The sequence below is a fragment of the Streptomyces sp. NPDC031670 genome (assembly GCF_055580545.1).
This window is the reverse complement of record NZ_JBVILC010000009.1, coordinates 1-227148: the sequence shown is the minus strand read 5'-3', so window position 1 is coordinate 227148 and position 227148 is coordinate 1. Positions and strand designations below refer to the sequence as shown.

Here is a 227148-nt window from a genome sequence, read left to right as displayed (position 1 = left end):
GTCGAGCCGCGCCACCACCCGCGCGCCGCCGACCGCGCCGTCCGACAGGAAGATCGTCAACGCCAAGGCGTTGCGTCCGGCCCTGAATTCGAGCGTCGTCGGCGGCATGAGATCGCCGGTGCGCAGTAATTCGTCGGCGATGTACTCCGCGTACATCCATGCCATCGGCACCAGCAGCTCTCCACCACTGGTCCCGTTCGTACCCTCCGGACGCATTCCGTCTCGCCTCTTTCATCGACTGTCCAGGCGCTCCAGGGAGCTCCAGGGAGCATTGAACCGGGGGCGCGCGCCCGCCGTGGCCAGAAGGGCAGGATCCGTCGTCCCCCACGAGGTGCCCATGCATGTGCGGCAGCTGCTCGGCGCGTACGTCCTCGGCGCCCTCGCGCGGGACGAGGACCGCCGGGTCGCCGGTCATCTGCGCATCTGCCCGGGCTGCCGCGCGGCCTACCTGGAGGTCGCGGAGACACCCTCGATGCTCGCCCTGCTCTCCGAGGAGGACCTGGCGGACGGGCCGCCGGACGAGTAGCCCGGCAGAACCCGTGCCAGGGCCCGCAGAGCATAGTACGAACGGGACTTGACGGTCCCGCACGGCACCCCCAGGACCTCGGCCGCCTCCGCCACGCTCAGCCCCCGGAAGTAGATCTGCGTCAGCACCGCGCGGTGCTCGGGGCTCAGCGTGCGCACCGCGTCCCGTACGTCCAGCGCGGCGGCCGAGCGCTCGGCGTGGTCGTCCTCCGCCTCCACGCGCGCGTCCAGTACGGCGTCGTGCACCTCGGCCGGCCGCGCCCGCCGGCTCCTGCGGGCGTCGATCGCCAGCCGCCGGCCGACGGTGAACAGCCAGGGCCGCATCGAGGCGTACGGGCCCTCCAGCGCCTCCGGGTGCTGCCAGGCGCGTACCAGCGTCTCCTGGAGCAGGTCCTCGGCGCGCTGGCGGTCGCCGTAGGTGAGGCCGAGCAGGAAGTGCATCAGGGCGGGGCCGTGCTCGCGCTGGAGCGCCGCGAGCTCAGGTTCGCGGGTGTAGCGCCGCGGCGGCGCCGCGCTCCGTGGGGCAGCGTCCGAGAATCCCGTGCTCACCGTGGTGCTCCCTTCCCGAGAAGTCCGCAGGCCGCAGCCCGTATCCGAGCGCAGTCGGGCGCGGAGGGACAGCCGCCGGAGCCCGGCGTGCGACGAACGGTCGAATGAAGCGGCGAGTGGTGCGGTGAACGGTTGGGGAAACGGGAGGGATGTGCATTATATGGATATCTGATAATCAATCAGGCAATTCCGACCCGACCTCTGGAGTCCGGTGCCATGACCAGCAGAACGAGCCGGCGGGTGGCGGCCCTCGCGGCCCTCGTCGCCGCCGCGACCGCCGGCTGTACGGCGGAGCACCCGGCCCCCGCGCGCCTGCCGCACCACCAGGACTCCGAACGCCCCGGCACGCCCTCGCCCGCGGGCGGCGCGGCGACCGCGGCGCCGCGCCCCTTCACGCTGGTCGCCACCGGGGACGTACTGCCGCACTCCTCGGTCATCGAGCGCGCCGCAGCCGACGCGGGCGGGGACGGCTACGACTTCCGGCCGATGCTCGCCGGCGTCAAGCCGGTGATCTCCCGCGCGGACCTGGCGATCTGTCATATGGAGACGGTGTACGGGCCGGACGGCGGCCCCTTCGCCGGCTATCCGGCGTTCACGTCGCCGCCCCAGGTGGCCGCCGCGCTCAAGGACACCGGGTACGACTCCTGCTCGACCGCGTCCAACCACAGCCTCGACGACGGGGCCGCCGGGATCGCCCGCACCCTGCGGGCCTTCGACAAGGCGGGACTTCAGCACACCGGTTCCGGCCGAACCGCCGCCGAGTCCGCGAGCCCCGCGCTCCTGGAGGCGGGCGGTGCCAAGGTCGCCCAGCTGGCGTACACCTACGACACCAACGGCTACCCCATGCCCGACGGGCAGCCCTGGGCGGTCCACCTCATCGACGAGCGCAGAATCGTCGCGGACGCCCGGGCGGCCCGCCGGGCCGGGGCCGACGTGGTCGTCGTCAGCCTCCACTGGGGCACCGAGTGGCAGACCGAGCCCGACGAGCAGCAACTGAGCCTGGGCAAGGCCCTCACCGCCTCGCGCACGGCCGGCCGCCCCGACATCGACCTGATCCTGGGCACGCACGCCCACATCCCCCAGGCGTACGAGAAGGTCAACGGCACCTGGATCGTCTACGGCGAGGGCGACCAGATCGCGGGAGAGATGTTCAACGACTCCGGCGCGCGCGATCCGCGCGGCAACATGAGCTCCATCGCCCGCTTCACGTTCGCGCCGCCCGCGCGGCCGGGGGCGCGCTGGGAGGTCACCAGGGCGGAGTTCATCCCGCAGTGGACCGACGTGGAGCGCGGCCGGGTCGTCGACCTCCCCCGGGCCCTGAGCGCCTCACCGGACCGGGAGGACTACCGCACGGCCCAGACGGAAATCCGTGAGGCGGTGCTGGGGCGCGGGGCGGCACGGGACGGCCTGAGGATGGCGGTCCGGTAGGGGCCGCGCCCTCGGACCCCGGCTCACCCGCTGCCCGGTGGGGGCTGGTCGTGCAGTTCCCCGCGCCTTCGCCCGCCAGAGCCCCGGACCACCCCAGGGGCCCGGGGAACTGCGCGAGCAACCCACCACCGGCCCGCGGACGAAAACGGGCCTCCCCCCCACTGACCCGCACCCGAAGGCCGGGCCCCACTGACCCGCACCCGAAGGCCGGGCCCCACTGACCCGCACCCGAAGGCCGGGCCCCACTGACCCGCACCCGAAGGCCGGGTTAGAACTACGGCACCACCGTCACCGGCCAGCGGCCCGCCTTCACCAGGCGGACCGCCACCGAACCGACGAACCGGTGGCCCGCCGACTCCGAGGCGCCGACCACCACCGCGTCCGCCTTCAGCTCGTCGGCGGCCGTCACCAGACCCCCGTAGGCGTCGCCGCGCAGGGTGTGGAACTCCCAGCGCACGGTCCACAGGTCCTTCACCCGTTCCGCCGCCGCGCGGATCTCCTGGGCGAGGCCCTCGGCGATCTCCCCGGTGGTGTCGGGAACCGGCGCCCCCATCGCGGCGCCCGCGGGCACCAGGGGCTGCACGTAGACCACCGCGAGCAGCGCGTTCTGCCGCCGCGCCAGACCGCTGGCGTACGCCGCCGCGCGCAGCGAGGAGTCGGAGCCGTCCACCCCGACGACGATGACCTTGGGGCCGTCCGTACCGCGTTCGAAGGGTGCTGTCACACCACCGAGGCTAGCCCCACGCCCGAACGCGCCCGACAGGCGGCCCGGCGTGCCGCTCCCTAGAGTGCAGGACATGAGTGTCAGCGAGGAGACGCCCATACCGGCACGGGCACGGCCGCCCGCGCGGTCCCGGTTCCTGAGCCGGGTGCCGGAGGCCTTCGCGATGTTCTTCGCCGGGCTCGGGCTGTTCTGCGGGGCGATCGCGCTGGTGCCCGCCCTGCGCCGGCTGCTGCGGCCCGTCGCCTGGTTCCTCGACCGGGTCACCGTCCCCGTCAGCGCCAACCTCGCCTACGCCGTTTTCCTGCTGCTGCTCGCCGCCGCCATCGGCGCCCGCAAGAAGGTCGCCTGGTGGCTGGTGGTCGGCTACCTCGGGCTGCTCTTCCTCACCGACGCGCTGCTGGTCGCCGTCACGGAGTGGATGTGGGCCGCCAACGGACTCGTCTGCGGGGCCGCGCTGGTCGTGCTGATCCTGGCGCGCGGCGAGTTCTACGCCGAGACCCGCCGCGGCGCCGTCCACCGGGCGCTGCTCGTGCTGCTCCTGGGGCTCGGCGCGGGCGTCCTGGCCGGCTGGGCGCTGGTGGAGATCTTCCCCGGTACCCTCCCGCGGGGCCAGCGGCTGCTGTGGGCGACCAACCGGGTGCTCGGCGGACTCGCCTCCGGCGGCCAGTTCGACGGCCGCCCGCCCCGCCTGCTCTTCTTCTTCCTCGGCCTGTTCGGCGCGATCGCCCTGCTCAGCGCCGCCACCACGCTCTTCCGCTCACAGCGCATGGAGGCCGCGCTCCACGGCGACGAGGAGCCGCGCATCCGCGCCCTGCTGCGCGCCTACGGCCGCGACGACTCGCTCGGCTACTTCGCCACCCGCCGGGACAAGGCCGTCGTGTTCTCGCCCAGCGGCAAGGCGGCCGTCACCTACCGGGTGGAGGCCGGGGTCGCGCTGGCCAGCGGCGACCCGGTGGGCGACCCCGAGGCATGGGGGCCCGCCATCGCCGCCTGGCTGGACGTGGCGAGGAAGTACGCCTGGGCGCCCGCCGTGATGGGCGCCTCCACGGAGGGCGCCACCGTCTACGCGCGGTACGGGCTGGGCGCCATGCAACTGGGTGACGAGGCGATCCTGCACGTGGCCCGGTTCGACCTGGACGGCCGCGAGATGCGGGTGACCCGCCAGGCGGTGCGCCGCGTCGCACGGACCGGGGCCACCACGCGCATCCGCCGCCACTCGGCGCTCACCGACGAGGAGATGGGCCAGATCGTCGACCGGGCCGACGCCTGGCGGGACACCGAGACCGAACGCGGCTTCTCCATGGCGCTGGACCGCCTGGGCGACCCGGCCGACGGGGACTGCCTCCTGGTGGAGGCCTTCGACGCCGAGGGCCGGCTCATCGCCCTGCTCTCCTTCGTGCCCTGGGGCCCCGACGGCATCTCCCTGGACCTGATGCGGCGTGACCGCAGCGCGCCCAACGGCGTCATGGAGTTCATGGTGGCCGAGCTCTGCGCGTACGCCCCGAAGCTGGGCGTACGGCGGATCTCGCTCAACTTCGCGGTGTTCCGCTCGGCCTTCGAGGAGGGCGCCCGGATCGGCGCCGGGCCGGTGCTGCGGCTGTGGCGCAGACTGCTGCTGTTCTTCTCCAAGTGGTGGCAGCTGGAGGCGCTGTACCGGTCGAACGTGAAGTACCAGCCGCAGTGGTTCCCGCGCTTCCTCTGCTACGGGGACGCCGGCTCGCTCGCCCGGGTGGGCCTGGCCTCCGGCATCGCCGAGGGCTTCGTCTCGGTGCCCAGTCTGCGCAAGCTCTGGGGCAAGGGGCACCCCAGCGGTGTCACCAGCCCCGGCAGCACCGCGGGCCTGCCCTCCATCGAGGCGCTCGGGCTGCCCGCGCCGGGCGCCGAGGGTGCGGGGGAGCAGCGGCTGCCCGAGCAGGTGCGGGTGCGCCACCGCAAGCTGGAGCGGCTGCGCGCCGAGGGCGCCGAGCCGTACCCCGTGGTCGTCCCGGCCCGTACGCACACCCTCGCCGGGCTGCGCGAGGCGGGGCCGGGCACGGCCGCCACGGTCGCCGGGCGCGTCATGGCCGTACGCGACTTCGGCGGGATCGTCTTCGCCGTGCTGCGCGACTGGTCCGGCGACCTCCAGCTCGTCCTCACCCGGGACAGCGCGGGGGCGGACGTCCTCGACCGCTTCACCCGCGACGTCGACCTCGGCGACCACGTCAGCGCCGCCGGCACCACCGGCACCACCGGCAAGGGCGAGTACTCGCTCTTCGTCACCGGCTGGCAGATGACGGGCAAGTGCCTGCGCCCGCTGCCCGACAAACGGCTCGGCCTGGCCGATCCCGAGGCCCGGGTGCGCCGCCGCTACCTCGACCTGGTGGCCCGCCCCGAGGCGCGCGACGTCGTACGGGCCCGCTCCACCGCCGTCCAGGCGCTGCGCCAGGGGCTGCTGGAGCGCGGCTATCTGGAGGTCGAGACCCCGATGCTCCAGCAGATCCACGGCGGCGCCAACGCGCGCCCGTTCACCACCCACATCAACGCCTACGACCTGGACCTGTATCTGCGGATCGCCCCCGAGCTGTATCTGAAGCGGCTGTGCGTCGGCGGGATCGAGAAGGTGTTCGAGATGGGCCGCACCTTCCGCAACGAGGGGGTCTCCTACAAGCACAACCCCGAGTTCACGATGCTGGAGGCCTACCAGGCCTACGCCGACTACGACGTGATGCTCGACCTGACCCGCGAGCTCATCCAGGGCGCGGCCATCGCCGCCTTCGGCCGGGCGGTCGCGCACCGGGCCGGCCCCGACGGACGGCTGGCCCGGCACGACATCTCCGGCCCCTGGCCGGTCAAGACGGTCTACGGGGCGCTCTCCGAGGCGCTGGGCGAGGAGATCGGAGCGGACACCGACGAGCCGCGCCTGCGCTCGCTGTGCGACCGGGCCGGGGTCCCGCACACCCCCGAGAACAGCCGCGGCGACGTGGTCCTGGAGATGTACGAACGGCTGGTCGAGGAGCGGACCCAGCTGCCCACCTTCTACAAGGACTTCCCCACCGACGTCTCGCCGCTCACCCGCCAGCACCGCCACGACCCCCGGCTGGCCGAGCGCTGGGACCTGGTGGCCTTCGGCACCGAACTGGGCACCGCCTACTCCGAGTTGACCGACCCGGTGGAACAGCGGCGCCGCCTCACCGCGCAGTCGCTGCTCGCGGCGGGCGGCGACCCGGAGGCGATGGAGCTCGACGAGGAGTTCCTGGACGCGCTCGAGTACGCCATGCCGCCCACCGGCGGGCTCGGCATCGGTGTGGACCGGCTCGTCATGTTCCTCACCGGTCTGACGATCCGGGAGACCCTGCCGTTCCCGCTGGTGCGCCGCTACTGACATCCGTCAGCCCGGACCGCGCCGGTACACCCCAACGGGTGTTTTCGGCCGCGCGGGCGGTGCGCTTCAGCCGCCGACGCCGTTCACCGTGCGAGCCATGGGTCATGAAAAAGGATGAGATCCTACCGGGACGGCGTACGCTTCTGCGCGTCGGCGCCTGTCTGGGAGCCGCCGCCGCCGTGCGGCTGCTGACCGCCGAGGACGCCGGCACGCCGCCGGGCGGGGCCGCCGGAGCGTCGGCCGGACCCGCCGCCGGGCCGCAGGCCGCCGCGCCCCGGCTGAAGTCCACCGCGTACCGTCTGGAGCCCATGACCGCCGAGGCACCGCCGCACTACCGCACGGCACTGCCGCCCGTGCGGCACCGGCCGTTCCTGAGCATGCCCGAGCTCGGTCCGCAGACCATGGTGCTGAGCTTCGACGACGGCCCCGACCCGCGCTACACCCCGCAGATCCTGCGGACCCTGCGCGAGCACGACGTACGCGCGATGTTCTTCGTCTGCGGTGAGATGGCCACCGACAACCGCGACCTGCTGCGCGAGATGCACGACGACGGGCATGTGATCGGCAACCACTCCTGGACCCATCCGCTGCTCATCAAGATGTCCCGGGAGGCGGTACGCGACGAGATGACCCGCACCAGCGACGTGATCGACGAGGTGGTGGGGACACGCCCGCAGTGGTTCCGCGCCCCCTACGGCGCCTGGAACCGCAACTCCTTCCAGATCGGCGCCGAGCTGGGCATGGAGCCGATGGCCTGGACGCTCGACACCCTCGACTGGACGACGCCCGGCACCGACACCATCGTGCGCCGGGTCCGGGAGGGGGCCGCCCCGGGGGTCGTGGTGCTCTCGCACGACGCCGGCGGCGACCGCTCGCAGAGCGTGGCGGCGCTGCGCACCTATCTGCCCTGGCTGCTCGGCGCGGGCTACCGTCTGCGCGTACCGCCCAAGCGGCGCTGACGGCGCCGGGGTTCAGCGGGTGGCCACCATACGGGCGTAGACGACCACATTGCCGTCGTAGCCCCTGGCCCGGGTGAAGCCCCCGCCGCAGGTGATCACCCGCAGCTCCGGGTGCCCGGTGTCGCCGTACACCCGGGCACCCGGGAAGTTGTTCTTGTCGTACACCTCGACGCCGTACACCTCGAAGACGGCCACGTGCCCGTCGTAGCGGGTCACCTCGATGTGGTTGCCCTTCCTGAGCGAGCCCAGGCCGTAGAAGACGGCGGGGCCGCGCCGGGTGTCGACATGGCCGACCATGACGGCGGTACCGCGCTGGCCGGGGGCGATCGCGTTCTGGTACCAGCCCGCCAGATTGGGGTCGTCCGGCGGCGGTGCCTGCACCCAGCCGTCCTGGTCGATGCCGACCTCGATGACCGGGGCGTCGACCTTCAGCGCGTCGATCCTCACCCGGGAGACCGGCGCGTACTCCAGCGGCTCGACCGGGGCGCCGGAGCTGGCGGGGACGAACACCTCCGGCCTGCCCGACAGCGCGGCTGCCGCCGCGGGCTGCGGGGGGCCCATCGTGACGTCCGCGCCGTTCCGCATCAGAGCCAGACCGGTGAGCATCACCAGGGCGAGCGCTCCCCACGGCGACCGCCTCCGGTGCTCCGAGCCGCCCTCTTCCTGCCCCATCGCGCTCCCTCCAATGCCCTGCGTGCCACCTGTAGGCACGGTAAGGGCGTGATCGCACTCCGGCGATCAGAGAGGTGCGAACGGGTGAGGGCCGTCAGCGGGGCCGGGAGGAAGGGGCGGCGGACGGTGCGACCGGGGCGGCGGCCGGGGTGACCCATCCGTGTCATGATCCGATAAAAGTTCTGACGGTCTGTGACCTGCGGGTCCGTCAGATCGGCGGTCCGTCCACCGGCGTGTCGGCTCACCAGGGTGGACCAGCGCCGACATGCGAGGTGGAGAACCCCCGGTGAGGGTTCGTCGTGGGAGGCGTACTCGTCGAATTTCCCGGAGCACGGCTTTGGGGCGCCCTCCCTCGGAGGTTCAACCATGCGTGCAACACGCGCTCTTCCGGTGGCCGTGGCCGCCTTCGCGGCGGTGGGGCTCTCGGCCCCGATCGCCGCCGCCAACTTCGGTCCCAGCAACGTCACCGTCAACCCGAGCGCGGTGCACCCGGGCGCCACGCTGACCATCACGGCCAACGGCTGTGGCCACGGGGGCATCGTGACTTCCACCGCCTTTTCGCCCACCTCCCTGTCGGGCGGGGACACCGGGTTCGCGACCGCCAGGATCCACGACCACATCAGCCCCGGTGCGTACAACCTGTCGGTCCGCTGCAACGACAACCCCAGAACGGAGACCCGCAGCTTCACCGTGCTCCCCGGCCGCGGCGCGCTGGGCGGGCTCGGCGGCTCCGCCGGTCCGACGCAGACCGAGATGGCCGTCGGCGGGTCCCTGGTGGGGCTCGCCGCGATCGGCGGTGTCGTGTACGTCGCACGCCGCCGCCGCGCGAACGGCGGGCGGATCTGACCGGCCGGACCTCCCGGACAGAGCCGAACCGCCGGTCGTCCCGAGTCCTGGCGAGGACTCGGGACGACCGGCGGTTCGCGGCCGTTTCACGGGGGCGGGCCGGGGCCGTTACTGGTCGCGGCGGCGCAGATAGAGCATCAGGCCGCCACCGGCCGCGGCGACGAGCGCGAGGCCGATCGCGATCTCGCCCATGTCGACGCCCTGCGAGGTGCCGCCGATGCCGCCCCGGACACCGCGCGAGGGGGCGCTGGTGGTGCTGATGGTGGGCCTGGTGGTGGGCCGCAGGGTCGGGAAGCCGCCGCCCGTGATGGTGAGATCGGTGGTCCCGCGCTCGCCGGCGCACATGAACGTCACGGTGTAGGTGGCACCGCGTCTGGCGTTGAAGTCGACCTGGGCGGTCGTGGAGCTGTTCGGCGAGATGGTCACCGTGTTGAAGACGCCGGAGGAGGCGGTGGCGGTGGAGGGGCACCCGGTGACGTTGAGCGTGACCGTACCGCCCGGGGCGATGGTGGACGGGGTCACGCTGAAACCGAACGACGTGACGGTGCTGCCGTGCGCGCCACCGCCGTCTGCGGCCAGAGCTGCCGCCGGCGCGGCGACGGAGACCGCCGCGGCGGCGAGCAGGGTGGCGGATGCGATGCGTATCGCGCCCATGGACATTCCTCCGGGTCCCCGAGGAGCATCGCGGAACTGGTTTCCACATAAAGCGAGAAATGCGCCTCGATGCCCGACACGCTAGGAGCGGGTGGTCCCGGTCGCGATCGGTGTCCGGCGAATGGGGCATTCGGTTCCCCCACCCGGCGGACCCGCCGGGGTGTCGCCGGGGTGTCGCCGGGCACCGGGCTCAGTCGAACAGCTCGGGGAAGAGGTCGCGGAAGGGGGCCGCGGTGGCCGAGAGGCCCCGGCCGAACGGGGCGTCGAAGTCCCAGATGAGGAAGAGCAGGAAGGCGATGAGCACGCTGAAGAGCCCGGCGAGCAGGAGTTCGCGCCCGGTACGGCGGATCTGGAGCGTGAAGATCAGGCCAACGGTCACCACGGCCCCGGTGATCAGCCCGAACCAGACGACCCCCGGCATCGTGGCCCCGGCGCCCTGGCCGCGGGTGGTGCGGGCCTCGTCGACGGCGGCCACCTGGTCCACCAGCGGCTGGTAGGCCTGCGCCTCGTGGTCGTCGGCGGGCCGGTAGTCCGTCACATCCCGGCGCAGCCGGTCGAGCAGGACCGTCCCCTTGTCGCCGAGCTCGCCCTTGACCTCCATGTGGTGCCACTCGGAGTGGACGACGTAGGTGACGTACGCGTCGACGTCGGCGCGGACGCGCGCGCGCACCGGGGCCGGGTAGACCTGGACGCGCTCGTTCACCTCGTGCAGCGCCTGGGCCTCCTGGCGGACGGTGTCCGAGGCCGCGCCCCGCGCCTCCCAGACGCCCGCGATGGCCAGGCCGAGGACGATCGCGTACACCACTCCCATCATCATCGTCATGTACTCCATGACGTCCGGGGTCTGGGAGGGGTCGTCGTCCTCGCGGATGCGGCGGTGGTTGACGACGACGATGGTCAGCACGACGGCGCACGCGGCGGCCATCGCGATGGCGAGGACGATCCAGTCCTTCAAGGGGTACCTCCGGCGAGGGGGCGGGGATCGGCGGCGCGGGCGCGCCGGGGGCCGACGGCTAGTGGGAGCGGGGGCGCAGGACCGCGACGGCGACCACCGCGGGCGCCGTGATCAGCAGGGTGAGCGTCACCGGGGAGAGCCCCGGCGAGGGCTTCTTCCGCGGCGGCCTGCGGTAGGCGGGCAGCGCGACGGGCCGCGGTCGCGGTGGCGTGGCCGACGGGTTCGGCGGTACGGGGGGCGGCGACAGCGGGGGAGCGGGCGCGGGCGGTACGGGGACGACGGGCCGCACCGGCGCCGGCTGCGGGGGCCGCGGCGCGGGTGGTGGCGGCGGGGGAGGCGCCGGCCGCGGCGGGGCCGGTGGCGGGGCGGGCGGGGGCTCGGGCGCCGGGGGTTTGGGCTCGGGCGGCTTCGGCGGCGCCGGTTTCGGCGGCGGCGGTTTCGGGGCGGGCGGCGGGGGCGTGCAGACGCCGCCCCCGGCGACCGCGACCGCCCAGTCGTCCCCGGCGCCGCCCGAGACCGAGGCGTACGCGCAGGCGTCCGCGCGCGCGGACGGCGCGGGGCCGGCCAGCAGCAGGGCGAGGGCGGCGGCCGAGAGCAGCCGCTGGGCCAGGTGGGGTACGTGCACGCCGAGGATCATCCGGCCCCGCGCGCGCATCGGCCATGAGACCGGCATGGATTCGCCTGATGGGGGGAGGTCGGTCGCATTTGCGTTTGGAACCGCCGGGGGCGATTCGGCGCCGGCGGGAAAATTCTTTCGCAGGCGTTGAACGCCCGGGGGCCCCTGACGCGTACCTAGAACCATGAAAGGCGCACCCCAGGCGCCACAACCAGCAGAGGATCAACGGGAGTTGACATGGCAACCTGGCGCAACGCCTCGCTCGCGGTGACGGCGGCGGCAGTACTGGCACTCACGGCGACGGCGTGCGGTCAGGACAAGGGAAGTGCCTCGCCCAAGGGCCAGCCGGTCGGCAACGCCGCACCGGCGGCCGGCAGCGGCACCGGCTACGGATACGGGGACGGCGGCTACGGCTCGGCGTCCGGCTCCACCTCCCAGACGGCCGCCAAGTCGGCCGGGCAGCTCGCGGTGTGGGACAGCAAGGAGCTGGGCAAGGTGGTCACCGACAGCGCCGGCTTCACGCTCTACCGCTTCGACAAGGACACCGCGAGTCCGCCCAAGTCGAATTGCGACGGCGACTGCGCGAAGCTGTGGCCGGCCGTGCCCGCGGGCAGTGCCGTCGCCGCGCCCGGCACCGACGCGAGCCTGATCGGCGAGGTCACCCGTACCGACGGCAGCAAGCAGCTGACGATCGCCGGGTGGCCGATGTACCGGTACACCAAGGACGCCAAGCCCGGCGACGCCACCGGCCAGGGTGTGGGCGGCACCTGGCACGCCTCGGCCCCCGACGGCAAGAAGGCGACGCCCTCGGCGGACAGCTCCGGGGCCGGGGAGCAGACCCCGAGCCTGCCGGGTCTGTCGGTCCGCGACGACGCCAAGCTCGGCAAGATCATCGTCGATGCCCGGGGGATGACCGTCTACCGGTTCAAGAAGGACTCCGCCTGGCCCATGAAGTCGGCCTGCACCGGTGACTGCCTCAAGAAGTGGCCGGTGGTGGCGCCCGTCGAGAAGAAGAACACCGAGGGGATCATCCAGAAGGGATTCGTCACCTTCAACCGGCCCGACGGCGTCAAGCAGCAGTCCATCAACTGCTGGCCCGTCTACACCTACTCCGGCGACAGCAAGCCCGGCGACACCAACGGCCAGGGCGTGGGCGGCACCTGGTGGGCCGTCTCGCCCGAGGGGAAGCTGATCGCCACCACCAAGTAACCGCCCTCCCCAGGCCGTCGGCCCGTCACCGTGTCCCCCGCGCGGTGGCGGGTTCGACGTGTGCTCCGGCCGAACCGGGGCGTGTTCCGCGAGATGTGACCGAACTTGTGTGTGACCAATAACGGATCGGCATTTTCCGTTTTCACTCGCCCTCCTGCCTGACGATCAGTAGCCTCAGCTCGAACACCGACCATGCACATGGCCATCACACCCCCGCGGCGAGTTGTTGGAGACATAGATGGAGCGTCCTGCCTGGGCCCCTACGGGCATCGACATCTCGGTGCCGAGTGTGTCCCGCATCTACGACTACTACCTGGGCGGATCGCACAACTTCGAGGTGGACCGGGAAGCCGCGCGCAAGGCCATGGAGTTCATTCCGGGACTGCCCAAGGTGATGCAGGCGAACCGGGCGTTCATGCGGCGAGCGGTCCGTTTCGCCCTGGACGAGGGCATCACGCAGTTCCTGGACATAGGCTCGGGCATCCCGACCTTCGGCAACGTCCACGAGGTCGCCCAGAGCGCCGTCCCCGAGGCGCGGGTCGTCTACGTCGACCACGACCCGGTGGCCGTCGCGCACAGCAGGGCCGTCCTGGAGGGCAACGAGCAGGCGGCCGTGGTCGCCGCCGACCTGCGCAAGCCCCAGGACATCCTCTCCAGCCCGGAGGTCGCCGACCTGCTCGACCTGGACCGGCCGGTCGCGCTGCTGCTGGTCGCCGTCCTGCACTTCGTGGAGGACGCCGACGACCCGCGCGCCGCGGTCGCCGAGCTGCGCGAGGCGCTCGCCCCCGGCAGCATGCTGATCCTCACCCACGCCGCGTACGAGGGCATCCCGCTCAGCGAGGACCGGGCCGGCGGCGCGGTGGGCGTCTACCGCAACATCCGCAATCCGCTGGTCATGCGGACCAGCGAGGAGATCGCCACCTTCTTCGACGGGTTCGAGATGGTCGCGCCCGGTCTGGTGCAGATGCCGATGTGGCGCCCGGAGAACTCGCCGGAGCAGGAAGACCCCTATGCCTTCGCGGGGTTCGCCGGCGTGGGACGCATAGCGTGAGCACTCCGGCCCCCGCGGACGGGCAGCCCGAGGATCCCGACGGTCCGGAGTCCCGGCTCAGACGGTTCGCCACCATCTGGAGCCGGGCCATCTTCCCGGTGACGGCCACCTCGCTGACCCGCCCCGAGTTCGAACGCCATCTGCTGCCGCTGGCCCGCCGGCTCATCGAGGCGCTGCACCGCCGCCACTTCGACCCCTCGCCCGCGCAGGAGATCGGCTCCGCCCTGGTCGGGGTCCACTGCACCGACCCGGACGCGCTCAGCCGCACCCTCGGCGTGGTCGACTCCTATCTCGTCCTGTACTGCGGTACGGGCGGGGAGCTGCGGGCCGAGGAGGCGCGGGCCCGGTGCGCCCGCCTCCAGCACGCGCTGGCCGCCGGGTTCGCCCAGGCGCTGCGCGAACGCACCCTGCGCGAGCAGGAGGCCATCGCCCGCTCGGCGCTCTCCGCGCGCAGCGCCGCGGAGGAGGCCCTGCACACCACCGAGGCCCGGTTCCGCGCGATCTTCGAGGGCGCCGCCGTCGGCATCGGCATCGCCGACCTCGAAGGGCGCGTCCTGGAGGTCAACGAGACCCTCACCCGGATGTTCGGCGGTGTCGAGGGGCAGATCCGCAGCCGCAACGTCAGCGAGTGGGTGCACCCCGAGGACGCGCCGCAGGTCTGGAAGCTCTACGAGGAGCTGGTCCGGGGCGAGCGCGACCACTACCGGGTGGAGAAGCCGTACTACCGGGGCGACGGCACCGTCCTGTGGACCAATCTCACGGTCTCCCTGCTGCGCGACGCCGAGGGCCGGCCGCAGTACCAGCTCGCCCTGCTGGAGGACACCACCGAGCGGCGGCTGCTGAACCTGCGGCTGCGCTACGAGGCCACCCATGACGCGCTGACCGGGCTGCCCAACCGCACCCTGTTCTTCGAGCGGCTCGACAAGGCGCTCTCGGCGGGCGAGGGCAAGCGCTTCGGGCTCTGCTACCTCGACCTCGACGGGTTCAAGGCGGTCAACGACAGCCTGGGCCACTCGGCGGGCGACCGGCTCCTGGTGGAGGTCGCCGACCGGTTGCAGAGCTGTGCGACCGGGCCCGGCGAGATGGTGGCGCGCCTGGGCGGCGACGAGTTCGTGGCCCTGACCACCGGCACCGACACCCTGCGCGAGGTCGACGAGCTGGCCTCGCGCATCCTCCACGTGCTCTCCGCCCCGATCCGCCTGGAGGGCCGTGAGCTCTCCGTGCGCGGCTCGATCGGCGTGGTGGAGGGCCCGGCGGGCGAGCGCGGCCCGGCGGAGGTGCTGCGCAGCGCGGACATCACGATGTACCGGGCCAAGGCCGCGGGCGGCAACCGCTTCGAGCGGGCCGATCCGGAGGCCGACGCCCGGGCGATCACCCGGCACGGGCTGACCAACGCGCTGCCGGCCGCGCTGGAGCGCGGGGAGTTCTTCATCGAGTACCAGCCGCTGGTGCACCTGGTCGACGGCAGTGTGCACGGGGCGGAGGCGCTGGTGCGCTGGTCGCATCCGCAGCACGGGGTGCTGGGCCCGGACCGGTTCATCCCGCTCGCCGAACACACCGGTCTGATCGTGCCGCTGGGGCGCTGGGTGATGGCGGAGTCCGTGCGCCAGGCCAGGTTCTGGCAGGAGCGCCACCCCGGCTCCCGGGCGGGCGGCCCGCTGCGGGTCAACGTGAACCTCTCGCCGACGCAGCTGCACCACCCGGGCCTGGTGGCCGACACGGTGGAGGTCCTGGAGCGCTCCGGCCTGGAGCCGGGCGCGCTGTGCCTGGAGGTCACCGAGTCCGCGCTGATCGGCGCCGACGACGACCTGCTCAAGCCGCTGCGCCAGCTCGCGGACATGGGCGTGGACATCGCGCTCGACGACTTCGGCACCGGCTACTCCAACCTGGCGAACCTGCGCCGGCTCCCGGTGAGCGTGCTGAAGCTGGACCGCTCGTTCACCCAGTCCATGCAGCAGCACCCGGCCGACCCGGTCGACATCAAGATCGTCGAGGGGATCGTGGCGCTCGCCCACAGCCTCCATCTGGCGGTCACCGTCGAGGGGGTGGAGACCGGGGCGCAGGCCGATCAGCTGCGCGAGCTGGGCTGCGACACCGCCCAGGGCTGGTACTACGCGCGTCCGGGCGCCCCGGACCGCATCCACTCGCTGGCCCTCACCGACGCCGTCTGACCCTTGTCGGCCGCGGTCAGGCCCCGACCCCGAGCAGGACCCGCCGCAGTTCGCGTGCCGCGCGCGGCGGGTCCACGTCGCTGCGGTGGGCGAGCGCGATCGTACGGCGCAGTCCCGGGCGGGCCAGCGGGGTGACCCGCAGGTCGCGGCCCGCCCGGGCGGCCACCATGCTCGGCACCACCGCGATGCCGAGCCCGGCCCGTACGAAGCCGAGCACCGCGTCCATCTCGCCGCCCTCGACCGTGAAGACCGGCTCGAAGCCCTCGGCGCGGCAGGCGGCGACGGTGAGCTCGCGCAGGTCGTAGCCGTGCCGGAACATGACCAGCGGGGCGTCGCGCAGATCGCGGACGTGGACGCGGCCGTCGGTGCCGGGGGCGGGTTCGGTGGCGGCCGAGACGACCACCAGGTCCTCGTGGATGAGCTCGACGGTCCGAAGCGCCGGGGAGCCGGGCGGCAGCGGCAGCACCACCAGGGCGAGGTCGAGGGCGCCGCGCGCCAGCTCCCGTACGAGGTCGTGGGAGCCGCCCTCCTCGATCAACAGCTGGATGCCGGGATGGCGGTCGTGGAAGTCCCGCAGCACGTCCGGCAGCAGACCGGTGCACAGGCTGGGGGTGGCGCCGAGCCGGACCCGGCCGCGCCGCAGCTGGGCCAGCTCCTGCACCTCGATCCGGGCGGTGTCGGCGTCGGCCAGGATGCGGCGGGCCAGCGGCAGCAGTGCCTCGCCCGCGTCGGTCAGCGCGATATTGCCCCGGGCGCGGCTGAACAGCTCGGCGCCCAGCTCCTTCTCCAGCGCCCTGATCTGCTGGGAGAGCGAGGGCTGCGAGACGTGGACCCGCTCGGCGGCACGGGTGAAGTGGCGGGTCTCGGCGACGGCCACAAAGTACAGGAGCTGCTGGAACTGCATGGAACCACGATAGGCCATGCCTATCGGAATGAGCGTATCCATGTCTTGGACCTCTTGCTGCCGGGCCCCTAGCGTCTATGCCATGGCTCTGGCAACGCGGACGGACCGAAAACCGTCCTTGACGCGCACCGTGTGGGACTCGACCGTCGGCAAGAAGGCGGTCATGGCCGTCAGCGGTCTGATCATGCTGACCTATCTCGCCGTCCACATGTTCGGCAACCTCAAGATCTTCTTCGGTGCGGGCGACTTCAACGGGTACGCGCACTGGCTGCGCACCGCCGGCGAGCCGTTCCTGCACTACGAGTGGGCGCTCTGGATCATCCGGGTGGTGCTGGTCGCCGCCGTCGTCGCGCACGCGGTCTGCGCGTACCAGCTGAGCCGGCGCGACATCGGGGCGCGCCCCGACAAGTACGAGCACAAGCGCCCCCGCGCGAGCTACGCCACCCGCACCATGCGCTGGGGCGGCGTCATCCTCGGGCTGTTCATCGTCTGGCACATCCTCGACCTGACGACCGGGACCGCGCACCCCGGCGGCTTCCAGCCCGGCCACCCGTACCAGAACGTGATCGACACCTTCTCCACCTGGTACGGCAACACCGTCTACATCGTGGCGATGCTCGCCCTGGGCCTGCACATCCGGCACGGCTTCTGGAGCGCGGCCCAGACCCTGGGCGCCGGCAGCGCGGCCCGCGACCGGTTCCTCAAAACCCTGGCCAACGCCCTAGCGCTGGTGCTGACCGCCGGCTTCGTCGCCGTCCCCGTCGCCGTCATGACCGGAGTGGTGAGCTGAATGACCTCGCACACCGACCACACCGACTACACGCGCTACACGCTCGGCGAGCCGGTCGCCGACACCAAGGCGCCCCCGGGTCCCGTCGCCGAGCGCTGGGACACCCGCCGCTTCGAGGCGAAACTCGTCAACCCGGCCAACCGCCGCAAGCACACCGTGATCGTCGTCGGCACCGGGCTCGCGGGCGGTTCGGCCGGCGCGACCCTGGCCGAACAGGGCTACCACGTCGTCCAGTTCTGCTTCCAGGACTCCCCGCGCCGCGCCCACTCCATCGCCGCGCAAGGAGGCATCAACGCCGCCAAGAACTACCGCAACGACGGCGACTCCATCCGGCGGCTGTTCTACGACACCGTCAAGGGCGGCGACTTCCGGGCGAGGGAGTCCAACGTCCACCGGCTCGCGGAGATCTCCGTGGAGATCATCGACCAGTGCGTGGCCCAGGGCGTGCCCTTCGCCCGCGAGTACGGCGGACTCCTCGACACCCGCTCCTTCGGCGGCGTCCAGGTCTCCCGCACCTTCTACGCGCGTGGCCAGACCGGTCAGCAGCTGCTGCTCGGCGCCTACCAGGCGCTCTCGCGGCAGATCGCGGCGGGCAACGTCGAACTGCACGCCCGCACCGAGATGCTGGACCTGATCGTGGTGGACGGCCGGGCGCGCGGCATCGTCGCCCGCGACCTGGTCACCGGCCGGATCGACACCTACTACGCGGACGCGGTGGTGCTCGCCACCGGCGGCTACGGCAACGTCTTCCACCTCTCCACCAACGCCATGAACTCCAACGCCACCGCGGTATGGCGGGCCCACCGGCGCGGCGCCTACTTCGCCAACCCCTGCTTCACCCAGATCCACCCCACCTGCATCCCGCGCACCGGCGAGCACCAGTCCAAGCTGACCCTGATGAGCGAGTCGCTGCGCAACGACGGCCGCATCTGGGTGCCGAGGGCCAAGGGCGACACCCGTCCGCCCGCAAAGATCCCCGAGGAGGAGCGCGACTACTACCTGGAGCGGATCTACCCCTCCTTCGGCAACCTCGTCCCGCGCGACATCGCCTCGCGCGCCGCCAAGAACGTCTGCGACGAGGGACGCGGCGTGGGCCCGGGCGGGCAGGGCGTCTACCTCGACTTCGCGGACGCCATCGCGCGGATGGGGCGCGACAAGGTCGAGGAGAGGTACGGCAACCTCTTCGAGATGTACGAGCGGATCACCGCCGAGAACCCCTACGAGGTGCCGATGCGGATCTACCCCGCCGTGCACTACACGATGGGCGGGCTGTGGGTGGACTACGACCTCCAGACCACCGTGCCCGGGCTCTTCGCGATCGGGGAGGCCAACTTCTCCGACCACGGCGCCAACCGGCTCGGCGCGTCGGCCCTGATGCAGGGCCTGGCCGACGGCTACTTCGTACTCCCCGCCACCGTCAACGACTACCTGGCGCGCCATCCGCACCTGGAGCCGGTCACCGACGAGCACCCGGCGGTCGCCGAGGCCGTCGCCGAGACCGAGGACCGGCTCCACCTGCTGCTCGCCGTCGACGGCGACCGCACCCCCGACTCCTTCCACCGCGAGCTCGGTGAACTCATGTGGGAGTACTGCGGAATGGCCCGCACCGAGGAGGGGCTGCGCAAGGCGCTGGAGCACATCCCGCAAATTCGGGAGGAGTTCTGGCGCCGCGTCAAGGTCCCGGGCACCGGTGAGGAGTTCAACCAGTCCCTGGAGAAGGCCAACCGCGTCGTCGACTACCTGGAGCTCGCCGAGCTGATGTGCCTCGACGCGCTGCACCGCGCCGAGTCCTGCGGCGGCCACTTCCGCGAGGAGTCCCAGACCCCCGAGGGCGAGGCGGCGCGGCGCGACGAGGAGTTCTCGTACGCCGCCGCCTGGGAGTTCACGGAGACCGGCGCCGCCCCCGTCCTGCACAAGGAAGACCTCGTCTTCGAGTACGTCCACCCCACCCAGCGGAGCTACGCATGAAGCTCACCCTGCGCGTCTGGCGGCAGAAGAACGCCGACGCCGACGGAGCGATGTCCACCTACGAAGTGGACGGCATCTCGGCCGACATGTCCTTCCTGGAGATGCTCGACACGCTCAACGAGGAGCTCATCCTCTCCGGAGAGGACCCGGTCGCCTTCGACCACGACTGCCGGGAGGGGATCTGCGGCGCGTGCAGCCTGGTCATCAACGGCGACGCGCACGGGCCCGAGCGCACCACCACCTGCCAGCTGCACATGCGGGCCTTCCGCGACGGCGACACCATCGACGTCGAACCGTGGCGGGCGGCTGCCTTCCCGGTAGTCAAGGACCTGGTGGTGGACCGTTCGGCCTTCGACCGGATCATCCAGGCGGGCGGCTACATCAGCGCCCCGACGGGGGCCGCGCCCGAGGCGCACGCGACGCCGGTGCCCAAGCCGGACGCCGACTTCGCCTTCGAGCACGCCGAGTGCATCGGCTGCGGCGCGTGTGTGGCGGCCTGCCCGAACGGCTCGGCGATGCTCTTCACCTCCGCCAAGGTCAACCACCTCAACGTCCTGCCGCAGGGGGCGCCCGAGCGGGAGACCCGGGTGCTGGACATGGTCGGCCGGATGGACGAGGAGGGCTTCGGCGGCTGCACCCTCACCGGCGAGTGCGCCACCGCCTGCCCCAAGGGCATCCCGCTGCCCTCCATCGCGGCGATGAACAAGGAGTGGCTGCGCGCGACCCGGAAGGCGCGCCGGGCCGGCCGCTGAGGCTCGACGCGGGCGTGCCCCGGACCGCGGGTCCGGGGCACACCGTTGCCGTACGGACCGTTCAGCCCGTCACGGTGATCTGCTGGGCCGGATCGGTGGTGTCGGTGACGTCGTAGGTGGCGGAGAAGGTGGCCGTCTGGTCGCCGGTCGGGCAGAGGAAGCCGCCCGTCCCGGTGGCGGCCACGGGTGCGTTGGCGATGGCGAGCCGGGACGGGGCGCCGTTGGTCCAGGTGCCGTTGACGGTACTGGGGCCGGCGGGCGAGGCGGTGAGCGTGCAGGCGGCGAGGCCGCTCGTCTTGATGACGACCCCGCCCTTGGGCATGGTGAGCCCGGCCGAGACGGGCGAGCCGTTCTGGGCCGTGATGCTCCAGGAGCCGTTGGCGGCGTTGCTGGTGACCGTCACCCCGACGCCGAAGATGCTGGTGGTGCAGCCGCTGAAGGTCGGCGGGTTGATGGCGGCGGAGACCGGTCCGGCCGCGTTGTGGTTGCCGGGGGCGGCGGGGACCCGGTTGGCGGCCGATCCGTTGGGGGCGGAGGCCGAGACCGTGCAGGTCATGGTGGTGGTGCCGGCGGTGAAGACGGCCTTGCCGCTGAGCTTGGCGGAGAAGGAGTGTCCGGCCGGGTTCACGGTGGTGGGGGCGGGGGCGGCGGCGCCCGCGGCGGTGGTGGCGCCGAGGGTGAGGGCCGCCGCCGCGGCCAGGAGGGCGGCGGGCGCGCGGAGTCTGCGGGTTGCCATGGGGGGCTCCTCGGTCGAGCGGCTTCGATGGTGGGGGGGTGCGAGGAGGAACGAGGGTGACGTCATACCCGGGTGAACTTGAGAGTAAGTCCGCTTTTCGGGGCCGAACAGCAGCTCCAGCGCCATGAATTGACGGACCGTCAGCTTGTCGTCCGGACCGGATCTGCTACTGATCGCCGCCCCGGGTCCGACAGCGGCCCGTCAGCCGCCGAACGCCCTCGCCAGATAGGAAGCCGTGCGCCCCGCCCCCGCCGAGGCGACCTCGCGCGGCGGGCCCGCCGCCACGATCCTGCCACCCGCGTCGCCCCCGCCGGGCCCGAGGTCGACCACCCAGTCCGCGCCCGCCACCACCGTCATGTCGTGCTCGACCACCACCACCGAGTGGCCCGCGTCGACCAGTCCGTGCAACTGGCGCAGCAGCACCTCGACATCGGCGGGATGCAGCCCGGTGGTGGGCTCGTCCAGCAGGTAGAGCGTGTGCTCCCGCCTTCCGCGCTGAAGCTCGGAGGCCAGCTTGATGCGCTGGGCCTCGCCGCCGGAGAGCTCGGTGGCGGGCTGTCCCAGGCGCAGATAGCCCAGGCCCACGTCGAGCAGCGCGCGCAGACTCCGGGCGGCGGGCGGGGTCTCCGCGAAGAACTCCGCCGCCGCCTCCACCGTCAGATCCAGCACCTGCGCGATGGTGAGCCCCCGGTGGGTGACCTCCAGGGTCTCCGGGTTGTACCGGGCGCCGTGGCAGTCCGGGCAGGGGGCGTACGTACTCGGCAGGAACAGGAGCTCCACCGAGACGGACCCCTCGCCCTGGCAGGTCTCGCAGCGCCCGCCGGGCACGTTGAAGGAGAACCGGCCCGCCCGGTAGCCGCGTTCCCGTGCCTGCCCGGTGGCCGTGAAGAGCCTGCGGACGACGTCGAAGAGGCCGGTGTACGTGGCGAGGTTGGACCGGGGGGTGCGGCCGATCGGCTGCTGATCGACCGTCACCAGCCGTCCCACGCCCGGCATTTCCTCGGTCACCGCGCCCATCAGTGTGGACTTGCCCGATCCCGATACGCCCGTGACCGCCGTGAACACACCGAGCGGCAGCTCCGCCGTCAGGCCCCGCAGATTGTGCCGGGTCACCGGCCCGACCTTGAGCCACCCGGACGGCTCGCGCACCACGCGGACCGGCGCGGGCGCGGTGTCGAAGAGGAAGCGCCGGGTCTGCGACTCGGCGACCTCCGCCAGCGCCCGCGGCGGCCCGCTGTGCAGCACCCGCCCGCCGTGCTCACCGGCGTACGGGCCCACGTCCACCAGCCAGTCGGCGTGCCGCATCACATCGAGGTGGTGCTCGACGACGAAGACCGAGTTCCCGGCCGCCTTCAGCCGGTCCAGGACCGTGAGCAGCGCCTCGGTGTCGGCCGGGTGCAGCCCCGCCGACGGCTCGTCCAGCACGTACACCACCCCGAAGAGCCCCGACCGCAGCTGGGTGGCGAGCCGCAGCCGCTGCAGCTCACCGGCGGAGAGCGTGGGAGCGGTCCGGTCCAGGCTGAGGTAGCCGAGGCCGAGCTCGACGACGGGGTCGATCCGGCCGAGCAGGTCGGTGGTCAGCACCTCGGCCGTGGGGCCGGCGTCGGCCGAGCGCAGCAGCTCGGCGAGCGAGTCGAGGGGGAGGGCGGCGAGCTCCGCGGCGGTGCGTCCGGCGAAGGTGACCGCGAGGGACTCCGGCCGCAGCCGGCTGCCGCCGCAGACCGGGCAGTCGGCGGCGGTCAGGAAGCGCTCGGCCTTGGCGCGCAGGGCCGTGCTCCTGCTCTCCGCGAACGTCTTCATCACATAGCGGTGGGCGCTCATGTACGTGCCCTGGTACGGGCGCTGGATGCGGTTCGCCTCGCGCACCGGGTGGACGGTGACCACCGGCTGCTCGTCCGTGAACAGGATCCAGTGGCGGTCCGCGGCCTTCAGCTCGCGCCAGGGCCGGTCGACGTCGTATCCCAGGGCGTCCAGGATGTCGCGCAGGTTCTTGCCCTGCCAGGCACCCGGCCAGGCTGCGATGGCGCCCTCGCGGATGGACAGGGAGGCGTCGGGGACGAGCAGCTCCTCGCTGGTGCGGTGGACCCGGCCCAGGCCCTGGCACTCGGGGCAGGCGCCGGCCGCCGTGTTGGGGGAGAAGGCGTCCGAGTCCAGGCGCTCGGCGCCCGCCGGGTAGGTGCCCGCGCGGGAGAACAGCATCCGCAGCGAGTTGGAGAGCGTGGTGACCGTGCCCACCGAGGAGCGCGAGGTCGGTGACGAGCGCCGCTGCTCCAGCGAGACGGCGGGCGGCAGCCCCGAGATCTCGGCGACCTTCGGCGCGCCCACCTGGTGGATCAGGCGTCGCGCGTAGGGCGCCACCGACTCGAAGTAGCGCCGCTGGGCCTCCGCGTAGATCGTCCCGAAGGCGAGCGAGGACTTCCCCGACCCGGAGACACCGGTGAACACCGCCAGCGCGTCCCGGGGAACGGCCACGTCGACCCCGCGCAGATTGTGCTCGCGGGCGCCGGTGACCCGGACGAACGGGTCGTGGCTTCGTCCGGTCGGATCCGTGGCGGGTGGCGCGGGGCTCGGCATACCGGAAATTCTAGGCGGACGTGCTGGTCAGGCCGGTGAGCCGGGCCAGTCGGCGGTAGGAGTCCAGCAGGGCCGCGCGGTCGTACGTGCTCGTGGTGACCAGGTACTCGTCGGCCGCGCTGCGCGTCAGGAGCTTCTCCAGGGCGCTCTCGACCTCGTCCTCGGTGCCGTGGATCTGGTCGCTCAGGGCCTCCTCGAAGTAGGTGCGCTCGCGCGCGGTCATCGCCAGCGCATCGATCTCCTCGGCGGGGGAGAGCGGCGGGAACGCGCCCCGGGTGCGTGAGTACGCCGTGGACCACGCCTCGGGGAGCAGGACGCGGCGGGCCTCCTCGGTGGTGCCCGCCACCGCGACCGTCCCGGAGAGCACCACATATGGGCGCTCGCTCCAGGCGGAGGGCCGGAAGGCCTCGCGGTAGTCGTCGATCACCCGCAGCATCGCGTCCTCGCCGCGCACGGCGGCGATGACCAGCGGCAGCCCCGCCTCCGCGGCGAGCCGGGCGCCCTGCCCGGTGGCGAGCACGAACGCGGGGACGCGCAGGCCCTCGGCCGGGCGCGCGTGGACCTGCGGGTGGGCCCGCTGCGTACCGTCGAAGTAACCGAGCAGTTCGGCCAGGAGCGCGGGGAACGCGTCGGCGTCCTCCTTGTCCCGGCCCAGGGCCCTGCGGATGCCGTCGGTGAACCCGACCGAGCGGCCCAGACCCATGTCGATCCGGCCCGGGAAGAGCGACTCCAGTACGCCGAACTGCTCGGCCACCACCAGCGGTTGGTGATTGGGGAGCATCACCCCGCCCGTACCGACCCGGATCGTGGAGGTCGCGGCGGCCACGGCTGCGGCGAGCACGGTCGGCGCGGAGCCCGCGACCCCCGGCACGCTGTGGTGCTCGGAGACCCAGAAGCGGTGGTAGCCGAGCCGCTCGGCCTCCTGGGCGAGGGCCACGGTGTCCCGCAGGGCCCCCGGGCCGTCGTGCCCCGCGCGGATACGGGAGCGGTCCAGGACGGAGAAGCGCGTCGACGCGATCACTGAGCTCACACAGGCTTCAACGTCTGTGCGGCGCCAGGATTCCCTAGGGTGGGCGCATGACGGAGCAGAGCAGGCCCCTGGCCGTATTCGACCTCGACGGCACGCTCGCGGACAGCGGCCACCGCCAGCACTTCCTGGAGGGCGCCCGGCGCGACTGGAACGCCTTCTTCGCCGCGGCCCCGGCCGATCCGCCGCTGGCCGAGGGCATCGCGCTGTGCCTGGCGGCGGCCGAGGAGTGCGAGGTCGTCTACCTCACCGGCCGGCCCGAGCGCTGCCGCCGGGACACCCGGGCGTGGCTGGCCGCCCAGGGCCTGCCGGACGGGACGCTCCACATGCGGCCCAACGCCGACCGCAGGCCCGCCCGGACCACCAAGCTGGAGCTGCTGCGCCGACTGGGGGCGGGACGCGAGGTGCGGATGCTGGTGGACGACGACGAGCTGGTCTGCGACGCAGCCGAACGGGCGGGCTTCCCCGTCGTACGGGCGCGCTGGGCGGCGCCCACCGAGACGCTGAAGGACGCGCAGGAGCGGGAGGGGCGGACCTGAGCGGTGGGGGGACCGTGAGGCCCGCCCCGCGCCGGGTCAGACCTCCTGGTCGTCGTCCAGCCGGAAGCCGACCTTCAGACCCACCTGGTAGTGCTCGATCCGCCCGTCGGCGATCTGGCCGCGCACCTGGGTGACCTCGAACCAGTCCAGGTTGCGCAAGGTCTGCGCGGCGCGGGCGACGCCGTTGCGGATGGCCTGGTCGACGCCCTCGGGGGAGGTGCCGACGATCTCGGTGACGCGGTACGTGTGGTTGGACATGGAGGTGCACTCCTCTTCGTCGCGTCCCTCCACCGTGCCCCACCTCGCGCCGGTTCGCGAGACGTCCGCCCCGGAGACGGTTTCGTCACGGGGCTTGACCGGTCCATTGGTACAGACCAAAATCGGCCGCACCCGAACTGGCCAACCGCCCCCTCCCCGGAGGAGTCGTCTGCGCTTTCCCCACGTCGGGTCATGACTGCCCGTGCCATGACGCAGAAGGTGACCTCCGTGAAGAACCGCTTCCTCCATGCCCCCGTCGTGCTCCTCACGGCCCTCGCGCTCGGCGGCTGCGGCGCGCTGCCGGGCGTCGGCGGGGACTCGACCACCACCGTCACCGTGTGGCTGATGAAGGACAGCGCCTCCGACGACTTCATCAAACGGTTCACCGACGCGTACCAGAAGGAGCACCGCTCGGTCCGGCTCGACGTACGGATCCAGGAGTGGACGGGCGTCGGGCGGAAGGTGGGCGCCGCCCTCAAGACCGGTCCGGCGCCCGACGTCATCGAGGTCGGCAACACCCAGGTCTCCCAGTACGCGGCCAGCGGCGGACTGCTCGACCTCACCCTGGCGTCGCTGCGCGACTGGGGCAGCGCCGACTGGCTCCCGGGCCTGGCGGAACCGGGCCGGGTGGACGGGGTGCAGTACGGCATCCCCTGGTACGCGGCGAACCGCGTCGTGATCTACAACAAGGACCTGTTCCGGGCGGCGGGCATCACCAGGGCCCCCAGGACCCGCGCCGAGTGGCTGAGCGACACCGAGAAGCTGAACACCGGCGCCACCCAGGGCATCTACCTCGCCGGACAGGACTGGTACACCCTGGCCGGGTTCGTCTGGGACGAGGGCGGGGAGCTCGCCCAGGAGAGCGCGGGGGAGTGGACCGGCACGCTCGCCACGCCCGCCGCCCTGCGCGGCATGGACTTCTACCGCCGCCTCCAGGCCCTGGGCGACGGCCCCAAGAACGCCGACGAGGCCACGCCCCCGCAGGCCGAGGTCTTCGCCGGGGGCGCCGTCGCCCAGATCATCGCCGTCCCGGGCACCGCCAAGGCCATCCAGAAGGCCAACCCCGCCCTCGCCGGCAAGCTCGGCTACTTCCCCGTCCCCGGCAAGACGGCCGCCGCGCCCGGCGCGGTCTTCACCGGCGGCTCGGACCTGATCGTGCCCAAGCGGTCCGCGCACCGCACCGAGGCCGTGGAGGTGGTCAAGGCGCTCACCGGGGAGAAGTGGCAGCGGGACCTCGCCGCCACCATGAGCTACGTGCCGAACAAGCCCGCGCTCGCGGCGGCCGTGGAGAACCAGGCGGGCACGGCCGCGATGGCGCGGGGCGCGGCCCGGGGCAGGGCCACGCCCAACTCGCCCCAGTGGGCCGCCGTCGAGGCCGACAACCCGATCAAGCCGTACATGACCGCCGTGCTCACGGGAGCCGACCCGGGGACAGCGGCCAGGACGGCCTCGGCGCGGATCAGCTCGCTGCTGTTCCCGTGACGGCGCCGCCGAGGACGGCGAGCGACAGCGCGAAGCGGCCCTCGGCGTCGGTCCACCAGTGGGTGGCCGTCAGACCGGCGGCGGCGAGCTCCGCCCGTACGCCCTCGGGACGGAACTTCGCCGAGATCTCGGTGCGCAGCTCCTCGCCCTCCTCGAAGCGGACCACGAGGTCCAGTTCGGGGATCTTCACGGTGAGGTCGGCGCGGGCCCGCAGCCGCATCTCGATCCACTCCCGGTCGGCGTCCCAGCGGGCCACGTGCGTGAAGTCGTCGAGGTCGAAGTCGGCGCCGAGCTCGCGGTCGATGACGGCGAGGACGTTCTTGTTGAACTCGGCCGTCACCCCGTCCCGGTCGTCGTAGGCCCGCACCAGGACCGACTCCTCCTTCACCAGGTCGGTGCCGAGCAGGAAGCTGTCGCCGGGCTCCATCACCGCGGCGACCGAGGCCAGGAAACGCGCGCGCTCGGCCGGCAGCAGATTGCCGATCGTGCCACCGAGGAAGACCACCAGGCGCGGTCCCGGTGTCGCGGGCAGGTCGAGCGGCCGGGTGAAGTCGGCGATCAGCGCGTGCACGCCGAGCGCCGGGCGCTCCTCGATCAGCGCCGCGGCGGCTCCGGTCAGGGCGCTCTCGCTGACGTCCACCGGGATGTACGTGAGCGGGTCCGGCAGCGCGTCGAGCAGCAGCCGGGTCTTCTCCGAGGAGCCCGAGCCCAGCTCGACCAGGGTGCGGGCCCCGGAGGCCGCCGCGATCTCGGCGGCCCGCGCGGTCAGTATCTCCCGCTCGGCGCGGGTGGGGTAGTAGTCGTCGAGCCGGGTGATCTCCTCGAACAGCTCGCTGCCCCGGGCGTCGTAGAACCACTTGGGCGGCAGGGTCTTGGGGCTGCCCGTCAGCCCGTGCAGCACATCGGCGCGCAGCGCGGCCCCGGTGGCGTCCTCGGGCAGGGTGCGGGTCAGCTGGAACGGGTGGGACTGGTGCACGAGGATGGCTCCTTGAGGGGGGTCAGTACAACGTCGGTACGGGTCGCGGCCAGCAGGGTGCGGTCGGGGACCTCGTGCCAGTGCGGATCGTCGTCGTAGGGCTCCGAGGCGACGACCGTGTGCCCGCCCCGGGTGAGGTACCACAGGGTGTCGCCCCAGGCCGTGGCGGCGATGCTCTCGCCGTCCGTGAGCAGCAGGTTCAGCCGGGAGTCCGGGGCCGCCGCGGCGACCTCGGCCACCGTCTCGGCGAGCGCGCGGCCCATCTCGTCGCCCGCCCGCAGCCGGTGCAGCAGCAGGGCCCACACCAGCGCGGAGTCGCAGCGGGCCTCCAGCCGCAGCAGCTCCTCGGCGGGCAGCGCGGCGGCCAGGGCCGCGAGCGAGCCGGGCCAGCCGCGCACCGCCCCGTTGTGGCTGAACAGCCAGGGCCCGGCGGCGTAGGGTGCGGCGGCGGCCTCGTTGTCCGGGCCCGGCTCGGTGGCGTCCCGGACCGCCGCGAGCAGCGCGCCGGTGCGCACCACACGGGCCAGGTCCGCGAACGAGGGGTCGGCCCAGATCGGCCCCGGCCGGCGGTAGCGGCCCGGCACCGGGTCGCCCTCGGCGTACCAGCCGACCCCGAAACCATCGGCGTTGACCGTGCCGTACCGCTGCCGGCGCGGCGCCCAGGACTGCCGGTACAGCGCGTGCGGCGGGCTCACCAGCAGCTCACCCAGCGGCGTGGGCGTTCCCAGGAACGCGATATGACGGCACATCAGGCATCCCTCGCGGTCCGGAACCCGGCGAAGATCTGGCGCCGCACCGGAAGGTCCCAGTTGCGGAAGGTGCCCCGGCAGGCCACCTGGTCCACCGCGAACGAGCCACCGCGCAGCACCTTGTGGTCGGGCCCGAAGAACACCTCCGAGTACTCGCGGTAGGGGAAGGCGACGAAGCCCGGGTACGGCATGAAGTCGCTGGACGTCCACTCCCACACGTCCCCGATCAGCTGCCGCACTCCCAGCGGGGACGCGCCCGCCGGATAGGCGCCCGCGGGGGCCGGGCGCAGATGGCGCTGGCCCAGGTTGGCGCGGTCGGACGTGGGGTCGGCGTCGCCCCACGGGTAGCGGCGGGAGCGGCCGGAGGCGGGGTCGTACCGGGCCGCCTTCTCCCACTCCTCCTCGGTGGGCAGCCGCCGCCCGGCCCAGCGGGCGTACGCGTCCGCCTCGTACCAGCTGACGTGGAGCACCGGTTCGTCCAGCGGTACGGGCTCGGTCACCCCGAACCGGCGGCGCAGCCACTGGCCGCCCTCCCGCCGCCAGAAGAGCGGGGCGGTGAGCCCGTTCCGGCGCACCATCGCCCAGCCCTTGGGGTTCCACCAGCGCTCGTCGGTGTAGCCGCCGTCCTCGATGAACCGCAGATACGCGCCACAGGTGACCGGGGCGGTGTCGAGGTGGAAGGCGGGGACGATGCGGCGGTGGGCGGGGCGCTCGTTGTCCAGTGCCCAGGGCTCGGCGGAGGTGCCCATGGTGAACGGGCCGCCGGGGACGAGGACTTCCCTGGGCAGGTCCGCGGTGGAGCCGTCCGGCGGCTCGGGAGCGGAGAGCGCGGCCGGACCCTCCCGTAGCTGATGGGTGATCAGCATCGTCTCGTCGTGCTGCTGTTCGTGCTGGGCGACCATCCCGAACGCGAAGCCCGCGTCGACGAGCCGGGGCCCGCCCTCCAGCGGGGTGGATTCCAGGACGTCCAGCGCACGGCCGCGCACCTCTGCGGCGTACCGGCGGGCCTCGGCCGGGGAGAGCAGCGGCAGCGAGGGCCGGGCGGCGCGCGGGTGCTCGAAGGCGTCGTACAGCGAGTCGATCTCCGGGCGCATCGCGTCCCGCCCGGCGACGGCCCGCAGCAGCCACTGCTCCTCCTGGTTGCCGATGTGCGCCAGGTCCCAGACCAGCGGCGACATCAGGGGGGAGTGCTGGGCGGTGAGGTCGTGGTCGTCGACGCAGGAGGTGAGGGTGGCGGTGCGCGCCCGGGCGGCGGTGAGGGCCGTCAGGGCGCGGACGCGCAGCGCCTCCGGGTCGGTGGCGTCCGCTCCGGTCGGTTCGGGGCCGGTCATGAGGAGGTTTCCTTCCCGGGGGCGGGCGCGGACGGGAGATCCGCGGGGGAGAGGCCCCGTGCGACATGGCGGTCCGTGAAGGCGGCGACCGCCTCGCGGACCTCGGCGGTGGCGCCGAGCCGGGGCAGTGCCTCCAGCGCGGCGGCGAAGCAGATCCCGGCGGCCTCCCGCAGCTCGGGGTCGGCGAGCCCCGAGCGGGCCGCGTCGGCCCAGAGCGGGTTGCGCGGAGCGGGCGACGAACCCGCCCGCTCGGCCAGGGACTTGACGGCCCGGTAGGCGGTCTCGGCCGCCTCCTGGTCGTCGAAGAGCGCGGTGGTCACGGCGAGCGGGACGATCCAGCCGTCCTCGCCGGGCTGCGCGTCGATCATGCGCAGCTCCAGGTGTCCGCGTGGCCGCACCGGCGGAAAGAGCGTGGTCAGGTGGTAGTCGAGGTCCTCGCGGGTGGCCGGGCGCGGTTTTCCGGTGCGCAGCCACTGGCGGAAGGTGAGCCCCTCGGGCGCGTCCCAGGCGGGGCCGTCGGAGCGGACGCACATCACCGGCGCGTCCAGGACGTGCGCGGCCCAGGCCGCCCGGGGCTCGGCGTCGAGCGGCGGCGCGAGCGCCCGTACCGGGTCGAGGCCGGTCCACACCGCCTGCCGGGAGGAGCGCCAGCCGGTGGTCCTGCCCTCCTGGCGGGGCGAGTTGGCGAAGGCGGCCACCAGGACCGCGCCGAGGAGGTGGGCCAGGCGCCAGCGGCGTCCGAAGCCGAGCGGGCCCGGCTCCTCGTACCCGGCGTCGAGGCAGACCTGGACGGAGGCGGAGGCGCACATCATGGCCCGTCCGGCCGGTCCGGTCCGGTCGAAGTGGGCTTCCATGGCGTCGTAGCGGGGATCGTGCAGATAGCGGCGCGGCGGGTGCCACGGATCCTGGCCGAGGCCGGCGAGGGTGAGGTCCCTGCTGCGAAGAGCGGACCGGACGGCTCGGAGATCGGCCGCCACGGAGTCGACGCACTCCATGAGGGAACCGGCGGGAAGCGAGCTGAGCTCCAGCTGGCCGCCGGGTTCGACGGTGAGTGCCGACCGCAGGGGCACTGTCCTCAACGAGGCGTAGGCGGCGGCGAGTCGGTGGTGCGTGACGGGCAGGCGCGGGTCGTGGAGATCATGGACCAGCCACTCCACTTCGACCCCGACGGCGCGAGGTGGGCCGGTCTTGAAGCAGATACATCGAAGCAGATCGTCCGCTTCCGTTTCGGTGAACTGTCTGGTCAGCATGGTCTCTTCCCCAACGCGGGGATGTTTTCGGTGCACTGTCCCACCTAAGCCACTGCCGTCTTCTCGCACAAGAGTGCCCATCCGGACGGAAAGTATGTTGCGGGAGTGTTCTCCTGGCGTCAACGATGCTAAATATGAGTGCACGACTGCGCGACCTCGCGCGCCACACCGTGGAGATCGCCGAAGCCGGGGCGTACGAGACGCCCGGCGGGTCCACGGTCTCGATCGCCGCCTGGGTGGCGGCGGCCGTCGACGCGACCCGGCTCTTCGGCCCCGGTCCGGTGCCCGTGACGCCCGGCACCGACCGTTCCAGCGTATGCGCGGTGACCGGCGAGAGCAGCCTGGAAGCGGCCCTGCGCCTGGTGGGCGAGGGCCCCGGCGAGGTGGCTGTGCTGAACTTCGCCTCCGCGCGCAACCCCGGCGGCGGCTTCCTGAACGGGGCACAGGCCCAGGAGGAGGCGCTGTGCCGCTCCTCCGCGCTGTACCCGACGCTGCTGCGGGCGCCCGGATTCTACGAGCACCACCGCGCCGACCGCGATGTGCTCTACACCGACCGGGTGATCCACTCGCCCGGTGTGCCGGTCTTCCGCGACGACCGGGGCCGCCTCCTCGACGAGCCCTTCCGGGTCGGCTTCCTGACCTGCCCCGCGCCCAACGCGGGAGTGATCCGCCGACGGGCCCCGCAGGACGTCGACCGTATCCCGGCCGTCCTCACCCGGCGGGCGGAGCGCGTCCTGGAGACCGCGGCCCACTGCGGCTACCGGCGGCTGGTGCTGGGCGCCTGGGGCTGCGGCGTCTTCCGCAACGAGCCGGCCCAGGTGGCGGGCGCCTTCCACGCCCACCTCACGGGCCGGGGCCGCTTCGCCCGCCACTTCGACGAGGTGGTCTTCGCCGTCCTGGACCGCACGGCGAGCCGCACGACCCTGCGGGCCTTCGAGGAGGTGTTCGCGGCGGCGGAGTGAGCCCGCGCCGACCGCCGGGAGTGAGTGCGGGCCCCCGATTGCGCCGGACGGCGCAGCGGACGCGGGCCCCGGGAGCCGGCCGCCCCCAGGCTCGGAGCATGATCGTCCGAGCCCTCGCGGTGCTGCTCGCCACCGCCTTCGCCGTCCTCGCCGCGCCCCCGCCCGCCTCGGCGGCCGAACCCGCGCCGCCCGCGCCGCCCCGCTCCGTCTCCGCCTGGCTGCCCTACTGGGACCAGGAGGGCGCCTACCAGGACGCCCTGCGTCACGCGGCCCAGCTGCACACCGTCAGCCCGTTCTGGTACCAGGCGGTCGGCGACGAACAGATCGACGGGCATCCGGGCGCGGGCGCCCAGCGCGTCGTCGACGGGCTGCACGCGGCCGGGATCGCGGTGGTGCCCACCGTCATGGAGACGATGGAGCCCGGCGCCCTCGCCGCCATCCTCACCGACCCGGACCGCCGCGCCGCCCACATCACGGCCCTGCTCGCGGTGGCGGGCAGCCGCTCCTACGACGGCCTCGACATCGACTACGAGTCCATCGCCCCGACCGGCGACGCCGACTACCCCGCGGTGCGAGCGGCCTACGCAACCTTCATCGGCGAGCTCTGCGCCCGCCTGCACGCCCTCGCCAAGAAGTGCGTCAGCACCGTGTCACCGCAGACCGCGACCACCGGCCGCGTCTGGGACTACGCGGCGCTCGGCCGGGCCGCCGACCGGGTACGGATCATGGCGTACGACCGGCACTGGTCGGGCGGCAGCCCCGGTCCGCTCGCCGGGGTGGACTGGTACGAGGACATCCTGCGCCGCGCCACCGTACTGATCCCGCCCGCCCGGATCGAGATGGCGCTGCCCGCCTACGGCTGGGACTGGCCCGCCGGGGGCGGCGGGCGGGCCCGGCACGTCAGCTGGCGGGAGGCCGAGGCCCTGCGCGTGGAGAAGGGCGCCCCGTACCAGCTCGATCCCGTGTCGCAGACCCCCCACTTCAGTTACCAGGACGGGGAGACGGCCCGTGAGGTCTGGTACCAGGACGCCCGGGGCGTCGAGGCGGACCTGCCGGTCCTGGCCCGCTACGGCGTCCGCAGCACCTCCCTGTGGGCCCTGAACTTCGAGGACCCGGCCGTGTGGCCGGTGCTGGCGAGGACCTGAGCGCCCCCGGCCCGACGGCCACGGTCCGGTTCAGCCGTGGACCGTGGCCGTCGGGGTGTTCCAGCCCGAGATCCGCAGCCGTGGGGCGGAGCCGTGCAGGTCGGCGGTCCGGTAGGTGGCGGTCAGCGTCGCCGTCTCACCGGGCCACAGTGATACCTGGTTGTCGGACCAGTGGACGGGCAGGACCGGGGCGCCCCCGGCGTCCACGAGGTGGACGTCGGTGAGCAGCGCCGGGGCCGCCCCCGCTCCGGTACGGGTGAGGGTGACGGTGGTCGTCGAGGTGCCGTCGCCGTTCGCGGTGGTGGTTCCGTCGGCGGTGACCGCCGCCTTCGCCATCGCGCGCAGCCCCTTGAGATCGGCGTAGGCGGTGGTGGGGGTGTGGTACCAGTCGGTCTTCGCGTAGTCGAGGACGTCCGCCTTGGTGGAGAGCCAGTACACATTGCGGCTCACCTCCCTGCCGGCGGCGTCGGTGAGCAGCAGCCGGGCGAGGTAGGTGGTGGACAGGCCGGTTACGTTCGCCGGGACGGTGAGCGCCGTCGTCCGCGCCCCGTCCCCGCCCACGCTCACCCCGGTCGCCGTCCGGTCGTACTTCCGCGTCCCGTCGGTGTTGAAGAGCGTCACCCGTGCCGTGAGACCGGAGACGGGTGCGTGCCGGCTGTTCACCACCGCGACGGAGCGGTCGTCGTAGGAGTACTGGACGTGCAGCGGCTCGTTGGCCTTCTTCGCGCCGAAGTACGCGCCACCCTGGTCGAGGTAGCGGTCCACGAGCTGCCAGTGCAGGGAGGTCCAGCCGCTGTTGAACATCCAGTGGACGACGCCGGTCGAGGGCTTCGAGGCGTCCTTGGCGTTGCGGGCGTACGCCTCGTACTGGGCGCGCACGTTCTCGTACTGGGCGAGCTGGGCCTTGCGCACATAGTCGTCCAGGCCGGTCGGGGCGCCGTAACGGCCGGTCAGGGCCGCGTCGTAGATGGCGAGGGTGGCGAAGGCCGACGAGGGGGAGCGGTGGTACTGCTTGGCCGATGGGTTCTTCCAGAGCGTGTCCAGCTCGGCGGGTGACATCATGCGGCGCAGGGTGTCCAGGGTGGGGATGTCGGGCCCGGCGCTGGTCTCGGAGTTGAAGCCGGTGGCTCCGCCCTCCTGCTTGTTGTACCAGTAGTCGGGCGGCACCCAGTCGTAGGGGCCGCTCATCTTCATACCCGAACTGCCGCTGATGGGCGCGGAGTTGTCGGAGGCGGCGGCCACCACGGGGGTGGGCCAGTCGGCGGCCCGCAGGGCGTCCACATACGTCTTCTCGATCGTGGCGTCCGGGGCGAAGTCGCTGCCGATGAGGAAGGAGATCACGCTGGGGTGGTCGCGCAGCCTGGCCGCCTCGGCGGCCATCGACGCCTTCGCGACGGGGTAGTCCGCCGCGCTCCACCTGTCGCCCGGCTCGTCCCCGTTGACCTGCCCCTCCCACTTGTCGCAGCACTCCCAGCCGGGGAGGGTGAGGATGCCGTACCGGTCCGCGAGGTCGAAGAACTCGTCCGGCTCGATGTGCCCTTCCAGCCGGATGGTGTTGAGGCCGAGGTCGAGCGCGTACCTGAGCCGGTCCTCCGCGTAGGTGCGGTCCCAGCGCAGATACTCGTCCGGCGACCAGCCGCCGCCCCTGATGAGCAGCGGACGGCCGTTGACCGAGTACTGCCGTGCGCCGGCCGCGTCGAGCGGTGCCTTCACGTCGCGGATACCGAACGACTCGTGCGCGGTGTCGGAGGTGCCGCCGGAGACGGAGGCGGTCAGGTCCAGTGCGTAGAGCGGCTGTTCGCCCATGCCGGCCGGCCACCACACGCGCGGCGAGGTGAGCCGGAGCTGGGGGTAGGCGGCGGGGGTGAAGGTGACCGCCCTGCTCTCGTGCGGGGCGAGGGTGACGTCCTGGCCGAAGGAGACGGCGCCGATCGTGCCGGAGACGGTCGTGGTCACCGTGCTCGCCGAGTCGTTGCGGGCCAGGGCCTTGACCGTCAGGTCGGCGCTCGCCAGCGAGGGCACGGCGAGGCTGGTGACGACATGCGCGTCGCGCAGCGCGACCGGGCCGCCCCGGCGCACCAGCACGTCCCGGACGATGCCCATGTTCTGGTCGGGCGGCGGCTGGAGCCAGTCGATCCACCCCATGGTGAGGTGTTTCCCGGGGTCGTTGGGCTGGACGCGGAAGGCGACGGTGTTGGTACCGGACCGCACGGCCGAGGTGATGTCGAGCTCATGGCGGGTGTAGGCGCCGGCGACCGCGCCCCGGTCCGCGACCCGGCGCCCGTTGACGAACACGTCGGCGGCCGAGACGACCCCGCTGAAGTCGAGGTACGTACGCGCGGAGGTGTCCGCGACGGTGAAGTCCGAGCGGTACCACCAGGGCACGGCGAAGTCCGCGGCGGGGATCTTCTTCTGGTTGGTGGAGTAGAAGGGGTCGGCGTACTTGCCGGCCGCCAGCAGGGCGGCGAGGACGGTGGAGCGGGGCCCGGCCCGGTACCAGCCCGTCGCCGGGTAGCCGGGGCTGGAGACGGCCGCCGCCGGGTCGGTGACCGCGGCGGTGGACTGGATGGCGTACCCGGACAGCGCCGTCGTGGTGGGGGTGACCTCCGTGCGGGCGGCGGGAGTTGCCTCCCGCGCCCCCGTCAGGAGCGCCAGGGTGAGCGTCAGTGCGGCGGCTGCGGCGGTCCTTCGGCGGACGAGAGGGCGACGGTGGAACACGGTGGGCTCCCGGTATCCAGGTCGGGCATCAAAGTTAGGAATCCTTACTAACTCGCACCCCGAAGGTAGAGACCTGAGTGAGTCATGTCAACGACCCGGGTGTCCGGAGCGGGTCCGCCGCTCGAAGGTCACGTCCCGGGCCGTGCCCAGCGCCGTCGCCACCGCCCCGAGCAGCACCGCGTCCTCGCCGAGCGAACTGGGCGCCACCTTCGGGCGCAGCGGTGTCAGGGTGCGCAGCGTCTCCCGGACCGTCCGCAGCAGCAGATCCGCGCTGTGCCCCACGCCCCCGCCCAGCACCACCAGATCCGGGTCGAGCACCGCGGCGACCGCCGCCACGGTGTGGGCCAGGCGCTCGCCCTCCAGCTCGACCGCCTTGACCGCCGCCGGGTCCCCGGCCCGTGCCGCGTCGAAGACGTCCTTCGCCGTGAGCGGCCCGGCCATGCCGTGCGAGCGGGCCGCCGCCACGACCGCGTCGCCGGAGACCGCGTCCTCCAGGGTGTCCGGCTTCTGCCGCCCGGGCCAGGGCAGGAAGCCGATCTCGCCGGCCCCGCCGTGCGCCCCGGTGAAGAGCTGCCCCTCGCTGACCACGCCCATGCCGAGCCCGGTGCCGATCAGTACGTACACGAAGAGGCGGCTGCCCGCCCCGACGCCGAAGGTGTACTCGCCCAGCGCCGCCAGATTGGCGTCGTTGTGCACGGCCAGCGGCATCCCGAGGCCGTCCCGCATCCGGTCGAAGAGGCCAGGCCGGCCCCAGCCCGGCAGATGCTGGGCATAGCGCACCCGCCGCTTCTCCGCGTCGTACACCCCGGGTGTGCCGACCACCGCCTGGGCGATCTTCTCCGCGTCCACGCCCGATCCTTCGACGAGCCGGCGGGCGGTGGAGACGACCAGCTCGGCCATGGTCCCGGAGGTGCGGGCCTGGTTGCGGACCTCCGAGCGCGCCACCACCGCGCCGTCCAGGTCCGCGAGCGCCACCCGCAGCCAGGCCCGCCCGATGTCGATGCCCAGCGCGTACCCCGCGGTCGGGTCCGGGGCGTAGAGCACCGCGGACCGGCCGCGCTCGGGGGTGTGCGTGCCCGCCTCGCGGACCAGGCCGGTGGCGGCGAGCGCGGCCAGCGCGCTGGAGACCGTCGGCTTGGACAGACCGCTCTCACGGGCGAGCTGGGCCCGCGACGAGGGGCCGCCCGCGCGCAGCCGGTCGAGCAGCAGCCGCTCGTTGCTGTTGCGCTGGCGCTGTGGGTTCCAGGGCTGCTCACCCTCGTCACTGCTGGTCATCCGCTCATTCTCACGTATCGCTCCCCACGGTTTCCCGGCGACCTCTTGACGTCATAAGTAAAGGTACTTAACTTGAGCACGCCCGGCACCAGGGCGCACCACCGAAGGGGCGAAGAGCCCACGCCCGCACCGCCGTTCGCCGCGTCCCCCGAGCCCCAGGAGGGTCCCCTCGTGTCCGGAACCCCGCCGCCGACCGGCGGCTTCGTCCGCCGTATCGGACTCTTCCAGGCCACCGCCATCAACATGAGCCAGATGTGCGGCATCGGCCCGTTCGTCACCATCCCGCTGATGGTCGCCGCCTTCGGCGGCCCGCAGGCCGTGCTCGGTTTCGTCGCCGGCGCGGTGCTCGCCCTCGCCGACGGGCTGATCTGGGCCGAGCTCGGCGCCTCCATGCCCGGCTCCGGCGGCAGTTACGTCTATCTGCGCCAGGCCTTCCAGTACCGCAGCGGACGTCTGATGCCGTTCCTGTTCGTGTGGACGGCGATGCTCTTCATCCCGCTCATCATGTCCACCGGCGTGGTGGGCTTCGTCCAGTACCTCGGCTACCTGGCACCGGACCTGGGCAGTACCGGCGGCGACCTGGTCGGGCTCGGGGTGATCGCGGTGGTCGTCCTGCTGCTGTGGCGCGGCATCGAGCACATCGCGCGGATCACCACCGTCATGTGGGCCGTGATGATCGCCTCGGTGACCCTGGTCATCGTCGCCTCGGCCACCCACTTCAGCGCCGACCGCGCCTTCACCTACCCTTCGGGCGCCTTCGAGCTCACCAGCGACCACTTCTGGCTCGGCTTCGCCGCGGGCCTCACCATCGGCATCTACGACTACCTCGGCTACAACACCACCGCCTACATGGGCGCCGAGATCAAGAACCCCGGCCGCACCCTGCCGCGCTCGATCGTCTTCTCCATCCTCGGCATCATGGCGATCTACCTGCTGCTCCAGATCGGCACCCTCGGCGTCATCGACTGGCAGCGGATGACCGACCCCGGCGACATCGCCTCCACCTCGGTGGCGTCCGCCGTCCTGGAGAAGACCTGGGGGAAGGGCGCCGCCGACGTCGTCACCGTCCTGATCCTCGTCACCGCCTTCGCCTCCGTCTTCACCGGACTGCTCGGCGGCTCCCGGGTGCCCTACGACGCCGCCCGCGACCGTGTCTTCTTCCGCCCCTACGCCCGGCTCCACCCCCGTCACCGCTTCCCGACCGTGGGCCTGGCCACCATGGGCGTCGTCACGGCGGTCGGCTTCCTCATCGGCCGCCACACCGATCTCGCCACCCTGATCCAGCTGCTCACCACGGTGATGGTGCTGGTGCAGGCGCTCGCCCAGATCGCCGCCGTGACCGTACTGCGCCGCCGCCAGCCCGGGCTGCGCCGCCCCTACCGGATGTGGCTCTACCCGCTGCCCGGCCTGGTCGCGCTGGTCGGCTGGCTCGTCATCTACGGATACGCCGACAAGAACTCCCCCGGCCGCCACCCCATCGAATGGTCGCTCGCCTGGGTGGCGCTCGGCTGTGTGGCGTATCTGCTGTGGGCCCGCTTCGAGAAGGTGTGGCCGTTCGGCCCGCGCGAGGTGCGCGAGGAGTACCTGGAGCACCCGGTGACGGACGAGGTCGACGCCTGACGGCCCCGGTCCGCAGGCGAGCCGGCCCCCGCCCTTCCCGGCGGGGTCCGGTCCGGCCCGAAGGCTCATGTCCGTTTCCCCTGTGGTGACTTCGGCCAACCGCCGGGCCCGGGCACCGGTGCTTCTGCGAGGATGCCGAACGCGATGAGCGATCCCTCCCAGCGGCAGCAGCCGCAGCCCGCCGAACGGCCCGTCCCGACCAGCGCCGACGTGGCCCGGCTGGCCGGGGTCTCACGTGCCACGGTGAGCTACGTCCTCAACAACACCTCCTCCGTGCGCATCAGCGAGCCCACCAGGGCCCGGGTGCGCGAGGCCGCCGAGGAGCTCGGCTATGTACCGCACGCCGCGGCCCGCAGCCTGCGCGCCGGCCGCACCCGTATCGTCCTGCTGCCCGGCGGGCACCACCCGGCCGGCCCGCTCCACGGCCGCTTCCTGGACGAACTGCAGGGGGCCCTGCGCCGCCTGGACTACACGGTCGTGCAGTACGGCAGCCTCGGCCTGGGACCCGACGACACGGCCCGCGCCTGGGCCGAGCTGCGCCCGGTCGCCGTCATCTCGCTCGGCGAGACCGAGCTGACCGCGCGGGGCGTGGAGCTGCTGAAGCGGGCCGGGGCGCGGGCGGTGGTCACGCTCGGCCCGCGGCGCGTCGAGGGCGCGCACGCTCTGCCGATGGACCAGCGGACGATAGGCCGGTGCGCGGTCGCCCATCTGCTGGAGCGCGGCCACCGCAGGATCGGCGTCGTGATGCCCGCGGAACCCGGCCACGAACTCCTCTCCCGGCCCCGCCTCGCGGGCGCCCGCAGGGCCGTCGCGGGCACCGACGCGGTGGTCGAGCCCCTGGAGCTGGCGTACGAGGAGGAGGCCGCGGCCGGACTGGCCCGGCGTTGGAGGGGGCTGGGCCTGTCCGCGGTGTTCGCGTACAACGACGAATACGCGATGCTCCTGATGCGCTCCCTCCAGGACGCGGGCATAGCCGTCCCGGCGCGGACGGCGATCGTCGGCGCGGGCAACCTGCTCCTCGGCCGTCTGCTGCGCCCCCGGCTGACCACCGTCCACATCGACATCGTCGCGGGCCGCCACCTCGCCGAGCTGGTGGACGCGGCGGTACGCGACCCGGCGGCGGTGGGGGAGCGCCGGGACCTGATGGGGGCGAGCCTGGTGCGGCGCGACTCCACCTAGGCCGTTGCAGTACTGGGGCGCAACGGTCGCGGAACAGGGCGGAAATCCGGCCACCGGCGGAGTGGCATCCTCCCCCCGCCGCCCCCGCACCCCTACCGTCCCCTCATGCACCCCTCGCGCCTGGTCGTCCTGATCGTCCCCTCCCACGTGGAGACCCGCGGCACCGCGTCCGTGGCCGACAGCGCCGTCCGCTCCGCCCTCGTCGAGGCGACGGGCGAGACCGGCGAGACGGGCTACCCGCGCTACGCCGGTCACGGCGTCGTCGCGGACGTGGACCCCGCCACCCGTACCGTCGAGGCGATCCTCGTGGACGGCTCGGAGCTCGACTACGGGCTCACCGCGCTCATCGCCCCCGAGTGACCGAGTGACCGAGTGACCGAGGACCGCCGGATCCGCCGAGACGGCCCCGGCCGTCGCCCGCGGGCCGACAGCGCCGCGAGGCCGCGTTCGAGCGGCCCGGCCGACAGGACCGCCGGCACGGGTCCTCCGGGGGCCGTTGACAGCACGCCGGGGCGGGCCGAGACTCGGCGTTGATCGTGAACGAGAGTTCACCGGGCGAACAGAGTGCGTCGGACAGAGCGCGCGGGGGCCGAAGGCGTCGCGTACCCCGGGCGGACACGGCCGACCGAGCAGCGGGAGAGAAGCGATGAGCATCCGGGACGTGTACATCGTCGACGCCGTGCGCACCCCCATCGGCAAATTCGGGGGAGCGCTCGCCGGGGTGCGTCCCGACGACCTGGCCGCGCACGTGGTGAAGTCCCTCGTCGCCCGCTCCCCGGAGCTCGACCCGGCCCGGATCGACGACGTGTACTTCGGCGACGCCAACGGCGCCGGCGAGGACAACCGCGATGTGGCCCGGATGGCCGTGCTCCTCGCCGGGCTGCCGGTGTCGGTCCCCGGCGTCACCGTCAACCGCCTGTGCGGCTCGGGTCTGGAGGCCGTCATCCAGGCCGCCCGCGCCCTCGCGCTCGGTGACGCGCACATCGCGGTCGCGGGCGGGGTGGAGTCGATGTCCCGCGCCCCCTGGGTGATGCAGAAGCCCGAGCGCGCCTTCCCGGCCGGGCACCAGCAGCTCTGGTCCACCACGCTCGGCTGGCGGATGACCAACCCGAGGATGCCCGCCGAGTGGACGGTCGGGCTCGGTGAGGGCGCGGAACTGATCGCGGACCGGCACGGGCTGACCCGCGAGCAGCAGGACGCGTTCGCCCTCGACAGCCACCGCAAGGCCGCCGAGGCCTGGGCGAAGGGCCTGTACGACGACGAGGTGGTCCCGTACGAGGGCGTCGAGCTCGCCCGCGACGAGTGCGTCCGCGAGTCCTCCACCATGGAGGCGCTCGGCCGCCTCAAGCCCGCCTTCCGCGAGGGCGGTTCGGTGACCGCGGGCAACTCCTCGCCGCTCAACGACGGCGCCGCGGCCCTGCTCCTGGTCGACGAGGAAGGCCTGCGCGCCACCGGCCGTGAGCCGCTGGCCCGGATCAGGACCTCCGCGGTGACGGGGATCGAGCCGCAGCTCTTCGGCCTCGGCCCGGTGGAGGCGGTGCGCACCGCGCTGGCCAAGGCGGGCAGGGGGCTGGGGGACCTGAGCGTCTTCGAGCTCAACGAGGCCTTCGCCGCCCAGTCGTTGGGGTGCCTGGCCGAGTGGCCGGAGCTGGACCCGGCCGTGGTCAACCCGCGCGGCGGCGCCATCGCCATCGGCCACCCGCTCGGCGCCTCGGGCGCCCGGCTCGCCGGGGCCGTCGCCCACCAACTGGCCGCCGCGGGCTCGGGCGTGGGACTGGCCGCGCTCTGCATCGGTGTCGGGCAGGGGCTGGCGCTCGTCCTGGAACGCTGACCGGAGCGCGGCTCGGGCACGGGAGGCGGACCGCCGCCTTCCGTATCAACTGCCCTACGGTGGCGCGAAGCTGCCGGTGAGTCAGGCGGGACAGAAGAGGGACGTTTCCCCGGGTGACCGGACTAGGATGCCGCACGGGACTTCCCCACGATCATGGCCTCCCCTCGATCACGCGTGAGACTGGAGATCCTTCATGACCCTGCTCGACCCCAAGACCTGGCAGGCACGGACGCTGTCGGGGGGTGAGTACGAGGTCACCGAACCCGCCACGGGAGAAGGCCTGGGCGCGCTCACCCTGGCCACCGCCGACGACATCACGGCCGCCGTCGCGGCGGCCCGCGCGGCCCAGCCGGGCTGGGCCCGCACCCCGCACTTCGCGCGCGCGGCCGTCCTGCGCCGCGCCGGGGATCTGTTCACCGCGTACGCCGACGAGCTGCGCGAATGGCTGGTACGGGAGTCCGGCTCGATACCCGGCAAGGCCGACTTCGAGCTGCATGTGGCCGCCCAGGAGTGCTACGAGGCGGCGGCGCTCGCCTCCCGGCCGCTCGGAGAGGTGCTGCCGAGCGAGGAGCCCAGGCTCAGCTTCACCCGGCGCGTCCCGGTCGGGGTGGCCGGGGTCATCGCCCCGTTCAACGCCCCGCTCATCCTCTCCATCCGCTCGGTGGCGCCCGCCCTCGCGCTCGGCAACGCCGTGCTCCTCAAGCCCGATCCGCGCACGGCCGTCTGCGGCGGCCTCTCGCTCGCCGCGGTCTTCGAGGAGGCGGGGCTGCCCGAGGGACTTCTGCACGTGCTGCCGGGCGGCGCCGAGGCGGGGCGGGCCCTGGTCGCGGACCCCGGTGTCCCGGTCATCTCCTTCACCGGCTCGACCGCCGCCGGACGCGCGGTCGGCGAGGCCGCCGGGCGTCTGCTCAAGCGCGCCCACCTGGAGCTGGGCGGCAACTCCGCGCTGGTCGTCCTGGAGGACGCCGACATCGAGGGCGCGGTGGCCCAGGCCTCCTGGGGCTCCTTCTTCCACCAGGGCCAGATCTGTATGACCACCGGCCGCCACCTCGTGCACGCCTCGCTCTACGAGGAGTACGTGGAACGGCTCGCCGCCAGGGCCGACGCGCTGGCCGTGGGCGACCCGTACCGAGCCCAGGTCCACCTCGGCCCGCTCATCGACGAAGGCCAGCTCACCAAGGTCGACGGCCTGGTGCGGGCCAGTACCGCGCGCGGTGCCCGGCTCGCCGCGGGCGGCACCCACCAGGACCTGTTCTACCGGCCGACCGTCCTCGCTGACGCCGCCGACGACACCCCGGCGTACGCGGAGGAGGTCTTCGGACCGGTCGCGCCCGTACGGTCCTTCCGCACCCTGGACGAGGCCGCCGCGCTGGCCGCCGACGGACCGTACGGGCTCTCCCTCGGCATCATCACCCGGGACACCGCGCTCGGCCTGGAGCTCGCGGACCGCGTTCCGACCGGGATCGCCCACATCAACGACCAGACGGTCAACGACGAGGCGGTCGCGCCCTTCGGCGGAGTCGCGGCGTCCGGAACCGGCGCGCGGTTCGGGGGCGCGGCGAACCTGGAGGCGTTCACCGAGCTGCGGTGGACGACGGTGCGGGGCCGCCCGGAGGGCCACCCGTTCTAGGGCGGTTGTCGCTACGGGCCGGTGGGGTCGCTCGCGCGTTCCCCGCGCCCCTGGCAGGGCACGCGGTACCGCCCTGCTCAACCCCTCGCACCGCACTCCTATGCTTGCGCGGTGCATTCAGTGATCAGCGGCTTCCTGCCCATCTGGGCGCTCACCGCCTGCGGCTGGGGCGCCGGGCGCTTCCAGGTGCTCGGCGACCAGGCGCAGCACGTCCTGGGGCGGTTCGCGTTCACCTTCGCGATGCCGTCGCTGCTGTTCCTGACGATGTCGCGCTCGCACCCGGGCGACCTGGCCCGGCCGGGCGTGGCCGTCTTCGCGGCGAGCCTGGTCACGGTGTTCGCGGCCGGACTGCTGGTCAGCCGCTGGATGTTCCGCCGCAAGCGCGGCGAACAGGCGATAGGCGCGATGGCCGCGTCCTATGTCAACTCCGCCAACCTGGGCATCCCGGTCGCCGTGCACGTCCTGCACGACACCTCGTTCATCGTCGCCGCGGCGCTCTTCCAGATGCTCTTCATCACGCCGCTGATCCTGGTCCTGATCGAGCTGGACGTACGCCGGGCCGGCCGCGAGCGCTGGACGCGGATCCTCCAGCTGCCCTTCCGCAACCCGGTGATCGGGGCGTCCGCACTCGGACTGACGGTCGCCGCACTCGGTCTGGAGCTCCCCGCGGAGGCGGTCTCGCCGCTGCAGATCCTGGGCGGCGCCGCCGTCCCCTCGGCCCTGTTCGCCCTCGGTATGTCGCTCAACGCGCGCGCCCGCCCCGACGCCGACGGACGGACCGAGCGGCTGATCCTGGTGGGGCTGAAGGTCGTGGCGCAGCCCCTGCTCGCCTACGCGCTCGGGCGCTGGCTCTTCGCCCTCGACGGGCACGCGCTGTTCGCGGTGGTGCTGTGCGCGGGGCTGCCGACCGCGCAGAACGCGTTCATCTTCGCGTCCGAGTACTCCCTGGACACCGAGCTGCCCAGGGACACCGTGCTGCTCTCGACGCTCCTGTCGATGGTGTCCCTGTCACTGATCGCCTGGCAGCTGGGCTGAGGCGGGCAGCCCGAGGGGCGGGCTACTTCCCCTGGCCGGCTTCCTCGACCGACTTGCGGACCTCGTCCATGTCGAGGGCGCGCGCCTGGCCGATCACGTCCTCCAGCGCGGCCTCGGGCAGCGCGCCGGGCTGGGAGAAGATCGCCACGTTGTCGCGGACGATCATCAGCGTGGGGATCGAACGGATCTCGAACGCCGCGGCCAGCTCCTGCTGGGCCTCGGTGTCCACCTTGGCGAACACCAGGTCCTCGTGGCGCTCGGAGGCCGCCTCGTAGACCGGGCCGAACTGCCGGCAGGGACCGCACCAGGAGGCCCAGAAGTCGATCAGTACGAAGTCGTTGTCGGACACGACCTCGTCGAAGTTCTCCTTGGTCAGCTCCACAGTCGCCATCACGCACTCCCTCTTCCTGGCCTCACCGTGAAGCCGCCTCGCACAACGGCGACCGCCGTCGTGGTATTCCGTGGGTTTTCCGCTCTCCCACCCCTGCCCCTGTGGCTCCGGCGTACTCCTCGCACCAGACTGAGCCCATGACCGAAGCCTTGGAATACGACGTGGTGGTGCTGGGAGCGGGACCGGTGGGCGAGAACGTCGCCGACCGGGTGCGGGCGGCGGGGCTGAGCGCCGCCGTGGTGGAGAGCGAACTGGTCGGGGGCGAGTGCTCGTACTGGGCGTGCATGCCCAGCAAGGCGCTGCTGCGGCCGGTGCTCGCGCGCGCGGACGCGCGCAAGGTGCCGGGCCTGCGCGAGCGGGTGGAGGGCCCGCTCGACGTGCCCGCCGTGCTCGCCCACCGCGACGAGTACACCTCGCACTGGCAGGACGACGGGCAGGTGCGGTGGCTGGACGGCATCGGCGCCCACCTCTACCGGGGCCACGGGCGCCTCTACGGCACCCGCAAGGTCAGCGTCACCAGCCCCGAGGGGGAGCACCATGTGCTGACCGCCCGGCACGCCGTGGCCGTCTGCACCGGCAGCCGCGCCCTCCTTCCCGACCTGCCCGGCATCGCCGACGCCAGGCCCTGGACCAGCCGCGAGGCCACCAGCGCCCAGCAGGTGCCGGGCCGGCTGGTGGTCGTCGGCGGGGGAGTGGTCGGCGTCGAGATGGCGACGGCCTGGCAGGCGTTCGGCGCCCAGGTGACTGTCCTGGTCCGCGGCGAGGCACTGCTGCCGAAGATGGAGCCGTTCGCGGGCGAGCTGGTCGCCGAGGCACTGAAGGAGGCGGGCGCCTCCGTCCGTACCCAGGTGAACGTCGCCGAGGTCGTGCGCGAGGGCGGCAGCGGGCCCGTCACGGTGGTCCTGGACGACGGCGGTCGCATCGAGGCCGACGAGATCCTCTTCGCCACCGGCCGCGCCCCGCGCACCGACGACATCGGCCTGGACACCATCGGCATGGAGCCCGGCTCCTGGCTGCCGGTCGACGACTCCTGCCGGGTGGCGGGCAGCGACTGGCTGTACGCGGTGGGCGACGTCAACCACCGCGCGCTCCTCACCCACCAGGGCAAGTACCAGGCGAGGATCGCGGGCGCCGCGATCGCCGCGCGCGCGGCGAGGACGCCCCTGCTGGAGACCGACCCGTGGGGCGCCCACGCGGCCACCGCCGACCACGCCGCCGTCCCCCAGGTCGTCTTCACCGACCCCGAGGCCGCCTCGGCGGGGCTGACCCTGGCCGAGGCGGAGGCGGCCGGACACCGCGTCCGCGCCGTCGACCACGACCTCGGCGGGGTCGCGGGCGCCGGCCTGTACGCGGACGGCTACCGGGGCCGCGCCCGGATGGTCGTCGACCTGGACCGCGAGGTCCTGCTCGGCGTCACCTTCGTCGGCCCGGGCGTGGGCGAGCTCATCCACGCGGCCACCGTCGCGATCGCCGCCGAGGTGCCGATCGGACGTCTGTGGCACGCGGTCCCGGCGTACCCGACGATCAGCGAGGTGTGGCTGCGCCTACTGGAGACGTACCGGGACCAGTAGCCGCGCGCGCGTGGAGGCCGCCGTCAGCGCTCCTCGAAGACCAGGTTCTCCGGGGGCTCCGTCATCCGGACGTTCTGGTCGGCGACCTCCACGACCGTCGACAGGGTGGTGAACTGCCCCTTGGGCACGATCAGTACCCGGTCGGCGCGCTGGTCGAGGAAGGTCTTGAACCCGGCGAGCGAGGGGTCGCCGTCGCCCAGGACCAGATAGTCGGCCAGGCGCCGGAACAGCTTCGGCAGCACCACCGCCGTCCCGGTGAGCGTACCCAGCCCGTCGATCTTCGCGCCGGTCGTGGTCAGGTCCACCGGCCACAGCCCGCCCGCGGCGGTGCGCGCCTCGCGCACGGCCGCCGTCATCGCCGCACGCAGATCGACGAACAGCTTGGTGTAGTACGTCGGATAGGCGAGCCCGGACGCCAACTGGGCGAAGTTGGCGGTCTGGCGCAGCAGCGCCGCGTCGACGAAGAGCTCGCGCCCGCTGGGCCCGGGAGCGGGTCCCCGGCCGGCCAGCGCCACACAGCGCCCGTGCAGGTCGGCGCCCCGGGTGAGGACGAACCCGGGGGCCTGGGCCGGCTCGGAGGCGGTGACCGTGCCGTGGGCGTCGCGCTCGACGCCGAGGAAGCCGAGCCAGGCGGTGAGCGCGTCGGCCGCCCGGTCCGCGAACGGCGGCGGCTGGCGCAGTTCGCGGCCGTGCGCCGGGATGTAGTGCGTCTCCAGCGTGTCGATGCCGTCGAGCCGCAGCTGGGCACCGCCGGCACGGTTGCGCCGGACGCGGTGCGGGCCCGGCACGAGGTCCCAGTGGGTGGGGTCGGCCGGGTAGAAGCGGACGGAGTCGCCGTCCGGGCGGGCACCGGTGACGCGGTACGCACCTTCGATCACGAGCATTCCCACGACGGCCTCCTCCGTGTGCACCCCGCGCACACCGCGCACTCCCCAGCATCCGCCGCGCGGGCGCCGCGCGCGCCCGTCCGGTGCGACAAGCCGCGATAAGTACGGTCCACTGAGCTGCGGCGCGTACACCGCCCTACGCCGTTGCGCGTACCGCCCCCGGTTCGCCCGCGCCCCCACCCGTCAGTAATACTCACCCCATGACCTCACGCATTACCGGCGGCGCCGAGGAGACCGTACGGATCCGGCGCGCCGAGGCGCGCGACGCCAAGCGGCTCACCCGGCTCGTACGCTCCTCGCGCGCCTACGAGGGCCCGTACGCGGCGATGGTCGCGGGCTACCGGGTCGGCCCCGACTACATCGAGACGCACGAGGTGTACGTGGCGGTCGGCGCGGGCGAGCGGCTGCTCGGCTTCTACGCCCTGCTGCTCGGCCCCTCCGAGCTGGACCTGATGTTCGTCGCCGACGACGCCCAGGGGCTCGGCATCGGACGCCGGCTCATCGCGCACATGACCGACCGGGCCCGGGCGGCGGGCCTCGACCGCGTCCGGGTGGTCTCGCACCCGCCCGCCGAGGGCTTCTACCGCAGCGTGGGCGCGCTCAGGACCGGCACGGCCCGCGCGAACCCGCCCGCGGTGCTGTGGGACCGCCCGGAGCTGGAGATCCCCGTCCCGCCGCGCTGACCGGACGCACGGGGGCAAGGCGCGTCCTGCCGCCGCGTGGCTCTGCGCGAGGGAGGACCCACCGTCGTGCCCCGGGCCGCCCTCGCGCTCGGCACGGCTCCCTTCAGGCGAGTGGCACCCCGACCTGGCTCCACGCCTTGGTGACGGCCTGGAGTTCGTCGCCGTCGCCGTACAGGCTGCGGGCGGTGGCGACCGTGAGGCGGCCGAAGTCGGCGAACCTGGCCCCGCTCGTCAGCTCCCCGCCGGTCAGCGTGGCGTACCAGATCTTCCCGGCCCGCTCCCAGGCGTAGCCGCCCAGGGCCGTGGCCACCAGGTAGAACGCGTGGTTGGGGATGCCCGAGTTGATGTGCACCCCGCCGTTGTCCCGGCTGGTGCGCACGAAGTCCTCCATCGTGGCGGGCTGCGGGTCCTTGCCGAGTTGCGGGTCGTCGTACGCGGTGCCCGGGGCCTTCATCGAGCGCAGCGCCTCGCCGTGGATGCGCGGGCCGAGCAGCCCGGCGCCGATCAGCCAGTCGGCCTGGTCGGCGGACTGGCCGAGCGCGTACTGCTTGATGAGCGAGCCGAAGACGTCGGAGAGCGACTCGTTGAGCGCGCCGGACTGCCCGAAGTACTCCAGGTTGGCGGTGTACTGCGTGACGCCGTGGGTGAGTTCGTGCCCGATGACGTCGACCGGGATGGTGAAGTCGAGGAACAGCTCGCCGTCCCCGTCGCCGAACACCATCTGCTCGCCGTTCCAGAAGGCGTTGTCGTACTTCTCGCCGTAGTGGACGGTCGCGTCGAGCGGCAGCCCGCTGCCGTCGATGGAGTGCCGGCCGTACGCCTTGAGATACAGCTCGAAAGTGGCACCGAGTCCCGCGTGCGCCCGGTTGACGGTCGCGTCCGGCGACGGCGTGTCGCTCTCGGAGTGCACCTTCGTGCCGGGCAGCGTCTCCTGGCTCCCGGCGTCGTAGATCGTGCGGTCGGGCTTGTCGGACGGCGTGCCCGTCGACGGGGCGATGCCACGCACGGTGGTGATCCGGCGCCGGGTGCGCTGGAGCGCGTCGTGCTCCAGGGTGCGGCGCGCTGGCTCGAACGTGGCGGGGTCCTCGGCCTGCGCGAGCTTGTCGAGGACGTGGGGCGGGATGATGGTGCAGAACACGGTGTTGGTCTCCATGCCGAGCAATGTGGCACAGCGTGACCACTTCGGTGATACCTGTAGTCGAGTTGGCTGAAAATCGGTGGCGGAGTCTGAACGGCCGCTTCTACGGACGGTGACGACGCGTCCCCGTCAACCCCGCCCCGACTCCCGGGTCACAGCCAGCCGTTGCGGCGGAACCCCCGGTGGATGGCGAAGCAGGCCACCGCCATGACGGCCAGGGCGAGGGGGTAGCCGTACTTCCAGTGCAGCTCGGGCATGTGGTCGAAGTTCATGCCGTAGATCCCGCACACCATCGTCGGTACGGCCACGATCGCCGCCCAGGCGGTGATCTTGCGCATGTCCTCGTTCTGGGCCACCGTCACCTGCGCCAGATGGGCCTGGAGAATCGAGTCGAGCAGCGCGTCGAACGAGCCGATCTGCTCGTTGACCCTGGCCAGGTGGTCGGAGACGTCACGGAAGTACGGCTGGGTGTCCGGGCCGATGAGCGGCATCGGCTCGGTGGCGAGGGCCGTCAGCGGGCGGTACAGCGGAGTCACCGCCCGCTTGAACTCCAGGAGTTCGCGCTTGAGCTGGTAGATGCGGCCCGCGTCGCCCCGCCCGGCGGTGTCGCTGAACACGGCGGTCTCCACCGCGTCCACGTCCACCTGCATGGCGTCGATGACCACGAGGTAGTCGTCGACGACGTGGTCCGCTATCGCGTGCAGCACGGCCGCCGGGCCCTGGGCGAGCTGCTCGGGGGTCTTCTCCAGGGACTCGCGCAGCGGACCGAGCGAACCGTGCCTGCCGTGCCGGACGGTGACCACGAAGTCGGGCCCGGTGAACATCATCAGCTCACCGGTCTCGACGACCTCGCTGGTCGCGGTCAGCTCCTCGTGCTCGACGTAGCAGACGGTCTTGAACACCGCGAACAGCACGTCGTCGTAGCTCTGGACCTGCGGGCGCTGATGGGCGCGGACCGCGTCCTCGACGGCCAGCGGATGGAGCCCGAAGAGCTCGGCGATCCCGGCGAACTCCTCGGCGCTCGGCTCGTGCAGCCCGACCCACACGAAGCCCTCCCCGGCCCTGCGCACCCGCCGTACGGCCTCCTCCACCGGGCAGTCGCCCGGCTGGCGCACCCCGTCGCGGTAGACCACGCAGTTCACCACGGCGCTGCCGAGCGGGGAGCGGGCCGGGTGGCTGAGGTCCACCGTGCGGCGGTAGGCGCGGCGGACCGCCCTGCGGAGGTTGCGGATCATGGGCACGGCTGGGCACTCCTTCGGCGGATCGGCGGCCAGTGTGCCATGCACGGCTCAAGGACCGGTCATCACGCCGTGCCCGCAGGTCACGGCCGTGCCGCGACGTCCCCGTCGAAGGCGGCGGCGAGCCGCAGATAGCGGGCCGCGTCCCCGGACCGGCCCTGGCGCTCCAGGGTGCGGCCGAGCATGAGCGTCGCGTACCGCTCGACAGGGTCGCGCTCCAGGACCGCACGCAGCTCCGCCTCCGCCTTCCTGAGCTGGGCGGAGTGGTAGTAGGCGCGGGCGAGCAGCAGTCGCGGGGCGACCTGCTCGGGCACCTCGTCGACGATGCCGGTCAGGATGCGTACGGCCGTGACGTACTCCTTCGCCTCGAAGAACCGCTGGGCGCGGTCCCAGCGCTCGGCGGTGGTCCCGAACTCGTAGTAGCTGTCGGCCACGACACGTCCTTCCTGGGCTGGCCGGGCGGGGCCCGGTCCTGCTGGTACGACGGCGCCAACGCCCCGTGATGGTTGAAAATTCCACCACCTCTCGTCCCGTCGCGTGGGAGGCTGCCACCGGGCACCCGACAGGAATAGGTTGACCGGTATGAGCAATCTCGATCGTCAGGCCACTCTCTCCGTGTGCGGCGGGCGCGGCTTCGTCGCCGCCGAGCCGGTGCGCGAGCTGCTGTCGCCGCGCACCGTCAGGCTCGGCGAGTCCACCGAGGTCCGCCGGCTGCTGCCGAACCTCGGCCGCCGTATGGTCGGAGCCTGGGCGTTCGTCGACCACTACGGCCCCGACGACATCGCCGGCGAGCCCGGTATGCAGGTGCCGCCGCACCCGCACATGGGGCTCCAGACGGTGAGCTGGCTGCACGAGGGCGAGGTGCTGCACCGCGACAGCCTGGGCAGCCTCCAGACCGTCCGCCCGCGCGAGCTCGGGCTGATGACCTCCGGGCGGGCGATCAGCCACTCCGAGGAGAGCCCCCGCGAGCACGCCCGCCTCCTGCACGGCGCCCAGCTCTGGGTGGCCCTGCCCGAGGCCCACCGCCACACCGAACCGCACTTCCAGCACCACGCGGACCTACCCACGGTCACCGCGCCGGGCCTGCGGGCCACGGTGATCCTCGGTGAGCTCGACGGCGCGGCCTCGCCCGGCACGGTCTACTCGCCGCTGGTCGGCGCCGATCTGTCCCTCACGGCCGGCGCGGAGCTGTGTCTGCCGCTGGACCCCGACTTCGAGTACGCGGTCCTGGCGATGTCCGGCGAGGCGCGCGTGGACGGCGTCCCCGTCCTGCCCGGCTCGATGCTCTACCTCGGCTGCGGTCGCACCGAACTCCCCCTGCACGCGCTCTCCGACGCGGGTCTGATGCTCCTGGGCGGCGAGCCGTTCGAGGAGGAGATCGTGATGTGGTGGAACTTCATCGGGCGCTCCTCCGAGGACATCGCGCGGGCGCGCGCGGAGTGGATGGACGGCAGCCGCTTCGGGACGGTCAAGGGCTACGACGGCGCCCCGCTCCCGGCCCCGGAGCTCCCGCCGGTGCCGCTGAAGCCGCGGGGACGGGTGCGCTGAACCGTACGACGGGAACAACTCCCGGCCGTACGACGGGAGTTCGGGAGAACGCGTTGTGGGCCGGGGTGGCGCGGGGGAGACTGCTTCCGGTGCCGCGGGGGGCGGCACGGGCGGTCTCTCGGGGGTGGGCGTCTTGACGGCGGCGGGTGGCGCGCAGGTGACCGGCCGGAGGGCGCCCGAGGCGCTGCCCCCGCCGTTGCGCGCGCGGTTCGGGCTGATCGCGGTCCTCGCCGCGCTGGTGGTGGCCGCGCTCGGAGTCCTGTACGCGGGCCGCGGCGAGCCCGGCGGGGTGGACCGGTGGCTCGTCCCGCCGACGGCGGACAGTGTCGGGCCGCCGTGGCGGCGAGCCGCTCTGGCCCTGGACTTCCTGGGGGAGCCCGCCGGTTCGGTGCTGCTGGTGGCAACCCTCGTGGCGGGCTGCCTGCTGCTGCGGCGTCCTCGCGCGGCGGTCCTCGTCGTTGTGGGCGTGGGCGCGGCCGTGGGGACGGCCACGCTCCTCAAGCACGTGGTGGGACGGACCATCCACGGCGACGGCAATCTGTCCTACCCGAGCGGGCACACCGCCTTCGCGACCGCGCTCGCCCTCGCTATGGCGCTGCCCGCGTCCGGCCGTCCGGGCCTCGGCAGGGCGGCCGGTACGTCCCTCGTGCTCGCCGCGGCGCTGGCGGCCGGCGCCGTGATGGGCTGGGCGCAGGTCGCCCTCGGCGCGCACTACCCGACCGACGTCCTCGGCGGCTGGTGCACCGCGCTGGCGGTGGTACCGGCGACCGCGTGGCTGATCGACCGCGCGGCCGGGCGACGGGTCGGCGGACGGCCCGACCCCGTCCCGGACAGGGCTCGTTGACGTTCCGTCAGACCAGTCGGCGGAACACCGGCTTCACCGGCCGTCCCCCCAGCCAGGGGGAGGGGTCGGCGGCGTCCAGTGCCTTGCGGTACACCGCACACGCCTGCGCCACCACGTCCACGGTGTGATCGATGTCGGCCTCCTCCAGGGCGCCGCTCACCACGAACGACGGGGCCAGCACCCCGCCCGCCAGGAGCCGGCGCAGGAACAGCGTGCGGTACCGCTGCGAGGGCCGCCCGTTCTCGTCGAGGGTGGCGAAGACCAGATTGCTGGCCCGGCCGCGGACCACCACATGGTCGCCGACGCCCGCGCCGGCCGCCACCTCGCGGACACCGGCGGCCAGCCGCTCGCCGAGGGCGTGCAGCCGCGCGGTGACGCCCTCCTCGGTGTAGGTGGTCTGCACGGCCATCGCGGCTGCCAGCGAGTGCGTCTCCGCGCCGTGCGTGGTGGACAGCAGGAACACCCGGTCGCCCGGGTGACGCAGCCCGCCCAGCTCCATCAGGTCGCGGCGCCCGGCCAGCGCGGAGACGGCGAACCCGTTGCCCAGCGCCTTGCCGAACGTGGAGAGGTCGGGGACGACGCCGTACAGCCCCTGGGCGCCCGCCTCGGACCAGCGGAAACCGGTGATCATCTCGTCGAAGACCAGGACGCAGCCGTGCCGGTCGGCCAGCTCGCGCAGGCCCGTCAGATAGCCGGGCGGCGGCTCGGTGTGGGAGGCGGGTTCGAGGATGAGGCAGGCGACCTCGCCCCGGTACCGGTCGAGCAGTCTCTCCGTGGCCGCCAGGTCCCCGTAGGGGAAGGCCACGGTGAGTTCGGTGGTGGCCGCCGGAATACCGGCGGACATCGGCGTGGTGCCGATGAACCAGTCGTCGACGGAGAAGAACGGATGGTCGGCGCAGAGGGCCACCCGCTCGCGCCCGGTGGCGGCACGGGCCAGGCGCACCGCCGCGGTGGTGGCGTCGGAGCCGTTCTTGGCGAACTTCACCATCTCGGCGGTGGGCACCGTGGCCAGGAAACGTTCGGCGGCCTCGACCTCCACGATGGACGGCCGGACGAAGTTGCTGCCGCGGTCGAGTTCCCGCCGTACCGCCTCGGTCACCCGTGGATGGGCGTGACCGAGGCTGACCGAGCGCAGCCCGGACCCGTACTCGATGTACCGGTTCCCGTCGATGTCCCACACATGGGCGCCCCGGCCGTGGCTGATGACCGGGGCCAGGTTCTCCGGGTACTGGTCGTCGCCCTTGGCGTAGGTGTGCGCGCCGCCGGGGACCATCGCGTGCAGCCGCTCGTTCGCCAGCCGCGACCGGGGCAGGCGCAACTCACACGTGTCTTCCGTGCCTTGGGTGTCCAAGCGACCTCACCTCTCGATGTGCTTCAGGGCCTCCACCAGGCCCGGAGCCTCCCGGTCCCGCCGCGACATCGACGTGACCGGCAGCGGCCAGTCAATCGCAAGTTCGGGGTCGTCGTGGGCGATCGTCACGTCTTCGGCCGGATCATGCGGGCGGTCGATCCGGTACGAGGTGTCGGCGGTCTCGGTCAGGGCCTGGAAACCGTGCGCGCACCCCGCCGGGATGTACAGGGTCGTCTGCGTCTCGCCGGACAGCTCGAAGAAGGTCCACTCTCGGTAGGTCGGTGAGTCCGGCCGCAGGTCCACGACCACGTCGAAGACCCGCCCGTACGAGCACCGCACCAGCTTGGCCTCGCCGGCGCCGGAGCGCAGGTGCAGACCGCGCAGCACGCCCCGGACCGAGCGGGAGAGGCTGTCCTGGACGAAGGCGTCCGGATCGAGGCCCACCGAGCGGATCACGTCGGCGTCGAAGGTGCGGCAGAAGAAGCCGCGCTCGTCGGCGTACGGTGTCGGTTCGAAGAGGTACGCGCCCGCGATCCGCGGGACTTCGGTCGCCTTCATGGAGTCTCCTGCCGGGCGTGGGCCTGCGTGGGGCCGTTGGTCGGGAACAGGACCGCGGTCAACTCGGCGAACTGGCCCTCCAGTTGCCGGGCGGCGATGAGTGTCCGTTCGGCGAGGGTCCGCCGCAGCCGGGCCGAGTCCTTCTCCAGCTCCCGGAACTGCTCGATCAGCCGGTCCGTGTCGACCTCGCGGGCCGGGTGGCGGTAGGTGCCCAGGCCCATCCTGGCCATGAGCGCGTCGCTCTTCGCCGCGTAGCTCAGGGCGAGCGTCGGCGTGCCGGCCTTCAGCGCGCAGATCAGGTTGTGGTAGCGGGTCGCCACCACGGTGTCGGCCGCCCCCGTCTCCCTCATCAGATCGGCCAGCGAGGCCGTCTCGGCGACGGTGACCAGCGGTGAGTCCACCGCGGCGAGGATCGCCGCGACCACCGGCCGGTCGACCCGGTCGCCGGTGAGCAGCCGGACCGGCCTGCCCTCGTCGACCAGCGCGCGGACGAATCCGGTCACCCCGTCGAGGTAGCGCCGGTGGATCTCCTCGGCCCGGGCGCGGTCGTCGTCGCCGCCGTGGAAGGCCATGACGCCGACGCAGACCGTGCCCGGCGGTCCCGGCGGCGCCGCCTTTGCCGCCTCCGGCGTCGGAAGGGCGAACGCGAGGTCCGGGTAGACCCCGTCGCGCGCGGTGTCCACGCCCATCTCCCGCATCGCGTCGCGGGACGGGGCGTCCCGGTACGAGCGGTACGCGGCCAGCCGCGCCGACCAGCGCACCAGAGTCCGGGTGGGTCTGCTGCCGATCGCGGCGGCGCCCACGCTGACCAGCGCGACCCGGGTGCCGAACAGCCGGCCGCTCGCGCAGAGCAGGAACAGCGAGTACGGGAAGCCCCACGGCCGCAGCGGCAGGGTGGCCTCCAGGACGCCCATGCCCGGCACGATCACCACGTCGTGCCGGCGCACCCAGGCGGCGGTGCGGAAGACGTCGACGACCTTGCCGAGGCCCTTGGCCGCGACCGCGCCCGCGCGTGACGCGGTCCGGTACTCCCCGCGGTACCAGTGCAGCCGCGTCGCCGGGATCGCGTACCGCGCCGACACGGCCTCCGGGCCGCCGCACAGCGCGTCCACGACCGCCTCCGGGTGCTCGGCGCGCAGATAGCCGAGCAGCGCCTCCAGCGACCCGTCGTTGCCGAGGTTGCCCGAGCCGAGCAGACCGAACACCCCGACGCGGACGGCGCTCACGCCTGCCTCCCCTCACGGCCCGCGACGAGGGCGTCCACCGAGACGGTGAACCGGTCCGGGTCGACCGGGGCGCGGTCCTCCACCCGCTCGCCGACGCCCGGCCGGGCCCGGCTGGCCATCCACGCGGCCAGATGGCGGTAGCAGGCACGCCGGTCGGCCGAGGAGAGCGGGGCCCGCCGGATCGCCCCGACGAAACCGGTGACGTACTCGGCGAGCAGCCGGGGCGTCGGATGCAGCGGGCCCGCCCGGCGCGGGTCGAGATTGACGCAGCGGGCGCGCTTGGTGGGGTTCGCCCGCTCGGCGCGGGTGGGGTGGTCGCGGCGGAAGTACAGCAGCTCCGGCACCTGGTGGAACGGCCCGTGCAGGGCGATCTCGGCGACGAACGTGCGGTCCGCGTGGTGGTAGCTGTCGAGCGGCTTCACCCGGCGCAGCACATCGGCCCGCAACACCCCGTAGAAGTCGTCGCCGCCGGGCTCGAACAGCAGGCTGCGGAAGCGCTCCGGCGCGTGCGGCGAGTCGGTGGCGAGTGTGTACTCGTACGGGACCGTCACCCGGCCCTCGCCGTCGATGACCGCCTGGCCGGTGTGCGCGAGGATCATCTCCGGCCGTTCGTCCAGCGCCTCGACACAGCGCGCCAGCAGGTCCCGGGCGTACAGGTCGTCGTGCGAGGCCCATTTGAACAGCTCGCCGCGGGACCGGGCGAAGACATGGTTGTGGTTCGGTGTCGCGCCGATGTTGCGGGACAGCCGCAGATACCGGATGCGCGAGTCCTTCGCGGCGTAGCGGCGGCAGATGTCCTCGGTCCCGTCGGTGGAGGCGTTGTCGGAGACGACCAGCTCGAAGTCCTCGTAGGTCTGGCCCAGCAGCGCGTCGAACGACTCGGCCAGGTACTCCTCGCCGTTGTACACGGGCAGGCCGATGCTCAGCCTGGGGCGGTCGGTCATGAGGTCCTCACTTCGGGGATGGGGTGGTGATGGTGCTCGCGCAGGGCGGACCGCAGCTGGAACCACCACACGGCCGAGCTGCAGCCGGTCGCGACGGCGACGCCCCAGGCCGAGCCGACCGTGCCGGCCGCGGTCGCCCCGCCGAGCCCGCCGCCGACGTAGCAGGCGGAGGCGAACAGCTGGCAGCGCAGGCTGCGCCGGGCCGCGGCGAGCGCGCGCAGCCCGGCCGCGGCCCCGGTGCCGAGGCCGGCGCCCGCGACGCCGAGGGTGACCGGCAGGATGAGCTGGGAGGCGGAGTGCCAGACGTCGCCGAGTACGAGCGCGCCGAGCCGGTCCGGCATCAGCAGCAGCGCCCCGCCCCACAGCAGCGCGGCGGCGGCCTGTCCGCCGCCCAGCATCAGACAGAACGTGCCCAGGCGGTGCGGGGCCCGCCGCAGTACCCGTGCCGCCTCCGCCACGGTGACCAGGGAAAGGCCCATCAGTACGGCGAGGAACGGGCCGAGCAGCAGTTCGGCGCCCCGGACCGCGCCCACCGCGCCGACCCCGACGATCGCGCCGAGCCCGTACGCCCGCAGCTGGTTGGCGCCGCTGAGGCTGACGTTCTCGACCAGGTAGCGGTAGCCCAGGTCGCGCTGTTCGCGGAGCCATCCGCGTGCCTGCGTCATCCGGGGCCGGATGCCGGACTGGACGCAGCCGTACGCCGCGGCCACCGTGGCGGACGCGCCCCAGGCGAGGACGAAGGCGGCCACGGTGCCCTCGTGGGCCGCCACGACCATGGCCGGGACGAGCGCGACGCCCCACACGACGTCGTTGACGAACGCCTTCCGGCCGGTGCCCGCGGCGAAGAACGAGTACCGCCAGGCGTCCTGGAGCAGCAGCCCCGGCAGCATGAACCCGAGACAGGCGAACGCGGGCCCCACCCGGCCGCCGAGAGCGAGGCCGACCACCGCACACACCGCACCGAGCACGGCGCCGACACCGAGCGCGGTACCCGACGACCGGGCCACCGCCCCCCGCCAGGCGGCCTCCGGCACCCCGCTGAAGCGCACCACGAGCGGATCGGTGGCAAGGCCGCGGGAGACGTTGAGCACCACGCCGTAGGTCACCCACGCCAGGCTGAACACGCCGAACGCGGTCACCCCCAGCGAGCGCGCCACATAGATCCCCACCGCGAAGTTGCTCACGCTGGAGGCCGCCTGGTCGGCCAGGCCCCAGGACAGCCGGCCGACCAGCGCCCGCCGGGCGGAGCCGGCCGGTGCCGTCGCCTTCTCCCCCTCGGTGGTCATCGGAGTCATTCCTTGATCAGCTCGGCGCCGTGCAGCGCGTCGGCCGCGGCGGCGACGGCGCCGAAGGGCAGCCCGGACCGCTCGGCGACATCGAGCAGGGTGTGCTCACCGTCGGAGAGGCTGAGCACCCACAGCATCGCCATCTCGGTCTCCTTGGCGTCGCTGCGGCCCCCGAGCGAGTCGTACAGCCCGCGCCGGCCCAACTGCGGCTCGCCGTAGGGGCTGAGGTTGACGTACCGCCGGTTGCGGTCGAGGACGGCGAACGCCTCCCGGCAGACGGCGAGGGTGTCCGCCATCGCCTCCGCGGAGACGAAGTCCGGGTTGTCCGCGGAGGTGTGGTACTCGGGATAGCGCGCGTACGGGGTCCGGCTGAGCGAGCCCACACCGAGGTCGAACCCGGGCGAGCAGTACTGCCGCTCGTCGTAGCCGTACGGGGTGAACCCGGTTATCGCGTGCGGGCGTTCGGAGGCGGTCAGCACGTGCCGCATCACCCGGTCGATCTCCGCGTCGCCGCGCCTGCTCCGCTTGTACGTCAACGCGCCCCGGTCCCCGGCGCAGGCCAGCACCAGGCCGTGCCTGACCCGTTCCCGCACCCGTTCCGCGTTGCGGGCCAGCCAGGTGATCGCCCCGATGGTGCCGGGCGCGAAGATGAACCGGTAGGTGTAGTACGGCGTTCGCTCCGCCAGCGCCCGGGCCAGGAACACCGCCACCGCGATGCCCGCGAGGTTGTCGTTGGCCAGCGACGGGTGGCAGACGTGGCAGGAGACGATCACCTCCTCGGTGACCTGCCCGGGGACGACGTGCTCGGCGTAGGTGAGGTGGCCGTCGGCGAGCGTGGAGTCGACGCGCACCTCGTACTCGCCGTCCGGCAGGGCGTCCAGGGTCTCCTGGGCGAGGCAGAACCCCCAGGTCGGCTTGTAGTAGCTGGTGCGGTAGGGCACCCAGGACGGGTGCTCCGGCAGGGTGTGCAGATGGTCGCGCAGCTCGGCCAGGGGCATCGTCGCGGACACCGGCACGCTGTAGCCGAGCACGTGCAGGCTGGACGCGGCGAAGTCGACGACGCGGCGGCCGGTGGCGTCGGCGATGTATGCGTCCCGGATGTTCCACTCCTGCGGGACCGTCCAGTCGAGCACCCGCGTCCCGGTCGGCACCTCGTGCACCTGGAGCGGGACGTACTCGCCGACGATGTCCAGGGTGGCGCGCACACCGTCGCCGGTGATGCTCCGGCACAGCGGGTACAACCGCTCCACCAGGGCGTGCATCTCCTCGCCGGCGCCGGTCACCGGCGCAACCGCAGGGTGTCGTCGACCGCGCCCGCGTCGGACGCCGCGCGCAGCACGGCGAGGCGGGTGAAGCGCTGCTCGAAGGCCTCCCGGGTCAGCCCGTGGGCCCGGTAGGCGTCGGCGAGTTCGAGCGCGCCCCGCTTCACCGTCCACTCGCAGTCGAAGCCGGGGACCGCCGCGCGGAACCGGGAGAAGTCGACCCGGTACGAGCGCGGATCGGCGCCGTTCTCCCCGGTGATGTTGACCTTCGAACCGGACACCGCCTCGGCGACCTGCTCGGCGATCTCGGCGACCGTGACGTTGTTGGTCTCGCTGCCGATGTTGAACGCCCGGTCGTGCACCGCCTCGCGCGGCGCGGTCAGCGCGGCCGTGAAGGCCCGGGCGATGTCGCCGGCGTGCACCAGCGGGCGCCACGGGGTGCCGTCGGAGAGCACCAGCACCTCTCCCGAGAGCAGGGCGTGGCCCACCAGGTTGTTGAGCACGATGTCGGCGCGCAGCCGGGGCGAGTAGCCGAAGGCGGTGGCGTTGCGCAGGTACACCGGGCTGAAGTCGCCGTCGGCCAGGTCGTGCAGATCGTCCTCCACCCGCACCTTGGACTCCGCGTACGGCGTGACCGGGCGCAGCGGGGCGTCCTCGGCCACCAGACCGCCGCCACCGGCGGCGCCGTAGACCGAGCAGGTCGACGCGTACAGGAAGCGCCGCACACCGGCGTCGCGGGCCAGCCGGGCGAGGCGTACGGAGGCGTGGTGGTTGATGTCGTAGGTGAGCTGCGGTGCCAGCGCTCCCAGCGGGTCGTTGGAGAGCGCGGCCAGGTGGATCACGGCGTCCACCCCGGCCACCTGGTCGGCCGTGACGTCCCGCAGGTCCACCCGGTGCCCGGGCGGGTCCACGGGCCGCGGGCCCAGCACACAGTCGGCGAACAGGCCGGCGTCCAGGCCGACGACCTCGTGTCCGGCGGCGGCGAGCACCGGGGCCATCACGGTGCCCAGATAGCCCTGGTGTCCGGTCAGTAGTACACGCACAGTTCAGTCCCCCAGGTCGAGCATGAGTTTGGTGACGGCGAACGCCTCGGCGTAGCGGGCGTGGCATTCGATGCCGCGGATACGGGCGAGGCCGAGGAAGGCCTCCCGGTCGTACCAGGGCCGGTGCCGCTGCGAGGGGTAGTGCTCCTGGAGCAGCCGCACCTTCTGTTCGGCGGTCTCCGGCGACAGCGGCTGGTACGCCGCCATCCGGCCGAGGTCGCCGTCCCATTTGACGATCTCGTAGCCGAGCACGAGGTGGTCGCGGAAGGCGGTGGGTATCAGCTTCGCCAGGCCGCGGTGGTCCTGGTGCGCGTCCTCGGTGCGCGGGGCCAGCACGAGATCCGGGTCGGTGCGCTCACGCAGCTCCTCGACCGCGGCCTTGGCCTCGTCCCAGTGCACGGGCAGCCGGCCGTCGGGGAGTTTGAGCACGGTCAGCCGCAGATCCGCGCCGGGGCAGAAGGCGGCGAGCGCGGCCCGCTCCTCCTGCTCCCGCTCACCGCCGCCGCCGCTTAGCACCAGCGCGTCGACACGGACACCCGGCCGGGCGCGGCACAGGGTCAGCAGGGTGCCCCCGGCGCCGATGGCGATGTCGTCGCAGTGCGCGCCCACCGCGGCGATCCGGTCCGGGCGTCCGGCGCTGAGCCGGATCACGCCCGCGCCCCCGCGCCGTCCCGCTCCCACACGGCCCAGGGACGCTCGCCCCTGGCGTAGGCGTCGTCGAGCGCGGCCCGCTCCTTCACGGTGTCGGTCGGCTTCCAGAAGCCGCGGTGCTGATGCGCCATCAGGCGTCCCTGCTTGGCGAGTCGGGCGCATCCGTCGGCGACCAGGTCGCCGTTCTCCGGTATGTGGTCGAAGATCTCCTGGCGGAGCACGAAGTAGCCGCCGTTCTCCCACAGCGGCAGTTCGCTCACCGCGGTGATGCCCCCCACCAGGCCGTCCTCGCCCAACTCCACGCAGTGGAACGAGGACTGCGGAGGCACCACCATCATCGAGGCGCCGGCGTCGCGCCGGGCGAACCGGTCGATCATCCGCGGCAGCGGGGCGTCGGTGAGCACGTCGGCGTAGTTGGCGAGGAACATCTCCTCGCCCTCCAGGTGGTGCCGCACCCGGCGCAGCCGCTCCCCGATCGGGGACTCGACGCCGGTCTGCACGAACGTGATCGTCCAGGACGCGATGTCGGTCGACAGCAGCTCGGTCTTCCCGCGCCGCAGCACGAAGTCGTTGGACGTCGTCTCCTCGTAGTTGAGGAAGAAGTCCTTGATGTGGTGGGCCCCGTACCCCAGGCACAGGATGAACTCGGTGTGGCCGAAGTGCGCGTAGTAGCGCATGACGTGCCAGATCAGCGGCCGGGGGCCGACCATCGCCATGGGTTTGGGTATGTCGTCGGAGGACCCGCTGCGCATGCGCATCCCGTAACCGCCGCAGAACAGGACGACCTTCATGCTGTGACCTTCCTCGACGCGACGTCGACAATGCTCAGTTCCGGGATGGGGAAGACCAGCCGGCCGCCCCACTCGTGCACGAAGGACAACTGCTCGGTCAGCTCGGCCCGCAGGTTCCACGGCAGGACCAGGACGTAGTCCGGCCGGTCGGCGGCTATCCGCTCGGGCGGCAGGATCGGGATACGGGTGCCGGGGGTGAACCTGCCGTGTTTGTACGGGTTGCGGTCGACGGTGTACGCGAGCAGGTCGGGCCGGATACCGCAGTGGTTGAGCAGGGTGTTGCCCTTGCCGGGAGCGCCGTAGCCGACGACCGTCTGACCGCGCTCGGCCGCCTCGACGAGGAACTTGAGGAGGTCGCGGCGCACCTTGGCCACGCGGGCGGAGAACTGGGCGTACCCGGACAGCTCCTGGAGCCCGGCCGCCTTCTCCCGGTCCAGCACGTCGGCCACCCGGCGGCTCGGCTCGCCCGCCACCTCGGCCGGCCGCGCCCACAGCCGGATGGACCCGCCGTGCGTGGGCAGCAGCTCGACGTCCACCAGCGCGAGTCCACCGCTGGCGAGCGCCCGGATCGCGGAGGCGACGGTGTAGTACTGGAAGTGCTCGTGGTAGATCGTGTCGTACTGGTTCTCCTCGATCAGCGTCAGCAGGTGCTGCACCTCGATGGAGACCCAGCCGTCGTCGGCGACCAGGGCGCGCAGCCCCCGGGTGAAGCCGACCACGTCCGGGATGTGCGCGTACACGTTGTTGGCCACGACCAGGTCCGCCGGGCCGTGCTCGGCGCGGACGGCCGAGCCGGTGTCCGGGCTCAGGAACTCGGTGAGCGTGGGCACGCCCGCGTCCCGCGCCGCGGCGCCGACGTTCACCGACGGCTCGATGCCGAGACAGCGCATCCCGCGCTCCACCACGTGCTTCAGCAGATACCCGTCGTTGCTCGCGACCTCGACCACGAACGCGTCGGGGCCCAGCCCCACCCGCCGCACGGCGTCCGCCACATAGGTGCGCGCGTGCTCCACCCAGGAAGTCGAGTAGGAAGAGAAGTACGCGTACTGCGTGAACGTCTCCTCCGGTGTGATCAGCGGCGGGATCTGCGCGAGCCAGCAGTCGGTGCAGACCCGCAGATGCAGCGGGTACGCCGGTTCCGGCCGGTCCAGTTGGTCCGCGGCGAGAAAGCTCTCACACGGCGGCGTCGCCCCGAGGTCGACGACGCTCGCCATCGCTTCCGAGCCGCAGAGTCGGCATCGTGTCATCTGCTGTCCCCATCCCCCTTGTTCGCGCGGGTGTCCCCGGCGCGAGCCAGTGCCGACCGCCCCGCGATCGCGGTGCGGTACCCCTCCACCAGGCGCTCCAGCCCGACGGCCGGGCTGAACCCCTGCTCGTAACGGTGCCGGGCCGCCCGGCCCAGCTCCCGGTTACCGATCGGATCCGCCGTGATCCGGCGCAGACAGGACGCCAGCGAGGCGGCCTCGCCGGGCCGGTGCAGCAGCCCGGTCACCCCGTCCTCGACGAGCTCGACGAAGGCGCCGTGCCCGGCGGCGACGGCCGGGACCCCGGCCGCCATCGCCTCCACGACCACCAGGCCGAACGCCTCCAGCCACGTCGAGGGCGCCACCACCGCGACCGCTCGGGCGATGGCCCGGCGGCACTGGGCGGGGTCGTACAGACCGACGCAGCGCACGTCGTCCCGGCCCGCCGCCCAGGCGGTCACCTCCGGCTCCAGCGGCCCCGCGCCGGCGATGACGAGCGGCACGCCCGCCCCGCCGTCCGCGGCGAGCGCGTCCCACGCGGCCATCAGCAGCCGTACGCCCTTGGCCTCGGCGAGCCGGCCGAGATACAGCAGATGCTCACCGTCGCCCGTACGGCGGATGTCCGGCTCGGGCACGAAGTTGTGCTTCACCGCCAGCCGTTCGGACGGCATACCGGCCCGCACCAGGACCTCGCGCTGCGCCGCGGAGATGCAGAAGAACCGCTCCACGCCGGACCACCAGCGCCGCCGGTTGACCGACAGGCTGACCGCGAGCGGCACCGTGGCGAGCCGCGAGCCGCGGTAGCAGCCGTGCCGGACGGCGGGCAGCGGCGTCCCGCCGACGCACTCGGTGCACGGCCGGCCGTCCCGTTGCAGCGTGCCGGGCGGGCAGACCTGGGTGTAGTTGTGCAGCGTGGCGACCGCGGGCACACCGGCGTCGGCGCACGCGGTGAGGACCGCGGGCGACAGGAGCGGGAAGACGTTGTGGATGTGGACGATGTCGGGCCGTTCGGCGCGGAGCCGGGCCGCGAGTTCGGTGCGGACCGCCGGGTTCCAGGGCACGAGCAGCGGCAGCGCCGCCTTGCCCGGCAGGGAGCGGGCGGCGATGTCGTCGCTGCGCCGCTCGAAGACCTCCACCCGGTGGCCCGCGCTGCGCAGCAGGTCCACCTCCTGGTCGACGACGTTGTTCTCTCCGCTCGGCTGCGCCGAGGAGTAGCGGTTGTGCACCACGAGGACACGCATGTGTGAGCTCACCTCTGCTCCCGGGCCCGGCGCGGGAGAGGTCGTCGGGGGGCCGCGGGCACCGGCGGGGGCGCGGGCTCGGCGGGTGCCGCGAGCAGCGCGGCGGCCAGGGCGAGATGGAGCAGATAGGGCGAGGCGTCGCCCAGGCCGGCCTCGGTGTACGAGGCGATCGCGCAGTAGCTGATCAGGAAGATCGCGCAGGCCCGTTGCAGCGAGGGCGGTCGCAGCAGCGCGACGCCGCCCAGCACGACGATGACCGCCGCGACGAGGGTGATGCCGATCAGCCCCTGCTCGTTGTAGACCGCCAGCCAGCTGTTGTCGATGGGCAGCCCGCCGAACGACTTGTCGCCCAGGCCCACGCCGAACAGCTTCTCCGAGGTCGACCGGGGAGCGGCCAGCAGGGCGTCCCACACCTTGGCCCGGCCGGTGAGGCTGGAGAAGTTCTCCTTGCTCTGGCCGCGCAGGAACCACGCCTGGAGCATCGGGCCGAGCGCCACCGCGGCCACCACCGCGGACAGCACCGCCCAGGTGAAGAACCGGCGGGCCGCGGCGCTGGTCAGGACGAGCGAACCGATCGCCAGCGTCAGCCCGATGAACAGTCCGAGCGTGGCCGTCCGGGTGTGGGTCAGCGCCAGCAGGACGAGTGAGGGCACGATGACGACGGCCCCACTGGTCCTGTCGGTCCGGTGCCCCAGCAGGAGCAGCACGGTGAGCCCGATGATCACCGCCGCGTACTGTCCGATCTGCGGCGGGGTGAGCGGCCACAGCGCGCCGACCAGACGTCCGCCGTAGAGACCGGGCAGGGCCGCGCCCGGCGAGATGAGCAGGCCGGCGGCCACCGAGCCGAGCACCGCGAAGTACATCCGGATGTGATGCCGGACGAAGGTCAGGCCGTCGTCCCACCAGCGGCCGAGCAGCCACAGCGTGCCGGCGAAGAGAGCCAGCCGGGCGCACCGGAACAACGCGCCGAACCCTGACTCCAGATGCGCGCTGGAGATCAGGCTCGGCACCAGCAGCAGGGTGAGCAGCAGCAGGAAGGCACTGGCCCGGACGCGCAGCCGGAGATTGAGCGCCAGCGCCAGCGCGAACGCGGCGACCAGTGCGCCCATGGTGACCAGCTGGATCAGGGAGCGCGGCAGCGGGACGATGGTCTTCGCCCCGGCGGAGCCGAGGGTGTTGAGGATCAGCAGCCCCCAGACCGTGCCGACGAGCTTCGGGGTGCGGTCGGCGTCCATCTCAACCACCGTCCTGTGCGCGGAAGGTGCTGCCCGCGTCCTGCCGGTACGGCGCGGCCTGCCACTGCCCGGAGTCGAGCACCCGGCTCGGGTCGTGGGCGACGAACTTCCACGGTCCGACGTAGACGTTGTCGTGCCAGCGGTTCTGCTGCTTGAGGGTGATCGCCTCGGCCACCCGCTCACCCTGGTACGGCGACCAGTCCGGGTAGGTGCCGTAGTTGGCCAGCACCGCCATGCGGTCGCACTTCACCGTGCAGTCGAGGACCGAGGTGTCCAGCAGGAAACGGTTGTTGTGGATGTCCACCCGCTGGGTCTTCCACCGGCAGTCGGCGTAGAGGGGGGCCTCGGCGATCGCCGGGCGCGCGCAGCGGCCGGAGTGGCCCACCAGCAAGGTGCAGTCGCCGGAGGAGGTGTTGGCCGGGCTGTTGCAGAACCGGTCGGCGTTCTCCCACAGGGTGATCCCGGACCAGTTGTTCTCCAGCACGTTCCCGGCGATCTCGATCTTGTCCGTACGGGCGTGGATCCGCGGCTCGCCGCCGGACTCGGACAGATAGACCGTCGCGAACGGGAAGGTGTCACCGCGCTCGACGTACTTGCGGCCCTCCACCCAGTTGTTCCGCAGGATCGCGTTGTTCCGGATGACCGCGTTGTAGCTGGTCTCGTAGATCAGCGCGGCACCGTCGTTGGCTTCCAGGACGTTGTCCTCGATACGGAAGTCGTTGTTGTTGGTGTCCGCCCACAACCCGGTCCCGCGGTTGTCGTGCACCCAGTTGCCGCGTATGTCCGCGCCGTTGACCGCCCAGAACTTGATGCCTCCCGTGCAGCCGCAGCCCGGCCGCTGCCGCTCCCAGTCGTCGGTGTTGTTGTTCGCGATCTCGTTGCCCTCGACCACCAGGCCGCCGACCGGGGCGCCGCCCTTGTACGCGTTCATCCCGTACTGGCCGTTGCCGCGCAGACAGCTGGCGCGGACCTGCTGGCGGGCACCGGCCATCAGCCCGGCCCCGGAGTTCTGCTGGATCGTCGTGTGCTCGATCACCCACCCGTCGGCCGAGTCGTGGTTGACCACACCCTCGTTCTGCGGCGCGACGAACCCCTGCACGGTCAGGTGGCGCAGGGCGACATCGCGGCCGGTGCCGCCGAACGCGTACTGGTTGGTCTTCCGGCCGTCGAGCACCGCGCCCGGCGCGCCGAGGTAACGGTCACCGTCCTTGGGGATCACCTGCGCGTAGCGGTCCGGTTCGAGGCGGTGCCTGCCCGGCCGCAGCCAGAACGTGGTGCCCGGGGGACTGCTGCGGGTCTTCGCGGCCAGGTCACCCACCACTGCGGGATCGACCGTGACCGAACCCGCGGGCGCGCTCTTCGGACCGGGCGCCGGTTTGGCGCACACCCGGGGCACCGACCGGGCCGCGGACGTGGTGGGCCGGCCGGTCGGCTCCGCCGCCGGGCCGCCCGGCTTGCTCACACAGCCCGCCGCCAGCAGGGCCAGCGCCAGCGGTCCCGCCGCCCACGCCCAGGGCCGCCTCCTGGATCCCACGCTGCCCCCTAGCCGTGGAACCCGAGCACGGTGGTGAACCGCTGCCCGCCGTCGGCGACACCGGTGCCGACCAGCGTGGTGGCGGGTTCCCTGCGCCCGAATCCGGGGGAGTACCAGCCCAGGGGCGGATCGCTCTCACCGCGGTGCGCCCGCCAGGACAGCTCCCCGGGCAGCTCCAGCACCGCCGAGCGGTCCTCGCCGTCCCGGGTCCAGGTGAGCCGCGCCCGGTTGCCCACCAGGTCCGCGCCGATCGCCGGGCCGAGGTGGAACGCCAGCCGCACCGGCCGGCGCGGACCGTGTTGGCCGCGGACCTCGTCGACCACCCTCAGCTCGCCGGTCGCGGCCGTCAGCTCCACCGTGCGGCGGTGCACCGAGGGCAGGTAGCCGTCGTGCTCGGCACACCAGCGGGCCACACCCCCCTCGGAGGTCCCGGCGGCCAGCACCCGGCTGCGGGCGTGCCGGGTCCACAGGAACGGGCCCCCGGAGACGGACTGGTCGGCGCCGTCCAGGCCCAGGGTGTTGTGGCCGAGGGTCGACCGGAAGTACCGCCGCCACTCGGGCTGCCCGTGGTAGCAGTACGTCCCCGGGTCCGCCAGCACGTCGACCCCGTCGTGCCGGACCTCCACGGACAGCGCGTCCGCGTGGGCGTGCGCCGCGATGGACAGGAAGCCGTGCGGACCCCCGTCGCAGCGGCACCAGATCTCCCCCGGGCCGCGCAGGATCGTCATCCCCGCGTCGGCGAAGTGGTGGGGCCTGCTCGCCGGGCGGGACACGGCCGGTGCGGTCGCCTCCTTCGCGTACGGCCGGATGAGCGCGGCCAGCAGGGGGGTGCGCACATCGCCGCTCGTTACCGCCGGCCACCAGGCGAGCCGGCCGAACACGGCGTCCCCGGTGGCCAGCAGCGAGGCCCAGCGGTCGGTGCCCGCGCCGTCCAGGACCAGTCCGTGGCCTTCGTCCGCGTCCCCCTGGCGCGGTGGACGCAGCCGGTTGTCCACGACGGCCGCGAGCGCGTCGGTCATCCGCAGCAGCACCACCCGGACCGTCGCGGGGACCGGCACGCCCGCGGCATCCGCCTCCGCCACGGCGGCGAGGCCCAGCTCCAGCACCAGCCCGTGGTACTCGGTGGCCAGCTCGCGGTTGAGACCGGAGAGGAAGGTGTTGCCGCGCAACTGCCGATCCAGCAGCCGCAGGGCGTCCGCCCGCCAGCGCGCCGAGGCGGGGAACCAGTCGAACGCGCAGGCCGCCGCGGCCTGCCCGGCGGCCTCGGCGATGACGTGGTTGTTGGCGGAGGAGCCCCGGCTGGGGAAGGCGGCCAGCCAGCGCTGGTGGTGCCAGATCTGCTCGCGCGCCACCGGGTTGTCCTCGAAGAGCCCGGCCGCGCCCGGCCAGCCGTCGAGCAGCCGCCGCACCCACACCCAGGACAGCAGCCGGATGCCCAGCTCGATACCGCTGGTCCAGTGCACCGAGCGCAGCGGTGCGTTGGCCGCCCACCACGACCGCAGATGCGCGGCCACCCGCTCGGCGTACCGCTCGTCCCCGGTGACCGCGTAGGCGGCGGCGAGCACCGTGAGGTACTGGTGGCGGGAGAGCTCCCAGATCTGCTTGATGTCCCCGACCGCGTCCTCGTCGCGGTACGGCACGTCGAAGGCGTAACCGCGCGGGGCCCGGCGCCCGGTCCTGGGGTCGTACGACCAGTCCGGGTCGGCCAGGTCGTCGCGTTCCACCCCGAAATACCCCCCGTGCCCGGCCATCAGCCGGTCCGCCTCGGCGACGAGGCGTTTCGCGGCGTCCGGGGGCACCGCGGCGATCGTCCCCGGGGGGAGCACCGCGGTGAACCGGGCACCGGTCACGGCCGGGCAGCGGGGCGGCGCCGAACGCCACCGCCTTCTGCGGACCGTGTCGCCCACCCGGCCGCCGACCTCCCGCGGCCCCATCCGGGACAGCCGCCGCAGATACCAGCCGGCACTTCCCGCCCGCACCGTCATCGCGCCCCCGCCAGGGTCACCGGGGCGCCACCGGCCAGCCCGGCGCGTACGGCGAGGGTGGCCGCCGTGGTGGCGACCAGCGACTCCAGCGGCACCGGCATCGGACCGCCGGTCCGCACCGCCCGGACGAACGCGGCCAGTTCGGCGGACTGACCCTTGTCCCGGGCCTTCGGCAGCCGCGAACTGACCCACCGCCTGCGCCGGCCGTCGTACACGGAGGCACGGACGAAGTCGTCGAGCCGCAGTACCTTGCCGTCCGCGACCAGGTCCAGCGTCTCCTTGGGGAAGTCGGGCGCGCCGGTGGTGACGTAGCTGATGGTGGCGGTGGACCCGTCGGGGTAGCGCAGCAGGACCTGGAGGTCCTCGTTGCCGGAGGTGCCGACCGCGTACACCGAGACCGGGTCGGCCTCCAGCAGCCAGCTCGCCGTGTCGACGAAGTGCCCGCCCTCGCCCGCGAACCGCGAACCCTCGGCGTTCTGCTGGAGATACCAGCTGCCCTGCTGCAACCGGCCCGCGTTGACCAGATAGCGCAGGTTCGCGGGCCCGGACCGGGCGCCGAACCGCTCCCTGGCCTCGCGCAGCAGCGGCGCGTACCGGCGGTTGAAGCCCACCTGCAACCGGTCGTTGCCGGACTCCTCCACCGCCGCGAGCACCCCGGCCAGTTCGTCCTCGGTGAGGGCCAGCGGCTTCTCCACGAACACGCTCTTCCCGGCCAGCAGCGCCTTGCGGGTCAGGTCGGCGTGCGAGCTGTGCCGGGTGACGACGAACACCGCGTCGATGGACTTGTCGCCGAGCACGGCGTCGAGATCGGTGGTCGCCGCGGCGAAGCCGAACTTGCGCCGGGCGTTGGCCGCGGACAGCGCCGTCGTGGTGACGACGGCCGACAGCTCGACGCCCTCGCGCCCGGCCAGATGCGGCAGCAGCATCGAGGTGGCGTAGTTGCCCGCGCCGACGAACGCCAGTCGCACCGGTGTCCCGGCGGCCCGGGACGGGGCGGACGCCGTGCCGGGGCGTCGCACCGCGGGCACGGCCACCGCCGGCGCCGGCGCCTGCGCGGTGTGCGCGGGGTAGCGGAACAGCACGGCCACGGCCTTCAGCTCGCCGTCCTTCAGCCGCCGGTACGTCTCGACGGCGTCGTCGAAGTCGGCGATGTGGGAGACCAGGGGCTCCACGTCGACGCTGCCGCGCGCGAGCAGATCGAGGAAGCACGCCAGGTTGCGGCGCTCGGTCCAGCGCACATAGCCGATGGGGTAGTCACGGCCGTCGAGCTCGTACCCCGGGTCGTAGCGCCCGGGGCCGTAACTCCGGGAGAACCGGACGTCGAGCTCCTTCTCGTAGTACGCGTTCCACGGCAGGTCCAGACGGCACTTGCCGATGTCGACGACCCGGCCGCGGTCCCGGCACAGCCGGGCGGCCAGCTCGACGGGCTGGTTGCTGCCGCCGCCGGCCGCCAGATACACCTGGTCCACGCCGTGGCCGGCGGTGAGTTCGGCGACGGCGCCCTCCACGGCCGCGGAGCCGGAATCGCCGCAGGCCACGGCGCCCAGCCGCTCGGCGAGCTCGCAGCGCACCGGGTCGGGGTCGGCCCCCACCACGCGGACACCCGAGGCGGCCAGGAGCTGCACCACCAGCTGCCCGATCAGCCCGAGACCGATGACCAGCGCCACCTCGCCGAGCTGCGGTCCGCCCTGGCGCACCCCCTGCAACGCGATGGACCCGACGGTTCCGAAGGCCGCGTGCCGGGGCGCGAGGCCGTCCGGCACCGGGGCGTAGAGGTTCTTCGGCACCCAGTTCAGCTCGGCGTGCAACGCGTGCTCGTTGCCCGCGCAGGCCACCACGTCACCGACCGCCACATCGTCGATCCCGGCGCCGACCTGCTCGACAACCCCGCACAGCGAGTAGCCCAGCGGGGTGTACGAGTCCAGCTTCCCCATCACCTTGCGGTAGGTGGCGGGCACCCCGTTGGTGGCCACGCTCTGCATGACCTTGGCCACCTGGTCCGGGCGGGAGCGGGCCTTGCCCAGCATCGACATGCCGGCCTCGGACACCTTCATGAGCTCGGTACCGGTGGATATCAGCGAGTAGGAGGTGCGGACCAGCACACCGCCCGGCTTGCACCCCGGCACCGGCACGTCGAGCACCGCCAGCTCACCGCTCTTGTAGTTCTGCACAACCTGTTTCACCCGAAGTCCCCTTGCTTCTACGCCGACAGGCGCGTGTTCTCGCCGGACCCGGAGGTCGCGCCGCGATACCAGTACTCGAGGGTCAGCACATGCCAGAGATGTTTGGAGAAGTCCCGCTGCCCGGCGGCGTCCTCGGCGACCATCCGCGCCAGCGCGTCGCGGCGCAGGAACCCGGAGCGGACCAGCTCGCCGTCGTTGACCACCTCACGCACCAGCGGCGCCAGGTCCCGGCTCATCCAGGCCCGCAGCGGGGCGCTGAACAGGCCCTTGGGCCGGTAGACGATCTCCCGGGGCAGGACCGAGAGGGCGGCCTCCTTGAGGACCGCCTTGCCCTGACGGCCGACGATCTTGGCGTCGCCGGGCACCGCGAACGCCGCCCTGACCACCTCGACGTCCACGTACGGCACCCGCACCTCGGTCGACGCGGCCATGCTGGAGCGGTCGGTGTAGGCGAGGTTGAGGCCCGGCAGGAACATCCGGGCGTCGGCCAGGCACATGCGGTTGACGAAGTCGTCGAGGCCGTTGTCCGCGTAGACGTCCGCGTGCTCGGTCAGCACGTCGTCGACCGTCCCGGCCAGATCGGGATCGACCAGGGCGAGCAGCTCCTCCTGGTCGTACATGGTGTAGCTGCGCCGGAACGCGGTCTCCTCCGGCAGTTCGGCGAAGGAGAGGAACCGCTTCGCGAAGCGCACCGAGCGGTAGCCCCGGCGCGAGGTGGCGACCGGCAGCCGGTCCACGGCCGCCGACACCCCGCGCCGCAGGGGGCGCGGCACGCGCTGGTAGCGCAGCGCCAGCAGGTTGGCCAGGTGCTTGCGGTACCCGGCGAACAGTTCGTCGGCTCCCATCCCCGAGAGCATCACCTTCACCCCGGCGTCCCGGGCAGCCGAGCAGATCAGGAACGTGTTGATCGCGGCCGGGTCGCCGATCGGCTCGTCGAGGTGGTACGTCATCCGGGGCAGCAGGTCGAGCACGTCCGGGGCGATCTCGATCTCGTGCAGGTCTACGCCGAACCGCTCCGCCACCTGCCGGGCGTAGCGCAGATCGTCCGGCATCGCCTCGAACCTGGCGTCCTCGGCGCGGAACCCGATGGTGTACGCCGAGATCCCCGGCCGGTGGCGGGCCGCCAGCGCGGTCAGATAGCTGGAGTCGAGCCCGCCCGAGAGGAAGGTCGCCACCGGCACGTCGGAGAGCAGATGCCGGCGGGTCGACTCCTCGACGACGGCGGCGAGGTCGGGCCGCTCACCGGCGCGCGCCCGCTCCCGGCCCTCGGCGGCGACGTCCTTCAGATTCCAGAACCGGCCGCGCTCCACCCGGCCGTCGGCGTGGCACCGCAGCCAGCTCCCCGGCGGCAGCTTCTCCGCGCCGCGCAGCGCGCAACGCGAGTCGGGCACCCAGTAGTACAGCAGCGAGGCCACCAGCGCCGCGTGGTCCACCTCCAGTGCCCCGCCGGTCGCCGTGGCGAGCGCCTTGAGCTCGGAGGCGAACACCAGGCCACTGCCGCGCCGGAGCAGGAACAGCGGCTTGACGCCGAGCTGGTCGCGGACGAGCACCAGCTCGCCGGTCCGCTCGTCGAAGACCGCGAACGCGAACATGCCGCGCAGCCGCGGCAGACAGTCCGTGCCCCAGCGCCGCCAGGCCTCCAGCAGCACCTCGGTGTCGGAGGTACCGCGAAAACGCACCCCGGCGGCGGCCAGCTCGGCGCGGAGTTCGGGCGCGTTGTACAGCTCGCCGTTGTACGTCAGGGCGAGGCCGTCCGAGACCATCGGCTGGGCGCCGGTCCCGGACAGGTCGATGATGGCCAGCCGGCGGTGCCCCAGGTGCACTTCGCCGTCGCCGAGGGGATGGCTGTAGCGGCCCGCCCCGTCCGGGCCGCGGTGGGCGAGGGTGTCGGTGAGCCGGTCGGTCACGGCCTTCCCGTCCGGCCACCGGTATGTGCCTGCGATGCCACACATGTCCTACCGCGCCTCCTGGTCGCTGTCCGGGACCCGCGCCGCCCACATGGGCAGCCGCTCCGTCCCCCGTCGGCCCGCCCCGCTGCGCCGGGCGAGCCGCTCGTTCTGGCCGCGCAGCGCGGTGTGCAGCCCGTCCCACAGCGTGCCGTCGGTGCGGTCGCGCGGATCTGGGTCGATCAGCACCACACCGATGACGACGATGCGCTGGTCCGCCAGCTGCCGTGCCACGGTGTGCAGCCATGCGGCGCTGCCGTGCCCGGCGCGTACGACGAGCACGGTCTGGGTGCCGAGGTACTGGAGGTCGGTCCACGCCGTGCCGGGGGCCACCGAGCCGACGCCGAGCCGCCGTTCGTGCTGCGGCGCCGCGGCGGCACCCTCGGCGCCGACCACGGTCGGATCGTCCGGCCGCCGCCGGCCGCCGGCGAGCTCCTGGCCCGGCAGACCGTCCACGACCACCACGGGCTCGTCGGCCGCCAGCGCCCTGGCCACCCCCAGGGCGAGCACGCTCGTATCGCGCGCACAGCCCAGTTCCAGCAGCGACACCGGCTCCGCGCAGCCGCGCACGGTACGGGCCAGGGTCGCGGCGAGCCGTTCGTGCGCCGCCCGGGTCCGCCGGCGCCGCCACGGCAGGTCCGGCCCGCGGGGGGCGCGGCGCAGCTCCGCGATGACCGAGGCACCCAGGTTCGCCGCGATCTCCCGGCGCAGTACGGGGCGGTCCGCCACCACCGTGCCGACCGCGGCCACCGCGAGCCCGAGGACGAGCCCGAGGACGAGGCCGACCACGGCGTTGGTGACGGCGGCCTTGGGCAGTGAGTGCCGCACCGCGCGCGGCCCGTCCACGATCTGGGTGCCGGTGACGAGCCGGGGCGCTCCGGTGCGCGCCTCGGCGGCGCGCTGGTCGAAGTCGGCGATCCGCGAGTTGAGTTCGGCGCGGCGGGCGAAGAGCGACTCGATGCTCGCCGACGCCTTCGGTCCGCTGGTCTGCGCCCGGTCCCCGATCGACTTGTTGACCTGGGCGAGTTCGTCCCGCATCCGGTCTCGCTGGTCGAGCAGCGCCTTGGCCTCGGCCTTCGCCGCCTCCTGCATCCGGCGGACGTGGTCCGCGACGAACGCGCGGGCCAGCGCCCCGGCCCGGGCCACCGCCTCCGCGTCGCTGGCCCCGGTCACATCGATCTGCATCAGGTTGTTGGTCAGGCCGGTGCCCCGGTAGCTCCGCATGAAGTCCTCGGGCTTCTCGGGGGACTTGAGGGCCTGGAGGGCCTGGCCGGCGATCCGTGTGGTCCCCAGGAGCGCGACATCGGTACGCATCAGCGTTCCGGTGTCGTTGGGCTGGTCCGCCTGGTGGGTGACGAGCACCTTGGCCACGGCGGCCGGGGGCGCCGGCCGCAGGACCGCCATCACCGCGCCCGCCAGCAGCCCCAGCAGGGCCAGGGAGGACCAGAGGCGGCGGCGTCTGCGTACCGCCACCACCAGCGCCTGGAGGTCGAAGAGCGGGGTGGCCTCCGACGGCTGGGAAGTCCTGCTCGTCACAGTGAACCTCGCCTCGCGTCGTCGCCCACCGCGATCACCGGGACGGTCTGGTGCGGGGAAGGGGCCGCGGTCCGTGCCGTGCGGGCTTGGACTGCGCAGGCGACGACGACGCCGACGACCTCGTGCTCCGCGTCCGCGCACGCCTCGGCGACACCGGCGAGGTCCTCGGCGGTCCAGCTGCCCGCGCTGAGCACGACGAGCGCGCCGGACTCGGTGCCGCGGTCCGGCACCATCGGCTGGGACACCGAGACGCCCACCACCCGCAGCAGCGGACCGCTCTTGGCCTCCGCGACGAGCTCCCCGGCGGCCAGGCGGGCGATCTCGTCCCCGTCCGGTACGACGACCAGCAGCCGCCGCGGCGCCGGGAGGCGCTCCCGCAGCCGGGCGCACACCCGGCGGTAGCGGATCCGTCTGCCCTCCTCGTCGCCGGACATCGGCGGGACCGGCATGTCCCATCGGCCGTCCAGGGCCAGCAGCCGGCGGAGCCAGGTCCACGGGCCACGGCCCTCGGACCGTCGCGCGGCCCGGTCACCGGGTACCTCGACGGTGCCCAGCAGCGTCGCGCCGAGGGCGGCGGTGATCTCCGCCTCGGTACGCAGCCGGCGGTTGACCCGGGCGGCGGCGAGATGGCCGACCACCGCGAGCAGGAGGAACAGCAGCGCCCCGGCGACGGTGAGCTGGGTTCTGGTCGGCGGTGCCTCACCGGTCGGGCGGGCCGCCGGGCCCATGACGACCATGCCGGCCTTGCTGGTCGCCGGGTCGGCCTGGTCCAGCTTCTTCATGGCCTCCTGCAACGCGGTGCGCAGTTTCTCCAGTTCGGTGCGGACCTGCACGCTCTCCACGGTCTGCCCCGGGTCCGCCGCGTTGGCGAGCTCGCTGATGCGGTGGTTGGTCTGCTCCACCTTCTGCCGCAGCGCCTCGGGGCCGGCCGCCGTGTCGGGGTCGCTGTTGTCGCCCGCGATCCGCGCGGCGAAGGCGACGAACTGCTGGGCCAGCTGGTCGGCGAGGCGCTGTGCGCCCTGCGGGGTGTCGGCCGTACCCGAGATCTTGATGATGTTGCCGTCGGTGGCCTTGGCGCTCACCCGGTCCCGCAGCGTGGCGCCACCGCCCCGCCAGCGGAGCGTGGTGGCCGCGCGGTCGACCACCGCCGAACTGGTCGCGATCTCCGCCTGGGTCAGCAGCTCGCGCTCCTCCCACTGCCCCGGCAGCAGCACCGACGCCGACGCCGTGTAACGCGGGGGGAAGAACACCGAGGAGCCGTAGCCGACGAGCGCGCCCACCACCGCCAGTACGGCGAGCAGCTGCCACCGCCTGCGGAACATACGCCCGATCGTGACCAGGCGTATCGTGTCATCGCTCAATGGCGCGGCCTCCTCACCGTTCGTACCGGGTCGGCCGCCGAGGCCGTGGTGCGCTCTCGGCAGGCGACCGCGTAGGCGGCGAGCAGCGAGGCCTGCGAGTTGCGCCAGGAAAGCTGCCCGCCGATCCGCTCCTGGCCGGTCCTGCCCATCCGGGCCCGTCGCTCCGGGTCGTCCAGCAGCAGCGCGATGAGCGCGGCGAACTCGGCCTCGTCGTTGGCGGGCGCGTAGAGGGCGGCGTCACCGGCGGAGACCCGCGCCTCCTTGAGGTCGAACGAGACGATCGGCCGGCCCATCGCCATGTACTCCAGGACCTTGTTCATGGTCGACACGTCGTTGAGCGGGTTGCGCGGGTCGGGGGAGAGGCACACGTCCGCGGTGGACAGATAGCGCACCAGATCGGCGTCCGGTACGCGCCCGGTGAACTGCACCTGCTCGGTGAGCCCGAGCCGCCGGGACAGCTCCACCATCGCGTCGAAGGCGTCACCGGAGCCGACGAACACCGCGTGCCAGTCGGTGCGTCCGAGCTCGTCGCGCAGTTTCGCCAGGGCCCGCAGGGCGTAGTCGACGCCGTCCTGGGGGCCCATGACACCGAGATAGCACAGCAGATGGGGCTTGCCGCGCTTCAACTCCGGCTCGGCCGGGACCGGTTGGAACCGGTCGGTCTGCGGTGCGCTGCGCACCACGAACACGTCCGCCGGGCGCCGCCCGCCACGGCGCACCGCGACATCACGGTAGCTCTCGTTCGTGGCGAGCACGACGTCCGCGGCCCGGTAGGTCAGCCGTTCCAGCGCGCACACGGCCCGGTAGAGCAGGTCCTCGCCGCGGTCGAACCGGGAGAGGTACAGCTCGGGCACCAGGTCGTGCTGGTCGAAGACGAACCGCGCGCCGCGCCGCTTCAGCCACAGGGCCGGCAGGAACAGCAGGTCGGGCGGGTTGCAGGCATGGACCACATCGACCCGGCCGACCTTGCGGGCCAGCCGTGCCGTGTGCCACAGCGCCGCCGCGTACTCCCGCAGATAGCCGGCCGGCCCTCCGGTGGCCGCGCGGAGCGGGTAGCGGTGGATCCGCACCCCGTCGATCTCCGCCTCCGGTTCGGTGTCGCGTTTGCTTCCCCGGGGGCAGATGACGTGCACCTCCCAGCCCGCGTCGCGCAGCGTCGTGCACTCCTGCCACACCCGCCGGTCGAACGGCACCGACAGGTTCTCCACCAGGATCAGCGCGCGCCGGCCGGGCCGCTCGCCGCCGGCTGTGTCGTCGAACGACGTGTCACCAGGCAAGGCCCACGTACCCCGGTTCGGTCCGGCGCGCCTCGGCGTCGGGAAGGCGGACGAGATCGACTATCACCGGGCCGTCGCCATGGGGCAGCGCCGCGAGCACGGCCGGGTCCCTCGTCCCGACCAGACACACCTCGGCGTGTTCGAGCACCTCCTCGACGGAGTCGGCGAGCAGTTGCGCGAGGTGGGGCAGCCGCGTCTCGATGTACTCGCGGTTGGCGCCCATCAGCCGGGAGAGGCTGACGTTGGCGTCGTGGATCTTCAGGTCGTACCCCTTGCCGAAGAGCCGCTCCGCCAGCTCGACGAGCGGGCTCTCCCGCAGGTCGTCGGTGCCGGGTTTGAAGGACAGCCCGAACAGGCCCACCCGGCGTCTGCCGGTGCGCTCGACCAGGTCAACCGCCCGCTGGAGATGGTCGGAGTTGGAGGGCAGCACATGGGCGAGGATGGGCACCGAGACATCGGCCCGCCGCGCCGCGTGGACCAGGCTGCGCAGGTCCTTGGGCAGGCAGGAGCCGCCGAAGGCGAAGCCGGGCCGCAGATAGGCGGGGCTGATGTTCAGCTTGCGGTCGGCCAGGAACACGTCCATCACCTGGTGCGAGTCCACCCCGAGCGCCTGGCACACCGCGCCCAGCTCGTTGGCGAAGCCGATCTTGAGACCGTGGAACGCGTTGTCCGCGTACTTGATGGCCTCGGCCGTGGGGACCGGCACCCGGAACACCTCGCCGGGCAGCCCGTCGTACAGCGCCGCCACGGTGTCACCGCTCGCCGGGTCGAGTTCGCCGATGACGGTCTTGGGCGGGTCGAAGAAGTCCCGCACGCTGGTGCCCTCGCGCAGGAACTCCGGGTTGACGGCGACCCCGAGCTCCACCCCGGCCGTGCCGCCGACGTATTTCTCCAGGATCGGCAGCAGCAGGTTCAGACAGGTGCCCGGGAGCATGGTGCTGCGGAACACGACGGTGTGCCGGCCCCCCTGCCCGGCCCCCTCGGCCAGCGCGGCGCCGATCTGCTCGGTGACCCGCTCCAAGTACGTGGTGCACAGGCTGCCGTTGGGCTCCGAGGGCGTGCCCACGCAGATCAGCGACACCTCGCTGCCCATGACGGCCTCGCGGACGTCGGCGGTGGCGCGCAGCGCCCCGGTCCGTACGACCTCGGCGGTGAGCTCACCGATCCGCTCCTCGACCACCGGGGCCCGGCCGTCGTTGACCAGGTCGACCTTCACCTGGTTGACGTCCACTCCGATGACCTCGTGTCCCAGACTGGCCAGGCACGCGGCCGACACACAGCCCACGTAGCCGAGCCCGAAGACGCTGACCCTCATGCCCCGTCCCTCCCGCCAGGCAGGCCCCGGCGGCCCGCGGTCCGCGCGCCGGCGGAACCCTCAAGTTGCAGTCCGTCGCGCATCAGTAGGCCCCCTGGCCGTAGAGCACCGCACGCAGGGTCTTCCACAGGATCACCGTGTCCAGGGCGAGCGACCAGTCCTCCACGTATCTGAGGTCCAGCCGGACCGCCTCCTCCCACGGCAGGTCGCTGCGTCCGCTGATCTGCCACAGGCCGGTGAGCCCGGGTTTGACCAGCAGCCGCCGCCGGATGTCCGGGCCGTACGCGGCGGACTCCTCCGGCAGCGGAGGCCGTGGGCCGACGAGCGACATCGATCCGGTGAGTACGTTGAAGAGCTGCGGCAGCTCGTCGATCGAGTACCGGCGCAGCACCGCTCCGACCCGGGTCACCCGCGGGTCGCGGCGGAGTTTGAACAGCAGGCCGGCGCCCTCGTTGCGGTCGGCCAGCGCGGCCCGCGCCCGGTCGGCCCCGGCGACCATGGTGCGGAACTTCAGGATGGTGAACTCGCGGCCGTCCTTGCCGACCCTGCGCTGACGGTAGAACACCCCACCCCGGCTGTCCGCCAGTACGAGGAACCCGACGAGCGCCATCAGCGGGGTGAACAGCAGCAGCAGGAGCGCCGCGCCCAGCCTGTCGACGACTTCCTTGACCGCCCGGCGGCCCCCGGTGAAGGTCGGCATGCTGACCCGCAGCAGCGGTATCCCGAGCACCGCGTCCACGTGCAGCCGCGGGCCGGCCACCTCCATCAGTACGGGTGCCACGACCATCTCGGCGTCGCTGCCCTCAAGGTTCCAGGCCAGCCGTTGCAGCCGGTCCGGTGACCAGTGCGGGTCCGGGGTGACCGCGACGACACGGTAGCCGTCGCGGCGGACATGGCCCGCCACGTCCGCCAGCCGCCCCACGACCGGTACTCCGTCCAACTGGTCGCCCTCGGGCCCGAGACCGTCCGTGGTGCACACCGCGTCCACCCGCCAGCCGAGGTGGGGGAACTTGCGTGTGCGGGCTATCAGGTCGCGCACGGTGGCCGGGCTCCCGGCGGCGAGCACCGGGCGCAGACACCGGCCTTCCTTGCGCTGTCGGTGCAGCCCGAGGCGGAGCAGATACCGCGCGGTCATGGAGACGAGACCGATCGCGGGTATCGCGACGAATATCCAGAGTTTGATGTTGCGCGAGGTGAGGGCGATGCCGCCGAGCGAGAGGACGACGGCCGCCGCGAACAGCGCGCGCCCGAGGCGGCGGAACTCCTCGGCGCCCTGCCCCAGCACTCCCGGGGCCCACGCCCGGCTCACCGCGAGCGCTCCCAGCACCAGCAGTTCGGTGCCGAAGGTGAGGATGCCCCACTTCTCATGCCAGTTGGCCGCGTCCCGGGCGCCGAAGAACGCGCCGATCGCCGCCACCACGAAGGCGGTGGCGAGGGTGTCGCTGGTGATCACGGTACGGCGGTACCGCTGCTCCCAGTCGGTCGCGGGCCGGCCGATGGTTTCGTCCGCCAGACGTCTTCGCGTCGGCGGAAACGGTCTGACTAGTCCACCCTGCCGCACAGGACCCCCCAGGTCGCCAGTGGTTGGACGTGTTTGCCTGACACTGTTCCTCCCCCCGGGAGGCCCCCGCCCCCCGCACTGTGTCTTCCTCGGGAGGCCCACGCCCCCCGCGCATGACATCCCGGCTGTTCAGTGCTGATTGAACGACAAACCCACCCTGTGGCAGCGGACTCGAATGCCCTGCCGGCCTCTTGAGAAACTCCAGAACCCGTCGAAACCGCGGATGCTCCCCACACCCGAGGTCCCTCTCCGGGCACCTGGAATTGATCACCCCCACGTCTGGCGCCGGAGACGCGACTGCTCGCCGTCCGGTGCGCCGGACTTATTGATCATTATTGGTTGCCTCGTGCCCGAGGGGCCGAAGCACGGACAATCTAGACCATGGGAGCCGGTATGTAGAGGGGATGTGTGTAATTCGTGCTCAAGCTTTCCGAGGGCTTGCCAATCGTTGATCACTTACCGGAGTGCGGTATCGGGTGCCCGGGGCGGACGGGACGGCCGGCCCGGCCCGCATCGGCCGGATCTGCGGTGTTTTCCGAGGGAGTTGGACCGGCCGGGAAGCGGACGCCGGTATACCTCCGTGACGGGAGAGCGAGCTCTCCGGCCGCGTACATGTGGCCTGTTTCGGCGGTAGCGGTAGGTGAAGACGGAACGAGGTCTTGACGGGAGGTTGCTCTTCCGATATTTCTCACGGCGGTGCTGTGAGCGGCAATGTTCGCGGTGGTGTTCGCGGAAAGGTTCGCGGCAAATTCCCGCACGCCCGAGAATGGGGTTCGCCGCCGCGGCCGTGAGACACCGCTGCCGCCCGGCTCCACGGGGGAGGGGGCGGCAGCGCGCGGGGCGGCTCAGCCGGTGGCGGACCCGGCCACCGCCTCCCGGATCAGCGCGGCGACCCGCTGGGGGTGGGCCAGCATCACCAGGTGCGAGGAGTCGACCTCGACGACGCTCATCCCGGCCCGCTCGTAGCCGAAGCGCTCCACATCCGGGTTGATGGTCCGGTCCGAGGTGGCGACCAGACCCCAGGACGGCTTCGTACGCCATGCGGCGACCGGCGCCGCCTCGCCGAACGCCTGCGCCGCGAGGGGCCGTTGGGAGACGGCCAGGACGGCGGCCAGTTCGGGCTCGACATCCGCGGCGAAGATCGCCGGGAACTTCTCCACCTCCACCGAGACATCCGTACCGGTCTCCTCCGTGCCCTCCAGCGGGAACGGGGTGTAGACCAGGGCGTCGGCGAGGGGGGAGTCGGGGAAGCGGCCCTGGAGCTCCCCGAGGCTCTCGCCCTTCTCCAGCGCGTATCCGGCCAGGTAGACCAGCGCCCGGACGTTGTCCTCCAGCCCGGCGACGGTGATGACCGCGCCGCCGTAGGAGTGGCCCACCAGGACCACGGGCCCGGGGATGGAGCGCACCACCGAGGCGATGTAGGCCGCGTCACCCACCAGGCTGCGGTTGGGCACCGCCGGCGCCACCACCCGCAGGCCCGCGGCGGTCAGTTCGGGGATCAGCCGGGCGAAGCTGGAGGCGTCGGCGAAAGCGCCGTGGACCAGGACGACGGTCGGGTCGGCGGGCTGGGACATGGTGGGGCTCCTTCGAGGGTGATCGGGTCGGTGGGGAGAGCCGCTCCACGGGATGTCCCGTGGAGCGGCGAGCTGCTGGATCGCACCGCGGACGGCCGCGGTTCACAGGGTGCGGCGCACGCCCGCGTGGCGTTCGAGGTTGCGCAACTGCACGGCGAGGTCGCCGTCGACGGCGTGCCGGGCGGGCCCGCTGCGCCCGATGGGCAGGACCTCCTCGCTGCGCATGTCCTCCAGCATCAGGGCGTACGCCGCGTAGGCCGCGACCAGCGCCACCAGGAGCCCGAAGGCCCCCGCGGTGCGGGTGAGCCATTCGGTTCCGGTCAGCCCCGCGAGGCCGGTGGCCGCCCAGCGGGGCAGCGAGACCACCAGGACGGCCCACAGGGCTCGCTTGGGCCCGGTCACGGCGGTCATCAGCGCCCCGAAGCACAGGAACGCCAGGTTGAACACCGCGAGCACCCGCGGGCCTCCCTCCGCGCCGACGCCCATGACCAGGGAGTACGCCAGCCAGCTGCCGGCGAAGGTGCCCATGAGCGTCGCCGCGATCACGTCCCGGGCCTGGAACGCCAGCACGCTGACGAGGAGTTGGAGGGCGAAGGCGGGCAGCACGCACAGGGCGACGGCTCGGCGGTCGGCGGCCTCGAAGACCCCCAGCTGGAGGCAGCCCGTCAGCACGGAGGCGATGGCGACGGTGAAGAAGCCCAGCGGCATCGGGGAGGCGATGGGCCGCAGGGTGATCCGGGTCATCGACCGCAGATCCGGTTCGTGGCGGCGTCCGGCGGGGGCGTCCGGCCCGCGGCCCGGCTCGTCGTCGGCGCTGTCGGCGCCGGCGGGGACTGTAGTCATCGGGTGCGTTTCCTCGTTCAGTGCGTGAAGCAGGGGTCGTGGAAGGGCGGCGCGGTCGCCTCGGGATCGGAGCCCCCCGCGACGCGCCACAGCCGGTGCTGTTCGGACTCGGCGACCGCCTCGGCCATGTGGGCGGCCTGGCGGGCCCCGCCGGACTGGTATCCGCCGAAGTGCGCCACCGGGCTCCACAGGGGGCTGACCGGCGGGACGGCCTCGTCGAGGCCCTCGTACTCCGCGCTCGCGTGCACGATCCGTCCGCCGACGACCGTTAGCACGGACTCGATGCCGGGGATGGCGGCCTCGGGCACGGTGAAGTAGTCGTCCGAGAGGACCGCCAGGTCGCCGTAGTACCCCTCGCGCAGGATGCCCTTGACGTCCTGTTCGCCGGTGAGCCGTGCTCCGCCGCGGGTGTAGAGGCCGAGCGCGGTCTCCCGGTCGATCAGGTTCGCGGCCGGGTAGAGCGCGGTGCCGCCGACCGTACGGCCGGTGACCAGCCAGTGCAGCGACACCCATGGGTTGTACGAGGACACCCGGGTGGCGTCGGTGCCCGCGGCCACGGTCAGGCCGCGGTCGAGCATGGCCCGGACCGGCGGGGTGTGGGCGGTGGCCTCGGCCCCGTACCGGTCCAGGAACGCGGCGCCCTGGAAGGACATCCGGTTCTGTACGGACACGGCGCCGCCGAGCGCCGCGATCCGCTCCAGGCTGCGCGGCGAGACGGTCTCGGCGTGGTCGAAGAGCCAGCGGTTGCCGCCGGGGAAGAGCCCCTCGGCCGCGAGCTTCTCGAAGACGGCCAGATCGCGGCGGATCGTCTCGTCGTAGGTGGCGTGGAGCCGGAAGCCCCAGCCGTTCTCCAGCAGCAGCCGGACGGCCTGCTCGAACTCCGTCTCGTAGTCCGCGGCCAGTTCGGGCCTGGGCTCGGAGAAGTTCTCGAAGTCGGCGGCGGCCCAGGTGAGGTTCTCCCCGGCGCCGTTGAGGCGCAGCCACTCGTCCCCGTCGCCGGGTTTCACCGTCTCGGTCCAGCGCCTGAGGTCGGCCAGCTCCTGCCCGGCGGTCTGCGGGAACAGGTGGTAGGCGATCCGCAGCGACAGCTCGCCCGAGCGGGCCAGGTCGATGACCGTGGCGTAGTCGTCGGGGAAGTTCTGGAAGCCCCCGGCGGCGTCGACCGCCGAGGTCAGCCCGAAGCGGTTGAGTTCGCGCAGGAAGTGCCGCGTCGAGGTCCGCTTGTCGGCCGCGTCCAGGGTCGGCGCCTTGGCGAGCGTGGAGTACAGGATCAGGGCGCTCGGCGCGGCCAGGAGCACCCCGGTCGGTTCGCCGTCCCTGCCCCGGACGATCTGCCCGCCGCGCGGACCGGGGGTCTCCCGGCCGAACCCGGCGGCCTGGACGGCCGCCCGGTTCATCAGGGCCGCCTGGTAGAGGTGCAGGACGAAGACCGGGGTGTCCGGCGCGGCGGCGTTGAGCTCGGCCACCGTGGGCAGCCGGCGTTCGGCGAACTGCTCGGCGCTCCAGCCGCCGACCACCCTGATCCACTGCCCCTTGGGGGTGCGGGCGGCCTGCTCGCGCAGCATCGCCAGAGCCTGGCGCAGGCTGCGCACCCCGTCCCAGCGCAGCTCCAGGACGTAGTTCAGCCCGCCCCGGATGACGTGCAGATGCGAGTCGTTGAGGCCGGGCACGACCCGGCGGCCGAGCGCGTCGACGACCTTCGTCGCCGGGCCCACCAGGGGCGCCAGGTCGTGGTCGTCGCCGAGGGCCACGACCCGGCCGCCGCGGATCGCGACGGCGCGGGCCGAGGGGCGGCGGGGGTCGCCGGTGAACACCTTGGCGTTGCGGACGAGCAGGTCGGCGGGGGTGTCCTGCGGGTGCCGGGCGGGCACCACACCGCCCACCGGCATGCTCGTCGGTCCGGTCGTCCCCGTCATGCCAGGGCCTTGCGCAGGGTCTCGGCCGCGAGGCCGATGGCGAGTTCGGCGGCCCGCGTCCCGCGCAGCGGGTTCAGCATCACGAAGTCGTGGATGGTGCCCTGGACGCGCAGCGCGGTCACCGGCACCCCGGCGGCGCGGAGCCGGGCGGCGTACGCCTCGCCCTCGTCGCGCAGGACGTCGGCCTCCGCGGTGATGACCAGGGCGGGCGGCAGACCGGTGAGCTGGTCGAGGGAGGCGCGCAGCGGGGAGGCGGTGATCTGGGCGCGCTCGGCCGCGTCGGTCGTGTACTGGTCCCAGAACCACTCCATGGCCTCGCGCCGCAGGAAGTAGCCGGTCGCGAAGAGCCGGTAGGACTCGGTGTCGAAGGAGGCGTCGGTGACCGGGTAGAAGAGCACCTGCTGGCGCAGCTCCACATCGCCGCGCCGCTTGGCCATGAGGGTGAGCGCGGCGCTCATGTTGCCGCCGACCGAGTCGCCCGCGACGGCGATCCGGGTGCCGTCGAGGTCCTTGTGGTGTCCCTCGCGGGCGATCCACTGGGCGACGGTGTAGTTCTGCTCGATGGCGACGGGGTAGCGGGCCTCGGGCGACAGGTCGTACTCGGGGAAGACCACCGCCGCGCCCGCGCCCACGGCCAGTTCACGGACCAGCCGGTCGTGGGTGTGGGCGTTGCCGAAGACCCAGCCGGCGCCGTGCAGGTAGAGCACGACGGGCAGCGTGCCGGTCAGACCCCGGGGACGGACGATCCGGACGCGGACGTCCCCGGTGGGACCGCCCTGCACGGTGATCCACTCCTCGTCGACGGCGGGGAAGGAGACACCCTCGCCGCTCTGGACGCCGTCCACGGCCTCGCGGCCCTCGGCGACGGGTATCTGGTAGAGGTACGGCGGCTGCGCGGTGGCGTCGGCGAAAGCCTGGGCGGCGGGCTCGAGTACGGGGCGGTCGGACATGGCGGGATGCTCCTTTGTGGGGACGTACGGGGGTTGGGGTTGTTCAGCGGGTGGCGCGCGCGGCGGCCAGGATGACGTCGGTCGTTGACGAGCTCGGTGCCGGACGCGCTCGCATGGGTGTACTCCTCGTGGGCGTACGCGTGTTGGCGGGGGAAGGGGACCTACAGGCCGTACGTCTCCAGGAGGCGCAGCCACACTTCGCTGACCGTGGGGAACGCGGGCACGGCGTGCCACAGCCGGGTGAGCGGCACTTCCCCGACGACGGCGACGGTGGCCGTGTGGATGAGTTCGGTGGCGAGCGGGCCGGTCAGGGTGCAGCCGACGACGACCCCGCGGGCCTCGTCGACCACGAGCTTGGCGCGGCCCCGGTAGCCGTCCGCGTGCAGCGCGGCTCCGGCCACGTCCTCGACGCGGTACTCCACCGCCCGGACCGCGATGCCCGCCTCGCGCGCCGCGCGTTCGGTGAGCCCGACCGAGGCGATCTCGGGCTGGGTGAAGACGGCCTGGGGGACGGCCGCACGGTCGGCGTCGGCGCTCCACGCCTGCCATCCGCCGGCGGCGGCGGGGCGCCCCGAGGCGCGTTCGGCGATCGCCGCGGCGCAGGCACGGGCCTGGTACTTGGCCATATGGGTCAGTGGCGCGCGGTGGTTGGCGTCGCCGACCGCGTACAGCCAGTCGCCGCCGTCCGCGGGGGTGACGCGGCAGGTGTCGTCGACCGGCAGCCAGTCCCCGCCCGGCAGGCCGACCGTCTCCAGACCGAGGTCCGCGGTGCGCGGCCGGCGGCCGGTGGCGGCCAGCACCTCGTCGCAGACCAGGGTGGCACCGTCGTCCGTCTGCACGGTCACGGCGCGGGTGGCCGGGTCGCGGGCGACCCGGGTGGCCGAGACACCGAACCGGACCGTGACCCCGAGGCGGGCCAGACCCCGGGCGACCTCCTCGCCCACGTACGGCTCCCAGCCGGTCAGCAGGGCCCCGTCGCGGACCAGTACCGTGACCTCGCTGCCGAGCGAGCGCCACGCGGTGGCCGTCTCGCAGGCCACCACACCCCCGCCGATGACGACGAGCCGGGCCGGTACCGCATCGGCCGCGGTGGCCTCCCGGTTGGTCCAGACGCCGATCCGGTCCAGCCCCTCCACGGGCGGCAGCGCCGCCTCCGTGCCGGGGCTGAGGACGACCGCGTGTCGCGCCCGCAGGGCACGGACGGTGCCGTCGGGCGCGGTGACCTCCACCCGCCGCTCCCCGGCGAGCCTGCCCCGGCCGCGGACGAGCGCGATGCCCGCCCCCCGCAGCCAGCCGGCCTGGCCGGTGTCGTCGCCGCGGGCGGTGAACCGGTCGCGGCGGGCCAGTACGGCCGCCGGATCGAGCGGCCCGGTCACCGCCTGCCGGGCCCCGTCGACCGATCGCGCGGCTTCCCGGGCCGCGCCGGGCCGCAGCAGGGCCTTGCTGGGCACGCACGCCCAGTACGAGCACTCGCCGCCGACGGATTCCGCCTCGACGACCACGGTGGTCAGACCGGAGCGGACGGTCCGGTCGGCGACGACCTCGCCGCCGGGTCCGCCGCCGACGACCACCACGTCGTACACGTCCTCCATCAGGCGCGCACCAGCGGGGTGTCGACGAGGTGCTCGGCGAGGAACCAGACCTGCGCCTCGCTGGTACGGATGACCTGCGAGACGAGCAGGTCGGTGCTGCCCTCGTCGCCCTCGGCCGCGATCCGGGCGGCGGCGTCCCGGGTGTCGATCAGGATGCGCTCGTGCGCGTCCAGGAGCCGCGACAGCATGACCGGGACCTCCTCGACCCCGTCCGGCGGACGCGGAACGGACGTCAGCTCGGCGACATGGCGGGGGTCCGCGACGGCGACGCCGCCGAGGCTCTGGACGCGTTCGGCCAGCGCGTCCACGATGGCGAGCTGGTCCTCCGCGTGCTTGTCCAGCATGAGGTGGAGCGAGTAGAAGGTCGCCCCGCGCATCAGCCAGTGGCTCTTCTTGTAGAGCGAGTACAGGATCTGACTGTCCGCCAGGATGTGGTTGAGCCGCTGGCAGGCGTACAGCCGGGTGTCGTGGCCGAGGCCGATCGGAAGCTGCTTGAGCGTGCCGAACGCCTGGGTCTCCGCGCCCTTCTGGTGCAGCAGCGGCTGACCGCCGCCGCTCGGGTGCGCGGGGGTGGATACGGATGTCATTCGAGGCTCCTGCTCGTAGAACTCGTAAAAGGGGGCTCGGGGAGGGTCCGGCCGCCCGGCGAAGGGGGTGTACCGGAGCGGCCGGACCCGGACTGTGCGGGCGGCGGGGGGCAGCCGCGGGTGCTCACCCGCGGCCGGCGCTCATGCCCGGCCGGGGGCCTGCGCCTTCTCGGGGGCGCGGTGGAGCACCAGCCGGGTGAGCAGCCCGCTGCCGAGCCCGGCCGCCGCGGCCAGGGCCGCCCACCACGCCGGGTAGGAGGAGAACCCGAGCGCCTCGTCGAGAGACCAGGCACCGGGCCCGGTGGCGGCCAGGGAGACGGCCGTGCCGATGAGGACCAGGGGGTACTCGTAGCCGTCGTTCTGCACCCATACGCCGTTGTGCCACTTCACGGTGAGGGCGACGGTCATCACCCCGACGGCGCCGGTCGCGGCGAGCGGGGTCAGCAGCCCGGCGACCAGCATCAGCCCGGAGCCGATCTGCCCGCCGCCCGCCGCCAGGGCGGTCAGGGCCCCGCCGCGGAAGCCGTCGGCGCGGAACTCCCGTGCGCCGCCGTCGAGTCCGCTGCCGCCCAGGTGGGTACTGATCTTCTGCACACCGTGGCCCGCGACGAGCAGGCCGATCAGCAGACGCAGGATCAGGAGTCCGGTGTCCACGGGGAGTTCAGCCCGCCGCGTGGGCACCGATGACGGACTGGGCGTAGACGACGCCCAGACCGTACGCGCCCGCGTGGGCCTTGACGATCTCCATCACGGCGCCGTACGTCTCCTGGCGTGCCCAGTCCCGCTGGAGCTCCAGGAGCACCTGCACCCAGGTCACCGGTACGGCCCCGGCGGCCACCATCCGCTGGAGCGCGTGCTCGTGGGCGGCCGGGGTGACACCGCCGGAGGCGTCCGCGACCACGTACACCTCGTACCCCTGCTCCAGCGCGGACAGCGCCGGCAGCACCAGGCAGACCTCGGTCCACAGCCCGGCCAGGACGATCTTCCTGCGGCCGGTCGCCCTGACGGCGGCGACCAGGGCCTCGTCCTCCCACGCGTTCATCGACGTACGGTCGATGATCTCGTTCGCCGGGAACACCTCGGCGAGCTGCGGCAGCAGGGGCCCGGAGAAGGACTCGGCGGCGACCGTGGTCAGCACCGCCGGCACACCGAAGGCCCGCGCCGCCTTCGCCAGTCCCACCGTGTTGTTGATGATCGCGGCACGGTCCCCGCTGCCGGTGCCGAAGAACATCTGCGGCTGGTGGTCCACGAAGAGCATGACCGCGTTGTCGGCGGTGAGCAGATCCCCGCTCGGGGCGGCGTGCACCTGGGAGATGTCGAACATGAGGGTCCCTCTCGCAACGGTCGGAAGAAGTGGCGCCCACCGCACTGCGGCGGCCGGGCACACTCCGAAGCTAAAGGCCGTCGCGACGGGCGGTTTTCCTCTGCGTGCACAGGGGGTGGCAGCTCAGCGCACGGTTCGGCCGGGAAGGCCGGAGCCGACGATGTGCTGGGCGAGTTCACGGGACGCCGCGGCGGGCCGGCCGCCGGGGCGGGTGGCGCCGTCCGCCCGGCGTACCCGGTTCAGTCGCGGCCCGCGGTCGCCGGGGGCCGGACGGCCTCCTCCAGGGTGGGGACCAGACGCAGCGCGGGCCCCAGGCCCGAGAGCGCCAGGATCCGCAGGGTGAACGGATGCGCGCACACCACGGTGAGGCTGCCGTGGCGGGCGCGCACACGTCGGCGGGCCGAGCTGAGAAGCCGCAGGCCGGAGCAGTCGAAGAAGGTGACCGCGGTCAGGTCGATCACGACTTTCGGCTCGTACGGCGCGGTCACCGCCTCCAGGTACGGGACGACCTCGGCGGCGGTGGCGATGTCGATCTCGCCACAGAGGGCCAGGACCGTATGCCCGTGCATGCGGTAGACGCGTGACGGTGGAGCGAAATCCGGTAGGACGGTGATCATGTGCTCACCTCGGGGGAGGCGACCCGCCCGCCCGGAGGCCGACGGAGGAGAGGGTACGGGGGAGGAGGTGCGGTGGAACGGTGGGGACACCCGGCCGCATGTGTCGAGAACCGGGGCCTCCGGTGTGTGCATGCCCGCCCCAAGTGGCCATTGAACATTACGCGTTGGCATATGACCGATCCGCTGATCGGTCCGCGGTTGACCGGGCGGCCCGCCGGTCCGGTCCGGTGGTCAGGAACGGCCGTCGGCACCGCGATCCGGGCCGCGCCGCACGCCCAGCAGATCGTCGATACCCGCCTTGATGCGCTCCGGCGTCGCCCCCCGGCCCGCCGTCAGATGCTCGAACAGGCTCGGCACGAAGGGGGCGAGCAGCAGATGGGCCAGCATCGCGATGTCCGCCTCGGGCCGCGCCGCACGCAGGAGCATCGACACATGGGTGTGCAGCGTCGCGTACACCGCGGTCGTGTACCGCGCGCGCGGCGACGCGGCCTCCGCCAGCTGCATGATCTCGCGCTGTTCCACGATCCGGTCGGCGAGCGCGTGCAGGAAGGCGCGCAGCCGCTCGTCCGGCGGGGCGCCGGGGCCGAGCGGCGGGGGGCCGGAGAGGAACGCCTGCTGGAAGCGCCGCTCGCCGTCGTCCATCAGGGCGATGAGGAGCTGGCTGACGTCACCGAACCGGCGGTAGACCGTACCGACACCCATACCGGCGGCGTGGGCCACCGCGTTCATGGTGACGGCCCGCGGTCCCTGCTCCGCGACCAGCCGGGCCGCCGCGTCCAGGATCCTGCGGCGGTTGCGGGCGGCGTCCGCGCGCTCCGGCGGGTCCTGGCCCGTGACGGAGAGTTCGATGCGGGTCATGGTCCGAGGCTACCGGATAGCTATCCGCTTCAAGGCCATCGCGGGAGCTGCCAGGCGGGAACGCCGGTCTCCCGGGGGGCGGACGCCGAAAATCCCTTGCAAAGTGGATTCCTATCCGCTTTACTCATGCTCAGAGGGGAACCGGATAGCTATCCACTTCTCCTCCACGCACTGTCTTACGATCTCTGCTTGGGAGGGGCCTCGTCATGAGTGCCAAGGTCGCGGTCATCTACTACTCGTCCACCGGGAACGTCCACCAGCTCGCGAAGGGAATCGCGGAGGGGGCGGAGAAGACCGGCGCCGAGGTCCGGCTGCGCAGGGTCCCCGAGCTCGCTCCGGACGCGGCCATCGACTCCAACCCGGCGTGGCGCGCGCACGTCGAGGACACCAAGGGCGTCGAGGTCGCCACGCTCGACGACCTGGAGTGGGCGGACGCGTACGCGCTCGGCTCGCCGACCCGCTTCGGCAACATAGCCGCGCAGCTGAAGCAGTTCATCGACACCACGGGCGGCCTGTGGCAGCGGGGCGTCATGGCGGACAAGCCCGCCACCGGCTTCACCAGCGCCGTCAACACGCACGGCGGCAACGAGTCGACGACGCTCGCGCTGTACAACACGTTCCACCACTGGGGCTCGATCATCGTCGCCCCCGGCTACACCGACCCGGTCGTGTACGGCGCCGGCGGCAACCCGTACGGCACGGTCCACGCGGGCTCCGCGGCCGTCTCCGAGGCGACCCTTGAGGCGGCGCGCTACCAGGGGGAGCGTCTGGCGAAGATCGCCGCCCGTCTGCAGGCGGGCGCGCGCTGACACGTCACGCACGCGTCCCGGGGCCCGGCCGTACGCAACGGCCGGGCCCCGGCGCGTACCCGGCCGCGAACGGGCCGACGGGCGCCGGACGTTAGGTACGGCCGCGCAGGGGCACCCGTACCAACCGAGCGTACGTGCAGTCGGAGTTCGGAGGTACAGCCATGGGTCTCGGCGGATGCATTCTGCTGATAGGGATCGGAGCGATTCTCACGTTCGCGGTCGACTGGCACGTCCAGGGCATGAACATCCACGTCGCGGGTCTGGTCCTGATGGCCGTCGGCATCATCGGAACGGCCGCGTACGTGAGCATCTTCAAGCGCCGCCGGCTCCAGGCGCCCCCGCCTGCCGCGGCCGTGGTCGAGGAGGACCGCCGCTACTACTGAGCACGGCACCACGGAGCACTGCCGGAGGCGCGGAGGGCATGGCATGGAAGAACTGTCGAAGAACGTGACGACCGAGTCGACGGGCTTGGTGCGGGCGGCGGTGCTGGCCCTCGACTGCGCCGAACCGGAGGCGCTGGCCGAGTTCTACGCCCGACTGCTGGGCGGCGAACTCCCGGCGGCGGACGAACGCGGCAAGGAGCGCATCGAGATCACCGGTCGCGGCGGTACGAGGATGGCCTTCCGCCGCGACCACGGCGCGGCCCCCAACAGCTGGCCCCGCCCCGACGACTCCCAGCAGGCGCACCTGGAACTCCTGGTGCGGCGGGAGGAGATGGACGCGGTGGAACGGCAGGTGATCGCGCTGGGCGGCCGTCCCCTGGACACGAAGGACAACGGCGGCCCGCACGACAGGCGCCTCTACTCCGATCCGGCGGGGCATACGTTTTCGCTGCTCAGCCAGTGACGCGGCGCGGTGGCCGGCCGCTCGGGGCGGTTGACCGACGTCACGTCCGGGTCGCGACGCCGCACCCCTTCTTCTCCATCCGCTGATCCATGGACGTGCTGCGGTTGTACGGGTCGACCTCGGGGCCGTCGGCCGACCCGGTGTCACGTTCCGCGCCCAGCGCCGGTGTGAGGTAGCCGTTCGGGGTGCCGCAGCCGCCGTTCGTGACGTCGATCTTGTACGAGACCAGGGAGAACGTCCCCTGCTCGGTGATCACCTTCGCGGGATCGTCCCAGTCCATCACCACTTCGCGCCGCACGATCGTGCGCTCGACCTCGGTGCTGCCCGCGAGCGCGCTGACGACCGGGTACACATAGGTGACGTCGGTGGTCACCCGCAGTGCGCCACGATCGCCCTGCTCGAAGCTGATCCGGCCCCGCGTCTTCACCACGTCCCCGACGAGACGGGTACGCGACTTCTCGAACCGGCTGAACAGCAGCAACGGATCGTTCGTCCTGCTGGGTTCGCGGAACGCGGTCGCCAAGTAGTCCTGCACGTCCTTCTGGTGCGGGTTGATCCGTGCGATCGCCTTCGCGGGATGATCGCCCCGCAGCACCGCGGGATCGAGGCTGGAGGCCACGAGGAAGTCCCGGGTCCGGTCCAGCGCGTCCGCCACCTGCCGCGAACTCATCCAGCCGGTCGCCCTGGCGGGGGGAACGGAGATCCCCGCCGCGCCGTCGGCCCAGCGCGCCGCGGGCGACCCCCTGAACGGTTCGCTCAGCGTGGGCCGTTCCGCGACCTGCGCGGGCGGCGCCTGGGTGGGGCGGCTCGTCTCCGCGGCGAGCGGTGTGTCCGGCTGCTCGTCACCGGCGAACCAGTCGACCACCCGCCCCGGAAACAGGGCCACGGCCAGCAGGGCGAGCGAGGCGAGGAAGCCGACGACATACCAGCCCTGTCTGCCCCGTCGCGGCCGGGCGGGCGCGTAGCCACGCCACACCTCCTGTGCCGTGGGCTGCTTGCGCAACCGCCGGGTCACCATCCGGGCCCGCGCGGACGGCTCCTTGGGCGCCTGCGACGTACCCTCCGCCAGTTCGCGCTGGAACCGCTCCCACTCGTCGTCGGGCACGGCCGAACCACCGCTCCCATCCCCCACCACACCCACGTCGCGATCCCCGCATCAACGAAGCCGGGCCCTCCCCGGCAAACCTGCCAATGATCGCACAGCGCGGGCCACCCCCCGGAGCGTCGGTAGCCGCGGACACGGCGGCCCGCCGGAGACCGACCGACCACCGCGAACCGCGCCGTTCCTCAGACTTCCCCGCCCGGCCGGTCCGCGCCCCGGTGCAGCACCGTTTCCCGAGCCCGCCGGGCGACTGCCTCCGCCGCGCTCCGGCCCGCACCCCGGTCGGCGACGACGACCGTGCCCACGCTGCCCTTGTCCGCCCAGCCGCACGCCACTTCGGGGACGCTCGCCGCGGGCTTGTACGTCACGCACTTCATCCAGCCGCCGTAGCGGCCGGGTTCGGCGTTCCAGTCGGCGCTGACGGTGAGGCCGGACGTCTCCAGGCCGTGGCGCAGCTCGTCGAGGAGATCGGGGGTCATACCGTGGAAGTCGCCCGTCGCGCCGAAGACCGCGAACGCGTCCCGGCCGAGGCCCTTGTCGCCGTAGACGTAGGCGAACGTCTCGTGCGCCATGCCCGCGAAGTCCGCGCCGAGTTCGTCGGCCATGCCTTGCTGGGCGGGCGTCAGCTCCAGCCTGTCCAGTGTGCCGAGGGTCCGGGGCGCGGCGACCGTGTAGCGGGGGTAGTCCCGGTACTGGATCTGCGACCAGGTCACGGACCCGGCGGCTGCTCCGACGGCGGTGGTGAGGACGAGCGCGCCGGCGATCCGGTCGCGTGCGGTGGGAGCCGGTACGGGCGGCAGACGGCCTCGGCGCGGTCGTCGTGGTCGTCGTCGCCTTCGGCGGCGTGCGCCCGGCCGAGCACGGCGGAGAGCCGGGGGGCGGGCCCGCCGGTCTCCAGGGCGCGCCGCGCGGCCTGGCGTGCTTCGACGAGCCGCCCGGCGCGGAGCAGGGCTTCCGCGTGCAGTGCCGCGTCGGCCCCCGCTTCCGCGCATGCCGAATCGGTCTCTTGCCCGTTGGCCCGCATGATTCCCCACCCTGTGAACACCTGAACGGTTCGGTCGGAACTCCGTTCGGGGGGCAACTATTGACGCCGGACGGGGGAACGGTCAACCGGATTGCCCGGTACCGGACACCGACCGGGCCGGTGCGTCACCGACCGGGCCGTGTGAGGCCGGCCGGAGTGGCAGCGGCCGGCCTCACTTCCGCCAGAACAGGTGATGCGTTACGCCACTCGGGCTCGGCACCACCTCCAGGTGGAAGCGGTCCCGCAGCTCATCCGGTGACTCCCACAGCCGTACGCCCGACCCGAGCCGCACCTCCGGCGACACCACGACATGCATCGTGTCCACGAGACCGGCGTCAAGGAACTGCCGGACGGTCGTGACGCCCCCGCCGAGCCGGACATCCTTGCCCCGCGCCGCCTCCCGCGCCCGCGCGAGCACCGCCGCCGGGTCCCCGCCCACGAAGTGGAAGGTGGTGTCGGACAGCGTGAACGAGGGCCGCTCGTGGTGCGTCATCACGAAGACCGGAGTGTGGAACGGCGGCTCCTCGCCCCACCAGCCGCGCCAGTCCTCGTCCTCCCAGGGACCGCGCTGGGGCCCGAACTTGTTGCGGCCCATGATCTCCGCGCCGATGTTCCGCGCGAAGTCCCGAGTGAAGTAGTCGTCGAGGCCACGGCTGCCCCCGGGATCGGTACGCATCGGCCAGCTCGCCGTGGCGCCGGCCCAGGCGAACATGTCCCGGGCACCGAGATGGCCGAACGGGTTCTCCAGCGTCTGGTCCTCACCGGGACCGGCGCCGAACCCGTCGCCGGAGACGTTGAAGTTCTGGACTCTCAGCAGCTGGGTCATGGGCGTCCTCCTGTTGTGGGTGATTGCGGTGTGGGTGACTGGTCGGACCGCGAAAAGTCATCGCCGTGACCGAGACCCCGACCCCACGGCGCGGTCCCCGCCGTGCACCGCCGCTTCGTACGGCCGAGTCGTGCCCCCGACCGGCCCACGTCACCGCCCCCGAGCCAGAGTGGACCGCATCGCCTCCATGAGCGCCTGCCGAGCCCCCCGGAACGCGCGACGCGCCTCCGCGCACTCGGAGGTCTCGTACGTGGCTCCCGCCATCACCGCGTCCCGGTAGACACCCAACGCCTTCGTGGCCTCGCGGGCCTTGGTGAGGACCTCCGCGGGAGAGACGAGCTCCAGCTCGTACTGGCGCGCGTAGACCGCGTTGTCCTGGATCGCCGGCCTGGCGAGATCGGCGCGTTCCCCCGGTGAGAGAGCCGCGCTCCGGCTGGCCAGTGATATCGCGTCCCGCGCCAGCGTCGCCGCGTCCAGATAACGTGCGTACGCCGTACGTAACTCACCGCGCTCCAGCTCCCCCAGGTTCCGTCTCCACCGCGCCCGCTCGGCGAAGAGCGTGCTGCCCATGCCGATCAGCGCGCCCAGGGCCGTCCCCACCACCGTCGCCCACTCCATGGCCGGAGGATAGGCAACACCTCCGCGTGAGGACAGCCGTCCTCGGGGTGAACAGAAAACCGCCCTTCCGGCCCCAGCCCCGCCCTGTCCGGCCACTCCACCGGCACCCCATCGGCCCACCCCTCCGCGCGCCACCCGCGCCCCGCGCGCTCCAATGGACAGGTGACCGCCGGACGACACAGCCCTACCGCCGCTCCCGACGACTGCCTCGCCCACAACGACTGGATCTGCGGCGACTACCTCTCCTCCCGCCGCTCGATCCTCTGGGACGCCGTCGTCCAGCACCTTCAGCTGACCGTCGTCTCCGTCGTCATCGGGCTGGCCGTGGCGCTCCCGCTCGCCATCGCGGCGCGGCGGTGGCGCGGGGCCGCCGGACCCGTACTGGGGCTCACCACCGTCCTCTACACCATCCCCTCCCTCGCGATGTTCTCGCTGCTCCTGCCCGTGTACGGGCTCTCCGCCACCCTCGTCGTGGCGGGACTCGTCCTGTACTCGCTCACCCTTCTCGTACGGAACATCCTCGCCGGGCTGCGGGCCGTGCCCGAGGACACCCGGCAGGCCGCGCGTGGCATGGGATACGGGCCCGTACGGCTGCTGCTCGCCGTGGAGCTGCCGCTCGCGCTGCCCGCCGCCATGGCGGGGCTGCGGATCGCGACCGTGTCCGCCGTCTCCCTGGTCACCGTCGGGGCCATCGTCGGCCACGGCGGGCTCGGCAACCTCATCTACTCCGGGATGAACACGTACTTCAAGGCGCAGGTCCTCACCGCCTCGGTGCTGTGCGTCGTCATCGCCGTCGCCGCCGATCTCGTCCTGCTGCTCCTCCAACGGCTCCTCACCCCCTGGACCCGGGCGGCCCGCGCATGAGCACGCTCCTTGACGCCTGGTCCTGGCTCACCAGCTCCGCCCACTGGCACGGCGAGAACGGCGTCTGGCACCGGCTCGGCGAACACCTCTGGCTCACCGCGCTCTGCCTCGTCCTCAGCTGTCTCGTCGCGCTGCCCGTCGCCCTCGTCCTCGGTCACCTCGGCAGGGGCGGCGCCCTCGCCGTCAACCTCTCCAACATCGGCCGGGCCGTGCCCACCTTCGCCGTGCTCGTCCTGCTGCTCCTCACCCCGCTGGGGCGGCACGGTGAGGCGCCCACCATCGTCGCCCTCATCCTCTTCGCCGTGCCGCCGCTGCTGACCAACGCGTACGTCGGGATGCGCGAGGTCGACCGCGATGTGGTCCGGGCGGCGCGGGGCATGGGGATGACCGGCGGTCAGATGCTGTGGCGGGTCGAACTGCCCCTGGCGCTGCCGCTCGTCCTCACCGGCGTCCGTATCGCCGCCGTCCAGCTCGTCGCCACCGCCACCCTCGCCGCGCTCGCGGGAGGTGGCGGGCTGGGGCGGATCATCACCGCGGGGTTCAACCTCGCCTCCACCCCGCAGGTCGTCGCCGGGGCCTTCCTCGTCGCCGTCTTCGCGCTGCTGGTCGAGGCGGTCTTCGAGGTCGTCCAGCGGCTCGGGCCCGTGCGGGCGAGGAGCGGGGCCGTATGAGGACCCGTCGGGCCCGGTCTCGTACGAGAGCCCGGCTCGCCCTCACGGCCGGGGTGCTCACCGCAACCTCCCTCACCGGCTGCACCACCGGCCCCACCCTCGAAAACCAGGGCGCCGTCACCGCGCCCCCCGGCGACAGCAAACACCTCACCATCGGCACCGCCGGATTCACCGAGAGCGATCTGCTCGCCCAGATGTACGCCCTGCTCCTGGAGCGCGCCGGCTACCGCACCAGAATCCTCTCCGTCACCAACCGCGAGCTGTACGAACCCGCTCTGGAAGCGGGGCAGATCGACGTCGTCCCCGAGTACGCCGCCACCCTCGCCGACTGGCTCAACGCCAAGGCCCACGGCCCGGACGCGGCTCCCGTCGGCTCGCCCGACCTCGCCAGGACCATGACCGCCCTGCGCGCCCTGGCCGCACCGCGCGGCCTCACCGTCCTCGACCCCGGCAGGGCCGTGGACCAGAACGCCTTCGCGGTGACCGTGGCGTACGCGCGCCGGCACAGGCTCAGGACGCTCAGCGACCTGGGTGCGGCGAAGCTGCCCGTACGGCTCGCCGCCGGGGACGAGTGCGTCCAGCGGCCGTACTGCGAACCGGGGTTGAAGAAGACGTACGGCATCGACATCACCGCCGTCGACCCCAAGGGCGTAGGCACCACCCAGTCCAAGCAGGCGGTGCAGAACGGGCAGGACCAGATGGTCCTCACCACGACGACGGACGCGACCCTGGACGCCTTCGGGCTCGTTCTGCTCGCCGACGACCGGCACCTCCAGAACGCCGACTACATCGTGCCCGTCGTCAACCGGTCGCGGGCCGGGAGCGAGGGGGTGACGCGTGCGCTGGGCGCGCTCAACACGGTACTGACCACCGCCGACCTGGCGGGTCTCAACCAGCGGGTGGACAGCTGGCGGCGGTTGGCCAAGGACGTGGCCAGGAACTACTTGGTGTCGAAGGGCCTTCTGCGGCCCTGAATGCGGTCCCGCAGCCGGTCCTTGCCGCGTCGGTGCAGCCGTCGCTGGACATGTCCCGCCGCACGCTCCGGCGGCAGCGGGTCCTCGGGATCGTCGGCGCTCTCCTGGACGCATACGTGGACGTGCACGTCGTGCCAGCCGTCCGCGTGCAACTGGGCGCTGCGACGGGTGCTTTCCGCGGGGAAACCCGACTTCAGGGCGACCTGGCAGGCGGCGTGGTTGGCCGTCGGGTGGGCGATCTCGATCCGGTGCAGACCCACCGTGTCCAGCGCCCACGAGGCCAGCGCGGAGACCGCCGCCGGCGCCACGCCCTGGCCGCGGACCGAGGGCAGGATCCAGTACCGGCACTCGGAGCGGCCCACCGCCAGATCCAGGCAGCACAGCGCGATCCAGCCGACCAGCGCGCCGTCCGAGGCGCGCGCCACCGCCCAGTGCGCGTCCGTCTCCGCCCGCCAGCCCTGGCGCCAGCGCGCGATCCACCCCCGGGTCTCGATCTCGCAGTCCGCGCGCCGCCGCGTCCAGTGCTGGATCGCCGGATCCTGGTACGCCTGGTAGAGGAACGGCGCGTCGTCGAGTTCCCAGGGCCGCAGGAACAGACCGGCGGATACCGCGAGGGCCGGTTGGTCGGACCGTCCGAGGCGGCCTGCCGGGACTACGGCAGGGACCAGCTGGGGCATGGGCCCATCATGGCAGTGGAGCGGCGCCGGAGGGGCCCTCTCCAGCCGGACGGGCCACCCGATTTTTCACGTCCACATTTTCACGTCCGTACGGATGCGGAGGGAGCCTACGGGACTGGACGGGGGCGTACGGAAAGTGAGGATGTGCGCCGGGGCCGACCCCGACAATGGGGTCACGGGGAAGCACGGGCAGAACGGCAGCAACGGCGAGAGGACACGAGGGCATGGATCACGACGAGCTCAACAGCCGGTTCGCGACTCTGACCACCGCGCACATGGCGGACGCGTGCCTGCGCGCACGCGTGCCGGTGCGGTGCGCGCCGCCCGCGCTGCGTCCCGTGGTGGACGGCGGGCGGGTGGCAGGCCGGGTGGCGCCCGCGCGGCACGTCGGCAGCGTCGACATCTTTCTGGAGGCGTACGAGCAGGCCGCGCCCGGTGACGTCCTGGTCGTCGACAACGGCGGACGGCTCGACGAGGCGTGCGTCGGGGACCTCGCCGTCCTGGAGGCCGAGGACGCGGGGCTCTCGGGCGTGGTGATCTGGGGCCTGCACCGCGACACCGCCGACATCCGGGCCATCGGCCTGCCGGTGTTCAGCATGGGCGCGACCCCGACCGGGCCGCAGCGGCTGGACGGCCGCGCCAAGGACGCGCTGGAGGCGGCCACGGTGGGGGAGTGGACCGTCAGCCGCGAGGACGTGGTGCTCGGGGACGACGACGGTGTGCTGTTCGTGCCCGCCGACCGGACGGCCGAACTCCTCACCGTCGCGGAGACGATCCGGGACACCGAGCGCCTTCAGGCGCGGCACATCCGCGAGGGCAACTCCCTGCGGGAACAGGTGCGGTTCACCCGCTATCTCGCCGACCGCCGCGACAACCCCGCGCTCACGTTCCGTGAGCACCTGCGCGCGGTGGGTGGTGCGATCGAGGAATAGGATGGCGTACAGGCACAGGGTGCGCCCCGCCGTGTCACCCGCTCCCGGACGCGGCAGCCCCCGGCGGAAGGGACCGGTCCCACCATGCCCACGCTGCTGATCGGCGCGCACGAGCCGCTCGCCGTCGAGGTCACCACGGTGATCCGTGCCGGGAATCTCCCGCGCCTGCGAGAACTCCTCGCGGCACACCCCCGTCTCGCGGCGGCGCGCCTGGGCGACGAGCTGGTGAACCGCACCCTGCTGCATGTGGCCACCGACTGGCCGGGCCACTTCCCCAACGGTCCGGCGGTCGTGGCCGCGCTCGTCGGGGCGGGCGCGGACGTGGGAGCGCGGTTCACCGGCCCGCACGCGGAGACCCCGCTCCACTGGGCGGCGAGCTGCGACGACATCGCCGTCCTGGACGCCCTGCTCGACCTGGGCGCGGACATCGAGGTGGACGGCTCGGTCATCGCGGGCGGCACGGCGATGGCGGACGCGGTCGCCTTCGGCCAGTGGCGGGCCGCCCGCCGGCTCCTCGAACGAGGCGCCCGTACGACGCTCTGGCAGGCGGCCGGGCTCGGCGAACTCGACCGGGTCGCCGCGTACTTCGCCCCGGGCGCGCCGCGACCGCCCGCCATCGAGATCACGGAGGCGCTGTGGTGCGCCTGCCACGGCGGCCACCTGCCGACGGCCGCGTATCTGCGCGACCGCGGCGGTGACATCGACTGGGTGGGCTACGACGAACTGACCCCGCTGGACACGGCCGTCCGCGCGGGACACGGCGAAGTCGCGGGGTGGCTGCGGGGGTTGGGCGCGCGGTCGGCGAAGGAGCGGGCGTAGCCGGGGGCGACGGGGCCAGGGGCACCCAGTGGGGGGGGCGCGCGGCGCCGGTTCACGTCCGGCCGCGGGTCTCGACGGCGTACAGCCTGCCGCTCGCGTTGGCGGCGTACACCACGCCGTTCGACACCACCGGGGCCGGCAGGATGCCGAGGGCGGTGGAGACCCGCCACCGCTCGGCCCCGGTGTCGGCGGACAGGGCGTACAGGTGACCGTCCGCGCCGCCGACGTACACGGTCCCGTCCGACAGCGCGGGTGGTGACTGCGACAGCATGCGCTTGGCGGACTTCCACCGGACCTCCCCGGTCGCCGCGTCGATGCCGTGCAGGACCCCGGTGTCGTCGCTGACGCAGACCAGGCCGTCGGCCGCGACCGGTGACGTGCGCACGCCGCCGTCCGTCGGGGTTCGCCATCCGAGGTGCCCGGTCAGGGCGTCGATCGCGGACACATGTCCCCGGCCGCTGCCCACGTACAGGACCCAGCCGGACAGGGCTGACCGGGACGCCACGGGGGCCGGGACCGGGGTGCGCCATTTCCGTCCGCGGTTCGCCGCGTGGACGCCGTACACGGCCCGGTCGGTCGCGGTCCACACCAGGCCGCCCGCCGCCGCCACCCAGCGGAAGGGTGCCATCCGGGGGCAGAACGTCCAGATCTTCCCGCCCGTGGCGAGGTTCAGGGCGTACACGCTGTTGGAGTGGGCGAGGTAGACGGCCCCGCCGTCCGTCGCGGGGAGCGGATTCTCCCGGGGGCGCCCGCGCACCTCGAACTGCCAGCGCGGGGTGCCGGTGCGGGCGTCGAGCAGATGGAAGCACGAGCCCGCCGTGATGCCCACGCTCTCCTCCCCCACGGCCAGCACCGTGTGGACGGGCTTCCCGGCGTCGAAGCGCCACCGGGTCTGCCCGGTTGCGGTTCCCACCGCGTGCACCCGTCCGAAGCCGTCGCCGACGCAGACTAGGCCGTTGATGACGGCGAGGGAGGCGTGCACGGCCGCTTCGGCGGCGAAGGACCAGCTGAGGGTGCCCGGTACCGGGTCCGGGTCCGGAGCAGAAGCCGGGGCCGGGGCCGGGGCCGGGACCGTGGCCGGGTCCGGTGCCGTGGGCGCCGGGGTGTCCGTGCCGAGCAGGGCCCCGAACCGGAGGGCCGCCGCGGCCGACACACTGCGGCTGTCGTCGTCCAGCAGGCGCCGCATCTCCGGCGCGACACGCTCGCGTACGGTCGCGTTGCCGACCTGGTAGCGGTGGGCGAGGCCCTCGATCGCGCCCAGCCGGTCGGCGGGGACCGGACTGTCGAGCGCGTGGCGAAGGTGCTCGGGCAGCCGCCAGTTGACGTTGCGGGCGACGACGATGCGGCCCTCGACGTTCTCCTGCTTCTTCGGGCGCTGCTGCGGCATCTCCGCGACGACCCTGTCGTGGACGTACGCGTACAGCTCGTCCAGGGTGATGTTCCCGTCGCCGTCGAGGTCGGCGCTGCCGTCGCGCAGTCCGGACACGAGGTGGCGGGTGAACACCGACTGCGGGGCGCCACCGTGCAGATGGTCGCCCTCGAAGGAGTACTGGGTGGCGTCGGAGGCGGTCAGGACGCTGCGGCCGGTTCCCCGGAACCGTTCCAGGGTGTGCATGTCGGTGTCGCCCTTGGCCAGACGCCCGGCCGGGAAGGCGCCGCTGTAGCAGCAGTCGAGGATCAGTACCTGCTGCCGGGAGGCGCAGCCCGTCATGGCGCGGTCGATCTGCTCGGCCGGCAGCGAGGTGAACGCCAGGTTGTCGCGGCGGGTGTTGCCCATCGCCAGGTGCAGCCGCCCCTCGTCGTCCTTGAGGCCGTGCCCGGTGAAGTACAGCAGCGTCAGGTCGTCGCGCCGCCGGTCGTGGAACAGGTCGCCGATGGCCTCGCCCACCCGGTAGTGGGGCTCGTTGACGAGCGTGGTGACCTCGAAGTCCGCGATCTCCGGGTCCCGCAGCACGGCCGCCAGGGACTCGGCGTCATGGGCCGGCGCCGTGAGGCGGCGCAGCCCTGCGTCCTGGTACTCGTACGTCGCGACCAGCAGGGCCAGCCGGCGGCCCACCGCTACTCCCCGGCCCGGTGACGGCGCACGAAGCCGTCGATCAACTCCCGCCGCTCTTCGGCGGTCGCATGCTCCAGCTCGATCGTGTCGCCGTCGATCGTCACCGAGATGCGGTGCCGGGCGGCCTGGCGGCCGAGCCAGTCCCGCAGCGTGTCGATGAGGACGGTGAACACGCCGCCGGACGCGCTCAGGGCGAGTACGACGGCCCCGACGGTGACCGGATCACCGCCCTTGGCCCCCGGCGGGAGCTCCCCGAGCGGCGCCGGGGACGCCACGTCGACGTCCAGCTCGCGCAGCTCGCCGCGGAGTCGGCGCACCAGTTGTTCGACGTCCTCCTGGTCCGACTCCTCGCCCGGCGCCAGTGACAGCAGCACTTCCCTCACGCGTCCCCGCTTCCCACCTGCGGCCCACACATCTCGGTGGTCCCGCACGGACAGTACAGGCCATTACAGCAGCCGGACACATGACCGGTTTCAACTCGGCCCGACCGGCAACCCGTTCGACATGTCCAGACGCTATGGCGGGAACCCAGCAGCGACGATCATCCTCATCATCGCGGACATCACCGCGGTGATCCTCATCCTGTGGATCGTCTTCTACCTCTTGGACGCCAACACCGCGAACGACCTGGTGTCCTGGGTCCACCACGCCGCGAACTGGCTCTCGGGCTGGTCGCGCGACATGTTCAACGTCGAGTCGGACGACTGGCGCACGATCCTGAACTACGGGCTGCCCGCACTGGTGTACCTGCTGGTCGGCCACGCCGTGGCGGGTCGGGTCAACCGGTCGTAAGCACTCGTCGCACCCTGCGGCGGTCCTCGACCGCGCTTCCGCCCTCACCTCACCGGCCGTCGTCCGCGACGACGCGACCAGCGCACGCCCGGGCCGTCCGCGACCGCGCCCATCAGTCACAGGACGACGGCCACGAGGATGAGGAACAGGCACCCCGATCCTGTGCCCTTACGGGTCCACCAGCAGGCCGGGACCGGACCGGCCCCCGGCCGCCACCCGGGCGCGCCCCCTACGCGTCCGCGACGGAGTCGAACTCCACCTCCTCCCGCGCCACCCCCTGCGCGTCCGCGTCCACCGATCTGCGCAGGCCTCGTGGAGCTTCGCGGGGGTCAGGACGCCCGCGAAGTGGGCGCCGTCCAGGACCGCGACCCAGCCCGCGTCGTACTGGAGCATCTCGCTGAAAGCCTGCTTCAGCGGGGCACCCAGCGGCACCCAGGCCTCCATACGGCGGGCCAGGTCCGCCACCGTGGCCGGGGTGCCCGCCAGCGCGAGTCCGTCCGCGGAGACCCAGCCGTGCAGCTCGCCGGAGGCGTTGAGGACGACCGCCCAGCGCGCCCCGGCCCCGCGCAGCCGCGCCGCCGCCACACCGGCGGGCTCGTCGAGGCGGGCGAGCGGGGGCTGCTCCAGGTCGGCCTCCTCGACCGCGGTGACCGACAGACGCTTCAGGCCCCGGTCCGCGCCCACGAACTGGGCCACGTACGGGGTCGCCGGGGCGCCCAGGACCGCCGCCGGGGTGTCGAACTGTTCGATGCGGCCCTCTCCGTACACCGCCATCCGGTCGCCCATCCGTACCGCTTCCTCGATGTCGTGCGTGACCAGGAGGACGGTCTTGCGTACGGTCGCCTGGAGGCTCAGGAACTCGTTCTGGAGGCGTTCGCGCACCACCGGGTCCACCGCGCCGAAGGGTTCGTCCATGAGCAGGACGGGCGGGTCCGCCGCCAGCGCCCGGGCCACGCCGACCCGCTGGCGCTGGCCGCCGGAGAGCTGGGCCGGGTAGCGGGAGCCGAACGTCGCGGGGTCCAGGCCCACCAGGTCGAGCAGCTCGGCCGCACGCTCGCGGGCCCTGGCCCGCTTCCAGCCGACCAGCGCCGGTACGGTCGCCGTGTTGTCCAGGACGGTGCGGTGCGGAAACAGGCCCACCTGCTGGATGACGTAGCCGATGCGGCGGCGCAGTTTCACGGGGTCGAGGGAGGCGATGTCCTCGCCGTCCACCAGGATGCGGCCGGACGTCGGCTCGATCAGGCGGTTCACCATCATCATGGTGGTGGTCTTGCCGCAGCCGGACGGGCCGACCAGGGTGACCAGCTCCCCTTCGTTCACCTCGAAGGACAGGTCGTCGACGGCGCTCGTGCCGTCCGGATACACCTTGCTGACCCGCTCGAACCTGATCATGGATCCACGCTAGGAGCCCCGCCGCCCCGGCGCACACGGACGGCCGCCGGGGGAGTGCGCCGCCGATGGGCCGGATGCCACCGGGCGGGCGGGTGCGCGTACCGGCCGATGTGATCCACTGGGCCGAGCCGGACCACGACCGGGACCGACCCGGACCCACACCCCCGAGACAGGGAGCCCGCCCCCGTGACCACCACCGCCGGCGCCACCGCGCCCGCCTACCGTCAGCCCGGGACCGTCCTCCTCGACCACCGCTTCGCCGTACCGCTCGACCATGCCCGCCCCGACGGCGAGCAGATCGAGCTCTACGCGCGCGAGGTCGTCGCCACGGGCCGCGCCGCCGAGCGGGAGCGGCTGCCCTGGCTGCTCTATCTGGAGGGCGGCCCCGGCTTCGGCGCCCGGCGGTTCATCGGGCGGCAGGCCTGGCTCGGGCGCGCGCTGCGCGACTTCCGGGTGCTCCTGCTCGACCAGCGCGGCACCGGTCTGTCCACCCCCGCCAACCGCCAGACCCTCCCCCTGCGCGGCGGGGCCCGTGAACAGGCCGACTATCTCGCCCACTTCCGCGCCGACTCCATCGTCAAGGACTGTGAGCTGATCCGCCGCCGCCTCAGCGGCGGCGCGCCCTGGACCGTCCTCGGCCAGAGCTTCGGCGGGTTCTGCGCGACGCACTACCTCTCCACCGCGCCCGAGGGCCTCGCCGCCGTCCTGATCACCGGTGGGCTGCCCTCCCTGGACGCCCACGCCGACGACGTGTACCGGGCGGCCCACCCCCGCGTCGAGCGCAAGAACGCCGCGTTCTACGCCCGCTATCCGCAGGACGTGGAGCGGGTGCGCCGGATCACCGAGCACCTCGTCGCCGAACCCGCCGTCCTGCCCGGCGGATACGTGCTGACGGCGGCGGCCTTCCAGTCCCTCGGCATCCTCCTCGGCGGCGGCGACGGCGCCCATCAGCTGCACTACCTCCTCGAAGACGCCTTCGTACGCACGGCCGCCGGGCCCGCGCTCTCCGACGCCTTCCAGGAGGCCGCGCACGCGGTCCTCTCCTTCGCCGCCCACCCTCTCTACGCGCTCCTCCACGAGGCGATCTACGCCCAGGACGCCCGCCCGACCGGGTGGTCCGCCGAGCGGGTCCGCGCGGAGTTCCCCCGGTTCTCCGCCGAGAAGGCGCTCGCCTCGGACGGGCCCGTGCTGTTCACCGGCGAGTCCGTGCACCCCTGGCACTTCGAGACCGACCCCGCGCTGCGCCCCCTGCGCGAGAGCGCCGAGCTGCTGGCCGCCCGCACCGACTGGACGCCGCTGTACGACCCGGCCGCGCTCGCCGCCAACGAGGTGCCCGTGGCCGCCGCCGTCTACCACGACGACATGTACGTCGACACCGCGCACTCGCTCGCCACCGCCCGCGCGGTGCGGGGGCTGCGGACCTGGGTCACCGACGAGTACGAGCACGACGGCGTACGGGCGGGCGGCGACCGCGTACTGGACCGGCTGCTCGCCCTCGTACGAGGTGAGGCGTAGCCACGGGTGACGGTGAGACGTGGCGCGGCGACGCCGGCGCCGCCTCGTAAGCTGCCGCCATGACAACGGAGTTGCAGCAGTTGGAAGAGATGCCCGACGACTGGCAGCGCGCCCTCGCGGTCGTCGCCCACCCGGACGATCTGGAGTACGGGTGCGCCGCCGCGATCGCCGGATGGACCGACGCGGGCCGTGAGGTCACCTATCTGCTCGCCAGTCGCGGCGAGGCGGGCATCGACGGTATCGAGCCCGTCAAGTGCGGGGCGCTGCGCGAGCGGGAGCAGCGTGCGAGCGCGGCCGTGGTCGGCGTCTCCACGGTGGAGTTCCTCGACCACCGGGACGGTGTGATCGAGTACGGCCTCGGCCTGCGCCGGGACATCGCGGCAGCCATCCGCCGCCACCGCCCGGAGCTGGTGATCACGCTCAACCACCGGGACACCTGGGGCGGCGTCGTCTGGAACACGCCCGATCACCGGGCGGTCGGCCGTGCCACGCTCGACGCGGCCGGGGACGCCGGCAACCGCTGGATCTTCCCCGAGCTCACCGAGCAGGGCCTGGAGCCGTGGAACGGTGTGCGGTGGGTGGCCGTGGCCGGTTCCGCCTCCCCGACCCACGCGGTCGACGCGAGCGCCGGACTTGAGCGGTCGGTCGACTCCCTCATGGAGCACCGCAGTTACATCGAGGGGCTGACGGACGAGGAGCCCGAGACCTACTGCCGCAGCTTCCTGACCGCCAACGCCGAGCGCGCCGCCGCCCGCTTCGGGGGCCGCCCGGCGGTGCCGTTCGAGCTCTTCCCCCGGTAGGGGGAGGGGGCAGGGCCGGGCGGGACCTTCCCGCTCGTGCCGGTCAGCGCCTATCCTGACGAAGCGTCAGTTGTTGGCTCCGCTACGGGATGGGGGTCCCGGTGTGATCGACACCCTCGACCGGGAGATCCGGGACGGCGAGGAACGGATACGCCTGGAGGTCACCGGGCACAGGCTCGGCGTCCTCACCCTGTGCCGCCCCGAGAAGCTGAACGGCTGGAGCTGGGAGTCCAGCCGCCAGCTCGGTGTCCTCGCCGACCGGATCCGCTTCGACGACACCGTCCGTGCCGTGCTGCTGCGCGCCGAGGGCCGGGCCTTCTGCGCCGGGATCGACGTCACGGCCCCGGGCGGCGCCATCACCGGCCGCTCGCCGGCCGAGCGCACCCACCGCTACTGCGAGGGCATCCGCTGGGTCCACGAGCGATTCGCCGCGTTCGCGCGGCTGCCCCAGCCCGTGGTCGCGGCCGTCCAGGGGTACTGCCTCGGCTTCGGCTTCGAGCTCGCGCTGATGGCCGACATCAGGATCGCCGCGCGGGACGCCGTCTTCGCGCTGCCCGAGACGGGGATCGGGGTCGCCGTGGACGCGGGCGGCGACCTGCGGATCGCCAGGGACGCGGGCGCGGGGTGGGCGAAGCTCCTGGCGCTCACCGGCCGCCGTGTCGACGCCCCCACCGCCGAACGGCTCGGGCTGGTCCAACTGGTCGTCCCGGCCGACGAGGTGGAGAGCCGGGCGAGGGCCGTCGCCGACGAGATCGCGGCCAACGCCCCGCTCGCCGTGCGGGCGGTCAAGCGGAACATCGACGCTTTCGCCGACGCGGGGCTCGCCGAGGCTCTCGACCGTACGGCCCTGGCCGCCGCCCTCACCCTCACCTCCGAGGACGCGCGCGAGGGGTACACGGCGAAGGCGGCGCGCCGCCCGCCGACGTTCGAAGGGAAATGACAGGGAGGTGACGCCGAGGGGCTCACGCGAGGAACGGCCCCCGCCCCAACTGCTCCCGTACGGGCGTCACCGGCGCGGCGACCACCGTACGGCGCTGCCAGTTCGCGCCGTCCACCACCAAGGTGTGGCCGCTGATGAACCGGGCGTACGGGGAGGCCAGGAAGGTCGCCGCCCAGCCGAGCTCCCGGGGCCGGCCGACCCGTAACGCGGGCTGCCGGGCGTCGAGTTCACTGCTCCCGGCCGCCGCGTCCAGCCCGGACCGGATGGACTCGGGCATGTCCGGGTGCGGGAAGAGCCCCGGCACCAGCCCGTTGACCTGGATGCCGTACGGCCCCCACTCCACCGCGAGCGTCTCCACAAGGTTGCGGACCCCGGCCTTCGCCGCCGCCGAGTGGGCGAACCCCGGCCCGCCCGTCCAGGCGTACGACGCGCCTACGGTGATCACCGAACCGGGTGTCCCGGCCGCGAGGTGGCGGCGGCCGAACTCGCGGGTCGGGAACCAGGTGCCGGTCAGCGTGGTGTCCACGACCGCGCGCCAGGCGTTGGGCGAGAGATCCTCGGCGGGGCAGGGGAAGTTGGCGGCGGCACTGGTGACGAGTACACCCGGCGGCCCGACTTCGCGTTCGGCCCGGTCGAAGGCCGCACCGACCGCCTCCGGATCCCGTACATCGCACACGGCGACGGCCACCCGCCCTCCCAGCGCCGCCAGCTCCCCCCGTGCGGCCTCCAACCGCTCCGCCCCGCGCCCCACGATCACCAGCTCCGCCCCCAGCCGGGCGAACTCGACCGCCATCGCCTTCCCGAGCCCGGAACCACCGCCCGTCACCAGGACCACGGTCCCGTCGTACGTCCCCGGCGGCAGGGCGTGACTGCCGGGCGGGGGAGGAGCGGGCAGACCGGGGAGCGGGGCGGCGGGGGGCGCGGTGTCGTCCGTCATGGGCGCATCCCTACCGGCAACTCGCTCAATACTCCAGGGTTGCGCGCAGGTACTGGGAGTTCCGGAAGCCGGCCGCGGGGGAGTCGTGCGCGGGGTGAGGAGCCGTTCCGCAAGGCCCTGGCTCGGTCGGCCGGATTGACAATCCATATTGCCGATCCTGCAATGGGCGCATGGCTGACGACCGCGCACTCGACGACGTACTGACCGAGGTCGGCCCCCGGCTCCGCCGCATCCGCAAGGAGCGCGGGGCCACGCTCGGGGATCTGTCGGCGGCGACCGGGATCTCCGTCTCCACGCTCTCCCGGCTGGAGTCCGGCCACCGCAGGCCCAGTCTGGAGCTGCTGCTGCCGATCGCCCGTGCTCATCAGGTGCCGCTGGACGACCTCGTGGGCGCCCCGCCCGTCGGGGACCCCCGGGTGCGGGCCAAGCCGATCGTGCGCGGCGGGAAGACCATGGTGCCGCTCACCCGCCAGCCGGGCGGGCTCCAGGCGTACAAGGTGGTGGACCGGGGTACCGCCGGCGCGCCCGAGCCTCGTGTCCATGAGGGGTACGAGTGGCTGTATGTGCTGGCGGGACGGCTGCGGCTGGTGCTCGCCGGGAACGATGTGGTGCTGGGGGCGGGGGAGGCGGCCGAGTTCGACACCCGGCTGCCGCACTGGTTCGGGCCCGCCGGGGACACGCCGGTGGAGTATCTGAGCCTGTTCGGGCCACAGGGGGAACGGATGCATGTCCGGGCGCGGCCCCGGGGCGGGAGCGAGTAACCGGCCTGGGGGGGATGGCCGGTCGGGAGGTCGGGGGCCGGACGGGCGGGCCCTGGCCGGGCGAGGGGACCGGGACCGAGCGGGCGGACGGCCGAGTGCGTGTCCGGGGCCCGGGAACACCGCGCCCTCCACCTGTTCCCTCCGCGGCAAGCGACCGCTTAGTATGCAGGCGCAAGGGTACGCAGCCGTACCGCCTACAGCGCGTGGAGGCCCCGAATGCAGGCATGGCGAGTGCACGAGAACGGCGAGCCCGGTGAGGTGATGCGGCTCGACGAGGTCGAGCCCCCCACCCCGGGTCCGGGGCAGGTGCTGCTCAAGGTGCGCGCCGCGAACATCAACTTCCCGGACGCGCTGCTGTGCCGGGGGCAGTACCAGATCAAGCCGCCGCTGCCGTTCACGCCCGGGGTGGAGATCTGCGGGGAGACCGAGGACGGGCGGCGGGTCATCGCCAACCCCGTGCTGCCCTTCGGCGGGCTGGCCGACTACGTGATCGCCGACGAGGCGGCCCTGCTGCCCGCCCCCGACGCGCTGGACGACGCCGAGGCCGCCGCCCTCCACATCGGCTACCAGACCGGCATGTTCGGCCTGCACCGCCGGGCGAACCTCCAGGCGGGCGAGACGCTGCTGGTGCACGCGGCGGCCGGCGGCGTCGGCAGCGCGGCCGTCCAGCTCGGCAAGGCGGCCGGGGCCAGGGTCATCGGCGTGGTCGGCGGCGCGGACAAGGCCGCCATCGCCCGGGAGCTGGGGTGCGACCTGGTCATCGACCGGCGCACCGAGGACATCGTGGCCGCCGTGAAGGACGCCACCGGCGGGCGCGGCGCGGACGTGATCTACGACCCGGTCGGCGGGGACGCGTACGCCAAGTCCGCCAAGTGCGTCGCCTTCGAGGGCCGCATCCTCGTCATCGGCTTCGCCAGCGGCAGCATCCCCGCCCCCGCCCTCAACCACGCCCTGGTGAAGAACTACTCGATCGTCGGTCTGCACTGGGGGCTGTACGCGCAGAAGGACCCCGCGTCCATCCTGCGCTGCCACGAGCAGTTGACCGAGCTGGCCGCCAAGGGCGCCGTCAAGCCGTTGATCAGTGAGCGCGTGCCGATGAGGGAGGCCGCGGCGGCCGTCCAGCGGGTCGCGGACGGCACCACCACCGGCCGTGTGGTCGTGCTCCCGGACGGAGCCGCCCGATGAGCGAGCACAAGCCGGACGCGGACGAACTGCGCGCCCTGACGCGGGAGTTGCTGGCCGCCCACCCGCCCGCGACCACCGAGGCCCTGGACTTCCTCAAGGCCCGCTTCGACGCCGGGCTCGCCTGGGTGCACTACCCGGTGGGTCTGGGCGGGCTCGGCGCGCCGCGCTCGCTCCAGCCGGTCGTCGACGCGGAGCTGGCGGCGGCGGGCGCGCCCGACAACGACCCGCGCCGGATCGGGATCGGCCTCGGGATGGCCGCGCCGACCGTGCTCAAGTACGGCACCGAGGAGCAGAAGCGCCGGTTCCTGCGGCCGTTGTGGGTGGGCGAGGAGGTGTGGTGCCAGCTCTTCAGTGAGCCCGGTGCCGGCTCCGACCTGGCGGCGCTGGGCACCCGGGCCGTGCGCGACGGCGAGGACTGGATCGTCGACGGGCAGAAGGTGTGGACCTCCAGCGCCCATCTCGCCCGCTGGGCCATCCTGATCGCCCGCACCGACCCCGGGCTCCCCAAGCACCAGGGCATCAGCTACTTCATCTGCGACATGACCGACCCCGGTGTCGAGGTGCGCCCGCTGCGCCAGATCACCGGCGAGGCCGAGTTCAACGAGGTCTTCCTCACCGGCGTCCGCATCCCCGACGCCCACCGCCTCGGCGCGGTCGGCGAGGGCTGGAAGGTCGCGCAGACCACGTTGATGAACGAGCGCGTCTCCATCGGCGGGATGCGGCTGCCCCGCGAGGGCGGCATGATCGGGCCCGTCGCGCGGACCTGGCGCGAGCAACCCGAGCTGCGCACCCACGACCTGCACCAGCGTCTGCTCACCCTCTGGGTCGAGGCCGAGGTCGCCCGCCTCACCGGTGAGCGGCTGCGCCAGCAGCTCATGGCGGGCCAGCCCGGCCCCGAGGGCTCCGGCATGAAACTCGCCTTCGCCCGCCTCAACCAGGAGATCAGCGGCCTGGAGGTCGAACTCCTGGGCCAGGACGGTCTGTTGTACTCCGACTGGACCATGCGCAGGCCCGAGCTGGTCGACTTCACCGGCCGCGACGCCGGCTACCGGTATCTGCGCTCGAAGGGCAACTCCATCGAGGGCGGCACCAGCGAGGTACTCCTGAACATCGTCGCCGAGCGCGTCCTAGGGCTGCCCGCCGAGCCGCGCAACGACAAGGACATCGCCTGGAAGGACCTGGCCCGATGACCGAGACCGCTCCCGACCTGCTGTACTCGGAGGCCGAGGAAGACCTCCGGGCCGCCGTGCGCTCCCTGCTGGCCGACCGCACCGACACCCCGTCCGCGCTGGCCCGCGCCGAGTCGGACGCCCCGTACGACCCGCGCCTCTGGCAGGCGCTCGGCGTCGACATGGGGCTCGCGGGGCTGCTGGTGCCGGAGAAGCTGGGCGGCCAGGGCGCCGGGCACCGTGAGGCCGCGGTGGTCCTGGAGGAGATCGGCCGGAGCGTCGCCCCGGTCCCGTACCTCACCAGCTCCGTCGTGGCCACCGAGACGCTGCTCGCCCTCGGCGCCCCGGCCCCCGAAGTCGCGGCCCTGCTCGGCGAGCTGGCGTCCGGGCGCAGGACGGCGGCGCTGACCGTGCCCTTCTCGTACGGACCGGGCTCGCTGCGGCTGCGTGACGGGCTCGACGGGACCGTTCGGACCGTGGCGGACGCCGCCACCGCCGACGTGCTGCTCGTGCCGACCGCGCGGGGCCTCTACGCGGTCGAGGCGGGCGAGGCGGCCCGCACGGCGCTCACCCCGCTCGACCTCACCCGGCCGCTGGCCGACGTCACCCTGGACGGGGTGCACGGCACGCTGCTGGCCGACGCGGACACCGGCCTGGCCGCCGCGCGCCGGGGTCTGCTGGCCGGGGCCGGGCTGCTCGCCTCCGAGCAACTCGGCGTCGCCGAGTGGTGCCTGACCGAGACCGTCGCGTACACCCGGGACCGCAAGCAGTTCAACCGGCCGGTCGGCTCCTTCCAGGCACTGAAGCACCGGATGGCGCAGGTGTGGCTGGAGGTGGTGTCGGCGCGGGCCGCGGCGCGCAACGCGGCCGACGCGCTGGCGACCGGGAGCCCGGACGCGCCGCTCGCGGTGGCGGTCGCCCAGGCGTACTGCTCACGGGTCGCGGTGCGCGCGGCCGAGGAGTGCGTGCAGTTGCACGGCGGCATCGGGATGACCTGGGAGCACCCGGCGCACCTGTATCTCAAGCGGGCCAAGTCGGCGCAGAGCGCGCTGGGTTCGGCCGGGGAGCACCGCGCGTCGGTCGCGGAGATCGTGGGGCTGCCCGCACCCGCGTAGTCCGCGCCGAGTGTCCCGTTTTTGACCACCCCTTTGCGTACTGTTTAAATGGCGAGCTATTGCGAGCCATTCGCAATAACAGTCGATCTTCAATAAGGGGTGTGGGGCATGGCGGCCCGTTCGATGCGCGGGGCGATACGAGGAGCGGGCGCCGCGGTGCTGGCCGGAGCACTGGCCCTCACCGCGGTCGCCTGCTCGAACCCGGGCGGGAGCGGCGCAAGCGGCGTCAAGGACTCGGCGGTCGTCGGCATCGCGTACGAGCCCGAGACGCTCAGCCCGCTCCTCGGCTACGGCAAGGACGGCAACTCCAAGATCTTCGACGGACTGCTCACCCTCGACGCGAAGATGGCGCTCAGGCCCGCGCTCGCCGTCGCGCTGCCCGAGGTGAGCGCCGACCGGCTGACCTACACGTACCGGCTCCGCAAGGGCGTGACGTTCAGCGACGGGAAGCCCTTCACCGCCAAGGACGTCGTCTTCACCTACACGACGATCCTCGACCCGAGGACCAACAACCCCTCCAAGGGCGAACTCGACGCCGTCAAGGAGGTCCGTGCCGAGGGTGATGACACGGTGGTCTTCACGCTCAAGTACCCCTACGCGCCCTTCGCGCAGCGCACCGTGCTGCCGATCGTGCCCGAGCACATCGCGGCCGGGCAGGACGTCAACACCGGCGCCTTCGCCAGCACTCCGGTGGGCACCGGGCCGTACAGGCTCGTCAAGTGGTCCAGGGGCGAGAAGATCGCCTTCGAGGCCAACCCCACCTACTGGGGCGGCGCGCCCAAGGTGAAGAGGTTCACCATGGCCGTCATCAAGGACGACGACGTGCGCGCCACCCGGCTGCGCTCCGGCGACCTGGACGGCGCGATCCTCCCGCCCGCCCTCGCCCAGGGGTTCGCGAAGGACAAGCACAAGAAGACCTTCACGGCCCGGACCTACGACTACCGCACCGTGACCCTGCCCACCGGCAACAAGGTCACCGGCGACACCGCGGTGCGCCGCGCGCTCGACCTCGCCGTCGACCGCCAGGCCATGGTCGACAAGATCCTCGACGGCGCCGGCAAGCCCGCCTACGGACCGGTCCCCACCGGCAGCCCCTGGTTCGCCCGCGGCACCGAGCGGCCCCACGACCTGGCCGCGGCGACAGAGCTCCTCGACCGGGCGGGCTGGAAGCCCGGCGCCGACGGCATCCGCGAGAAGGACGGCGTCCGCGCCGCCTTCCCGCTCTGGTACCTCTCCGGCGACAAGCTCCGCCAGGACCACGCCCTCGCCTACGCCTCCGACGCCAAGAAGGCGGGCATCGCGGTCACCACCCGGTCCGGCACCTGGGAGGTCATCGAGCCGAGGATGAAGGACGAGGCCGTCCTCGCGGGCGGCGGCTCGCCCGCCGACCCCGACTTCGACCAGTACACACTGCTCAAGTCCTCCCTCGCGGGCGACGGCTTCAACAACATGGCGTGGTACGCGAACCCGGTCGTCGACAAGGCGCTCGACGACGGCCGCCGGAGCGGTGACACCGCCGTGCGCAGGGCCGCCTACGACACCATCCAGCGCGAGCTGGTGAAGGACCCCGGCTACACCTTCCTCACCCACATCGACCACCTCTACGTCGTGGCCGACCGCTGGGACGGGCTCTCCACCCAGACCGAGCCGCACGACCACGGTCTCGCCTCCGGCCCCTGGTGGAACGTCGAGACCTGGGCGCCGAAGAAGTGAGCCGCCGCCTCCCCTGGGGGCCGATGGCACGGATGGCGGGGCGGCGGACCCTGTTCGCCGCCCCCGTCCTGCTCGTGGTCACCTTCGGCGTCTTCGCCGTGGCCGCCGCCTCCCCCTTCGACCCGGTCAAGGCGTACGCCGGCACCGCGGGCCTCACCGCCTCGCAGGACAGCCTCGACCAGCTGCGCGCCAACCTCGGCGTCGACCAGCCGCTCCTCACCCGCTGGTGGGACTGGCTGACCGCGGCCCTCACCGGCGACCTCGGCGACTCCACCGTGCTGCGCCGGCCCGTCGCCGACGTCATCGGCGAACGGCTCGGCTGGTCGGCGCTGCTCGCCGCCACCGCCTTCCTCGTAGCGATCCTCCTCGGCACCGGGCTCGGCGTGCTCGCCGCGCGCCGCCGCGGCGGACCGCTCGACCGGTGCGTCAGCTCCCTCGCGTACACCCTCGAAGCCGCGCCCGCCTTCTGGCTCGGACTCCTCGCCATCTGGTTCTTCGCGCTGAAGCTGGACGTGCTGCCCGCCGGCGGCCTGACCGACACGGCGAGCGACACCGTCACCACCGGCCAGGTCGCGCGCCACCTCGTGCTGCCCGCCGCGGTCCTCGGCATCTCCCAACTGCCCTGGTTCTACCTGTACGTACGCCAGGGCGTCGCCGACGCGCTGGAGGAGGACCCGGTACGCGGGGCACGCGCGCGCGGCCTGAGCGAACGGACCGTCCTGCTCGGCCACGCCCTGCGCTCGGGCATGCTGCCGATGCTCACCCTCGTCGGCTCGCGCGTGCCCGAACTCATCACCGGGGCCCTGCTGGTGGAGACCGTCTTCAGCTGGCCCGGCATCGCCGCCGCCACCGTGCAGGCCGCGACCTCCGTGGACTTCCCGCTGCTCGCCGCCCTGACCGTGCTCGCCACCGCCGCCGTCCTGCTCGGCAACCTGCTGTCGGACCTGCTCTACGGACTGGCGGACCCGAGGGTGGGCTTCGATGGCTGACACCCCCGACCTCCGATGGCGCGCGCACGGCCGCGCACGCGGCTCCACCCGGACTCTCAAGGCGCGCACCTCGGCCGTGATCCTCGCGGCGGCCGTCCTCACCGTCCTGCTCGTACCGCCACTGGCCGACCTCGACCAGCAGGCCGTCGACCTCTCGGACAAGCTCCTCCCGCCCTCCCTCGGCCACCCGTTCGGCACCGACGACGTCGGCCGCGACCTCCTGCTGCGCTGTGTGTACGGACTGCGGATCTCGCTCCTGGTCGGGGTCGTGGCCGCGCTGGTCGCCACCTTCGTCGGCACGGTCGTCGGCGCCGCGTCCGCCGCCCTGGGCGGCTGGACCGACCGGCTGGTGATGCGGCTCGTGGACGTGCTCTCCTCGGTCCCGCACCTGCTGCTCGGCATCTTCGTGGTCGCCCTGTTCCGCCCCGGGGTCTGGCCGGTGATCGCCTCGGTCGCCGTGACGCACTGGCTGTCCACGGCCCGGATCGTGCGCGCCGAAGTGCTCTCCCTGCGCTCACGCCCCTACATCGACGCGGCGATCTCCGGTGGCGCCTCCCGGCTGCGGGTGACCCTGCGCCATCTGCTGCCGGGCGTGCTCCCCAAGGCCGGGCTCGCGGCGGTGCTCATGGTGCCGCACGCCATGTGGCACGAGTCGGCGCTCTCCTTTCTCGGCCTCGGCCTGCCCAGCCACCAGGCGAGCCTGGGCAACCTCGTCCAGTCCGCCCGCGGCTCGCTGCTCACCGGCCACTGGTGGCCGACCCTCTTCCCCGGCCTGCTGCTGATCGTCCCCACCCTCGCCGTCGCGGGCCTGGCCGGGGCCTGGCGCGAACGCCTCGACCCGCGCCGCCGATCGGAGCTGATGCTGTGACCACGGTCCTCGCGGTGCGCGGCCTGTCCGTACGCTTCCGGATGCGCGGCGGGCGCCATGTCGCCGCCGTCACCGATGTCTCCTTCGACCTGGCGGCGGGCGAGTGCCTGGCCCTGGTCGGCGAGAGCGGCTGCGGCAAGTCCGTCCTCGCCTCCGCGCTCCTCGGTCTGCTGCCGGGCAACGCCGAGACGGCCGGCAGCGCCGTACTGCACGGCGGCGGCGACCCGCTCGACCTGCTCGCCGCCGACGAACGCACCCTGGCCCGTACGGTACGGGGGCGCCGCGTCGGTCTCGTACCGCAGAGCCCGGCCGCCCACCTCACCCCCGTGCGGACCGTACGGGCGCAGCTCGCCGAGACCCTGCGCAAGCTCACCCGCACCCCCCGGCGCGAGCTGCGCGCGGCGACGGAGGCCGCCGCCGCGCGGGCCGCGTTCCCGCCCGGCCACCTCGACCGCTACCCGCACGAGCTGTCCGGGGGCCTCGCCCAGCGCGCCGCGACCGCGCTCGCCCTGGTCGGGGACGCGCCGCTGCTGCTGGCGGACGAGCCGACGACCGGCCTCGACCGCGATCTGGTCGACCGCACGGCCGACGAGCTGCGCCGGACCGCCGACGAGGGCCGGGCGCTGCTGATGATCACCCACGATCTGGCGGCGGCCGAGCGGATCGCCGACCGGGTCGCCGTGATGTACGCGGGGCGTGTCGTGGAACTCGCCGACGCCACCTCGTATTTCGGCGGGAGCGGACCCCGTCACCCGTATGCTCGGGGTCTGCTCGACGCGCTCGCGGAGCGGGCGTTCGCGCCCATCCCCGGGATGCCGCCCGAGCTCGGCGACCTGCCGGAGGGATGCGCGTTCGCGCCCCGCTGCGAACGGGCCACCGACCGGTGCGGCACCCTGCCGCCGTTCGACGGCCAGGTCGCCTGTCACCACCTGGAGGAGCCCGGCCTTGCTTGACCTGAAGAACATCACCGCCGGGTACGAGCGCGGCCGTCCCGTCGTCCGCGAGGCGAGCCTCACCGTCGCCCCCGGTGAGGCGGTCGGCCTGCTCGGCCCCAGCGGCTGCGGCAAGTCCACCCTGGCCCGGGTCGCGGCGCTGCTGCACCGGCCCGACGACGGCACGGTCACCCTCGACGGCGCCCTGGTCACCCAGTGGCGCCACCGCGCCCCGCGCGCGCGGCGCACCGCCGTCGGGGTCGTCTTCCAGTCGCCCCGGCTCGCCGCCGACCCCCGGCTGCGGCTGCGCGACCTGGTCGCCGAGCCGCTGCGCGCGACCGGCCGCCGGATCGAGGTCCGCGAGCGCGTCGACGAACTGGCGGACCTGGTCGGCCTCGGCGGGGATCTGCTCAACCGCCGCCCCCACGAGGTCAGCGACGGCCAGCTCCAGCGCGCCTGCCTGGCCCGCGCCCTGGTCCTGCGGCCCCGGCTGCTGGTCTGCGACGAGATGACGGCGATGCTGGACGCCTCCACCACGGCCGCCCTGGTGGCGGTGGTCGAGCGCTACCGGCGCGAGACGTCCGCGTCCCTCCTCGCGGTGGGCCACGACCGCACGCTGCTGTCGCGGTGGTGCGACCGAGGGGCGGAGTGGGGCGAGCTGAGGCAGTAACGTGCCTGCGGGCGACGCCTCCCGGGCGTCGTCTCCCGGGCGCGGACCCGCGCGGATGTCCCGGCGGGGAGCGCCCCCCGGGCGCGCCCGAGGGAACGCCCCACGGCGTCGCCGTCCGTTCGCGCCCCCGTCACCGGGTGACCGGGCGGCGAAGTACCGGCCAACTCCGCCTGGGAGCCTGCCCGTCGGGGCCGGAGCGCACGCATACTCGGTCGGGTCCGCCCGTCCCCGATGCCCCGGGAGCACCCCATGGCCCGACCGACCCGCCGCAGTGCCGTAGCCGCCCTCGCCGCGGTCGCCGCCTCCGCCGCCATCGCGCCCGCCGCCGCGGCCGAGCGCCCCGGCGCCCGCCCCGCCGGGCCACGACCGCTGCGCCGGACCCACGCGCACAACGACTACGAGCACCCGCACCCCCTCTTCGACGCCCTCGCCCACGGCTTCACCAGCGTCGAGGCCGACGTCTTCCTGGTCGGCGGAGAGCTCCTGGTGGCCCACGACCCGACCCGCCTCGACCCCACCCGCACCCTCGAAAGGCTCTATCTCGACCCGCTCATGGCCCGGGTGCGCGCCAACCACGGCTCGGTCTACCGGGGTTACCACCGGCCCGTACAGCTCCTGGTCGACATCAAGGCCGACGGCGCCGCCGCCTACCGGGAACTCGACCGGCGGCTGCGCCCGTACCGCCGCATGCTCAGCGTCTACGCCCATGGCCGCGTCACGCCCGGCGCCGTCACCCCCGTCGTCTCCGGCGACCGCGCCGCCCGCGCGCCCATGGAGGCGCAGAAGGTGCGCCACGCCTTCTACGACGGCCGTCCGGAGGACCTCGGCACGGCAGCCACCGCCGCGTTCATCCCGCTGATCAGCAGCGACTGGACGCAGAACTTCACCTGGCTCGGCGCGGGCCCCTTCCCGGCCGCCGAACGCCACAGGCTGCGCGCGATCGTCGCCGAGGCCCACGCACACCGGCAGCGGGTGCGGTTCTGGGCGACGCCGGACGCGGCCGGGCCCGAGCGGGACGCGCTGTGGCGCGAACTGCTCGCCGCCGACGTCGACCACATCAACACCGACGACCTCGCGGGCCTGGAGGCCTTCCTGCGCGCCCACGGGGAGTAGCCGAGGACGCCACCCGTCGCCCATGACGGTCCGTCACCCCTCAACAGCACCCGTACGGCGGACACGCCATACGCCCGACCGGCCCGCCTCCTCCGCCACACTGGCCGCCGAATGCCGCAATTCCGGCGCGGTGGAGGAGGTTGGCCATGGCCATTTCGATCTCGGTGGTGCTGTTGCTGATGGTGCTGGCGGTGATCTTTCTGCGCAGCGGCGGCCTCAAGGCCTCGCATGCGATGGTCTGCGTGCTGCTCGGCTTCTTCCTCGCCGGTACGAGCATGGCGCCCACGATCCAGGACGGGCTGAACGCGACAGCGAGCGTGGTCGGTAGCCTCAGGCCATGACCCCGGCCCGTCCAAGGATCACCGCCGAGGCGCGGCGCGCCCGCCTCGGCCCCCGTCAGCTGCTCACCCCCGCCACGCGCGCGAGCAGCCCCGAGGAGGTCGCCCGGGCACTGGTGGCGCTGCACGCCACCGACCCCGCCACCGTCTTCCTGACCGTCGCCGCGCGCACCGGCACCGCCTCGGTGGCGGAGCTGGAACGCGCACTGTACGAGGACCACTCACTGGTGCGGATGCTCTGTATGCGCCGCACGATGTTCGTGCTGCCCACGGAGCTCGCCCCGGTGGCCGACGCCGCGGCGGCCCGGGCCGTCGCGGTCCGGCTGCGCGCGGATCTGGCCAAGGTGATCGGTGAACAACTCGGCTTCGACGCACGGTGGTTCGCCGCCACCGAGAAGGCCGTCCTCGCGGCCCTCGCCGAGCGCGGGGAGGCCACCGCGGCCCAGCTCGCCGAGGACGTACCGGACCTGAAGGCGCAGATCGTGATGGCCGCGGGCAAGCCGTACGAGGCGAAGCCCCGCATCACCAGCCGCTTCCTGGGCGTCATGGCCGCCGAGGGCCGCATCCGGCGCGGTCGCCCCCTCGGCAGCTGGGCCTCCAGCCAGTTCCGCTGGACGGTCGCGGAGCCGCATCCGGAGCTGTCGGCCGACGCCGCCAGGACCGAGCTCGCCGCCCGCTATCTGGACGCCTTCGGGCCCGCCACCACCGAGGACGTCAAGTGGTGGACGGGCTGGACGGTGACCGAGACCCGCAAGGCCCTGGCCGGGACCGGGGCCGTGGGCGTCGACCTGGACGAGGGCCCCGGCCACGCCCTCCCCCACCAACTGGACGCGCCGCCCGCGCCCGGGCCCTGGGCCGCGCTGCTCCCGGCCCTGGACCCCACCCCGATGGGCTGGCGCCACCGCGACTGGTACCTGGACCCCGGCCACCGGGCCGAACTCTTCGACAAGACCGGCAACATCGGCCCCTCGGTGTGGTGGAACGGGCGGATCGTCGGCGGCTGGGCGCAGCGCCCGGACGGTGAGATCGTCACCCAGGTCTTCGAGGACGTGGGAGCCGCCGCACACCGGGCCGTCGACGCCGAGGCGGCACGGATGACGGAGTTCTTCGGGGACGTACGCATCCGCCCCAGCTTCCGGACCCCGCTGGAGCGCAGGCTCTCCGCGTAGGGGCCCGCGCGTGCCCAGGCTCAGATCAGACGCGAGCGGATGAGGAAGCGCACGCCTTCCGGCGCCTCCAGCGAGAAGCCGCTGCCGCGCCCCTCGACGACGTCGACGATCAGCCGGGTGTGCCGCCACGCGCCGTGCTGAGCGGCCGAGATCCAGAACGGGACGGGCTCCTCGACCCCGTCGACGACGAGGTTCTCCAGCAGGACGTCCGAGCCTCCCGTACGGAACTCGCCGTCCGGGTAGCACATGGGCGCGCTGCCGTCGCAGCAGCCGCCCGACTGGTGGAACATCAGGGGCCCGTGGGCCGCCCGCAGCCGCCGCAGCAGCCCGGCGGCAGCGGGAGTCAGCTCCACGCGCGCGTGGCGGCCGTCGTGCCCGTCTCCCAATTCCCTGGCGGACATACGGATCACGGCCCTTCGGTCTGCGTGTCGTGCCGATGCCGCAACCCCACCACGGGCGGGGTTGCGGGCACGTTGCGAACCTCTACCTCTACCTCTACCGCTACGCCTGCCGCGCCGAGTCGGGCGCCTCGCGGGGGTGGGGGACCGCGAGCGGGGACGAAACCGGCGGGGGGAAGCCCTGGTCGTCGTGGTGGAGGGAGACCGTCCGGGTCGGCGCCGGGATGGAGATGCCCTCCGCGCGGTAGCGCTGGTGCAGGCGTTTGATGAACTCGTGCTTGATCCGGTACTGGTCGCTGAACTCGCCCACGCCCAGGATCACCGTGAAGTTGATCCGCGAGTCGGCGAAGGTGTGGAAGCGGACGGCCGCCTCATGGTGGGGGAGCGCGCCGTTGATGTCCACCATCACGCTGTTGACGACGTCCAGGGTCACCCGCTCGACGTGCTCCAGGTCGCTGTCGTAGCCGACTCCCACCTGCACGAGGATCGACAGCTCCTGCTCCGGGCGGCTGAAGTTGGTCATATTGGTCCGCGCCAGCCGGGCGTTGGGGATGATGACCAGGTTGTTCGACAGATTGCGTACCACGGTGTTGCGCCAGTTGATGTCGACGACATAGCCCTCCTCGCCGCTGCTCAGCCGCATGTAGTCACCGGGCTGCACGGTCTTGGAAGCGAGGATGTGCACGCCCGCGAAGAGGTTGGCGAGGGTGTCCTGCAGTGCCAGCGCGACCGCGAGGCCGCCGACGCCGAGTGCGGTGAGCAGGGGGGCGATGGAGATGCCGAGCATGTCCAGGGCGACCAGCGAGCCCATCGCCACCACCACGACCCGGGTGATGTTGACGAAGATGGTGGCCGACCCGGCCACACCGGTCCGCGACTGCGCCACCGACCGCACCAGGCCCGCGACCACCCGGGCCGCGGTGAGCGTGGTGATCAGGATGAGCAGGGCGGTCAGCGAGTGGTTGGTGATCGCCGCCATGCGTGTGGTGAGCGGCAGGGCCGAGGCCGCCGCCGCGGCCCCCGCGATGACGGCGGCCCAGGGGGCGACGGTACGCAGCGCGTCGACGATGATGTCGTCCCCGCTCCACTTCGTCCTCAGCGCGTGCCTGCCCAGCCAGCGCAGCAGCGCCCGCAGCAGCACCGCGGCGAAGAGCCCCGCGGCCACCGCGATACCGGCGACCACCCAGTCGTGCAGGACGAGGCCCCGGGTCAACGGACACCCTCCGGGGCGCGACGGGCCGGGGAGGGAGCCGCGGAGAGGGCGGAGGCCGCCACCGGCCCCCATATGTGAAGTGTCGCCATCTTGTCACCTGTCAGTTCGTCGTGCGTGAAGCGCCGTTCGGGGTCTTCGCGGACGCACCGAACGGGCTGCCATCCTCCCGCATGGACGCGACGGCGGCGCGGGTGGGCCGGGGTCACGCGGACCACCCGCCGGCTCATCCGCGCACGGTCTCCCCGCAACCGCACCGCTGATCCGGAACCACGGATTCCGCGGGTACGGCGAGCCCGGCCCGTTCGGCGAGGACACCGCCCTGGAAACGGCTCTCGGCACCCAGCTCCTCCAGCAGCTCCGCGATGTGGCGGCGGCAGGTGCGCAGCGACATGCCCATGCGCCGGGCGATCACCTCGTCCTTGGCGCCCTCGGCGAGCAGGCCCACCAGCGCCCGCCGCAGACTGTGGCCGACCTCCTTGTACGCGGCCTCGCTGGTGCCCAGGAACGGGGTGGCTCCCGACCAGTGCTGCTCGAAGACCCGGCACAGATAGGCGACGACATCGGGGTCCCGCACCAGTACCGCGCCCTCGCCGGACCCGCCGTCCGCCCGGCGGGGCAGAAAGGCCACCGACCGGTCGAACACCACGGCCCGGTCGGGCAGTTCGGCGGCTGTGCGGTACTCGGCACCGGCCTCGGCGAGCGTCTCCACATACCCCTGGGTGGAGAGGCTGGCCCGCGCCGAGTGCTGGTAGAGCGTGCGCATCCGGATGCCGCGGCGGAGCATCGCGAGATCGCGCTCGATGGCGTCCCCGAGGCGGTGGGGGGCGCGCCCGCCGCCCGGCTGGATGCTGAACACCTCCTCGCGGCAGTCCGCCGCGGCCTCGCCGAGCATCGCGGAGGCCGCCGCCAGATCGGGCAGCACGTCGATGCCCTCCCGATGGCCGCACCGGCGCCGGGCGGCGCGGAAGGCGGGCATCAGGGAGTGCAGATCGTCGCGTACGGCCTGGGCGTGCGCCGCCTCCCGGGCCAGCCGTGCCTCCAGCGGACCCACCACCTCGGCCGCGGCGGCGTCGGGGCTGACCGGTATGAGCTCCTCGGGTCTGCCCGGAGCCGGCCGCAGCAGCCGCAGCCCCAGCAGGGTCCGGCAGGCCGCCTCGATCTCCTCCGGGGCCAGGCCGAGTTCGGCGGAGGCGGTGGGTGGGCGGCGGTCGAGGCTGCCGCGCGACAGCACGTACTCGAAGACGGCGATGGCGCGCGCGTCCAACTGCGGCAAACCATCGAAGTTTGTCCCGATACTCATGTGTTTCCCCCGCAATGCGGCCGTGCTACTTCCGTGCCATGCAGGCTATTGCCAGGTCAAAGCGCTGGACCAACAGGGCTCCTCGGGATGGACTTTGACCGTCGGGCCGGGCAAACCCCCCCAGGCCGACATTCCGGACCCTATACCTTCCGGCCCCCTGCCTCGGTGGTCCCACGGGGAAACCACCGGCCGACGACCTCCCGACCCTGGAGCCGCACCATGTCCAGAGCACTCCGCTGTCTTCTCGTCCTCACGGCCCTGCTGGTCGGTGGCGCCTGCGTCACCTCGGTGGACGGCGGGCCAGGAGTGGCGGCCGGGGTGCGGGGCGGCGGGACGGCGACGACCGTAGCCGTCGCGGCGGACATCCTCGACACCAGCTGGGGCGACGACTACATCCGGCCCCAGCACTGATTTCCCGCGCGCGTCCGGCCCAGGACCACTCCTCCCCAGCCCCCCGCCCACCGCCACCCGTGCACTGCGAGGTCGAAGAGCGTGTCCCCCCTGCCCGCGGCACCGCCGCCCACCCCGCCCCCGGCCCTCCCCGGGCCCCGGCGGGCACGCGCCGAACGTCCGGCGGACCTCGCGCTCCTGCCCGATGTGGTCCGCGCCGCCATCGCCCGGTCCGCGCCCGGGACGCACGTGCCGGGCGGGCACCCGGAGTGGACCGTGGAGCAGGGCGACTTCTGGTGCCATGTGGTGCCCGCCGGGACGGCCCACCGCGCCCAGGGCTGGAAGCTCCATGTCTCGGCCACCCCGCTCGCCGCACCCGTGACCCTGGCCCGCTCCGCCGAGGTTCTCCTCGCCCACCGCGCCGCCTTCAAGTTCGCCGGCACCCCCACCCGCGTCGCGGCCCTCGTCTCCGGCCGCTACGAGCGCGGCGGGGGCGGCAAGTTCCTCACCGTGTACCCGGCCGACGACGACCACTTCCGGCTGCTCGCCGAGGAGTTGCACCTGGCCACCGAGGGGCTGCCCGGCCCCGCCGTCCTCTCCGACCGCCGCTACCGCCCCGGCAGCCAGGTCTACTACCGGTACGGCGTGTTCACCGCCGCCCCCGCCCTGACCGTCGACGGCTGCTTCGCCGCCCGGCTCACCGACCCCGGGGGCCAGCCCGTCACGGACGAGCGGAACGCCTGGTTCAGCCCGCCGGCCTGGGCGGGCGACCCCTTCCCCGGCCGCCCGGCGGCCCCGGCGCGCAGCACGGCCACGGCCAGGCCGGTCCTGCTCAACGACCGCTATCTGGTACGCGGCGCCATCCAGCACTCCAACAAGGGCGGGGTGTTCCGCGCCGAGGACACCACGACCGGCGCGCAGGTCGTGCTCAAGCAGGCGCGGCCCCACGTGGGGGCGGGCCTGGAGGGTCTCGACGTCCGCGATCTGCTGCGCCGGGAGGCGGCCCTGCTCGACCGCATCGGCAAAATCCACCCCGACCGCGTCCCCCGCCTCGTGGAGGTGTTCGAGCAGCAGGGCAGCGAGTTCCTGGCCGCCGAGTCGGTCCCCGGCGCGACCCTGCGGCGCACGGTCGCGGACCGGACGGCGCGGGAGGGGACGGGCTGCCCCGACGACCGTACGGCCGACTCCCTGGTGGGACAGCTGGTCGACCTGGTCGCCACCGCCCATGAAGTCGGCGTCACCCTCCACGACTTCAACCCCAACAACGTGATGGTCACGCCCGAGGGCCGACTCCTGCTGATCGACCTGGAGATGGCCGCGCGGGAGGGCGAACGCTGGGTACTGGGCGCCACTCCCGGCTACACCGCCCCCGAACTGCGCGCCCTGGACCAGGTGGCGCCCGCGTCGGCGCCGGCCGTCGACCTGTACGCCCTGGGGGCGACGATCCTGCACGCCCTGAGCGGCGCCGACCCGCTCTTCGCACCCGACCTGCCGGCCGCCCGGCCGGAGGAGGAGCGGCTGGCCGCGCTGGTGGAGCTCGTGTCCCGCGACAACCCGTTCGTACGCCGCTTCTCCCCGCTGATACGGGGACTGATGCGGGACGACCCCGCCGACCGCTGGACCCTGGAGCGGGCACGGCGGTTCACCACCGGCGCCACGCGCCCCGCCGCCGTACCCGCGTCGGCACCGCAGCGGACCGAACCCGCGCACATCCGCGCACGGCTGCTGCACGACGGCCTCGCCCACCTCCTCGCCAGCATGCGACCCGGTCACGCCGAACGGCTCTGGCCCTCGGAGGCGTTCGGCGACACCTGCGACCCGGTGGCCCTGCAGCACGGCTCGGCGGGCGGCGTGAGCGTACTGGCGCGGGCCCTGCGCCACTGGGACGAGGACGGCGCAGGGGCGGCCGTCACCCGGGAGGCGCTGCGCACGGGTCTGGTGTCCGCGGCGTCCTGGACGGCGGACCGGCAGGACGCCCTGCCCAGCGGTCTGCCGGGTCTGCACTTCGGCCGCTCGGGCACCGCCTGGGCGCTGCTGGACGCCGCCCGGGCCCTGGACGACCCCGCGCTCGCCGCCCGCGCCACCACGCTCGCCCTCGCCCTCCCCGTCGAGTGGCCCAACCCCGACGTCTGCCACGGCGCGGCCGGGTCGGGCCTGGCCCAGCTGCACTTCTGGCGGACCACCGGGGACCCGCGCTTCCTCGACCGTGCCGAACGGGCCGCCGACGGGCTGCTCGCGGCGGCCCGCCGCACCCCCGAGGGGACCTTCTGGCCGGTGCCGGACGACTTCGCCTCCGCCCTCGCCGGATCCTGGCACTACGGCTTCGCGCACGGAGTGGCCGGTGTCGGCACCTTCCTCCTGCTCACGGCCGGGGCCACGGGGGAGAAACGCTTCCTCGACGCGGCCGTCGAGGCGGGCACCACACTGGTGGCCGCGGCCCGGACCGGACCCGCGGGCGCCCTCTGGCCGGTCGACCGCGCCCGCCATCTCTCCGGGACGCCGGAGCTCGCCCGGCACTGGTGCAACGGCTCGTCCGGAGCGGGCACCTTCCTGGTGCGGCTCTGGTCGGCCACCGGCGCCCATGACGACACCCTGCGCGCCCAGGTGGAGGGCGCGGCCCTGGCCGTACGGGCGGGCCGGGTCGCCGACTCCACCTCGACCTGCCACGGGCTCGCGGGCAACGCCGAGTTCCTGCTCGACGCGGCCGAGGCGACGGGCGAGGCGCACCACCGCGCCGCCGCGGAGCTGCTGGTCGAGCACCTGGCCGCGCAGGCTGTGCTGCACGACGGCCGGCTGCTGGTGCCGGACGAGAACCGCAAGACGGTGCTCGCCGAGTACGCCGGCGGCCTCGGCGGAAGCCTCTCGCTGCTGCTGCGCATGCGGTTCGGCGGCCCCCGCGCCTGGCTGCCCGAGGGCGGCCACGCCCACCCCTGAGACTCCGGCGGCCACCCGGCCGCCGGCCGCCGGACCCACCGGGCCCGGCACGCACTCCCGAACGAAGGAGCCCGCCATGATGGAGCACGACATCGACGCCCTCCAGGTCCTGCCCGAGGACGTCCGCACCGAGAGCCTCGGCGGCGAGGAGCACGCCGCCGCGCTGATCACCTCCTGCCGCATCCACATGAGCGGCTGCTGACCGACCGGTGGAGGGGACGGGCCCCCCGTCCCGCCCCTCCACCGCGCACCGCGCACCGCGCCCGCGTACCGAAACCGGCTGGTTCCGCGTCGAGCGGCGGCTCGAGCGGCACCCCTTGAACGGTCGAACAGGGGTGGGGTTAGCATATGAGCGCCGCCTAGCTCGAAAGATAAACTCGTGACTGTCAATGACGACTCGTTCACCAATTGGAAGAACCGCGAGGAGATCGCGGAGTCGATGATCCCGATCATCGGGAAGCTGCACCGGGAGCGGGACGTCACCGTCCTCCTCCACAGCCGCTCCCTGGTGAACAAGTCGGTGGTCAGCATCCTCAAGACCCACCGATTCGCCCGGCAGATCGCCGGTGAGGAACTCTCGGTCACCGACACCCTTCCGTTCCTGCAGGCTCTCACCACCCTCGATCTCGGCCCCTCGCAGATCGACCTCGGCATGCTCGCCGCGATGTACCAGGCCGACGACCGCGGTCTGACCGTGGCGGAGTTCACCGCCCAGGCCGTCATCGGCGCCACCGGTGCCAACAAGATCGAGCGCCGCGAGGGCCGCGACGTCGTCCTCTACGGGTTCGGCCGCATCGGCCGGCTCGTCGCGCGCCTGCTCATCGAGAAGGCCGGCTCCGGCAACGGTCTGCGGCTGCGCGCCATCGTCGTCCGCGGTGGCGGCGAGCAGGATCTCGTCAAGCGCGCCTCGCTGCTGCGGCGCGACTCCATCCACGGCCAGTTCCAGGGCACGATCACGGTGGACGAGGCGACCAGCACCATCGTCGCCAACGGCAACGCGATCAAGGTGATCTACGCCAACGACCCGTCCGAGGTCGACTACACGGCGTACGGCATCAAGGACGCCATCCTCATCGACAACACCGGCAAGTGGCGCGACCGCGAAGGCCTTTCGCAGCACCTGCGCCCCGGTATCGACAAGGTCGTCCTGACCGCCCCCGGCAAGGGCGATGTGCCCAACATCGTGCACGGCGTCAATCACGACACCATCAAGCCGGACGAGCAGATCCTGTCCTGCGCGTCCTGCACCACCAACGCGATCGTTCCGCCGCTGAAGGCCATGGCGGACGAGTACGGTGTGCTCCGCGGCCACGTGGAGACCGTCCACTCGTTCACCAACGACCAGAACCTGCTGGACAACTACCACAAGGCCGACCGCCGCGGGCGCTCCGCGCCGCTGAACATGGTCATCACCGAGACCGGCGCCGCCTCCGCCGTCGCGAAGGCGCTGCCCGACCTCAAGGCGCCCATCACCGGCAGCTCGATCCGCGTTCCCGTCCCGGACGTCTCGATCGCGATCCTCAGCCTGCGGCTCGGCCGCGAGACCACCCGCGAGGAAGTCCTCGACTACCTCCGCGACGTCTCGCTGCACTCGCCGCTCAAGCGCCAGATCGACTTCACCACCGCTCCCGACGCCGTCTCCATGGACTTCGTCGGCTCGCGCCACGCCTCGATCGTCGACGCGGGCGCCACCAAGGTGGACGGTGACAACGCGATCCTCTACCTCTGGTACGACAACGAGTTCGGCTACTCGTGCCAGGTCATCCGGGTCGTCCAGCACGTCTCGGGCGTCGAGTACCCGACGTACCCGGTGCCGACGAGCTGAGCCCCCCGCTCCACGACAAGAGGCGCCTGCCGGCTTTCGCCCGGCAGGCGCCTCTTGTCACACCTCAGGCCGTCACACGAGGTCGAACCGGTCCAGGTTCATGACCTTGACCCACGCCGCGGCGAAGTCCTTGGCGAACTTCTCCTTGGCGTCGTCGCTCGCGTACACCTCCGCCAGGGCGCGCAGCTCCGAGTTCGACCCGAAGACCAGGTCGGCGCGGGTGCCGGTCCACCTGACCTCACCGGTGGCGGCGTCGCGGCCCTCGAAGGCGTGCGCGTCGTCGGAGGTCGCCTTCCACGTCGTGCCCATGTCGAGCAGGTTGACGAAGAAGTCGTTGGTGAGGACTCCCGGCGTCCGGGTGAAGACGCCCGCCGACGACTGCCGGTGGTTCGCGCCCAGCACCCGCAGACCGCCCACCAGCACGGTCATCTCCGGAGCGCTGAGCGTGAGCAGGTTCGCCCGGTCGAGCAGCAGGTACTCGGCGGGGAGCCGGTTGCCCTTGCCGAGGTAGTTGCGGAAGCCGTCCGCGGTCGGCTCCAGCGCGGCGAACGACTCCACGTCGGTCTGCTCCTGCGAGGCGTCCGCGCGGCCCGGCGTGAAGGGGACCTCGACGGTGAAGCCCGCGTCCTGTGCGGCCTTCTCCACCGCGGCGGAGCCGGCGAGCACGATCAGGTCGGCCAGCGAGACCTGCTTGGCACCGGCGTTGAACTCCCGCTGGATCCCCTCCAGCGTGCTCAGCACCACCGACAGCTGGTCCGGGTCGTTGACCTCCCAGCCGCGCTGCGGCTCCAGACGGATGCGGGCACCGTTGGCGCCGCCGCGCTTGTCGCTGCCCCGGAAGGACGAGGCGGACGCCCAGGCGGTGGAGACCAGCTGCGAGACGGTGAGACCGGAGGCGAGGACGCGCTCCTTGAGGGAGGCGATGTCCGCCGCGCCGATGAGCTCGTGCTCCACCTCGGGCAGCGGGTCCTGCCACAGCAGCGTCTCGGAGGGGACCTCCGGGCCGAGGTAGCGCGAGACCGGACCCATGTCGCGGTGGGTCAGCTTGAACCAGGCGCGGGCGAACGCGTCCGCGAACTCGTCCGGGTTGTCCTTGAAGCGCCGCGCGATCGGCTCGTAGACCGGGTCGAGGCGGAGTGCCAGGTCGGTCGTCAGCATCGTCGGTGCGTGGCTCTTCGACGGGTCGTGGGCGTCGGGCACGGTCCCGGTCCCGGCGCCGCCCTTCGGCCGCCACTGGTGGGCGCCCGCGGGGCTCTTGAACAGCTCCCACTCGTAGCCGAAGAGGATCTCGAAGAAGCTGTTGTCCCAGGTGGTCGGGGTGTTCGTCCAGATGCCCTCAAGGCCGCTGGTGATCGTGTCCCCGCCCTTGCCGGTGCCGTGGGAGTTGCGCCAGCCCAGACCCTGCTCCTCCAGCCCGGCGGCCTCGGGGTCCGGGCCGACCGCCTCCGAGGGGCCCGCGCCGTGGGTCTTGCCGAAGGTGTGGCCGCCCGCGATCAGCGCGACGGTCTCCTCGTCGTTCATCGCCATCCGGCGGAACGTCTCACGGATGTCGCGCGCCGAGGCGATCGGGTCCGGCGTGCCGTTGGGGCCCTCCGGGTTGACGTAGATCAGCCCCATCTGCACCGCGCCGAGCGGGCTCTCCAGCTCCCGGTCGCCGGTGTAGCGCTCGTCGCCGAGCCAGATGGTCTCGGGGCCCCAGTACACGTCCTCGTCGGGCTCCCAGACGTCCGCCCGGCCGCCGCCGAAGCCGAAGGTCTTGAAGCCCATGGACTCCAGGGCGACATTGCCGGTGAGGACCAGCAGGTCGGCCCAGGACAGGCTCTTGCCGTACTTCTTCTTGACCGGCCACAGCAGTCGGCGGGCCTTGTCCAGGCTCACGTTGTCCGGCCAGCTGTTGAGGGGGGCGAAGCGCTGCTGACCGGCCCCGGCGCCGCCGCGGCCGTCACTGATGCGGTACGTGCCGGCGCTGTGCCAGGCCATCCGGACCATGAGCGGCCCGTAGTGGCCGAAGTCGGCCGGCCACCAGTCCTGCGAGGTGGTCAGCACCTCGGCGATGTCCCGCTTCACGGCCGGCAGGTCGAGGCTCTTGAACGCCTCGGCGTAGTCGAACTCCTCGCCCAGCGGGTTGGCCACGGCGGGGTTCTTGGCGAGGATCTTGAGATTGAGCCGCTCCGGCCACCACTGGTGGTTGCCCCCGCCCTGCGTCGGATGCGGGGCGCGACCGTGTGCGACCGGGCAGCCGCCGCTTCCGTCCTCCGTTTTCGGGTCCGTGACGATCGCGTCGTGGTTCTCAGACATCGGAATCCTTCCGGGCTGGGTGGATCACACTGCTCAGGGGAGTACGGATGGTGGAACAGTTCGATGCGGCGGACGGATCCCGTCGCGTCAGTGGACGGTGGAAGGTCGCTCGGGAAGGGGCCCGGGAAGGCGGACGGACCGGCTGGGTCTGCTGCCGTACCGCCATACCGGAGGTGTCCGTTCCCTTGGCCGTCGTTGGTATCGATCCTACGATGGACGGTGTCCAGGTCAAGAAGCTCACCGGTTTCATCCTCGGTCGGAAGCTGTACGACGACCGCCGATCGCGGGTACACCACTACTGGCCCCTACTCGACTTTCCACCGAGCCGGAACGGATGGACCCTATGAGCGACTTGCTGGAGCGGCTCCGCGGGCGTGGCTGGCGGGTGACCTCGCAGCGGCGTGTGGTGGCGGAGGTGCTGGACGGCGACCACGTCCACCTCACCGCCGACGAGGTGCACGCGCGCGCGGCGCGGCGACTGCCGGAGATCTCCCGGGCGACCGTCTACAACACCCTGGGCGAGATGGTCTCCCTCGGCGAGGTCCTGGAGGTCACCACCGACGGCCGCGCCAAGCGGTACGACCCCAACGCGCACCGGCCCCACCAGCACCTGGTCTGCTCCGGCTGCGGCACCATCCGCGATGTCGACACCACCGGTGACCTGCTGTCCCATCTGCCGTCCGAGAACCGCTTCGGCTTCACGGTCGCCACGGCCGAGGTCACCTACCGGGGGCTGTGCCCGTCGTGCGCGTGACGCCGGGCGCGTGGCCGCGGCCGACGGACACGCGCCGGCTCCCGCCCTCAGGGCCGGAGCCGGGCGGCCGGGACGGAGGTGGTGCGAACGAATGGGCGAAACCCCGGGCGGGTACTACTTCCCTCGGCGGGCCGACGGAGGATACTGGTCACGCCCCGATCACCTACAGAACGACTCCATGGCCAAGAACCCCGTTTCCCCGCCCACCGTCCCCGACACCGCGTGGCTGGGGCGCGCGCGCCACCTCGGGCCCGAGCCCGAGCAGGACGTCCGGCGCAACCTGATCGCCCTCAGGGCGGCCGGGGTGCTCGACGACTTCCTGGACCTCGACCCCGTCGAGGCGGCCCGCTCCACCGTCCTGCACCCGCGCGACGAGTCCGCCGACCCCGGCCCCACGGCCCGGCGTGTCTTCGAGGCCCGCTGGCGCGTCGCCGACGACGTCACCGTGCGGGCCCAGCTGACCACGTACGACCCCGAGAACCGCCGCAAGGAGGGTGAGGGGGTCACCTGGGTCCTCGCCGCCGAGGCGGAGCGGCCGTGGCAGACCGACTGGCCGTCGCCGGCCACCATGTTCTGGCCCGACAGCGACCGCATCCCCTGGGACCACGACACCGTCCCCGATGTGCGGATGCGCACCACGAACCATCTGCCCAAGGACGACGACGAGCTGCGCCACCGGCTGCGCGACTGCGCCCGGCAAAGCTGGTTCGTCCACGTCGTGGTGCACGAGGCGATGACACCGGACGCGGCGGGGCAGCGGCCGGTAGCGGCGTTCCTGCCGCCGAGCCTGCGGCACCGGGTGATCGAGCACCGCGGCACCCCGGAGCAGGCGCAGATCGCCGACTTCGCGATGAAGAAGGAGCTCGGCGTACGGCTGCCGCGCGGCGGAGCCGTCGTGCTGCCCACACAGCCGCAGGCGGCGGGCTACGACGCGGACCGCTTCACCGTGCGCACCGTGATCCTGGACGGCTCCGAGCCGACCGAACTCCTCGACCGGATCAGGGAGTTCGCCGCCCTCGCCCGCCCGATGCCGGCCGACGCCGAGCGGGCCCTTCTGCGGCTGCGCCAGGGCTGGCACCTGCTCACCCCGGACGAGGAACTCGTCCACGCCCAGGCGATGGTCACCAAGTACGCCGAGGCGCTCGAGGCCATGACCAAGTCGCGTGACCTGTACCGGGAGGCCGCCGAGGCGGCGCAGGCCGCGCTCGCCGAGGCGCCCGGCGTCGACGTCGTGCCCGGTCTGCCCGTACCGAGGCAGACCAAGGCGGACGCCTCGCCGCTGAGCGCCCTCACCAAGGCGTTCGGCCGCTTCCGGGACCCGGGCAAGTGACCCGCCGCCCCGGGACCGCCGGAGAAGGCCGTCCCGGGGCACCGGCCCCTCGTCGGCACTCACCGGCGGTCACGGGCGCTCACCCGGCCGCGATCGACGACCGGCGGACCACGATCAGAAATTGATCATGTGGCCGGCCAGCCCGTGCACGGCCTCCTTGACCGCCTCGCCCAGCGTCGGGTGGGCGTGCACATTGCGGGCGACCTCGTGGACGGTCAGGTCCCACTGCTGCGCCAGGGTCAGCTCCGGCAGGAGCTCGGTGACGTCCGGCCCGATCAGATGGGCACCGATGATCTCGCCGTGCGTGTTGTCGCTGATCAGCTTCACGAACCCGACGGGGTCGCCCAGCCCGTGCGCTTTCCCGTTCGCGGTGAACGGGAACTTGGCGACCTTGACATCGAAGCCCTTCTCCCGCGCCTGCGCTTCCGTCCAGCCGAAGCTGGCGATCTGCGGCCGGCTGTAGGTGGCGCGCGGGATCATCGGGTAGTCCAGCTCCATCGTCTCCGCGTCCGCGATGGTCTCCGCGGCGACGACACCCATGGACTCCGCGGTGTGCGCCAGCATCAGCTTCGCCGTGACGTCGCCGATGGCGTAGATGTGCGGTACGGACGTACGGCAGCGGCCGTCCACGTCGATGGCGCCGCGCTCGGTGACCCGGACGCCCGTGGCCTCCAGCCCGTACCCGGTGACGTTCGGCGCGAAGCCGATCGCCTGGAGCACCTTGTCGGCCTCCAGGACCTTGGCCGCGCCGTCCTTGCCGGTGACCGTCACCCGCACCTGCGCGCCGGACTCGTCGATGGACTCGACCCGGGTCGAGGTCAGCACGTCGATGCCCAGCTTGCGGTACTGCTTGGCCAGCTCCGCCGAGACGTCGGCGTCCTCCAGCGGCGCGATCCGGTCCAGGAACTCGACCATGGTGACCTTGACGCCGTAGTTGTGCAGGACGTACGCGAACTCGATCCCGATGGCCCCCGCGCCCGCGATCACGACCGACCGCGGCAGGTCCTCGGCGAGGATCTGCTCCTCGTACGTCACCACGCGCTCGCTGCGGCGGGTGCCGGGCAGCAGCCGCGGGGTGGCGCCGGTCGCGATGACACAGTTGTCGAACGAGACGGTCCGCCTGGTGCCGTCCGCCTGGGCGACCTCAAGGGTGTTCGCGTCGAGGAACGTACCCCGGCCGTCGAACTCGGTGATCCCGTTCTTCTTCATCAGATAGTGGACACCCTTGACCCGGCCGTCCGCCACCCGCCGGCTGCGCCGGTAGGCCTCGCCGTAGTCGAGCGAGACCTCACCGTTCACCGTGATGCCGTAGGCCTTGGCCTCGTGGGTGAAGATGCGCGCGAGCTCGGCGTTGTGCAGCAGCGCCTTGGTGGGAATGCAGCCGACGTTCAGACAGACACCGCCCCAGTACCTCTCCTCCACGACGGCGACCCGCTTGCCGAGCTGGGCGGCACGGATGGCCGCCACGTAACCACCGGGCCCCGCCCCGAGGACGACGACGTCGAAGTGCTCCTGCATGGGGGTTACTTCCTTCCGATCACCTGTGTTCGATCAGAGGTCAGCACACCACAGGGGCGCACGCGCCGAAGCCCCGGGGCACCCTCCCGCGCGCGGCCCCCACACCGGACGTCAGCCCTCCTCCGCACGTGAGAGCGCCTCGGTGATCAGGCGGGTGGCGAAGTCGGGGTCCTCGGTGATGCGGTTGATGTGATCGGCGAGGAGGAAGGCGGTGACCTCCAGGGCGTTCATCTCGGCGTCGGTCCATTCGCCGTACTGCTCGCGCCACAGGCTGGGGCTGAGCCCGGTGGCGGCGGCGATGACGAGACCGGCCAGGGTCGGGATGGCCTCCGGGCGGACACTCTTGGGCATCCTGCCCATCGAGGCCACCAGTCTGGGCACCACGTACTCGATGACGTCCTTGCCCTTGTCCTCGTGTGCCTTCCGCAACCAGGTCATGAACATGTAGACGAGCGTGCAGACGCCGTCCAGCAGTTCCCCGGCCGACTCCGGCCCCAAGGAGTCGATGAACCGCTCCGCGAGCGCCTGCTCCTCGGGGTCCGGCGCACCAGCGCCGCGCTGGACGCTCCGGAGCCGGGAGTCGACCACCATCAACGCGGCCCCCACATCGCCGGCGGGAGCGTACTGGGGACCGTAGTGCGATGACACAGAACCCCTCCTCGACGCACTGCTCACGGTGAGCGGCAGGGCGTGTACGTAGAGTAGATGGTGGAGGGGGCGGGGGTGCGGTGAACGGGGAAGGGGGTCGGGGGGCCGGGGGGCGGGGGACTGGTTGTGCTCCGAGCCTGCGGGCGCCTGACCGGCGGATTGGGGCCAGAGGCCCTTCCTCGTGGGCCTAGAAGAACCCCAGCTTCTTCGCCGAATAGCTCACCAGCAAGTTCTTCGTCTGCTGATAGTGATCCAGCATCATCCTGTGGTTCTCCCGCCCGATCCCCGACTGCTTGTACCCGCCGAAGGCGGCGTGCGCCGGGTATGCGTGGTAACAGTTGGTCCAGACGCGGCCCGCCTGGATCGCGCGGCCCGCGCGGTACGCCTGGCTGCCGTCGCGGGTCCAGACGCCGGCGCCCAGGCCGTACAGGGTGTCGTTCGCCGTGCGGATCGCGTCGTCGAAGTCCGTGAAGGACGTCACCGCGACGACCGGGCCGAAGATCTCCTCCTGGAAGATCCGCATCCTGTTGTCGCCCTCGAAGATCGTGGGCTGGACGTAGTAGCCACCCGCCAGCTCGCCGTCGTACTCGATGCGCTGACCACCCGTCAGGACTTTGGCACCCTCCTGCTGACCTATGTCGAGGTACGACAGGATCTTCTGGAGCTGGTCGTTGGAGGCCTGGGCGCCGATCATCGTGTCGGTGTCCAGGGGGTGGCCCGCCACGATGGCCTCCGTGCGGGCGATGCCGGCGTCCAGGAACTCGCCGTAGTGGCCGCGCTGGATCAGCGCCCGGGACGGGCACGTGCAGACCTCGCCCTGGTTGAGGGCGAACATCGTGAAGCCCTCCAGCGCCTTGTCGCGGAAGTCGTCGTCCGCCGACCAGACGTCGTCGAAGAAGATGTTCGGGGACTTGCCGCCGAGTTCCAGTGTCACCGGGCGGATGTTCTCCGACGCGTACTGCATGATCAGGCGGCCCGTGGTCGTCTCGCCGGTGAAGGCGATCTTCGCCACCCGAGGGCTCGACGCCAGCGGCTTGCCCGCCTCCACGCCGAAGCCGTTGACGATGTTGACCACGCCCGGGGGGATGAGGTCGGCGACCAGCGCCAGCCACACGTGCACCGACGCCGGGGTCTGCTCCGCGGGCTTGAGGACCACCGCGTTGCCCGCCGCCAGCGCGGGCGCCAGTTTCCAGGTGGCCATCAGGATGGGGAAGTTCCACGGGATGATCTGGCCGACGACGCCGAGCGGCTCGTGGAAGTGGTACGCGACCGTGTCCTCGTCGATCTGGCTCAGTGACCCTTCCTGCGCCCGCAGCGCGCCCGCGAAGTAGCGGAAGTGGTCGATCGCCAGCGGGATGTCCGCCGCCAGCGTCTCGCGGACCGGCTTGCCGTTCTCCCAGCTCTCCGCGACCGCCAGTTCCACCAGATGCGCCTCCATCCGGTCCGCGATCTTGTTGAGGATGTCGGCGCGTTCGGCCGGGGCCGTCCGGCCCCACGCGGGGGCCGCCGCGTGCGCCGCGTCGAGCGCGCGCTCCACGTCCGCCGCCGTCCCCCGGGCCACCTCGGTGAAGGGGCGGCCGTTCACGGGGCTCGGGTTCTCGAAGTACTGGCCGCCCGCCGGCGGCACATACGCGCCGCCGATGAAGTGGTCGTAGCGCGACTCGTACGAGACGACCGCGCCCTCGGTGCCGGGCGCTGCGTAACGGGTCATGTCCGTGGCCTCCCTCCGGCGCCGCCCGCCCTTGGACGGCACTCGCAGCGCAGGCTAGGGACGGCGACGTTGCGCCTTGGTTGCGATGCCCCAAGGGAGGGGGAGAGAGGGGGAGGGGCTGGTGGTCCCTGATCCGCTCGCCGTCACGGGGTGCCTTCGAAATCCACCCCGGCCGCCATTTCCGCCTCCAATTCCGCCAACCTCGCGCGCGCCGGACCCCGCCGGCCCTCGGGCAGCGCCCGCACCAGCGCCCGCCACGCCCCCGCGTCCTCCTCCCCCCACGGGCTGCGCGCCCAGTCCGCCAGCAGTCCGGGATCGCCCCGCTCGATCACGGCCGCGCGCAACTGGGCGGCGAGCCGGGACCGTATCCGTACCACCGCGGGCGCCTGCGAGGAGGGCAGCAGGGGGCCCGCGTAGGCGCCCGTCGCCGCCGCCACCGCCCCCGAGGCCAGCCGCCGGGCGACTAGGTCGAAGTCGGTGTCGATGGGGAGGGTGAGGCGGTACGGGCGGGAGGCGAGGAGGTCGGGGCCCAGGAGATGACGCAGCCGGGACAGTTCGGCGCGGACCGTCACCGGCGTCACGGACTCGTCCTCGTACAGACCGACCAGCAGTTGATCGCCCGTCAGGCCCTCGGGATGGCGGGCGAGCAGGACCAGGAGCTCGCTGTGGCGACGGCTCAGGCGCACCTTGCGTCCCAGGGCGACCAGCAGCGCCTCGTCCCGGCCGAGGGCGCTCAGCTCCACCGTGTCGCCGGTCGGCGGTGGGGTGAGCAGGGCGAGCTCCGCCTCCGCCGCACGCGCCACCGCCTGGACGAACGCGAGGCTGTGCGGGTGCGCGAGGCCGTCGCCCCCGGTGATGTCCACGGCGCCGAGCAGCCGTCCCGTACCGGGGTCGTGGAGCGGGGCCGCCGCGCACGTCCAGGGGTGCACCGGGCGCCGGAAGTGCTCGGCGGAGAAGACCTGTACGGGCCGGTCCTCGGTCAACGCCGTGCCCGGCGCGTTGGTTCCCACCGCCGACTCCGCCCACCGGGCGCCCGGCACGAAGTTCATCGCACCCGCCTTGCGCCGGGTTCCGGCGTCGCCCTCGACCCACAGCAGCCGCCCCCGCGCGTCGCAGACGGCGACGAGGTGCTCGCCGTCCTTCGCGTACGCGCCGGTCAGCTCGCGGATCACCGGCATCGCGCGGGCGAGAGGGTGCCCGTCGCGGTACGCCGCCAGCTCGTCCTCGTCCAGCTCCAGCCCGGCCGTGCCGTCCGGATTCACCCGGGCGCGGGCCGAGCGCCGCCAGGACGCCGCCACCAGCGGGCGTACGGGCCGGACCACCCGTCCGGCCGAGGTGAACGCCTCATGGGCGCGGCGCAGCTCCCCGGTCCGCTCGGCGGGGTCCGCGCCGGCCTCCAGAGCGACCCAGGACGCGTACCGCGACTCGTACCGCGTAGGGGTCAACCGGGCCTCCGGGCGGGCGGTGTGGGTGGTGTGGACGGGCGGGACCTGTCCATCGTGGGGTCGCCCCGCGCACCCGGCAAGCCATCTCGCACCGACGGGGCCGCGCGTGGCGTGTCGGTCGCCTTCCGGTCAGGAGAAGTTGACGAGGCGGATGTACCGCACCCAGTCCCAGTTCGTCCCCGGATCGGTGTGGTCGCTGCCGGGCACCTGATAGTGGCCGATGATGTGCTCGCGGTCCTTGGGGATGCCGTAGCGGTCGCAGATCGAGGCGGTCAGGCGTGCCGACTCCTCGTAGAGCGCGTCCGTGAAGTAGGAGGGCTGGTCCACCCAGCCCTCGTGCTCGATACCGATGCTGCGGGTGTTGTAGGACCAGTTGCCCGCGTGCCAGGCGATGTCCCGCTCGCGCACCATCTGCGCGACATAGCCGTCGGCGGAGCGCACCACATAGTGGGCGGAGACCTTCTTCGCCGGGTTCTGGAAGATCTGGAGGGTGGTCGCGAACGACTCCTGGGTGACGTGGATGACCACCCGGTCGATGGCGTACGAGACGGGGCGCTGGGAGACGGTCGAGTTGGAGGTCGAGGCGGCGACCCAGTGCGCGAGCGGGTAATCGGTATCGGCCACGGCCTCGGCTCGCGTCGCGGGGAAGAGCGCGCTCGCGGCCACGCTGGCGGCGGCGCCCTGGAGGAGTCTTCGGCGGTCCACGGGTAACGGAGCTCCTGTACGTCGTGTCTGCGTCGTATGTGTGTCGATACGTCACGTTCAACCGGCAAGAACCTCGCCGAGGTTACGGTACGGCGAGGTGCGGGGGCGTGGAAGACAGGCGGCAGCGCGTGGCGCCGTCTGTGCGCGGGGCCTGTGCGCCACCACCACCCGGGCGGCTTCCGCGCGCGCGGCGACTGACCGACTTTGGCGTAATTTCCGGGCAGGGGTCGCGAGATGAACCGTTTCCGTCCGACTCTGGAGGCTATGGCCACGCCCCCCGTTCCTCCGCGCCCGACCGGGCCTCCCTCCCCGCCGGGCGGGGGCTTCGGTCCCCCCGCCTGGCAGCCCCCGGCCCCGCCGCCGACGCCTCCCGTCCCGCCGGCCGGGGGCGGTCGCCGGGGTATTTTCATACTGCTCGCCGTGGTGGTGGCCGCGGCGGCGCTCGTCGCCATCGTGCTCGTGGTGAACGGCAGCGGCGACGGGGCCGACGACAAACCGTCCAAGAGCCCGACGAGCACGACGACCCCGACCCCGACTCCGTCGCTGAGCCTGCCGAGCGGGTTGCCCTCGGAGCTCCCCACGGACCTTCCGTCGACTCTTCCGACAGCTCTTCCGACCACCCTTCCGTCAGGACTTCCCACGGAGCTGCCGAGCGGTCTCCCCAATGACCTGCCCAGCGGGCTGCCGGAGGTGCCGGACCTTCCGGACCTGCCTGACCTGCCCAGTGACATCCCCGGCCGTGTTTTGCCGTCGGCAGCGGGCGGACCCGGCGACGACATCCCGTCCTACGAGTTCAGGGCAGGCGGGCTGGCGCCGCCGAGCTCGCGGGTGCCGCCGAGGGCGTAGGCGACCGGGCTCGGGCGGGGCGGCTCTGCTCGGCACGCAGCCCTACCGGCCCTGAGTACCGCGAACCTCAGCGCAGGACCGTTCGCGTGATCGTCGCTCGGCCGCCGACCCGGATGCGCTGCTCCACTCCGTCGTGGCGAACGGTTGCCGTGATGGTCGACGGGCGGCCGAGGTGGTCGCCCATGTCGACGACGAGGCGGTCCGTACCGGAGCCGGCCGCATGCGCGGCCAGGCAGGCCGTGCTGTTGGCGTTGGCGATGTCCTCGGGGACCCCGATCGAGGGCGCGAACATCCGGGCTGCCGCGCGGCCGTGCCGGTCCGGGAGCGAGTAGGCGTAGCAGCCCAGCAGACCGTGGCGGTCGCAGGCTGCGCGCAGCAGGGCGAAGTCCGGCATGAGTTCGGCCAGCACGGCGCGGGACCGGACGGGCAGCAGAAGCCTCGGCCGCCCGTTCGACGCCACGCGGGCGTCCCCGGCGACTGCGTCCTCGCGCAGTCCGAGGCCGTGTGCGACCGCCTCCAGTTCGGGCCCTTGGGTATCGCTCAGGCTGACCGGGCCTGGATCGAAGGATGCTGTCAGGCCGTCACCGTTTCGGGTGGCCCGGCCGTCGAAGCTGCGGTGGGTCGTCCGCAGGACGGCACGGTAGTCGTCGCCGCCTGCACGTTCGGCGAGCAGCGCGAGAGCGGCGACCGTGCCGTGGCCGCAGGCGGGCAGTTCGCCCGCGGCGGTGAAGAACCGGAGCGTGTACGACGGATGAGCGCGCTCGGCTCCGGTCGCGCGGAGGAAGACGGCGTGCGAAGTACCCAACTCCGTAGGGATGCGGCATCGTTCCTCGTCGGTCAGCGGCGCGTCGTCCAGAACGGCGGTCGGGCTGCCACCCCCGCCCTGTCGTTGACACGCGTCGACGATCGCTACCTCGGGCATGGCAGGGGGCCGGTGGTCAGCAGCATCGTCAGGTCGAGTGCGGGCGCGCTGTGTGTCAACGCTCCGACCGAGATGAGGTCGACGCCCGTTTCGGCGATGGCGCGGACACTGTCCAGGCGGACGGTGCCCGAGGCCTCCAGCAGGATGCGGGGAGCGTCGACCCGCTCGGCCCGGATCTTCACCACCTGCTCCAGGTCGGCCAACGGCATGTTGTCGAGCATGATCCAGCGAGCCCCGGCATCGAGCGCCTCAGCAGCTTCTGCCACGGTCCGCACCTCGACATCGATCTCCACCGTCTGCCCGGTACGCGCCATTCCGCGTCGGACCGCCTCGATCGCTGCGGTCACCCCGCCCGCCGCGGCGATGTGGTTCTCCTTGAGCAGGACCATCGCCGCGAGGTCGAGCCGGTGGTTGCGGCCACCGCCGACCGTCACCGCGTACTTGTCGAGGGCACGCAGGCCCGGTGCCGTCTTGCGGGTGTCCAGAATGCGGGCTTTGGTCGCGGCCACGGCCTGGACGTAGCGGTCGGTCAGTGTCGCGATGCCGCACAGGCGTTGAAGGAAGTTCAGCGCCGTGCGCTCACCGGTGATCAGGCTGCGCGCCGGACCGGACAGGCGCAACAGGACGTCGCCGTCGGTCAGCCGGGCGCCTTCGGCGACGCTCGCCTCGATCTCGATCTCGACCTCGGGATCGATCTGTGCGAAGACCTCGGCGACCACCGGGAGGCCGGCGGCGATGCCGCTCTGCCGGGTGCGGACTTCGGCCGTGGCCGCCAGGTCTTCGGGGACACTCCACGCGGTGGTGATGTCGTTCCCCGAGGCGTCCTCGGTCAGGGCGGCGGCGACGACGGCCCGTCCCGCAGCCGAGGGAAACTCTGTCGTGGCCATCTGCTCTCCATCTCCGAGTGGGTGACGGTGATCGTGGGATTCCGCAGCGCACGGTGCGGGGCGACGCGCGTGGATGGCTGCCACGACGGCCCATATTGTTTCGTTTTCCGAAGCGAGCACCGATGGTAGCGTTTCTGAATCCGAAGCATCAACCTTGGAGGCTGGACTCCACGTCATGTCAACGCCAAAACCCGGCAAGCCAGTTCGCGGTTCGACCACCGGTCGCCCCCTCATGGCCGCACTCGACCTGTTCGGACGGCGGTGGAGCCTGCGCATCCTGTGGGAGCTGCGTGAGGGCCCCCTTGGATTCCGCCCCCTGCAGAAGCAGTGCGACGACATGTCCTCCAGCGTGATGCGGCAGCGCCTGACCGAACTGCTGGACGCCCACGTGGTTCACCAACTACCCGACAGCCGGTACGAGCTCACTCCACTGGGGCGGGACGCCTCCCTCGCGCTCGGCCCCCTCGCCCAGTGGTCGGAGCACTGGGCGGCGACGCTCGACCCGCAACGGGCGCACCACGACAGCGAGCCGCCCGCCGACGGCACCTCGCATCCCGGCGCCGTGGTTGACGGTACGCCCGAGAAGGGTTCGGCCGACTGACGCCCGCGCCCCCTGGGTCGACTGCGCGCTCGCGTCGCCCGGCCGAGGGGTTGCGGCTTCCATGCCTACTCCTTGCGCTTCGGGTTTCGAAGCACCATAGTGATTCGAAAATCGAAGCAGGAGGTGCCCATGCCGCGCATCGAACCGCTCACCCCGCCCTATCCCGCGCCCATCGACCAGGCACTGCGCCGATGGATGCCTCCCGGCGTGGCACACGAGCCGCTCACACTGTTCCGGGTACTGCACCGCAACCCGGAACTGGCCTCACGCATGTTCACCCTGGGGGCCGGCCTGCTGGGCCACGGTCTTCTTCCCGCCATCGACCGCGAGATCGTCATCGCCCGGGTAACCGCACGCACCGGCTGCGCCTACGAATGGGGGGCACACGCCGCGACCCTCGCCCAGCAGGCCGGACTGAGCCGGGAACAGCTCCGGGCCACCACCGACATCGATGGCGCGGCCAACACCACGTGGCTGCCTCGTCACGCTGCACTGCTCAACGCCGTCGACGAACTGCACGACACAGCACGACTCTCACAACCCGCCTGGGATGCCCTGGGCGTCCACTACGAAGACGCCCAACTGCTGGAGTTCCTCGTGCTGGCCGGCTGGTACCGAACCATCAGCTACCTGGCCAACGGGCTCCTCCTGGAGGAAGAGCCCTGGGGCGCCCCCTTCCCGGGCCGATCAATCTGAGTGTCGACTCAAAACCTGGCACGCTCGTCCGAACACAGGAGGTTTCCATGGCCAAGGGCTACTGGGTCAGCGTCTACCGCACCATTTCCGACCCCGAGAAGCTGGCCGCCTACAACAAGCTGGCCGGTCCTGCCGTCCAGGCCGGGGGCGGGCGGAGGCTCGCCATCGGCGGGCGGGTCGTCGCCCACGACGCCGGAATCGCCGAGCGCACCATACTGATCGAGTTCGACACCTTCGAACAGGCGGTCGCGGCGCGCGAGAGCGCGGCATACCAGGAGGCGCTGGACGTCCTTTCCGACGCCGTCGAGCGCGACTTCCGCATCGTCGAAGGCATCGACTGACCGGCGCACCGACGTTCAGGCCGGCCTGGAGGCGAACCCCTCGAAGGGGTGGAACAGGTCGCAGAGTCCGTCGGTCTCAGCCTGCATGGACCGGTGGCCGGTTCGCTCGTCGGACGACGCACGGAAGGCAGGACCTCAGGCCGAGCAGGGAGGCCAGGGCCGCACCAAGTGCGCACGCCGACGGCGCGTCGGGGCACTTGTGCGCCCGCGGCGACCAGGCGGGCGCCGCGCCGTCATGCGGGCTGGGTGGAGATGGTGCACAGGCGCTTGGTGGCCCGGGTCAGAGCCACGTACAGGTCCCTCTCCCCGCCGGGGCGGGCCGCGATGATCTCCTCGGGGTTCAGGACGACGACCCCGTCGAACTCGAGGCCACGTGCTTCGGACGCGGGCACGATGCGTGCGTGGTCGGCGATGCCGTGAGCCGTCAACTGGCTCACCCGGGTGTCCGCACAGATCACTCCCAGGAGTTCGTCCGGCTGCGCGGTGCTCTGGGCGCGCAGCTCCTCCACGACGGCGGTGACCAACCCGTCCCCATGTGCGGTCACGGTGCGCGGGCTCTCCCCGCTGCGCAGTGACCGTGCGGGCCGCTGGTCCGGAGCGATCCGCGCGAGCAGGTCCCGGACGTTCTCCAGGATCTCCTGCGTGGTGCGGTAACTGACCGTCAGGTCGTGCAGTCTGAACCGCGTCCCGACATGCGGGCTCAGGGCTTCCTTCCAGTCGCGTGCCGTGGTGGCCGGACCCGACTGGGCGAAGTCACCCACCAGCGTCATCGCCCTCGCCGGGCAGCGGCGGACGATCATCCGCCACTGCATGGCGGTCAGTTCCTGCGCCTCGTCTACGACGACGTGCCCGTACGTCCGCTCGGGCGGGCCGTCGACCAGGCTCGCCGCCTCGTCCAGCAACGGCACGTCCGCATCGGTCCACGGGGCGTCCGGGGCACGCAGGAGAAGGGACCGCTCCCGCGGCGTCAGGGTCGGCAGGCGCTCGGCCAGGGCGTCGGCATCCGTCAGCAGTGCCTTCACGAGGTCGCCGGGTACCAGCCTCGGCCACAGCGCCTCGACCGCCCGGTCGACACCGGCGTCGTCGAGGAGATCCGCCCCGATGGCGTCCAGGTCCAGCTCGTGGACCGGGCCCGGGTCGGCGGCGCCCTCGGCCCGGCGCTCGGCGACCCCCGTGAACCGGTCGAGGTTCAGGCCCGTCATCTGCTCGGCCTCGGCGTCGATCTGCTCCAGGAGGTCGCCCATGTCCCGTTGCATCGCGTCGGTCACGGCGTCGACCAGGAGTTCCTTGAACGCCTGGCGCGCGGGGTTGTGGCCGGATGTCGCCGCCAGGGCGGCGGCGCGTGCAGTGGCGACCTCCTTCTCGGACAGGTGGACCAGTTCCTGCCCGACCCGGACGGTGAAGTCACCGGCGGGGGCCTGGTGGTCTCGCAGCAGGCCGGCCAGGGCGTCGGCGAGTTCCGGGCCGCCCTTGAGGCGCGCCGTGTCGAACGGGTCCACCGCGCCCGGGGACACTCCGGCCAGTTCCCGACAGGTCGCCAGATCGACGTCGTTCTCCCCGAGCGAGGGAAGGACCTGGGAGATGTAGTCGAGGAAACGGGCGTTCGGGCCCACCACGAGGACGCCTTCCTCCGCGGCGCGCGGGAACGCGTACAGGACGTAGGCCGCACGGTGCAGGGCGACCACCGTCTTGCCGGTGCCGGGCCCGCCCTGCACCACGGTCACCCCGCGGTGGGCGGAGCGGACGATCTCGTCCTGCTCGGCCTGCAACGTCGCGACGGCCGCGTGCATCCTGCCCGTACGGCGTGCCGACAGGGCCTCGGTCAACGGGCCGTCCCCCACCACGTCTTCGTCGGTCGGAGCGGTCCCGTCGAGCAGTTCGTCGCTCACCGAGACGACTGTGCGCTCCTCCAGGCGCAGGTGCCGGCGCCGCCGCAGACCCATCGGGTGGACCGGTGTCGCCTCGTAGAAGGGCCGCGCCGCGTTCGCGCGCCAGTCCACGAGCAGCGGCAGGTCGTCCTCCTCCGTGTGCAGTCCGATCCGCCCGATGCGCAGGGCCGTGCCGTCCGTCCAGTCGATGCGCCCGAAGACCAGCCCCTTCTCGGCGCCTTCCAGTCGGCCTATCTCCTTGGTCAGACGGTCGGCGGCGATCTCTCTCTCGTACGCCTCGCCGGCGCCGTCCGCCGGGGCCTTCAGCACGCTCGCCCGGTTCGCTCGCGCCTCGGAAAGCCGCTCGGTGAGCAGCTCATACAATGAGGAAACGTAACCTTGCTCCGATTCAACCGCACGCGCGGCAGAATCATTTATGTGGGACAACAAGGGACTCCTTCGATTCGAGCCGCACCATACGGCCAAAGTTCCCTAAAGGTAAGTCTTGACTTACTTGTTGCGCCTATGTCCTTACGGCTGACCGCACTTCGTGCCATGCGTTCCGCCGTTTCCCTTGAATGCCGGTGATGCTTTCCCGTGCACGGGAAATGCAGTGAATCCACGGGAAAGGTTCGTGGTCGCGTCACAGGCCGGGACCGGGCCGGCCTGCATTCCGAATGCGGAAACCGGCGGCCCGTCGTGATCCGGTTGCGGCGGCAGGGGTACGCGGCAGCCCGTCCGTGAGGGGTCGGCGGGCGGGAAGGTGACGTGACGGCGGGCGAGTTCGACGATCTCGGAGGGCGTGGGCCCGGGAAGCCTGTGCTCGGCGATGACGCAGTCCTCAAACTTGACTAATGCGGGTCTCGAAGCGCCGAGGGTACACCGGAGGGGGTGAGGGTAGGCGGACGTGCACCGTGATCCAGGTCACTTTTGTGCGCGGCGCGGGGCAGTGTTGCCCGCCGGGGTGGCGTCAGCCCCACCCCGGCCCCGGGACAGACCCCCGCTCGGTCCGGGTGGTGGCGCCATGGCGGCAGGGGCCCTCGAATTCCTACGTTCTATGAGGTCAGCGCAGGTGACTGCGGTGGGCCAGCGACCGGAGAACGACCATGCCCCAGGCCATTGCGAACGCCACGAGCACCCCCGCGCTCGCGCCACCGCGCCCCACCGGAACCTCCGGAGGGACCACTGACGGGGGCGCCGGCGGAGCCCCCGCCGCAGGAAGGGGAAGCGACTTCGCGCCGCTCCTCAAGGCCGTAAGGGGGCAGGGGCTGCTGGAGCGGCGCACCGGCTGGTACGCGAGGGGCATAGCCCTCAACCTCACCGCCCTCGCCGCCACCGTGACCGCGATCGTCCTCACCGGCGACACATGGTGGACCCTTCTGTATGCCGTGCCGCTCGCGGTCCTCTGGGCCCGGACCGCCTTCTTCGGCCACGACGCCGGCCACGCCCAGATAACCCGTGGCCGCCGCGCGGGCCGGGTCCTCGGCCTGCTCCACAGCAACCTGCTGCTCGGGATGAGCTACGCCTGGTGGAACGACAAGCACAACCGCCACCACGCCAACCCCAACCACGTCGACAAGGACCCGGACGTCGGCGTCGGCGCGCTCGTGTGGACCGAGAAGCAGGCCGAGCGCCGTGAGGGCCTCGCGCGCTGGCTCACCCGCAACCAGGCCCTGCTGTTCTTCCCGATGCTGCTGCTCGAAGGCATCGCCCTGAAGGTGTACGGATTCCAGGACCTGCGCAGGCAACCCCGGCGGGAACGGGTGGTCGAGGGCGCGCTCCTCCTGGTGCACCTGGGCTGCTACGCGGGCCTCCTACTGAGCGTGCTCTCACCGGGCAGGGCGCTGGTCTTCGCACTGCTGCACCACGCCCTCTTCGGGCTCCATCTGGGAATGACCTTCGCCCCCAACCACAAGGGCATGGAGATGCCCGACGCCGACGACGACGGCTGGGGCCATCTGCGCCGCCAGGTACTGACCTCGCGGAACGTACACGGCGGACCGCTCACCGACTGGTTCCTCGGTGGACTTAACTACCAGATCGAGCACCACCTCTTCCCGAATCTTCCCCGCCCCCACCTGCGGCTCGTACAGCCGCTGGTCCGTGCCCACTGCCGGAGCCTCGGCATCCCGTACGCCGAGACCTCGCTGATCGACTCCTACCGGCAGGCTCTGCGGCACATGCACGCGGTCGGAGCGCCGCTGCGGCGAGGCGCAGCGGCGTAGATGCCGCGTACCTGCCGCATAGTGGTGGCAGGCTGCCGACAGTCGGGGGCAGAAGCTGTGCCCCGGTCGGGAACCGGATGACGCGATCGCGCGTTCCCTGGACAGAGAGTGGCGGCAGCAGCCGCCGCGAAGGAGGCGACGGACATGTCGAAGCGCGTGATGATCGCCGTCGGTGGAGTGGCGGTGGGGCTCGTCCTGATCCCGCTGATCGGATTCCTGCCGGCACTGCTGGTGCTGATAGGGCTGCCCGTCGTGGGATATCTGCTGCTGGACCGCAGCCAGCGGCGCAGGCTGCGGCACATCACCCGCAAGGAGCTGCGCTGACCGGGGGGCGAGCGGTCGTAGGGCCGAGCCGGTCGTAGCGCCGGGCCGGACTGTGGCGCCGCCTGCCGTCCTGACTGGGCTTCGGTCGTCCTGACTGCGCTTCGGTCCTGACCGGGCTTCGGCCCTGGCTGGGGCTTCACTCGTCGAGGCCGCCCCCGGACCCCGGTTCACCCGCGTAGTAGTCCCGCATCAGCTCCCTGGACCACTCCGGCTGGACGATTTCGCCCCGAGGGCCGAACTCCGTCAGGTACGGCTTGATGTCCAGCACCGGAGTGCCGTCCACCGCGTCCAAGCCGGTGACGTGCACATCCAGGCCGTCCACCTTGATGACACGGCAACGCGAGACGCCGAGCCGGTTCGGGCGGTTCTTGCCCCGCTGGGCGAAGATCCCGACCAGCGGCCAGTCCGGGTTGCCGCGTGGGCGGCGCGCACCCGTCTCGACCTTCTCGGGCGCCGCCCGGTCGAAGTGGAACACGACCTCCAGATGGGAGAAGTCCGTCAGGCCGAAGAGCGCCTCGGGGCCGAACCGCTCGGCGTCGAGCCGGATCACCGCCGACTCCCCGCCCCAGTGATCATCGGTGATCTCGGCCCGCCCGCCGACCACCCGCCCCACGGCCCGGCACACCACTTCGACGCCTTGCTCATCGGTTCCCGCGTCCGCCATCTCTGTTCCTCCCGTATCCGATCCCACCCGTAAGCGGCTGGCTCGGCCGACCGAAGTGCGGCCCGCCTCGGAGCCCCGCCGAAGTCAGCCTGTCTGTGAGCACTCGCGCGCGCAACGGGCAAGGGCGGCCACTCAACGGGAATGGCAAGCAGCCGCAGTAGCAACAGGGGTTGCATTGGTCTCAGTGATCTCAGTGGTCTCAGCGTCAGTGTCAGTGTCAGAGTTGGCCGATCCACACGGTCGGGGTTGAGGCTGGATGCGCTCGGCTTAGCTCAGGCAGGCCGTACGGCCATCGCGTCCAAGGCCTGCAGCAGCCCCGGCAACTTGGGCCCACGCCCCACCGGCACCACCTCGCCCGGTTCGTCGTCCAACAGCACGAACGCGATGTCGTCGGTCCGGGCGACGATCGACCAGCCGGGACCGTCGGCCCGCAGCATACGCGCGCCACCCGGCGCGAAACTCGACCGGACACGCCCGAGCGGGGGTGGGGAGTCGAGGTACTGCCGTACCTCGGCGAGCACTTGCTCCACCCGCACACTGAGACCTCCGGACGGGAGAGCGGAGGCGGGGGCGTCGGGCGAGTCCGTCGTGGTCGGCACCTCCGGGGCACCTACGGCCGCCGATTCGTCGACCGTCGCCCCAGTAGCAGCCGTCGTCGCGGACGCCGCAGGCGAGGAATCCGCCGTATCGTCCGATTCGGTGGACGCTTCCGTGGCCACGGAGACCACGCCGTCCCCGCCGCTTCCGCCCTCGTCCTCGTCCTCGCCCCGATCTTCGCCGTCGTCGGTGATCTGTCCCCGCCACATCGCCCACTGAAGGGCGACCTGGTCGGCGCCGAGGCGTCGCTGAGCCGAGCCCCACACGCTGGTGTCGGGCGGCGAGAGCGGTGGACGCACGGAGCCGTCCTCGTCCGGTTCCGGCTCCGGATCGTGCGGCGGCGCCACTCCGGGCGCGGAGACGGCCAGCTCCAGCGGCCAACCGGGCAGCGCGGCGACCACCGTGCGCTCGTCCGGCGACAGGTCGTACTCCATCCCGCAGTCCCACGACGCGATCGCCACCGCGACCAGCGAGACGTCATCGACGATCACGGTCCAGCGGGCGCCGCTGCCGTCCTGGCCGAGGACCAGCCCATAACCACCCGGGTACGGCTCAAGACCGAGAGCCGCACACGCCTCCGGGAAGTCGTCACCGAGCACGCTGGGGAACTGCGCGGGCGTGAGCAACACCGCCGTGAGCACATACAGCGCGTCGTCATCGACCGCGTCGGCTGCGGCTGTGGCCGCCGCGGCCTCGTCCGTCCCGGTCACGGAACCCTCCCCTTCGGATCGCTCGTCGGCGCACCATAACCAGTGGGTAACCCGATCGTCGAGGGTTTGCGGCAGCGGAAGATCCCGAAAGACGGAGGGGTGGGGAGGCCGTGTGGAAGCAGCCCGGATCGCGCGCGCCTGATCCGGCCGCCGGGGTCGGCCGGTGCGGGGTCAGGCGACCGGTAGCCCCATCAGTGAACGCGCGACGGTCTGGGGCGACTCGTCCCGCTCGCGCGCCAGCGCGATGAGCGCCCGGCACGCCAGCTCCCGTACTCCGAAGGACATCGCCTCGGGCGACACCCACCCGCCCGCTTCCTCCAGCGCCTCTTGATCGTCTTCAGCGCAAGCGGCGACGTACGTGGCTGCAGCCTCGAAGAGGTTGCGCTGCCGCGCGGGCTCGCGCTGTTCCGGCTTCCGAAATCTGCCGAACATACGAAGCATCCGGACCCGCCTTCCCCACGGATGTGCTCACCGGGTAGAAAACAACGTGCCTTTCTCAAGCTAGAGTTGAGGGGCTGGTGACAGATAGAGGTCGGAACGGGTCGATTGGCGTGAACAGTCGATCTGAAACGTCAACTCACACTGCCGAAGCGTGCCGTGCGTGCCGTGAACGGCTCGCGAGCGGTACGAGCCGTGCGACCCCGACGCGCTGTTCGCGACGCGGTCACAGTGCCCCGGGCGGACGCCCCTATGCGCCGTTCACGTCGGTCCCGCCACCCGGCGCGGGTGCCCCCAGCGACCGGAGCGTGGCCCGCAGCCACTTCAATTCCGCCGCACTCGTGGCCCGGGCCACGGTAAGAATCCCCTGCCGGAACGGGTCGTCCAACTCCTCCGCCCTGAGCGGACGTTCGCCGTCGTAGAAGAAACTGGCGGGTTCCTCAAGGAAGCGCAACCGCCGCCGCAGTACTTCGGCCTGCCGATCGGGCTCGGGCAGGTGCCGCAGGAACGCCAGCAAGGTGAACCACCGGTTCTCGTCCGTGATCTCCACCTGCTCGGGCTCCGCGAGCCGCCGCACCAGCTCCGCCCTGCCCTCGGCGGTGAGTGTGAGCATATGGCGGGGGGCCGCCACCGCCCCGGGCTGCGTCTCCCGCGCGAGCAGTCCCGCCTTCTCCAGCCGCTTGATCGCCGGGTAGAGCGTGCTCTCGGCGACCGGCCGTACGTGTCCGGTCAGCGCGGTGATCCGTTTGCGCAGCTCATAGCCGTGCAGCGGCGCTTCATACAGAAATCCCAGGATCGCGAGCTCAAGCATGCCCGCATTCTGCCGCATGAGCGGAGTACATCGAGTACGCAGTACCTCGCACCCGATGTATAGTCCGGCATCGAGGCAGAAGCAGCAGGCACATCAGAACGGGGGGACGGAACCGTGCGGCAGACGGCATTCGACGAGCAGGGCAGCCAGATCCGCTGGACCGAGTCGGAGGGACTGCGCACGGAACCCCCGCTGAACGGCGACCAGTCGAACGCCACCCCAGCGGACGCGAGCCGGGACGTGATTCGGGACGTGAGCCGGGGCATGGGTCGGGAGGCCCGTCGGGAGGCGAGGCCGGAAGCGAGCCGCGACAACCCCGGCGCGCGAGCGGTTCAGGCGCCCGTCGTGTACGTCCACGGGCTCGGTTCGGCCTCAACCGTCTACCACGCCCACGTCGCCGCCGACCCGCGTCTCGCCACCCGCAGACAACTCTTCGTGGACCTTCCCGGGCACGGAATCAGCGACCGCCCGTCCGACTTCCGTTACACCCTGGAGGACCATGCGGACGCCCTCGCCGCCGCCCTCGACGCGGCAGGGGCGGTAGGCGCCGATATCGCCGGGCACAGCATGGGCGGCGCCGTGGCCATCGTCCTCGCGGCCCGCCGTCCCGACCTCGTATCCCGGCTGGTGCTCACGGAGGCCAATCTCGACCCCAACCCGGTCCCGAAGGCCGGAAGCAGTGGCATCGCCTCCTACAGTGAGGACGACTTCGTCCACGGCGGCGGCTTCGCGGCCGTTCTTGAGCGCGTCGGCCCGCTGTGGGCGGCGACGATGCGGCTCGCCGATCCCCTCGCACTCCATCGCACCGCCGTCGGCCTGGTACGAGGCACCCGGCCCACCATGCGCCACCTTCTGATGAGTCTGCCGATCGAGCGCACCTACCTGGTGGGTGACGTCGACAACGACCTCCCCGGCCGTGAGGAACTGGCCGCCTCCGGAGTCCACGTCGAGGTGGTACCGAACGCAGGCCACAACATCATGTTCGACAACCCCCGGGCCTTCATCAGTGCGGTGGCGGGCGAGGGCCCAGGGTGACGGCGGGCGCGTACGAGTCGTAACGGACCCCGCTACCCCTCCCGCACCGACACCGCCAGAAACCGTGCGTCCTCGTCCACGTACGACACCATCCGCCAGCCGGCCCCCGCGAGCAGTGGCCGCAACCGCGGCTCGGCCCGGAGGTCGTCCGGTGTGATCTGCCGCCCGTGGCGTGCGGCGAGGGCCGCGCGACCGATGGGGTGGAAGAGCGCCAGCTTCCCGCCGGGGCGCACCACCCGTGCCAACTGCCGCAGGTTCGCCGCCGGTTCCGGCAGATGCGAGATCAAACCGGCTCCGAACACCGCGTCCAGTGCCGCGTTCCGCAGCGGCAGCCTGGCCACGTCGCCGAGCACCAGGGTTCCGGCACGGCCACGTCCGGCCCGCACCGCTGCTTCGAGCATCTGCGGCGTCAGGTCGACGCCGAGCACCGTGCCATCTGGCCCCACCGCGTCCCGAAGCGGAGGGAGCGCGCGGCCCGTACCGCACCCGGCGTCCAGCACGGCCGCCCCGCTGTGCAGTCCCAGCTCCGCGACCGCCGCCGCGTACGCCGGCCCGTCGTCCGGGAAGCGGCTGTCCCAGTCCGCCGCCCGGGCACCGAAGAATTCCTGAACGTGCATCTGGTCATCGGCCATCTGCCCATGATCCCCCACAGGCACGAACGGTCCACTTGCTGACTTGCTGACTTGCTGACTTGCGTGACTGCGGCAAGTCCTTGGTGCGCGCGGTGTAACCGGACTGCACTACGCGCGCGACGAGCACGCCGCGACGAGCGCACTCGTGACGAGCACACTCGTGGGCTACCCGCCCCGCCGCGCCGAGCGCGCGGGGCGTGTTCACACAGCCTGCTTCTCGACTTCGCCGGACACCCCCTGTGGTTACCGTCGGGAACCCCTGCTTGCCCCCATGCGAACCATGCGTAAGGCTTGCCGCAGACCTGGGGGAAAACGGGGAACACATGAGCGGGGTGAAGGTGTCATGGCACTGAACAAGGAACTCGACTGGCTGCTCGACGACCTGACCAAGCGGGTCGAGCACGTACGCCACGCCATCGTCCTGTCCAACGACGGTCTGGTCACCGGTGCCAGTGCGGATCTGCCCCGCGAGGACGCGGAGCACCTGGCCGCGGTCTCCTCCGGCCTGCACAGCCTGGCCAAGGGGTCCGGCCGTCATTTCCGGGCGGGCGGGGTGCGGCAGACGATGGTCGAGTTCGACGAGGCGGTCCTCTTCGTCACGGCGGCGGGTGACGGGAGTTGTCTGTGCGTGCTGGGCACGGCGGAAGCCGATATCGGCCAGATCGCCTACGAGATGACACTGCTGGTGAACCGGGTCGGCGAGCACCTCGGCGTGGCGGCGCGTCGCCCCGGCCCTCCGGTAGCCGGTCTCTGACCAGCGGCTTTACGGGACCCACGTCCCGCTGGGGAAAGTTATCCACAGGCCCGGCGGGATGTCCGCGCGGAGGGTTACGGTCGTCACCGAGAGTATTCACGACTCGCGGGGGAGGACCTCATGACGACCACGACCACGACCACCAACAGGCCCAGGACCACGGCCACGGCGGCTGAAGTAGACGCAAAGACAGTTGCCTTGGGGCGGGCCGCTCAGCAACTGCACCTGAAGCGTGGGGAATTCGAGCTGACTGTCCAGCTCGGCCATGTCCGGATCGTACGGGAAGCCCCGGGTGCCCGCCCACGGGTCGCGCAGGAGGAGGTCGAGCGGATCCGCTCGACCGACGGATTCCCCGAAACGCTGCGTGAACGGGTGCGTGTGGTGGGCACGGCCGAGGCGTCGCAACTCCTCGGCGTTCCCTCGCACCGTTTCACGCGGCTCGCCCGCGGTGGCCACTTCACGCCGGTCAAGTGCTACCTCAACCGCTACCGGGCCGTCGTCTGGCTCTACCTCGCCGAGGAAGTGATCGACCTGGCCCTTCGGCACCCCGAGTTGATCAATGACCGTCGGTTGCCGAAGGAGACGTTGGTCCGGCTGGGAGCGGGTGAGGACCGGCGACCGCGTAATTGGCGCGGTCGCCGCGCGGCCATGCTGCTGCAACAGACCGATGACCCCTGGGAGCGCGCTGCGGGCATCGCCTCATTGCTCGATCCCGCGCACGTGGCAGAGGTGGTCCCGGACCCGCGTGAGCGCGCCTACCTGATCCGCCTCCGGCCCGAACCGGTCCGGGTCGGCCCGGACTCGCCCGCCGCTCGGGAGATCATCGAAAGGCTGCAACAGGCTCAGGATCTGGACGAGGTCCTGTGGTACCGCATGGATCTCACCCAGCATCTGAGCGTCGCCCGCTCGATCCGCCCGGCACCGCGACCGGAGGACAATCGCCCCGCGTTCGACGTGGTCGACGCCGCGCGCCCGGCCCTCATCCCTGGCCCGACGTCGGTTTCGACGTCGGCTTCGACATCGGTTCCGGCGTCGACTCCGGCTGTGGCTCGGGTGCCAGCCCCGGTGCCTGTGCCAGTGCCAGCGCGGGTGCGGGTGCCGGTAGAGCCCAAGGCGAGCGTACTCGGGCAGAGTGCAGGCACGCGGGTCCGGGCCCGGCCCGATGGGAGGCGACGCAAGCCCGTCCAAGCCGAGCGGCCGGAGACCGGAGAAGCCGGGCAGCCGCAGGGCCTCGGGGCCGGTCAAGGAAGGCTCAGGCGCGGCCTGGCACGTCTGCGGCGGCCCAGGTCGGTCGCCCGCTCGTCGACCACCACGCCCTGACCTCGGCGGCAGCGATGTCGAAGCCAGAGTGCCTCAAGAGGGTCAGCGCTGCGGTCCGTTCAGCTCTGCACCGCGCGCTGAGCGGTCGCCGGAGGCCGCCCTCGCCGCCCGTGGCCGCGCTTGCGTCTGCGGTCCCGCTGCGGCCACAGCAGGACGTACGCCGTGGAGACCACGACGAACGCGAGCCGTATCAGACCCCGGGCCGAGTCGTCCGGGACCACGAAGACACTTCCGTACAGCGCGAGCAGCGCGAGCCAGCTCCACCACGGCACCAGCCGGCGCTGGCCGATCACATCCCACAGGAGGGTGCCCAGCAGGACGGACGCCGTGTAGTACGTGTAGACGCTCGGGTCGAGGACGATACGGGCGTTGGCGCCCAGCAGCACCACCGCCGTCCAGCGTTGGCGCCAGACGGCGATGCCTCCGAGCAGCAGACTCAGCACGGCCTGGGCGGGCCGGTCCCAGCCGGGAGTCTCGGCGTCGCCCACGCCCAGCCAGCGCAGCGCCGAGGCCGGCTGGTTGGGTATCGCGAAGCCGGTGGCGGCGAAACTGCCCGCGTTGCCTATGAAGAACGGCAGCCAGGCGAGGGCGACGAGCCCCGCGCACCACAGCCCGGCACGCGGCCACGACTGCCGGGGCAGTGCGAAGAGCAGCATGGCGAAGCCCAGCGCGGTGGGTTTGGAGTCCATGGCCAGGGCGAGCCAGATACCGGTCCCGGCCGCGTTGCCACGGGTGACCGCCCGGACGGCGAGGGTGGTGAAGAACAGGGCCAGTACGTCGTCGAGATGGCCGAAGCGGACCGAGACCTCGATCCACATCGGGATGAAGGCCAGGCCCGCTATGAGAACGCGCTGGCGAAGGCGCTGGTGGTTCGTGCCCGTGCCCAGGAAGTGCCAGGCGGCGCTGCGGCCGACCAGTACCACGATCACCAGACCGAGGACCGACATCAGCGCCGCGGCGAGGAACTGTCCGGTGGAGTCGGGAAACGGGTTGAACAGCCCGGCGGTCAGGAAGCTGACCGGCCCCATCTGGAGTTCGGGGTGGTGGGCGTACAGGTTGAGGCCGCCGTCGCCGGACGGTCCCTGGTAGATCAGCTCCCCGCCGGTGCGCAGGTAATGCCAGGAGAAACCGCCGTTCGGCTCCACCACGGCGAACCACACGGCGGTCCACGCGGTGAGCAGCACGAGGTGCATCCGCTGACTGATGGCCGGCACGTTCGTTCAGCTCCTGTTTCCCCGCCGGGTACGTCGATGGCTCGCAGGGGCCTGCGGAGCCCGGCAGGGAAGACGGGAGTGCGGCGCTACTCGTTCATCGAAGCGCACAGGTGTGCTTCCCCCCACACCCGAAGGGTGACGAATGGGTCAGCTCACACTGATCATTTTGGCGACGCTCGGTACGCCGTCCGCATTGAGGGCGAACAGCAGGTATGTACCGGGGAGCACGACGCCGGGATCGCTGGGAACGGCGAGTTGGTAGGAGCCTTCGCCGGTCTGCCGGAACGTCAGAGGTACCCGGCGCTGGTCGTTGTCGGTGGAGTGGGTCGCGGCCCCGGAGCGCACCAGGGCGAAGGCGCTGACGGGGGAGCCGGTGGAGACGGGCAGCGTCGAGCCGAGCGCCACATGCGCCGGTGGAGTGCTGGTGATCACGGGCCGGGTCCGCTCGGTGCCGTCCGGATTCAGCAGGTACGGCGGGGTGAAGATCGCGCCGTTGAGATGGTTGGTCGCGCAGTCGCCGCACAGCCCACCGCCGCCCGAGAAGATCCGCCCGTCGGGCAGCAGGTTCGCGGTGCTGTGGTACGTGCGGGGTACCGCCATGGTGGCGAGTGGGGTGAAACGGCCGGTCGCCGGATCCCAGATCTCCGGCGTCATGACCGACGTGGCGTCGCTGAACGGGACCGGCGTCTCCTGGCCGCCGAAGACCGCGACCTTCCCGTCGGGCAGTACCACACTGTTGCTGAACGCCCGGGCGGCGGCCATGTCGCCGGTGCGGGCGGCTGTGGGCCGGCCCCCTCCGTTGAGGTCGACCGTGTAGGCCCGGCGGGTGGCGGGGGTGTTCTGGTAGGCGGTGGCGCCGCCCAGGGTGAGCAGCTTGCCGATGTCGTACGAGACGGCGTTGCCGTTCATCGCGTCCGGGCTGTCGGCCCGGGTGCCGGCGGGGGTGATGGTGCCATCGCCGTCGGTGGTGATCCAGTTCATCTGCTTGCTGGGGCCGAGCTGGAGGACACGGCTCTGGGAGGTGGCGTGCAGCCACATGTGGTTGTCGGCGCGGTAGGGGCCGGCGGGGTCGGCGGTCATCGCGCCCTCGACCCGTACTCCCGGCAGTTTGCGCCAGGTGTGGGTGGCGGCCGACCACACCTCGCCGTTCTTGGGGCCGTCCCCGCCGCTCCACGACCCGCCGAGGACGAACGCGTCACCGTTGGAGAGGAGCGTCATCGCCTGGTAGCCGCGGGTGATGTTCATGTCCGCCGTCGAGGACCAGGAGTCCGTGTTGGGGTCGTAGATGCTCGCCCGGGAAGCGTTGCTGCCGCCCGTGACCAGGACCCGGCCGTCGGCGAGCATGGCGATGCCGGGGCAGAACATGTCGTGACCGGTGTTGTCGACGCGGCGCTGGGTCACGCGACCGGTGGTCAGGTCCATGATGGCCGTCTGGGTGTAGCCGTTGCTGCCGCCGAACCGGTCGACGGCGTAGGCCGACCAGGCCAGCAGCTTGTTGCCGGGCAGTACGGCCGTGGCGACCGGGACCAGGGGAAAGCCGGTGACGGGACCCCAGGAGCCCCCTACGGACGGGTCGCTGGGGCCGCTGAGCCGGATCTCGGCCGCCGAGCTCCACGTACCTCGCTGTCCTGCCTCGCTGAGGGCGATGAGTCGGACATAACGGGCGGAGACGGCGTGGGTGAAGGGGGCGGTCTTCGCGGTCGCGTCGTCCTTCCAGTGGCCGCTCGCGACCGGCGCGTCGAACGAGATGCCGTCGAGGCTGGTGGAGACCGCATACGTTCCGATGCGGCCGTTCACACCGGTCTGACGCGGCTGATAGGTGAGCGCGGAGACGGTGGTGGTGCGGTGCATGTCGATGACGAGGGCGTGCGGGAACCGCGCGGTCTTCGGGGACCATCTGCTGTGCCAGTAGGTGGCCGGATTACCGTCCAGGACGTTCGAGGCACGGTCGTTCTCCTTGGCCGTCTCCTCGTCGCTCGCGGAGGCCGTCCAGCCGTCGACGGGCAGGAAGGCGGTGGAGGGTGCCGGGAGGCCGGGCGCGCCCAGAAGGCCGACATCGGCTCCGGAAGCCAGGGGGGCGGGCGCGGTGCCGGGGGATGTGCGTTCCGTTCCGGCGGCCCAGCCGTTGTGGCCGCCGGCCGTGGTCGTGGCCGAGAGCCGTAGGTAACGGGTGCCCTGCGCCGCGAAGTCGAGGGTCTTGGTGGTGAGGTCGTCGGCCAGGGTGCCGGTCGCGACGGGCTGGGTCCAGTGGTGCCCGTCCGTACTGAGACGGATGGCGTACTCGGTGACCCGGCTGCCGTCGACGGCCTTGCGGGGCCGGTAGACGAGCGCGGAGACGACCTCCGTGCGGTGCATGTCGATGGTGAGGGAGGTGCCGCTCGCCGTGACGGTCCAGCGCGACTCGTCCAGGGCCGGTGCGGTGGACCGCATGGCGTCGGCGGGGACCACTCCGTGGTGGGGAGAGGTCGGGGACGCGTTGAGGTCGATTACCGGGGGAGTGGCGCGATGACCGGCGGCATCGCTCGGCACCAGCGGCAACAGCGCGGCGGTTGTGGTGACGGCCGCGAGAAGAACGAGGGCACGCGGTCTGAGGCGGGTGAGGCGGAAAGATGTGCGCGAGAACCTGGATGTCATGCGAGCCCCCCGGCTGTGATGTGGCGCCAATGCTCCGGCTGAAGCTAGGTCATGTGGGTGCCATGTCAAGGTCAGCAGCCGAATTGTCCGGCACTCGGGCAGGTCCTCGCGCGCAAGCGGCGAATGGTCCACCTTTGACCGCAGGCGGTCCAGTCCAAGACCGTCTCAGGTGTACGCACATCGCACGTCTCTTCGCGCCACTGCCACGATGAGCGGTGGCGGTGCCGAGGACGGCCGTCCAGCGGGGGGGGGGGGGGAGAGAGAGAGCCGGTGAGAAGCCGGTTGGCAGCGACCCCAGGAGGGACTACTGCCAACCGGACGTTCGCGTACGTGGAAACGGCGGGGGGTCTGGCCGGGCATCGGCGGACCCCGTACCCGCCCTGGGCAGGTGTCAGCTCGCCGCCTCGTACGCCACCACGCGCGCTCGGCGGCCCGCCAGGGCCAGCAGGGCGACGCCGACCAGGGTCGCGGCGACGAGTACGGTCGCCCCGGTGCCCGCGGCGTAGCCCACCGCGTCGGTGAAGGCCGCGCCCGGGTCCTTGGCGCCCGTGGCCAGGCGGTCCGTGAAGCGGGAGGTCATCAGGGTGCCCAGAATGCTGGTGCCCAGGACCGCGCCGACCTGGCGGGCGGCGTTGACCGTGCCGCTGGCCTCACCCTCGCGACCGCGCGGCACATGGCTGACGCCGAGGGCGGTGGAGGGCGCGTTGGCCAGTCCGCAGCCCAGGCCGAAGACGACGAGCGCGGCGGCGTACGCCGTGAAGGTGTCACCGGGCTCGACGGTGGCGAACAGCGCCGCGCCCGAGGCGGCCAGGAGGAGTCCCGTGATGATCAGCGGCCGGGGACCCCACCTGCGGACGAGGACACCCGCCGCGACCGACGCGAGGATGAAGGTGCCGAACTCCGCCAGGAGTTGGACGCCCACCTCCAGGGCGCTCAGGCCGCGCACCCGTTGCAGCCACAGGACCTGAAGGAGCGAGACCCCGACGAAGCCGAAGAGGACGGTGGCGGCGAGCAATAGGGAGGCGCTGTAGGACGGATCGCGCATCAGGCGCAGGTCGACCATCGGGGAATCGCGGCGCAGTTCGACGGCGACGAAGACGCCGAGGAGCAGCAGGGCTCCGGCGAGGGAGGAGAGGGAGCGGGCGGTGGTGTAGCCGTGGTGGCCGCCGTCGATCAACCAGTAGATGAGCAGGGCGAGTCCGGCCGTGACGAGTATCTGGCCGGCCCAGTCGGACCGGCCGCCCGGGACGTGTGACTCCTCGACCCGGGCCAGCGCCACGAGAATGGCCAGGGCGCCGAGTGCCAGGTTCAGCCAGAAGGCGGCGTGCCAGGTCCACCACCGCAGGGCGAGCCCGGCGGTGACGGGGCCGATGGCCAGGCCGAGTCCGGAGGTCGCGGCCCAGGCGGAGATGGCTCCGGCGCGGCGGCGCGGATCGGGGAAGGCATGGCTGACGAGCGCGAGCGAGCTGGGGGTGATGAGCGCCCCGCCGAGGCCCGCGAGGGCCTGGCCGACCAGGACCATGGGGAGGGTGGACGCCAGGACGAGGACCAGTCCTCCGGCGCCCATCGCCACGGCACCCGCGAGGAAGATCGCGCGGCGGCCCCACCGGTCCGAGAGGGAGCCGGCGCCGAGGACGAAGGAGGCGACGACCAGGGTGTACATGCTGGGCACCCAGACCAGGTCGGCCGGGGCGATGCCGAGGTCGTCCTGGACGGCGCTGAGGGTACCGATGGTCTGGGTGGTCTGGAGGAAGACGGTGAACAGGCCGAGGCAGGCGGCCACGAGGACGGCCGTGGGGCTGCCCTTGGAGCGGAGTTCAGCGCGAGGCACGGGACACCTCCGAGGTGCCCGACAGGGCGGCCTTGACCTGGCGGGTGAGCTCGTCGGCGAGTACTTCCTCGCGGCCCGCCTCCACCGCGTCGAGTACCTGGTGGGCGACGTCGACAGGGCTCGTCTTGGGCTGGTCGACGCCGGCCGCCATATCGGTGTCGATGAAGGCCGCGTGGACGGCGACCGTCAATGTGCCCTGCGGGCGCAGCTCTTCGCGTATCGCGTTGGTCATCGACAGGGCGGCTGCCTTGGAGACACCGTACGAGCCGATCTGCGGGAGTGTGTGCCAGGACAGCACGGAGAGCATGTTGACCACGGCGCCGCCACCGTTCGCCGCGAGCACGGGCGCGAAGGCGCGGCACATCGCCAGGGTGCCGAAGAGGTTGGTCTCCAGCTCCGCCCTCGCCCCTTCGAGTGAGTCCGTGCCGATCAGGGAACTGCCGTGCAGAATCCCCGCGTTGTTCAGGAGAAGGGAGGTGTCGGAGCAGAGCTCGGCGGCTGCGGCGACCTGGGCGGGGTCGGTGATGTCGAGCGCGACCGGGGTGAGTCCAGGGTCGGTCACCGTGCGCGGGTCGCGCGCCGCCGCGTAGACGGTCTTCGCGCCCCGTTCCAGCAGGGCGAGGGCAAAGGCGCGCCCGAGCCCTCGGTTGGCGCCGGTCACGAGTGCCTTGGTGTTCCGCATGCGCGTCTTCTTTCCGGGGTCATGGAAGGAGGTTGACCCGAAGTGGGGTGAGTTGGAAATCTGGACTCACTGTAGCGGAGTGGGTTGGATATTCAAATGGAGGGTGGTGTGGGGGTGTGGATCGGCGGATGGACGGATCGGCGGTCGGTGGATCAGGTGATGAGGGTGTTCAGGGCGGGCGGCGGAGAGAGGCGTCGCGGTGCGATGGGGCGCAGGGGAGGAGTTGGTGCCCGCCGGCGGGGGTCAGATCGCCGCCTCGACCTCCAGATAGCGGTGGCGGCGTGCCCCCCGGTACTCCAGCGCCTCCCAGCCCAGAGGCCGCAGCGTGTCCGCGCATCGGCGGAGCGCCTCTGCCTCCTCCTGGGCGGCGCCGCTCCCGGGCGGGCCCAGCCACTCCACGCGGACGGCCCCGGGCTGGTCCGCCGGGCAGACGCGGTAACCCGTCGCGGTCCGGCGCCCGGTCGTGTCCACGGCTGACGGGGGGCATCCGGCGGCCTCCAGTGCCAGGGAGACGGCGCGCACCAACTGCTGCCGCTCCCAGAGCGCGGGCACGGCGAGCGGGTCGGGGTGCCCGGAGTTCATCAGACGCCGGATCTGTCGCAACCCCTCGAAGGCGACGCGCACCTCGGCCTCCCGCTGGGCGGGCGGGGTGGCCGGTGCCGGTCCGTCGCCGGTGGCCGCCTCGAAAGGGGCCGCCGGGGCTGGCTCGCTGTGTTCTTCGGGAGGTGTCACCGTGATCCCTTCGCCGGTTGCCGGAACGGCAAGTCTCGCTGAAACGGCGGGGACGCGGGGCGGCGGGGCTCCGCGTCCGCGTCGGGCCTGCACGGGGTCGCGAACCACGACGGCCCCCACGCGCGGGCCCGGGAACTTCCGTACGGACGCTGTGCCGGCGTCCCTACGGAAGCCCCCGTCGGCGGAATCCCCACCACCCTGCCACCGTCTCGTGTCTTCGTCGCGGCGAGGAGCACAGGGCACGTGAGGGAGGACAGGCGGGAGGGGCAGGCAGGGGAGGGCGGGCGCAGGGGCCGGCCCCTATGGAGCCGCCTCCGTCGCCTCCGCAGCCTCCGTCTCACCCCTGAGGTGCTCGATACCGAGCTTGTCGGTGGTATCGGCGTCGCCGGCCAGCCGGTGGACGAGGACCCAGGCGCCGTTCGGCAGCGCGCCGGCGAAGACGGAGGCGTCCTTGGTCGCGCCGTTGTGCCACAGCAGGCGGCCGGCCCGCTGCCAGGACGGGGCCGGTTCGCCCAGTCGGTGTTCGACGAGCAGAGAGGTGACCAGTTGGGAGGCGGCGACCGGGGTGGCCCACAGACCCCCGGCCGGCAGGATCGCGCCGGTCATGGTCCACGGTCGGGAGGGGCGGCCGAAAAGCCCCCGGGCGACCAGGCGCCGCTCCGGCGCCGGGACGGAGGTGACGTCGGTGATGTCGAGCGGTCCCAGTACGTACTCGTTCAGCAGGTCCTCGTACGGGGCGCCGCCCGCGGTCGCGAGCGCCGAACCAAGAACGGCGTAGCCGAAGTTGGAGTACTCCTCGTGCTCGCCCGGGGCCGCGGTGACCAGGGTGTCGAGGCGTCGGAGGAGAGCGTCGAGGGCCGTGGCGTCGAACGGGGCGTACGGATCGCGGCGGTCGAGGCCCGGGGGCAACCGCGGCAGGCCGGAGGTGTGGGTGGCGAGGTGCCGCAGGGTGATGCCGGTGCCCGGTGGGACAGGCAGGAAGCGTTCGAGGGGATCGTCGAGCCCGAGGGCGCCCGCGATGGCGAGACGGGTCAGGAGGGTGCCGGTGAGCGGCTTGGCCAACGAACCGATCTGGACGAACAGCTCGGGGTCGTGGCCGTGTTCCACCCGTGGCGGGGCGGAGCTGCTGAGGACGCACAGGGGTACGGGGCGCATCATTCCATGATCACGGACGTCGACGTTCTGATGTGCGGCGGGGCCGCCGCGACACGGGTGGGGCGGCCCCGCCCTCTGGGCTCTCGGGGGTCAGCCGCGGGGCAGTGTCAGGCCCTGGACCTGGGGCAGCGCGGTCCAGTCGTTCGAGGCGATGGTCGCGTGCGACTTGGCGAGCAGCGCGACACGGGCCTGGGCGTCGGCCGGGGGCGGGTTCTTGGCGTCCAGGGCCGGGGCGACGCTGTGGGAGTCGGTCATCACCAGCAGATAGTGGTGGGCGTCGTACCAGGCGGTGTCGATGGTGCCGTTGAGATATGTGGCGGCGTCACCGTCGAACAGGACGAACCACGGGCGCAGCGAGGTGTCGGCGTAACGGGTGCGCGGGTCGCCGGACTGGGCGCCGTGGACCGTCGGGAAGATCTGCGCCTGGGTGGTGCGTCCGGCGGCGTGAAGGTCGCGCAGATATGCCGCGTACTCCTTGTCCGTCCACAGGGAGTCGGTGGGGTTTCCCTCCTCGACCGTGCCCGGGATGATCTCCAGGACGACCTTTCCGGCGAGTTGGGCGCGGGTGGGCCAGTTCCCGGCGGTGGCCGCCTCGTCGAGGGTGGCGTACTGGCCGCCGCCCGACTTGGCCAGCAGGTCGGCCGGGCGGAAGACGGCCGACCCGAGGTGCGCGCTGATCGCCTGGTCCAACTGGGCGGGGCCGAGGCCGAAGTGGGACTGGAACCCGGCCTTCAGCTCCAGTTTGATCATGAGCGGTCCATGCCCGGGGTGGGCCGCGAGCCAGAGCCGTACGTCGTCCAGGCAGCTTTCCAGGTTCTTGTTGGCGCTGCCGGAGTAGAGCTGTGCGGGCGTGCTCGCGTTGACGCAGTTGTTGCTGTTGCCCAGGGGGTTGGAGTGGCTGACCTTCCACTCCTTGGTGATGAAGTCGTCCCAGACGTCGAGCTCGATCATGGAGGTGCCGGTGTCGAGTGCCTGCGCGAGATACCGGAAGGAGGCCGGGTCATAGGTGTTGTGCAGACCAGACGAGGTGGTGGCGGACAGCGGCAGGCTCTCGGGTCCGGCGGCGGAGGCGTCGGCGCCACCGCCCGCGCCGGTGAGCGCGAGCCCGAGGCCGACCGTGACTGCGGCGGCCAGGGCGGTGCGCAGGCGGGTGGTACGGCGTCTGGGCAGCGGTGCTGACACGGGAACCTCCAGTGGGGGGACGGCTTTTCGTCGGACGGTGACAGCAGAGTGTGAATCGCCAGAGTCATGACAAGCAACACAAGTTGCATTCCCGCTGTCGTCGAACTGTCGCCGACCTGTCGCCGGGTCACGAGCCGGCCAGGCCCCGGCCCTTCTGTGAACACCGCCGTCTCCGGGCGGCCCGTCTCCGCCGTAGTCGGCGCACGCCCGGGGCGGAGGCGGACGAGTGAACGCCCGCCGGGATCAGCCGGTGATCGAGAAGACGACCCGGATGCCGGTGGTGGAGTTGATGCGCTCGTTGATGCCCCAGATCCGTCCCGTGTCCGGTGAGTAGCCGAGGTTCTGGGTCAGGACCGGGGAGGTGGTGTACACGTGCGGGGCGTCGTCGGGCAGGGCCCGGTGGATGCACGAGTAGTCGATGGCGTCACCGGAGCCGCCGCCCGTGCCGGTGGGACAGGTGCCGCTCATGTACCAGTACTGGCCGTTCGTCGTGGCGCCCTGCATCGCCCAGACCGGCGACGAGTAGCCGAGGGTGGCGTGGCTGACGCCGTGGCCGGAGGCGTCGGTGGTGGAGGGGAGCGCGGTGAGATAGTTCAGCGGCCAGCGCACCACCCGGCCCCCCGCTCCGCCGGACTTGTACTCGGCGGAGACCAGACCGTCCTGGCCGGTGCGGTCCAGGCTCAGCGAGTTCAGGCAGGGGCTGGTGCCGGTGACCACGACACAGGCGGTGTTGTCGTCGGCGGTGGTGCGGTAACGGCCGACCATGGGCAGCGCGTAGTTGCTCCAGCGCGCCGAGGACGTCGTACCGGTGATGCCGACCGACTCCTGGCTGGAGTTGACCTTCCATATGTGCTGGAGGTCGTACACCTGCAGCCAGCGGCCGTTGGCGACGAAGACCTTGTTGCCGTACCAGACCACGCCGTCGGCGTGGGTGCCCTGGACGGCCCGGAAGTTGCCGTCGCCTCCCGCCCGGGTGCCGGTGGGCTCGACGAGCAGCAGATGGTTGTAGGTGATCTGGTTGTTGTCGCCGTTGACCAGACTGACCCGGGCGAACTCGTTCGGCACCGGGTTCGCCCCGCCCAGGCCCCGGCTGAAGTGCCAGGAGGCCAGGAACGCCTTGTGGCCGTCCCACAGACCGCCCGGCTGGGCGTCGTACGAGCCGGTCAGGCCCTGCGGCGTCCAGCCGCCCGTGTCGGTGTAGGAGTTGGACGTGTCGTCGGCCTTGTCCCAGCAGAAGCCCGTCGGTCCGAGGCTCGAAGCCAGGCCCGTGCTGTGGCACAGACCGTTGCTGCCGGTGCGACCGCCCGAGGTGAGCACGCTCGTGGCGTTGGTCTGGGCGACCGCGCCCTTGGCCTCCACCGCCTTGATCGCCTCGTCGTAGACGTCGAAGGTGTTCTGGCGCCGGCCGCCGAAGTCCGCCACCGGGTCCAGGGTGAACTGGCTGACGACGGCGCTGTCGATCGAGCCGAACGGGGTGGCCGCCTGGGCGGGACCGGCCGTCGCCAGGGATGCGGCGACGGCGGCGAAACCGGCGGCCAGGGCGGTGAGCCCGGACTTCCATGATCTGGTCATGACCAGGAAGAGTAGGCGTCAGAGCGGCGGGCGCACATCCCGGGCCGGGGACGTGAAGTGATATATCGGCCCTTGTTCGGCATGGGGGAAGGTCAGCAGGGTGATCTCCACGGTGCGGTGGTGCTGGTCGCGCACCTCGCGGTGGATCTCCAGCTGCGGGACGCCGTCGGAGCGGTCGTCGCCGGGGGCCATGGTGAGCTGTTCGTTGTGCTCCAGGCTGAGCCCGGCGTCCGCCGCCCAGGCGTAGAGGCGGCGCAGATCGCTGTGGGTGTGGTGGGACAGCGTCCGCTCGTAGCGGGCGAGCAGCGGGATCTGGGCGATCAGGCTGGGGGAGAGATAGCTGACCGCGTGCTGGATCACCCGGTCGCCGGCCGAGGCGGTGTAGTAGTGGACGAGCGTGCGTACGCCGGACCGCAGGCCCAGCTTGGTCGCGTACGGGGCGGGCGGTGCCTCCCAGACCAGCCGGGTCGCGGCGGCGATGCCCGCCCGGGGGCTCAGCGCGCCCAGCGGGAACTGTGCCTCCGGAGGTGCCTGGAGAAGCCGTGCGTGCGCCTCGCCGGGGCGGTCGCCGCGGACGAAGGAGCCGCGCTTCTCGGTGCTGATCAGCCCCTCCTGGCGCAGCACGTCCAGGGCCTGACGGATCGTCTGGCGGTTGCTGCCGTAGTGCTCGGCGAGGATGCGTTCGGCGGGCAGCCGGTGTCCGGGCTCCGAAGTGCCGGACTCGATGGTGGACTTGAGGTCGTGGGCGATCTCCAGATATCGGGGGACGGGGGGCAGGGAATGACCATGTGTGCCGGGCATGTGTCTCCCTAGATCGATCACTGCGAGTGTCTGAGTGGTTCTGTGGAGCGACTGCCTTTGTATCATTGGTCTAGACCGCCAAGGTGAACCGCAGGCGGACATTGGCGAGATTGCCACATACGCGAGAGGTGGTGCGCGGGTCAGGAGGGCAGGAATGGCCGGAGCTCGTCGTTGGCCTCCGGGAAACCGCGGAGGTCCGCCTCGGTCGCGAACTCGTGGTCCGCGTAGTCGAAGCCGGGCGTGACCACCTCGGCGACCAGGCCGTGTCCTGCGCCGTCGACCAGCCGGGACGCCTTCCAGTGGCCGCCGGGGACGAGCAGGAACCGCGAGTCGTCGGCGCCGAGCCGGACGCGGTCGAGGCCGCCGTCCGGGGCGAGTGTGACGTATTCCAGCGGTCCGCCGTCGAGGAGGAAGTGCAGGATGTCGCTCCGGTTGCGGTGCAGCCGGCCGAGCGGCTGGTCCCGGGTGAGCAGATAGTGGATGGACGTGGCGGCGGGTCTGGGGCCCCGGGGCAGCGACAGGGTGTGCGTGCTGGTGTAGATGCGGCGGAAGTACCCGCCCTCCGTGTGGGGTTCGAGCCCGAGCTCGGTGACCCAGTCCCGCATGGCATGCACCCTTTCCCGTGGCCTTCGCCCCCGGGCCCCATAGTGGCAGGCGCGCTCCGGGCTCAGGGCCCCGAGGCGCACGTATCCGTCTGGAGGTCCTCCACCAGCGCGAACAGCCGGGCCTCGTTGCCCGCGAGGCCCGCCGCCCGCAGGGACTCCTCGGCCTCCGCCATCGGCCCGGCGAGCAGCGCCAGGGCGCGCGGCGCCGTCGCCGGGTCGGCGAGCACGGCCTGCGCGGTCTGCAGCAGCCGGACGTACGCCTTGGCGGCCGTGCGCTCCGGTTCGGTCATCTCGGCTTCTCCCTCGTCTCCGTCGGTAAAGGTGTCGGACCGTCAAGCATCTCTCGCGGCACTGACAATGGGCCGCTCGTGCCGTGCGGGCACGCCGCCGAGGCGGGGCGGCGCCGGCGCTGGAGGGGTCCCGGTACGTCGGCACGGCCCTCGCCGGTTCAAGGATTCCCCATGGTCTAGTCCAAGTCGTTGACGTGCCCGGGACACGGCTCGATTCTGCTGTGAACCCAGCCCCCCGGAGCCCGTTCCGGCCCCGGGGAAACTCCCCCCACCCCAGGAGACCTGGACATGAGACGTCTTCGCGCTCTCCTCTGCGGCGCCGCCACCGCCGCGCTCGCCGCGGCGGGCCTCTCCGCCTTCGTCGCCGGACAGGCGTCCGGGGCGCCCGCCGCCGCGACCGCGCTGAGCAGCCGGTGGTACGCGGCGGCTCCGTATCTGATGCCCCTCGACAACAACCCGCCGAACGCGGGCGCCATCATGGACGCCACCGGGCTCAAGGCGTTCCAGCTCGCGTTCGTCCTCGCTCCGAACGGAGGCGGGTGCGGCCCCACCTGGGGCGGCACGGCGCCCGTCTCCTCGGACACGGCGGTCGCCGGCGTCATCGCCTCCATCAGGGCCAAGGGCGGCGACGTGTCCGTCTCGGCCGGTGGTTACGGCGGCACCAAACTCGGTCAGACCTGCTCCGACGCGTCGAGCACCGCAGCCGCCTACCAGCAGGTCATCACCAAGTACCAGTTGAAGGCGATCGACTTCGACCTGGAGGAGCCCGAGTACGAGAACAGCACGGCCATCGCGCACGAGATCGGCGCCGCCAAAATCCTTCAGCAGAACAACCCCGGCCTCTACGTGTCGGTGACCACGGCCGGGACGGCCGACGGCACCGGCTGGTTCGGCAAGCAGATGCTGAACGAGGCCAAGGCGCAGGGCTTCGTGCCCGACAACTTCTCCATCATGCCCTTCGATGGCGGCTTCAACGGCGCGGCGGCCCAGACGAGCGCCCTGACCAACTTCAACTCCATCCTGCGCTCCACCTTCGGCTGGAGCGAGGCCACCGCCTACGCCCACGAGGGCTTCTCCGGTATGAACGGCCGCAGCGACACCGGCGAGTACTTCCGCCAGGCCGACTTCCAGAGCGTCCTGGACTACGCCACCGGCCATGGCATGGACCGCTTCACCTTCTGGTCCCTCAACCGGGACCGGCAGTGCTCGCCGCCCGACAACAACGGCACCACCTCCGGCACATGCAGCAGCGTCGCCCAGGCCGACTGGGACTTCGCCAAGTACGCGGTGCGGTTCGCCGGCGCCACACCACCGCCCACGACTCCGCCCACCACGCCTTCCACCTCCCCGCCCGGAAACTGTGCGGTGGCGGCCTGGAGCAGTACCGCGGTCTACACCTCGGGCAACGAGGTCTCCCACCACGGCCACAAGTGGAAGGCCAAGTGGTGGACCCAGAACGAGGAGCCCGGGACCACCGGTGAGTGGGGCGTGTGGCAGGACGAGGGGGCGTGCTGAGTCGTCCAGAGTCGTACTGAGGGATCCATGTGTCCGGCGCGCCCCCTTGACCGGGGGCGCGCCTTCGCGTTTTCGGAGGCGGTTGTGGGCAGTTGAGTCCGTTCTGGCGCGCGGTGCGTATGTGAGGTGGTGGAATCCGTCACTAACACCACTGTCCATTTCGTCATAGAGGACATAGAGACGACGCTGGTGCCCGTCCCGAGGGGGGAGACATGGAAGAGATCTGCGTACCGCTGTATGTGGAGCTGCTGCACGAGGGGGGTGATGCCATGACGCCGGTGGAAGCCGTGATGACCTATGACTCCGACGACCCGCTCGCGGTGTCCGTGGACTTCGTGTGCGGCAACGGCACCCACACCACCTGGACGATGGGCCGGGACCTGGTGGCCGAGGGGCTGACGTCCCGCCGCCCGGTCGGGATGGGGGACGTGCGCGTCTGGTACTGCGGCGACGGGGGGTTACGGATCAGGCTGGATTCGGACGAAGGCAGCGCCGATCTGCTCGCCGGTCTGGAGGACGTCGCGGAGTTCCTTTCCCGTACGTACCAGCTCGTTCCGGAAGGAAGCGAGCTGGACGGTTACGACGTGGACGCGGTCCTGGACCTGCTGCTGGCCCCGACCCCCTCACCGGCCCCGGCCTGCCGCTGGTGCGGCCGGGAGTGTCCGTGTCTGGACCACGGCCCCCAGTAGGACCGACGGAGGGAACGGGAACGATGTACTGAGCCCGCCGCCCGCTCCGGCGCGCCGGAGCGGGCACGGCTCGAAAGCGTCCTGGACGGACGTGTGTGGCTCCAGCGGCTATTGACAGTCCTGTCAATGACATGAACATTACTAGTCGCTCACCCGGTTCCGCCGCGGCGCACCACCCCGCGCCGTCGCCGGACCGTGCTCCCACCCCCCACCGTCGTACCCCATGACGTCCGGACTCCGAGTCCGGTCTGGAGGAGCCACGTGAACAGACACACGCGCACCCGGGCCAGGTCCGCCAGATCCACGAGAACCGCCCTCGCCGGCGCCCTGCTCGTCGCCGCCGCGGCGCTCGGCACCGTGCAGAGCGCGGGAACCGCCGCCGCCCGCCCCGCCGCACGCCCCGGCACCACGCCCTCGCCGAACGCCCCGCACCACGGCGTCGTCACCACGGCCCGCACCCCCGGCCGCGACGCGGACCGCGACCGCGCGGTGGCGGCGCTCAAGGACGGCCGTGCCGGCCGCCGGGCATCCCTCACCCACAACTGGTGGGGGATCTTCCCGCAGCCCGGCACCCACGACGGCATCACCGCCACCCACAGCCTCGACCCGGCCTACCGGGTGAGCGACGCCGACAACTTCACCTACGCGCCCACCACCAAAGCGCAGAACTCCTGCATCGAAGTGGTCACCGCGTACTGGAACAGCGGCAACGAGCTGTGGGCGTGGGACTGGTGCTCGCGCGACGGCGGACCCGCCAAGATCCTGCCCCTGGACGCCGACTTCCGCGCGAAGTACACCGCCACCGTCGACGGCCGCCCGGCCTTCAGCATCCAGCTCGTCAAGGACACCGGCTCCGGCAACCGCTGGTCCTCGTACCTGTACAACCACCGCACCGCGCAGTGGGAGCTGCTCTACCGCCAGTCCGGCACCGACCGGAGCGACCTGGACCACGGCTGGGACATCTTCGAGATCTACGCGAGCGTCAACCCGGCCACCGGCGTGGGCTACTACTGCACCGAGGCCAGGAACACCGTCTTCGACAGCAGCGCGATCCAGCTGCGCAAGGCCGGGGTCTGGAAGCCCGCGCGTCCGGCCGACTCCCCCTGGACCGAGGCCGACCCGGCCGGGCGCGACTTCCTCTGCCCACCCCTGAAGTTCCTCCAGGCGGGCTCCGACGACCACTGGACCGTACGGCAGTGACCGCGTCCTGAACACCGGGCGGGCGCCCGGCCGCTTCCCCGTCCGGCGGCCGGGCGTCAGGGCGCGTCGGCCGTCCACCACCGCGCCTTGTACAGGCTCGACCCCTTGAGCTCCTCCTCACCGCCCGGCCCGTGGAAGCGGATGCGCGAGGTGCACCAGACGCAGGGGGCGCCCGGCTCGGGGCTCACGGTCAGGAGCCGCCCGGTGGCCGGGTTCTGGCTGACGCTCTTGACCGAGGGCCGGTGGACGGCGGCCTCGTCCGCGTACGGCACGAACGCGCCGGCGCGGACGGCGAACCGGCGCACATGGGTGCTCGTCGACAGCCACATCGCGCTGTCCGTGCCGAGCGCCCGCGCCAGGTCGTGGCCGCCGGTCTCGGGCAGCGTGACGGTCCGCGCGGCCGTCAGCCGGGGGTTCGCCGCGCCGCCCTCCACGGCGAGGCCCACCAGCAGCCGGTCGCCCAGCGCCCACAGCAGTCCGCTGCCCGTGTCCCACAGCAGTCCGTGCGCCCCGGGCAGCGCGAACGAGGCGTGCGTCCCGGAGCGTGCGCCCTGGGAGGCGGTGTAGACGCGGACGAAGCCGCCGGTGCTCGCGGCCACCGCGACATTGCCGTCCGGCAGCAGCTCGACGCTGTGCGGGTTGGACGAGGCGGGCAGTGACGCCGCCCAGTACACCGTCCCGCCCTCGCGGTGCACCGCCGCCACGAACCCGCCGGATGCGCAGGTCAGCAGCAGGGGGCCGGAGGCGGTGGCGCGGGCCTTGGCCTCACTGACGTTCTGCCAGCCGCTGCCCGGATCGAGATCCGCGAGCCCGGGGTCGGCCAGCGGCGACCAGGACCACAGCGGCTGCAGATCGGCGGCCCGCGCCGTCCGGTCGGGGCTCCCGGAGCGCCAGTAGGCGCTGGTCGCGTCGAGCAGGATCACCGACTGGGACGCCTGGTCGCAGGCGAGGATCTGGGTCCCCGGCGCCCGGGACGGGCGGGTCGCGGACGCGGGGGAGGGGGACGGCCCGGCCGCGTGGGTCGGCGCCGCCAGCGCGGCGAGCCCGCCGGCCACGGCGGCCCGCAGCAGGGCCCGGCGCGGAGCACCCGAGGAGGCGGCGGGGCGTGTCATGGGCACGGGGTCCTACGGTGACAGGCACGGTCGTCTCCAGAGGGCAGCGGGCGTCGCGTCCCGGCGTACTCCACCCGGACGGGCCAGCGGGCGGCTCCCTCGGCCGCGACCGACGATGGAGCGGTGAACACCACGTCGCACATCGCACCCGGTGGATTCCTGACGCGGCCGATGGACAAGGCCGACGTGCCCGCCTGGCTGAAGCTGCGCGTCGACACCGAGCGCGTCGACAGGAGCGGCCATCACGTCGACGCCGCAGACCTCGCCGAAGAGCTGGAGAACCCCAAGCTGGACCCGGAGCGGAACACGCTCACGCTCTGGGACGGCGCACAGCTGGTCGCCTACGCCCTGGTGCACGCCCCGGACGGGGCCGTGGACGCGGCCCGCTTCCGCGGCGACGCGGTGGTCCACCCCGACTGGCGGCGCCAGGGGCTCGGCCGCCATCTGGTCACCTGGATGGACTCACGGGCCCGCGCGCTGTACGCGGAGGGCTTCACGCATCTGCCCGGCGAACTCCTGATCAGCGGGAAGTCCGGGGACGCCAACCTGGAGGCGCTGGCGGCGAGCGGGGGGTTCACCGCCTGCCGCTGGTGGTTCGAGATGACGCATCCGCTCAACACGGGCCGCCCGGTGACCGGCGGTGTCCCGGAGGGGCTGCGGCTCGTACCGTTCGAGCCCGCCTGGGACGAGGCCGCCCGGCTCGCCCACAACGACGCCTTCCGCGACCACTGGGACTTCACCGCGATGGACCGGACCGACTGGCGAACCCATGTCGTGGGCGCGCGCTCCTTCCGCCCGGCCCTGTCGCGGCTGCTCCTGGACGGCGACGAGGTGGCCGCGTATCTGATCGCCGAGGAGTACGAGGCCGACACCGCCGCGGACGGCACCCGCGACTGCCACATCGGCTACCTCGCCACCCGCCGCTCGCACCGCGGTCGCGGCGCCGCCCCCGCACTGATGGCCGCCACCCTCGACGCGGCCCTCACCCACGGCTACGACAGCGCCTCCCTCACCGTCGACACCGCCAACCCCTCCGGCGCCCTGGGCCTCTACGAACGGCTGGGCTTCACCGCCCACCGCGAGTACGTCACCTATGCCCGGCCGCTGAGGGGCGGCTGAGGAAGCAGGCGCGGAAACGAGGGCCGGGCGGGTCGCGCCGGCGGGCACGGGTACGCGCGGGAGCCGGGCGGTTAATGGCGATGATCTTCGGGTACCCGTGGCGGACACGTCCGGTATCCCGGGCGCTCATGGGCCCTCGGCAGGCAGGAGGCACGCATGGACGGTGCGACGGTGGGCAGTAAGTCGCGGGGCCGGACCATCACCACCGAAGTCCCCGCGCGACTGGACCGGCTGCCCTGGTCCGCCTGGCACTGGATGATCGTCATCGGTCTCGGCACCGTGTGGATCCTCGACGGCCTCGAAGTCACCGTCGTCGGCAACATCGCCAGCCGCCTCTCCGAGGACGGCAGCGGCCTGGCCATCACCGACGCCCAGGTCACCGGTCTCGGCGCCGCGCTCTATGTGTCCGGAGCCTGCTTCGGCGCCCTCTTCTTCGGCTGGCTCACCGACCGGTACGGCCGCAAGAAGCTCTTCCTCATCACCCTCGCGGTCTATCTGGCGGCCACCGCCATGACCGCGCTGTCCTTCTCCGCCTGGTGGTTCTTCCTCTTCCGCTTCCTCACCGGCTTCGGCATCGGCGGCGAGTACGCGGCCATCAACTCCGCGATCGACGAACTCATCCCCAGCAAGTACCGCGGCCGGGTGGACCTCATCATCAACGGCAGCTACTGGCTCGGCGCGATGGGCGGCGCGCTCCTGTCCGTACTCGCCCTGAACACGGACATCTTCCCCAAGGACCTCGGCTGGCGGCTCACCTTCGCCCTCGGCGTGGTGCTCGGCCTGGTCATCCTGCTGGTGCGCCGGCATGTGCCGGAGAGCCCGCGCTGGATGTTCATCCACGGCCAGGAGGAGGGCGCGGAAGGGCTCGTGAAGGACGTGGAACGGCAGGTCGAGGAGGACACGGGCGAGCCGCTGCCCGCCCCGGGCAGCGCCATCACCATCGAGCAGCGCGAGAGCGTGGGATTCCTGGAGATCTCCAGGACCCTCTTCCGGTCCTACCCCAAGCGCGCGGTGCTCGGCTTCGCCCTCTTCATCGGGCAGGCCTTCCTCTACAACGCCATCACCTTCGGCTTCAGTTCGATCCTGGTGAAGTTCTTCGACGTCTCCAGCGGCCACACCGGCTACTTCTTCGCCGTCGTCGCCTTCGGGAACTTCCTCGGACCGCTGCTGCTCGGCCGGTTCTTCGACACCATCGGTCGCCGGGTGATGATCGCCGGTACGTATCTGCTCTCCGGCGGCCTGCTCTTCGTCACCGCCTGGTTCTTCAGCCAGGGGTGGCTGAGCGCGACCACCATGACCGCTTGCTGGTGCGTGGTGCTCTTCTTCGCCTCGGCGGGCGCCAGTTCGGCCTATCTGACGGTCAGTGAGATCTTCCCGATGGAGACGAGGGCGATGGCGATCGCCTTCTTCTACGCGATCGGCACGGCGGCCGGCGGTATCTCCGGGCCGCTGGTCTTCTCCGGTCTGACGTCGAGCGGCATCGTCGACGACGCGGTCGTGGCCTTCTGCGTCGGCGCCGCCCTGATGACCGTCGCGGGCGGAGTGGCGGCGTTCTTCGCGGTCGACGCCGAGGGCAAGTCGCTGGAGGACATCGCCACGCCGCTGTCGGCGCGGGAGGCCGCCGCCGGGAGCTGAGGCGGACCGCCGCCCTCCGCACGGCCCCACCACGCGAAGGCGCCCCCGCGAGTCCCGCGGGGGCGCCTCCTGGTGTGCCGCGCCGGGTGTCAGCGCTTGGGCGTGTTCGCCGCGGTCACGTTGACCGCCGCCCAGGCCCTGTCGACCGTCTTGTACTCGGCACTGGTCGTGCCGTACAGGTCGGCCGCCGCCTTCAGCGTCGCCGTGCGGGCGTCGTGGAAGTCGGTCGTGGAGACCATGTAACGGGTGAGGGCGCGGTAGAAGATCTGCGTCGCCTTGTCGCGGCCGATACCGGTCACGGCAGCGCCGTCGTAGGTCGGGGAGTCGTAGTCGACGTTGCCGATCTTCTTCTTGCCGCTGCCCTCGGCGAGCAGGTAGTACGCGTGCGAGGAGACGCCCGAACCGCCGTGCACCTCGGCGTCGTAGGAGGCCGCCGACCAGTAGTCGACCGTGCCCTCCAGCTCGTCGAGCGACGGCTTGTCCAGGCGGCGCAGGAAGGTCTGCGCCAGCCCCAGCTTCTCGCCCAGCAGGTAGTTGGGCGGGTTGTTGGGGTTGTTGGTCTGGAACTCGACGTTGCTGCCGAAGATGTCGGCCAGCGACTCGTTGAGCGAACCCGGCTCACCGAACTGGTTGCCCTGGTCGTCGACCCGGGTCGGCTGGAGGTTGGCCGTGGCGTCGACCACGCCGTGGCTGAGCTCGTGGCCCGTGACGTCGAGGACGACCAGCGGCTTGGTGAAGGTGGCGCCGTCGCCGTCTCCGTAGAGCATGCAGCCGCACTCGGAGTACCAGAAGGCGTTGCCCACGTTGGAGCCGAAGTGCACCATCGCGTGGGCACCGGAGCCGTCGTTCTTGATGCCGTTGCGGCCCAGGACCTTCTTGTAGAAGTCGAGGGTGCTGACGATGCCGTACTGGGCGTCCACGGCGGCGGTCTGCCGGTTGTTCGTGTCGCCGTTGCCCCAGGTGTTGGACGTGCTGGTGAACGCCTTGCCCTGGGTGAACTGCTCCAGCTCACGGCCGCCCGCGTCGCGCGTCTCGGTGTTGCCGTGGGCGGCGTCCTTGAGCAGGTACGAGCTGCCGCCGGTCTTCAGGGTGTTCAGCGGCACCTTGCCGACGAACAGCGACGTGCCGGAACCGACCGTCGGAATGCCCGTGGTCCGCGGCGGGTTGAACGGCCGGCCCGCGGTCGCGGCGGCGGCGGCACCCGAGGCAGTCGCCCCCGTGAGCGGCGTGGCCTTCGCACCGCTCTTGCGCAGCTTGGCCTTCAGGCTCGGCGAGATGAACGTGTCCGCGGCGGGGATGTCGGTGAGCACGGCGCCGGTCGTGGCGTCGATGACGACCGTGCGGACACCGCCCGCCTCGGTGGTCCTGCTGTTGCTGACCTTGATCTGGTAGGCGAGAGCGGTGCGGCCGGCGCGTACGTCGACGACGAGCTCGGGCGTACCCGCGTCGCCCTTCGCCCGCGCGGCGGCCTTCGCCTTGGCCTGCGCGGCCGTCAGCTTCGGGGCCTTGGCGGTGACGGCGACCTGGCGGCGGGTGGCCCGGGTCACGTCGAGGTACGCGGACTTGGCGTCGAGGTGGATGACCAGGTCGCCACCGAGGACCGGCATCCCCTTGTGGGCGCGGACGAACCGGACGTGCTGCTTGCCGTCCGGGTCGACCAGGGTGTCGGTGGCCGTCAGGGTGTCGTCCTTGGAGACACCGGTGGCGGCGGCGTGCGCGAAGGCGGCGGCGCGCGCCGCGTCCACGACCGACTTCGCGGACTTGGCGGAGGAGGCGACGGGTGCGGTCCCGGTGGCGGCGGACGTCGCGACCGCGGTGCCCACGCCCCCTACCGTGATGGTCGCTGCCGTGGTGACGGCCAGGGCGATCGCCAGTCTGCGTATGTGGGGTGTACGCACTATGGAGGGTCCTTAGGTGTTGCGGGGCGGCCGGCTACAACCGCCCGTACGCACGGTGTTTCTGAGCACCGCGGGGACTGTGTGGTCCCGGGCGAACACTGCTACGCCTGACATGCGCATGTAAAGGCGTTTGTTCGGCTTGTGTGCTTCTGGAACCCAGATTTAACACTCGCCCCCACCCGCGTGAACGCAGGGCGACGGGCCGTGCGACATCCGTGTGCACCCCGTTGCACCCCATGGTCCCACCGGTGCAGACGTGCCTTGGACGGGGGTTGGTTGCACCGGCCGCGCACTGTGCTGGTGATCACAGCGCGCGGCCGGTGGTTTCTTCCTGTACGGGCGGAAATGCGTGGAACGTTGGCGGAGTCGGAGTCGGAGTCGGAGCCGGAGCCGGGGCCGCGTCAGCTCGTCGCGCGGTGGGCCGCCGGGCTCGTCCAGCCGGCGGTGACATGGCCGAGGCGCACCCGCTGCGGATGGTCGCCGACCGCCACGGACACCGTCTTCTGCCCGGTCGCGAAGTCGATCGCGGTGATCCGGTCCGCCCCGCTCTCGGAGATGACGCAGGACTTGCCGTCCCCGCTCACCGTCGCCCAGTACGGCTTGGACGCCGGGACGAGCGGCCCCTCCTGAAGCGTGGCGCGGTCGACGACCGTCACATAGTCGTCCATAGTCCCGGCGACGCAGAGACGGGCCCCGTCGGGGCTGATCGAGAGACCGTGGTGGCGCGAGTCGTTGACCCAGGTGGTGCGGTCCTCGCTGGTCGCGGGGTTCTTGGGCAGGGTCTTGGAGCGGGTGATCCGGTCGCTCGCGATGTCGTACTCCAGCAGGCCGTTGAAGAACGACACCTGGAAGTAGAGCTTGGACTCGTCGGGCGTGAAGACCACGGGCCGTACGGCGTCGGAGAGGTCCTTGCGGCCGAACGCGTCGAGCCGGTCGCGCATGTCGATGACCTTGACGGGTTTGAAGGTGTGCGCGTCCACGACCGTGATGTGCCGGTCGCCCTTGGTCCAGTCCCACGCCGGGTCGTCCAGGGCCGTGTTCACCTCCCCGATCGCCATGTTCCACAGGAACTTTCCGCCGTCGGTGAAGACGTTCTCGTGCGGTTTGTCGCCGGTCGCGAACGAGCCGAGCTGCCGGCCGGTCGCGATGTCCAGGACGTGCACGGTGTTGGAGGTGGAGGCGGAGACCGCGACCCGGGTGCCGTCGGGGGAGACCGCCATGTGGTCGGAGCGGTAACCCGACACCGGGAAACGCCAGTTGAGGTTCCCGGTGGCCAGGTCGATGGAGACCACATCGGCGAAGCTGGGCCGGGAGACCACGACCGCGGAGCCGTCGGGCGTGGAGTACATGTCGTCCACGAACTGGTCGTGGCCCTCGCCGGGGCCCTGTCTGATGCCGAGGAAGTAGGCCAGTCTGATCGGGTTGAGGTAGATCTCGGTGAGCCGCTGGTCCTTGTCCGGGATGACGTTGATCCGCCCGATCCGGGCCAGGTCGCCGCTGGACTTCACCACGTCGGCGGTGCCGTCCCAGTTGTTGCCGACGAACATCACCTCGCGCAGTGCCGCGGCACCGGCGGGCTTCGCCCCGGGAGAGTCGGAGGCCGACGAGGATGCGGAGGCGGTCGCGGAGGCCCCGGTCACGGCCAGGGTCACCACGGCGGCCAGGGAGCCGAGCGTTCGGTAGATGGGCATCGTCACTCCGGATGATCTTGTGGGGGGCATGACAATCACGCGTGATGCGGCTACCGGAAGGTAGTGAGCCGCGCCCGACAAGACAAGAGCCACGACGGCGGCGGATGCCGGCCGGCCCGTACACCGCGGACGCCGCCCACCCGGTGAGGGGTGGGCGGCGTCCGCCGTGTCGCGAGGAGGGTCTCAGCTCACGTCGAGCGCCGTGTCGTCGAGGACGAACGACGTCTGGAGCTGCGAGCCCTCGGTGCCGGTGAACTTCACGGTGACCGTCTGGCCGGCGTACGCGCCGAGGTCGAGGGTCCGCTGGGTGTAGCCGGTCCCGGCGTCGAGGTTGGAGTACGTGGCGAGGGTGGACAGCACCGTCCCGCTGCCGTTGACGACCTGCGCCTTGAGGGTGTCGTAGGCGGTCGTGGTGCTCGTCTCGGCCGTGTCGACGTGCAGGAAGAAGCTGAGCCTCGCGCCGGTGCAGCCCGCCGGAACCGTCACCGTCTGGGCGAGCGTGTCGGTGTGGGCGGAGCCGTAGCCGTTCAGCCATGCCTTGTACGAGCCGGTGTGCGCCGCCTCGCCCGAGTCGGCGGTGACGACACCGCTGGTGCCCGACCAGCCCGTGCCGCCCGACTCGAAGCCGGGGTCGGTGAGCAGCTGCGCGGCGGTGCAGGTGCCACCGCCACCACCGCCGCCGGTCGACCCGGTGGCGCCTGCGAGCCACTGCGTGCCGTTGAGGGCGAGCGCCGCGTCCGTGCCGGCCGGGTCGTCCCAGCCGTCGAAGAGGGTGTTGCCCGACTGGCCGGTGCCGTCGTCGATGGGCGAGCTGTCGCCCCAGAACGCCACCCTGCCGCTGCCGAAGGTGCTGGTCGCGAAGAACGCGCCGGTGTTGCCGGAGGAGCCCGTGCGGTACACCAGGCCCTTGGCGGCCGGGTTGTCCGCGGGCTTCAGCGTGACCGTCGTGCCGTTGCGGATGATGCTGCCGGTGACCTTGCCGAAGGGGCCGTTGAGCACCGGGTCCGTGCTGTTGGAGACGGCCCTGGGGTTGTCGCTGGCGATGTTGAGCGAGTCGATGGAGAAACCGAACGGATCGGTGCTGTCCACGCTGTTGTTGCTCATGAGGTCGTTGAGGACCTTCACCGCGTCGGCGCCGTCGTTGTTGCGGTCCGAGCCGGTGTGGTCGGAGATCATGAAGAGACCTCCGCCGTTCTGCACGAACTTCATCACGGCCGTCTTCTCGGCGGCCGACAGCAGGACGTTGGGCTCCGGCAGCACGAACGTGTCGAAGTTCTGGAGGTCGAGCGCCGAGGAGGTGCCGTAGGTGATCGTGCCGCCGCTGGGCAGCGTCTTGAGTGAGTAGCCGCCGGTCTTCTGGAGTGCGACGCCCCAGGACGAGAGCGCTCCGGTCCAGTCCTTCTCCGCCGAGGGTGCGGGGTTCTGGCCCAGCGGGTCCGGTTGGCTGGTGCCGATGATCCAGTCGGCGTTGCCGGCGGTCTCGGCCTTGGAGTTGTCGAACAGCACGCGGTGCGCGGGGGTGGTGGCCGCGGCGGCCGGTGGAGCGGTGGCGGCCAGTGCGGCGGTGCCGCCGCCGAGTATGCCGAACACGGCGAGTGCGGTCGTGAGTCTCTGCCGTGACCTTGCGGAACTCCGGATTCGGAGCATCCTGCTACCTCCATGAGGGTGGGGGAGAGGCGGTGCGGGCGCCCAGTCTGCGCGCGTAGAAAGGCAGTTGGGAGGCTGCCGGACGACGCGTATTTGAACGGTACATGGCGAGATCGCATCGGTGCAGTGGCCAAAGGGGACCGATGTGAACCGGCCGTCACGGGCGGCGGCGCGCACGGGCGGCGAAAGGCCCCCGCCGGACGTGCCGACGGGGGCCTGATGTGCCGTCAGATCTACGGGCGCACAAGGAGGCTGTAGAAGCCGCGCCCGAAGGTGGCCGCCACCAGGCGGTGGTGGTCGGCGTCGTATGTGATGTCCGACACCGGCACCAGCGGAAGCCCGCCGCCGAGCCGCCGCCAGCCGCCCCGGCCGCTGACGAAGACACCCTGGTCGGTTGCGGCGTAGAGGGTGTTCCGGCCACCGAGCACCACGTCGTTCACCGGTGCCTGGGGAAGGTTTCCGGACAGATCGCTCCAGTGCGCCCCCGCGTCCCGGGTCCGCAGCACATGCGGCAGCGGCGAGCCCGACCGGTACCCGGACAGCGATACGTACGCGGTCGCCGGGTCGTCCGGGTCCACGGTCACCCGGGTCACCCACGGCCGGCCGGTGAGGACCTCGGTCCAGTGGGCGCCGAGGTCGCGCGTCACCCACACCCGGCCGTCGTCCGTGCCCGCCCAGACGGTCCGCCCGTCCCGCGCGGCGGCGACCGTGGTGATCGTGCCGTACGGGTAGGAGTCGTGGCCGGGACCGCCCGTGAGGTCGGGGCTGATGGGCTGCCAGGTGGCGCCGCCGTCGGTGGAACGGTTCAGCCGGTTGCCCCCGTAGTAGAGGACCTCGGGGTTCACCGGGTCGAACTGGACGGGGGTGAGCCAGTTGCGCCGGTCGGCGGTGGTGGCGTCGGTGTACTCGGTGAGCGTGGCGCCGCCGTCGGTGGAGCGGAAGCAGTTGCCGTACTGGTAGCAGGCGTACACCCGGTTCACGTCGGTCGGGTCGATGAGGTTCTGCAGTCCGTCGCCGCCCAGGTACTCGTTGAACCGGTCGCCGCCCCAGGAGCGGATGGAGCCGTTGTCCTGGGCGCCGCCGGAGATCCGGCTCGGGTCCTGCGGGGTCGCCGCCACGGTGTAGAGCTGGGTCCACGGCTCGTACGCCGCCTTGGTCCAGCCGCCGTCGCCGCGTGCGTCGGAGCGGTAGACGCCGCCGTCGTTGCCGAGGTAGACGCGGCCGGGTGTCCGCGGGTCCCAGAGCATGGCGTGCTGGTCGGAGTGGACGGCGTCCTCCTCGGCGCGCCAGGTGGTCCCCCCGTCCCCGGTGGTGAGCAGGCCCACCCCGGCCGCGTGCACGTGGCGGGCGTCGGCGGGGTCGACCCACACCTTGCCGAACCACCAGGAGTAGCTGGACTGGGAGCCGGCCAGGGTCTCGTTCCGGGGCAGCTCGGTCCAGCTGTCGCCGCCGTCGGCCGAGGTGAGGAAGGAGCCGAAGGTGCCGTCCGTGGCGCCGACGAGGGCGTAGAGGCGGCCGGGCTCGGAGGTGGCGACACCGAGGCCGATCCGGCCCGAGCCGGCCGTGGGCAGCCCGCCGCCGAGACGCCGCCAGTGGGCGCCGCCGTCGTCGGAGCGGTAGACCCCGGAGCCCGCGCCGCCGTAGGTGCGTCTGTCCGGCTCGCGCCGGTGGTCCCACAGCACGGCGTACACCCGGTCGGGGTTGACCGGGTCGCGCTGGACGTCGACGGCGCCGGTGAAGGCGTTGGGCACGTCCAGCACCCGGCGCCAGGAGCCGCCCGCGTTCTCGGAGAGGTAGACGCCCCGGTCGCCGCCCGGGTTGTAGAGCGAGCCGGTGGCCGCGACCAGCACCCGGCGGGGCCTGCGCGGATCCACCGCGAACGCGCCGACCGCCCCCGAGTCCCGCAGCCCGGCCGGCTGCCAGCTGCGGCCCCGGTCGGTGGAGCGGTAGACCCCGGTCCCCTCGTAGGTGACGCTGCCGCCGCCCGGATTGGGCTCGCCGGTCCCGGCGTAGAGGGTGCCGTCGGGAGCCGCGGCGAGCGCGCCCATGGCCTGGGTGCCGCGCTCGGGCCAGGCCGGGGTGAACGTCCGGCCCGCGTCGGTTGAGCGCCACACCCCGCCGCTGGCGGCAGCCGCGTACACCGTGTCGGCGCGCCGCGGGTCGAGGGCGAGCGAGACGACCCGGCCGCCGATGTTGGTGGGCCCCACGGACTGCCAGGTGCCGCCGGTGGCGGGCAGCGCGGCGGCCTGCGCCGCGGCGGTGTCGTAGGCGTGCCGGGGCAGCGGCTGCCCCGGTACCGCCTTCTGCAGATAGCTGTACTCGGCGGGGGCGGCGGGGCCGCCCTCGTCGTCCTCCTCCTGGGTTCCGGCTCCGGCGGCCAGGCCGCCCGGTGCCAGCAGTCCCGCGATGGCCAGTACGGCGACCGCGGCCGTGCGCAAGCCTCTCGATCTCCCTGTACGCATGGACGGCTCCTTCCGCGGCCGGTGTGCCCGGCGCGCGACGAGTGGAAGAGCGTTCCCGGCACGTGACAGCAGGAGAGTGTTCATCAACTGCCGCATCCGCACCAGTGGTTGGGGCGCAACAGCGACACGAACGCGCCGCGCGGGGCGGTCCGCGCGGCCCGGCGGAAGAGGGCGGGCCGGGCCCGGCCGGGTACGTCCCGCCGGGCCGTCCACCGCGGCGGCCGTTCATCACGATCGGATCTCGGAGCCGGGGGAGGGGGTTGCCGAGGGGCGTGTAATCGATTCCAATCCTCCGTGTAATCGATTCCACGGACGCACAAGGAGGTGGTCCGGCGCATGGCGAGCATCAAGGATGTGGCCGCCCGCGCGGGCGTGTCCGTCGCCACGGTCTCCCGGGTCCTCAACAGCCACCCGTCCGTCAGCCCCGAGGCGCGCACCCGCGTCCTCGCCGCCGTCGAGGCGCTCGGCTACCGGCCCAACGCCGTGGCGAGGTCCCTGCGCACCGACCAGACGCGCACCCTGGGCCTGGTCATCAGCGACGTACTCAACCCGTACTTCACCGAACTCGCCCGCTCCGTCGAGGAGGAGGCCCGCACGCTCGGCTACAGCGTCATCATCGGCAACGCCGACGAGCGGCCCGAGCTCCAGGACCACCACGTCCGCACCCTCCTCGACCGCAGGATCGACGGACTGCTCGTCTCGCCCACCGACGGCGGCTCCCCGCAGATCCTGGACGCGGCACGCGCCGGCACCCCGATGGTCTTCGTCGACCGCTGGATCCCCGGCGTGGACGTGCCCGTCGTGCGGGCCGACGGCCGGTCCGCCGTCCGCGACCTCGTCGCCCATCTGCACGCGCTGGGCCACCGCAGGCTCGCCATCATCGCGGGCCCGGCCGCCACCACCACCGGCAGCGAACGCGTCGAGGCCTTCCGCGACGCCCTGCGCGAGCACCGGCTCCCGCTGCCCGACGCCTACATCGGCCACGGCGACTTCCAGGCCGGCAGCGGCCGGCGCAGCACCGAGCGCTTCCTCGCCCTCCCCGAGCCGCCCGACGTCGTCTTCGCCGCCGACAACCTGATGGCGCTCGGGGCGCTCGACGCCATCCGCGCGCACGGCCTGCGCGTGCCCCACGACATCGGGCTCGCCGCCTTCGACGACATCCCCTGGTTCGTCCACACCGATCCGCCGATCACCGCGATCGCCCAGCCCACCGGCGCCCTGGGCCGGGCCGCGGTCCGCGCCCTCATCGACCGTATCGAGGGCCGGCCCCCGCAGTCCGTCACCCTGCCCGCGCGCCTCGTCGTCCGCAGCTCCTGCGGCGAGACCACCCCCACCCGGAGGAGCACCCCGTGAGCGGTTCCGCCGATCTGCTGCGCGTCGAGGGCATACGCAAGGCCTTCCCCGGCGTACTCGCCCTCGACGGCGTCGACTTCGCCCTGCGCCGTGGCGAGGTGCACGTCCTGCTCGGTGAGAACGGGGCGGGCAAGAGCACCCTCATCAAGGTGCTCTCCGGCGCCCACCGCCCCGACAGTGGTCGCGTCCTCGTCGACGGACGCGAGGTGCGCGTCCAGAGCGCACAGGACGCCGAACGGCTCGGGATCGCCACCATCCACCAGGAGTTCACCCTCGTCCCCGACCTCTCGGTGGCGGAGAACATCTTCCTCGGCCGTCAGCCGCGCCGCTTCGGCATGATCGACCGCAGACGGATGGAGGCGGACGCCGCCGTGCTCCTGGAGCGGGTCGGCGTGGACGTGCCGCCCCACGCGCGCGTACGTGAACTGGGCATCGCCCGGCTCCAGATGGTCGAGATCGCCAAGGCGCTCAGCCTGGACGCGCGCGTGCTGATCATGGACGAGCCCACCGCCGTCCTCACCTCCGAGGAGGTCGACACGCTCTTCACGATCGTGCGCTCGCTGCGGGCGGACGGGGTGGGCGTCGTCTTCATCACCCACCACCTGGAAGAGATCGCGGCGCTCGGCGACCGCGTCACCGTCCTGCGCGACGGCAGGAGCGTCGGCCAGGTGCCGGCCTCCACCCCCGAGGCCGAACTCGTCCGCCTGATGGTGGGACGCGATATCGACCAGCAGTACCCGCGCGAACGCCCCGACGTCGGCGCCCCGTTGCTCTCGGTGCGCGGACTCACCCGCGACGGCGCCTTCCACGACGTCGGCTTCGAGGTGCGCGCCGGCGAGGTCGTCGGCCTGGCGGGGCTGGTCGGCGCGGGCCGCACCGAAGTCGCCCGGGCCGTCTTCGGCGCCGACCGCTATGACAGCGGAACCGTCGAGGTGCTGGGCGCGCCCGTCGCCCGGCACGACGTGAACGCGGCCATGGCCGCCGGGATCGGTCTCGTCCCCGAGGACCGCAAGGGCCAGGGCCTCGTCCTGGACGCCTCCGTACAGGAGAACCTCGGCCTGGTCACCCTGCGCTCGGCCACCCGCGCCGGGCTCGTGGACCGCAAGGGCCAGCGCACGGCCGCCGCACGGATCGCCGAACGCCTCGGCGTACGGATGGCCGGTCCCGGCCAGCGGGTGCGCACCCTGTCCGGCGGCAACCAGCAGAAGGTCGTCATCGGCAAGTGGCTCCTCGCCGAGACCAGGGTGCTCATCCTCGACGAGCCGACCCGGGGCATCGACGTCGGCGCCAAGGTCGAGATTTACCGGCTCATCAACGAACTGACCGCCGCCGGGCACGCCGTCCTGATGATCTCCAGCGATCTGCCGGAGGTGCTCGGCATGAGCGACCGGGTGCTGGTGATGGCTCAGGGACGGATCGCCGGGGAACTCCCGGCCGCCCGGGCCACCCAGGAGACGGTCATGGAACTCGCCGTCGGCGCGGCCCCCGCCAACGCCCCGGCACCGCACGAAGAGGAGGGCCCCCGTGGCCACTGAAACGCTCCGGAGCACCACGGGCGCGAGCGGCGCCCGCGCCGTGCGCCGCCTGCTGCTCGACAACGGCGCGCTGAGCGCCCTGGTGGTCCTGGCGGTGGCGATGTCGCTGCTCTCCGGCGACTTCCTGACCACGCAGAACCTGCTCAACGTCGGTGTCCAGGCCGCCGTCACCGCGATCCTCGCCTTCGGCGTCACCTTCGTCATCGTCTCGGCCGGCATCGACCTCTCCGTCGGGTCGGTGGCCGCCCTCAGCGCCACCGTGCTCGCCTGGACGGCGACGGAACACGGCCTGCCGGTCTGGCTGGCGGTCCTCCTCGCCATCGGCACCGGCCTGGCCTGCGGCGCCGTCAACGGCGCCCTCGTCGCGTACGGCAAACTCCCCCCGTTCATCGCCACCCTGGCCATGCTCTCCGTCGGGCGGGGCCTGTCCCTGGTCCTCTCGCAGGGCAGCCCGATCGCCTTCCCCGAGTCCGTCTCCCGCGTCGGCGACACCCTCGGCGGGCATCTGCCGGTCCCGGTGATCGTGATGGTGGTGATGGGGCTGCTGACCGCCCTGATCCTGTCCCGTACGTACATCGGGCGCTCCATGTACGCCATCGGCGGCAACGAGGAGGCGGCCCGGCTCTCGGGGCTGCGGGTCCAGCGGCAGAAGATCGCCATCTACGCGCTCTCGGGCCTGTTCGCCGCCGTCGCGGGCGTCGTCCTCGCCTCCCGGCTGGTCTCGGCGCAGCCGCAGGCCGCCCAGGGGTACGAGCTTGACGCGATCGCGGCCGTCGTCATCGGCGGCGCCAGCCTGTCCGGCGGCGTCGGCAAGGCGTCCGGCACCCTCATCGGCGCGCTGATCCTCGCCGTGCTGCGCAACGGCCTCAACCTGCTGTCGGTGTCGGCCTTCTGGCAGCAGGTCGTCATCGGTGTGGTCATCGCGCTCGCGGTGCTGCTCGACACGGCACGCCGCCGCGCCGGGGCGACGACCGCCTCCGGCGCGGGGAGCGCGCCCGGGTCCGGCGGCAGGCGGGGCGCGGCGAAGCTCGCGGTCGCGGCCGTCGCCCTGGCCGCCGTCCTGGGCGCCCTGTCGTTCGTCGACACCGGCTCCTCCGGCTCGTCCACCAAGGTGGGCATGTCGCTCTCCACCCTCAACAACCCCTTCTTCGTGCAGATGGAGGCCGGGGCCAGGGCGGAGGCGAAGGCGGCGGGGATCGACCTGACCGTCACCGACGCCCAGAACGACGCCTCCCAACAGGCCAACCAGATCCAGAACTTCACCGGCGCCGGGGTGAAGTCGATCATCGTCAACCCGGTCGACTCGGACGCCGTCGGACCCTCGGTGCGCGGCGCCAACAAGGCGGACATCCCGGTGGTCGCCGCCGACCGCGGCGTCAACAAGGCCGACACCGCGACCCTGGTCGCCTCCGACAACGTCGCCGGTGGCAGGCTCGCCGCCAGGACCCTCGCCGACAGACTCGGCGGCAAGGGCCGGATCGTCGTTCTCCAGGGCACCGCGGGCACCTCCGCCAGCCGCGAGCGCGGCCAGGGCTTCGCGGAGGGCATCAAGGCCTACCCCGGCATCACGGTCGTCGCCCGCCAACCCGCCGACTTCGACCGCGCCAAGGGCCTGGACGTGATGACCAATCTGCTCCAGTCCCACGCCGGGGTCACCGGGGTCTTCGCCGAGAACGACGAGATGGCGCTCGGCGCGGTCAAGGCGCTGGGCGACCGGGCCGGCACCTCCGTCGCCGTCGTCGGCTTCGACGGCACCCCCGATGGCCTGAAGGCGGTCGCAGCGGGCACGCTGTACGCGACGGTCGCGCAGCAGCCCGCCGAACTCGGCCGCATCGCGGTGCGCAACGCCGTGCGGGCCGCGAACGGCGACACGGTCGAGAGTGCCGTGAAGGTGCCGGTCAAGGTCGTCACCCGGCAGAACGTCGCCGACTTCTCATGACGGACGCCGGTCCGCCACTCAGCGAAAGCAGGACAGGGATGTACGACTACGACCTCCTGGTCGTCGGGTCCGCCAACGCCGACCTCGTCATCGGCGTCGACCGGCGCCCCGGGCCCGGCGAGACGGTCCTCGGCTCGGACCTGGTGGTCCACCCGGGCGGCAAGGGCGCCAACCAGGCGGTGGCCGCCGCCCGCCTCGGAGCGCGCACCGCGCTGCTCGCCCGGGTCGGGGACGACGGCTACGGGCGGCTGCTGCTCGACTCCCAGCGGGCGGCCGGCGTCGACACCGTCGGCCTGCTGGTCGGCGGGGCGCCCACCGGGGTGGCGCTGATCACGGTGGACCCCTCGGGGGACAACAGCATCGTGGTCTCGCCCGGCGCCAACGCCCGGCTGACCCCGCAGGACGTACGCGCCGCCGCCAGCCTCTTCCAGGCTTCGCGGGTGGTCTCGGCGCAGTTGGAGATCCCGCTGGAGACGGTGGTCGAGACCGTCCGCAGCCTCGCCTTCGACAGCCGCTTCGTCCTCAACCCCTCACCGGCCGGGCCGCTTCCGGCCGAGGTGCTCGCCGCCTGCGACCCGCTGATCGTCAACGAGCACGAGGCCCGGTTCCTGCTGGGCGCCTCGGCGGGCCCGGCGCCCGAGGACTGGGCGCGAACCCTGCTGCTGCGCGGACCGCGCTCGGTGGTGATCACGCTGGGCGCGGCGGGCGCCCTGGTCGCGGCCGGCAGTACGAGCTCGTTCGTGCGGGTGGAGAGCCCACGGGTCGAGGCGGTGGACACGACGGGCGCGGGCGACGCCTTCACCGCCGCGCTCGCCTGGCGGCTGAGCCTGCGCGAGAGCCTCGCGGACGCCGCCGCGTTCGCCGCCCGGGTCGGCGCCGCCGCCGTCACCCGCCAGGGGGCGCAGGAGTCCTTCCCCACCGCCGACGAGGTCTTCGCCCGGTGAAGAAGGGCGGCATCCTCAACCGTCATCTGTCGGGCGCGCTGGCCGAGTTGGGCCACGGGGACGGGGTCCTCGTCTGCGACGCCGGCATGCCCATCCCGGCCGGCCCGCGCGTGGTCGACCTGGCCTTCCGGGCCGGGGTGCCCTCGTTCGCGGAGGTGCTCGACGGCCTGCTCGCCGAACTCGTGGTGGAGGGCGCGACCGCCGCGCGGGAGGTGCGCGAGGCGAACCCGCCGGCCGCGCGGCTGCTGGCGGCCCGCCTCCCGCACCTCGGCCTGGTCGCGCACGACGAGCTGAAGGCGCTGTCGGCGGGGGCGCGGCTGGTCGTACGGACGGGCGAGGCGCGGCCGTACGCGAACGTGCTGCTGAGGTGCGGGGTGTTCTTCTAGCAGGACGCGGCGCCGGCATCGGATATCGGCCATACGTGGACATGTCGCGGAAAGCGCCCCCTCGCGCCCCCTACCGTGATCCCCGACGCGCCGGCCGGCGCAGCACCGCACGGCCCACGGGGGCCACGGGCCAGGGAGTGGCGGGCATGGAACGACGGGTGGGCACCCTCGCGGCGATCGGCGCGCTGACCTTCGCCGTGGCGGGCGCGGGCGCGGGCACGGCGACGGCCTCGGCCCCGTCCCCGGGCGGGACGGGACACACCACGGCGACGGCCGAGATCTTCGCCACGGACAACACCGCCACCATCACCGACCCCGCCGACCCCCGCCTCAGGACGCGGCTGGTGCGCTTCGACCGCGAGGTCCGGAAGATCATCCGCGCCCAGGGCGCGCGGGCGGGGCGCTCGACGCTGCTCGACGGCGTCTTCTGGTCCTCCGGCCTCAAGCAGGCGACGTACGAGCGCTCGCGCGAGTTCGACGTCAACCACGTGAGCGCGGCGGGGCTGCACCACCTCGCGGACGTCATCCGCAAGCAGTACCGGCAGGAGTCCGTGCTGACCTTCCGCCACCTCCCGCGTACCTCGCGCGAGACCAACGCGGTGGACATCGAGGCGAGCGGAGTGACCTCGCGCGCGCTCCACGACGCGCTCCTGGCGGACCCCGAGGCCCGTGACGAACTCGGCGGCGGCTCGGTCACCGCCCGGGAGGGCCGCCTCGTCCTCATCGCCCCCCTCGCCGACCTCCCGCTCGCCCGGAAGTTCGTGGCCGAGCTGGGCGTCGACTGGAAGAAGGCGGAAGTGCGGTACGGGGCCGAGGAGTTCGTCGGCGGCTGACGCACACCGGAAGGATGTGCCGAACACCCTGGGGGCCGACGTCGGCACCCCCGTCACCCTGACAAGGCCATGTGATTACGCCACGTGACCACGTCCGCCCCATCGGCCCCGGCCTCCACAGAGCGCCCTGGCGCAGCCGAATTGGCCACTTTAAGTGGTCGCACACCCCGTGCTTTTCCCGGAAGTACGGCGCAAGCTGGAGTCGGAGCCGGGCCGTCTATCCCCGAGCAGACGGCCCCGTTCCCTCCGGGGCGCCGCCGACCGCGGGAGGACGGCGCCCCGAAACGCGCCGGCGCTCAGCCCACGAGCTCCGGGTGGTGCAGCCGCGCCACCTGCGGATGGGCGCGCAGCCACCCCTTGAGCTCGTTGCGGCCGTACTCGGCGTGCAGCGGGTTGTCCGCGCTGTGCGCCACTCCCGGCGCGTGCGCCAGATAGTCGCCGGGAACCGTCTCCACGCGGGCGTCCAGACGCGGGTTGTAGAAGAACGGCACCGAGTACCGCTCCACCGCTCCGGGCGGCGACACCACCCGGTGGTCGGTCGCGGAGAGATAGCCCTCGGTCGCGATCTCCAGGAGTTCACCGAGGTTGACGACGAAGGCGCCGGGCAGCGGCGGCACGTCCACGAAGCCGTCCCCGAGCCGGACTTGGAGCCCGCCCACCGAGTCCTGGAGCAGCAGGGTGAGGAAGCCGTAGTCCTTGTGGGCGCCGACGCCCTGGCCGTCGCCCTCCGGCGCGCTGCCGGGGTAGCGGATCAGCTTGGTGTGCAGATGCGGTCGCTCCGCGAAGGCCGCGTCGAAGAAGTCCGCCGGGGCGCCGATCGAGGCCAGCAGCTCCTGGAGCAACCGGTGCGCGACGGCCGCCAGCCGGTCCTGCCAGTCGAGGACGACCGTACGCAGCTCCGGCAGCGCCTCGGGCCACTGGTTCGGCCCCTCCAGCCAGCGGTACGCAGGGTCGTCCGGGCCCACCACCGGCACCGGCCGCTCGGCCCCGACGTCCAGTTGGTCGCGCCAGTCCGAACGCCCGCCGGTCAGCTCGTGGCCGATGCGCGTGTAGCCGCGGAAGTGCGGCGAGCGCAGATTGCTCAGGGCGAGCCGATCGGCCTCCGGCAGCGCGAAGAACTCCCTGGTCAGCCGGAGTATGCGGGTGAACTCGGCGGGGTCGACGCCATGCCCGGTGAGATGGAAGAACCCGGTGTCGCGAGCCGCTCGGTGCAGCCCCTCGCGGAAGGCGTCACGCGTGGCCGGGTCGTCCGCCCGCGAGAGGTCGACCACGGGCAGGGAGGTGGGAAGCAGGGTGATGCTGGACATGAGCGGTTCCGTTTCCGTTCCGGGATGTACGGAGGTCCTGTTCCCGGGGTTGGCGGGAGGACGGCCGGGACGGAAGGGCGTATGGGTGCGCCGGAACCGGGGGACCGCGACAGGACCGTGGGCGAAGGGCAGGGGCCGGGGCGGGCGAAGAGCCGGGCCGGGCCATGGCCTCGAAGGCCGCGAGGGTCAGTCCTGCGGGCGACAGCTCATGCTGGTGACGCGCACGTAGTCCACGTGTCGTCGCATCACCAGAAGAGTCATGCCATGAGGGTACGCCCGCGGCGCCCGGTCGCGGAGGAGATCTTCCCCACACCCCCGCGCCATGGGTGGGGTCCGCTCAGCCGATCGGGGCACCCCGCAGCCCCGCCTCCCGCGTCGGGCGTCGCGGATTGGCGAGAGTCGTAGGCGTCCAGCCGCACCCCGGCTCGTCCACCAGCCAAGGAACCCCCATGCTCCGTCGCCTCGCCGTCGTCCTCGCCAGCCTCTCCGCCGCGGTCTGCCTCACTGCGGGCACCGCGACCGCCCTCCCCACCGACGGGCCCAACGACCTGACGCCCCGGGAGCAGGCGGGGCTTCAGTTCGCGGGCCAGGTGCTCGGCAGCCTCTTCGGCGGTGCGCCGATGCGCGGTGCGGGCCTCTGACACGGCGAGGCGGGCGCCCGCCCCCTTCGGGGTGAGCGCCCGCCTCTTCTGTCCGGGTGCCGGGGTCAGCTGACGCTGACCGCGGCCCAGGCCGCGTTCACGGCCTTGTACTCGGCGCTGCTCGCGCCGTAGAGCGCGCTCGCCGCGTTGAGCGTGGCGGTGCGGGCGCCCGCGTAGTTGGTCGTGGAGGTCATGTACGTGGTGAGTGCCTTGTACCAGATCTGCACGGCCTTGTCGCGGCCGATGCCGGTGACCGTGGAGCCGTTCGAGGTGGGCGAGTTGTAGCTGACGCCGTTGATGGTCTTGGCGCCGCTGCCCTCCGAGAGCAGGTAGAAGAAGTGGTTGGCCGGGCCCGACGAGTAGTGCACGTCGAGGTTGCCGATGCCGGAGGACCAGGCGTCCTTGGAGCCGCCGTCCTTGCTCGGCTTGTCCATGTAGCGCAGCGGGGTGCCGTCGCCGTTGATGTCGATCTTCTCGCCGATGAGGTAGTCACCGACGTCGGTGGCGTTCTTGGCGTAGAACTCCACCGAGGTGCCGAAGATGTCCGAGGTCGCCTCGTTGAGGCCGCCGGACTCACCGCTGTACTGGAGGTTGGCGGTGGCCGCCGTCAGACCGTGCGACATCTCGTGCCCGGCGACGTCCAGGGAGGTCAGCGGGTCGTTGTTGCCGGCCCCGTCGCCGTACGTCATGCAGAAGCAGCCGTCGTCCCAGAACGCGTTGACGTAGGCGTTGCCGTAGTGGACCCGGCTGTAGGAGGCCACACCGTCGTTCTTGATGCCGTTGCGGCCCAGCACGTTCTTGTAGAAGTCCCAGGTGACAGCGGCGCCGTAGTGCGCGTCGACGGCCGCGGTCTGGGCGTTGGAGGCCAGCCCGTTGCCCCACACGTCGTCCGTGTCGGTGAGGAGCGTGCCCTTGCCCGAGGTCTTGTGGGCGAGGTTGTAGGTCTTGTGGGCGCCCCGGGCGGAGTCGCTGAGCTGGTACGTCGAGCCGGACTTGGTGGTCCCGAGGGTCACCTTGCCGCTGTACTCGCTGTTGCCCGTACCGGTCTTGACGGCCTGCCACTGCGAGAGCTTCTCGCCGGTCGTGGCGTCGGTGACGACGTGCAGCTGGCTGGGGGTGCCGTCGTCCTGGAGGCCGCCGACGACCGTCTCGTAGGCGAGCACCGGCTTGCCGCTCGCCGCCCAGATCACCTTGCGCGGCGCCTGGTCGGCCGTGGCCTTCGCGGCGCCCGCGCCCTTGGCGGCGGTGAGCGCCTTCTGCTGGACGGCGGCCGTGCCGAGGGCGGGGGTGGTGGAGGAGACCTTGATGGTGGCTCTGGTCGCCCGGGAAACACCCGCCGACTTGCCCGCCTTGGTCTCGTGCACGACGAGGTCGCCGCCGAGGACGGGCAGTCCGGCGTAGGTGCGCTCGTAGCGAGTGTGGACGGTGCCGTCGGCGTCCTTGACCACATCGCGGACGATCAGCTTCTCCTGGGCGCCGAGGCCCAGTTCATTGGCGGTCCTGGCGGTGGTGGTGTTCGCCTCGCGGATCAGCTCGGCCCGCTGGGAGGCGGAGAGGCGGAGCGGCTGCGCGGACGGGCCGTCGGCTGTGGGGGAGGCGCCGGCGGATCCGGAGGCCAGGCCGGTCAGGCCGGCGGCGAGCAGTGCGGCGGCGGCGACGGGGCCGAAGACGCGCGTAGAACGCGTTATACGAGAGGTCACGCGAGCGTCCCTTTCTTGGAGGGGTGGGGGGTGCGGGTGCCACGTGCGAGCACAGCGTTGCAGGAGGGACGCGTACATGTCATTGAGGTGTCAACAGAATGACCGGAAAGCAACCGAGGGGCTGTGGCCCGGGACGGGTCGGGAAGTGGCTTTCCGGTCAAGGGATTTCGGGTGCCCCAGGTCGTCGCACGTCAAGCTGTGAACCGGCTGTCACGTTCCGTTGTGGCCGGAAAGTGACCCCGGGGGATGTGAAGGGACCGGCGGGGGTCTGGACCGGGTGCCGGGCGGGTGGCTACTGTCGGCGGCACCTATTAAACAAATTGAGTATGGAGAAGGGGTGGCCGATGGCGACGAATGCCTTCCGCGAGGCCGTCGAGTCCGGTGACCATGCCGCGATCGAGGAACTGCTCGCGCGGGACGTGGTGTTCACCAGCCCGGTGGCGTTCAAGCCCTACCCGGGCAGGGCGATCACCGCGGCGATCCTGCGGGGCGTGAGCCGGGTCTTCACCGACTTCCGTTATGTACGGGAGATCGTCGGCGCCGACGGGCGCGACCAGGCGCTGGTCTTCACGGCCAAGGTCGGCGATCTGGAGGTCAACGGCTGCGACTTCCTCCACTTCGACGAGGACGGTCTCATCGACGACTTCACCGTCATGGTCCGCCCGCTGTCGGGGGCTCGGGCGCTGTCGGAGGCGATGGGGGCGCAGTTCGACCGCATCCGCGAGGAGGCGGTGAACTCGGGCTGACCCCCGGGGGGTCGGGGCCGTATGGACGCGTTCGGACGGCGTACGACATGAGCCCGGGCCCGCGAGGAGATCCTCGCGGGCCCGGGCTCGTCCGGTGGCGACGGATGACCGTCGCCCCTTCGTCGTCGGCTACTCGATGACGAGCTCGACCTCGATGTTGCCGCGCGTCGCCTTGGAGTACGGGCAGAAGGCGTGGGTCGCCTCCACCAGCCGGCGCCCGGTCTCGCCGCCGAGCTCGTCCGGCAGCTCGACGCGCATGACCACCGCGAGGCCGAAGCCGGTGTCGTCCTTGCCTATGGAGACCTCGGCGGTGACGGAGACGTCCTTGGTGTCGAGCTTCATCTCACGGCCGACGGCTCCCATGGCGCTGGCGAAGCAGGCCGCGTACCCGGCGGCGAAGAGCTGCTCGGGGTTGGTGCCCTCGCCGTTCCCGCCCAGCGCCGGGGGCATGGCCAGCGGCAGGTCGAGCCGGCCGTCCGAGCTCACGGCCCGGCCCTCGCGCCCGTTGGCGGTGGCGGCGGCGGTGTACAGCGCGTCCATGGGATGCCTCGTCTTCCGTCCGGTGGTGAGCGGCTGCCGCTCTCCTCTGCCCAAAGAGTTGCACACAACTAAATTGTGCGCAACTCAATGGCGTCCGACGAGCTACTCTGGTGACATGAGCTCCTCGTCGACCCCCGCCGCGTCGCACCCGCCCCTGCCGTCCGACGTGGACCTCCTCCGCCTCGACCACCAGGTCTGCTTCTCCCTGCACGCCGCGTCACGCGCCTTCGGCGGCGTCTACCGGGACGCGCTCAAGGATCTGGGCCTGACCTATCCGCAGTACCTGGCGATGCTGGTGCTGTGGGAGCACGGCGCGCAGCCCGTCAAGGTCATCGGCGAACGGCTGCGGCTCGACTCCGGCACGCTCTCGCCCCTTCTCAAGCGGCTGGAGACGGCGGGCCTGGTCACCCGTGAGCGCAGCGCCGAGGACGAGCGCTCGGTGACGGTCCGCCTCACCGAGGAAGGTTCCGACCTGCGCGAACGTGCCCTGCCCGTCCCCCTGAGGATCCTCTCGGCGACGGGTCTCTCGGTCGAGGAGGTCCTTGCCCTCCAGCAGCTCCTGGGGCGGATCACGGACTCGCTGGACCGGGCGCACTGAGGCCGCCGGGCCCCTGCGGTCACTGCGGACCCGGGGCTGCGGCGAACCCGGTTGCTCCCTCTGCGGGGTGCGGCTACTTCAGGCCGATCGCGTCGCAGGCGTCCTTGACGTTGGCCGTGCAGATCTCGGACTTCGAGTAGACCCCGTCGCGGATGACCGTCTCCTTGATGTTGGCTCTGGTGAGGGAGGCGATCGGAATGATCACGGAGGGGATGGCCTGCTTCGTGGGGGAGTCGACCGTGGTCTTGGTGATCATGGTCAGCGGCTGGCCCTTGGCCAGGGCGACGGCCATCTGGGCGGCTACGGGGCCTTCCTGGACGTACGGCTTGTAGACGCTCATGAACTGCTCGCCCATGACGATGCGCTGCACGCCCGCGAGTTCGGCGTCCTGGCCGGTGACCGGGGGGAGCTTGGCGAGACCGGCGGCCTTCAGGGCCGTGATGATGCCGCCCGCCATGCCGTCGTTGGCGGAGTAGACACCGATGATCTTGTCCTTGCCCAGGGCCGAGATCGCGCCCTCCATGTTGGCGTTGGCGTTCTCCGGCTTCCACTCCTTGGTGTCGTACTCCTTGCCGATGTTCACCTTGCCGTCGAGCTCGGCGTGCGCGCCCTTCTTGAACAGGGCGGCGTTGGGGTCGGTGATCGCGCCGTTCATCATGACGATCTGGCCGTCCTTGGCCTTCGCGCCCAGCGCGTCGACCAGGGCCTTGCCCTGCACATGACCGACCTGCTCGTTGTCGAACGAGGTGTACGCGTCGATCGGCCCCTCGGCCAGACGGTCGAAGGCGACGACCGGGATGCCCTGGTCCTTGGCCTTCTTCACCGCGCCCGCGATCGCCTTGGAGTCCACCGCGTCCACGATCAGCGCGTCGACCTTGTTGGTGATCATCGTGTCGACCTGCTGCGCCTGGATCGTGGCGTCCTGCTTGGCGTTGGCGTAGACGACCTGCCCCTTGCCCGCCGTGAGGTCCTTGACCATCTTCTCGATGAGCGGCTTGTCGAACTTCTCGTAACGCGCGGTCTGGTTCTCCGGGAGCAGGAGGCCGATCTTTATGGCGCCGCCCTTCCTGGCCCCGGACTCCCTGGCGGTGTCCCCGGACTCCTTGGCGCTTCCGCAGGCGGCGAGAGAGACGGCCATCGCGGTGGCGGTCACGGACACGGCGGCGCGACGCGTACGGGTGTTCATCGAGAGACCTCCCTGACATGGCCGCGTCCTCGCGGCCGAGGTGGCTGGAAGTCAACTGGGAGGCGCATGGGGCGTCAAGGAGTTGAGGGTGAACGAGACCGCAATGAGTCTTTCCGTTGATTAGTCGAAGAAGCAACAACTCTGGGCCACGGGCGGGAGGTTGAGCCGGAGGCCCTCGCGTCCCCGCCCAGCCGCCGTCCTCGGCCCCCGCCCCGACGCGGGTCACGCCAGCCGGAACGCGTCCGCCAGCGCGTCGGCCTGAGCCAGGAGCAGGGTCCGGGTCCTCGGGCCGATCCCGCCGTACTGGCCCGACACCGCGAGGCTGACCGTGCCGTGCAGTTGCGACCAGGCGAGCACCGCGCCCGCCAGCGCCGTACCGGCCCGCGCGTCGTAGGCGGAGAGCCCCGTGTGCTCCGCGACCCACGCGGCCAGCGACGCGTCCTCCCGTACCCAGAGCGCCATCTCCTCGACCGTCGGGCGGAACGCCTCGCTCGGGTCACCGGAGGCGAAGACGGTCAGGAACGGGCCCAGCGCGGCCCGCGCGCGCTCCAGCGTCCTTGGCGGGGCCGTGTGGCCCGGCACCGGAGTCCCCTGGATCAGCAGATAGCGGTGCGGCTGCGCGGCGGCCCAGTCGAGGAAGGCGTCGGCGAGGGTGTGCAGCACGGAACGGGCATCGCGCGCACCGAACCCCCGGGCGTGCGTCACGGCATGCGCCAGATCGTCGTAGGCGTCCCGCATCAGCTCGTCCAGCAGCTCGTCGCGGCCGTCGAAGTAGCGGTAGAGAGCCGGCCCGGAGAGCCCCATGTCCTTGGCGATCCGGGTCAGCGCCACGGCCTGGGCGCCGCCCTCGGCCAGCTGGTCCAGCGCCGCCGCCTTGATCTCGGCGCGGGTCTGCTCCCGGTAGCGGGCCCGGGGGCTCTTCACCTCGGCGGTCATGGCTCCTCCTGCGCCCACCGGTGTCGCACGCGGCGCGGCGGCGGACGCGGTGCCTCGCGTCGCTCCCTGTCCCCATGATCCTCTCGTGACTGCGCTTCGCAATGGCTACGAGTCCTCACGGGGGTGGACCCGGCGCGGGAGGGCGCGGGCGAAGCGTCTCCTGGGCCATCATGCGGATGCGTACCGATGTGTACCGATCCGCACCGACCGCGTGAGAAAGAAGGCCGCTGGTGGCTCCGCATTCCGAGGCCGGTCGCGACGGCGGGCCGGGGCGTGCCGGTACGGCCGCCGCCGAGCCCCTCTCCGACCGGGGCCGCTGGCGGGCGCTCGCGGTGTGCCTGGTGGCGGGGTTCATGACGCTGCTCGACGTGTCGATCGTCAATGTGGCCCTGCCGTCGATCCGGACGGCGCTGGACGCACCGGAGGCCGACCTCCAGTGGGTCCTGTCCGGGTACGCGCTCGCCTTCGGCCTCTTCCTCATCCCCGCCGGGCGGATCGGCGACGCCCGGGGCCGGCGCGTGGTGTTCATGACCGGACTCGCCCTGTTCGTGCTCGCCTCGGCGGCCTGCGGGGCGGCGCAGTCCAGCCTCTGGCTGGTGGCGGCCCGCGCCCTCCAGGGACTGGCCGCGGGGCTGATCTCGCCGCAGATCTCGGCCCTCATCCAGCAGATGTTCACCGGCGCCGAACGCGGCCGTGCCTTCGGGATGCTCGGCAGCGTCATCGGTATGTCCACGGCCGTTGGCCCGCTCCTCGGCGGGCTGCTCATCCACGCGGCGGGCCCGCAGGAGGGCTGGCGCTGGGTGTTCTACGTCAACGTGCCCCTCGGGATCGTCTGTCTGGTGCTGGCCCGACGACTGCTCCCCGACACCCCGTCCGCCCGCCGCATCCCGCTGCGCGCGCTCGATCCGGTCGGTGTGCTGCTGCTCGGCACCGGAGTCCTGGCGCTGCTCCTGCCGTTCGTCCAGGCGCAGCAGTGGCACGGCCCCCAGAAGTGGCTGCTCCTGGTCCTGTCCGCCGCTCTGCTCACGGCGTTCGTGGCATGGGAGCGGCGCCAGAGCGCGCGCGGCGCGTCCCCGGTCGTCGACCTCGCCCTCTTCCACGAGCGCGGCTACTGGCTGGGCTGTGCCCTGATCCTTCTCTACTTCGGCGGCTTCACCTCGATCTTCTTCATCAGCGCCCTGTACCTCCAGGCGGGACTGCATCTGAGCGCGCTGCTCGCGGGGCTGGCCATCACCCCGTTCGCGGTGGGCTCCGGTGTCGCCGCCACCATCGGCGGGCGCCTCGTCACCCGCTTCGGGCGCCGGCTGGTCACGGTGGGCCTGGTCATGGTGGCCACGGGGCTCGGGGCCACCGCGCTCGCCGTCCACCTGGCGCCGGGCAGGTCGGCCGCGTGGGCGATGACGGGCCCGCTGCTGCTCGCGGGGCTGGGCAGCGGTCTGGTCATCGCCCCCAACCAGACCCTGGCGCTCTCCCGGGTCCCGGTCCGCTCGGCGGGCAGCGCGGGCGGCACCCTCCAGACCGGCCAGCGCGTCGGCTCGGCCGTCGGGATCGCCGCCGTGGGCGCGGTCTTCTTCGCGCGGCTGGCGGACGACGGCTGGGCCGCGGCGTACGACCACGGGCTGCTGGTGTCGCTCGCCTTCGTGCTCGGCGCGCTGCTCCTCGCCCTCGGTGATCTACGGGCCGGTGCCCGCGAGAGCCGGCCACAGCCGACCTGACCGCCGCGTGCCCACCGGCACACGGCCGCTCGCGCCGTGCCCCTCACCTCCCCTCGCTGACGGCCCGCCGCCAGGCCGAGTCGACCGAGAGCAGGGCCGCGGAAGCCAGATCGGCCGGGACGTCCGGCAGAAAGGCGCTCCCGCTGCCGGACACGGGACCCGGGTCGAGGGTCCGCGCCGGTCCGCGCGACGCCGCGTCCCCCCGGCCCGCCCAATGCTCGCGTGCCTCGTCCCGTACATCGACGAGGGCCCGGCGGCGCTCGACCGGCGGCGGGGCGAACAGGCCGCCCGCGGCCCGTGTCTGCTCCTGCCACCGGTCCTGCCAGAACTCCACCGTCCAGCCCGGCCAGCGCGACTCCATCCCGTAGGCCCCCGCCTGAGCGCCGAGCAGCCACCAGCCCACCCGGCGGCGCACCGGATCGACATGCAGCCCGGCGAGCACGGCGAGTCGGCAGCCGTCGTGGCCGGGCGCCGGTGCGAGGCGTTCGAGAAGAGCGGGTCCCTCGGCCACCGGATGGTCCCCGGTGGCGGCGAGCAGATGGCAGCGGCCGGTGCCCACGGTGACCACCGTGGCGAGCGGATCGTCCCCGGCCGGCTCCTCGTCGCCCGGGGCGAGCGGCGCGCCCGCACGCACCTCGCGCCCCGGGTCGCGTACCGCGTCCGGGTCCAGACCCAGATAGGCGCGCAGCTCCGCCGGGCCGTCGTAGGTCCAGCGCACCTGCCAGCCCGGCCAGGCGTGGCGCAGCAGCTCCAGGGCGGCGGCCCGGTGGCGCAGACAGGTGGTCGGCCCGTCCCGGACGAAGAGCAGCAGCACCCGGCGGTGCGGGTCGACCAGGACCGCGCCCTGGCAGTGCACGTCGTCGCGCCAGCCGTGGCGCGCCGGATGGTGGCCGCGCAGGAACGGCAGCACGACACCGGGGCCCGCCAGCAGGTCAAGATCGAGCCCGGCGGCCCCGAAACGGGACTCGTACAGCTCGTACCGCTCGTGGTCGCCGCTGTCGGGAACGACGGCGAAGGTTGCCCATTCGGCCATGGCCGAGAGGATCTCAACCCGGTGCGCCACCCCACCACCCGGTTCGCGGCGGCGCCGGAGTGATCCACACCACGGCCGGGACCGCCGCCACGGCCGTAGGGTGCGCCCTGTGAACAGACACCTCGCGTTCGAGCGGCTGCACAACTTCCGTGACCTGGGCGGCTATCGCACCGAAGACGGCTCGGCCGTGCGCTGGGGGCGGCTGTACCGCTCCGACTCCCTGGGCAAACTCCAGGGCGAGGACTGGGACCGCTTCCTGGGCCTCGGTGTGCGGACGGTCATCGACCTGCGCTACCCGTGGGAGATCGCGGGCAAGGGCCGTGTCCCCGAGCACACTTCGCTGGCGTACCACAACCTCAGCATCGAGCACCGTCCGTACGATCAGGCGAGTCTCGGCGCGGACGTGCAGACCGGCCCGTTCCTCGCCGACCGCTTCCTGGAGGTCGCCCATGACGGAGTGGAGGAGCTGCGCGCGGCGCTGCGGGTCATCGCCGCGCCCGACAGCGGGCCGCTCGTCTTCCACTGCGCCTCGGGCAAGGACCGCACCGGTCTGCTCGCCGCGCTCGTGCTCATCCTGCTCGGCGTCCCCGAGGACGTCGTGATCGAGGACTTCACCCTCACCGGGCTCGCCACCGAGCGGCTGATCGCCGACTGGCGGGATGCCAACCCCGGCCGCGAGATCACCTGGCCGGGCTACGGCCGCGCCCCCGCCGAGATCATGCGCCTCTTCCTCGCCGGCCTCACCGCGCGGCACGGGTCGGTGCACACGTACGCGCGCGAACTGCTCGGCGCCGACGAGCGGTTGGTCGAATCCCTCCGGGCCGGGCTGCTGGAACGCGCGGACGAGCCCGTCGCCGCCCCCTGACCGGCGCGCCCGCCGACGGCCCCGGCGGGACACTTCTGCCCGCACCGCGCCGCGCCTATGGTGGGTCGTCATGTGTGTCCGCCCGGAGGGGAACTGATGGTGCGTAGGACCAGGATCATCCGGCACACCGCCGCGCTCGCGACCGCCCTGCTGATCGGCGCGGGGCTCGCCCCGGCCGCCGCCGCCGACGACACCGGCGGCCCCGCCCGGGCGAACCCGGAGGCCGCCGCTCTCGACGCCTACTGGAGTCCGGCGAGGATGGCGTCCGCGCTGCCCGCCGAGGCGGCGAAGGGCTTCGGGGCCGGGGCGCCTGCCTCGCCCACCGAGGACGGGCCCCGGCCCGGCGAGCACATCCCGCCCAGCCGGAGCTTCGACGGCATCCCCCAGGCGGGTACGTTCTTCTGGACCGACGCCAACGGCACCGGCCGCACCTGTAGCGGCTCGGTGGTCCGCAGCCCCGGCCGCGACCTGGTGCTGAGCGCCGGGCACTGCCTGAAGGGCTACGCGGGTCCCGCGCCCCGGCGCCGGCTGGCGTTCGTGCCGCAGTACCACGACGGGCTCAAGCCGTTCGGTGTCTTCCCCGTGGTGACCGACGGCGTCTATGTGTCGCAGCAGTACTACGACTTGGGCGAGCACGCCGGATCCGCGTACGACTTCGGTTTCGCGCGCACCGCGCCCAACCAGGACGGCACCCGGCTCCAGGACGCGGTGGGCGGAGTGCGCCTGCTCACCGGCACCGGCTACCACCACCTCCCGGTACGCATGATCGGCTATCCGGGCAACGCGCAGAAACCGCTGGAGTGCTGGAGCCGCACCACCAGGTGGGCCAGTGACGACCCCGCCGACCCCGGCACCTTCGAACGCATCGCCTGCGACGCGTTCGTGGGCGGGACCAGCGGCGGCCCGATGCTGGTGCCGGGGTGGGACGGCTGGGGCGTGGTCGGGGTCATCGGCGGCTACCACACCGGCGGCAACACCCCGCAGGTGTCCTACAGCGCCTACTTCGGCGATGCCACCCGGGCCCTGTACCGCGCGGCGGTCAGTGGCGCCCCACCGGCGGGTCCCGCGTCCTGAGCACCGTGCTCACCCGAAAGCGGGAGTCCGCCGTACGGGTTCAGTGGGCCAGTGCCTGCAAGCCCTTGCGCAGATCGTCCTGGTTCATGACCGGAGCGAACTCGACCTTCGCGCCCATTTCGAGGAAGAACGGTTCGGCGGTCTTGGGGATCTGCGACGAGTCCTCCATGTCGAACACGACGAAGGCGGTACGGCGCCCGTTGCGCGACGTGAAGTAGGCGGCTTCGGGCCGGATTGCCTCCAGCGCGGCTTCCATCGTCTTGCCGAGCGAGCCGTTCCTGATGGCCTCGTTCGCCTTCTCGGTGTCCAGTTCGGCGATCAACAGCATGCGCACGAAACTCACCCCTTCCCGACCGGGTGGGTGCTCACTCGCGGCGCACCGGTGACTCCCGGCCGCGTACACCACCAGCGTCTCCCTTTACCGGCGATATCACAACGCGGGACATCGCGCACACCGGCGCGAAAGGGAGGCGGGCACCCCGGCGGAGCCGGGCGTCGTACAAAATGAGGGCCCGGTTCCTGTTATCCCCGTCCGCGCCAGGGGTCTCCGAACGACGGGAGCGCACGACGACGCCAGCGGGTGAGGGAGCAGATGCACAGGGACAGCACGTCCATGCCGGAGCTGGTGGGCGCCGCGCGCACCGGCGACGCCCGGGCGCGCGAGCGGCTGGTCACCGACTACCTCCCGCTCGTCTACAACGTGGTCGGCCGCGCCATGGACGGCCACGCCGACGTGGACGACGTGGTGCAGGAGACCATGTTCCACGCCCTGGAAGGCCTCGACGGGCTGCGCGAGCCGTCCCGCTTCCGGTCCTGGCTGATCGCCATAGCGATGAACCAGATACGCCACCGCTGGCGGGCCCAGCAGTACACGACCCCGGCCGGCCCCGAGCAACTGGCCGCGGCGGCCGACCCCGAACCGGACTTCGTCGACCTCACCATCCTGCGCCTCGGCCTGTCCGGGCAGCGCCGCGAAGTGGCCGAGGCGACCCGCTGGCTCGACGAGAGCGACCGCGAACTCCTCGCCCTGTGGTGGCAGGAGGCGGCCGGCGAACTCACCCGCGCCGAACTCGCCGAGGCGATGGCCCTCACCCCCCAGCACGCCGCCGTCCGGGTCCAGCGCATGAAGGCCCAGCTGGAGGTCGGCCGGGTCGTGGTGCGGGCGCTCGCCGCCCGGCCGCTCTGCGACGAGCTGGCCCGGACCGTCACCGGGTGGGACGGTCGCCCCGCCCCGGTGTGGCGCAAGCGGATCGCCCGCCACACCCGTGACTGCCGGACCTGTTCCGGACGGGGCTCGGGCCTGGTGCCCGCCGAGGGGCTGCTCGCCGGTCTCGCCCTGCTGGCGCCGCTGTACGGGGCCGCCCGGTTCGTCCCCGACGCCGGCATGGCACCGGTCGCGTCCACCGCGCCGGTGCCGGGCGGCGCCGGGACCGGACCGGCCGCCCCGGCGAAGGCGCGTGCGTACGCGGTCAAGGGCGCGCTCGCCCTGGCGCTCGCCGTCGTCCTCGCCATCGGGGCCGCACTGCTGTGGCCCGACCCGCGTCCACGGGCCACTCCCGCCCCGCCCGCCGCACCGCGGATCTCCGCGAGCACCGCCCCGCCGTCCCCCTCCACACCCGAACGGCAACCCACCAGGACGAGCCCACCGCCCCGGGCCACCCCGAGGACCACCCGGCCCGCACCGGTCCCCGTACCCCCCGAGCAACGGCTGCTGCGGCTGGTCAACAGCCGCCGCGCCGCGGCCGGCTGCGCGCCGCTGCGGATGGACCCCCGGCTGACCACGGCGGCGCGGCGGCACGCCCGGGACATGGTGGCGCGCCACTACTACGACCACGCCGGCCCCGAGGGACAGCACGCCGACGCCCGGATGCGGAGCGCCGGATACCCGGTCGGGGCCTGGGCGGAGAACCTGGACCGGGGGACCGGGGACCCGGCCGCGATCGTCGACGACTGGACGGACGGCGCGATCCACCAGCAGAACATGCTCGACTGCGGCTACCGCGACACCGGCGTGGCCGCCGTGCCGGGACCCGAGGGCACGGTGTGGGTCCAGGACTTCGCCGGCCCCTCGTCCTGAGGCGGTCCGCCGTCCCGCGCCCACACCGGTGCCGGGCGCGGGTCAGCTGCCGAAGTTCTGCACCCACCACGGGCCGTTGCCGCTCAGGTTCACTCCCACGCCGATGTCCTTGAACCCGCAGTCCAGGATGTTGGCGCGGTGGCCCGGGCTCTTCATCCAGTCGCGCATCGCGTCGGCGGCGCTCTTCGGTCCCCGGTGGATGTTCTCGCCCCACTTGTGCCAGTCGTATCCGGCGGCGCTCATCCGGTCGCCCGCGTTGCGCCCCTCGGGGCTGTTGTGCTCGTAGTAGTCGCGGGCCGCCATGTCGTCGGCGTGCGCCTGGGCGGAGGTGTTCAGGTGCCGGTCGGCCCTGAAGGGTGAGCAACCCGCCTTGGCCCGCTCGGCGTTCGCCAGGTCCACCACCTGCTGGACATACGCGGCGGCGGCGCCGGCGGGCGCGTTGTCCGGACGCGGCGGTGTGCTCCGCCGCGGCACCTGCCCGCCGTCCCCGTGGCCCTGCGTCGTCGTGGTGGTGCCCTTCCCGGCGCCCGTGCCCGTGCCGGGGTGCGGGGTGGCGGACGCGGTCCCGGTCCGGCTCGGCTTCGGCCTGGGGGAGGGGGACTTCGCGGGGGCGGTGGAACGTATCGGCGAGGGGGTGGCGGACGGGGCGGTGGCGTCCGTGGCGGCGTCGGGGGCGAGGGAGTGCCCGGCGGCCGGCGCCGCCTGGGTGCGTACGGCCTCGGCGGGGTCCTCGGAGCGCGGCCACAGCAGCGCTCCGGCGACGGCGGCGACCGCCACGGTTCCGGCCACGGCGGCGCCGGTGGCCCGCCGGGACCGCTGCCGGTGCGCACGTCGGCGGGTGGCCCGGCCGTCGCTCGCCGGCCGGACGTGGGGGTGGTCGTCGTGGTGCTGCATGGGGCTCCGCTCTCTCTCCGGTGCTGCCGGGGTGTCCGGCACATGGGAGAGCGGGAGGCGGCGGGGCCATAACACTTTCCGTGTACGTGACCTGGGCCACACGGCACGGCGCCGGGCCGTGCCGTGCGCGCAGGGCGGCGCCCTATCGGCCGGGGCGGTCTCAGCGGACCGCCGGCGCCGACGGTGAACGCGACGGCTCGGCCGTGGGACGGGCCGACGGCTTCCGCGGCGGCATCCGAGAGCGCGTGCTGCCGTCGGGCTCGGGGGCGGTGCCGGGGGTCGGAGCCGACGGCTCGACCGACCGCCGTTCCTTCGTCGGCGCCGAAGAGGGCCGCGGCCGGGGCGACTCCGCCCCGGAGGGCCGGGTGGAGGGCCGCGGGGAGACCGGGCCCGGGGTGGCCGCGGGCAGCCGGTGATCGGGTGTGCCGCCCGGCTCCACGGCCGTGTACCCGATCGCCACCGCCGCCACGGTGGCGAGCCCGGCCAACGGCAGGGCGAGGCGGCGCATCCGCAGCGGGCGCGGCCACGTTCGCCGAAGGGGGGTCCGGCGCCGATGCGGGCCCGGCGGGTCGGCCGGACGCAGATCACGGACCGTCACGGTCCGCGCGCGGGCCGCCAACGCGCGCCGCAGCCGCGCCTCGACGGGGCGCTCGGGACTCTCCCCGCCGTTCATCCCCACTCCTCTCACGACCGCTCCTTCAAGATCTTCTCCAGCGCGTCCAGACCCCGGCTGGCCAGCGACTTCACCGAACCGCGGCTGATCCGCAGCGTCTGCGCGATCTCGGCCTCGGTGAGCTCGCCCCAGTACCGCAGCACCAGCACCTCACGGCGCCGCGCGCTCAACCTCCCCAGCGCGGCTAGCACTTCGCGGTGCTCCTCGTCGAGGACGATCCGCTCCTCGGCGGAGGGCGCGTCGGCCTCGTGCGGAGGGGTGTACGCGCGCGCCGTACGGCGTCGGCGCAGCACCGAGCGGGAGGCGTTGACCACGGCGGTACGGAGATAGGCGAGCGCGTTGTCCACCTCCGCGATCTCCTCGCCATGGCGCCGGTACAGCGCGGTGAACGCGTCCTGCACCACGTCCTCGGCCGTGGCCCGGTCGTCCACGAGCAGCACCGCGAGGTGCACCATGCGCAGCCGGTGCGCGTGGTAGAGCTCGCTGATGGTCGGCCGGGAGGTGTCCGGGCCGTACCCGCCGAGGACGGCCGGGCGGGCCGGGCCGGTGGCCACCCGGTCCCGGCGCAGCAGCCAGTGCAGAAAGGCGCGAGCGCCCGGACGCCATGGGGGCGCCGGGTACCGGACGGCGGTGTACTCCATCACTTCCTCGGGTGGAACGGCGCGGCCCCGCACGGCGGGGCCGCCCTGCGTCTCAGTGGCCCTGTCGCCGCCGGACGGCGTAGACGGTCCCGGCGCCCGCGGCGATCAGCGCGCCCGCTCCGGCCCCCAGGACCGTGTTGGTCTTGGACGAGCCAGTATGGGCCAGTTCGTCCTGGCCCTTCGCGGGGGACGGCGCGGTGCTGGGCTCGGCGCTCGGCCGCGCCTCACCCGGGGCCTTCGTCGGGGGCGCGGCGGGCTCGGGCGTGCCGGGAGATGCGCTCGGCATGGCGGTGGGCCGGCCGGGGGAGGCCGACGGCTTGGTGGGTGCGGGCCGCTTGGGTGCGGTGGAGGGCATCGCGCTCGGTTCGGTGGACGCCGGGGCGGTTCCGCCGTTGGCCAGGTGGCGCGGCTGCGTCCCACCGTCGGCGTGGGCCGTGCCGGCCAGGGCGGGCAGGGCGAGCGCGGCCAGCAGGCCGGTGGCGGCGGCGCCGCGGGCGAAGGCGCGGCCATGGTGCTTCGTGGTGTTCACGTGGTACGTCTCCAGGTCGGCTGAACGGCGCCGGACGACGCCCTTCACCCCTCACGACGTGCGGCGCGGGCCGGGGTTGCCGACGGATCGCGGAAAGTTTTCCGAACCCCGTGCACGCCTTCGGCGCTCCCGTCATCCCGCGCGCCCGTGAGGGTGTCCACCACGGTGCCCGCGAACTCCTGGGCGAGCGGCCCGAGGGCGTCCCACTGGCGCACCGCCCAGCCCGCCGCCAGGGGCGGCAGCGCCGGCAGCGGTACGAAGCGCACGGCGCCCGGGGCGGAGGCGGTCCACCCGGGCAGCGCCGGCACCACGGCGTGCCCGAGCCCCAGCTCGGCCAGCAGGATCGCGGTGTCCCAGTCCGCCACGCTGGTGGTCGACGCCAGGGTGACGTCCAGACCGGTCAGTTGGCGGTCCAGGTGGTGCCGGGACCGGGAGTCGGCGGGCAGCTGGATGTGGCGGATCCCGGCGAGGTCGGCCGGTTCGATACTGCCCCTGCGCGCCAGCGGGTCGTCCGCGTGCACGGCCAGGACCCACGGCAGTTCGATGACCGGGCGCTGCTCGATGCCGCGCACGGGGTTGCCGACGGTGATCCAGGCGAGGTCGGAGTCGCCCGCGGCGAGTGCGTCGAGGCAGGCCCGGCTGGAGTTCTCGGTACGGAACTCCAGCCTGACGTGCGGGTGCGCGCGGCGGAAGCGCACCACCGCGTCGGACATGAAGTGGCGGACGGTGGTGGCGCCGGTGGCGATCCGCACCGTGCCGCCGTCGCCGTCCCTGAGCTCGCGGAGCTGACGCAGGGCCAGCTCTATGTGACCGATGCCCTGCGCGGCGGCCATCTGGAGGATCCGCCCGGCTCCGGTGGGGGCGACGCCACGGGGGCGCCGCTCCAGGAGGGGCAGGCCGAGCTCGGCCTCCAGCCGCTTGACGTGCTGGCTCACCGCCGACTGCGTACGGGACAGATCGCGCGCCACGGCGCTCAGATTGCCGGTCTCGCAGGCGGCGACGAAGACACGGAGATCGTCGAGAGTCATGAACCCCAAGGTATTGCTTGGGTCTTTAAAAGAAAACCAGAGGATTGACTGGGGTGAGAGCACCCGCGAGGATCTGGTCCGGGGCGGCAACCCGTCCGTGGACGCCGTCGGGGATCCGGACCCGGACGGCGTGGTCCACGGAGGGTGCCGACCCCGGCCCGCGGATTGCTCGGCCCGGCACCTGAGCCCACCGGGCACCTGAGGTTGCGGGCTTGTCGCCGCGTCAGCGAAGTGTCCGGGGCCGGTACCGGGGCCGGGCACGTCTGACATGCTCAGCGCAGGTGGCGGGTTACGATGCCGCCACGAGGGCCCGACCAGGCCCGGAGCGCGCGGGGGACCATGTGAAGTTCGGGCTGCTCGGTCCGCTGTCCGTCCATGACGACGACGGAGTCGAGCTGACACCCGCCTCCCCCAAGGGCCGTGCCCTGCTCACCGCGCTGCTGCTCGCGTCGGGCGGCGCGGTGCCGCTCGCCCGGCTGGAGACGGCGCTGTGGGGCGAGCGTCCGCCGACCACCGCCCGCGCCTCGCTCCACAACCATCTGCTGCGGCTGCGCCGTTCGCTGGGCGAGGAGACCCGTATCCGGGCCGTGGCCGGAGGCATGCTGCTCGCCCTGGAGGACGGCGAGCTGGACACCCGCGCCTTCGACGCGCACCTGGACGCCGCACGGGCCGCGCGCCTGGAGGGGGACTGGGACGGCGTCGTACGGGAGGCGGACGCCGCGCTGGCGCTGTGGCGCGGCACCCCGCTGGAGGAGTTCCCGGTGCTCACGGAGGACCAGCGCGCCCGGGTCGGCCAGTGGCAGGAGGCGCGTGTGCAGGCCCTGGAGTGGCGCTGCGACGCGGAGCTGCGGCTCGGCCGGCACGACGGACTCCTGCCGCAACTCTCCCGGCTCGTCGTCGAGTTCCCCCTGCGCGAGGCCTTCCACGTCCAGCTCATGCGGGCACTGCACCGCGGCGGACGGCGGCCGGAGGCGCTGGCCGCCTACCACCGGCTGCGCCGCACCCTGATCGACGAACTGGGCGTCGAGCCCGGCCCCGACGCGGCCACCGCCTACCAGGACATCCTGGTCGACGACGCCCCGCCGGCCGCCCCGGCCCCGGACGCCGACGCGGCCGTACCGACGTCCCTGCCCCGCGACGTCGCAGCCTTCACCGGCCGTGAGCACGAGGTCGAAGCCCTCGTCGCGGCGGTACGGAGCGGGTCGGCCGGAGCCGCGGGCGTGGTGGGGATCCACGCCGTGGACGGCATGCCCGGCGTGGGCAAGACCGCGTTCGCCGTCCACGTCGCCCACCGCCTCGCCGCCGACTTCCCCGACGGCAGCCTGTTCCTCTCCCTGCACGCGCACACCCGGGACACCCCGCCCGTCGACCCCGGCACCGCGCTGAGCAGCCTGCTGCTGGCCCTGGGGACCGACCCCCGCCGCATCCCCGCCGACCTCTCCGCGCGGGCCGGACTGTGGCGCGGCAAACTCGCCGGCGGGCGCTACCTCGTCCTCCTCGACGACGCCCTCGGCAGCGAACAGGTGGAGCCGCTGCTGCCCGGGGCGCCCGGCTCCCTGGTCCTGATCACCAGCCGGCGGCGGCTGGTCGCCCTCGCGGACGCGGTGCCCGTCACCCTGGACGTCCTGCCCCCGGAGCAAGCGGTGGCGCTGCTCGTGGCCAAGGCCGGACGCGCGGACGTGACGGCCGACGACCCCGCCTGCGCCGAACTGGCCCGGCTCTGCGGACACCTGCCGCTCGCCCTGCATCTGACGGCCGCTCGGCTTCGCCACCACCGCGCGTGGAGCGTCGAGGACGTGATCGCCGATCTGGCGGCGGCGAGCGGGCGCACGGCGGCGCTCAGCTCCGAGAACGTCTCCGTCCAGGCGGCCTTCGAGCTCTCCTGCCGCGACCTCTCCCCGGACCAGCACCTGCTGTTCCGGCGCCTGGGACGGCAGCCGGGGCTCGACTTTGACGCGTACGCGGTCGCCGCCCTGCACGACACCGACCTGCCGACGGCCCGCCGCCTCCTGGAGGAACTGGAGGACCACCACCTCGTCGAGGAGCCCTCGCGAGGGCGCTATCGGATGCACGACCTGGTACGTGACTACGCGCGCGCCCTCACGGAGACGGACCGTGCGGCCGACTGCGAGAGGGACCGCGAGGCCGGTCACGGTGTCGGCCGCGCGGCCGGTCAGGGTGCCGACCACGAGACGGACCGGGGGACGGACCGCGCGGCCGGTCATGGTGGTGACCGCGGGGCCGGTCGCGGTGCCGACCGTGAAGCCGGCCGCCGCTCCGACGCGGCGCGGGCCGTGGAGCGCCAGCTCGACTACTACCTGCACGCCGCCCTCCGGGCCGGCCGCTTCTTCGCCCGCTACGACACCCCCGCCCGCACCCCCCGCGCCCCCGCCCCACGGGCCCTGCCGCCGGTCGAGGACGAGGGACGGGCGCTCGCCTGGATGCGGGCCGAACACGCCAACCTGAGCGCGGCCGTCGCCCACGCGGCCCGCCATGGTCACAGCGAGCACGCCGTGCAGATCCCCGCCGCGATGGCCGAGTTCATGCGCGCGGAGGGATCCTGGAGCGACGCGCTCGCCCTGCACCGGACGGCCCTGGGCGCCGCGCTCCTGGACGGAGACCGGCTCGGCCACGCCCTCGCGCTGCGCCACATCGCCGTCATCGAGACGCTCCGGGCCGACTACGCGCAGGGCGAGACCCATCTGCTCGCGGCACTCGAACTCTTCCGCGCCCTGCGGGACCCGGGCCGCGAAGCCATCGCACTCCACGACCTCTCCTCGGTCCTGCGCCGCACCGGACGCTACGAGGAGGCGCAGAGCTCGCTGCTGCGCTGTCTGAGCCTGTTCGGACAGACCCGGGACACACGCGGGCAGGCCCAGGTGCTCATCGAGCTGGGCCACGTCCAGCAGCTCACCGGACGCTTCGCGGAGGCCGCCGACAGCATGGGGCGCGCGCTCGACCTGCACCGCGCCCTGGGCGACCGCCTCGGCCAGGCCAACGCGCTCACCTCGCTCGGCGACGTGCGCAAATCGACCGGTGCCTACGCGGAGTCCGTCTCCTGCCACCGCCAGGCGCTGGTCCTCTTCCGCCACCTGGGCAACGAACTGGGCGAGGCGAACGTCCTGACCGACCTCGCCGACGTCCTGCGCCTGATGGGCACGTACGACGAGGCGCTGGAGAACGTAGGAGAGGCCCTGCGTCTGTACCGCTGTCTCGGTGCGCGCCTGGGCGCGGCCAACGCGCTCGCCCACCGGGGCAGAATCGGACAGCGCACCGGCCGGCCGGCGGAGGCGGAGAAGGACCTCCTGGAGGCACTCGACGTCTGCCGCACCCTGGGCAGCCGTATGGGACAGGCCTATGTACTGATGTATCTGGCCGAGGTGGAGGTTCTGAGCGGCTCTTCCGCCTGCGCGCTGGAGAACGCCACCGCGAGTCTGGAGCTGTGCCGGGAGATCGGGGACCTCGGCGGTGAGGCCGAGGCGCTCAATACCCTCGGCGCGGCCCAGCGGGCGGAGGCCGTCCCGGCCGACGCCCTCGACTCCCACCGGCGCGCCCTGGAACTGGCCCGGGAGGTGCGCTCACCGTACGAGGAGGCTCGCGCCCTCGAAGGCATCGGCGAGAGCCTGGCCGACCTCGGCCGACCGGACGAGGCGAACGCACAGTTGTCCCGAGCGCTGGAACTCGCCCGGGCACTGCGGACGCCGGACGCCCAGCGCATCGAGGCACGGCTGACGCAGGGGCAGGAGTCTTGGTGGCCCAAGTGACCTGGGCCTGGTGAGCGTGGTGAGCGTGGTGAGCCGGTAGGCACGGGACATCCTCCAGGCGCTGCCCGAGCACCGGGACCGGGCTCGGTGACACGGTAATGACTGCCCCGCGCCGCCGGCCCCGGCGGTCAGCGCAGCCGCTCGCGGACCTGCTCGGCCTGGGCGGCGAACCCGGCCGCCTCGGCCCCCTCCAACTCCCCGAGACCGGCGATGAGGGCGGTCATCCGGGCTATGCCGTCCTGCGCCCGGCCCATCTCCCGCTCGGTCCAGGCAGCCCGGACCGCACACTGGAACCACTCACGCAGTGCGTCCTCACCGAGCCCGGCGTAGGCGGTGGCCGCGCGGTCGAGGAGCGCGACGATCTCGCTCCGGACAGCCGCGGACGCCTCGGCCGTCATCCCCGGGGCACCGTCCGCTCCGTCCTCCCCGCCCGCGTAGTCCTCCTTGCCCTCGTCCTCGTCCTCGTCGCACTCGTTCTCGTCCGCGTCCAACGCATCCTCAAGGAGGGCGGCGAGCTGCTGCCAGGTCTGCGCCCGCTCGTAGCGCGACTCGGGCCCCTCGGCCCCTTCTAGTACGGCCCCTTCGAGTACGGTCCCATCGAGTACGGCCCCGTCGAGTACGGCCAGAGCCTGCTCCATCAGTTCGCGCGCCTGCGCGAACCGGTCGGCTCCCGCCCCGTGCTCCGCCGCCAGCCACGCCAGTGAGCGCAGCACCCGGACCTCCCCGACCGGGTTGTCTCCCGCCCGCCGCCACAGCTCCAGCGCCCGCCCGTACGCCGACCGCGACTCCGCGCGCAGACCGGCCGCCGCGAGGGCCTCGGCGGCGGAGTGGGCCAGGACCGCCTGCGGCCGGGGGTTGTCCCAGCCCTTCGCGGTCTCGGCGGCCAGCAGATACTGCTCGGCCGCCGCACGCTGGTCGTTGAGCCCCCGCAGCAGTTCACCGAGCATCCGCCGGGCCTCCACCGCCTCCCGCTCGCCGTGCTCCAGCAGGTCGGGCAGCGCCGACTGGAGGACCTCGGCCGCCTCGGCGGTACGCTCCGCCTCCGCGTAGGCGCGGGCCAGCAGCAGGCGCGCCCGGGCTCCGCCGGTCGCGGCGAGCCCGGCCTGGTCGAGCCAGTGCGCCGCTTCCAGCGCGTGCCCGGCCGCCTCGTCGGCGCCGCCGGGGCGGCGCAGCAGGATCTCCGCGAGCCTGAGCCGTACGGTGGCGTGCTCCTCGGGATCCGTCAGTTCGGCGGCGTGGCCCAGAGCGGTCCGGGCCAGTGCCTCGCCGCCCGCTGTGTCGCCCCGCGCCGCCAGCACCCATGCCCGCAGTGACAGCGGTTCGACCGCCTCCCAGGGGCGTTCGGCGGCGAGGCAGCGCTGCGCGGCGGAGACGAGCAACGGCTCGGCCCGGTCCGGCTCACCGCCTGCCAAAGCCGTCCTGGCCAGTGTCAGTTCGGCTTCGGCGACCACATCCGCCACGTCGGCGCGTGCACCGGCGCCGTGGGCGGCGACGAACGCCTCCAGCCCGGCGGCCAGACGGGCGTCGGCCGCCTGCCGCTCCGCTTCCTTTTCCGCCTCCTGCTCCGCCTCCTGCTCCTCGGGCGTCTCGCGTCCACGCAGATACGACCCGATGTGGAGGGCGGCCAGCTCGGCTGCCGCGATCCGGCGGGCACGGTCCGGATCGGCCTCGTCCAGGGCCCGCGCGGCCTCGGTGGCCACGGTCAGCAGCCGTCGTACCTCCGCCGGATCCGTGTCCGACCGGGCGGCGTCGGCCGCGATCCCGAGGAGGGCGTAGGCCGCGCGGGCGGGCCGACCGGCCGCCCGCTGGGCCTCGGCCGCCCGCGCGAACAGGTCCCCGGCCCGCTCGGACCCCGATCGCGCCGCCATGGTCGCGCGGAACTCCAGCAGGTCGGCGGCCGTGGCCGCGTCGGGCGACTCCTCTCCCGCCTCGACGAGCTCGGCGGCCCGTGCCCAGAGGGTGTCGGCCGAGGGACGGCCCTGCCGCCGGGCCGTACGCGCGCGCTCGACCAGCGTCGCGAAATCGAGGGCGGCGGTGGCGGCCGGGTCCTGGCTCGCGGCACCGGTCGCGGTGGCCGGCCGCGCCCCCGCGGAGGCGGTGGCGGCGGGCAGCCCGGCGGTGCGCACCCCGAGCGGCAGCACGTCCACCAAGGGCTGCCGCGCGATCCGTTCGGCCAGCCGCCGCGACACATGCGCGGTGCCGTTGCGCGCGTCGAAGCGGGCGGCGATGGAGGTGGCGTCCGCGAACAGCCGCTCGTACAGCTCCTTCACCGTGTGTCCCGTGCCCCGGTAGGGCACGGCCGGGCGGTCGCCGTGGCCGAGGTCGGTCAGACGGCGCAGCAGCACCAGGACGCCGCCCGCGAACTCCATCTGCGACTCGACATCGGTGAGCGGGCCCAGACGCGTGGTGTGCTCGGCGAGGATCTCCAGACCGCGCGGTTCGTTGCCGGTCAGCGCGCAGAACTCGATGTGCTTGCCGACCGAGCGCAGCAGACTGTCGTTGCCGCGCGTCATCCGGTAGCCGCGCAGATGGTGGGAGCGGGCCTCGTCGAGGCGGCCGAGGCGCACCAGAGGGAGCAGCGAGTGCGCCAGGACCCGGTGCGGCTCCTCCATGCAGGACATGTCCCCCGAGAGCACCGGCCCCCAGATCTCGATCGCCTTGGCGTCCTCGCCCTTGCGCGCCCAGTACCAGCCCTGGGTGTTGATCTCGCACGCGTGGCAGTCGCTCATCCGGTCGCGCGCCGCCGCCGTCCAGCCGGCCGCCGCCCGGTCCATCCGGGCCTCGTCGCCGGTCGCGTCGGCGAGGTGGAACTCGGCCTGGCGTACGGCCCGTTCGCTGTATCCGGCCAGCCGGTAGCGGCGCTCCATGTCGCCCAGCCAGCGCTCCACCGCGGCGAGCGGGATGTCCGGGGACTCCACGATCCGTCCGGCAACCCACTTGAAGCGCCAGAACAGGCTGTGCACCTCGTAGGCGGGGAAGGCGGCCTGGTCGCGGTCGTACTCCTGCAGCAGCCGGGCGAACGGCACCACCATCCTGGTGCGCTCGGCACTCCACTCGTACGCGTCGATCAGCCGGTCCAGTGCCTGCCGGAACAGCTCGCGGTCTCCGGTGGACTCCGCGGCGGCGGCCAGTGTCTCCGCGCGCGCGTTGCGCGCCGCGCCGTAGGGAATCCGCGCGTTCTCCGCCAGGCCCTGGCGGATCTCCTCGACGGTCATGGCGGTCACTTCCGGTCCTCCTGGGGGTGGGTGCCCGGCGTGGAGTGGGTGGCCCATTCCAGGAGGTCCAGGAAGGCCCGGTTGAGCAGGGTGGAGTCGGCCGGGCGCAGCGGTCGCTGCGACATCAGCAGCGCCTGGCCGTACAGCGATTCCACCGCCGTGCCGGTCAGCTCGGCGTCCGGCAGGGCCGCGATCCGGCGGATGAGCGGGTTGTTGTGGTTGAGCACCAGCCGCGCGCGCGGGGTGGATCCGCGCAGCGCGCCGAGGATGTCGTTCCACAGCGAGTCGGCGTTCTCCTGGGCGGCGGCCCGGTCCCGCTCGTGCCGCGCCTGCCGGTCGTCGAGGAACAGCGCGGGCACGGCCACCGGCTGGAAGGCGCGCAGCACCACGTCGCATCCGTGTGCGTCCAGCCGGGTGCGGGCGGTCGACAGGAACGCGGCGAGCGACAGCTCGGCGGTGGTGGGCACCGGGTCGAGGCGGTCGGTGACCGCGCCCGCGTCGAGCTCGGTGACCTTCAGACCGGGCCGGATTCCGGGCAGCAGGGAGAGCAGGTCCGCGTCGTACGTGTAGCCCGCGTTGACCACGCCCAGGCCGTGCGCCGCCGCGATCGGTGCGATCTGGCGGAACTCCTCGACGGTCCGGGTGAAGTGGATCTCGGTGTGCGCCGCCGCGAACTCGTCCAGACTGCGCTGACCGTCGTTGGTCTCGAACGGCAGCCACGGCAGCATCAGCGCGAACAGCTCGGCGTCGTGCCGCGCAAGGGACTTCACGCCGAGGTGGTGGACGCTCAGGAAAGCCGCGAGGCGCTGCGGGTCACCGGCGGCGAGCTCGGCCAGCCACTGGCGAAGCCGCGCCCCGAGGGCGTCGCGGACGGCGGCGAGCGTCTCGTCGTCGTACAGGTTCTCCCGCGAGGCAGTGGGGCGCAGAGTGTCGGTGTCGACCACCGCGCGCACGAAGAACGCCCACTCGGGCATCAGGTTGTCGGCGCGGTCGGTGAGCAGCATGCCCTTGAGGTAGGTGCGGTGCCCGGCCCGGTGCGCCGGGCTGGTCGGCTCCGGCAGTACGTAGGCGACGCCCCGCACCCCGGCGACCGGCAGGTCCAGGTCGATGGCGTCGAGCGGGGTGAACCCGAAGACGCGCGCGCAGTGCCCGGAGAGCGCCACGCGGCGGGCGGCCGGTGTCGGGTACTCCCGCTCCCAGACGGGGGGCCGGTCGGTGACCGGGCGCTCGGCGCCGTCGTCCCCGGCGAAGGTGATGTCGTAGGGCAGCAGGGAGCCGAAGTCGCGGGCCAGCTCCTCCACGCGCGCGGCGGCGGTCCACTCCTCCGCGCCCGGGCGCGGTTCGAGGTGGACGGTGGTGCCGGGCTCGGGCCTGGCGTCGTCGGGCAGGGTGCGGACCGTGTACGACCCGTCGTCGGAGGCGAGCCACTCCACCGGGGCGGCGCCGGGGGTGCGGGCCGAGCGGGTGACCACACGGATGCGGCGGGCCACCACGAAGCAGGCGAGCAGACCGATGCCGAACTGCCCCAGGAACTCCCGCCGGGCGGACTCCAGACCGTGCTCCCCGCCGCGCTTGGAGCTGCGGCCGATCGTGGCGAGCAGGGTGTGCACCTCGTCGGCGGTCAGGCCGATGCCGCTGTCCTCGATGGAGACCCTGCCGTCCACCGCCGAGAGACGGATGCGGATACGCGCCCCGGGATCGTGCGCACGGCGTGCGGTGACCGCGTCCACGGCGTTCTGCAGGAGCTCGCGGACGTAGACCCGGGGGCTGGAGTAGAGATGGTGGGAGAGCAGGTCGACCAGCCCCCGCAGGTCGACCTGGAAGCTGTTGACGTCCGGCGGAGTGCCGTCGGACAGGGCGGCGGAAGTCATGGCGCATCACCTCGCGGGCACAGGGAAACAGGCGATCGCGAGGCCCCCCTCGTCGATCACGACGTGAGAATCAGCGTAGGGGCGGCCACTGACAATCTCCTCCGGGTTTGGCGTCGGCGGCGTTCGCCGCTCCGGAGCGTGTGATCTTGTATATCCGTTACTGTCCGTGTCGGTCCGCTAGTCGTCAAACGTTGATCACGGTTTGGCAAATTTGGAACCCTTGCATCTGCTTTGTCCATCCCCGGAGGCGGAACATGACCGTCGTGCCCCCAAGGGGCCGAAGCAAGCCGGAGCCATTGATGTCGCACGCGACCACCAGGACCAGGGACGGGGCCGAGACGTACGAGTCCCGGGGTCACCGCCGCGCCTCCAAGGCCAGGCGGTGGCTTCTCGTGGTCGTCTGCGTGGGGCTGCTGATGGCGATCGCGTGGCCGGTCATGAGCTACTTCGACATACCGCCCTTCACGGACAAGGGCGACCCCATCTCGTACGGGAAGATCGACAACAAGCCCGGTGGCGCCCAGCAGAAGCCCGTGGACTCCAAGACCCTGATGCCGACGGGACCGGCCGCCGACTTCAAGATCTCCAGCACGCTCGGTAACGGCACGCACGTCGGCGTCGTGAAGATCACCGGCAAGAAGTCGGGTTTCACGGGCAAGGTGTGGGTCTGGGCGCCGAAGGAGTACGACGACCCCAAGTACGAGAAGAGCGGCTTCCCCGTCCTGATCGCCCTGCCCGGCGGCCCCGGTTTCCCCAACAACTACTGGATGGACAACAACCTCAAACTGGAGTCGTCCATCTCCAAGTGGGCCGAGGAGGGCAAGGGCAAACCGTTCCTGCTGGCCATGCCGGTGCTCAACCCCAAGCCGGACGACGGCGGGCTCTACTGGGACGGCAGCGACATCCCCGGCCAGCCCAAGATGGGCACCTGGCTCACCGAGGACGTGCCCGACCTCATGCGGCAGAACTTCCGCACGATCAAGTCGCGCGACGGCTGGGCCTTCATGGGCTCCTCCTCCGGCGGCTTCGCCGGACTCAAGGCCGTCCTGAAGCACCCCGACAAGTTCAAGGCCGTCATCGCCTCCGGCCCCGACATCGTCCCGGACTCCCCGCTGTGGAACGGCCACCCCGAGGAGAAGGCGGAGAACAACCCCGAGGTGCTCTCCAAGCGGCTCATCGCGGCCAAGGGACCGGACGTGTACCTCGCCTTCCAGTACGGCACCAAGGAGTCGTCCGTCATCCCCAAGGTGAACAAGTACATCGCCACCTACGGCAACAAGGGCCCGATCCACACCCACCTCGAAGTCATCCAGGGCGGCCGGCACAACGCCCTGACGTATGTGAAGGGGATGGACGCGAGCAGCATGCAGTGGATCAGCGAACAGATCGAGGGACCCACGCCGGCGTCCTGATCCGGGACCGGCAAACCCGGGGGACGCCCGGACCGGGGTGCCTGCCCTCGGGGCGGTGAGCGGGCCCGGGGTGAGGAGCCACCACGCCCGGCGCCTTCCGATCCACCCCAGGGTGTACATCCATGGGTCCACCCACCGGGCGTGAGGTTCGCTCGTCGGGTTGATGTGGCTCCACCCGCCGACGCGGCACGCTTGCGGACATGCTGAGTGATCGACACGAGCCGACGACACGTCACAGGACACCGGGCAAGCGCAGACTGAGGTCTGCGGTGGCCGCTCTCTGCCTGGCCTCGGGTGCCACCGCGCTGTTACCCGCGCCCCCGTCCTCCGCGGCGGAACCGGACGGCAGTCGGGTGGGCGACCACGGCCGCACCGCCCAGATCCGCCGCACCGCGTACGGAATCCCGCACGTCCTGGCCAAGGACTTCGGCGGGCTGGGGTATGGATACGGGTACGCGTTCGCGCAGGACAACCTGTGCCAACTGGCCGACCAGGTCATGACCATGCGCGGGGAGCGCTCCCGGTATCTCGGCCCCACCGGGACGACCGCCGACGGTACGCCCAACCTGGCGAGCGACACCTACCACCAGGGGCTGCGGCAGGCGGGTACGGTCCGGCGGCTGCTCGACCGCCCGGCGCCGCTGGGTCCGACGCCCGAGCTGCGCCGGATGGTCGAGGGATACGCCGACGGGTACAACCGGTACCTGCGCGAGACCGGTGTCGCCCGGCTGCCGGACCCGACGTGCAAGGGCAAGCCCTGGGTCGGCCCGATCAACGCCATGGACATCTGGACCCTCGTCCACGAGGTCAACGGGGCCGCGGGAGCGTCCGGATTCCAGCAGACCATCGCCACCGCGACCCCGCCGGCCGCCGACAAGGCCGCCAAACCCGCACGCGAGGGGTCGGCGGCACACGACGCCCGGGTGACCGCCTCGAAGACGCCCACGCTCCCGGCGGCCACCCCGTCGAGGAGCACCCGGCCGTCCCGTGACGAGCTGGGCAGCAACGGCTGGGCGCTCGGCCGTGAGGTGACCCGCGGCCACGACGGCATGCTGCTGGCCAATCCGCACCTGTCATGGATCGGCGCCGACCGCTTCTACCAGGTGCAGTTGACGATCCCGGGCGTCATCGACGTCGCGGGCGGGAGCATCTACGGCACCCCGCTCATCGAGATCGGGCACACCCGCACCCTCGCCTGGACACACACCACGAGCTACGCCGACCACGCCTCGCTCTACCGCCTCACCCTCGCGCCGGGCGACCCGACGAGCTACCTCCTCGACGGAAAGGCGGTGCCCATGGACCGCCGGGTCGTCCCGGTGACCGTCCGGGGCACCGACGGCAAGCTCTCCACCGTCACCACCACCCTCTACACCTCCCGGTACGGGCCGGTCCTCGCCGACGGCTGGACACGCACCGAGGCGTACGCCCTCAGGGACGCCAACGCCGACAACCTCCGCTCGACGAACGAGTGGCTGGCGATCGGCAGGTCACAGTCCGTGGCCCAGCTCAGGCAGGCGCACCAGACGTACCAGGGCATCCCCTGGACGTACACGATCGCCACGGACTCCACCGGCACCACGTACTTCAACGACTCCTCCGCCGTGCCGCATGTCACCGACGACCAGCTGAAGCGATGCGCCCTGCCGGGCGAGGACAACGACCTCCCGGGCGTGCTCGACGGTTCCAGCTCGGCCTGCGACTGGGGCAGCGACCCCGACGCGGTCGTCCCGGGCGTCTTCGGCCCCGGCCACCAGCCCCGGCTGACCCGGACCGACTACGTGGCCAACTCCAACAACGACTCGGCCCTGACCAACCCCTCGGCGCCGCTCACCGGCTATCCGAAGATGTACCGCGTCGGCGCGCCCCTCGGACCGCGTGCCCAGCTCGGACTCCGGATGATCGCGGACCGGCGCGACGGCACCGACGGCCTCGGCGCACCGGGGTTCACCCTGTCCACCCTCCGGGCGAGCATGCTGGGAGACCGCAACTACACGGCGGAGCTGGGGCGGGACGACGCGGTCGCGATGTGCCGCGCGCACCCCGTCCTGACCGCGACCGACGGCACCGAGGTGGATGTGCGCGCCGCCTGTGACGTGCTGGCGGCCTGGGACACCCGCGACGACGCCGACAGCCGTGGATCCGTGGTGTGGCACGCGTTCCGTACCCGAGTGAACGGTCCGCACCCGTGGTGGCGCGTTCCGTACGACCCGGCCCGGCCGCTCACCACTCCGCGCGGCCTCAACGGCGAAGAGCCCCAGGTGCGGCGGGCGCTGGCCGACGCCGTGCGCGAGCTGGCCGCCGACAAGGTGCCGCTGGACGCGCCGATCGGCAGGGTGCAGCGCTGGGCGGGGATACCGCTGCCCGGCTGCTCCGGCGCCGAGGGATGCTTCAACGTCGTCAACGCGACACCCACGTCCGGCAGCGGCGGCGCCACCCGCCCCGCCTCCCCGCAGGACCACGCCTCCGGCTCCAGCTTCGTCATGGCCACGGAGCTGACACCCCAGGGCCCCCGCACGCGGACGATCCTCACCTACGGGCAGTCCGCCAACCCGAAGTCGCCCCACTACACCGACCAGACCGAGCTCTTCTCGCGCAAACAGTGGGTCACGGAACGGTTCACCGAGGCGGAGATAGCCTCCGACCCGCGTCTGCGGATCACCGTCCTGCGCGGCTGACTCATGGCGGGGCCCACCGGCAGGCTCCCGGAATGTGATCTGCAATACCCCTGCTCGCGGCCAGACTTGCAGGTGAGGCGGGTCGCACCTACGGTTGGCGGGCCGTGGTGTTCGGGAAGACCGGTGCAAGACCGGAGCGGCCCTCGCCACTGTGATCGGGCCCCATGTCGTTCAGGCCATGAACGGCTTCGGGTAGCCCGTCCCGTTGTGCCACTGGTGGCCGTAGGCCGCTGGGAAGGCGGGGACGGTGCGACACCCGGAAGCCAGGAGACCGGCCACGGCATCTCGCGTAATGATCCACGAGGTGCTGGAGCGTGAACGAATGACCCTGCCCACCCCTGCCGCCACATTCCACTGGCGGCGCGAGGACACCGTACGTACCGCATGGCTGCTGGCGGTGATCGCCGCCCTGCATGTCGTCGCGTTCGGCATCCTGTTCCTGCTGGTCGTGCCCGAGCACTACGAGGTCGGCTCGAAGACGTTCGGCCTCGGACTCGGCGTCACCGCCTACACCCTCGGTATGCGGCACGCCTTCGACGCCGACCACATCGCCGCGATCGACAACACCACCCGCAAGCTGATGGCCGACGGCAAACGGCCGGTGTCGGTCGGCTTCTGGTTCGCGCTCGGGCACTCCAGCGTCGTCGTCGTGATGGCGGCGCTGGTCGCCGGGGGTGCGCAGCTCGCGGGCACCCTGATGAACGACGACTCGCCGACCCACCAGACCCTCGGTGTGGTCGGAACGACCGTCTCCGGATCGTTCCTCTACCTCATCGCCGCACTCAACCTGCTGGCCCTCGTCGGCATCCTGCGGGTGTTCCGGGCCATGCGCGCCGGGACGTACGACGAAGCCGAACTCGAACAGCACCTGGACTCCAGGGGGTTCATGAACCGTCTGCTGGGCCGCTTCACCAAGTCGATCACCCGGCCGGGCCAGATGTACCCGCTGGGCTTCCTCTTCGGGCTCGGCTTCGACACCGCCACCGAGGTCACCCTGATGGTGATGGCCGGCTCGGGCGCCGCCGCCGGGCTGCCCTGGTACGCGGTGCTGTGCCTGCCGCTGCTGTTCGCGGCGGGGATGAGCCTGTTCGACACCATCGACGGCACCTTCATGAACTTCGCGTACCAGTGGGCGTTCTCCAACCCGGTGCGCAAGGTGTTCTACAACCTCACCATCACGGGACTGTCCATCGCGGTGGCCTTCCTGATCGGCACGATCGAGCTGGTGGGTGTGTTGCACGAGAAGCTGGACCTGCGGGACGCCGTCACCGGGTGGGTCGCGGGCCTCGACCTGGACAACGTGGGCTTCATCATCGTCGGTCTGTTTGTCGTGGTGTGGGCGGCGGCGCTGGCGTACTGGAGGTTCGCCAGGGTCGAGCAGCGGTGGGCGGTGCGCGCCGCCGCGACAGCCGCACTGCCGGGCAGGGCCCGGCCGGGCGCACCCCGCGACGAGCCCGCACCCGCACCCCGCGACGAGACCGCGTCCGCGCCGGACGTTGTCAGCTGAAGGCCGTGGCGTTCGCCGCCGCCCAGTCCGCGAACGTGTGCGGAGCCCGGCCCAGGAGCCGTTCCACGTCCGGGCTCACCCGTCGCTCCTCGGGTGTGGGCTCGCCGAGGATGCGAAGCGTGCCCTCGACGACCGGCTCCGGCATGAAGCGCAGCAGCAGCGCCCGCGCCTCGGTCCGGCTCTGCTCGACGAACCGCACCGGCGCTCCCAACGCGTCCCCGATCGCCCGCGCCTGCTCGCGCGGCGAGACAGGGGCCGGTCCGGTCAGCTCGTACGTCCGGCCCGCGTGGATCCCGTCGCGCAGGGCCACCGCGGCGACGGCGGCGATGTCGGCCGGATCGACGACGGGCAGGCCGACATCGCCGAAGGGAGCGGTGACCGTCCGGTCGGAGCGGATCGAAGGGGCCCACATATAGGTGTTGGAGGCGAAGCCGCTGGGCCGTAGGACCGTCCACTGGAGGCCCGACTCCCGTACGGCGTCCTCGAAGGCGCGCAGCCGGGCGTGCGCCAAGGAATCCGGGCGGGTCGCGGTGGCCTGTGAGGACTGCAGGACCACCCGCCGGACTCCGGCGGCCCGCGCCGTGCCGAGAATGGCGTACGGGTCGAGGCCGTCGCCGCCCCCGGGGACGAGGAGGTACAGGGCCTCGGCCCCGTCGAGCGGGCGCTTCAGGCTCTCGGGCCGGGCCGGATCGGCTTGCCGGAACTCCACGCTGCCGGGCACGTGATCCGTGGGCGTACGGCGGGAGAGGGCGGTCACGCGCTCGCCCGCCGAGGCGAGGTTCCGTACGAGATGCCGACCGACGTTCCCGGTGGCTCCGGTCACCACAATCATGGTTTCTCCCTGGCTGGTTGTGAGGTGCTGGCAAAGACGGCGCGACGCTCGATCTTTCTGCTGATCCGTTCGCGCTCGATCTGTACTCATCCTCGGAGCCAAACTGGCCATCTCCTGGCCAGTTTCCGAAAGAGAATGACCGGCATGAGAGCCGATCGACTGGTGGCGACCTTGTTGTTCCTGCAGACCCGGGGGCGGGTGACAGCGCGCGAGGTCGCGGTGGAGCTGGAGGTGTCCGAACGCACCGCGCGCCGCGATCTGGAGGCGCTGGCGAGCGCCGGCATCCCTGTGTACTCGCAGCACGGCCGGGGCGGCGGCTGGTCCCTCGTCGGCGGCGCGCGCACCGACCTCTCCGGGCTGACCGCCGCCGAGATCCGTGCCATGTTCCTGGTCGCGGGCCCGTCGGCCGTCTCGCCCGAACTGCGCACGGCGCTGCGAAAGTTGATCCGGGCGCTGCCCGCGCCGCTCCGGCCGGACGCCGAGGCGGCGTCGAAGGCGGCCACCACGGACGGTACGGACTGGTCGCGCCGGCCGGTCACGGCGGGCACGCCCCTGCTGGACGCGTTGCAGGAGGCGGTGGTGGACGGCCTGCGGGTCCGGCTCGGATACGTCCGCCCCGGCGGGCCGGCCGGCACCCGCACGGTCCACCCACTCGGCATCGTCACCAAGGCGGGAGTCCCCTACCTCGTGGCCGGTACGGAGAAGGAGCAGCCGGACGCGGGGGAGGAGAGCGCCGGACCCGGCCGAGCCGGGCTGCGGATCTTCCGGCTCGACCGGGTCACCTCCGTCGAGTCGACCGGGGATCCCGTTGTCCGGCCGGACGGATTCGACCTGGCCACGGCGTGGCGGACGCTGGCCGCGCCGATGGAGGAGCGGATGCGCGGGGCGACCGTCCGGGGGAGGGCCGAGCCCACGGCGGAGCGCGTCCTGACCGGGCTGTTCGGCGGCCGGCTGCGTCTGGGCGGGCAACGGGCCGACGGTTGGCTGGAGATGGAGATCGAAGGGCCGTCCCCGGAGGTGGTGGCCGCACAGCTCGCCGGGCTCGGGGCGCGCGTGGAGATCCTGGAACCTCCCGAGGCCCGGGAGCGCCTGGCGGAACTCGCGGCCGAACTAGCGGCGCTCTACGGCTCGGCGTAAACGGCCGGATGGCCAGAGGTCCAAACCGCCGGATGGCCCGACGGTGAAAACGGCCGGGCGGCCAGGCGGCCGGACGGCCAGACGGTGTGAACGGCTGGATAGCGAAGGGGCCGGAACGGAGTTCCGTCCCGGCCCCTCACCGACCGTCGGTCACCCGGCGGCCAGCACCGCCTTGCGGTGGCTGAACGTCTCGATGGAGTAGCGGCCGTGGTAGTTGCCCATTCCGCTTTCGCCGACGCCACCGAACGGCAGGTCGGAGACGGTGAGATGGGCCAGCGGCAGCCCGAGGCCGAGACCGCCCGAGGAGGTCTCGGCGGCCAGCCGCTCCCGGGTGGTGTCGGACTCGGTGAAGGCGTACAGCGCCAGCGGCTTGTCGCGGTCGTTGATGAAGTCGATGGCCTCGTCCAGGCCCGGCACCGGCACGATGGGCAGGATCGGCCCGAATATCTCCTCGCGCATCACCGGCGAGGCGGGGTCGACATCGCCGAGGACGGTCGGCGCGAGGTACTTGGTGGCGCGGTCGCCCCGGCCGCCGGTGACGACACGGCCCGAGTCGAGCAGCGCGCTCAGACGGTCGAAGTGGCGCTCGTTGACGATACGGCCGTACTCGGCGGAGGCCTGCGGGTCGGCCCCATACAGCGCCTCGATCGCCCGGACCAGCGCCGGTTCGAGGGCGCGGGCGGTCTCGGGATCGGTGAGGACGTAGTCGGGCGCGACACAGGTCTGGCCCGCGTTGAGGAACTTGCCCGCGGCCAGCCGCGCCGCGACGGTCGCGATGTCGGCGTCCCGGTCGACGAAGGCCGGGGACTTGCCGCCCAGTTCGAGGGTGACGGGGGTGAGGTGCTGGACCGCCGCGGCCATGACGATACGGCCCACCGTGCCGTTGCCGGTGTAGAAGATGTGGTCGAACCGCTCGGCCAGCAGCGCGGTCGTCTCCGGAACACCGCCTTCCACCACGGCCACCGCGTCCCGGTCGAGGTACTCGGGCAGCAGCCGCGCCAGCACGGCGGAGGTGGCCGGAGCCATCTCGCTGGGCTTGGCCACGACCGCGTTCCCGGCGGCCAGAGCGCCGATCACCGGCGTGAGCAGCAGCTGCGCGGGATAGTTCCAGGGCGCGATGACCAGGACGACGCCCAGCGGGTCGTACTGCGTCCAGGCCTTCGCCCCGCTCAGGTGCTCAGGAACGGGCGCGGCCTCGGGGCGCAGCCACTCCGCGAGGTGTTCCAGGGTGTGGTCGATCTCCCGGACGACGAAGCCGATCTCGGTGCGCTGGACCTCGGCCGGGCTCTTGCCGAGGTCGGCATGGAGGGACTCGACCAGCTCCGCGCCGCGCTCGGTGAGCATCTCGCGCAGGCGTCGCAGCTGGGTGGTGCGCCACTCGACGGGCTTGGTGCGGCCGGTGCGGAAGGTGGCGCGCAGCCGGGCCACGGTGTCGGCGGGCTGCTCCGGGGTGCTGTTCATGGTGCCTCGCTGCTGGGGGCGGACCCGTCGGTCCGCGCTGTCGGTCGTCGGAACGAGCCGCAGGGGCTCGATGTATATGCCAACAGTTGAGGTAGCGAAATAAATTCCCGGGCGCGCGGAAGGGCCTGGATCCGGCCGTTCAGCTTCCGTATGCGGCGGTCCTGTGAGGGTGGGTGCGGGCCGTGCCGTGGATTCATCCGCCGTCAACGAGAAGTTTCCTACCGACCAGTAGACATGGCGCCAACGGCTGATCATTCTTGGCCGTGCGCATGCCAATTCCGTTGCCGTACGTGCCGACCGCCACGGCCCGACCGGATCTCCCGCGGACTCCCACCCTCGCGACAGAGGAGCACCGACCCCCCATGCCCCGCACTGCTTGGACGACGCGCACGGCCGTCACCGTGGCCGCCGCCGCGACCGCCCTCATCGCCGCGCCGACGGCCTCCCAGGCCGCCCCGCCGGCCGCCGTCCCGTACTCCGCCGTGGCCCGGACCTCCGCCTCCGGCGGGATCACCGGGCTCAAGGGCGTCGACTACACGACCTGGCTGCGCGATGTGCGGGCCGTCGTGGACACCGCCCGCCCCTACCTCAAGGAGCGCATCGCCGCCTCACCCGCGGGCGAGAAGCCGGCGATCGTGCTGGACATCGACAACACCTCGCTGGAGACGGACTTCCACCACTTCTGGACGTTCCCGACCCCGGCCATCGACTCCGTCCGCGCGCTGGTGCGCGAGGCGAGCTCGCAGGGCGTCGCCGTCTTCTTCGTCACGGCGCGACCCGGCATCATCGAGTCCCTCACCTCGTACAACCTCAAGGCGGTGGGCTACCCCGTCACCGGTCTGTACGTCCGGGATCTGCCGGACCTCTTCCACGAGGTCAGCACGTACAAGACGCAGAAGCGGGCCGAGATCGAGGCGCGCGGCTACACGATCGTCGCCAACATCGGCAACAACACCTCCGACCTGGTGGGCGGCCACGCCGAGCGGTCCTTCAAGCTCCCCGACTACGACGGCAAGCTGTCCTGACCGTCCCCGGACGCGGAGCGGGGGGGGGGGGGGGGGGGGGGGGGGGGGGGGGGGGGGGGGGGGGGGGGGGGGGGGGGGGGGGGGGGGGGGGGGGGGGGGGGGGGGGGGG

Annotated in this window: 200 protein-coding genes, 1 pseudogene and 1 riboswitch (1 of these 202 only partly in view); of the genes and pseudogenes, 88 read left to right on the top strand and 113 right to left on the bottom strand. The window is 72.5% G+C overall.

Features of this window, described 5'->3' with window-relative positions:
- Positions 1 to 216 carry the 5' end (the start) of a hypothetical protein gene (locus ACZ5ID_RS19315; RefSeq protein ID WP_365113045.1) on the bottom strand. 276 nt of this gene lie to the left of the window's left edge, so only the first 216 of its 492 coding nucleotides appear in the window; the start codon lies at positions 214 to 216; the stop codon falls past the left edge of the window.
- Between the two features lie 55 nt (positions 217 to 271).
- Here ACZ5ID_RS19315 and ACZ5ID_RS19310 point away from each other — a divergent pair, with 55 nt between their 5' ends.
- Complete coding sequence (locus ACZ5ID_RS19310) at positions 272 to 526, top strand: zf-HC2 domain-containing protein (RefSeq protein ID WP_406553553.1); 255 nt, start codon at positions 272 to 274, stop codon at positions 524 to 526.
- Here the strand turns inward: ACZ5ID_RS19310 and ACZ5ID_RS19305 are convergent.
- Positions 445 to 1074: a sigma-70 family RNA polymerase sigma factor gene (locus ACZ5ID_RS19305; protein WP_468899234.1), complete on the bottom strand. Its 630-nt coding sequence runs from the start codon at positions 1072 to 1074 to the stop codon at positions 445 to 447. The two genes, ACZ5ID_RS19310 and ACZ5ID_RS19305, sit on opposite strands and share 82 nt — an antisense overlap.
- 216 nt (positions 1075 to 1290) lie before the next feature.
- Here ACZ5ID_RS19305 and ACZ5ID_RS19300 point away from each other — a divergent pair, with 216 nt between their 5' ends.
- Positions 1291 to 2502, top strand: a complete 1212-nt coding sequence (locus tag ACZ5ID_RS19300; RefSeq protein ID WP_468899232.1) for a CapA family protein — start codon at positions 1291 to 1293, stop codon at positions 2500 to 2502.
- Positions 2503 to 2776: 274 nt separating this feature from the next.
- On the opposite strand, the gene ACZ5ID_RS19295 is transcribed toward ACZ5ID_RS19300, so the two are convergent.
- Positions 2777 to 3226, bottom strand: a complete 450-nt coding sequence (locus tag ACZ5ID_RS19295; protein WP_406553550.1) for a universal stress protein — start codon at positions 3224 to 3226, stop codon at positions 2777 to 2779.
- Between the two features lie 73 nt (positions 3227 to 3299).
- Here ACZ5ID_RS19295 and lysX point away from each other — a divergent pair, with 73 nt between their 5' ends.
- Together lysX and ACZ5ID_RS19285 are read left to right on the top strand one after the other, a co-directional pair.
- Positions 3300 to 6587 carry a bifunctional lysylphosphatidylglycerol synthetase/lysine--tRNA ligase LysX gene (lysX, locus tag ACZ5ID_RS19290; RefSeq protein ID WP_468899229.1) on the top strand — a complete coding sequence of 1096 codons (3288 nt, stop codon included), beginning with the start codon at positions 3300 to 3302 and terminating at the stop codon, positions 6585 to 6587.
- A 104-nt stretch (positions 6588 to 6691) separates the two neighbouring features.
- A complete protein-coding gene (locus tag ACZ5ID_RS19285; protein ID WP_468899226.1) occupies positions 6692 to 7546 on the top strand; it encodes a polysaccharide deacetylase family protein in 855 nt (284 codons plus the stop codon).
- Between the two features lie 12 nt (positions 7547 to 7558).
- Here the strand turns inward: ACZ5ID_RS19285 and ACZ5ID_RS19280 are convergent, their stop codons facing one another.
- Positions 7559 to 8218, bottom strand: coding sequence for a class F sortase (locus ACZ5ID_RS19280; protein WP_468899223.1), 660 nt, complete (start codon positions 8216 to 8218; stop codon positions 7559 to 7561).
- A gap of 366 nt (positions 8219 to 8584) precedes the next feature.
- Between ACZ5ID_RS19280 and ACZ5ID_RS19275 the strand changes: the two genes are divergently transcribed.
- Complete coding sequence (locus tag ACZ5ID_RS19275) at positions 8585 to 9064, top strand: hypothetical protein (RefSeq protein ID WP_468899220.1); 480 nt, start codon at positions 8585 to 8587, stop codon at positions 9062 to 9064.
- 108 nt (positions 9065 to 9172) lie between these two features.
- On the opposite strand, the gene ACZ5ID_RS19270 is transcribed toward ACZ5ID_RS19275, so the two are convergent.
- From ACZ5ID_RS19270 to ACZ5ID_RS19260, 3 genes are all read right to left on the bottom strand, one after another.
- A complete protein-coding gene (locus tag ACZ5ID_RS19270; RefSeq protein WP_468899217.1) occupies positions 9173 to 9718 on the bottom strand; it encodes a hypothetical protein in 546 nt (181 codons plus the stop codon).
- A gap of 190 nt (positions 9719 to 9908) precedes the next feature.
- Entirely contained in the window at positions 9909 to 10673 is a 765-nt protein-coding gene (locus tag ACZ5ID_RS19265; RefSeq protein WP_468899214.1) for a bestrophin-like domain, read from the bottom strand.
- A 58-nt stretch (positions 10674 to 10731) separates the two neighbouring features.
- On the bottom strand, positions 10732 to 11346 hold the full coding sequence (locus ACZ5ID_RS19260) for a hypothetical protein (protein WP_468899211.1): 615 nt from the start codon (positions 11344 to 11346) through the stop codon (positions 10732 to 10734).
- A 180-nt stretch (positions 11347 to 11526) separates the two neighbouring features.
- Between ACZ5ID_RS19260 and ACZ5ID_RS19255 the strand changes: the two genes are divergently transcribed.
- From ACZ5ID_RS19255 to ACZ5ID_RS19245, 3 genes are all read left to right on the top strand, one after another.
- Positions 11527 to 12498: an SCO0930 family lipoprotein gene (locus ACZ5ID_RS19255; protein ID WP_468899209.1), complete on the top strand. Its 972-nt coding sequence runs from the start codon at positions 11527 to 11529 to the stop codon at positions 12496 to 12498.
- Positions 12499 to 12736: 238 nt separating this feature from the next.
- Positions 12737 to 13549 carry an SAM-dependent methyltransferase gene (locus tag ACZ5ID_RS19250; RefSeq protein WP_468899206.1) on the top strand — a complete coding sequence of 271 codons (813 nt, stop codon included), beginning with the start codon at positions 12737 to 12739 and terminating at the stop codon, positions 13547 to 13549.
- Positions 13546 to 15720: a putative bifunctional diguanylate cyclase/phosphodiesterase gene (locus tag ACZ5ID_RS19245; protein ID WP_468899203.1), complete on the top strand. Its 2175-nt coding sequence runs from the start codon at positions 13546 to 13548 to the stop codon at positions 15718 to 15720. The genes ACZ5ID_RS19250 and ACZ5ID_RS19245 overlap by 4 nt, the downstream gene beginning before the upstream one ends.
- 16 nt (positions 15721 to 15736) lie before the next feature.
- On the opposite strand, the gene ACZ5ID_RS19240 is transcribed toward ACZ5ID_RS19245, so the two are convergent.
- Positions 15737 to 16624, bottom strand: coding sequence for a LysR family transcriptional regulator (locus ACZ5ID_RS19240; RefSeq protein ID WP_468899200.1), 888 nt, complete (start codon positions 16622 to 16624; stop codon positions 15737 to 15739).
- A gap of 82 nt (positions 16625 to 16706) precedes the next feature.
- On the opposite strand from ACZ5ID_RS19240, the gene ACZ5ID_RS19235 reads away from it, so the two are divergent.
- Genes ACZ5ID_RS19235 through ACZ5ID_RS19225 form a run of 3 tightly spaced genes read left to right on the top strand, consistent with a single transcriptional unit; the run spans position 16707 to position 20134 of the window.
- Positions 16707 to 17414, top strand: coding sequence for a succinate dehydrogenase (locus tag ACZ5ID_RS19235; protein ID WP_468899197.1), 708 nt, complete (start codon positions 16707 to 16709; stop codon positions 17412 to 17414).
- On the top strand, positions 17415 to 19382 hold the full coding sequence (locus ACZ5ID_RS19230) for a fumarate reductase/succinate dehydrogenase flavoprotein subunit (protein ID WP_468899195.1): 1968 nt from the start codon (positions 17415 to 17417) through the stop codon (positions 19380 to 19382).
- Positions 19379 to 20134: a succinate dehydrogenase/fumarate reductase iron-sulfur subunit gene (locus ACZ5ID_RS19225; protein WP_468899192.1), complete on the top strand. Its 756-nt coding sequence runs from the start codon at positions 19379 to 19381 to the stop codon at positions 20132 to 20134. The genes ACZ5ID_RS19230 and ACZ5ID_RS19225 overlap by 4 nt, the downstream gene beginning before the upstream one ends.
- 61 nt (positions 20135 to 20195) lie before the next feature.
- On the opposite strand, the gene ACZ5ID_RS19220 is transcribed toward ACZ5ID_RS19225, so the two are convergent.
- The 3 genes from ACZ5ID_RS19220 to ACZ5ID_RS19210 form a co-directional block, all read right to left on the bottom strand.
- The gene (locus ACZ5ID_RS19220; RefSeq protein ID WP_468899189.1) at positions 20196 to 20870 is read right to left on the bottom strand and encodes a hypothetical protein; all 675 of its coding nucleotides are present in this window, start codon (positions 20868 to 20870) and stop codon (positions 20196 to 20198) included.
- Positions 20871 to 21071: 201 nt separating this feature from the next.
- Positions 21072 to 23444, bottom strand: a complete 2373-nt coding sequence (locus ACZ5ID_RS19215; RefSeq protein WP_468899186.1) for an ATP-binding cassette domain-containing protein — start codon at positions 23442 to 23444, stop codon at positions 21072 to 21074.
- 10 nt (positions 23445 to 23454) lie between these two features.
- The gene (locus ACZ5ID_RS19210; RefSeq protein WP_468899183.1) at positions 23455 to 24474 is read right to left on the bottom strand and encodes an LLM class flavin-dependent oxidoreductase; all 1020 of its coding nucleotides are present in this window, start codon (positions 24472 to 24474) and stop codon (positions 23455 to 23457) included.
- 47 nt (positions 24475 to 24521) lie between these two features.
- On the opposite strand from ACZ5ID_RS19210, the gene ACZ5ID_RS19205 reads away from it, so the two are divergent.
- Positions 24522 to 25010: a phosphatase domain-containing protein gene (locus ACZ5ID_RS19205; RefSeq protein ID WP_468899181.1), complete on the top strand. Its 489-nt coding sequence runs from the start codon at positions 24522 to 24524 to the stop codon at positions 25008 to 25010.
- Positions 25011 to 25046: 36 nt separating this feature from the next.
- Here ACZ5ID_RS19205 and ACZ5ID_RS19200 read toward each other — a convergent pair whose 3' ends face one another.
- Entirely contained in the window at positions 25047 to 25268 is a 222-nt protein-coding gene (locus ACZ5ID_RS19200) for a dodecin (protein WP_266985863.1), read from the bottom strand.
- A gap of 228 nt (positions 25269 to 25496) precedes the next feature.
- On the opposite strand from ACZ5ID_RS19200, the gene ACZ5ID_RS19195 reads away from it, so the two are divergent.
- A complete protein-coding gene (locus ACZ5ID_RS19195; protein WP_468899456.1) occupies positions 25497 to 26750 on the top strand; it encodes an extracellular solute-binding protein in 1254 nt (417 codons plus the stop codon).
- On the opposite strand, the gene egtD is transcribed toward ACZ5ID_RS19195, so the two are convergent.
- From egtD to egtA, 4 genes are read right to left on the bottom strand one after another with little or no spacing between them, the layout of a single operon-like run.
- Positions 26728 to 27726, bottom strand: coding sequence for an L-histidine N(alpha)-methyltransferase (gene egtD / locus ACZ5ID_RS19190; protein WP_468899177.1), 999 nt, complete (start codon positions 27724 to 27726; stop codon positions 26728 to 26730). The two genes, ACZ5ID_RS19195 and egtD, sit on opposite strands and share 23 nt — an antisense overlap.
- Entirely contained in the window at positions 27699 to 28475 is a 777-nt protein-coding gene (gene egtC, locus ACZ5ID_RS19185) for an ergothioneine biosynthesis protein EgtC (protein ID WP_468899174.1), read from the bottom strand. Before egtC ends, egtD begins: the two co-directional genes overlap by 28 nt.
- Positions 28475 to 29806, bottom strand: coding sequence for an ergothioneine biosynthesis protein EgtB (gene egtB, locus ACZ5ID_RS19180; RefSeq protein ID WP_468899171.1), 1332 nt, complete (start codon positions 29804 to 29806; stop codon positions 28475 to 28477). The genes egtC and egtB overlap by 1 nt, the downstream gene beginning before the upstream one ends.
- Entirely contained in the window at positions 29803 to 31056 is a 1254-nt protein-coding gene (gene egtA / locus ACZ5ID_RS19175; RefSeq protein WP_468899168.1) for an ergothioneine biosynthesis glutamate--cysteine ligase EgtA, read from the bottom strand. Before egtA ends, egtB begins: the two co-directional genes overlap by 4 nt.
- Before the next feature lie 134 nt (positions 31057 to 31190).
- On the opposite strand from egtA, the gene ACZ5ID_RS19170 reads away from it, so the two are divergent.
- Entirely contained in the window at positions 31191 to 32018 is an 828-nt protein-coding gene (locus ACZ5ID_RS19170) for a TIGR02452 family protein (RefSeq protein WP_468899165.1), read from the top strand.
- Between the two features lie 98 nt (positions 32019 to 32116).
- The gene (locus ACZ5ID_RS19165) at positions 32117 to 33163 is read left to right on the top strand and encodes a glycosyl hydrolase family 18 protein (RefSeq protein WP_468899163.1); all 1047 of its coding nucleotides are present in this window, start codon (positions 32117 to 32119) and stop codon (positions 33161 to 33163) included.
- Between the two features lie 30 nt (positions 33164 to 33193).
- Here ACZ5ID_RS19165 and ACZ5ID_RS19160 read toward each other — a convergent pair whose 3' ends face one another.
- Entirely contained in the window at positions 33194 to 35881 is a 2688-nt protein-coding gene (locus ACZ5ID_RS19160; protein WP_468899160.1) for a glycoside hydrolase family 2 protein, read from the bottom strand.
- A gap of 87 nt (positions 35882 to 35968) precedes the next feature.
- Complete coding sequence (locus tag ACZ5ID_RS19155; RefSeq protein ID WP_468899157.1) at positions 35969 to 37156, bottom strand: ROK family protein; 1188 nt, start codon at positions 37154 to 37156, stop codon at positions 35969 to 35971.
- 171 nt (positions 37157 to 37327) lie between these two features.
- Here ACZ5ID_RS19155 and ACZ5ID_RS19150 point away from each other — a divergent pair, with 171 nt between their 5' ends.
- From ACZ5ID_RS19150 to ACZ5ID_RS19125, 6 genes are all read left to right on the top strand, one after another.
- Positions 37328 to 38776: an APC family permease gene (locus tag ACZ5ID_RS19150; protein ID WP_468899154.1), complete on the top strand. Its 1449-nt coding sequence runs from the start codon at positions 37328 to 37330 to the stop codon at positions 38774 to 38776.
- Positions 38777 to 38920: 144 nt separating this feature from the next.
- The gene (locus tag ACZ5ID_RS19145; protein ID WP_468899152.1) at positions 38921 to 39955 is read left to right on the top strand and encodes a LacI family DNA-binding transcriptional regulator; all 1035 of its coding nucleotides are present in this window, start codon (positions 38921 to 38923) and stop codon (positions 39953 to 39955) included.
- Positions 39956 to 40060: 105 nt separating this feature from the next.
- On the top strand, positions 40061 to 40315 hold the full coding sequence (locus ACZ5ID_RS19140; protein WP_467881331.1) for a hypothetical protein: 255 nt from the start codon (positions 40061 to 40063) through the stop codon (positions 40313 to 40315).
- Between the two features lie 286 nt (positions 40316 to 40601).
- A complete protein-coding gene (locus tag ACZ5ID_RS19135; RefSeq protein ID WP_468899149.1) occupies positions 40602 to 41786 on the top strand; it encodes a thiolase family protein in 1185 nt (394 codons plus the stop codon).
- Positions 41787 to 41979: 193 nt separating this feature from the next.
- Positions 41980 to 43416 carry a benzaldehyde dehydrogenase gene (locus tag ACZ5ID_RS19130; protein WP_468899146.1) on the top strand — a complete coding sequence of 479 codons (1437 nt, stop codon included), beginning with the start codon at positions 41980 to 41982 and terminating at the stop codon, positions 43414 to 43416.
- A gap of 111 nt (positions 43417 to 43527) precedes the next feature.
- Positions 43528 to 44451, top strand: a complete 924-nt coding sequence (locus ACZ5ID_RS19125; protein WP_468899143.1) for an AEC family transporter — start codon at positions 43528 to 43530, stop codon at positions 44449 to 44451.
- 22 nt (positions 44452 to 44473) lie between these two features.
- On the opposite strand, the gene trxA is transcribed toward ACZ5ID_RS19125, so the two are convergent.
- Positions 44474 to 44842, bottom strand: a complete 369-nt coding sequence (gene trxA, locus ACZ5ID_RS19120) for a thioredoxin (protein WP_468899140.1) — start codon at positions 44840 to 44842, stop codon at positions 44474 to 44476.
- Between the two features lie 137 nt (positions 44843 to 44979).
- Here trxA and ACZ5ID_RS19115 point away from each other — a divergent pair, with 137 nt between their 5' ends.
- Entirely contained in the window at positions 44980 to 46413 is a 1434-nt protein-coding gene (locus ACZ5ID_RS19115) for a dihydrolipoyl dehydrogenase family protein (RefSeq protein ID WP_468899138.1), read from the top strand.
- A 23-nt stretch (positions 46414 to 46436) separates the two neighbouring features.
- Here ACZ5ID_RS19115 and ACZ5ID_RS19110 read toward each other — a convergent pair whose 3' ends face one another.
- Positions 46437 to 47297: a nuclease gene (locus tag ACZ5ID_RS19110; protein WP_468899453.1), complete on the bottom strand. Its 861-nt coding sequence runs from the start codon at positions 47295 to 47297 to the stop codon at positions 46437 to 46439.
- Between the two features lie 203 nt (positions 47298 to 47500).
- Here ACZ5ID_RS19110 and ACZ5ID_RS19105 point away from each other — a divergent pair, with 203 nt between their 5' ends.
- Positions 47501 to 47983 (top strand): GNAT family N-acetyltransferase, encoded by a 483-nt coding sequence (locus ACZ5ID_RS19105; protein ID WP_468899135.1) that lies wholly within the window; start codon positions 47501 to 47503, stop codon positions 47981 to 47983.
- Positions 47984 to 48086: 103 nt separating this feature from the next.
- On the opposite strand, the gene ACZ5ID_RS19100 is transcribed toward ACZ5ID_RS19105, so the two are convergent.
- The 3 genes from ACZ5ID_RS19100 to ACZ5ID_RS19090 form a co-directional block, all read right to left on the bottom strand.
- Positions 48087 to 49136 carry a M4 family metallopeptidase gene (locus ACZ5ID_RS19100; protein ID WP_468899132.1) on the bottom strand — a complete coding sequence of 350 codons (1050 nt, stop codon included), beginning with the start codon at positions 49134 to 49136 and terminating at the stop codon, positions 48087 to 48089.
- A 137-nt stretch (positions 49137 to 49273) separates the two neighbouring features.
- Positions 49274 to 50356, bottom strand: coding sequence for a magnesium and cobalt transport protein CorA (locus ACZ5ID_RS19095; RefSeq protein WP_468899450.1), 1083 nt, complete (start codon positions 50354 to 50356; stop codon positions 49274 to 49276).
- A gap of 86 nt (positions 50357 to 50442) precedes the next feature.
- On the bottom strand, positions 50443 to 50793 hold the full coding sequence (locus tag ACZ5ID_RS19090; protein WP_468899129.1) for a tetratricopeptide repeat protein: 351 nt from the start codon (positions 50791 to 50793) through the stop codon (positions 50443 to 50445).
- A gap of 148 nt (positions 50794 to 50941) precedes the next feature.
- Between ACZ5ID_RS19090 and ACZ5ID_RS19085 the strand changes: the two genes are divergently transcribed.
- Both ACZ5ID_RS19085 and ACZ5ID_RS19080 read left to right on the top strand, forming a co-directional pair.
- Positions 50942 to 51907 carry a pirin family protein gene (locus ACZ5ID_RS19085; protein WP_468899126.1) on the top strand — a complete coding sequence of 322 codons (966 nt, stop codon included), beginning with the start codon at positions 50942 to 50944 and terminating at the stop codon, positions 51905 to 51907.
- A gap of 157 nt (positions 51908 to 52064) precedes the next feature.
- Positions 52065 to 52751, top strand: a complete 687-nt coding sequence (locus tag ACZ5ID_RS19080; protein WP_468899124.1) for a phosphatase PAP2 family protein — start codon at positions 52065 to 52067, stop codon at positions 52749 to 52751.
- Between the two features lie 7 nt (positions 52752 to 52758).
- Here the strand turns inward: ACZ5ID_RS19080 and ACZ5ID_RS19075 are convergent, their stop codons facing one another.
- From ACZ5ID_RS19075 to ACZ5ID_RS18925, 31 genes are all read right to left on the bottom strand, one after another.
- Positions 52759 to 54024: a glutamate-1-semialdehyde 2,1-aminomutase gene (locus tag ACZ5ID_RS19075; protein ID WP_468899448.1), complete on the bottom strand. Its 1266-nt coding sequence runs from the start codon at positions 54022 to 54024 to the stop codon at positions 52759 to 52761.
- 84 nt (positions 54025 to 54108) lie between these two features.
- Positions 54109 to 54660, bottom strand: a complete 552-nt coding sequence (gene rfbC, locus ACZ5ID_RS19070; RefSeq protein WP_468899121.1) for a dTDP-4-dehydrorhamnose 3,5-epimerase — start codon at positions 54658 to 54660, stop codon at positions 54109 to 54111.
- Complete coding sequence (locus ACZ5ID_RS19065) at positions 54657 to 55886, bottom strand: polysaccharide pyruvyl transferase family protein (protein WP_468899118.1); 1230 nt, start codon at positions 55884 to 55886, stop codon at positions 54657 to 54659. The genes rfbC and ACZ5ID_RS19065 overlap by 4 nt, the downstream gene beginning before the upstream one ends.
- The gene (locus tag ACZ5ID_RS19060; protein ID WP_468899115.1) at positions 55883 to 56830 is read right to left on the bottom strand and encodes a glycosyltransferase family 2 protein; all 948 of its coding nucleotides are present in this window, start codon (positions 56828 to 56830) and stop codon (positions 55883 to 55885) included. The genes ACZ5ID_RS19065 and ACZ5ID_RS19060 overlap by 4 nt, the downstream gene beginning before the upstream one ends.
- On the bottom strand, positions 56827 to 58116 hold the full coding sequence (locus ACZ5ID_RS19055) for a hypothetical protein (RefSeq protein WP_468899112.1): 1290 nt from the start codon (positions 58114 to 58116) through the stop codon (positions 56827 to 56829). Before ACZ5ID_RS19055 ends, ACZ5ID_RS19060 begins: the two co-directional genes overlap by 4 nt.
- Before the next feature lie 5 nt (positions 58117 to 58121).
- Positions 58122 to 59378, bottom strand: coding sequence for a DUF4910 domain-containing protein (locus ACZ5ID_RS19050; RefSeq protein ID WP_468899445.1), 1257 nt, complete (start codon positions 59376 to 59378; stop codon positions 58122 to 58124).
- A gap of 17 nt (positions 59379 to 59395) precedes the next feature.
- Complete coding sequence (locus tag ACZ5ID_RS19045; protein ID WP_468899109.1) at positions 59396 to 60421, bottom strand: NAD-dependent epimerase/dehydratase family protein; 1026 nt, start codon at positions 60419 to 60421, stop codon at positions 59396 to 59398.
- A 3-nt stretch (positions 60422 to 60424) separates the two neighbouring features.
- Positions 60425 to 61072 (bottom strand): PIG-L deacetylase family protein, encoded by a 648-nt coding sequence (locus ACZ5ID_RS19040; protein ID WP_468899106.1) that lies wholly within the window; start codon positions 61070 to 61072, stop codon positions 60425 to 60427.
- The gene (locus ACZ5ID_RS19035) at positions 61069 to 61863 is read right to left on the bottom strand and encodes a glycosyltransferase family protein (protein ID WP_468899103.1); all 795 of its coding nucleotides are present in this window, start codon (positions 61861 to 61863) and stop codon (positions 61069 to 61071) included. The genes ACZ5ID_RS19040 and ACZ5ID_RS19035 overlap by 4 nt, the downstream gene beginning before the upstream one ends.
- Positions 61860 to 63110: a class I SAM-dependent methyltransferase gene (locus tag ACZ5ID_RS19030; protein ID WP_468899100.1), complete on the bottom strand. Its 1251-nt coding sequence runs from the start codon at positions 63108 to 63110 to the stop codon at positions 61860 to 61862. The genes ACZ5ID_RS19035 and ACZ5ID_RS19030 overlap by 4 nt, the downstream gene beginning before the upstream one ends.
- A complete protein-coding gene (locus ACZ5ID_RS19025) occupies positions 63107 to 64348 on the bottom strand; it encodes a glycosyltransferase (RefSeq protein WP_468899097.1) in 1242 nt (413 codons plus the stop codon). Before ACZ5ID_RS19025 ends, ACZ5ID_RS19030 begins: the two co-directional genes overlap by 4 nt.
- An 8-nt stretch (positions 64349 to 64356) precedes the next feature.
- Positions 64357 to 65583, bottom strand: a complete 1227-nt coding sequence (locus ACZ5ID_RS19020) for an O-antigen ligase domain-containing protein (RefSeq protein ID WP_468899095.1) — start codon at positions 65581 to 65583, stop codon at positions 64357 to 64359.
- Position 65584: 1 nt separating this feature from the next.
- Positions 65585 to 67117: a right-handed parallel beta-helix repeat-containing protein gene (locus ACZ5ID_RS19015; protein WP_468899093.1), complete on the bottom strand. Its 1533-nt coding sequence runs from the start codon at positions 67115 to 67117 to the stop codon at positions 65585 to 65587.
- 8 nt (positions 67118 to 67125) lie between these two features.
- Positions 67126 to 69102 (bottom strand): heparinase II/III family protein, encoded by a 1977-nt coding sequence (locus ACZ5ID_RS19010; protein ID WP_468899090.1) that lies wholly within the window; start codon positions 69100 to 69102, stop codon positions 67126 to 67128.
- Complete coding sequence (locus ACZ5ID_RS19005; protein ID WP_468899088.1) at positions 69099 to 71285, bottom strand: bi-domain-containing oxidoreductase; 2187 nt, start codon at positions 71283 to 71285, stop codon at positions 69099 to 69101. The genes ACZ5ID_RS19010 and ACZ5ID_RS19005 overlap by 4 nt, the downstream gene beginning before the upstream one ends.
- A 17-nt stretch (positions 71286 to 71302) precedes the next feature.
- On the bottom strand, positions 71303 to 73237 hold the full coding sequence (gene asnB / locus ACZ5ID_RS19000) for an asparagine synthase (glutamine-hydrolyzing) (RefSeq protein ID WP_468899085.1): 1935 nt from the start codon (positions 73235 to 73237) through the stop codon (positions 71303 to 71305).
- Positions 73238 to 73240: 3 nt separating this feature from the next.
- A complete protein-coding gene (locus ACZ5ID_RS18995; RefSeq protein ID WP_468899083.1) occupies positions 73241 to 74767 on the bottom strand; it encodes a Wzz/FepE/Etk N-terminal domain-containing protein in 1527 nt (508 codons plus the stop codon).
- Positions 74764 to 76128, bottom strand: a complete 1365-nt coding sequence (locus ACZ5ID_RS18990) for a Wzz/FepE/Etk N-terminal domain-containing protein (RefSeq protein ID WP_468899080.1) — start codon at positions 76126 to 76128, stop codon at positions 74764 to 74766. Before ACZ5ID_RS18990 ends, ACZ5ID_RS18995 begins: the two co-directional genes overlap by 4 nt.
- Entirely contained in the window at positions 76125 to 77405 is a 1281-nt protein-coding gene (locus ACZ5ID_RS18985) for a glycosyltransferase family 4 protein (RefSeq protein WP_468899078.1), read from the bottom strand. Before ACZ5ID_RS18985 ends, ACZ5ID_RS18990 begins: the two co-directional genes overlap by 4 nt.
- Positions 77395 to 78720, bottom strand: a complete 1326-nt coding sequence (locus ACZ5ID_RS18980) for a nucleotide sugar dehydrogenase (RefSeq protein ID WP_468899075.1) — start codon at positions 78718 to 78720, stop codon at positions 77395 to 77397. Before ACZ5ID_RS18980 ends, ACZ5ID_RS18985 begins: the two co-directional genes overlap by 11 nt.
- Positions 78721 to 78802: 82 nt before the next feature.
- Positions 78803 to 80281, bottom strand: a complete 1479-nt coding sequence (locus ACZ5ID_RS18975) for a sugar transferase (protein ID WP_468899073.1) — start codon at positions 80279 to 80281, stop codon at positions 78803 to 78805.
- 845 nt (positions 80282 to 81126) lie between these two features.
- The gene (locus tag ACZ5ID_RS18970) at positions 81127 to 81855 is read right to left on the bottom strand and encodes an alpha/beta fold hydrolase (RefSeq protein WP_468899071.1); all 729 of its coding nucleotides are present in this window, start codon (positions 81853 to 81855) and stop codon (positions 81127 to 81129) included.
- Positions 81856 to 81957: 102 nt separating this feature from the next.
- Entirely contained in the window at positions 81958 to 82698 is a 741-nt protein-coding gene (locus ACZ5ID_RS18965) for a GPR1/FUN34/YaaH family transporter (protein WP_468899069.1), read from the bottom strand.
- Between the two features lie 17 nt (positions 82699 to 82715).
- A complete protein-coding gene (locus ACZ5ID_RS18960) occupies positions 82716 to 84614 on the bottom strand; it encodes an amidohydrolase (RefSeq protein ID WP_468899067.1) in 1899 nt (632 codons plus the stop codon).
- Entirely contained in the window at positions 84611 to 85564 is a 954-nt protein-coding gene (locus ACZ5ID_RS18955; protein WP_468899065.1) for an alpha/beta hydrolase, read from the bottom strand. The genes ACZ5ID_RS18960 and ACZ5ID_RS18955 overlap by 4 nt, the downstream gene beginning before the upstream one ends.
- Positions 85565 to 85725: 161 nt before the next feature.
- A complete protein-coding gene (locus tag ACZ5ID_RS18950) occupies positions 85726 to 87156 on the bottom strand; it encodes a dihydrolipoyl dehydrogenase family protein (protein ID WP_468899063.1) in 1431 nt (476 codons plus the stop codon).
- Positions 87156 to 87743 (bottom strand): Dps family protein, encoded by a 588-nt coding sequence (locus ACZ5ID_RS18945; protein ID WP_468899060.1) that lies wholly within the window; start codon positions 87741 to 87743, stop codon positions 87156 to 87158. The genes ACZ5ID_RS18950 and ACZ5ID_RS18945 overlap by 1 nt, the downstream gene beginning before the upstream one ends.
- Positions 87744 to 87884: 141 nt before the next feature.
- A complete protein-coding gene (locus ACZ5ID_RS18940) occupies positions 87885 to 88397 on the bottom strand; it encodes a DoxX family protein (protein ID WP_468899057.1) in 513 nt (170 codons plus the stop codon).
- Between the two features lie 7 nt (positions 88398 to 88404).
- A complete protein-coding gene (locus ACZ5ID_RS18935) occupies positions 88405 to 89067 on the bottom strand; it encodes a hydrolase (protein ID WP_468899055.1) in 663 nt (220 codons plus the stop codon).
- Between the two features lie 239 nt (positions 89068 to 89306).
- Positions 89307 to 89684, bottom strand: coding sequence for an STAS domain-containing protein (locus ACZ5ID_RS18930; protein ID WP_468899052.1), 378 nt, complete (start codon positions 89682 to 89684; stop codon positions 89307 to 89309).
- A 231-nt stretch (positions 89685 to 89915) separates the two neighbouring features.
- The gene (locus ACZ5ID_RS18925; RefSeq protein WP_468899049.1) at positions 89916 to 90542 is read right to left on the bottom strand and encodes a TetR/AcrR family transcriptional regulator; all 627 of its coding nucleotides are present in this window, start codon (positions 90540 to 90542) and stop codon (positions 89916 to 89918) included.
- 206 nt (positions 90543 to 90748) lie between these two features.
- Here ACZ5ID_RS18925 and wrbA point away from each other — a divergent pair, with 206 nt between their 5' ends.
- The 3 genes from wrbA to ACZ5ID_RS18910 all read left to right on the top strand — a co-directional run bounded on the left by wrbA (position 90749) and on the right by ACZ5ID_RS18910 (position 92197).
- On the top strand, positions 90749 to 91351 hold the full coding sequence (wrbA, locus tag ACZ5ID_RS18920) for an NAD(P)H:quinone oxidoreductase (RefSeq protein ID WP_406554891.1): 603 nt from the start codon (positions 90749 to 90751) through the stop codon (positions 91349 to 91351).
- 161 nt (positions 91352 to 91512) lie between these two features.
- The gene (locus tag ACZ5ID_RS18915) at positions 91513 to 91734 is read left to right on the top strand and encodes a hypothetical protein (protein WP_358831271.1); all 222 of its coding nucleotides are present in this window, start codon (positions 91513 to 91515) and stop codon (positions 91732 to 91734) included.
- Positions 91735 to 91777: 43 nt separating this feature from the next.
- The gene (locus ACZ5ID_RS18910) at positions 91778 to 92197 is read left to right on the top strand and encodes a VOC family protein (RefSeq protein ID WP_468899045.1); all 420 of its coding nucleotides are present in this window, start codon (positions 91778 to 91780) and stop codon (positions 92195 to 92197) included.
- Between the two features lie 40 nt (positions 92198 to 92237).
- Here ACZ5ID_RS18910 and ACZ5ID_RS18905 read toward each other — a convergent pair whose 3' ends face one another.
- The 5 genes from ACZ5ID_RS18905 to ACZ5ID_RS18885 form a co-directional block, all read right to left on the bottom strand.
- Complete coding sequence (locus ACZ5ID_RS18905; RefSeq protein WP_468899043.1) at positions 92238 to 93302, bottom strand: hypothetical protein; 1065 nt, start codon at positions 93300 to 93302, stop codon at positions 92238 to 92240.
- Positions 93303 to 93484: 182 nt separating this feature from the next.
- Positions 93485 to 94012: a hypothetical protein gene (locus tag ACZ5ID_RS18900; protein WP_468899041.1), complete on the bottom strand. Its 528-nt coding sequence runs from the start codon at positions 94010 to 94012 to the stop codon at positions 93485 to 93487.
- The gene (locus tag ACZ5ID_RS18895; protein ID WP_468899039.1) at positions 94009 to 94323 is read right to left on the bottom strand and encodes a hypothetical protein; all 315 of its coding nucleotides are present in this window, start codon (positions 94321 to 94323) and stop codon (positions 94009 to 94011) included. The genes ACZ5ID_RS18900 and ACZ5ID_RS18895 overlap by 4 nt, the downstream gene beginning before the upstream one ends.
- Before the next feature lie 172 nt (positions 94324 to 94495).
- Positions 94496 to 95149 (bottom strand): dihydrofolate reductase family protein, encoded by a 654-nt coding sequence (locus ACZ5ID_RS18890; protein ID WP_468899036.1) that lies wholly within the window; start codon positions 95147 to 95149, stop codon positions 94496 to 94498.
- A 150-nt stretch (positions 95150 to 95299) separates the two neighbouring features.
- Positions 95300 to 95767: a hypothetical protein gene (locus ACZ5ID_RS18885; protein WP_468899034.1), complete on the bottom strand. Its 468-nt coding sequence runs from the start codon at positions 95765 to 95767 to the stop codon at positions 95300 to 95302.
- Between the two features lie 162 nt (positions 95768 to 95929).
- Here ACZ5ID_RS18885 and ACZ5ID_RS18880 point away from each other — a divergent pair, with 162 nt between their 5' ends.
- The 3 genes from ACZ5ID_RS18880 to ACZ5ID_RS18870 are packed head-to-tail and all read left to right on the top strand — an operon-like array spanning position 95930 to position 98276.
- Positions 95930 to 96631, top strand: coding sequence for an ABC transporter permease (locus ACZ5ID_RS18880; RefSeq protein ID WP_468899031.1), 702 nt, complete (start codon positions 95930 to 95932; stop codon positions 96629 to 96631).
- The gene (locus ACZ5ID_RS18875) at positions 96628 to 97302 is read left to right on the top strand and encodes an ABC transporter permease (RefSeq protein ID WP_468899028.1); all 675 of its coding nucleotides are present in this window, start codon (positions 96628 to 96630) and stop codon (positions 97300 to 97302) included. The genes ACZ5ID_RS18880 and ACZ5ID_RS18875 overlap by 4 nt, the downstream gene beginning before the upstream one ends.
- Positions 97299 to 98276, top strand: a complete 978-nt coding sequence (locus tag ACZ5ID_RS18870; RefSeq protein WP_468899025.1) for an ABC transporter substrate-binding protein — start codon at positions 97299 to 97301, stop codon at positions 98274 to 98276. Before ACZ5ID_RS18875 ends, ACZ5ID_RS18870 begins: the two co-directional genes overlap by 4 nt.
- On the opposite strand, the gene ACZ5ID_RS18865 is transcribed toward ACZ5ID_RS18870, so the two are convergent.
- Complete coding sequence (locus ACZ5ID_RS18865) at positions 98243 to 98953, bottom strand: GNAT family N-acetyltransferase (RefSeq protein WP_468899023.1); 711 nt, start codon at positions 98951 to 98953, stop codon at positions 98243 to 98245. The genes ACZ5ID_RS18870 and ACZ5ID_RS18865 overlap by 34 nt on opposite strands.
- Before the next feature lie 224 nt (positions 98954 to 99177).
- Here ACZ5ID_RS18865 and ACZ5ID_RS18860 point away from each other — a divergent pair, with 224 nt between their 5' ends.
- Positions 99178 to 99885, top strand: coding sequence for an RraA family protein (locus tag ACZ5ID_RS18860; RefSeq protein ID WP_468899020.1), 708 nt, complete (start codon positions 99178 to 99180; stop codon positions 99883 to 99885).
- Positions 99886 to 99969: 84 nt separating this feature from the next.
- Positions 99970 to 100704: an ankyrin repeat domain-containing protein gene (locus tag ACZ5ID_RS18855; protein ID WP_468899017.1), complete on the top strand. Its 735-nt coding sequence runs from the start codon at positions 99970 to 99972 to the stop codon at positions 100702 to 100704.
- A gap of 52 nt (positions 100705 to 100756) precedes the next feature.
- On the opposite strand, the gene ACZ5ID_RS18850 is transcribed toward ACZ5ID_RS18855, so the two are convergent.
- Both ACZ5ID_RS18850 and ACZ5ID_RS18845 read right to left on the bottom strand, forming a co-directional pair.
- Complete coding sequence (locus ACZ5ID_RS18850; protein WP_468899015.1) at positions 100757 to 102760, bottom strand: caspase, EACC1-associated type; 2004 nt, start codon at positions 102758 to 102760, stop codon at positions 100757 to 100759.
- A 2-nt stretch (positions 102761 to 102762) separates the two neighbouring features.
- On the bottom strand, positions 102763 to 103143 hold the full coding sequence (locus tag ACZ5ID_RS18845) for an effector-associated constant component EACC1 (protein WP_468899013.1): 381 nt from the start codon (positions 103141 to 103143) through the stop codon (positions 102763 to 102765).
- 121 nt (positions 103144 to 103264) lie between these two features.
- Here ACZ5ID_RS18845 and ACZ5ID_RS18840 point away from each other — a divergent pair, with 121 nt between their 5' ends.
- Positions 103265 to 103552: a hypothetical protein gene (locus tag ACZ5ID_RS18840; protein ID WP_468899010.1), complete on the top strand. Its 288-nt coding sequence runs from the start codon at positions 103265 to 103267 to the stop codon at positions 103550 to 103552.
- A 229-nt stretch (positions 103553 to 103781) separates the two neighbouring features.
- Here ACZ5ID_RS18840 and ACZ5ID_RS18835 read toward each other — a convergent pair.
- A pseudogene (locus ACZ5ID_RS18835) lies at positions 103782 to 104944 on the bottom strand (ABC transporter ATP-binding protein).
- 186 nt (positions 104945 to 105130) lie between these two features.
- Between ACZ5ID_RS18835 and ACZ5ID_RS18830 the strand changes: the two are divergent.
- The 3 genes from ACZ5ID_RS18830 (at position 105131) to ACZ5ID_RS18820 (ending at position 108199) form a co-directional block, all read left to right on the top strand.
- Complete coding sequence (locus tag ACZ5ID_RS18830) at positions 105131 to 106459, top strand: alpha/beta fold hydrolase (RefSeq protein WP_468899007.1); 1329 nt, start codon at positions 105131 to 105133, stop codon at positions 106457 to 106459.
- Positions 106460 to 106518: 59 nt separating this feature from the next.
- The gene (locus ACZ5ID_RS18825; protein WP_468899004.1) at positions 106519 to 107259 is read left to right on the top strand and encodes a PIG-L deacetylase family protein; all 741 of its coding nucleotides are present in this window, start codon (positions 106519 to 106521) and stop codon (positions 107257 to 107259) included.
- Between the two features lie 103 nt (positions 107260 to 107362).
- Positions 107363 to 108199: an enoyl-CoA hydratase/isomerase family protein gene (locus ACZ5ID_RS18820; RefSeq protein ID WP_468899001.1), complete on the top strand. Its 837-nt coding sequence runs from the start codon at positions 107363 to 107365 to the stop codon at positions 108197 to 108199.
- A 22-nt stretch (positions 108200 to 108221) separates the two neighbouring features.
- Here the strand turns inward: ACZ5ID_RS18820 and ACZ5ID_RS18815 are convergent, their stop codons facing one another.
- Positions 108222 to 109136 (bottom strand): SDR family oxidoreductase, encoded by a 915-nt coding sequence (locus ACZ5ID_RS18815; RefSeq protein ID WP_468898997.1) that lies wholly within the window; start codon positions 109134 to 109136, stop codon positions 108222 to 108224.
- 170 nt (positions 109137 to 109306) lie between these two features.
- Between ACZ5ID_RS18815 and ACZ5ID_RS18810 the strand changes: the two genes are divergently transcribed.
- The 12 genes from ACZ5ID_RS18810 to ACZ5ID_RS18755 all read left to right on the top strand — a co-directional run bounded on the left by ACZ5ID_RS18810 (position 109307) and on the right by ACZ5ID_RS18755 (position 121158).
- Complete coding sequence (locus tag ACZ5ID_RS18810) at positions 109307 to 109897, top strand: helix-turn-helix domain-containing protein (protein WP_468898995.1); 591 nt, start codon at positions 109307 to 109309, stop codon at positions 109895 to 109897.
- A gap of 216 nt (positions 109898 to 110113) precedes the next feature.
- On the top strand, positions 110114 to 111082 hold the full coding sequence (locus ACZ5ID_RS18805; RefSeq protein ID WP_468898992.1) for an NADPH:quinone oxidoreductase family protein: 969 nt from the start codon (positions 110114 to 110116) through the stop codon (positions 111080 to 111082).
- Positions 111079 to 112272, top strand: a complete 1194-nt coding sequence (locus ACZ5ID_RS18800) for an acyl-CoA dehydrogenase family protein (protein ID WP_468898990.1) — start codon at positions 111079 to 111081, stop codon at positions 112270 to 112272. The genes ACZ5ID_RS18805 and ACZ5ID_RS18800 overlap by 4 nt, the downstream gene beginning before the upstream one ends.
- On the top strand, positions 112269 to 113366 hold the full coding sequence (locus ACZ5ID_RS18795) for an acyl-CoA dehydrogenase family protein (RefSeq protein ID WP_468898987.1): 1098 nt from the start codon (positions 112269 to 112271) through the stop codon (positions 113364 to 113366). Before ACZ5ID_RS18800 ends, ACZ5ID_RS18795 begins: the two co-directional genes overlap by 4 nt.
- Before the next feature lie 108 nt (positions 113367 to 113474).
- Positions 113475 to 115079: an ABC transporter substrate-binding protein gene (locus ACZ5ID_RS18790; RefSeq protein WP_468898984.1), complete on the top strand. Its 1605-nt coding sequence runs from the start codon at positions 113475 to 113477 to the stop codon at positions 115077 to 115079.
- A gap of 23 nt (positions 115080 to 115102) precedes the next feature.
- Complete coding sequence (locus tag ACZ5ID_RS18785) at positions 115103 to 116068, top strand: ABC transporter permease (RefSeq protein ID WP_468898981.1); 966 nt, start codon at positions 115103 to 115105, stop codon at positions 116066 to 116068.
- On the top strand, positions 116061 to 116936 hold the full coding sequence (locus ACZ5ID_RS18780; protein ID WP_468898978.1) for an ABC transporter permease: 876 nt from the start codon (positions 116061 to 116063) through the stop codon (positions 116934 to 116936). The genes ACZ5ID_RS18785 and ACZ5ID_RS18780 overlap by 8 nt, the downstream gene beginning before the upstream one ends.
- 41 nt (positions 116937 to 116977) lie before the next feature.
- A complete protein-coding gene (locus ACZ5ID_RS18775) occupies positions 116978 to 117889 on the top strand; it encodes an ABC transporter ATP-binding protein (protein WP_468899443.1) in 912 nt (303 codons plus the stop codon).
- Positions 117882 to 118538, top strand: a complete 657-nt coding sequence (locus ACZ5ID_RS18770) for an ABC transporter ATP-binding protein (RefSeq protein ID WP_468898976.1) — start codon at positions 117882 to 117884, stop codon at positions 118536 to 118538. The genes ACZ5ID_RS18775 and ACZ5ID_RS18770 overlap by 8 nt, the downstream gene beginning before the upstream one ends.
- 249 nt (positions 118539 to 118787) lie before the next feature.
- Positions 118788 to 119651: a phosphatidylinositol-specific phospholipase C/glycerophosphodiester phosphodiesterase family protein gene (locus ACZ5ID_RS18765; RefSeq protein WP_468898973.1), complete on the top strand. Its 864-nt coding sequence runs from the start codon at positions 118788 to 118790 to the stop codon at positions 119649 to 119651.
- Positions 119652 to 119797: 146 nt separating this feature from the next.
- A complete protein-coding gene (locus ACZ5ID_RS18760) occupies positions 119798 to 119992 on the top strand; it encodes a hypothetical protein (RefSeq protein WP_344073987.1) in 195 nt (64 codons plus the stop codon).
- Complete coding sequence (locus ACZ5ID_RS18755) at positions 119989 to 121158, top strand: winged helix DNA-binding domain-containing protein (protein ID WP_468898968.1); 1170 nt, start codon at positions 119989 to 119991, stop codon at positions 121156 to 121158. The genes ACZ5ID_RS18760 and ACZ5ID_RS18755 overlap by 4 nt, the downstream gene beginning before the upstream one ends.
- Positions 121159 to 121178: 20 nt before the next feature.
- On the opposite strand, the gene ACZ5ID_RS18750 is transcribed toward ACZ5ID_RS18755, so the two are convergent.
- The 3 genes from ACZ5ID_RS18750 to ACZ5ID_RS18740 form a co-directional block, all read right to left on the bottom strand.
- Positions 121179 to 121559 (bottom strand): DUF779 domain-containing protein, encoded by a 381-nt coding sequence (locus ACZ5ID_RS18750; RefSeq protein ID WP_468898965.1) that lies wholly within the window; start codon positions 121557 to 121559, stop codon positions 121179 to 121181.
- Between the two features lie 100 nt (positions 121560 to 121659).
- Positions 121660 to 122769, bottom strand: coding sequence for a mechanosensitive ion channel family protein (locus ACZ5ID_RS18745; RefSeq protein ID WP_468898962.1), 1110 nt, complete (start codon positions 122767 to 122769; stop codon positions 121660 to 121662).
- 223 nt (positions 122770 to 122992) lie between these two features.
- Positions 122993 to 124069 (bottom strand): hypothetical protein, encoded by a 1077-nt coding sequence (locus ACZ5ID_RS18740; RefSeq protein WP_468898959.1) that lies wholly within the window; start codon positions 124067 to 124069, stop codon positions 122993 to 122995.
- A 219-nt stretch (positions 124070 to 124288) separates the two neighbouring features.
- On the opposite strand from ACZ5ID_RS18740, the gene ACZ5ID_RS18735 reads away from it, so the two are divergent.
- The 4 genes from ACZ5ID_RS18735 (at position 124289) to ACZ5ID_RS18720 (ending at position 129218) form a co-directional block, all read left to right on the top strand.
- On the top strand, positions 124289 to 124480 hold the full coding sequence (locus ACZ5ID_RS18735; protein ID WP_468898956.1) for a hypothetical protein: 192 nt from the start codon (positions 124289 to 124291) through the stop codon (positions 124478 to 124480).
- A gap of 81 nt (positions 124481 to 124561) precedes the next feature.
- Positions 124562 to 127393: a class IV lanthionine synthetase LanL gene (lanL, locus tag ACZ5ID_RS18730; RefSeq protein ID WP_468898953.1), complete on the top strand. Its 2832-nt coding sequence runs from the start codon at positions 124562 to 124564 to the stop codon at positions 127391 to 127393.
- 76 nt (positions 127394 to 127469) lie between these two features.
- Positions 127470 to 127595, top strand: coding sequence for an ALQxL family class IV lanthipeptide (locus tag ACZ5ID_RS18725; RefSeq protein WP_358831239.1), 126 nt, complete (start codon positions 127470 to 127472; stop codon positions 127593 to 127595).
- Between the two features lie 177 nt (positions 127596 to 127772).
- Entirely contained in the window at positions 127773 to 129218 is a 1446-nt protein-coding gene (locus tag ACZ5ID_RS18720) for a glyceraldehyde-3-phosphate dehydrogenase (protein ID WP_406555069.1), read from the top strand.
- Positions 129219 to 129290: 72 nt separating this feature from the next.
- Here the strand turns inward: ACZ5ID_RS18720 and katG are convergent, their stop codons facing one another.
- Positions 129291 to 131516, bottom strand: a complete 2226-nt coding sequence (katG, locus tag ACZ5ID_RS18715) for a catalase/peroxidase HPI (protein WP_468898948.1) — start codon at positions 131514 to 131516, stop codon at positions 129291 to 129293.
- A 343-nt stretch (positions 131517 to 131859) separates the two neighbouring features.
- Here katG and ACZ5ID_RS18710 point away from each other — a divergent pair, with 343 nt between their 5' ends.
- Both ACZ5ID_RS18710 and ACZ5ID_RS18705 read left to right on the top strand, forming a co-directional pair.
- Positions 131860 to 132270 carry a Fur family transcriptional regulator gene (locus tag ACZ5ID_RS18710; RefSeq protein WP_468898945.1) on the top strand — a complete coding sequence of 137 codons (411 nt, stop codon included), beginning with the start codon at positions 131860 to 131862 and terminating at the stop codon, positions 132268 to 132270.
- Between the two features lie 178 nt (positions 132271 to 132448).
- Positions 132449 to 133600 (top strand): hypothetical protein, encoded by a 1152-nt coding sequence (locus ACZ5ID_RS18705; RefSeq protein ID WP_468898942.1) that lies wholly within the window; start codon positions 132449 to 132451, stop codon positions 133598 to 133600.
- A gap of 114 nt (positions 133601 to 133714) precedes the next feature.
- Here ACZ5ID_RS18705 and lpdA read toward each other — a convergent pair whose 3' ends face one another.
- The 5 genes from lpdA to ACZ5ID_RS18680 all read right to left on the bottom strand — a co-directional run bounded on the left by lpdA (position 133715) and on the right by ACZ5ID_RS18680 (position 139627).
- On the bottom strand, positions 133715 to 135118 hold the full coding sequence (gene lpdA, locus ACZ5ID_RS18700) for a dihydrolipoyl dehydrogenase (protein ID WP_468898940.1): 1404 nt from the start codon (positions 135116 to 135118) through the stop codon (positions 133715 to 133717).
- A 111-nt stretch (positions 135119 to 135229) separates the two neighbouring features.
- A complete protein-coding gene (locus tag ACZ5ID_RS18695; RefSeq protein ID WP_468898937.1) occupies positions 135230 to 135766 on the bottom strand; it encodes a hypothetical protein in 537 nt (178 codons plus the stop codon).
- 187 nt (positions 135767 to 135953) lie between these two features.
- Positions 135954 to 137477 (bottom strand): acetaldehyde dehydrogenase ExaC, encoded by a 1524-nt coding sequence (exaC, locus tag ACZ5ID_RS18690; RefSeq protein WP_468898934.1) that lies wholly within the window; start codon positions 137475 to 137477, stop codon positions 135954 to 135956.
- 143 nt (positions 137478 to 137620) lie between these two features.
- The gene (locus tag ACZ5ID_RS18685) at positions 137621 to 138922 is read right to left on the bottom strand and encodes a helix-turn-helix domain-containing protein (RefSeq protein ID WP_468898931.1); all 1302 of its coding nucleotides are present in this window, start codon (positions 138920 to 138922) and stop codon (positions 137621 to 137623) included.
- Between the two features lie 129 nt (positions 138923 to 139051).
- Positions 139052 to 139627, bottom strand: a complete 576-nt coding sequence (locus ACZ5ID_RS18680) for an N-acetylmuramoyl-L-alanine amidase (RefSeq protein WP_468898928.1) — start codon at positions 139625 to 139627, stop codon at positions 139052 to 139054.
- A gap of 420 nt (positions 139628 to 140047) precedes the next feature.
- On the opposite strand from ACZ5ID_RS18680, the gene ACZ5ID_RS18675 reads away from it, so the two are divergent.
- Complete coding sequence (locus tag ACZ5ID_RS18675; RefSeq protein ID WP_468898926.1) at positions 140048 to 140473, top strand: hypothetical protein; 426 nt, start codon at positions 140048 to 140050, stop codon at positions 140471 to 140473.
- A 67-nt stretch (positions 140474 to 140540) separates the two neighbouring features.
- On the opposite strand, the gene ACZ5ID_RS18670 is transcribed toward ACZ5ID_RS18675, so the two are convergent.
- Together ACZ5ID_RS18670 and nadC are read right to left on the bottom strand one after the other, a co-directional pair.
- The gene (locus tag ACZ5ID_RS18670) at positions 140541 to 141395 is read right to left on the bottom strand and encodes a PhzF family phenazine biosynthesis protein (RefSeq protein WP_468898923.1); all 855 of its coding nucleotides are present in this window, start codon (positions 141393 to 141395) and stop codon (positions 140541 to 140543) included.
- Positions 141383 to 142282, bottom strand: a complete 900-nt coding sequence (gene nadC, locus ACZ5ID_RS18665) for a carboxylating nicotinate-nucleotide diphosphorylase (protein WP_468898921.1) — start codon at positions 142280 to 142282, stop codon at positions 141383 to 141385. The genes ACZ5ID_RS18670 and nadC overlap by 13 nt, the downstream gene beginning before the upstream one ends.
- Before the next feature lie 232 nt (positions 142283 to 142514).
- On the opposite strand from nadC, the gene ACZ5ID_RS18660 reads away from it, so the two are divergent.
- The 3 genes from ACZ5ID_RS18660 to ACZ5ID_RS18650 all read left to right on the top strand — a co-directional run bounded on the left by ACZ5ID_RS18660 (position 142515) and on the right by ACZ5ID_RS18650 (position 143920).
- The gene (locus tag ACZ5ID_RS18660; protein WP_468898918.1) at positions 142515 to 142883 is read left to right on the top strand and encodes a winged helix-turn-helix transcriptional regulator; all 369 of its coding nucleotides are present in this window, start codon (positions 142515 to 142517) and stop codon (positions 142881 to 142883) included.
- 129 nt (positions 142884 to 143012) lie between these two features.
- A complete protein-coding gene (locus tag ACZ5ID_RS18655) occupies positions 143013 to 143579 on the top strand; it encodes a carboxymuconolactone decarboxylase family protein (RefSeq protein WP_468898915.1) in 567 nt (188 codons plus the stop codon).
- A gap of 47 nt (positions 143580 to 143626) precedes the next feature.
- Positions 143627 to 143920 (top strand): DUF1330 domain-containing protein, encoded by a 294-nt coding sequence (locus tag ACZ5ID_RS18650; protein WP_468898913.1) that lies wholly within the window; start codon positions 143627 to 143629, stop codon positions 143918 to 143920.
- 233 nt (positions 143921 to 144153) lie between these two features.
- Here the strand turns inward: ACZ5ID_RS18650 and ACZ5ID_RS18645 are convergent, their stop codons facing one another.
- Positions 144154 to 146235, bottom strand: coding sequence for a HelD family protein (locus tag ACZ5ID_RS18645; protein WP_468898910.1), 2082 nt, complete (start codon positions 146233 to 146235; stop codon positions 144154 to 144156).
- 659 nt (positions 146236 to 146894) lie between these two features.
- Here ACZ5ID_RS18645 and ACZ5ID_RS18640 point away from each other — a divergent pair.
- Both ACZ5ID_RS18640 and ACZ5ID_RS18635 read left to right on the top strand, forming a co-directional pair.
- Positions 146895 to 148013, top strand: coding sequence for a fatty acid desaturase family protein (locus ACZ5ID_RS18640; RefSeq protein WP_468898908.1), 1119 nt, complete (start codon positions 146895 to 146897; stop codon positions 148011 to 148013).
- A gap of 144 nt (positions 148014 to 148157) precedes the next feature.
- The gene (locus ACZ5ID_RS18635) at positions 148158 to 148337 is read left to right on the top strand and encodes a hypothetical protein (RefSeq protein ID WP_468898906.1); all 180 of its coding nucleotides are present in this window, start codon (positions 148158 to 148160) and stop codon (positions 148335 to 148337) included.
- Between the two features lie 136 nt (positions 148338 to 148473).
- On the opposite strand, the gene ACZ5ID_RS18630 is transcribed toward ACZ5ID_RS18635, so the two are convergent.
- From ACZ5ID_RS18630 to ACZ5ID_RS18615, 4 genes are all read right to left on the bottom strand, one after another.
- Positions 148474 to 149001 (bottom strand): SAM-dependent methyltransferase, encoded by a 528-nt coding sequence (locus ACZ5ID_RS18630; RefSeq protein ID WP_468898903.1) that lies wholly within the window; start codon positions 148999 to 149001, stop codon positions 148474 to 148476.
- 272 nt (positions 149002 to 149273) lie between these two features.
- Positions 149274 to 150308, bottom strand: a complete 1035-nt coding sequence (locus ACZ5ID_RS18625) for a hypothetical protein (RefSeq protein WP_468898900.1) — start codon at positions 150306 to 150308, stop codon at positions 149274 to 149276.
- Between the two features lie 171 nt (positions 150309 to 150479).
- Positions 150480 to 150740: a hypothetical protein gene (locus ACZ5ID_RS18620; protein ID WP_468898897.1), complete on the bottom strand. Its 261-nt coding sequence runs from the start codon at positions 150738 to 150740 to the stop codon at positions 150480 to 150482.
- A gap of 256 nt (positions 150741 to 150996) precedes the next feature.
- Positions 150997 to 151557 (bottom strand): PadR family transcriptional regulator, encoded by a 561-nt coding sequence (locus ACZ5ID_RS18615; RefSeq protein ID WP_468898895.1) that lies wholly within the window; start codon positions 151555 to 151557, stop codon positions 150997 to 150999.
- Between the two features lie 114 nt (positions 151558 to 151671).
- Between ACZ5ID_RS18615 and ACZ5ID_RS18610 the strand changes: the two genes are divergently transcribed.
- Positions 151672 to 152592 (top strand): alpha/beta fold hydrolase, encoded by a 921-nt coding sequence (locus ACZ5ID_RS18610; RefSeq protein WP_468898892.1) that lies wholly within the window; start codon positions 151672 to 151674, stop codon positions 152590 to 152592.
- 32 nt (positions 152593 to 152624) lie between these two features.
- On the opposite strand, the gene ACZ5ID_RS18605 is transcribed toward ACZ5ID_RS18610, so the two are convergent.
- Positions 152625 to 153224, bottom strand: coding sequence for a class I SAM-dependent methyltransferase (locus tag ACZ5ID_RS18605; RefSeq protein ID WP_468898889.1), 600 nt, complete (start codon positions 153222 to 153224; stop codon positions 152625 to 152627).
- A 343-nt stretch (positions 153225 to 153567) separates the two neighbouring features.
- Here ACZ5ID_RS18605 and ACZ5ID_RS18600 point away from each other — a divergent pair, with 343 nt between their 5' ends.
- The gene (locus ACZ5ID_RS18600; protein WP_468898887.1) at positions 153568 to 153978 is read left to right on the top strand and encodes a roadblock/LC7 domain-containing protein; all 411 of its coding nucleotides are present in this window, start codon (positions 153568 to 153570) and stop codon (positions 153976 to 153978) included.
- A 120-nt stretch (positions 153979 to 154098) separates the two neighbouring features.
- Complete coding sequence (locus ACZ5ID_RS18595; protein WP_468898884.1) at positions 154099 to 155298, top strand: DUF6397 family protein; 1200 nt, start codon at positions 154099 to 154101, stop codon at positions 155296 to 155298.
- Between the two features lie 59 nt (positions 155299 to 155357).
- Here the strand turns inward: ACZ5ID_RS18595 and ACZ5ID_RS18590 are convergent, their stop codons facing one another.
- From ACZ5ID_RS18590 to ACZ5ID_RS18540, 11 genes are all read right to left on the bottom strand, one after another.
- Positions 155358 to 156491, bottom strand: a complete 1134-nt coding sequence (locus ACZ5ID_RS18590; RefSeq protein ID WP_468899440.1) for a hypothetical protein — start codon at positions 156489 to 156491, stop codon at positions 155358 to 155360.
- Positions 156492 to 156659: 168 nt separating this feature from the next.
- Positions 156660 to 159146, bottom strand: a complete 2487-nt coding sequence (locus ACZ5ID_RS18585; protein WP_468898882.1) for a discoidin domain-containing protein — start codon at positions 159144 to 159146, stop codon at positions 156660 to 156662.
- A 391-nt stretch (positions 159147 to 159537) separates the two neighbouring features.
- Positions 159538 to 160977: an MFS transporter gene (locus ACZ5ID_RS18580; protein ID WP_468898879.1), complete on the bottom strand. Its 1440-nt coding sequence runs from the start codon at positions 160975 to 160977 to the stop codon at positions 159538 to 159540.
- Positions 160964 to 161659, bottom strand: coding sequence for an SDR family oxidoreductase (locus ACZ5ID_RS18575; protein WP_468898876.1), 696 nt, complete (start codon positions 161657 to 161659; stop codon positions 160964 to 160966). The genes ACZ5ID_RS18580 and ACZ5ID_RS18575 overlap by 14 nt, the downstream gene beginning before the upstream one ends.
- 243 nt (positions 161660 to 161902) lie before the next feature.
- Entirely contained in the window at positions 161903 to 162391 is a 489-nt protein-coding gene (locus ACZ5ID_RS18570) for a hypothetical protein (RefSeq protein ID WP_468898873.1), read from the bottom strand.
- Between the two features lie 300 nt (positions 162392 to 162691).
- Positions 162692 to 163546 carry a serine hydrolase domain-containing protein gene (locus ACZ5ID_RS18565; protein WP_468898871.1) on the bottom strand — a complete coding sequence of 285 codons (855 nt, stop codon included), beginning with the start codon at positions 163544 to 163546 and terminating at the stop codon, positions 162692 to 162694.
- 90 nt (positions 163547 to 163636) lie between these two features.
- Entirely contained in the window at positions 163637 to 164728 is a 1092-nt protein-coding gene (locus ACZ5ID_RS18560) for a phosphatidylinositol-specific phospholipase C domain-containing protein (protein WP_468898868.1), read from the bottom strand.
- Positions 164729 to 164971: 243 nt separating this feature from the next.
- Complete coding sequence (locus ACZ5ID_RS18555) at positions 164972 to 166300, bottom strand: hypothetical protein (RefSeq protein WP_468898866.1); 1329 nt, start codon at positions 166298 to 166300, stop codon at positions 164972 to 164974.
- Between the two features lie 18 nt (positions 166301 to 166318).
- Positions 166319 to 167101, bottom strand: coding sequence for a GntR family transcriptional regulator (locus ACZ5ID_RS18550; RefSeq protein WP_468898863.1), 783 nt, complete (start codon positions 167099 to 167101; stop codon positions 166319 to 166321).
- A gap of 140 nt (positions 167102 to 167241) precedes the next feature.
- The gene (locus tag ACZ5ID_RS18545; protein ID WP_468898861.1) at positions 167242 to 167706 is read right to left on the bottom strand and encodes a cupin domain-containing protein; all 465 of its coding nucleotides are present in this window, start codon (positions 167704 to 167706) and stop codon (positions 167242 to 167244) included.
- A 62-nt stretch (positions 167707 to 167768) separates the two neighbouring features.
- A complete protein-coding gene (locus ACZ5ID_RS18540; RefSeq protein ID WP_371656044.1) occupies positions 167769 to 167996 on the bottom strand; it encodes a hypothetical protein in 228 nt (75 codons plus the stop codon).
- A gap of 288 nt (positions 167997 to 168284) precedes the next feature.
- Here ACZ5ID_RS18540 and ACZ5ID_RS18535 point away from each other — a divergent pair, with 288 nt between their 5' ends.
- The 3 genes from ACZ5ID_RS18535 to ACZ5ID_RS18525 all read left to right on the top strand — a co-directional run bounded on the left by ACZ5ID_RS18535 (position 168285) and on the right by ACZ5ID_RS18525 (position 171400).
- Positions 168285 to 169511, top strand: a complete 1227-nt coding sequence (locus tag ACZ5ID_RS18535) for a carbohydrate-binding protein (protein WP_468898857.1) — start codon at positions 168285 to 168287, stop codon at positions 169509 to 169511.
- 212 nt (positions 169512 to 169723) lie between these two features.
- Entirely contained in the window at positions 169724 to 170200 is a 477-nt protein-coding gene (locus ACZ5ID_RS18530; protein WP_468898854.1) for an SsgA family sporulation/cell division regulator, read from the top strand.
- 261 nt (positions 170201 to 170461) lie between these two features.
- Positions 170462 to 171400, top strand: coding sequence for a carbohydrate-binding protein (locus tag ACZ5ID_RS18525; RefSeq protein ID WP_468898852.1), 939 nt, complete (start codon positions 170462 to 170464; stop codon positions 171398 to 171400).
- A 56-nt stretch (positions 171401 to 171456) separates the two neighbouring features.
- Here the strand turns inward: ACZ5ID_RS18525 and ACZ5ID_RS18520 are convergent, their stop codons facing one another.
- Positions 171457 to 172512, bottom strand: a complete 1056-nt coding sequence (locus tag ACZ5ID_RS18520) for a DUF6528 family protein (RefSeq protein ID WP_468898849.1) — start codon at positions 172510 to 172512, stop codon at positions 171457 to 171459.
- A 123-nt stretch (positions 172513 to 172635) separates the two neighbouring features.
- Between ACZ5ID_RS18520 and ACZ5ID_RS18515 the strand changes: the two genes are divergently transcribed.
- Positions 172636 to 173631 carry a GNAT family N-acetyltransferase gene (locus tag ACZ5ID_RS18515; protein WP_468898846.1) on the top strand — a complete coding sequence of 332 codons (996 nt, stop codon included), beginning with the start codon at positions 172636 to 172638 and terminating at the stop codon, positions 173629 to 173631.
- A gap of 156 nt (positions 173632 to 173787) precedes the next feature.
- Positions 173788 to 175266, top strand: coding sequence for an MFS transporter (locus ACZ5ID_RS18510; protein ID WP_468898844.1), 1479 nt, complete (start codon positions 173788 to 173790; stop codon positions 175264 to 175266).
- Between the two features lie 89 nt (positions 175267 to 175355).
- Here the strand turns inward: ACZ5ID_RS18510 and ACZ5ID_RS18505 are convergent, their stop codons facing one another.
- The 4 genes from ACZ5ID_RS18505 to ACZ5ID_RS18490 form a co-directional block, all read right to left on the bottom strand.
- Entirely contained in the window at positions 175356 to 177164 is a 1809-nt protein-coding gene (locus ACZ5ID_RS18505) for a M4 family metallopeptidase (protein WP_468898841.1), read from the bottom strand.
- Positions 177165 to 177565: 401 nt separating this feature from the next.
- Complete coding sequence (locus ACZ5ID_RS18500; protein ID WP_468898838.1) at positions 177566 to 178855, bottom strand: YncE family protein; 1290 nt, start codon at positions 178853 to 178855, stop codon at positions 177566 to 177568.
- 183 nt (positions 178856 to 179038) lie between these two features.
- Complete coding sequence (locus tag ACZ5ID_RS18495; RefSeq protein ID WP_468898835.1) at positions 179039 to 180502, bottom strand: hydrolase; 1464 nt, start codon at positions 180500 to 180502, stop codon at positions 179039 to 179041.
- A gap of 233 nt (positions 180503 to 180735) precedes the next feature.
- Positions 180736 to 182940, bottom strand: coding sequence for a WD40/YVTN/BNR-like repeat-containing protein (locus ACZ5ID_RS18490; protein ID WP_468898832.1), 2205 nt, complete (start codon positions 182938 to 182940; stop codon positions 180736 to 180738).
- A gap of 360 nt (positions 182941 to 183300) precedes the next feature.
- Between ACZ5ID_RS18490 and ACZ5ID_RS18485 the strand changes: the two genes are divergently transcribed.
- From ACZ5ID_RS18485 to ACZ5ID_RS18460, 6 genes are all read left to right on the top strand, one after another.
- A complete protein-coding gene (locus tag ACZ5ID_RS18485; protein WP_468898829.1) occupies positions 183301 to 184317 on the top strand; it encodes a LacI family DNA-binding transcriptional regulator in 1017 nt (338 codons plus the stop codon).
- Entirely contained in the window at positions 184314 to 185852 is a 1539-nt protein-coding gene (locus ACZ5ID_RS18480; protein ID WP_468898826.1) for a sugar ABC transporter ATP-binding protein, read from the top strand. Before ACZ5ID_RS18485 ends, ACZ5ID_RS18480 begins: the two co-directional genes overlap by 4 nt.
- Positions 185842 to 187791, top strand: coding sequence for an ABC transporter permease/substrate-binding protein (locus ACZ5ID_RS18475; protein ID WP_468898824.1), 1950 nt, complete (start codon positions 185842 to 185844; stop codon positions 187789 to 187791). The genes ACZ5ID_RS18480 and ACZ5ID_RS18475 overlap by 11 nt, the downstream gene beginning before the upstream one ends.
- A gap of 38 nt (positions 187792 to 187829) precedes the next feature.
- Positions 187830 to 188735, top strand: coding sequence for a ribokinase (locus ACZ5ID_RS18470; RefSeq protein ID WP_406552401.1), 906 nt, complete (start codon positions 187830 to 187832; stop codon positions 188733 to 188735).
- Positions 188732 to 189121, top strand: coding sequence for a D-ribose pyranase (rbsD, locus tag ACZ5ID_RS18465; protein ID WP_468898820.1), 390 nt, complete (start codon positions 188732 to 188734; stop codon positions 189119 to 189121). Before ACZ5ID_RS18470 ends, rbsD begins: the two co-directional genes overlap by 4 nt.
- A gap of 146 nt (positions 189122 to 189267) precedes the next feature.
- Positions 189268 to 189954, top strand: a complete 687-nt coding sequence (locus ACZ5ID_RS18460) for a hypothetical protein (protein WP_468898818.1) — start codon at positions 189268 to 189270, stop codon at positions 189952 to 189954.
- Positions 189955 to 190250: 296 nt separating this feature from the next.
- Here the strand turns inward: ACZ5ID_RS18460 and ACZ5ID_RS18455 are convergent, their stop codons facing one another.
- Positions 190251 to 191261 carry an isopenicillin N synthase family dioxygenase gene (locus ACZ5ID_RS18455; protein WP_468898815.1) on the bottom strand — a complete coding sequence of 337 codons (1011 nt, stop codon included), beginning with the start codon at positions 191259 to 191261 and terminating at the stop codon, positions 190251 to 190253.
- A gap of 449 nt (positions 191262 to 191710) precedes the next feature.
- On the opposite strand from ACZ5ID_RS18455, the gene ACZ5ID_RS18450 reads away from it, so the two are divergent.
- A complete protein-coding gene (locus ACZ5ID_RS18450) occupies positions 191711 to 191902 on the top strand; it encodes a hypothetical protein (protein WP_468898812.1) in 192 nt (63 codons plus the stop codon).
- A 65-nt stretch (positions 191903 to 191967) separates the two neighbouring features.
- Here the strand turns inward: ACZ5ID_RS18450 and ACZ5ID_RS18445 are convergent, their stop codons facing one another.
- The gene (locus ACZ5ID_RS18445; protein ID WP_468898809.1) at positions 191968 to 193602 is read right to left on the bottom strand and encodes a M4 family metallopeptidase; all 1635 of its coding nucleotides are present in this window, start codon (positions 193600 to 193602) and stop codon (positions 191968 to 191970) included.
- 344 nt (positions 193603 to 193946) lie between these two features.
- Here ACZ5ID_RS18445 and ACZ5ID_RS18440 point away from each other — a divergent pair, with 344 nt between their 5' ends.
- Positions 193947 to 194348, top strand: a complete 402-nt coding sequence (locus ACZ5ID_RS18440; protein ID WP_468898806.1) for a nuclear transport factor 2 family protein — start codon at positions 193947 to 193949, stop codon at positions 194346 to 194348.
- A gap of 129 nt (positions 194349 to 194477) precedes the next feature.
- On the opposite strand, the gene ACZ5ID_RS18435 is transcribed toward ACZ5ID_RS18440, so the two are convergent.
- The gene (locus ACZ5ID_RS18435; RefSeq protein WP_467880978.1) at positions 194478 to 194888 is read right to left on the bottom strand and encodes an organic hydroperoxide resistance protein; all 411 of its coding nucleotides are present in this window, start codon (positions 194886 to 194888) and stop codon (positions 194478 to 194480) included.
- Between the two features lie 115 nt (positions 194889 to 195003).
- Between ACZ5ID_RS18435 and ACZ5ID_RS18430 the strand changes: the two genes are divergently transcribed.
- A complete protein-coding gene (locus tag ACZ5ID_RS18430; protein WP_468898802.1) occupies positions 195004 to 195486 on the top strand; it encodes a MarR family winged helix-turn-helix transcriptional regulator in 483 nt (160 codons plus the stop codon).
- 73 nt (positions 195487 to 195559) lie between these two features.
- Here the strand turns inward: ACZ5ID_RS18430 and ACZ5ID_RS18425 are convergent, their stop codons facing one another.
- Together ACZ5ID_RS18425 and ACZ5ID_RS18420 are read right to left on the bottom strand one after the other, a co-directional pair.
- Positions 195560 to 196672, bottom strand: coding sequence for a sugar ABC transporter substrate-binding protein (locus ACZ5ID_RS18425; protein ID WP_468898800.1), 1113 nt, complete (start codon positions 196670 to 196672; stop codon positions 195560 to 195562).
- 222 nt (positions 196673 to 196894) lie between these two features.
- Positions 196895 to 197608, bottom strand: coding sequence for a TetR/AcrR family transcriptional regulator (locus ACZ5ID_RS18420; RefSeq protein ID WP_468898798.1), 714 nt, complete (start codon positions 197606 to 197608; stop codon positions 196895 to 196897).
- A gap of 230 nt (positions 197609 to 197838) precedes the next feature.
- On the opposite strand from ACZ5ID_RS18420, the gene ACZ5ID_RS18415 reads away from it, so the two are divergent.
- Positions 197839 to 199323, top strand: coding sequence for an MFS transporter (locus tag ACZ5ID_RS18415; protein WP_468898795.1), 1485 nt, complete (start codon positions 197839 to 197841; stop codon positions 199321 to 199323).
- A 43-nt stretch (positions 199324 to 199366) separates the two neighbouring features.
- Here the strand turns inward: ACZ5ID_RS18415 and ACZ5ID_RS18410 are convergent, their stop codons facing one another.
- On the bottom strand, positions 199367 to 200356 hold the full coding sequence (locus ACZ5ID_RS18410) for a hypothetical protein (RefSeq protein ID WP_468898792.1): 990 nt from the start codon (positions 200354 to 200356) through the stop codon (positions 199367 to 199369).
- Positions 200357 to 200465: 109 nt separating this feature from the next.
- On the opposite strand from ACZ5ID_RS18410, the gene ACZ5ID_RS18405 reads away from it, so the two are divergent.
- Positions 200466 to 201221, top strand: coding sequence for a tyrosine-protein phosphatase (locus tag ACZ5ID_RS18405; RefSeq protein WP_468898789.1), 756 nt, complete (start codon positions 200466 to 200468; stop codon positions 201219 to 201221).
- Positions 201222 to 201317: 96 nt separating this feature from the next.
- Positions 201318 to 202295 carry a trypsin-like serine peptidase gene (locus ACZ5ID_RS18400; protein ID WP_468898786.1) on the top strand — a complete coding sequence of 326 codons (978 nt, stop codon included), beginning with the start codon at positions 201318 to 201320 and terminating at the stop codon, positions 202293 to 202295.
- Between the two features lie 40 nt (positions 202296 to 202335).
- Here the strand turns inward: ACZ5ID_RS18400 and ACZ5ID_RS18395 are convergent, their stop codons facing one another.
- A complete protein-coding gene (locus ACZ5ID_RS18395; RefSeq protein WP_468898784.1) occupies positions 202336 to 202629 on the bottom strand; it encodes a hypothetical protein in 294 nt (97 codons plus the stop codon).
- Positions 202630 to 202887: 258 nt separating this feature from the next.
- Between ACZ5ID_RS18395 and ACZ5ID_RS18390 the strand changes: the two genes are divergently transcribed.
- Positions 202888 to 204372: a sigma-70 family RNA polymerase sigma factor gene (locus tag ACZ5ID_RS18390; protein ID WP_468898781.1), complete on the top strand. Its 1485-nt coding sequence runs from the start codon at positions 202888 to 202890 to the stop codon at positions 204370 to 204372.
- A 42-nt stretch (positions 204373 to 204414) separates the two neighbouring features.
- Here ACZ5ID_RS18390 and ACZ5ID_RS18385 read toward each other — a convergent pair whose 3' ends face one another.
- The 5 genes from ACZ5ID_RS18385 to ACZ5ID_RS18365 form a co-directional block, all read right to left on the bottom strand.
- Entirely contained in the window at positions 204415 to 205266 is an 852-nt protein-coding gene (locus ACZ5ID_RS18385; RefSeq protein WP_468898779.1) for a CAP domain-containing protein, read from the bottom strand.
- Positions 205267 to 205426: 160 nt separating this feature from the next.
- Positions 205427 to 205939 (bottom strand): hypothetical protein, encoded by a 513-nt coding sequence (locus ACZ5ID_RS18380; protein WP_468898777.1) that lies wholly within the window; start codon positions 205937 to 205939, stop codon positions 205427 to 205429.
- An 11-nt stretch (positions 205940 to 205950) separates the two neighbouring features.
- Entirely contained in the window at positions 205951 to 206580 is a 630-nt protein-coding gene (locus tag ACZ5ID_RS18375; RefSeq protein ID WP_468898774.1) for an RNA polymerase sigma factor, read from the bottom strand.
- 52 nt (positions 206581 to 206632) lie between these two features.
- Positions 206633 to 207109: an LPXTG cell wall anchor domain-containing protein gene (locus tag ACZ5ID_RS18370; protein ID WP_468898771.1), complete on the bottom strand. Its 477-nt coding sequence runs from the start codon at positions 207107 to 207109 to the stop codon at positions 206633 to 206635.
- 44 nt (positions 207110 to 207153) lie between these two features.
- The gene (locus tag ACZ5ID_RS18365) at positions 207154 to 208137 is read right to left on the bottom strand and encodes a LysR family transcriptional regulator (RefSeq protein WP_468898768.1); all 984 of its coding nucleotides are present in this window, start codon (positions 208135 to 208137) and stop codon (positions 207154 to 207156) included.
- A gap of 281 nt (positions 208138 to 208418) precedes the next feature.
- On the opposite strand from ACZ5ID_RS18365, the gene ACZ5ID_RS18360 reads away from it, so the two are divergent.
- A complete protein-coding gene (locus ACZ5ID_RS18360; protein ID WP_468898766.1) occupies positions 208419 to 211901 on the top strand; it encodes a BTAD domain-containing putative transcriptional regulator in 3483 nt (1160 codons plus the stop codon).
- A gap of 128 nt (positions 211902 to 212029) precedes the next feature.
- Here the strand turns inward: ACZ5ID_RS18360 and ACZ5ID_RS18355 are convergent, their stop codons facing one another.
- Together ACZ5ID_RS18355 and ACZ5ID_RS18350 are read right to left on the bottom strand one after the other, a co-directional pair.
- On the bottom strand, positions 212030 to 215125 hold the full coding sequence (locus ACZ5ID_RS18355) for a tetratricopeptide repeat protein (protein WP_468898764.1): 3096 nt from the start codon (positions 215123 to 215125) through the stop codon (positions 212030 to 212032).
- A complete protein-coding gene (locus ACZ5ID_RS18350) occupies positions 215122 to 216987 on the bottom strand; it encodes an HSP90 family protein (protein WP_468898761.1) in 1866 nt (621 codons plus the stop codon). Before ACZ5ID_RS18350 ends, ACZ5ID_RS18355 begins: the two co-directional genes overlap by 4 nt.
- 299 nt (positions 216988 to 217286) lie before the next feature.
- On the opposite strand from ACZ5ID_RS18350, the gene ACZ5ID_RS18345 reads away from it, so the two are divergent.
- From ACZ5ID_RS18345 to nicT, 3 genes are all read left to right on the top strand, one after another.
- Positions 217287 to 218399: an alpha/beta hydrolase gene (locus ACZ5ID_RS18345; protein WP_468898758.1), complete on the top strand. Its 1113-nt coding sequence runs from the start codon at positions 217287 to 217289 to the stop codon at positions 218397 to 218399.
- A 200-nt stretch (positions 218400 to 218599) separates the two neighbouring features.
- Positions 218600 to 221077, top strand: coding sequence for a penicillin acylase family protein (locus ACZ5ID_RS18340; RefSeq protein ID WP_468898756.1), 2478 nt, complete (start codon positions 218600 to 218602; stop codon positions 221075 to 221077).
- A gap of 88 nt (positions 221078 to 221165) precedes the next feature.
- Positions 221166 to 221371, top strand: a riboswitch (cobalamin riboswitch).
- Positions 221370 to 222584, top strand: a complete 1215-nt coding sequence (gene nicT, locus ACZ5ID_RS18335; RefSeq protein ID WP_468898754.1) for a Nickel transporter NicT — start codon at positions 221370 to 221372, stop codon at positions 222582 to 222584. (Overlaps the previous riboswitch by 2 nt.)
- Here nicT and ACZ5ID_RS18330 read toward each other — a convergent pair.
- Positions 222577 to 223416 carry an NAD(P)H-binding protein gene (locus ACZ5ID_RS18330; protein WP_468898752.1) on the bottom strand — a complete coding sequence of 280 codons (840 nt, stop codon included), beginning with the start codon at positions 223414 to 223416 and terminating at the stop codon, positions 222577 to 222579. The two genes, nicT and ACZ5ID_RS18330, sit on opposite strands and share 8 nt — an antisense overlap.
- Before the next feature lie 144 nt (positions 223417 to 223560).
- On the opposite strand from ACZ5ID_RS18330, the gene ACZ5ID_RS18325 reads away from it, so the two are divergent.
- On the top strand, positions 223561 to 224553 hold the full coding sequence (locus ACZ5ID_RS18325) for a helix-turn-helix transcriptional regulator (RefSeq protein WP_468898750.1): 993 nt from the start codon (positions 223561 to 223563) through the stop codon (positions 224551 to 224553).
- Between the two features lie 150 nt (positions 224554 to 224703).
- Here the strand turns inward: ACZ5ID_RS18325 and ACZ5ID_RS18320 are convergent, their stop codons facing one another.
- A complete protein-coding gene (locus ACZ5ID_RS18320) occupies positions 224704 to 226014 on the bottom strand; it encodes an aldehyde dehydrogenase family protein (protein ID WP_468898747.1) in 1311 nt (436 codons plus the stop codon).
- Positions 226015 to 226376: 362 nt separating this feature from the next.
- On the opposite strand from ACZ5ID_RS18320, the gene ACZ5ID_RS18315 reads away from it, so the two are divergent.
- Positions 226377 to 227039 carry an HAD family acid phosphatase gene (locus ACZ5ID_RS18315; RefSeq protein ID WP_468898741.1) on the top strand — a complete coding sequence of 221 codons (663 nt, stop codon included), beginning with the start codon at positions 226377 to 226379 and terminating at the stop codon, positions 227037 to 227039.
- The last annotated feature ends 109 nt before the right edge of the window (positions 227040 to 227148 follow it).

Bases quoted from the DNA above. Each gene is read 5' to 3' on its own strand.
- ACZ5ID_RS19300 (WP_468899232.1), top strand. From the start codon at position 1,291: ATGACCAGCAGAACGAGCCGGCGGGTGGCGGCCCTCGCGGCCCTCGTC.
- lysX (WP_468899229.1), top strand. From the start codon at position 3,300: ATGAGTGTCAGCGAGGAGACGCCCATACCGGCACGGGCACGGCCGCCC.
- ACZ5ID_RS19285 (WP_468899226.1), top strand. From the start codon at position 6,692: ATGAAAAAGGATGAGATCCTACCGGGACGGCGTACGCTTCTGCGCGTC.
- ACZ5ID_RS19280 (WP_468899223.1), bottom strand. From the start codon at position 8,218: ATGGGGCAGGAAGAGGGCGGCTCGGAGCACCGGAGGCGGTCGCCGTGG.
- ACZ5ID_RS19275 (WP_468899220.1), top strand. From the start codon at position 8,585: ATGCGTGCAACACGCGCTCTTCCGGTGGCCGTGGCCGCCTTCGCGGCG.
- ACZ5ID_RS19270 (WP_468899217.1), bottom strand. From the start codon at position 9,718: ATGGGCGCGATACGCATCGCATCCGCCACCCTGCTCGCCGCCGCGGCG.
- ACZ5ID_RS19260 (WP_468899211.1), bottom strand. From the start codon at position 11,346: ATGCCGGTCTCATGGCCGATGCGCGCGCGGGGCCGGATGATCCTCGGC.
- ACZ5ID_RS19255 (WP_468899209.1), top strand. From the start codon at position 11,527: ATGGCAACCTGGCGCAACGCCTCGCTCGCGGTGACGGCGGCGGCAGTA.
- ACZ5ID_RS19250 (WP_468899206.1), top strand. From the start codon at position 12,737: ATGGAGCGTCCTGCCTGGGCCCCTACGGGCATCGACATCTCGGTGCCG.
- ACZ5ID_RS19240 (WP_468899200.1), bottom strand. From the start codon at position 16,624: ATGCAGTTCCAGCAGCTCCTGTACTTTGTGGCCGTCGCCGAGACCCGC.
- ACZ5ID_RS19235 (WP_468899197.1), top strand. From the start codon at position 16,707: ATGGCTCTGGCAACGCGGACGGACCGAAAACCGTCCTTGACGCGCACC.
- ACZ5ID_RS19230 (WP_468899195.1), top strand. From the start codon at position 17,415: ATGACCTCGCACACCGACCACACCGACTACACGCGCTACACGCTCGGC.
- ACZ5ID_RS19225 (WP_468899192.1), top strand. From the start codon at position 19,379: ATGAAGCTCACCCTGCGCGTCTGGCGGCAGAAGAACGCCGACGCCGAC.
- ACZ5ID_RS19220 (WP_468899189.1), bottom strand. From the start codon at position 20,870: ATGGCAACCCGCAGACTCCGCGCGCCCGCCGCCCTCCTGGCCGCGGCG.
- ACZ5ID_RS19215 (WP_468899186.1), bottom strand. From the start codon at position 23,444: ATGCCGAGCCCCGCGCCACCCGCCACGGATCCGACCGGACGAAGCCAC.
- ACZ5ID_RS19205 (WP_468899181.1), top strand. From the start codon at position 24,522: ATGACGGAGCAGAGCAGGCCCCTGGCCGTATTCGACCTCGACGGCACG.
- ACZ5ID_RS19200 (WP_266985863.1), bottom strand. From the start codon at position 25,268: ATGTCCAACCACACGTACCGCGTCACCGAGATCGTCGGCACCTCCCCC.
- egtC (WP_468899174.1), bottom strand. From the start codon at position 28,475: ATGTGCCGTCATATCGCGTTCCTGGGAACGCCCACGCCGCTGGGTGAG.
- egtB (WP_468899171.1), bottom strand. From the start codon at position 29,806: ATGACCGGCCCCGAACCGACCGGAGCGGACGCCACCGACCCGGAGGCG.
- egtA (WP_468899168.1), bottom strand. From the start codon at position 31,056: ATGCTGACCAGACAGTTCACCGAAACGGAAGCGGACGATCTGCTTCGA.
- ACZ5ID_RS19170 (WP_468899165.1), top strand. From the start codon at position 31,191: ATGAGTGCACGACTGCGCGACCTCGCGCGCCACACCGTGGAGATCGCC.
- ACZ5ID_RS19165 (WP_468899163.1), top strand. From the start codon at position 32,117: ATGATCGTCCGAGCCCTCGCGGTGCTGCTCGCCACCGCCTTCGCCGTC.
- ACZ5ID_RS19155 (WP_468899157.1), bottom strand. From the start codon at position 37,156: ATGACCAGCAGTGACGAGGGTGAGCAGCCCTGGAACCCACAGCGCCAG.
- ACZ5ID_RS19145 (WP_468899152.1), top strand. From the start codon at position 38,921: ATGAGCGATCCCTCCCAGCGGCAGCAGCCGCAGCCCGCCGAACGGCCC.
- ACZ5ID_RS19140 (WP_467881331.1), top strand. From the start codon at position 40,061: ATGCACCCCTCGCGCCTGGTCGTCCTGATCGTCCCCTCCCACGTGGAG.
- ACZ5ID_RS19135 (WP_468899149.1), top strand. From the start codon at position 40,602: ATGAGCATCCGGGACGTGTACATCGTCGACGCCGTGCGCACCCCCATC.
- ACZ5ID_RS19130 (WP_468899146.1), top strand. From the start codon at position 41,980: ATGACCCTGCTCGACCCCAAGACCTGGCAGGCACGGACGCTGTCGGGG.
- trxA (WP_468899140.1), bottom strand. From the start codon at position 44,842: ATGGCGACTGTGGAGCTGACCAAGGAGAACTTCGACGAGGTCGTGTCC.
- ACZ5ID_RS19115 (WP_468899138.1), top strand. From the start codon at position 44,980: ATGACCGAAGCCTTGGAATACGACGTGGTGGTGCTGGGAGCGGGACCG.
- ACZ5ID_RS19110 (WP_468899453.1), bottom strand. From the start codon at position 47,297: ATGCTCGTGATCGAAGGTGCGTACCGCGTCACCGGTGCCCGCCCGGAC.
- ACZ5ID_RS19105 (WP_468899135.1), top strand. From the start codon at position 47,501: ATGACCTCACGCATTACCGGCGGCGCCGAGGAGACCGTACGGATCCGG.
- ACZ5ID_RS19100 (WP_468899132.1), bottom strand. From the start codon at position 49,136: ATGGAGACCAACACCGTGTTCTGCACCATCATCCCGCCCCACGTCCTC.
- ACZ5ID_RS19095 (WP_468899450.1), bottom strand. From the start codon at position 50,356: ATGATCCGCAACCTCCGCAGGGCGGTCCGCCGCGCCTACCGCCGCACG.
- ACZ5ID_RS19085 (WP_468899126.1), top strand. From the start codon at position 50,942: ATGAGCAATCTCGATCGTCAGGCCACTCTCTCCGTGTGCGGCGGGCGC.
- ACZ5ID_RS19075 (WP_468899448.1), bottom strand. From the start codon at position 54,024: ATGGTCCCCGGCGGCGCGCACACCTACGCCAAGGGCGACGACCAGTAC.
- rfbC (WP_468899121.1), bottom strand. From the start codon at position 54,660: ATGAAGGCGACCGAAGTCCCGCGGATCGCGGGCGCGTACCTCTTCGAA.
- ACZ5ID_RS19060 (WP_468899115.1), bottom strand. From the start codon at position 56,830: ATGACCGACCGCCCCAGGCTGAGCATCGGCCTGCCCGTGTACAACGGC.
- ACZ5ID_RS19055 (WP_468899112.1), bottom strand. From the start codon at position 58,116: ATGACCACCGAGGGGGAGAAGGCGACGGCACCGGCCGGCTCCGCCCGG.
- ACZ5ID_RS19050 (WP_468899445.1), bottom strand. From the start codon at position 59,378: ATGCACGCCCTGGTGGAGCGGTTGTACCCGCTGTGCCGGAGCATCACC.
- ACZ5ID_RS19035 (WP_468899103.1), bottom strand. From the start codon at position 61,863: ATGAAGGTCGTCCTGTTCTGCGGCGGTTACGGGATGCGCATGCGCAGC.
- ACZ5ID_RS19030 (WP_468899100.1), bottom strand. From the start codon at position 63,110: ATGACACGATGCCGACTCTGCGGCTCGGAAGCGATGGCGAGCGTCGTC.
- ACZ5ID_RS19025 (WP_468899097.1), bottom strand. From the start codon at position 64,348: ATGCGTGTCCTCGTGGTGCACAACCGCTACTCCTCGGCGCAGCCGAGC.
- ACZ5ID_RS19020 (WP_468899095.1), bottom strand. From the start codon at position 65,583: ATGGACGCCGACCGCACCCCGAAGCTCGTCGGCACGGTCTGGGGGCTG.
- ACZ5ID_RS19010 (WP_468899090.1), bottom strand. From the start codon at position 69,102: ATGACGGTGCGGGCGGGAAGTGCCGGCTGGTATCTGCGGCGGCTGTCC.
- asnB (WP_468899085.1), bottom strand. From the start codon at position 73,237: ATGTGTGGCATCGCAGGCACATACCGGTGGCCGGACGGGAAGGCCGTG.
- ACZ5ID_RS18980 (WP_468899075.1), bottom strand. From the start codon at position 78,720: ATGAGGGTCAGCGTCTTCGGGCTCGGCTACGTGGGCTGTGTGTCGGCC.
- ACZ5ID_RS18970 (WP_468899071.1), bottom strand. From the start codon at position 81,855: ATGTCCCAGCCCGCCGACCCGACCGTCGTCCTGGTCCACGGCGCTTTC.
- ACZ5ID_RS18965 (WP_468899069.1), bottom strand. From the start codon at position 82,698: ATGACTACAGTCCCCGCCGGCGCCGACAGCGCCGACGACGAGCCGGGC.
- ACZ5ID_RS18960 (WP_468899067.1), bottom strand. From the start codon at position 84,614: ATGACGGGGACGACCGGACCGACGAGCATGCCGGTGGGCGGTGTGGTG.
- ACZ5ID_RS18955 (WP_468899065.1), bottom strand. From the start codon at position 85,564: ATGTCCGACCGCCCCGTACTCGAGCCCGCCGCCCAGGCTTTCGCCGAC.
- ACZ5ID_RS18950 (WP_468899063.1), bottom strand. From the start codon at position 87,156: ATGGAGGACGTGTACGACGTGGTGGTCGTCGGCGGCGGACCCGGCGGC.
- ACZ5ID_RS18945 (WP_468899060.1), bottom strand. From the start codon at position 87,743: ATGACATCCGTATCCACCCCCGCGCACCCGAGCGGCGGCGGTCAGCCG.
- ACZ5ID_RS18935 (WP_468899055.1), bottom strand. From the start codon at position 89,067: ATGTTCGACATCTCCCAGGTGCACGCCGCCCCGAGCGGGGATCTGCTC.
- ACZ5ID_RS18930 (WP_468899052.1), bottom strand. From the start codon at position 89,684: ATGATCACCGTCCTACCGGATTTCGCTCCACCGTCACGCGTCTACCGC.
- ACZ5ID_RS18925 (WP_468899049.1), bottom strand. From the start codon at position 90,542: ATGACCCGCATCGAACTCTCCGTCACGGGCCAGGACCCGCCGGAGCGC.
- wrbA (WP_406554891.1), top strand. From the start codon at position 90,749: ATGAGTGCCAAGGTCGCGGTCATCTACTACTCGTCCACCGGGAACGTC.
- ACZ5ID_RS18915 (WP_358831271.1), top strand. From the start codon at position 91,513: ATGGGTCTCGGCGGATGCATTCTGCTGATAGGGATCGGAGCGATTCTC.
- ACZ5ID_RS18910 (WP_468899045.1), top strand. From the start codon at position 91,778: ATGGAAGAACTGTCGAAGAACGTGACGACCGAGTCGACGGGCTTGGTG.
- ACZ5ID_RS18895 (WP_468899039.1), bottom strand. From the start codon at position 94,323: ATGCGGGCCAACGGGCAAGAGACCGATTCGGCATGCGCGGAAGCGGGG.
- ACZ5ID_RS18890 (WP_468899036.1), bottom strand. From the start codon at position 95,149: ATGACCCAGCTGCTGAGAGTCCAGAACTTCAACGTCTCCGGCGACGGG.
- ACZ5ID_RS18885 (WP_468899034.1), bottom strand. From the start codon at position 95,767: ATGGAGTGGGCGACGGTGGTGGGGACGGCCCTGGGCGCGCTGATCGGC.
- ACZ5ID_RS18875 (WP_468899028.1), top strand. From the start codon at position 96,628: ATGAGCACGCTCCTTGACGCCTGGTCCTGGCTCACCAGCTCCGCCCAC.
- ACZ5ID_RS18870 (WP_468899025.1), top strand. From the start codon at position 97,299: ATGAGGACCCGTCGGGCCCGGTCTCGTACGAGAGCCCGGCTCGCCCTC.
- ACZ5ID_RS18865 (WP_468899023.1), bottom strand. From the start codon at position 98,953: ATGCCCCAGCTGGTCCCTGCCGTAGTCCCGGCAGGCCGCCTCGGACGG.
- ACZ5ID_RS18860 (WP_468899020.1), top strand. From the start codon at position 99,178: ATGGATCACGACGAGCTCAACAGCCGGTTCGCGACTCTGACCACCGCG.
- ACZ5ID_RS18855 (WP_468899017.1), top strand. From the start codon at position 99,970: ATGCCCACGCTGCTGATCGGCGCGCACGAGCCGCTCGCCGTCGAGGTC.
- ACZ5ID_RS18840 (WP_468899010.1), top strand. From the start codon at position 103,265: ATGTCCAGACGCTATGGCGGGAACCCAGCAGCGACGATCATCCTCATC.
- ACZ5ID_RS18825 (WP_468899004.1), top strand. From the start codon at position 106,519: ATGACAACGGAGTTGCAGCAGTTGGAAGAGATGCCCGACGACTGGCAG.
- ACZ5ID_RS18815 (WP_468898997.1), bottom strand. From the start codon at position 109,136: ATGACGGACGACACCGCGCCCCCCGCCGCCCCGCTCCCCGGTCTGCCC.
- ACZ5ID_RS18810 (WP_468898995.1), top strand. From the start codon at position 109,307: ATGGCTGACGACCGCGCACTCGACGACGTACTGACCGAGGTCGGCCCC.
- ACZ5ID_RS18805 (WP_468898992.1), top strand. From the start codon at position 110,114: ATGCAGGCATGGCGAGTGCACGAGAACGGCGAGCCCGGTGAGGTGATG.
- ACZ5ID_RS18800 (WP_468898990.1), top strand. From the start codon at position 111,079: ATGAGCGAGCACAAGCCGGACGCGGACGAACTGCGCGCCCTGACGCGG.
- ACZ5ID_RS18795 (WP_468898987.1), top strand. From the start codon at position 112,269: ATGACCGAGACCGCTCCCGACCTGCTGTACTCGGAGGCCGAGGAAGAC.
- ACZ5ID_RS18790 (WP_468898984.1), top strand. From the start codon at position 113,475: ATGGCGGCCCGTTCGATGCGCGGGGCGATACGAGGAGCGGGCGCCGCG.
- ACZ5ID_RS18785 (WP_468898981.1), top strand. From the start codon at position 115,103: ATGGCACGGATGGCGGGGCGGCGGACCCTGTTCGCCGCCCCCGTCCTG.
- ACZ5ID_RS18780 (WP_468898978.1), top strand. From the start codon at position 116,061: ATGGCTGACACCCCCGACCTCCGATGGCGCGCGCACGGCCGCGCACGC.
- ACZ5ID_RS18775 (WP_468899443.1), top strand. From the start codon at position 116,978: ATGCGCGGCGGGCGCCATGTCGCCGCCGTCACCGATGTCTCCTTCGAC.
- ACZ5ID_RS18765 (WP_468898973.1), top strand. From the start codon at position 118,788: ATGGCCCGACCGACCCGCCGCAGTGCCGTAGCCGCCCTCGCCGCGGTC.
- ACZ5ID_RS18760 (WP_344073987.1), top strand. From the start codon at position 119,798: ATGGCCATTTCGATCTCGGTGGTGCTGTTGCTGATGGTGCTGGCGGTG.
- ACZ5ID_RS18755 (WP_468898968.1), top strand. From the start codon at position 119,989: ATGACCCCGGCCCGTCCAAGGATCACCGCCGAGGCGCGGCGCGCCCGC.
- ACZ5ID_RS18750 (WP_468898965.1), bottom strand. From the start codon at position 121,559: ATGTCCGCCAGGGAATTGGGAGACGGGCACGACGGCCGCCACGCGCGC.
- ACZ5ID_RS18740 (WP_468898959.1), bottom strand. From the start codon at position 124,069: ATGAGTATCGGGACAAACTTCGATGGTTTGCCGCAGTTGGACGCGCGC.
- ACZ5ID_RS18735 (WP_468898956.1), top strand. From the start codon at position 124,289: ATGTCCAGAGCACTCCGCTGTCTTCTCGTCCTCACGGCCCTGCTGGTC.
- ACZ5ID_RS18725 (WP_358831239.1), top strand. From the start codon at position 127,470: ATGATGGAGCACGACATCGACGCCCTCCAGGTCCTGCCCGAGGACGTC.
- katG (WP_468898948.1), bottom strand. From the start codon at position 131,516: ATGTCTGAGAACCACGACGCGATCGTCACGGACCCGAAAACGGAGGAC.
- ACZ5ID_RS18710 (WP_468898945.1), top strand. From the start codon at position 131,860: ATGAGCGACTTGCTGGAGCGGCTCCGCGGGCGTGGCTGGCGGGTGACC.
- ACZ5ID_RS18705 (WP_468898942.1), top strand. From the start codon at position 132,449: ATGGCCAAGAACCCCGTTTCCCCGCCCACCGTCCCCGACACCGCGTGG.
- lpdA (WP_468898940.1), bottom strand. From the start codon at position 135,118: ATGCAGGAGCACTTCGACGTCGTCGTCCTCGGGGCGGGGCCCGGTGGT.
- exaC (WP_468898934.1), bottom strand. From the start codon at position 137,477: ATGACCCGTTACGCAGCGCCCGGCACCGAGGGCGCGGTCGTCTCGTAC.
- ACZ5ID_RS18670 (WP_468898923.1), bottom strand. From the start codon at position 141,395: ATGCCCGAGGTAGCGATCGTCGACGCGTGTCAACGACAGGGCGGGGGT.
- nadC (WP_468898921.1), bottom strand. From the start codon at position 142,282: ATGGCCACGACAGAGTTTCCCTCGGCTGCGGGACGGGCCGTCGTCGCC.
- ACZ5ID_RS18660 (WP_468898918.1), top strand. From the start codon at position 142,515: ATGGCCGCACTCGACCTGTTCGGACGGCGGTGGAGCCTGCGCATCCTG.
- ACZ5ID_RS18655 (WP_468898915.1), top strand. From the start codon at position 143,013: ATGCCGCGCATCGAACCGCTCACCCCGCCCTATCCCGCGCCCATCGAC.
- ACZ5ID_RS18650 (WP_468898913.1), top strand. From the start codon at position 143,627: ATGGCCAAGGGCTACTGGGTCAGCGTCTACCGCACCATTTCCGACCCC.
- ACZ5ID_RS18640 (WP_468898908.1), top strand. From the start codon at position 146,895: ATGCCCCAGGCCATTGCGAACGCCACGAGCACCCCCGCGCTCGCGCCA.
- ACZ5ID_RS18635 (WP_468898906.1), top strand. From the start codon at position 148,158: ATGTCGAAGCGCGTGATGATCGCCGTCGGTGGAGTGGCGGTGGGGCTC.
- ACZ5ID_RS18630 (WP_468898903.1), bottom strand. From the start codon at position 149,001: ATGGCGGACGCGGGAACCGATGAGCAAGGCGTCGAAGTGGTGTGCCGG.
- ACZ5ID_RS18620 (WP_468898897.1), bottom strand. From the start codon at position 150,740: ATGTTCGGCAGATTTCGGAAGCCGGAACAGCGCGAGCCCGCGCGGCAG.
- ACZ5ID_RS18615 (WP_468898895.1), bottom strand. From the start codon at position 151,557: ATGCTTGAGCTCGCGATCCTGGGATTTCTGTATGAAGCGCCGCTGCAC.
- ACZ5ID_RS18605 (WP_468898889.1), bottom strand. From the start codon at position 153,224: ATGGCCGATGACCAGATGCACGTTCAGGAATTCTTCGGTGCCCGGGCG.
- ACZ5ID_RS18600 (WP_468898887.1), top strand. From the start codon at position 153,568: ATGGCACTGAACAAGGAACTCGACTGGCTGCTCGACGACCTGACCAAG.
- ACZ5ID_RS18595 (WP_468898884.1), top strand. From the start codon at position 154,099: ATGACGACCACGACCACGACCACCAACAGGCCCAGGACCACGGCCACG.
- ACZ5ID_RS18590 (WP_468899440.1), bottom strand. From the start codon at position 156,491: ATGCACCTCGTGCTGCTCACCGCGTGGACCGCCGTGTGGTTCGCCGTG.
- ACZ5ID_RS18585 (WP_468898882.1), bottom strand. From the start codon at position 159,146: ATGACATCCAGGTTCTCGCGCACATCTTTCCGCCTCACCCGCCTCAGA.
- ACZ5ID_RS18575 (WP_468898876.1), bottom strand. From the start codon at position 161,659: ATGCGGAACACCAAGGCACTCGTGACCGGCGCCAACCGAGGGCTCGGG.
- ACZ5ID_RS18565 (WP_468898871.1), bottom strand. From the start codon at position 163,546: ATGCGCCCCGTACCCCTGTGCGTCCTCAGCAGCTCCGCCCCGCCACGG.
- ACZ5ID_RS18555 (WP_468898866.1), bottom strand. From the start codon at position 166,300: ATGACCAGATCATGGAAGTCCGGGCTCACCGCCCTGGCCGCCGGTTTC.
- ACZ5ID_RS18550 (WP_468898863.1), bottom strand. From the start codon at position 167,101: ATGCCCGGCACACATGGTCATTCCCTGCCCCCCGTCCCCCGATATCTG.
- ACZ5ID_RS18545 (WP_468898861.1), bottom strand. From the start codon at position 167,706: ATGCGGGACTGGGTCACCGAGCTCGGGCTCGAACCCCACACGGAGGGC.
- ACZ5ID_RS18540 (WP_371656044.1), bottom strand. From the start codon at position 167,996: ATGACCGAACCGGAGCGCACGGCCGCCAAGGCGTACGTCCGGCTGCTG.
- ACZ5ID_RS18535 (WP_468898857.1), top strand. From the start codon at position 168,285: ATGAGACGTCTTCGCGCTCTCCTCTGCGGCGCCGCCACCGCCGCGCTC.
- ACZ5ID_RS18530 (WP_468898854.1), top strand. From the start codon at position 169,724: ATGGAAGAGATCTGCGTACCGCTGTATGTGGAGCTGCTGCACGAGGGG.
- ACZ5ID_RS18520 (WP_468898849.1), bottom strand. From the start codon at position 172,512: ATGACACGCCCCGCCGCCTCCTCGGGTGCTCCGCGCCGGGCCCTGCTG.
- ACZ5ID_RS18510 (WP_468898844.1), top strand. From the start codon at position 173,788: ATGGACGGTGCGACGGTGGGCAGTAAGTCGCGGGGCCGGACCATCACC.
- ACZ5ID_RS18500 (WP_468898838.1), bottom strand. From the start codon at position 178,855: ATGCCCATCTACCGAACGCTCGGCTCCCTGGCCGCCGTGGTGACCCTG.
- ACZ5ID_RS18495 (WP_468898835.1), bottom strand. From the start codon at position 180,502: ATGCTCCGAATCCGGAGTTCCGCAAGGTCACGGCAGAGACTCACGACC.
- ACZ5ID_RS18485 (WP_468898829.1), top strand. From the start codon at position 183,301: ATGGCGAGCATCAAGGATGTGGCCGCCCGCGCGGGCGTGTCCGTCGCC.
- ACZ5ID_RS18470 (WP_406552401.1), top strand. From the start codon at position 187,830: ATGTACGACTACGACCTCCTGGTCGTCGGGTCCGCCAACGCCGACCTC.
- ACZ5ID_RS18460 (WP_468898818.1), top strand. From the start codon at position 189,268: ATGGAACGACGGGTGGGCACCCTCGCGGCGATCGGCGCGCTGACCTTC.
- ACZ5ID_RS18455 (WP_468898815.1), bottom strand. From the start codon at position 191,261: ATGTCCAGCATCACCCTGCTTCCCACCTCCCTGCCCGTGGTCGACCTC.
- ACZ5ID_RS18450 (WP_468898812.1), top strand. From the start codon at position 191,711: ATGCTCCGTCGCCTCGCCGTCGTCCTCGCCAGCCTCTCCGCCGCGGTC.
- ACZ5ID_RS18440 (WP_468898806.1), top strand. From the start codon at position 193,947: ATGGCGACGAATGCCTTCCGCGAGGCCGTCGAGTCCGGTGACCATGCC.
- ACZ5ID_RS18435 (WP_467880978.1), bottom strand. From the start codon at position 194,888: ATGGACGCGCTGTACACCGCCGCCGCCACCGCCAACGGGCGCGAGGGC.
- ACZ5ID_RS18430 (WP_468898802.1), top strand. From the start codon at position 195,004: ATGAGCTCCTCGTCGACCCCCGCCGCGTCGCACCCGCCCCTGCCGTCC.
- ACZ5ID_RS18425 (WP_468898800.1), bottom strand. From the start codon at position 196,672: ATGAACACCCGTACGCGTCGCGCCGCCGTGTCCGTGACCGCCACCGCG.
- ACZ5ID_RS18420 (WP_468898798.1), bottom strand. From the start codon at position 197,608: ATGACCGCCGAGGTGAAGAGCCCCCGGGCCCGCTACCGGGAGCAGACC.
- ACZ5ID_RS18410 (WP_468898792.1), bottom strand. From the start codon at position 200,356: ATGGCCGAATGGGCAACCTTCGCCGTCGTTCCCGACAGCGGCGACCAC.
- ACZ5ID_RS18400 (WP_468898786.1), top strand. From the start codon at position 201,318: ATGGTGCGTAGGACCAGGATCATCCGGCACACCGCCGCGCTCGCGACC.
- ACZ5ID_RS18390 (WP_468898781.1), top strand. From the start codon at position 202,888: ATGCACAGGGACAGCACGTCCATGCCGGAGCTGGTGGGCGCCGCGCGC.
- ACZ5ID_RS18385 (WP_468898779.1), bottom strand. From the start codon at position 205,266: ATGCAGCACCACGACGACCACCCCCACGTCCGGCCGGCGAGCGACGGC.
- ACZ5ID_RS18380 (WP_468898777.1), bottom strand. From the start codon at position 205,939: ATGAACGGCGGGGAGAGTCCCGAGCGCCCCGTCGAGGCGCGGCTGCGG.
- ACZ5ID_RS18375 (WP_468898774.1), bottom strand. From the start codon at position 206,580: ATGGAGTACACCGCCGTCCGGTACCCGGCGCCCCCATGGCGTCCGGGC.
- ACZ5ID_RS18365 (WP_468898768.1), bottom strand. From the start codon at position 208,137: ATGACTCTCGACGATCTCCGTGTCTTCGTCGCCGCCTGCGAGACCGGC.
- ACZ5ID_RS18350 (WP_468898761.1), bottom strand. From the start codon at position 216,987: ATGACTTCCGCCGCCCTGTCCGACGGCACTCCGCCGGACGTCAACAGC.
- ACZ5ID_RS18345 (WP_468898758.1), top strand. From the start codon at position 217,287: ATGTCGCACGCGACCACCAGGACCAGGGACGGGGCCGAGACGTACGAG.
- ACZ5ID_RS18340 (WP_468898756.1), top strand. From the start codon at position 218,600: ATGCTGAGTGATCGACACGAGCCGACGACACGTCACAGGACACCGGGC.
- nicT (WP_468898754.1), top strand. From the start codon at position 221,370: ATGATCCACGAGGTGCTGGAGCGTGAACGAATGACCCTGCCCACCCCT.
- ACZ5ID_RS18330 (WP_468898752.1), bottom strand. From the start codon at position 223,416: ATGATTGTGGTGACCGGAGCCACCGGGAACGTCGGTCGGCATCTCGTA.
- ACZ5ID_RS18325 (WP_468898750.1), top strand. From the start codon at position 223,561: ATGAGAGCCGATCGACTGGTGGCGACCTTGTTGTTCCTGCAGACCCGG.
- ACZ5ID_RS18320 (WP_468898747.1), bottom strand. From the start codon at position 226,014: ATGAACAGCACCCCGGAGCAGCCCGCCGACACCGTGGCCCGGCTGCGC.
- ACZ5ID_RS18315 (WP_468898741.1), top strand. From the start codon at position 226,377: ATGCCCCGCACTGCTTGGACGACGCGCACGGCCGTCACCGTGGCCGCC.